Consider the following 229,438-nt stretch of genomic DNA (forward strand, 5'->3'; position numbering starts at 1 on the left):
GCGAAACTGGATGAGGCTAAACCAGTCATGTGTGATACCCGGCAGGGGTTGCGTGGTTGGGGTTGTGGGATCGTACTTCGATGATCTGCCGGTCGTCGGGTGAGTCAGAAACCGTAGGTGTAGGCGAAGGGCATGCGAAAGGCCCGGCGTAGAGGGTAAGACCCCCGTAGCTGAAACATCTATGGCTTGCTTGTACGACACCCAAGTAGCACGGGGCCCGAGAAATCCCGTGTGAATCTGGCGGGACCACCCGCTAAGCCTAAATATTCCCTGGTGACCGATAGCGGATAGTACCGTGAGGGAATGGTGAAAAGTACCGCGGGAGCGGAGTGAAATAGTACCTGAAACCGTGTGCCTACAAGCCGTGGGAGCGTCGCTATGTGTGTTTACATGCATGGTCGTGACTGCGTGCCTTTTGAAGAATGAGCCTGCGAGTTTGCGGTGTGTTGCGAGGTTAACCCGTGTGGGGGAGCCGTAGCGAAAGCGAGTCCGAATAGGGCGTTGGAGTAGCACGCTCAAGACCCGAAGCGGAGTGATCTAGCCATGGGCAGGTTGAAGCGCGGGTAAGACCGTGTGGAGGACCGAACCCACCAGGGTTGAAAACCTGGGGGATGACCTGTGGTTAGGGGTGAAAGGCCAATCAAACTCCGTGATAGCTGGTTCTCCCCGAAATGCATTTAGGTGCAGCGTCGTGTGTTTCTTGCCGGAGGTAGAGCACTGGATAGGCGATGGGCCCTACCGGGTTACTGACCTTAGCCAAACTCCGAATGCCGGTAAGTGAGAGCGCGGCAGTGAGACTGTGGGGGATAAGCTCCATGGTCGAGAGGGAAACAGCCCAGAGCATCGACTAAGGCCCCTAAGCGTACGCTAAGTGGGAAAGGATGTGGAGTCGCAGAGACAACCAGGAGGTTGGCTTAGAAGCAGCCACCCTTGAAAGAGTGCGTAATAGCTCACTGGTCAAGTGATTCCGCGCCGACAATGTAGCGGGGCTCAAGCGTACCGCCGAAGTCGTGTCAATCCAGCATGTACCTCCAACGAGGGCTGGGTTGGGTAGGGGAGCGTCGTGTGCCGGGTGAAGCAGCCGCGTAAGCGAGTTGTGGATGGTTCACGAGTGAGAATGCAGGCATGAGTAGCGATTCACACGTGGGAAACGTGTGCGCCGATTGACTAAGGGTTCCTGGGTCAAGCTGATCTGCCCAGGGTAAGTCGGGACCTAAGGCGAGGCCGACAGGCGTAGTCGATGGACAACCGGTTGATATTCCGGTACCCGCTTTGAAGCGCCCAATACTGAATCTTCTGATGCTAAGGCCGTGAAGCCGCCCTGATCTCTTCGGAGTTGAGGGGAGTGGTGGAGCCGCTGACCCTAGGGGGTAGTAGGTAAGTGATGGGGTGACGCAGGAAGGTAGTCCAGCCCGGGCGGTGGTTGTCCCGGGGTAAGGGTGTAGCCCGTTGTCCAGGTAAATCCGGATGACATGAGGGTGAGACCTGATGCCGAGCCGATTGTGGTGAAGTGGATGATCCTATGCTGTCGAGAAAAGCCTCTAGCGAGTTTCATGGCGGCCCGTACCCTAAACCGACTCAGGTGGTCAGGTAGAGAATACCGAGGCGTTCGGGTGAACTATGGTTAAGGAACTCGGCAAAATGCCCCCGTAACTTCGGGAGAAGGGGGGCCATTTCTGGTGATCACTTTTGCAGTGTGAGCTGGGGGTGGCCGCAGAGACCAGCGAGAAGCGACTGTTTACTAAAAACACAGGTCCGTGCGAAGCCGTAAGGCGATGTATACGGACTGACGCCTGCCCGGTGCTGGAACGTTAAGGGGACCGGTTAGCTGACTTTCGGGTTGGCGAAGCTGAGAACTTAAGCGCCAGTAAACGGCGGTGGTAACTATAACCATCCTAAGGTAGCGAAATTCCTTGTCGGGTAAGTTCCGACCTGCACGAATGGCGTAACGACTTCTCGACTGTCTCAACCATAGGCCCGGTGAAATTGCATTACGAGTAAAGATGCTCGTTTCGCGCAGCAGGACGGAAAGACCCCGGGACCTTTACTATAGCTTGATATTGGTGTTCGGTTCGGCTTGTGTAGGATAGGTGGGAGACTGTGAAGCATGCACGCCAGTGTGTGTGGAGTCGTTGTTGAAATACCACTCTGGTCGTGCTGGATGTCTAACCTGGGTCCGTGATCCGGATCAGGGACAGTGTCTGGTGGGTAGTTTAACTGGGGCGGTTGCCTCCTAAAGGGTAACGGAGGCGCCCAAAGGTTCCCTCAGCCTGGTTGGCAATCAGGTGTTGAGTGTAAGTGCACAAGGGAGCTTGACTGTGAGACTGACGGGTCGAGCAGGGACGAAAGTCGGGACTAGTGATCCGGCGGTGGCTTGTGGAAGCGCCGTCGCTCAACGGATAAAAGGTACCCCGGGGATAACAGGCTGATCTTCCCCAAGAGTCCATATCGACGGGATGGTTTGGCACCTCGATGTCGGCTCGTCGCATCCTGGGGCTGGAGTCGGTCCCAAGGGTTGGGCTGTTCGCCCATTAAAGCGGTACGCGAGCTGGGTTTAGAACGTCGTGAGACAGTTCGGTCCCTATCCGCTGTGCGCGTAGGAGTCTTGAGAAGGGCTGTCCCTAGTACGAGAGGACCGGGACGGACGAACCTCTGGTGTGCCAGTTGTCCTGCCAAGGGCATGGCTGGTTGGCTACGTTCGGGAGGGATAACCGCTGAAAGCATCTAAGCGGGAAGCCTGCTTCGAGATGAGGGCTCCCACCCACTTGATGGGGTAAGGCTCCCAGTAGACGACTGGGTTGATAGGCCAGATATGGAAGCCTCGTAAGGGGTGGAGTTGACTGGTACTAATAGGCCGAGGGCTTGTCCTCAGTTGCTCGCGTTCACTGTGTTGGTTCTGAAATAACGACCGTGTTGTGTGTCCGGTTGGTTTATTTCATAGTGTTTCGGTGGTTATTGCGTTAGGGAAACGCCCGGTTACATTCCGAACCCGGAAGCTAAGCCTTTCAGCGCCGATGGTACTGCAGGGGGGACCCTGTGGGAGAGTAGGACGCCGCCGAACTCCTTTTAAGAAGAGCCTTGTGACGGATTTCGATCCGTCACAAGGCTCCTCTGCGTTTTAGGGCCGTCGCATGAGATTCCAGGGCGTTGGTTGCTGCTGTATGGACGATTGGCTGTCAGCTAGGCGGGTTGTCGCCCTTCAATAAGTGGTGCGGCAGGCGGCAGACTGGGCGGATGGCTGATCAGAGCGTGGAAGCACCGGACGGTTTCGTATCGCACGGTGTGCGGACGGTGCGTTGGGAAGCGTCGTCGGATGGGCCGGTGGTGGTCCTTCTCGACCAGCGGCGGCTGCCCGTCGAGGAAGTCGAGCTGGTGTGTACGGACGTGCCGGCCCTCGTGGAGGCTATTCGTACGCTTGCCGTTCGTGGTGCTCCCGTACTCGGAATCGTCGGCGCGTATGGCGTGGCGCTTGCGGCTGCTCGCGGGTACGACGTCACCGAGGCCGCGAATCTCCTGGCGCAGGCTCGACCGACGGCGGTCAATCTCGGGTACGGCGTTCGACGCGCTGCCGGCGCGTATGACGCGGCCCTTGCGGCGGGTGGCGGCTCCGAGCAGGCGGCCGGGGTCGCGCTCGCCGAGGCACGGGCGCTGCATCAAGAGGACGCCGAGGCCAGCTCGCGGATGGCCGCGCACGGCCTGGCGCTGCTTGAGGAACTGCTGCCGGGTGGCGGCTTCCGCGTTCTCACCCACTGCAACACGGGCGCCCTGGTGTCCGGCGGGGCCGGAACGGCGCTGGCCGTGGCGGTGCGGGCGCATCACCAGGGGCAGCTTCGACGGTTGTGGGTGGATGAGACGCGGCCGTTGTTGCAGGGGGCGCGGCTGACCGCGTACGAGGCGGCCCGAGCGGGCATGGCGTACACGCTGCTGACCGATAACGCGGCGGGTTCGCTCTTCGCGGCGGGCGAGGTGGACGCCGTGCTGATCGGGGCCGATCGGATTGCCGCGGACGGCTCGATCGCGAACAAGGTGGGCAGTTATCCGCTGGCCGTTCTGGCCAAGTACCACCACGTGCCGTTCATCGTCGTGGCGCCCAGTACCACCGTGGATCTGGCGACGCCCGACGGCGCGGCGATCGAGATCGAGCAGCGTCCGGCACACGAGGTGACGATGGTCCCTCATCCGGGTGCCTCTGCGGGCGGGCGCGGGGCGGCGGCGAGCGCGCCGCTGGCGCCCGTGGGCACCCAGGCGTACAACCCGGCCTTCGACGTCACGCCGCCGGATCTCGTGACGGCGATCGTTACGGAGGAGGGTGCCGTGGCGCCCGTGACGGCGGCGGGGCTCGCTGAGCTGGTCGGTCGGTCGCAGCCGGACCGTGGAGTGCCGTCCGGTTGAGGGCCTTCCAGGTCACGGGCCTGCCGGTGGTTGTCCGGCTGGCGTAGCGCGGCGCACGGGTGTAGCGGTGGCCCGGTTCAATGTGCGGTTTCGGCTTTTTTCTCCCTCGTTGAGGGGCCGAGTTCTCGTGCCGTTCGGCGGTGCCGCGGTGGCGGCGAACGGCTCGTACGCCAGGGGAGCGCTGACATGCCGCGGACGAGTGATCGCCCGCGTCTAGCCACCGGGTCCGACAATGGGATGATGACGACATGAAGGGACGCGTCCTTGTCGTCGACGACGACACCGCACTGGCAGAGATGCTTGGCATCGTGCTGCGCGGCGAAGGCTTTGAACCGTCGTTCGTTTCCGATGGGGACAAGGCGCTCGCCGCATTCCGCGAGACCAAGCCTGATCTGGTGCTGCTCGATTTGATGTTGCCCGGGCGTGACGGCATTGAGGTGTGCCGGCTGATCCGCGCCGAGTCCGGGGTGCCGATCGTGATGCTCACGGCCAAGAGCGACACCGTGGACGTGGTGGTCGGCCTGGAATCCGGCGCCGACGACTACATCGTGAAGCCGTTCAAGCCCAAGGAGTTGGTCGCGCGGATAAGGGCGCGGCTGCGGCGCTCCGAGGAGCCCGTGCCGGAGCAACTGGTCATCGGGGATCTGGTGATCGACGTGGCCGGGCACTCGGTGAAGCGGGAGGGGCAGTCGATCGCGCTGACCCCGCTGGAATTCGATCTGCTGGTCGCGCTGGCCCGTAAGCCGTGGCAGGTGTTCACCCGCGAGGTCCTGCTGGAGCAGGTGTGGGGCTACCGGCACGCCGCGGACACCCGCCTGGTGAACGTGCACGTACAGCGACTGCGCTCCAAGGTGGAGAAGGACCCGGAGCGGCCCGAGATCGTCGTGACCGTGCGTGGAGTGGGTTACAAGGCCGGGCCGAGCTGAGATCTGAGATGTCGGACAGTGGGACCACTCCGGAGCCGGGGCAAGGCGCCCCGGCTGCGGGAGGTCCGGTTGAAGGCGGCCACGGCGCGGGGCGGCCCGTCGACTCGGGAAGCGACATATCGCTTTTCGGACGGCTGTGGCGGGGCGGGAACCTGTTGCCCGACGGGGCTTCCGGGGCGCCGGTGCACCCGGTGCTGCGGCTGTTCGTACGGTGGGTGCGGCGCCCGCTGTTGCCGGCCGCGCGACTCTACCGGCGTAACATCCAGCTCCGCGTCGTCGCGACCACGCTGCTCATGTCGCTCGGCGTGGTGCTGATCCTCGGTGTGGTCGTCATCGGCCAGGTGCGCAACGGGTTGCTGGACGCCAAGCGGCATGCCGCGCAGAGCCAGGCCGTGGGCGGGTTCAACGCGGCCGACGACGCCGCCGAGAACGCCGAGGACTCGCGTGGCGGTGAGGACGGTCCAGGCGCGCGCGGTAATCGGGACCCGGGGGCATGGCTCACCGCGCTGGTTCAGCAGCTCGCGAGCGGTGGCCAGGGCGTGTACTCGGTGGTGGCGCTGAGCTCGGACGCCGACAAGGAACTGTTCGCCAGCACGCGCGGGCCGCGCGCGTCGGGTGGCATCAAGCCCGAGGAGAGCATCAGCAGGAAGCTTCGGGACCGCGTCGACAGCGGCACCGGCCCGTACGAGCAGTACACGAACATCGAGCACGACGCCCCCGGTCACGACCGCGAACCCGCGCTGGTGATCGGCAAGCGGCTCAACGACATCAACGGCGATCCGTACCAGCTCTACTACCTCTTCCCGTTCTCGCAGGAGGAGAAGTCGCTCAGCCTGGTGAAGGGCACGCTGGCCACGGCCGGGGTGTTCGTGGTGGTGCTGCTCGGCGCGATCGCGTGGCTGGTGGTGCGGCAGGTCGTGACGCCCGTGCGGATGGCGGCCGGCATCTCCGAGCGGCTGGCGGCCGGGCTGCTCCAGGAGCGGATGAAGGTCACCGGCGAGGACGACATCGCGCGGCTCGGCGAGGCGTTCAACAAGATGGCGCACAACCTCCAGGTCAAGATCCAGCAGTTGGAGGATCTTTCGCGGATGCAGCGGCGGTTCGTGTCCGACGTCTCGCACGAGCTGCGGACGCCGCTGACGACCGTGCGGATGGCCGCCGACGTGATCTACGAGGCGCGGGACGAGTTCGACCCGGCGACCGCGCGATCGGCGGAGCTGCTGGGCGGTCAGCTCGACCGGTTCGAGTCGCTCCTCGCCGACCTGCTGGAGATCAGCCGGTTCGACGCGGGCGCGGCGGCGCTGGAGGCCGAGCCGATCGACCTGCGCGACGTGGTCAAGCGCGTGGTGGACGGGGCCGAGCCGCTCGCGGAGCGCAAGGGCAGCCGCATCATCGTCCGCGGCGCCGCCCGGCCGGTGATCGCGGAGGCGGACGCGCGCCGCGTGGAGCGCGTGCTGCGCAACCTCGTGGTCAACGCCGTCGAGCACGGCGAGGGCGAGGACGTGATCGTGCGGCTGGCCGCGAAGAGCGGCGCCGTGGCCGTGGCCGTACGGGACTACGGGGTCGGGCTCAAGCCCGGCGAGGCCACCCGGGTCTTCAACCGGTTCTGGCGTGCCGACCCCGCGCGAGCCCGGACCACGGGCGGAACCGGCCTCGGGCTGTCCATCGCGGAGGAGGACGCGCGGTTGCACGGGGGCTGGCTCCAGGCGTGGGGGGAGCCCGGTGGGGGCTCGCAGTTCCGGCTGACGCTCCCGCGCACGGCGGGCGATGCGTTGCGCGGTTCGCCGATACCGCTCGAACCGGAGGACTCGCGCCGTAAGCGCGCGCTGCGCGCGGCCAAGGCCGCGGGCGGCGCCGGGAGCACTCGGGTGGCGTCGAGCGGAGGCGCTACGAGCGGGGGCGCTTCGAGCGTGGCTGGCGGGCACGCGGTGGGCGGCGCGTCGGCCGTCGCTGAACGTGGTGCGGCATCGGGTGCTCGTGGTGCTGCCGGTGTTGGTACGGGCGCTGGTGGCGGGGGCGGGGCTGTGCGGGCGGATGGCACGGGGCGTGCGGAGGGTACGGGGGCGCATCGGGTTTCCGGGGCCAACACCTCCCTTCTCGCGTCGAAGCGGCCGGGCCAACAGGCGTCGGAGTCGGAGCCGGACGCGCCATCGGAGGGGGCGGCGACGGGGGGCCGGCCGGGCGAGGCCGCGCCGCGTGGCGCGGACTCTGGTAGCCGCGACGGCGACGGGGCCGCGTCCGGCGGGGACGTGGCCGACGGGGACGCGGCCGAGGGCGACGAGATCGGTGGCGCCGGGCGGGGGGAGGACGCCGCACGCGCGGATCGAGAGGGGACAGCGGAGTGATGGTGACCGGCGAACGAGGGAGCCGCGCTCGTGGGCGCTGACCGTGAGGTGACGGGCCACGTGGTGCCCGACTACGAGGCGGTTGACCGTGGAGCGACCGGCCGGGCCGGGGCCGGCGCGGGCCGGAACGCGGTCGAGGGTCGCGGGGCTGGCGGCGGAACCCGCCGCGCCTCTGACCCCGCCGGTCTGTTCGTCAGCCTCTTCGGGCTCATCGGCGCCGGCGCGCGCGACCGTGGTGGGCGCCCCGGAGCGCTGCAACGTCCCGGCATGATCCGCCGTCGCGGGCAGAAGGGCGGCGCTGGAACGCTCGGCATGTCGCGACGGGCCTGCGCCACCCTCGCGGCCAGCGGGCTGCTGCTGGCCGGCTGTGCGTCGATGCCCGACAGCGGGGACGTACGGCAGGTCGGATCGACGCCGCGCGCCGACGCGGATTCACCCGTTCGGGTATACGGGGTGCGCCCGGGGAACGATGAGCAGCCGCGGGAGTTGGTGCTCGGTTTCCTGGAGGCGACGACGAGCGATGAGGCCCGCTTCGAGACGGCGCGCGAGTACCTGACCAAGCGGGCCCGGGACGAGTGGAACCCCCTCGCGGAGACGACCGTGCTCGCGCAGGCACCCAAGGTGCGCGTGGAGGGCGGTCCCAATCGGGACACTCCGGGGTACGACATCGTGCTGTCCGGGAAGCAGCTCGCCACGGTCGACGCCAACCACGCGTACGAGCCCGACGAGAAGCCGTATGAGGAACGGCTGCACGTCGCGAAGTCGGGCTCGCAGTGGCGGATTGACTCGCTTCCGGCGGGCCTGGTCCTCGGTGAGTCGGACTTCCAGCGCATCTACCGCTCCGTCAACAAGTACTACTTCGCGGAGTTGGGGCCGGACGGCGACAAGTCGGCCGTGGGCAAGGACGTCCTGGTCGCCGACCCCGTCTACCTGCGGCGTTGGGTGGACCCCGTCACCTCGACCGTGCGGGCGCTGCTGGGTGGGCCCACTAACTGGCTGGAACCGGTCGTCCGTACGTCCTTCCCCAGCGGTACCCAGCTCGACAGCAAGCACCTGCGCCTCGATGACTCGAACGAGTTGCGTATCGGGCTGAGCCGGGACGCGGCCGGCGTCGACCAGTTGCGCTGCCACGAGATGGCGGCCCAGGTGCTGTTCACGGTGCAGGACCTGTCGACGTCCAAGGTGAGCAAGGTGGTGCTGGAGAGCGCGGCCGGCGCCGAGCTGTGCTCGCTGACCCGCGACCAGGCCGAGGGGTACGCGCCGGACCGGATCAACGGCAAGGCGGACAACCAGTACTTCATCGACGAGGAACGCCGCATGGTCCAGCTCGACGACACCGGGGAGGAACCGGAGCACGTGCCGGGGCCGTTCGGCGAGCCGACGGCGGGACTCGGTTCGATCGCCGTGGCGCGGGACGAGCGGACCGCGGCCGGGGTGTCCCAGAATGGCCGGGATCTGTACGTGGCCGACCTCAAGCCGGGCGTGGAGCGGGGCGGCTCGCGACTGCACAGTGCGACCGGTGGCCGGCAGGGCGGACTGACCGTGCCGAGCTGGGACGGTCTCGGCGACCTGTGGGTGGCCGACCGCAGCCCGGACAAGCCGCGGCTGTTGAGGCTGGCCAGCGGGGTGGGGGAGCCCGAGGAAGTCAATGTCACGGGGCTCGACGGCGGACGGATCGTCTCACTGCGGGTGGCCGCCGACAGCACACGGATCGCCCTGCTGATCGAGCGCGACGGCCATACGTCGCTGTGGCTCGGCCGGCTCGAACGGGCCAAGACCTCGGCGGAGCCACCGCTGTCCGTCAAGGGACTGCGTTCGCTCGCCCCGCAACTGGACGAGGTGGACGCCGTGTCGTGGGCCGGCGGCAGCCGACTCGTGGTGGCCGGCACCGAGTCGGGCGGCGTGCAGGAACTGCGCTACATGGAGACCGACGGCTCGCCGGGGAACAGCCCGACGCTGCCCGGCCCCGGCAAGGTGGAGCAGATCGCGGCCTCGGAGGACGAGAACCGGCCACTGATCGCCAAGGCGTCGGACGGCATCGTCCGACTCCCTCCGGACGCGAACTGGAAGACCGTCGTCAAGAAGGGAACGGCACCCGTCTATCCGGGCTAGACCGGGCCGGCGCGGTCGGTCCCGGGGGCCTTGTCGCGCGTGGTGTGCCGCCGTGTACGTCGGGTCTTCGTGGCGAGGGGCAGGAGCAGAGGCAGCGGGGCGGGCACGGGCACGCGGCGCGGGAGCGTTCGTCCGCTGGTCGGCTGGTCGGCTGGTCGGCTGGTCGGCTGGTCGGCTGGCCCGCTGGCCCGCTGGGCCGTTGTCGGGCTGGGCCTGGTGGGGGTTCGCAGGGTGGACGCAGGTCCCGACAGTGCGCTGAGCCAGCCGTACTCACCATCTCCGGGGCGCCCCTCCTCGCCACGCTTCTCGGGCGTAGTCGGGAGCGCGATCGTGGGGCGGAGCACGCCGGGGTGCGCCTCCGACGAGGGTGCGAGCCGGTGCGGGTTGCGTGCGCCCACAGAATCTGTCCCTACCGCGCTGACCTGCGGATTTGATGCCCTCTCCAGGGAGTGGCGCGCGGTGCGGGCAAAGTTATCCACAGGGGTGGCGGGCCCGCGGTCGTGGCGGGACAGTGGAGGGCATGCGGGGATGGTGGCGAGAGGCGACGGGGCTGGTTCTGCCGGTCGAGTGTGCGGGGTGCGGGGCGCCTCGGGCCGTGCTGTGTGAGCGGTGCCGTGCGGTGCTGCTCGACGGGAGCGCGTCCCGGGTGCGGCCGAGTCCGATGCCGCGAGGCTTGCCTGTGGTGTACGCGGTAGCGGCGTATGCCGGGGCGTGCAGATCGATCCTGCTCGCTCACAAGGAGCGGGGGGCGTTACGGCTGGCGGGGCCGTTGGGGGCCGCGCTGGCGCTGGCGGTCTGCGCGGTGGTGTGGCGGGGGGCGTGGTCACGGGGTGCCGGGGCTGAGGAGGAGTGGCCGGCGGCTGCGTCTCCAGCGAGGGAGCGTACGAGGCCGCCTGGCGGGGGCGGGTCGGGGTGGACGCCCAGGCCGGTAGGTGCGTGGGTGGCCCCTGCCCGGAGACCCGTCCGGGCGGGGCGGTCGCCGACGGGTGCGCGGACCAGCGGGGCGGACGGGTGGGCCCGTGTCCGGGGAGAGCCGGCTGATCCGGGTATCGACGCCGGGCGAAGCACGGGGCGTGGGCGCGGCGTGGGCGAGGCGTGCTCCGAGCTGATGGCCGGGACGCGGAGCGCGAGAGCCCTGCCGCCGATCCTGCTGGTCCCGGTGCCGTCGGCGCGCCGGGCGGTGGCCGCGCGTGGGCACGATCCCACGCGGCGGATAGCCCTCGCTGCCGCGCGGGTTCTGCGTGAGCAGGGCGTGCCGGCCCGGGTGCTCTCGGTGTTGCGGCAGCGGCGAGGGGTGGTGGATCAGGCGGGGCTGGGCGCCGCGCAGCGGATGGCGAACGTGAGCGGGGCGCTGCGGGTCACACCGGGCGCGGAGAGGCTGCTGAGCGGCGGGCCCGTGGTGCTGGTGGACGACCTCATGACCACTGGGGCGACGCTCGCGGAGGCGGCGCGGGCGGTACGTGCCGCGATGGGGCGGGGTACGGCGGGCCGTGCTGACGGCGGGAGCGGTGGTCGGGGCGCGGCGGGGGAGGCGTCGGGCGTGTGGCGAGGTACGGGGAGCGGCGCCGCGGTTGCCGGACGTACGGGGATACGGGTGTCGGCTGGCGCTGATTGGAGCGGGGTTCCCGGGGCACTCGCTGTTCCAGGTGTCGGATCGGTGGCCACCACTGAGACGCCCGGTGTGGGCCCAGCACGGGAAGGGCTGGTGGGGGCCGCGGTGGTGGCCGCCTCGCACAGTGCATTCGGCGCGAATCGGAACTGATAACGAACGTGCGACGTTGCAGCTGGTAACAGCGAAAAAGTACCTGAACGGAGGTACGTGCCAGTAGGGGGTGCCGGCTCCCGGCCGAGCGAGCTATGTTCGGTTGTGAGGACTAGGTGCCGCTATGGCGCTGATATCCGCTTAGCGTGCTTCGTGCCTTTCCGTGTTCCATAGAAAAATGAAGACGGTGGGGTGTACAGCCCAATGGCGGGGGAGGAGGAGGTGAAAGCCGCCGAGTCGGGGGCCCTGGAAATCTCTCGGGCCCAGTGCGAAACGGATGTGCTTCGAACAGCCAACGGAGCAATCCGGGAACGGAGTTCTGCGTGGACATCGTCGTGAAGGGCCGCAAGACAGAGGTGCCGGAGCGGTTCCGCAAGCACGTGGCCGAGAAGCTGAAGCTGGAGAAGATCCAGAAGCTCGACGGCAAGGTGATCAGCCTCGACGTCGAGGTGTCCAAGGAGCACAACCCGCGCCAGGCCGACCGTTCCGACCGAGTGGAGATCACCCTCCGCTCCCGGGGGCCGGTGATCCGGGCAGAGGCCGCCGCCGCCGATCCGTACGTGGCGCTCGACCTCGCCACGGGCAAGCTGGAGCAGCGCCTGCGCAAGCAGAACGACAAGCGTCACGCGCGGCGTGGCAACGGCCGCATCCCGGCGAGCGACGTCGCGGTGGCCGTGCCGGAGGCCGCCCGGATCAACGGATCAGGCGAGGGCGCCGAGGCCGAGGACGGGGCTGGGGACGGCGTGCCCACCACGAGGATGGGGCCGCTCGAAGTGCGCGGCGAGGGCCCACTCATCGTCCGTGAGAAGACGCATGCGGCGGCGCCGATGACGCTCGACCAGGCCCTGTACGAGATGGAGTTGGTCGGCCATGACTTCTACTTGTTCGTCGACTCGGACACCAACCACCCGAGCGTGGTGTACCGGCGACACGGCTACGACTATGGCGTGATCCACCTCAAGACGGAGGCGTTCGTCGGTGAGGAGCCGGGTGGCGCCGGCGGCGCGCTCGGCGGCTGATCCGCAACCGACCTCCGTCTGACCACGGTCGATGGCGAGACGGCCCGGCGTCGGCGCCGCAGGGCGCGGCGTGCGGCGCTGGGGATCAACGCGGTGAACCGACGAGAGCTGACTGAATGGATGTACGAGGCGTGGTGACGGCCGTGTCTCGTAAGACGGTGTAGGTGGTGCCCCGGGAGGGCCGAGTTGGCCCTCCGGGGCACTACGGTGCGGATGGCGGGAGCACCGGGCCACCTCGTGGGCATGGAATCATGGCAGCGTGGTCAATCGGCGCTCGGTGGGGACTGGTTGGCGTGCAGAGCTAGGTGCAACCGCAAGGCCACGGCCTTCATGGGGGAGGAACGATGGCGGACAGCTTCGGGCCCGTGCCCGACGATGACGACGGTCACGGCGTCAACGTCGGTACGGACAGGGGCGAGTCGCGCAAGGAGCCGATCCGGGTCCTCGTGGTGGACGATCACGCGCTCTTCCGCCGAGGACTGGAGATCGTACTCGCGCAGGAAGCGGACATCCAGGTCATTGGCGAGGCCGGGGATGGGGCCGAGGCCGTCGAGAAGGCGGCGGACCTGCTCCCCGACATCGTGTTGATGGATGTCCGCATGCCCAAGCGGGGCGGGATCGAGGCGTGTACCGCCATCAAGGAGGTGGCCCCCAGCGCCAAGATCATCATGCTGACGATCAGCGACGAGGAGGCCGATCTCTACGACGCGATCAAGGCCGGGGCCACCGGATACCTGCTCAAGGAGATCTCCACCGACGAGGTGGCGACCGCGATCCGGGCCGTTGCCGACGGGCAGTCGCAGATCAGCCCGTCCATGGCGTCCAAGTTGCTGACCGAGTTCAAGTCGATGATCCAGCGCACCGACGAGCGGCGACTGGTGCCCGCGCCTCGGCTGACCGACCGCGAGCTTGAGGTGCTCAAGCTCGTGGCCACCGGGATGAACAACCGCGATATCGCGAAGGAGTTGTTCATCAGCGAGAACACGGTCAAGAACCACGTCCGCAACATCCTGGAGAAGCTCCAGCTCCACTCGCGCATGGAAGCGGTGGTGTACGCGATGCGGGAGAAGATCCTCGAGATCAGGTGACGGGTCGCGATGGCCGCACCCGAGGCGGCCGTCGCGGAACCGAGCACGGCCGAGCGACGGCGACTGATCAACGGTTGATGGCCGTCGGCGACTGGCCAACGGTGGATGATCGTCGGCGACTGGCCAGCAGCGCATGGCCGGCCGGACGCGCCGTCGGGCGGCAGCGGCCAGGCGGGCCGGAGCGTCCGCCCCGGGCGAGGCGTTCCGTGAGTCCAGAGCGTCCGCCTCAGCACAGGTGTACCCGGGCGCGGGGCAGCACCCAGGTGCTCCCGAGCGCGGGGCGCGCACCAGGCCCGGGGGCCGTCAGGTGAGGGCGGCGGTGAGTGGGGCGACCAGGTCAGGGTGGCTCACGCGCTCGATCCGTACGGCGTCGCAGCCCACCCACTCGGCGGCCTCGCGCAGGGCGCGGGCCATGGGGGCCACGTCCTTCGCGCCCCGTAGCGAGAGCTGTCGGGCCACCAGCGTCGTGCCCTCCCGGGCCGGGTCCACGCGGCCCACGAGCTTGCCGCCGGTGAGCAGGGGCATCGCGAAGTAGCCGTGTATCCGCTTGGGCCGCGGCACGTAAGCCTCAAGCCGGTGGGTGAAGTCGAAGATGCGCTGGGTGCGCGGTCGGTCCCAGACCAGCGAGTCGAACGGCGACAGCAACGTCGTCCGGTGCCGCTCCCGGCGCCCCGCGGACTCCGCGGCGAGCGCGGCCGGGTCGGCCCAGGCGGGCTTGTCCCACCCCGTGACCTCGACCGGCGTCAGCCCCGTACTGGCGATGACGGTGTCCACCTGCTCGTTCCTGATCCGGTGGTAGTCGGCGAGGTCCGCGCGCGTGGCCACGCCCATGGCCGCGCCCGCCTGCGCGACCAGCCGCCGCAGACACTCCGCGTCCGGCAGGTCGTCGTGCAGCAGGTCCCCCGGGATCGCGCGCTCGGCCAGGTCGTAGACCCGCTTCCAGCCGCGCCGCTCGGTGCAGACGACCTCGCCGTACATCAGGGCGCGCTCGACCGCGATCTTCGTCGCCGACCAGTCCCACCACTCGCCGCCGTTCTTCGCGCCGCCCAGTTCGGTGGCGGTCAGCGGGCCCTCGGCGCGCAACTGGGCGATGACCTTCTCGTAGACCCCGGCCGGCAGGTCGTGGTGCCACTGCGGGCGGTCGCGGTACGCGCGGCGCCGGAACGCGAAGTGTGGCCACTCCTCGATCGGCAGGATGCAGGCGGCGTGGGACCAGTACTCGAAGCTGTGCCTCTCCGTCCAGTACGCGGCCTCCACGGTGTCGCGGCCGACGGCGCCGAGTCGGGCGTACGGCACCAGCTCGTGCGACCTGGCCAGGACGGAGATGGTGTCCAACTGGACCGCTCCCAGCGAGCGCAACACGCCGCGCACGCCCGCCCGTTGGTCCCGCGCGCCCAGCAGCCCCTGGGCGCGCAGCGCGATGCGGCGGGCCTCGTCGGCGGACAGGGTGACCTCGGGGCGTGCGGGCGGCGTCGCCGCGTCGGCAGCGCGGGCGACGCGGCTCGCTGACAGGGGAGTTGTCATGCCGGACACAGTAAACGGTGGCACTGACAACGCCGTCGGCACGCGCTGTGCCGTGTGCACGAGGCCGGCGACGGGTCTGCGGAGCCGGCGATGTCCCACGATCGAGTGAGCCCGACGTCCCTCCCGACCCCCCGCCCGAGCCGCGTCCGCCCCCCCGGTCAAGCCCCGCCGGGGCGCTCACACGCCGGGCCGGCCCCGGCCCCGTAACCGGCCCGCGAGCCGAGCCGAGCCGAACCGAATGCCGGGGACGGAACCGACCCTCACCTCCGCCCTGCCGAGCCGGACGCCGGAAACGGAACCGACCCTCGCCTCCGCGCTGCCCAGCCGGACGCCGGAGGCGGGGCCGGTACTCGTCCCCGCGCTGCCAGCCGGCCGACCCGCACCGCCCAGCCGACCGACCCGCTGCCCAGCCGCCACCCGCCCGACCCGTGACGCCCCGACCCGCGACGCGCCGGTCGTAGGTCAGGACGGTTGCGGGCCGGGCAGGTACGGGGTCGGGGTCGGGAGGCCGAGGTCGCTGGGGAGGAGGGAGCCGATCCAGGAGTCCCGGCGGGTGCCCGCGTGCGGGATGCGGGCGCGTAGCGTGCCCTCCCGTTGGAAGCCGAGTGAGCGGGCGACGGCCCAGGAGCCCTCGTTGCCGACCTCGGCGTACCACTCCATGCGCTCCACGCCCAGCTCGCCGAAGGCCCAGTCGATCATGCGGCGGGCGGCCTCGACGGTGTAGCCGCGGCCACGGTGTTCCTTAACCGTCCAGTAGCCGATCTCCGCCTGCCGCTCCGGGCCGGCCAGCTCCAGGCGGACCAGTCCCATGGCGCCCACGAGCACGCCGTCGTCCTTCGTGACCACGGCGAGGCTGTACGAGGTGTTGTCGCGCCACCCGTTCGGGACCATCTCGGTGACGAAGTTTTGGGCGTGCTCGCGCAGGTACGGCGAGGGCACGTTCGTCCAGCGCGGAATGTCCGGGTCCTGGCAGGCGGCGAGGACCGCGTCCACGTCGGACGCCTCGAACGGGCGCAGGACCAGGCGGGGGGTGTTGAGTATCAGGGGCTCCATGGATCGAGTGTGGTCGCTCCACCCGGTCTGCGAAAACCATTTTGCGCTCCGGCGTGGGGCGCCGGGCCGCGTCCCGTCGCACTTCACCGGCCGGACCGGTGGCGCGGCGCCGGGCGCCGCGCGGCTCCGGGGGCGGGGACGAGGCGCGGCCGGGCCGGGCGGCGCGCCCGGCTCCGCGCGGGCGGAGGGGCGTCGCGTCGTGCGGATGGCGGAGTGCCGCTCCCCGTACGAAGGGTGCGGTGCCGCCTCCCGTACGGATGACGTGGACCTGTCGCGCGCGAAGGGGGCGAGGCATGGGACGGCGATGGCGGTTCGCGCGGTCACGATGCGTAAGGGCCGCGTGGGGGTGGCGCGGTGGGGAACGGGATCGGCGGTGTCTCGTGGGGTTGGAGAGGCGGTGGTGATCCCGCCCTTCCGGGGGGTCTCCAGGCACCTTCGGCGGGGTTCGCGCGTTGGGAACTGAGGGCGACAGCGAGCCTTCGTACGGACGGACCTCCCGGGGCAGGCTGGTCCTGACTTACGATGGCCGTTGCGGCAGGCCCCGTGGCCCCCGATAATGCCGCGCTAGCGCACCCGAACCGTGCCAGGTCCGACCGGCAAGGAGCCAGCCTACGTGTCCGTCCTCAACAAGCTCATGCGTGCAGGCGAAGGCAAGATCCTGCGCAAGCTGCACCGCATCGCGGGCCAGGTCAACTCCATCGAAGAGGACTTCCTGAACCTCTCCGACGCAGAGCTGCGCGCTCTCACGGACGAGTACAAGGAGCGGTACGCGGACGGCGAGAGTCTCGATGACCTCCTGCCCGAGGCGTTCGCTACGGTCCGTGAGGCTGCCAAGCGCGTCCTCGGCCAGCGCCACTACGACGTACAGATCATGGGTGGCGCCGCGCTGCACCTGGGCTACGTCGCCGAGATGAAGACCGGTGAGGGCAAGACCCTCGTCGGCACGCTGCCGGCGTACCTCAACGGGTTGTCGGGCAAGGGCGTGCACCTGATCACGGTCAACGACTACCTGGCCGAGCGTGACTCCGAGATGATGGGCCGGGTCCACAAGTTCCTCGGCCTGTCCGTCGGCTGCATCCTCGCCAACATGACGCCCGCCCAGCGGCGCGAACAGTACAACTGCGACATCACGTACGGCACCAACAACGAGTTCGGCTTCGACTACCTGCGCGACAACATGGCGTGGTCGCAGGAAGAACTGGTGCAGCGCGGGCACAACTTCGCGATCGTGGACGAGGTCGACTCCATCCTCGTGGACGAGGCCCGTACGCCGTTGATCATCTCCGGCCCCGCCGACCAGGCCACCAAGTGGTACGGCGACTTCGCCAAGCTGGTGAAGCGGCTGACCCGCGGCGAGCCCGCCAACCCGCTGAAGCGGGACGAGAACGGCAACCCGCAGCAGGAGACCGGGGACTACGAGGTCGACGAGAAGAAGCGGACCGTCGGCATCCACGAGTCCGGCGTCACCAAGGTCGAGAACTGGCTCGGGATCGACAACCTCTACGAGTCGGTCAACACTCCGCTCGTCGGCTATCTGAACAACGCCATCAAGGCGAAGGAACTGTTCAAGAAGGACAAGGACTACGTCGTCATCGACGGCGAGGTCATGATCGTCGACGAGCACACCGGCCGTATCCTCGCCGGCCGCCGCTACAACGAGGGCATGCACCAGGCGATCGAGGCGAAGGAAGGGGTGGACATCAAGGACGAGAACCAGACCCTCGCCACGATCACCCTGCAGAACTTCTTCCGCCTCTACGGCACCCTCTCGGGCATGACCGGTACGGCCATGACCGAGGCGGCCGAGTTCCACCAGATCTACAAGCTCGGCGTGGTCCCCATCCCGACCAACCGGCCGATGGTCCGCATCGACCAGGCCGACCTGATCTACCGCACCGAGCCCGCGAAGTTCGCCGCGGTGGTCGAGGACATCGTCGAGAAGCACGAGAAGGGCCAGCCGGTCCTGGTCGGTACGACCTCGGTGGAGAAGTCCGAGTACCTCTCGCAGCAGTTGAACAAGCGCGGCGTGCGGCACGAGGTGCTCAACGCCAAGCAGCACGACCGAGAGGCGACGATCGTCGCGCAGGCCGGCCGCAAGGGCGCGGTCACGGTGGCGACCAACATGGCCGGCCGTGGTACGGACATCCAGCTCGGCGGCAACCCGGACGACCTGGCCGAGACCGAGCTGCGCGCCAAGGGCCTGGACCCGGTCGAGCACGTCGAGGAGTGGGCCGCCGCGCTGCCCGCCGCCCTGGAGCGGGCGAAGGCCGCGGTCAAGGCGGAGCACGAGGAGGTCAAGGAGCTCGGCGGGCTCTACGTCCTGGGCACCGAGCGGCACGAGTCGAGGCGTATCGACAACCAGCTCCGCGGTCGTTCCGGCCGCCAGGGCGACCCGGGCGAGTCCCGCTTCTACCTCTCGCTCGGCGACGACCTGATGCGCCTGTTCAAGGCCCAGATGGTCGAGCGCGTGATGTCGATGGCCAACGTGCCCGACGACGTGCCGATCGAGAACAAGATGGTCACCCGCGCCATCGCCTCCGCCCAGTCGCAGGTCGAGCAGCAGAACTTCGAGACGCGTAAGAACGTCCTCAAGTACGACGAGGTGCTCAACCGGCAGCGCGAGGTCATCTACGGCGAGCGCCGCCGCGTCCTGAAGGGCGAGGACCTGCACGAGCAGGTGCTCCACTTCATGGACGACACGATCGACGCCTACGTACAGGCCGAGACCGTGGAGGGGTTCGCCGAGGAGTGGGACCTGGACCGGCTGTGGGGCGCGTTCAAGCAGCTCTACCCGGTGCAGGTGACCATCGAGCAGCTTGAGGACGAGGTCGGCGGCGACCGCGCCGGGCTCACCGCGGAGTTCATCACCGACGCGATCAAGGAAGACATCCACGCGCAGTACGCGGCGCGCGAGGAGCAGCTCGGCTCGGAGATCATGCGTGAGCTGGAGCGCCGCGTGGTGCTCTCGGTGCTGGACCGCAAGTGGCGCGAGCACCTCTACGAGATGGACTACCTCCAGGAGGGCATCGGGCTGCGCGCGATGGCCCAGAAGGACCCCCTGGTCGAGTACCAGCGCGAGGGCTTCGACATGTTCACCGCCATGATGGAGGGCATCAAGGAGGAGTCCGTCGGCTACCTGTTCAACCTGGAGGTCCAGGTCGAGCAGCAGGTCGAGGAGGTGCCGGTGCGGGACGCGGCGCCCTCGCTCGAGAAGGGCGAGCGCGAGCCCGTCGCCGCCGGCGCGGGCCGGCCGGAGATCCACGCCAAGGGCCTGGACGCGCCGCAGCGCCCGGACCGGCTGCACTTCTCGGCGCCTACCGTGGACGGTGAGGGCGGTGTGGTCGAGGGCGACTTCGACACCGCGACCGGGGACGGCGACAGCGGCTCCGCGACGGTGCCCGCCGTGGGCGGCCAGACCCGCGCCGAGCGTCGCAAGGCGCAGAAGGGCGGCCGTCGCCGCAAGAAGTAGCACGTCATGACCGGGGCGGCGGGAGCCGCTCCGGAGCGCGGGCCCGGCATCGTCGCGATGCCGGGCCCGTGGCGTTTCTGGCTCCACGGGCCGAGGCGCTGGGCCGGGCGACGCTGGTCCGGGCGTGCTGGGCCGCCCCGGTTGGGCCGTCCCCGCTGTGGTGTCCCCGTCGTGGTGCGCCGGTCGCGCTGGGCCCCAGGTGGCTAGTCGCGGGGTTCGCCTGCCCGCGTCGCCGGGACCGTGTCGGCGCCGCTGTCCCGCCGGTGGCCTGGCGCGTCGGTCACGGCGGCCCGGGGTGGCCCGGCGGGTGGCCGAGGTCGATCGCGGCGCAGCGCCAGCGGCCGTCGGCGCCCTCCTCAAGCCGGAAGGCCAGCGCCCGCAGACGGTCGCCGGCCGCGATGCGGGCGAACGCCTCGATGACCCACGGCTCGGGGCGGAACTCGTCGCAGTGCCGCACGACCGGCGGCCACACCCGCGGGCCCGGCCCGGCCGGGTGCGTGCGGGCCGCGGCGCGGGCCGTGGCGCTCGGGGTCGTGGGCGGGCAGAGGCTCGGGTGCGGGGCGAGCCGGGTCAACTGGTCGTAGGCGGCGCCCTGGGTGTGGCCGAGCATCCAGTGCACCGGGCGTTGACCGCTGAGGGTGAGCAGCAGCCGGTTGGCGAACCAGTAGCGGGGCAGCCGCTCGCGGGCGCGGTGCCGGGCGGCGAGGTCAGCGCCGCCGGGGCGCCGCTGGTCGCGCCGGCGCGGTGGGCCGCTGTACTGCCGCGGCACCCGGTGCCCGCCGGGCCTGGCGCCGGCGCCGAACGCGGCCCTGGGCCCCAGCGTCCCCGGCGTGCCGTCGGCCGCCGCCCTGCCGCGTGGCGGGGCGGCCGGTTCCGTACGAGGTGGCGTGGGGCGGGCGCGCGTCGTGGCGCTCGTGGTCCCTCGTGTGGCTGCCCCGGTGCTCCGTCGCTCCATCCGTCACGCGCCCCCGTCGTCCCGGCCCGGTCTTGATACCGGGCAGTAGCTTTCGTTGCGTGACTTCTACCGGCGGGGCGCGCGTGCGAGCAACGCCGAAGCGCGGGTGGGAACCTCGCTGTGCGTGACCACCTATCTGGGTGACATACGCGCAGGGGAGCGGGACAGCTCTTGCGCCCGGGGCGACGTGGTGCACGCGGTACGGCACGGGCCGTAGCCCCTCCTCCGAAGGGGGACCGGCGCGCTTATGCTTGCGGGCGGCACGGCTCCGCGTGCCGTGACGGACATGTCTTTACGAAAGCGGCGAACATGCGCGTGTACGTCCCCCTGACCCTCCCCGGCCTCGCCGAGGCGCTCAAGGCGGGCGAGCTGGGCCCGGCCCCGCTGGACGCCTACGCGGTGACGCCGGCGCTGCGCGAGTGGTACGTCTCGGACGACATCGAGGAGCTGGAGTACGCGGCGCTCAACCGGGCCGCGGCGGCCTCGCTGCGCCGGCTCGCCGGTAACCCCTCGGCGCCCCGCCGCCGCGTGGTCGTGGCGGTGGACGTGGCGGACGGCCAGGCCGTCGCCGACCCGGACCGTGGGCTCGACCAGTCGGCCCTCGGCGAGGTGCGCATCGCCTCCGCCATCCCGCTGAGCAAGGCCGCCGCGGTGCACGTGGACGGGCCGGACGCGGAGGCGGACGTGAGCGCCGCCGCCGCCGCGCTCGGCGCGGCCGACCAGGGCGACGACGACGCGCAGTTCACGGTGGACGGGGCCGAGGACCACGAGCTGCTGTGGTACGCGACCCAGGAGATCCCCAACCTCATCGACTGAGCCCGGCGCCCTCGGGTCCCCGGGCCCGTGGCCCGCCCGGCCGCTCGGAGGCGCCCGTCGCGGGCCCCCACCGGCGGTTCGTCGGGAGTTGCCGAACGCGTGGGCCGGCTGTCAGAGGTGCCGGGTACCTTCGAAGGCATGGGTAAGCGCGAGACGCACATCATCTGGGACTGGAACGGAACCCTCTTCCACGACATCGACGCCGTGATCGCGGCCACCAACGCCGCGTTCGCCGAGATCGGCCTCGACCCCATCACCCTTGAGCGCTATCGCGAGCTGTACTGCGTCCCCATCCCGCTCTTCTACGAGCGCCTCATGGGACGGCTGCCGACGCCGGAGGAGTGGGCGCAGATGGACGTGGCGTTCCAGCGCCAGTATGCGATGCGGCGGGCCGCCTGTCAGCTCGCCGCCGGCGCGGAGGCGCTGCTCGAACGCTGGCAGACGACGGGGCGCACCCAGTCCCTGCTCTCCCTGTACGAGCACGACAACCTGGTGCCCCTGGTGCGCCGCTTCGGCATAGAGTCGCGCTTCGTCCGCGTGCAGGGGCGTACGGGGCCGTCCGGCGGCGGCAAGGCGGAGGACATGGTGCGCCACCTCGCGCGGCTCGACGGGGTGCGGGCGGGCCGGACCGTGGTGATCGGCGACGCGCTCGACGACGCCCTGGCCGCGCGGCAGGCGGGGGCGCACGCCGTGCTCTACTCCGGCGGCTCGCACAGCCGGGCCAGCCTCGCGGCGGCCGGGGTGCCCATCGCCGACACGTTGGCCGAGGCCATCGAGCTGGCCGAGGTGTTGACGGCCTGATGACGCCCCGCCCGCCGCCCGTGCTGCGGCACCGCGCCCGCCGCGCGGTGCCCGCGGCCCGCGCGCCGTCAGCTCACCGGGGCCTTGTCCCGAAGCACTGTCAGGAACGCGCGCATCCACGCCGGGTGGTCCGACCAGCCGCGCGCGGACACCAGCGTCCCGTCCACGACGACCTCGGCGTCCTGGAAGGTGGCCCCCGCCGCCTGCATGTCGAGTTCGAGGGCCGGGTAGGCGGTGACCCGACGGCCGCGCAGGCTGTCGGTGGCGGCGGTCAGCTGCGGGCCGTGACAGATCTGGGCCACGGGCTTGTCCGCGTCGAAGAACGCCTTGACCACCTTCCGCAGCTCGCCGTCGTTGCGCAGGTACTCCGGCGCCCGGCCGCCCGGGATCACCAGGGCGGCGTACTCGCCCGGTTCCACCTCGGTGAAGGCGAGGTCGGCGGGCCAGCTGTAGCCGGGCTTCTCGGTGTAGGTGTCGAAGCCGTCCTCGAAGTCGTGGACGACGAAGCGCAGCGTCTTGCGGGCCGGCGCCGCGATGTGCACCTCGTAGCCCTCCTCGCGCAGCCGCTGGTAGGGGTAGAGCACCTCCAGGGACTCCGCCGCGTCGCCCGTCACGATGAGGATCCTCGCCGTCATGCCGCCCACCTCCGCGGTGCGCCGACGGGGCTGGCCCGGGCGGCGCTAGCTCCGAACTGTCCGTTTTGTTCACCGTGCATCGCCGCGCGCCGTTTGCCAACCCCTCCGGGCCCGCTCGGCGACTTCCTGCCGCGCGCGGCGCACCTTGGTCCGATTCGTCAAAGTCCGGGGCCCAGATTTGTACATACCCGGCCGATGACGGCGAGCGGGTGGGGAGCGATAGCCTTACGCCGTGATCAGCGCGATACCCCACGGGGGCGGAGCTGCCCCCTCACCTGGCCTTCGTCAGGCGGGACCCCAGCGCCCGGAGCACCATAGTGCCCGGGCCGCCGCTGATTCCCTTCCGCAGGGTTGTTGGCCACATTTGGTCAAGACCGACCCGGCTGTCGCTCATTCCCGCATAACGTCGACAGTGACCGGCGATCCCGCGTCTCGACGTCATGCCACCGCACATCGATGTCACGCAACGGCGCGCGACAGGAGCAGAGGAAATGCAGACCAAGCTGGACGAAGCCAAGGCCGAGCTGCTCGAACGGGCCGCCCGGGTCGCTGAGCAGAGCCCTGCCCATACACAGCAACCGGAGCGAGGGCTCGATCCGGAGACCCTTCGCGCGTACCTCCAGCGCTACTACCTGCATACGGCGCCCGAGGACCTCAGCGGCCGGGACCCGGTCGACGTCTTCGGCGCGGCGCTCTCCCACTACCGGCTGGCACAGGCGCGCCCGCAGGGCACCGCGAACGTGCGCGTGCACACGCCCACCGTCGAGGAGAACGGCTGGACGTGCAGCCACTCCGTGGTGGAGGTCGTCACGGACGACATGCCGTTCCTGGTCGACTCCGTCACCAACGAGCTGTCCCGTCAGGGACGCGGCATCCACGTCGTCATCCACCCGCAGATCGTGGTGCGCCGCGATGTGACCGGCAAGCTCCTCGAGGTGCTCGGCTCGCAGCGCGAGGCCCCCGGCATCACGCTGGCCACCGGGCCCAACGTGGTCGGCGGGACGGCCGCCGGCATGGCCGCCGCCACCATGACGCTGCCCCCGGGCGACCTGCCGCACGACGCGGTCACCGAGTCCTGGATCCACGTCGAGATCGACCGCGAGACCGACCGCGGCGACCTCAAGCAGATGACCGCCGACCTGCGGCGCGTCCTGTCCGACGTGCGCGAGGCCGTCGAGGACTGGACGAAGATGCGCGACTCCGCGCTGCGCATCGCCGACGAGCTGCCGGACGAGCCCACCGCGAGCGACCTGCGCGAGCAGGAGGTGGAGGAGGCGCAGGAGCTGCTGCGCTGGCTGGCCGCCGACCACTTCACGTTCCTGGGCTACCGCGAGTACGAGCTGACGGCCGCGCCCGGCGACGAGGGCGTCGACGAGGACGTCCTCACCGCCATCCCGGGCACCGGCCTCGGCATCCTGCGCTCCGACCCCACGCACGCCGCGGACGGCAACCACGCCGCGCCCGGCGACGGCCGCCCCGGCTCGCCCTCCTTCAACCGGCTGCCGGCCGACGCCCGCGCCAAGGCCCGCGAGCACAAGCTGCTCATCCTCACCAAGGCCAACAGCCGCGCCACCGTGCACCGGCCCTCCTACCTCGACTACGTCGGCGTCAAGAAGTTCGACGCGGACGGCAACGTGGTCGGTGAGCGCCGCTTCCTCGGCCTGTTCTCGTCGGCCGCGTACACCGAGTCGGTGCGCCGGGTGCCGGTCATCCGGCGCAAGGTCGCCGAGGTGCTGTCCACCGCGGGCTTCACGCCGCAGAGCCACGACGGCCGCGACCTGCTCCAGATCCTGGAGACCTACCCGCGCGACGAGCTGTTCCAGACCCCGGTCGACCAGCTCCGCTCCATCACCACCTCGGTCCTCTACCTCCAGGAGCGGCGCCGGCTGCGGCTGTTCCTGCGCCAGGACGAGTACGGCCGCTACTACTCGGCCCTGGTCTACCTGCCACGCGACCGCTACACCACCGGCGTGCGGCTGCGGCTGATCGACATCCTCAAGGAGGAGCTGGGCGGCACCAGCGTCGACTTCACGGCCTGGAACACCGAGTCGATCCTCTCCCGGCTGCACTTCGTCATCCGCGTCGCGCCCGGCGCCACGCTGGCCGACCTGACCGACGCCGACGCCGACCGCATCGAGGCCCGGCTCGTGGAGGCCGCCCGCTCGTGGGCCGACGGCTTCGCCGAGGCGCTGAGCGCCGAGGTCGGCGAGGAGCACGCCGCCGAACTCCTGCGCCGCTACGCCAACGCCTTCCCCGAGGGCTACAAGGCCGACCACACCCCGCGCGCCGCCGTCTCCGACCTCCAGCACCTGGAGCGGCTGACCGCGCCCGGCGGCGAGCGCGAGTTCGCGCTCAGCCTCTACGAGCCAGTCGGCGCCGGCCCCGGCGAGCGCCGGTTCAAGATCTACCGCAGCGGCGGCCAGGTCTCCCTGTCGGCCGTGCTGCCCGTCCTCCAGCGCCTCGGCGTCGAGGTCGTCGACGAGCGCCCGTACGAGCTGCGCAGCTCCGACGGGTCCACCGCCTGGATCTACGACTTCGGGCTGCGGATGCCCGACCGGGTCGAGGGCGACGACGCGCGCGAGCGCTTCCAGAACGCCTTCGCCGCCGTGTGGACCGGCCAGGCCGAGAACGACAACTTCAACGAGCTGGTGCTCAGCGCCGGGCTCGACTGGCGGCAGGCGATGGTGCTGCGCGCCTACGCCAAGTACCTGCGGCAGGCCGGCTCCACCTTCAGCCAGTCGTACATGGAGGACACCCTCCGCAACAACGTGCACACCACCCGGCTCCTGGTGAACCTCTTCGAGGCCCGGATGGCCCCGCACCGGCAGCGGGCCGGCCTGGAGCTGACCGACGCGCTGCTGGAGGAGCTGGACGCCGCACTCGACCTGGTCGCCAGCCTGGACGAGGACCGCATCCTGCGCGCCTTCCTCACCCTCATCAAGGCGACGCTGCGGACCAACCACTTCCAGAAGACCACCTCGGGCGAGCCGCACAGCTACCTGTCCATCAAGCTCGACCCGCAGGCCATCCCCGACCTGCCCGCGCCGCGCCCGGCCTACGAGGTCTGGGTGTACTCGCCCCGCGTCGAGGGCGTCCACCTGCGGTTCGGCAAGGTCGCGCGCGGCGGGCTGCGCTGGTCCGACCGGCGTGAGGACTTCCGTACGGAGATCCTCGGCCTGGTCAAGGCGCAGATGGTGAAGAACACCGTCATCGTGCCGGTCGGCGCCAAGGGCGGCTTCGTCGGCAAGCGGCTGCCCGATCCGTCGGTGGACCGCGACGCGTGGCTGGCCGAGGGCATCGCCTGCTACAAGATCTTCATCTCCGGGCTGCTCGACATCACCGACAACCTGGTCGGCGGGCAGGTCGTGCACCCCGAGGGCGTCGTACGGCACGACGAGGACGACACGTACCTGGTGGTCGCCGCCGACAAGGGCACCGCGACGTTCTCCGACATCGCCAACGAGGTCGCCGTCGACTACGGCTTCTGGCTCGGCGACGCGTTCGCCTCCGGCGGCTCGGCCGGCTACGACCACAAGGGCATGGGCATCACCGCGCGCGGCGCCTGGGAGTCGGTCAAGCGGCACTTCCGGGAGCTGGGCCACGACACCCAGACCGAGGACTTCACCGTCGTCGGCGTCGGCGACATGTCCGGCGACGTCTTCGGCAACGGCATGCTGCTCAGCGAGCACATCCGGCTGGTGGCCGCCTTCGACCACCGGCACATCTTCCTCGACCCGAACCCGGACGCGGCCGTCTCCTACGCCGAGCGCCGCCGCCTGTTCGAGCTGCCGCGCTCCTCGTGGGCCGACTACGACAGCTCGCTGCTGTCCACGGGCGGCGGCATCCACCCGCGCAGCGCCAAGTCGATCCCGATCAACGCCCAGGTGCGGGCGGCCCTCGGCATCGCGGCCGGCGTCACCAAGCTGACCCCGGCCGAGCTGATGAAGGCGATCCTGCAGGCCCCCGTCGACCTGCTGTGGAACGGCGGCATCGGCACGTACGTGAAGTCCTCGCTCGAATCGCACGCGGATGTGGGCGACAAGGCCAACGACGCAATCCGGGTGGACGGCCAGGACCTGCGGGTCAAGGTCGTCGGCGAGGGCGGCAACCTGGGCCTGACCCAGCTCGGCCGGATCGAGTTCGCCAGCGTCGGCGGGCCCCGCGACGCCGACGACCAGGCCACCGGCGGCCGGATCAACACCGACGCGATCGACAACAGCGCCGGCGTGGACACCTCGGACCACGAGGTCAACATCAAGATCCTGCTCAACTCGGTGGTGGCCAACGGCGACCTGACCGTCAAGCAGCGCAACAAGCTGCTCGCCGAGATGACCGACGAGGTCGGCACCCTGGTGCTGCGGAACAACTACGCGCAGAACACCGCGCTGGCCAACGCCGTCGCCCAGGCACCGAGCCTGCTCCACGCCCACCAGCGCTTCATGCGCCGGCTCGGCCGCGAGGGCCAGCTCGACCGGCAGCTCGAGTTCCTGCCGACCGACCGGCAGATCCGCGAGCGGCTGGCCTCCTCGCGCGGTCTCACCCAGCCCGAGCTGGCCGTGATCCTCGCGTACATCAAGATCACGGTGGCCGACGAGCTGGTCTCCACCGACCTGCCGGACGACCCGTACCTGCAACGGCTGCTGCACGCCTACTTCCCGCAGCCGCTGCGCGAGCGCTTCGCCGAGCAGATCGACGCGCACGCGCTGCGCCGCGAGATCATCACGACCGTGCTGGTCAACGACACCGTCAACACGGGTGGCTCGACCTTCCTGCACCGGATGCGCGAGGAGACCGGCGCCTCCACCGAGGAAGTCGTCCGCGCGCAGACCGCGGGCCGGGAGATCTTCGGGCTCGCCGGGGTGTGGGACGAGGTCGAGGCGCTGGACAACGTGGTCGCGGCCGACGTGCAGACCCGCGTCCGGCTGCACTCGCGGCGACTGGTCGAGCGCGGCACCCGCTGGCTGCTCAACAACCGGCCGCAGCCGCTGGAGCTGGCCGAGACCATCGCCTTCTTCAGCGAGCGGGTCGCCACCGTGTGGGCCGCCCTGCCGAAGCTGCTGCGCGGCGCCGACCTGGAGTGGTACCAGGGCATCAACGAGGAACTCATCCAGGCGGGCGTGCCGGAGGAGCTGGCGTCGCGGGTGGCGAGCTTCTCGTCCGCCTTCCCGACGCTGGACATCGTCGCCATCGCGGACCGCACCGGCAAGGACCCGCTGGCCGTCGCGGAGGTTTACTACGACCTCGGGGACCGGCTGCGGATCACCCAGCTCATGGACCGGATCATCGAGCTGCCGCGGGCCGACCGCTGGCAGTCCATGGCCCGCGCCTCCATCCGCGAGGACCTGTACGCGGCGCACGCCGCGCTCACCTCCGACATCCTCTCGGTGGGCGACGGCAACTCCACGCCGGAGCAGCGGTTCAAGGCGTGGGAGGAGAAGAACGCGGCGCTGCTCGGCCGGGCGCGCAGCACCCTGGAGGAGATCCACGGGTCGGACGCGTTCGACCTGGCCAACCTGTCGGTGGCCATGCGGACCATGCGCACGCTGCTGCGCTCGCACGGCTGAGGCTGCCGGTAGGCGGTAGGGCGCTACGGCAAGCGGTGACCGAGGGGCGGTACGGGAATCCCGTACCGCCCCTCGGCGCGTCCGCCCGCGCCCGCGGGCCCGTACGCCGGCGCTACGCCCCCGGCGCCTCGGGCCGGTCGACGCGGAGCGCCGCCACGTCGAGGTGCTGGAGGCGGGCCGGGTCCGCGAGGATGTCGATGCGCCGGACCAGGCCGTCCCGGACAGTGAAGCTGAGCAGCGAGCGCGGCACCCCGTCGACCAGCGAGACCGTCCCCGCCAGGCCGTTGACCAGCACCGGCACGGTGTCCCCCGCCGCGCGCGCGAAGGTCAGGGCCTGCCCGGCGACCGCCGCCGCGCCGTGCACCTCGCGGACGCCGGCCGTGGCGCCGAGGTCGACGCGGAGCACGATGTCCGGCGCGAGCAGCGCGACCAGCGCGTCGAACTCGCCGCCGCGCGACGCGGCGAGGAAGGCGTCCACGACCGTGCGCTGCCGGGTCAGGTCCGGTTCGGGCGCGAGGTCGCTGCCGCGCACCCGGCGCCGGGCCCGGCTCGCGAGCTGCCGCGCCGCCGCCGGCGTGCGCTCCACCAGCGGCGCGATCTCGTCGAACGGCACCCCGAACATGTCGTGCAGCACGAACGCCAGCCGCTCGGCCGGGGCCAGCGTGTCCAGGACGACGAGCAGCGCGAGCCCCACCGCGTCCGCGAGCAGCGCCTGGTGCTCCGGGTCGACGCCGTCCGCCCCGTCCACCACCGGATCGGGGGCGGGCTGCCCCTCCAGCGGCTGTTCGCGCCGCGCCGTACGGCTCCGCAGCATGTCGAGGCAGACCCGGGCCACCACGGTCGTCAGCCAGCCGGCGAGGTTGTCCACCCCGTCCGCCCCGGACCGCTGGAGCCGCAGCCAGGTCTCCTGCACGGCGTCGTCCGACTCGCTGAGCGAGCCCAGCATCCGGTAGGCCACCGCCCGCAGCCGGGGCCGCTCGGCCTCGAAGCGCCGCGCCAGGCGTTCACGTTCGTCCATCGGTCACATTCTCCCGTCGCGTTCCGTCAGGGGTATGACGGAAGGGGCGCGGCGAGTGTGACAGGGCGCGCACGCGACCACCGGCGCGGGGTGCCACGCCTAGCCGAAGACCTGGGCCAGGAACGCCTCGGTGTTGCCGACCAGGCGGTCGATCTGCTCCTCAAGGGTCAGCGACTCCTCGAAGCGCTGGGCGAGCTCCAGCTTCTTCTTGCCCCGCACGTACAGCGAGCAGGCCAGGTCGCCGCAGATGTACGCGCCCACCGTGTTGCCCTGCCGCCCGGCCGCGCCCGCCTTGCGCGCGGCCAGCAGGGTGACGCCGGAGCCGGGGTGTGAGGTCAGGCACAGGGTGCAGAGGTTGGTCTTGGTCAGGCTCTTCCGCGGGCCCTGTGGGACGCGCAGCGTGACCCCGGTGAGCTGGCCCTGGTACGGCATGACCAGGTAGCTGCGGTCCGGTGCGCCCGGATCGCGCCAGCCCAGGAAGTCCAGGTCGTCCCAGGGCTGCTCGGCCAGGTTCCGGGGCAGGTTCAGCCGGCTGGCCTCTCCCTTGGAACAGTTGACGAAGGAGGCTCGAATTTCTTTTTCACCGACCGCAAGCATGTACGCGAAGCTAACAGCGGCCGAGCCGGGCTGTCGCACCATTTACGCCCTGACCAGGCGCGGGCCGGCCCCGGGCGCTCCCGCCCGGGGCCGGGGTGGCGCCGCGCGGGGCGCCGGGGACCGCCTGGTGGGGGCTACTTCACCGCCCCCGCCATGACGCCCGAGACGAACTGTCGCTGGAAGGCGAAGAACACGGCCAGCGGGACGACCATCGAGATGAAGGCGCCGGGCCCGAGCACGTCCAGGTTGTTGCTGAACTGGCGGGCCTGCTGCTGGAGGGCGACCGTGATGGGCGGGTCGCCGCTGTCGGCGAAGATCAGGGCCACCAGCATGTCGTTCCACACCCACAGGAACTGGAAGATGGCCAGCGACGCGATGGCCGGGCCCGCCAGCGGCAGCACCACGCGGAAGAACAGCCGCAGCTCGCCCGCGCCGTCCAGGCGGGCCGCCTCGAGGAGCTCACGGGGGATCTCCGCGAAGAAGTTGTGCAGCAGGAAGACCGCGAACGGCAGCCCGAAGGCGGTGTGGAAGAGCACCACGCCGGTGGTGGTCTGGAAGATGCCGATCTCGCCGAACAGCTTGGACACCGGGATCAGCGCCACCTGCACCGGCACCACCAGCAGCCCCACCACCAGCAGGAACCACCAGTCGCGGCCGGGGAAGTCCATGCACGCGAAGGCGTAGCCGGCCAGCGCGCCGATGAGCACCACCAGGGCGGTGGCCGGGATGGTGATCAGCGCCGTGGTCAGCAGCGAGTCGGTGACCACCTCGTTGTGCAGGAGCTGGTCGTAGCCGTCCAGGGTGAGCTGCGAGGGGTCGGTGAAGACCTTCCACCAGCCGGTCAGGTCCGCCTCCGCCGGGTCGCGCAGCGAGGACAGCAACAGCCCGGCGGTGGGCGTGAGCCACAGCAGCCCGACGACGACGAGGAAGAACCGCATCCCCGCGCCCCCGGCCCGGGCCGCGACACGGGTGGCGAGCGACTGTTTGGCCCGTACGACGGATTCCGTACTGGTCATCGACGGCGCTCCCTTCGGATGCGGCGGACATTGACGTACATCAGCGGCAGCACCAGCAACAGCAGGAAGATGGCGATGGCGCTGCCGACGCCCTGGTTGACGTCGGTGCCGAAGGAGGACTTGTAGAGCTGGAGCGCCAGCACGTTGGCCTCGTCCTGGCTGGCGCCCGGCGCGATGATGTAGACGAGGTCGAAGATCTTCAACACGTTGATCATCAGCGTGACGAGGACGACCCCGAGCACCGGCGCCAGCATCGGCACCGTGATCCGCCGGAAGACCTGCCACTCGTTCGCGCCGTCCATCCGCGCGGCCTCCAGCAGCTCCCGTGGCAGCCCGGCCAGGCCGGCGGCGATCAGCACCATCGCGAAGCCGGCCCACATCCACACGTACGAGCCGATGATCGCCGGGGTCACGAGCGTGGGGCCGAGCCAGTCCACGCCGTTGTACGGGGCCTGGAAGTTGGAGCCGGGCAGCCGCAGCGTCGCCCCGTCGGCCGCCGTGGACAGCTCGAACGTGCCGTCCCCGCGGGTCGTCGCGCTGGCCACCACCGAGCCGTCCTTGACCGCCTGCACCGTGATGCCGGACAGGCCCTCCTCGCCCGCGTCGATCTCGTTCGCGGTGCCCTTGCCGCCGCGCGTGAAGTCGCGCCACACGGTGCCGGTGACCTTGCCGGGGGTCCGCTCGGCGCGCGCCGCCTCCTGCGCGCCGTCCACCTGGTCGCGCGGGATGCCGACCAGCGGGATGTGGACCGGGCTGCCGGCGCGCAGCGTCCTCGGGTCGCTGATCGTGCCGTCGGACGCCTCGGTCAGCGGCGACTGCCGGCCGGGGTTGGCCCGCTCGAAGGGGGCCGGCTCCGAGAAGGTGTCGTGCACGCTGACCCACAGCGCGTTGGCCACGCCCCGGTCCGGGTCCTGCTCGTACACCAGCCGGAAGATGATGCCCGCCGCGAGCATCGAGATCGCCATCGGCATGAAGACCAGCAGCTTGAAGGCGGTGCCCCAGCGGATGCGCTCGGTCAACACGGCGAAGATCAGCCCGAGCGCGGTCGCCACCAGCGGCGCGACCACGATCCAGATCACGTTGTTGGTGACGGCCTGCTGGATCGCGTCGTCGGTGAACATCTCCCGGAAGTTGTCCAGGCCGACGAAGTCCTTGTCCGCCGCGTCGAAGAAGCTGCGGCGCAGCGAGTAGACGATCGGGTAGACGACGAGCGCGCCCAGCAGCACCAGCGCGGGCAGCAGGAACAGCGCCGCCAGCCACGGGTTGCTGCCGGCCACGCCGCGCCGCGCGGATCGCCTGACGCCGCCGCGCGGCGCGGGCTTGCCGCTCCCGCGCGCGGCGGCGGGGTCGGGGGCGGTCGGGTCCGGGGCGGGCGCGGCGGCGCCCGGCGTGGTTCCCGCGGCGTCCGCGGGGGTCTTCGGGGTGGACGAGCGGCGCGGGCCCGGCTGGGCTGCGCCGCCCGCTGGCGGGGTCGACATGGTGTGGGTCCCTCGGCCGGATCAGTCCGAGAACGCCTTGGCGGCGTCCTTCTCCAACTGGCGTTGTATGCCCGAGATGTTCTTCGGGTTCTTGAGGAAGTCCTGGAGCGCCTTCCATTCGCCCTGCGCGGGCTTGCCGCCGAACGACGCGGGCGCCTGGTCGGACATGTCGAAGCGGAAGTCGTTGCCCGCCTTGATCAGCGCCTCGGCGATGCCGCGCAGTTCGGGGTTGGGGTAGGTGGCCAGGTCGAGCTTGGTGTTGGCGGAGATCAGGCCGCCCTCGCGGGCCCAGACCGCGGCGGCGTCCGGCGAGGCCAGGAAGGTCAGCAGGGCCTGCGCCGCCTTGGTGTCCTTGAGCGCCACGGCGACGTCGCCGCCGGTGACCACCGGGGCCTTGTCCCCGACGGCCGGGAACGGGAAGACCTTCGCGTCCGTGCCCAGCTCCGCGCCCGCGTCCGCGACGTTGGCGGCGACGAAGTCCGCCTCGAAGACCATCGCCGCCGCCGGCTCACCACCCGCGAACGTCTTGGCCACCGACTGCGGGAACTCCGTGCGCAGCGCGCCCTCCTTGCCGTCGGTCAGCAGGTCCTCGTCGCCGAAGAGCTCGGCCAGCGTCGTCAGCGCCCGGGTGACGGACGGGTCGGTCCACTTGATCTCGTGCGTGGACAGCTTGTCGTACATCTCGGGGCCGGCCTGCGAGAGGTAGATGTTCTCGAACCAGTCCGTGAGCGTCCAGCCGTCCGCGCCGCCGACCGACACCGGCTGCACGCCCGAGTCCGAGACCAGGCGCGCCTGCTCGATCAGCTCCTTCCAGGTGCCGGGCTCCTTGGCCCCCGCGTAGTCGAAGGCGCGGGTGTTGTACCAGATGAGGGACTTGTTGCTGGCCTTGAAGTAGACCCCGTACGGCGTCCCCTCGTACGAGCCGAGGTCCTGCCAGCCGCGCGCGAAGTTCTTCCGCAGTTGGGCCTGGCCGGCCTCGCCGATCGGCTTGATCCACTTCTTGGCGGCGAACTCGCGGAGCACGCCGACCTGTTGCAGCATCGCGATGTCGGGCGGCTGGCCGCCCGCGATCTTCGAGCCGACGTAGGCGGACATGTCGTCGCCGCTGGGTACGAAGGAGACCTCGGCGCCGGTTCGCCGCTCGAACTCCGCCAGTACCTTGCTGAAGTTCTCCTGCTCGGTGCCCGTCCACACGGCGGTGACCTGGAGCTTCTGCCCGTCGAGGCGGGGGAGTCGCACCGTTTGGGGGATCGGGGCGGTGCTCGCGCTGTCCTCGTCCTCGGCGCCGCAGCCGGCGACCCCGAGCAGGGTCGTGATCACCGCGAGCGTGGTGGTCAGCGCCAGCGCGCCGCGCCCCGCCCGTCGCCGACCGGCGCCGCGCGCCGTGGCGTGCGCCGCGCGTTCGTCGTCGACTGCCGTGCGCCCCTCGTGTCGTGGTGCATGGCGTGTGAGCCGCATTTCGCCGTCCCTCCCGTGCCCCCGGTGTGCTCGGCCCCCGCGGACGGCCGTCGTACGTCGACACGCTCCGCTTCTCCGGCCGTGCCCGGTGTCGACAGTCCTACGCCGTGTTACCGCCGGCCGCAATACGTGCATCGGCGTCGGACGGCTGATCGTGATGGTGCCGTGATCTTCGATGCCCGCCGTGCCCGTTAAGCCCATATCCCGTGCTGACCAGCGGAGTTGGCGTGCCGTCTGCCGCTGGAGGGGCCCTGGAGAACCACTGGTGCGCGGGTGAGACGAGGGGCCCGCGCGACCCGCGCCGGTTCCGCCCCCGGCCCGCTTCTCCCGGGCCGCCGCGGCCGGACCCGTCACTCGGCGTATGGGGGTTGGTTGACTGGTTGCTGGGCCGGGCGCGCAGCCGGTTCCCCCGCGCCGGCGCACCCGCCCAGGCGCGTACGCCGGGCCGGGCCACGTACGCCGGGCCGGGCCACGTACGCCGGGCCGGTCGCGTACGCCGAACCGGGCCCCGCTCGCCGAGCTGGGGAGGGGCACCCACGCCGAACTGGGCCACGCACGCCGAGCCGGGCCCCCACGCCGAGCCGGGGCCGGCACGCCAGGGCCCGCACGCACGCCCGCCCCACCCGACCCGGCATGGGCCGTGGGCCGAGAGGCGGGCGGCGGGCTCAGATCAGGGGCGGGGCCGGGGGCGCGCCGGTGGACTGGGCCGCCCGCTGCAAGGCGCTGGCCAGCAGGGCCAGGTCGGTCGGGCCGTTGCCGAGTTCGCGCAGCGGCCGGCGGGTCGGCGGGTCGCCCATCCGCTCCCAGTCCAGCGGGACCACGGTGGGCCTGGCCGTCGCCGTGCGAGGGATGCGGCCGGTGACGCGGCCCGCCTGGAAGGGGGTCGCGCCGCCGTCGTCGGGCCGCTTGAGCCGGCCCCGACCGGGGTTCGGCAGGCCCTCCACGGCGTTGCGGACGCTGCCCGACGGCTGCTCCAACAGCACCCGAAGACCCGCGCGCTCGACCGCGACCGTGTCCGCCGTGCGGTCCGGCCGGCCCGACGCGGCGATCAGGTGCACGCCGAGGCGCGCGCCGTCCCGGGCCACGGCCTCCAGCGCGCGCACCACCGACCCGGCCGACGGCCGGCCCGTACTGCCCAGCGCGGGGGCCACCAGCGCGTCGAAGTCGTCCACCAGCACCACGAGCCGGGGCATCGCGCCGGGCTCGTACGGGTCCGCCGGCTGCTCACCGCCGGCGGACGGGCCCGCGCTGGCGGCCACGCCGGCGCCGCCCTGGCCGCCGTCGACGGGCTGGGTGCGGAGCTTGAGCGTGCCGCTGGCCGGGCTCTCCAGGCCGCCGTCCGGCGCGTACCCCGCCCCCCAGCGGCCGTCGAGCTGGCCCGGCTGGCCGGCGGGGTCGGCGTGGCCGGACTGCTCGGGCTCGCCGAACGCGCCGGGGCCGGCCGCGGCCGGGTCCGGCGCGTCCATCGGTCTGCGGTCCGTGATGACCTGGGGCGCGGCGGCGTTCTCCGCGTGCCAGGACAGGAAGTCGCCGCGGCCGAGCAGCTCGGCCCGGCGCTTGAGTTCGGAGCTGAGCGCCTGCGCGAACTCGCGCATCCGCACCGGGTCGGAGGCGGCCAGGTACGTCGAGACGTGCGGCAGCTCCGTACACGGCCGCAGCCCCTCGCCGCGCTCCACGCCGCCGCCGTCCACGAGCACCAGCGACATGCGGTCCGGGCGCTCGGCGGCGGCCAGCGAGGCGGCGATCGAGCGCAGCAGCTCGGTCTTGCCGGTGCCGGGGGCGCCGTCGATGAGCAGGTGCGGACCGTCGGCCGCGAGGTCGATGGCGAGCGGCCCGCGCGGGCCGGCGCCGAGCACCGCCAGCGTCCGGCCGCCAAGCGCGACCTCGTCGGCCGCGGCGGCCCAGCGCGCCATCAGGGACGCCGGCGTGGCCCGCGCGAGGCCGAGTTCGTCAAGGAGTCGGGTGCTGTCGGGCAGTGGCGCGCTCGCCCGGGCCGGGCCGCCGAGGCCGCCGGCCGCGGCGTCGACGGGCCGCAGCGGTGCCAGCGCACGCGCGAACCGCTCGGCCCACGCCAGCGACACCGCGTCCACCGTGGCCGTCCGGACCACGCCGGTCGCCTCGGGCGCGGTCGAGCCGGCGTCGGCGGCGCCGTCGGGGCTCGCCCCGCCGCCGCCCGAGTTCGGCGCGCCCGGCCCGGTGTTCGGCGTGGCGCGCGGGGTGGCGAGGCCCGTGGGGCCGGTGGTGCCCGCGCCGCCGCCGAACTCGCCGCCCGCGTACTCGGCGGCTGCCGCCGGTCGCTGGCCGCTGTGACCGCCCTGGCCACCCTGACCGCCCTGGCCACCTTGACCGCTCTGGCCGCCGCCGGTAGCGAGGGCGGACTGCGCGGGCAGGCCGTGCGCCGCGAACCAGTCGCTGCTGGGCACCCCGGGCCGGGGCGCGAGCGGCGGCGGGCTCGGGGCGTGCGCGCGCCCCGGGTCGCCGTCCCAGCCCCGGTGCAGCACCTTCAGCTCGGTCGCGACGTCGCCGCTGAGCAGCGCCACGACGCCGCACTCGGCGATGAGCGACGAGGCCGAGCGCGCCGCCTCGTAGCTCGCCGACAGCGGCGCGCCCGTCGCCGCGGGCGGCGCCTCGGCCAGGCACAGCAGGTGGACGCCGGCGGCGGGGCCGCCCGCCGCGAGGCGGGCCACCCGCTCGCGCACCGAACGCTGGCCGGGCTCGCCGTCCACGATGACCACCGTGTGCGGCCCGGTGTGCCGCTTGGCAGCGGCGGTCACGGCCGAGGGGGACGCGGTGATCCAGCCGGGGCCGAGCGGGCCGTCGTCCAGGCGCCGCACCAACTCGCCCACCCGGGCCGCGGCCTGGTCCCGGTCGAAGGCGAGCAGCAGCCGGCAGTCCTGGCCGTGCACCGGACGCACCTGCGGCAGCCAGCCGAGCCACGACCAGTCGGCGAGCCGCTCCTCGACGGGCCGCTGGCGGTCGGCGCTGATCAGCACGATCTCCAGGGCGGTGGGCGGGTGCGCGGCGGCCAACTGCGCGATCACCGAGCGGGCCAGGCCGGCCAGCCGGGCGCGCGGCCCGGCCAGGCCCACCGCCCCGGCCTCCCGCAGGCTCACCGCGACCGGCGCGAACACGGTGGGGCCACCGGGCGCGCCCGCGAGCGGCTGGTCCGCCGTGCCGAGCCGGACCACGAGCGCGTCCGGATGGCACGGCGTGCGCTCCCACAGCCGTACGTCGGGGCCGAGCGCGGTCAGCAGCACGGCGGACGGGTCGGGCCAGCGCTGGTCGAGCGCCTCGGCCGCCGCGACGGCCTCCCGCACGACCTCGGCCGGGTCCGCGCCCCAGCCGTCCCCGGACTCCGCGCGCTCGACGACCCGGCCACCACCGGCGAGCCGCCGCGCCCACGCCCCCAGGCCCGTGCGCCGGCGCTCGGTGCGCGGGGCGTGCAGGTCGCCGGAGTGCGTCGGTACGTCATAGCCGTCGGGGGCGTCGGGGCCCGGCCAGCGACCAGGGCCGTCGGCGGGGGACGCGCCAGGGCGCGTCATCCGGCGGGTGGCGCCGGGGTCGCCGGGGGCGGGACGCACCGGGCCGCCCGCGCCGATCGCGTACCCGGTCGGACCCGCGCCGCCGGGCAGGCCCCTCGGGTCCGCCGTCGGCGCCGCGCCACGGCCGGCCTCGGCCTCCGCGCCGGCCGAAGCGGCGTCGTACGCCCAGTTCGGGGCGGGCGCCACCGCGGCGCTCCGCTCGCCGGGCCGCTGTCCCGGCCCGCCGTACCCGTCGTACCCGTACGCGCCGGGCGCGTCGGCCGCCCCGCCGTCCGGTGCCGGCGACGGGGTGCCCGCCGCGGCGTGCGGGCCCGCTCCGGGGTGGGCCGCGGGCGCGCCGGCCGTCGGCTCGGCGGGCGTCCGGCCGCCCGGCGCGACCCGCAGGTGGCCCTCGCCGTCCGGCTGGGTGGCCAGCGGCGCGGGGCCGGCGCCCCAGCCGGCGGGCTGGCCCGTGGCGCCGGCGGGCGCCTGCGCCGCGTACTGACCGGCGGCCTGTCCGGTGCCCGGCCGGCCGGCGCCGGCCGGCTCGCCGTGCGGCGCGAACCCGGGCGGCGGGGCGTGCAGTCGCAGCGCGGACTCGCCGATGCGCAGCAGCGCGCCGGGGGACAGCGGGGCCGGCTGGTTGCCGACGGGCATGCCGTCGAGGTGGGTGCCGTTCGTCGAGCCGAGGTCGACCACCGTCACCCGGCCGTCGTCGGCGACGGAGACCGCGCAGTGCGCGCGGGAGACGTCCGGGTCGTCCAGCGGCACGTCGGCGTCGCCGGAGCGGCCTATCCGCGCCTGCCCGCCGTGCAACAGGTGCACACCGCCCGCGTCCGGGCCCGCGACCACGTGCAGCCGGGCGGGCGCGGCGGAGCACAGGGCGGGGTAGGGGTGCGGCTGTTCCTCGGGGGCGGCCGGGGCCTGCAGGGCGAGCACCGCGCCGTCCACGAGCGGTGGCTCGCCGAGCACGCAGCGCCGCGCGTCGAGCCGCTCGGCCCCCGCGTACACCGCCACCGTGCCACTGCCCACGTCGGCGCCGGCCGCCGCGACCGCCGCCGCGAGACCGCTGGTCACCGAGGCCAACGCGGTGCCGACGGGGGCCGTGACGAGGACGTCGCAGGCGTGCGCCTGGTGGCCGGGGAGGCCGCTGCGCGGCCCGAGGACGGTCAACCGGATCTGCATCGCCGCCAGCGGTCCCTTCTGCCCCGGATGCCCGGCGGGGAAGCTGCTCCCCCCACCGCCCCCAGGCGCGTCAGCACGTACAGGACACACATCACGGGCCCCTCCTCCCGCCCCCCATGTGCTGCGTGCATCCTCGCATCCACGACTGACAACGCGCCTGGCGACCGCCGCTACGCGATCTTGATCGGCCCCCGGGTTGGCCAAAACCATCCGCGTACGAACGGCCCGGCGACCGGCCCGACCGCCCCACAGGGCCGGTGGCGACCGCCCGGACCCCCCGACGCCCGCCGGCCGCCGGGCCGCCGGGACGTCGGAGGCCACCGGCGCTAGCTGGCCAGATCACGCCGTTCTCGGCCGGCTCGGGAACGCCGGGCCGGCGCGGGTCGCCCCCTGTCACCGGGGGCCGGTCGCCGCGCGGCGGGTCGTCCGGATGGCAACCATCCGGCCACTTCCCGCGTCTTCCCTCGGAGCCCAGCGTGCCAGGGTGCGGCCAGCGGCTCCTCAGCGGTCGCTGACGCGGCACTAGAGTGGGCGGGCGGCCGAGCACAGGGCCACGGAGCTGGGACACAGACCACGATCAGGTTGACCACGATCAGGGAGCGCATGACGTGCGGCCGGTAGGCAGCAAGTACCTGCTAGAGGAGCCGCTCGGACGCGGAGCCACGGGCACCGTCTGGCGGGCCCGCCAGCGCGAGGCGGCGGGCGCCGAGGCCGCCGTGGCCGGGCAGCCCGGCGAGACGGTTGCGATCAAGGTCCTCAAGGAGGAGCTGGCGCACGACCCCGAGATCGTCATGCGCTTCCTGCGCGAGCGCTCGGTGCTGCTGCGGCTCACCCACCCGAACATCGTCCGCACCCGCGACCTGGTCGTCGAGGGCGACCTGCTCGCCCTGGTGATGGACCTGGTCGAGGGCCCGGACCTGCACAAGTACCTGCAGACCAACGGGCCGTTCACGCCCGTGGCCGCGGCCCTGCTCACCGCGCAGATCGCCGACGCGCTCGCCGCCAGCCACGCCGACGGCGTCGTGCACCGCGACCTCAAGCCCGCCAACGTGCTGGTCGCCACGGGCCCGGACGGCGAGCAGATGCACCCGATGCTCACCGACTTCGGCATCGCGCGCCTCGCCGACTCCCCGGGCCTGACCCGCACCCACGAGTTCGTCGGCACCCCCTCGTACGTGGCGCCCGAGTCCGCCGAGGGCCGGCCGCAGACCTCCGCCGTGGACATCTACGGCGCGGGCATCCTGCTGTACGAACTGGTCACCGGCCGGCCCCCGTTCGCCGGCAACACCGCACTCGAGGTGCTGCACCGGCACCTGAGCGAGGAGCCGCGCCGGCCGTCGACCGTGCCCGAGCCGCTGTGGATCTGCATAGAGCGCTGCCTGCGCAAGCGGCCGGAGGAGCGGCCCAGCGCGGAGAGCCTGGCCCGCGCGCTGCGCACCGTCGCCGCCGGCGTCGGCGTGCACGCCTCGCCCACGCAGGCCGAGGCCGCGCTCGGCGTCGCCGCGCTGCTCGCCCCCGACCCGAGCCCGGCCCAGGTCCCGGACACCGGCGGCAACGACAACGCCACCCAGGTCCTGTCGGCGGGCGCGGGCGGCTACGACCCGGCCGCCCCGACCAGCGTGCTGCCCCACACCGGCGCCCCGGGCCCGAACGCCGACCCGACCCAGGTGCTGCCCGCGGGCTCCGGCCCGGCCGGCGCCGACGGCGCCACCCGGGCCATGCCGCCGGTGCCGCCGGGTCCTGGCGGGCAGCCGGGCCAGCCCGACGGCGACCACCCCTGGCAGAACCAGATGCGCGCGGCCCGCGACCGCAACGACCAGACCCAGGTCCAGTACCTCGACCCGAGTCAGGACCCGCTGCGCCGCCGCCCCCAGCGCCGCCCCGGCCCGCCGCAGCCCCCGCAGCGGCAGCAGCCCCCGCAGCAGCCGTACGGCCAGCAGCCCTACCCGCCGCAACAGCAGCGCGGCCCGGCCCCCGCCCCGTACGCGCCGCCGCAGCAGCCCCAGCACCCGCAGCCGCAACAGCCGCGCCGGCGGCAGCAGCAGCCCCAGCCGCAGCGGTACGCGCCTCCGCCGCCGGCCCCCGAGCCCGCGGCGCCGGCGCGCCGTGAGCCGCGCCAGCGCAGCGCCAACGCGATGCGGATTCCGGGCCTCGGCTGCCTCAAGGGCTGCCTGTTCGTGATCATCATCCTGTTCGTCGGCGCCTGGCTGGTCTGGGAGCTGACGCCGTTGCAGGACTGGGTCGCGGACGGGAAGAGCTTCTGGCAGGCGACCAAGGACTGGGTCACGGAGGTCAAGAACTGGATCTCCGACCTCGGCGGACCGAGCTGACCGCCGCCCCGCCGCTCCGCCCGCCTCGCCTCCCCGGCTCCCGAGCCGGTCGGAGGCGAGGCGCGCGCGGGGCCACGGGGCGCGTATACCAAACCCCGCGCTGACTGTGGCGATTTGTCGACACCCCAACGGTGTAAATCACCCCGTAGTGGACAGTTGGGCTGCTCCGAGCCCCGCAACCGGCCACCGGCCGCGTAACTTTGTCGCTGACCCGACCAGGCGCGTCGGGGCGCGCGGCCGGTGCCGCGCACGGCGTTGAAGCGATGAGCGCGGCCGAGCCCCAACGGCGGTCGGCGGGGCTCGCCGCACCGCTCAACCGCCGAACCGTTGGACACCCTCAGACGACAGTCGGAGCAGCCTTGGCACGGAAGATCGGTAGCCGGTACACCGCAGGCCAGGTCCTGGGGCGCGGCAGCGTCGGCACGGTGTGGCTGGGCGAGGGTCCCGATGGGCCGGTCGCCATCAAGCTGCTGCGCGAGGAGCTCGCCGCCGACCAGGAACTCGTCGGCCGCTTCGTGCACGAGCGCGCCGCGCTGCTGAGCCTGGACCACCCGCACGTCGTCGGCGTGCGCGACCTGGTGATCGACGGCAACGACCTCGCCCTGGTCATGGACCTGATCCGGGGCACCGACCTGCGCACCCGGCTCAACCACGAACGCCGCCTCGCCCCCGAGGCGGCCGTCGCGATCGTCGCCGACGTCGCCGACGCGCTCGCCGCCGCCCACGCCGCGCAGATCGTGCACCGCGACGTCAAGCCCGAGAACGTCCTCCTCGACATGCAGGGCCCGCTCGGACCCGGCGGCGCCCACCCCGCGCTGCTCACCGACTTCGGCGTGGCCCGCCTGGTGGACGCGCCGGGCCGACACCGCGCCAAGGAGGGCGCCGGCACCCGCGCGGCCAGCAGCAACAGCGTCATCGGCACCCCCGACTACCTCGCCCCCGAGATCATCGAGGGCCTCCCGCCACGGGCCAGCGTGGACGTGTACGCGCTGGCCACCGTGTTGTACGAACTGCTCGCCGGCTTCACCCCATTCGGCGGCGGCCACCCCGGCGCGGTGCTGCGGCGCCACGTCACCGAGACCGTGGCCCCGCTGCCCGGCATCCCGGACGAGCTGTGGCAGCTCACCGTCCAGTGCCTGGCCAAGGCCCCGGCCTCCCGGCTGCGCGCCGCCGAGCTGGCCGCCCGGCTGCGCGAACTGCTGCCCAGCCTCGCCGGCATGCCCCCGCTCGACATCGACGAGCCGGGCGACGAGTCGTCGGGCGAGTACGAGGGCGGGTACGGGAACTACGAGAACGGCGCCGGCGCCCCGCAGCCGCCGGTCGGCGAGCCGCGCCGGCGCGGCGCGGTGCCGCTGGTGCCGGGCGCCGTCGCCGACTCCAGCCGCGACACCCACACCAGCATGCGGGCCCCGACGTCGGCCGAGCTGGCGGGCGGCGCGCACGGCACGGCCCGCGCCCCGCGTGCCAGCGGCCAACGCCGCGCCGGGTCGGCCCGGCACCGCTCGGAACCGGAGGCGGTGCGCCGCCGCCGGATCAAGCTCGGCGCCGCCGCCGCTGCCGCCCTCATCGCCGCGGGCGTGGGGGGCTACCTCGCGGTCGGCGGCGACGACGGCGGGGACACCGAGTCCCCCGGCGTGCACCAGTCCGAGCGCACTCCGTGACGCCGCGTGCCGCGCGCGTACCCCGGGCGTCCGCCCCGGGGTACGCGTGAGCGGCCCGCCGGGCCCACGGCACCGCCGCCGCGGCGCCCCACACCGCCTCCGCCGGTTCATCGTTCCAGCTCAGAGGCGTACGGGCCGGGGTGGGTACGCGGCCGGGCGGGGTGGGGTCGGGTAACCGTTAGGCTGGGGGTGTGGCAGTCGTCGATGTATCCGAAGAGCTGAAGTCCCTCTCCTCCACCATGGGGTCGATCGAGGCGGTCCTCGATCTGGACAAGATGAGGACCGACATCGCCGTGCTTGAGGAGCAGGCCGCGGCGCCGTCCCTCTGGGACGACCCGGACAACGCGCAGAAGGTGACGAGCCAGCTCTCCTACCTCCAGGGGCAGCTTCGCCGCACCGAGGAACTGCGCGGCCGGATCGACGACCTCGAGGTGCTCTTCGAACTGGCCGAGGCCGAGGACGACGCGGACGCCCGCGCCGAGGCCGAGGCCGAGCTGACCTCGGTCCGCAAGGCGCTGGACGAGATGGAGGTCCGCACGCTGCTGTCCGGTGAGTACGACGCCCGCGAGGCCCTCGTCAACATCCGGGCCGAGGCCGGCGGCGTGGACGCCGCCGACTTCGCCGAGCAGCTCCAGCGGATGTACCTGCGCTGGGCCGAGCGGCACGGCTACAAGACCGAGGTCTACGACACCTCGTACGCGGAGGAGGCCGGCATCAAGTCCTCCACCTTCGCCGTCCAGATCCCGTACGCGTACGGCACGCTCTCCGTCGAACAGGGCACCCACCGCCTGGTGCGCATCTCGCCCTTCGACAACCAGGGCCGCCGCCAGACGTCGTTCGCCGGCGTCGAGGTGCTGCCCGTGGTGGAGCAGACCGACCACGTCGAGATCGACGAGTCCGAGCTGCGGATCGACGTGTACCGCTCGTCCGGGCCCGGCGGCCAGGGCGTGAACACCACCGACTCGGCGGTGCGACTCACCCACATCCCCACCGGCATCGTCGTCTCCTGTCAGAACGAGCGCTCGCAGATCCAGAACAAGGCGACCGCGATGAACGTCCTGCAGGCCAAGCTCCTTGAGCGGCGCCGCCAGGAGGACCAGGCCAAGATGGACGCGCTCAAGGGCGACGGCGGCAACTCCTGGGGCAACCAGATGCGTTCGTACGTCCTGCACCCCTACCAGATGGTCAAGGACCTGCGCACCGGCCACGAGGTGGGCAACCCGCAGGCCGTCCTCGACGGCGAGATCGACGGCTTCCTCGAGGCGGGCATCCGCTGGCGCAAGCAGCAGGAGAAGTAGCACCACACGGCGCGCTGCCACCGCCGCCCCGAGGCACGGCGAGCCGCCGCGTCGACCAGGGGTACGGCGCGAATCCGCCGCCCCCGCTCCACCCACGAAGGGCCCGTCCGCTGTGCGGCGGGCCCTTTCGTTTCCCGCCCGTCGCCCCCTGGCCGCCGGCCGACGGACTGTCAACGGGCCCGTCCCGGCCGGCCTTTAGGTCACGGTTACATCCCGTGGTGGTCGCCAACTCGCTGCAAGGCGGACATCTCGCACGGAACGACCTTGACGGTGATGGGATAAGTGGGAAGGCTGGCGCGCGGCATGCGTATGAACTGGGGCACGTGCGAGTGGGGCCCGCGGCTGGTCTGTTGTGAGACCCGTGCCGCGAGACGCAGCCCCGGGCCGTGACCCCGTGCATAGCTGCTCCATTGACGAGTACAGCTACTGGGGGTAGCAGGCAGATGACCAAAAAGACGCGGTTGCGCGTTGCGCGGATCGTCGCGGGCACGGTGATCGCCGCTGGCGCGTCGCTCACCGCGGCGGGCGCCGCTTCGGCCGTCGGCATCGACGTCAACGTGGGCGGGGTGGGAGTAAAGGCCGAGGCCGACAAGGACGGTCTGGGGGCGCGCGTCGCGGTGGACGACCCGCCGCCGACGCCGACCCAGGAGCCGACCGGCATCCCGACGCCGCCGACGAACCCGCCGACGAGCCCGCCCACCAACCCGCCCACGAATCCGCCGACGAACCCGCCGACGAATCCGCCCACCAACCCGCCGACGAACCCGCCCACGAATCCGCCCACCAACCCGCCGACGAACCCGCCCACGAATCCGCCCACGAATCCGCCCACCAACCCGCCCACCGGCGAGCCGACCAACCCGCCGACCAACCCGCCCACGGGTGAGCCCACCGACCCGCCGACCGGCCAGCCCACGGGCCAGCCGACCGGCGGCCCCACCACCCAGCCGACCGCCCCGGGCGGCGGCACCGGTGGCACCGGCGGTGACAACGGCGACAACGGCGACAACGCGGGCACCTGCCCGGTCGGCACGGACGGCACCGACTGCGCGGACGACAACACCGACACCGACAGCGCGGGCGCGCAGCCGGTGCAGCAGAGCAAGCCCAAGGAGGAGCTGGCGGAGACCGGCGCCTCCGAGACGACCTTCCTGGTCGTCGGCGCGGCCACCATGATCGCGGGCGGCATCGGCTTCCGCGTCATGCCGCGTCTGATCAGCCGCAACGCCGCCGCGGCCTGATCGAGGCGGTGAGCGGGCCGCGCCACACCGGCTGAGCCGGCGCGAGCCCGGCGCACACCACCGCACCACGGCGAGGGGCCCACGACGCACTACGCGCCGTGGGCCCCTCGTCGCACTCCGGGCGCCGGCGCGCGCAACGAGGGCCCGCACGGGCAGGCGTCAACGCCCGTACGCGACGGAACGGGTGCGATGCTGGACGGATCGTGTGCGTCGGCTCGGCGGGTCGTCCACCCGCGGGCCGTCGACGTGCGCTAGACGGCCACCTCGTGGGCCACCGCGGCCACCGCGATCAGCGCTATGAGCAGGGCGATCAACGCCGCGGGGGTCAGCCCGGCGAGCGGGCCCTCCTGCTGCGTGCGCCGCTGTGCCCGGCAGACCGGGCAGCGACCCTCGCTGACGGGACTGGCGCAGTTGGCGCAGACAAGCCTGTCGTACGTCATGCGCTCTCCTCCTCCCGTATGCGGCGCAGCCGCTGTCTCTCTACTGGGCAAACGCTTCGGTACGAGCGCTTGTTCCTCTCCCACTGTGCCAGCTTCCGCCCACTTCGGCGCGCTCCGCGCGAATCGCCCGGCGGGCGGGCCGTGCACCGTCCGGGTTGCCGTCGTTTTGTCCCCGCTGCGGCCCGCGGCAAACCCCCCAACCACCGACGCCGACTGCGCGCCCCCACGCGGTTCGCGTAAGGTCACGCTCACCGACGGGAGCCGCGCCAGTGGCAGCCCGTACCCCCTATACAGGTCGACCGTGGTGCATTCGTGATCCGATTCGACAACGTCTCCAAGACCTATCCCAAGCAGACCCGCCCCGCGTTGCGTGACGTCTCGCTGGAGATCGCCAAGGGCGAGTTCGTCTTCCTGGTGGGCTCCTCCGGGTCGGGCAAGTCCACCTTCCTGCGGCTGCTGCTGCGCGAGGAGCGGGCCAGCCACGGCGCCGTGCACGTGCTGGGCAAGGACCTCGCGCGGCTGTCCAACTGGAAGGTGCCGCAGATGCGCCGCCAGCTCGGCACGGTCTTCCAGGACTTCCGACTGCTGCCCAACAAGACCGTGGGGGAGAACGTCGCCTTCGCGCTGGAGGTCATCGGCAAGCCGCGCGGCGCGATCCGCAAGACGGTGCCCGAGGTGCTCGACCTGGTCGGCCTCGGCGGCAAGCAGGACCGGATGCCGGGCGAGCTGTCCGGTGGTGAGCAGCAGCGGGTCGCCATCGCCCGCGCGTTCGTCAACCGGCCGATGCTCCTGATCGCGGACGAACCCACCGGCAACCTCGACCCGCAGACCTCGGTCGGCATCATGAAGCTGCTCGACCGGATCAACAGGACCGGGACGACGGTGGTCATGGCCACCCACGACCAGCAGATCGTCGACCAGATGCGCAAGCGCGTGATCGAACTTGAAAAGGGCCGTCTCGTACGCGACCAGTCGCGCGGCGTCTACGGCTACCAGCACTGAAAGGACGCCATGCGCGCCCAGTTCGTCCTGTCGGAGATCGGCGTCGGTCTCCGCCGCAATCTGACGATGACCTTCGCCGTGATCGTCTCCGTGGCCCTCTCCCTGGCGTTGTTCGGGGCGTCCCTGCTGATGAGCGAGCAGGTCGACTCGATGAAGGGCTACTGGTACGACAAGGTCAACGTATCGATCTTCCTCTGCAACAAGAACGACAAGGAGACCTCGCCCAACTGCGAGAAGGGCGCCGTCACCGACGACCAGAAGAAGGAGATCCGCTCCGAGCTGGAGCGGATGAACCTCGTCGAGACGGTGCACTTCGAGAGCAGCGAGGAGGCGTTCAAGCACTACAAGGAGGAGTTCGGCGACTCCCCCCTGGCCAGCTCGCTGACCGCCGACCAGATGCAGGAGTCGTTCCGGGTCAAGCTCAAGGACCCCGAGCAGTACAAGGTCATCTCCAGCGCCTTCGCCGCCAGACCCGGCGTGCAGGAGGTGCAGGACCAGAAGGCCGTGCTCGAACCCCTCTTCAACCTGCTCAGCGGCATGAACTTCGCGGCGCTCGGGGTGATGGCGCTGATGCTCGTGGTCGCGCTGCTCCTGATCGTCAACACGGTGCGCGTCTCCGCGTTCAGCCGTCGCCGCGAGACCGGCATCATGCGGCTCGTGGGCGCCTCCAGCTTCTACATCCAGATGCCCTTCATCATGGAAGCCGCCATCGCCGGCCTGATCGGCGCGGTGTTCGCCTGCGTGCTGCTGGTCACCGGGCAACAGGTGCTGGTGAACGGCTGGCTCGCGGACCACATCAGCGTCATCGACTTCATCGGCTGGGACGCGGTGATCTCCAAGCTCCCGCTGGTGCTCGCGATCGGCCTGCTCATGCCCGCTCTTGCCGCCTTCTTCGCGTTGCGCAAGTACCTCAAGGTGTGACGTACGCCCAGGGCGCCGTACGGCCAACACCCCGTACGGCGTCCGGTCGTGGCCTAGACTCGCCGGCATGTCGGGCCTGTGGATGAATCGTCCGCTCCGCTCCGCTCCGGCTGGCAGACAGCCCGTGGACGCCGAGCCCCGGCTCCGCCGTACCCATCGCGGGGCCGCCCTGTCCCTGGTGTTCGCCAGCGTCCTCGCGACCGGCGCGGCCACCGGCACCTGGAGCGAGGAGTCCGCCTCGGCGGAGCCGTCGCGGCGCGCCCCCCACCTCCCCGCGGACCCCGCCACCAACTCCCGCCCCGCCGCCGGCTCGCACGGCTACGGCGCCCCCGCGGCCTCCCCGCCCGAGCACGAGGGCGCCACGCGCGACGTGAGCCGCAGCGGTGACCGTTGGAGTTCCGTCTACTCGCCGCGCGAGTACGAGGGGTACCAGCGCGGCCTCGAAGGCCAGTACGTGGGCGTGGGGCTGTGGGCGCGCCGGATGCCCGACGGGGCCATCGCCGTGGACCGGGTCCAGCCCGGCAGCCCGGCGGACCGGGCCGGGGTCCGCCCCGGCGACCGACTCAGATCCGTCGACGGCGTGCCCGTCACGGGCAGACCCGTCACCGAGGTCGTCGCCCGACTGCGCGGCGACCTCCCGGCCGGGGAACCGACGGCCACCGAAGTGGAGCGCGGCGAGCACCCCGCCGCCGCCCGCCGGGCGGCAGCGCCCGACGCCGACCTGGAGCCGGGTCAGGACACCGACCGGGTCCAGCGGCCCGATGCCCCGGAGACCGCGCGGCGGACGGCCGGGACGACCCCCGACGGCGACAGCACGGCCCCCCAGGACACGGACCCGCGGGTGGACGCGCCCCCGGCCGACCCCGTCGACCCGGCAGCCACGCCTCCGCGGACCAACCCCCACGCCGACCCGGACCACGCCGGCGGGGACCACACGGAGCCAGGCCAGGACGCCGCCCGGCCGACCGGTGGCGACGCCGGTGGCGACGCGGAGCGGCGGGGCACGGCCCAGCGCGCGACCAGGTCGAGCGACCACGCGGGCCCCGGCGCCGCGAGCGGGCCGGCCGGCAGCCGGGTGGTGCTGGGCCTGGAGCGCGCGGGCCGCCAGTGGACCGAGACCCTGCGCCGCTCCCGGCTCGTCACCAGGAACGTCACGGTAGGTCGGCTCACCAGCGGCGAACCCGACGCGACCCGCATCAAGGTCGACGCCTTCACCAAGGACACCGGCGAGCAGGTCCGCGAGGCGGTGCGCGCGGCCCCCGAGGGTGACGGGCTCCTGCTCGACCTGCGCGGCAACTCCGGCGGCCTGGTCACCGAGGCCGCGACCGCGGCCTCCGCCTTCCTCGACGGCGGCCTCGTCGCCACCTACGACGTACGCGGGGAGCAGCGCGTGGTCAACGCCGAGCCCGGCGGCGACACCCAGACCCCGCTGGTGGTGCTGGTGGACGGCGGCACGATGAGCGCCGGTGAGCTGCTGACCGGGGCGTTGCAGGACCGGGGGCGGGCCGTCGTGATCGGCTCGCGGACCTTCGGCAAGGGCTCGGTCCAGATGCCGACCGAGCGCCCCGACGGCTCGGTGGCCCAGGAGACCGTGGGCCACTACCGCACCCCCGTGGGGCGGGGCGTCGAGGGCGTGGGCATCACCCCCGACCTGACCGTGGGCGACGACGCCGAACAGCGGGCCCAGTCAGTATTGAGTGGCCTAGGGGGCGGGGCCTAGTGCGACAATGGCCGCGCTATGGCTAAAGAGACGGGACGCAAGCTGATCGCGCAGCACAAGAAGGCGCGACACGACTACCACATCCTCGACACGTACGAGTGCGGCCTGGTGCTGACCGGCACCGAGGTCAAGTCGCTACGTCAGGGCCGGGCCTCCCTCGTGGACGGCTTCGTGCAGATCGACGGCCACGAGGCGTGGCTGCACAACGTGCACGTGCCGGAGTACACGCAGGGCACCTGGACCAACCACTCGGCCCGGCGCAAGCGCAAGCTGCTGCTCCACCGGGCGGAGATCGACAAGCTGGAGTCGAAGTCCCAGGAGACGGGCCACACCATCGTCCCGCTGGCTCTGTACTTCAAGGACGGCCGGGCCAAGGTCGAGATCGCGTTGGCCAAGGGCAAGAAGGAGTACGACAAGCGGCAGACGCTGCGCGAGAAGCAGGACCAGCGCGAGGCGCAGCGGGCCATCTCGGCCGTACGCCGCCGCCAGCGGGCCTAGCGGCGCCCGGCGGGCCGGCGGGCGCCTCGGCCCGGCCCAGCCGGCCGCCGGCTTCCGGTTCGGCCGACGGTCGCGGGAATAGGCTGGCACGTACGGTTGCTGTTCACGTACGATGGCACTCGCCCCGCTCAGCCGGGGCAACCCCGCAAGGGGAGCGCATTGAAAACACCACATGGGGATGATCGGTTTCGACAGCGGCTGTCGAAGCAGGGGAAGCGTGTCGAGAAAGCGGCAATGATCTCGTAAACCATATGCCGAAAACAATAATCGCCAATTCCAAGCGCGATTCCTTCGCCCTCGCTGCCTAAGTAGCGACTGCGCGAAGTGTCAGCCCGGGGCTGTTCCCGACCCGGATCCTGGCATCAGCTAGGGGACTAAACCACCAGATCCGGCCACGGGGTCTGGTGGGAAACCAAACAGTGGCTGGGCCCGTCGGAGACTTGTTCGCGTGATCTCCGGGGCCGAGAAAAGCGCAGCGAACTGCACACGGAGAAGCCCTGATTCCGCACCGTTGGACGCGGGTTCGATTCCCGCCATCTCCACGAAGGCGAGAGGCGAGGTGTGCCTGCGGAAAGCGCAGGCCGTCTCGCCTTCGTCGTTTCTGCGCGGACTGCGTCCGCGCGGGCGGGGGCTTCGCCACCCGCGGCCCCCTCGGGGTGGGTGGGTGGTTGCGGTGGGTGGTGATGTTGCGGTTGTTTGTGGCGAGGGCCTCCCTATGGGGTGGGCGCCTCGCTTTTTTGTTGAGCTGGCGTGGACTTCGTCCTACGCGGGCGGGGCCACGGGGGTGGGGGTGCGTGGACTTCGTCCTACGCGGTGGGGGTGGGCCGGCGTGGACTTCGTCCTACGCGGGGGTGGCCCGGTGGTTGGGGGGTGCGTGGACTTCGTCCTACGCGGATGGGGCCACGGGGGTGGGGGTGCGTGGACTTCGTCCTACGTGGGGAGGCCATGGGAACGGGCTTGCGTGGACTTCGTCCTACGCGGGTGGTTGCGGGGGCGGGCTGCGTGGGGCTCGTCCTGCGCGGGGGGTGGTGTTCCGGGGGCGGGTCAGTGGTCGCGGATGGCGGCGGGGTGGGTGTTGATCCAGCGCTTGAGGGCCTGGGCGGCGGTGTGGGCTGGTTCGCGGGCCAGGGAGTCGACCTCGGCGGACTCGTCGCCCGGCAACTCGTTCTCCATGCCGCGCACGATCTCCAGCGGCTCCGCGTACGTCCGCTCGCCGTTCGGCGTCGCGCGCATCGCCTGGCCAAGGGCCCGGATGTCGCCCACAAGGCGGCGCAACTGGCGCGTGCAGTCGCCCTCGCCGCACCGGGGGCTCTCGGCCGACCGGAACGCGGCGACCGCGTTGGGCACCGTGCGCTCCGTCAGGCTCACCGCCTTCGCGTCGTTCTCCGAGCCGGTGGAGCAGGCGCCGACGAGCCCGAGCGTCAGGGTGAGGGCCACGGTCGCCGCGGCCCGGCGGGTTCTCCGTCGGCGGTGTGGTTTCTGGTGGGGGAGTGGGTGTGGGGGTCGGTGTGACGGATGGGGCGTGCTGGCGAAACGTACGTGGACACGCGAACTCGTCATGGAAATCCCCCGTGTTATCGCTCAATGGCATTGATCGGCGAACAGTGTTGCTCACGGTGCCTTCGGTCCGCAGGTGAGTGCGGGGTTTCGTCTGGTCGCATCGCGCCATCGGCTGGAAAGGTTCGGTCGGCGGTGGTGAGCGCCGCTCGCGAGGCGCGGGTGGCGGGTGCCAGGGGCGTGCCGGGCGGGAAATACTGGCGGACCGAGCCCGCCCCCGAGGCACTGGCGGGCTTGGATCTCCGCGTCGGCCAGGGCCGGGCGGCGCGTGGTGGACGACGGGCAGAAGCGGGGCGAGGCAGATGCAGGCGGATCACGACCAGCCGACCGGAGCCGACGAGGCGGGCGGGCCCGAGCGGCACGGCGGCGACGCGGGCGCCGAGACGGGCGTACGGGAGGACGGGGGCGCGGCCGGGCGTGGGGGGACGCCGCTCGTCGGGTTCACCGTCGGGGTGACGGCGGCCCGGCGCGCGGAGGAGCTGATCGCGCTGGTGGAGCGGCGCGGGGCCACGGTGGTGCACGCGCCCGCGATGCGCATCGTCCCGCTCGCCGACGACGGCGAACTGCGCGCTGCCACCGGGCAGTTGGTCGAGCGCGGGCCCGATGTGGTGATCGCCACCACCGCCGTCGGCTTCCGTGGCTGGACCGAGGCCGCCGATGGCTGGGGGCTGGGCGACGCGCTCCTCGACCGGTTCCGGGGCGCGGAGCTGTTGGCCCGCGGGCCCAAGGTGCGCGGCGCGATCCGCGCCGCCGGCCTGACCGAGGACTGGTCACCCGCCTCCGAGTCGATGGCCGAGGTGCTCGACCGGTTGCTGGCCACGGGCGTGGCCGGGCGCCGGATCGCGGTGCAGTTGCACGGCGAGCCGCTCACGGAGTTCGTGGCGGCGCTGCGGGACGCGGGCGCCGACGTGGTCGGGGTGCCCGTCTACCGGTGGCTGCCGCCCGAGGACCCGGGCCCGCTCGACGGGCTGATCGACGCCTCGGTCGCCCGTACCGTGGACGCGATCACCTTCACCAGCGCGCCCGCGGCCACCAGCCTGCTGGACCGGGCCCGGGAGCGCGGCCTGCGCGAGGCGCTCGTCGACGCGCTGCGCCACGACGTGCTGGCGGCCTGCGTCGGCCCGGTCACCGCGCAGCCGCTGGCCGCGTACGACGTGCCCACCGCGGCGCCCGAGCGGTTCCGGCTCGGGCCGCTGGTGCAGGTGCTGTGCCAGGAGCTTCCGGCGCGGGCGCCGGTGCTGCGGGTCGGGAGCCACGGGGTGGCGGTGCGGGGGCGGGTGGCGCTCGTGGACGGCGAGCCGCGATCGGTGACGCCGGCCCAGGCCGCGCTGTTGCGCGCGCTTTCCCGCCGTCCGGGCCAGGTGGTGGCGCCGGCCGCGTTGCTGCGCGCGCTGCCCGACCCGGTGGGCGGCGAGGGCGCGGTCGGGGCGGCGGTGGCCGGGCTGGACGCCGCGCTCGGCGTGCCGGGGCTGGTCGAGGCCGTCGCCGACCGCGGGTACCGGCTGGCGGCGCCGGAGCCGGGCCCGGGCGACGGGGCGCGGCTCGGCGACGCCTAGCGCGCCGGGGCACGGAGCCGCTCGCGTTCCGGGCCGGTGCGCGGCGCGTCGGGCTCGGGCGTGTCGGGAGGGTTCCGGCCGGCGGCCGGGGGCGGCACTCTGGAAGCGGAGGTTCCTCGCGGGCGTCCGGTGGCACCGTGCGTCCCGGGCACTGAGGGAGTGGTGGGCGGATGGCGGTCTCGGCCTCGTACGAGCTGCGTTTCGACGCCGGGCGGGTCTGTCTCGACCTGGTGGCCACGGTCGGCGGCCGGCTCGGCGACGAGCCCGTCGAGCGGCTGGACGGGCCAGGCCGGCTCGGTCAGTGGCTGCTCGGCGCCGGCCTGCTGCCGCCGGGCGTACGGCTGGACGCCGTGGACGCCGGTTGGCTCGCCCGCTTCCACGCGTTGCGGGACCTGCTGGGCCGCGTCGTGTGCGCCGAACTCGACGGGCGGGCCACCGACGCCGACCTGGCCCGGGTCAACGCGCTGGCCAGCGCCGCGCCGCCGGTCGTGCGGGCGGTGCGGGCCGCGGACGGCACCCTGGTACGTACGCTCGCCGCCCGCCCCGACTGCGGCGCGCTGCTCGCCCAGATCGCCAGGGACGCGGTGGACCTGCTCACCGACCAGCGGGCGCGCGGGCAGTTGCGGCGCTGCGAGGGGGAGGCGTGCGCGGTGATCTACCTGGACACCTCGCGCGGCCGGCGCCGCCGGTGGTGCTCCAGCGAGGTGTGCGGCAACCGGGAACGGGTGGCCCGCCACCGCAGGCGCGCGGTGGCCGCCCGGGGCTGACGGCGCGGGGCGTGCGCCGTGCGTGAGGCGGAGTCGGACGTTCCTGATGTGGCATCAATTAATGCACGCACAGCGGGAGTTGGTGTGAGAACGTGGAAGCGCCACAGGCCCCGGTCGGGGGTCCGGGGCCTGTGTGCGCGGGTCGGTGGTGCCTTCATGTCCTGGCCGCTACGGGCGGTGAGCTGACCGCCGCGTAACGGAAGGTGAAGGCGGGCCGGCCCCATGCGTAGCCGCCCGGGTCGCCGGCGGCGGCCCGGGCGGCCTTCCTCGCGCGACCCCGGCCCGGCCCCTGGGACCGCCCCCGGGCGCGTCCCCGCGTGGCGGCCTCCGAGCGCGAGGCCGGGCCCGAGCGCACGGCCCCGGGCTCCGGCTCGCACGCTCGCGGCGCGGTGCCGACCCGGCTCGGGCGGCGTGGCGGGGGCCGCGGACCGGTCACCCGCTCCACTGGGCGGGCACCGAGGCGTGCGCGGACTGCCCCGGTTCGCGTACGGTTGACGGCTGCCCTACGCACACAGAAGGGGGCCTGGGTGGCCGCGCACAACGCCACGCACGCAGCATCCGTCACGTCCCGGCACGCCGAGCCCGGGACCGAGGGTGCCCGTGACCGGGAGATCCGGGTCGAGCAGCGACATCTCAACCGGGTCTACCGGCGTCTTGAGGAGAAGATCCACGAGGCCGAGTACCTGATGGACGACGCGGCCAAGGGGGGTCAGGTGGGCACCCCCGGCGCGCTCGCCGAGCGCGACGCGCAGGTCTTCCGCGCCGGGGTTCACCTGAACCGGTTGAACAACGAGTTCGAGGACTTCCTCTTCGGCCGCATCGACCTGCTGCTCGGCAAGGACGGCAAGCGCGGCCCGGACGGCGCGTACACCTCCGTCGAGCCCGCGGACGACGCCGTACGCACCGGCGACGCCGGCGACCCGCACGCCGACATCGCCGAGACGCTGCACATCGGGCGGCTCGGCGTGCTCGACGCCGAGTACACGCCGCTGGTCATCGACTGGCGCGCGCCGGCCGCCGCGCCGTTCTACCGGGCCACCCCGGTCGCCCCGGGGCGGGTGGTGCGCCGGCGCGTCATCCGCAGCAAGGGGCGCAAGGTGCTCAGCGTCGAGGACGACCTGCTGCGTCCCGAGCTGACCGCCTCGCTCGACGGGGAGCCGCTGTCGATCATCGGCGACGGCGCCCTGATGGCCGCGCTCGGCCGGGCCCGCGGGCACACCATGCGCGACATCGTCTCCTCCATTCAGGCCGAACAGGACCTGGTGATCCGCGCGCCGGCCAACTCCGTCACCGAGGTCGAGGGCGGGCCCGGCACCGGCAAGACCGCCGTGGCCCTGCACCGCGCCGCCTACCTGCTGTACCAGGACCGGCGCCGGTACGCGGGCGGCATCCTCATCGTCAGCCCGACCCCGCTGCTCGTCGCGTACACCGAGGGCGTGCTGCCCTCGCTCGGCGAGGAGGGGCAGGTCGCCATCCGGGCGCTCGGCTCCCTGTCCGAGGCGGCCGAGCCGTCCGAGCGGGGCGGCGCCGGCGGCGGCAGTGGTGCGCCGGCGTACGACGAGCCGGCCGTGGCCCGGGTCAAGGGCTCCATCCGGATGGCGAAGGTGCTGCGCAAGGCGGCCAGGGGCGCGCTCACGCTGCCCGGCCCCGCGCCGCTGACCAGCGCCGACGAGGACGGTGACGGGGAGGGGCAGCTCAGCTTCGACGGGCTCGGCGCCGAAGGCCGGCGCGCGGGCGGGCCGCCTGACCACCTGCGGGTGGTGGCGTTCGGCGCCCGGATCGAGTTGGACGCGCAGAAGCTGCGGCAGATCCGACAGGCGGTGCTCAGCGGCACCGCGCCGGTGAACCTGATGCGCCCGCGCGCGAGACGGCTGCTCCTCGACGCCCTGTGGTCGGCCTCGGGCGGGCCGCGCCGCTACCAGGACCCGGAGTTGGCGGCCGAGGCGCGCGAGGCGTTCGACGAGGACATCGCGACGGAGACGGAGTTCACCGACTTCCTCGCCGCGTGGTGGCCCGAGTTGACGCCGCGCCGGGTGCTGGCCGCGATGGCCGACGAGAAGCGGCTGGCCCGCTGGTCGGGGGCGGGCGGCGGCGGCCGGGGCCGGGTGCTGACCCAGCGCGAGGTGCGGCTGGTCGCCCGTTCGCTGCGGCGCCTGGCCCCCGACGGCAGCGGCCCGCTGTCGGTGCACGACGTGGCCCTCCTCGACGAGTTGCACACGCTGCTCGGCATCCCGGCCCGGCCCCGCAGGCGCGAGGCGGACCCGCTGGACCAGCTCACCGGCCTGGAGGAGCTGTCCACCTACGCCGACCGGTTCGCCGGCCGGCCCAGCCAGGCGGAGCGGCTTGAGCGGCTGCGGGACGAGGGGCGCACGGACTACGCGCACGTCATCGTGGACGAGGCGCAGGACCTGACGCCCATGCAGTGGCGCATGGTGGGGCGGCGGGGCCGGCAGGCCACCTGGACGGTGGTCGGCGACCCGGCGCAGAGCTCCTGGTCCGACCCGGACGAGGCGGCGGCTGCTCGCGACGAGGCGCTGGGCACCCGTCCGCGGCGCCGCTTCCAGCTCACCGTGAACTACCGCAACCCGGCCGAGGTCGCCGAGTTGGCGGCCAGGGTGCTGGCCCTCGCGATGCCCGGCACGGTGCCCCCGACCGCCGTCCGCTCCACCGGCCTCACCCCGCGCTTCGTGGTGCTCGGCGACGATCCGGGCGCCGTGCTGCGCGCGGAGGTGCGGCGGCTGCTGGCCGAGGTGGACGGCACGGTCGGCGTGGTGGTCGCGATGGAGCGGCGCGCGCGGGCCCGTGCCTGGCTGGCGGAGCTGACCGGGGACGACGCTGAGGCGGGCGCGGGCGCGGGCGCTGGCGTGGGCGCCGGCGCGGGCGTCGGCGGCGCGGGCGAGCCGCGCGGCCGGGTCGTGGTGCTCGGCAGTCTGGAGGCCAAGGGTCTTGAGTACGACGCCACGGTGGTGGTCTCGCCGGCGGAGATCGCGGACGAGTCCCCGGCCGGGCTGCGCGTGTTGTACGTGGCGCTGACGCGGGCCACCCAGCGACTGACCGTCCTCTCCGGCGAGCGGGACGACCCCGACGCCGCGGGCGTGCCGGACCTGCTGCGGGACTGACGCGCGCCGGCCCCGGGCGGCGTTCGCCCGGGGCCGGAACGCGCGTCGGGCGCCTCACCTGGGGTGAGGCGCCCGACGTGAACGCTTAGGTGACGCCGACCCGCCATGCTCGCCTCGCGGCAAGTGGTCGCTCGTAGCGACGATGGTTGGGCCCGGGGGCTTGGATCGGGCCGGCGTCACGTCAAGGCTAACAAACTCAGCGCAGAAGCCAATCCCGCTCGGAGATGCCGTCGTACGGGGCCGAAAAGGGCTTCCGGGCGACTTGTCCAGTCTCGTATCGTGGAAAGCCGTTTCCGCCATCTGCTGGATGCGGGGTGGTTACCGAGTACCGACTGGTAAGTGGGAGCATCGACAGACGCGGCCCGCCCGGCGTGGCCGCGTTCCAAGGGAACAAGGGAAAGCAGAGGAAGTCGGCCATGGCAACGGCGCCTAGCGTCTCGTACTCGATGACGGTCCGGCTGGAGGTCCCCGCGAGCGGGACCGCGGTCAGCCAGCTCACCACCGCCGTGGAGTCCTCCGGCGGATCGGTCACCGGCCTCGACGTCACCGCGTCGGGACACGAGAAGCTGCGGATTGACGTCACCATCGCCGCGACCTCCACCGCGCACGCCGACGAGATCGTCGAGAAGCTGCGCGGCATCGAGGGCGTGGCCCTGGGCAAGGTCTCGGACCGTACGTTCCTCATGCACCTCGGCGGCAAGATCGAGATGTCGTCCAAGCACCCGATCCGCAACCGTGACGACCTCTCCATGATCTACACGCCCGGCGTCGCCCGGGTCTGTCAGGCCATCGCCGAGAACCCCGAGGACGCGCGCCGGCTCACCATCAAGCGCAACAGCGTCGCCGTGGTCACCGACGGCTCCGCCGTGCTCGGCCTCGGCAACATCGGCCCCAAGGCCGCGCTGCCGGTGATGGAGGGCAAGGCCGCGCTGTTCAAGCGGTTCGCCGGGATCGACGCGTGGCCGCTGTGCCTGGACACCCAGGACACCGACGCCATCGTGGAGATCGTCAAGGCCGTCGCGCCGGGCTTCGCCGGCATCAACCTGGAGGACATCTCGGCGCCCCGCTGCTTCGAGATCGAGGCCCGGCTGCGCGAGGCGCTCGACATCCCGGTCTTCCACGACGACCAGCACGGCACGGCCATCGTGGTGCTCGCGGCGCTGACCAACGCGCTGCGCGTGGTGGGCAAGAAGACCGAGGACGTACGGGTCGTCATGTCCGGCGCGGGCGCGGCCGGTACGGCCATCCTGAAGCTGCTCATCGCGGCCGGCGTGCGGCACGCGGTCGTCGCCGACATCCACGGCGTGGTGCACTCCGGACGGCACGACCTCGTGGACGCCGACCCGGACTCGCCGCTGCGCTGGATCGCGGACAACACCAACCCCGAGAACGTCACCGGCACGCTCAAGCAGGCCGTCGTCGGCGCGGACGTCTTCATCGGCGTCAGCGCGCCCAACGTGCTCGGCGGCGAGGACGTGGCCGCGATGGCCGAGGGCGCGATCGTCTTCGCGCTGGCCAACCCCGACCCCGAGGTGGACCCGGCGGTGGCCAGGCAGACCGCGTCGGTGGTCGCCACGGGCCGCTCCGACTTCCCGAACCAGATCAACAACGTGCTCGTTTTCCCGGGCGTCTTCCGCGGTCTGCTCGACGCGCAGTCACGCACGGTGAACACGAAGATGATGCTGGCCGCCGCCCGGGCGCTGGCCGACGTGGTGCTCGACGACGAGCTGAACGCGAACTACATCATCCCGTCGGTCTTCAACGACAAGGTCGCGGGCGCGGTCGCCGGCGCCGTACGGGACGCCGCCAAGGCTGTGACCGGCACCACGGCGGTCTAGGCACGGCGCGTCGCGGTGCCAGGGGTCGCCCAAGCGGCCGTAGGGTGGCGGGCAGCACAACGGCCGCAGCCCCTGAGCAAGACGCGAAGCGAACCCTGCGGTGTGCTGCCAGGAGCGGACGGAGCGTCATCACAATGAGGCAGTGGCGCTTTTCGTGTGACTCCCCAGGGTGCCGGATTGGCTTTCGCGCCATAGGTGCGGGCAGGATGCTCCCCCGAGGACTGAAGTCCAGGGGGGACCCCCAAGGGGCGCGGAAAGATCGAAAGATCGGACCCGGGTCCGGGGACTGTCCGAGGGCCCTGGCAGCATCGGCTTCGATCTCACGCCTCATTGGCAAGAAGAACACGGGAGTACAACATGAACCGCAGTGAGCTGGTGGCCGCGCTGGCCGACCGCGCCGAGGTGACTCGTAAGGACGCGGACGCCGTGCTGGCCGCGCTCGCCGAGACCGTCGGTGAGGTCGTTGCTAAGGGCGACGAGAAGGTCACCATCCCCGGCTTCCTGACCTTCGAGCGCACCCACCGTGCCGCTCGTACCGCGCGCAACCCGCAGACCGGCGACCCCATCCAGATTCCGGCCGGTTACAGCGTGAAGGTCTCCGCGGGCTCCAAGCTCAAGGAAGCCGCCAAGGGCTGAGTCCCGACACACACGGCAGGGGCGGCCACCCACAGCGGGTGGCCGCCCCTGCCGTGTGTCCACCTCCGTGTGGCGTGGGCCACTTCGTCCGCCCGCCGCGCCAGCCGGCCCGCCCCGAACCGCCGCCCACCGGACCCGCTCGCGGCGCCCAGCGGGCCGCTGAACGCCGGAAGGTGTGCTTCCAGCGTCCTGTGGGCGTACCAGAGGCGTACGTAAAGGCCCTGTACGGCGGCGTGCGGGGGCTCCCGGGCGCCCGCTGGCCCGGAAGCCCGGCGGGCTGGCCCGGGGCGGCGGACGGGGTCGTTCCGTCGGCCCACGGAAAGCCGCCGCGGCGGGGTGGGCGACTGGGCCAGTGGCGGCGCCCCGGTCGACCCGGCCGGGCGGCGCGGGGCGCCGGGCGCCGCCGAGCCGTGGCGCGGGGGTCGCCGTCCGTGCCCGTCGCGGGGCGCTCTTTCGGCTTACTCCGGGGCGGGGGAGCGGGGCCCGGTGGACGGTTCGTGGAGGGCTGGGCGGGCGATTCGGGGCGAGCGTGGAGGCTGGCTGAAAACATTCGCCGTGCGCGCGATCGAGCGGCTATTTACGGCCATGATCATTCTTAACGGACGGGCCCACTCCGCCAGACGTGGGACGGCCCCGTGACCCACGGCCGGCGCCCCCGGACGGCGGGCTCGCGGCCCGACCGGCGGCCCTCGCCGCCCGTCCGCCCGAAACGGGCGCACGACAGCGCGCCGCCCCGCTCCGGGCGTACGGCCCGGGGCGGGGCGGCGGCGTGTCGTGCGCGGGGGCGACCGGTGGGTGTCAGCGGGCGCCGGCGCCCGGCAGCTCCACCTTCGCGCCCAGGTCGCCGAGCTTGCTCATGAAGTTCTCGTAGCCCCGGTTGATCAGGTCGATGCCGTGCACCCGGGAGGTGCCCTGCGCCGCCAGCGCGGCGATCAGGTACGAGAAGCCGCCGCGCAGGTCGGGGATGACCAGGTCGGCGCCCTGCAGCTTGGTGGGCCCGGAGACGACCGCGGAGTGCAGGAAGTTGCGCTGGCCGAAGCGGCAGGCGGAGCCGCCGAGGCACTCGCGGTAGAGCTGGATGTGGGCGCCCATCTGGTTCAGCGCCGAGGTGAAGCCGAGCCGGGACTCGTACACCGTCTCGTGCACGATCGACAGGCCCGACGCCTGGGTCAGCGCGACGACCAGCGGCTGCTGCCAGTCGGTCTGGAAGCCGGGGTGGACGTCGGTCTCCAGGGCGATGGCGTTCAGCGGGCCGCCGGGGTGCCAGAAGCGGATGCCCTCGTCGTCGATCTCGAAGGCGCCGCCGACCTTCCGGTAGGTGTTGAGGAAGGTCATCATGGAGCGCTGCTGGGCGCCCCGGACGTAGATGTTGCCCTCGGTGGCGAGCGCGGCGCTGGCCCAGGACGCGGCCTCCAGGCGGTCCGGCAGGGCGCGGTGGTTGTAGCCGCCGAGCCGGTCGACGCCGGTGATCCGGATGGTGCGGTCGGTGTCCATGGAGATGATCGCGCCCATCTTCTGCAGTACGCAGATGAGGTCCTCGATCTCCGGCTCCACCGCCGCGTTGGACAGCTCGGTGACGCCCTCCGCCAGCACCGCCGTCAGCAGCACCTGTTCGGTGGAGCCGACCGACGGGTACGGCAGCCGGATCTTGCAGCCGCGCAGCCGCTGCGGGGCCTCCAGGTACTGGCCGTCGGCCCGCTTCTCGATCGTCGCGCCGAACTGCCGCAACACCTCGAAGTGGAAGTCGATCGGCCGGCCGCCGATGTCGCAGCCGCCCAGGCCCGGGATGAAGGCGTGGCCGAGGCGGTGCAGCAGCGGGCCGCAGAACAGGATCGGGATGCGCGACGAACCGGCGTGTGCGTCGATGTCCGCGACGTTGGCGCTCTCCACGTGTGACGGGTCCAACACCAGCTCGCCCGCCTCCTCCCCGGGGCGCACCGTCACCCCGTGGAGCTGCAGCAGCCCGCGGACGACGCGTACGTCACGGATGTCGGGCACGTTGCGCAGCCGGCTGGGTCCGCTGCCGAGCAGTGCGGCGACCATGGCCTTGGGCACGAGGTTCTTCGCGCCCCGGGCCCGGATCTCGCCCTGCAGCGGGGTGCCGCCGTGGACAAGGAGTACATCGTCGGTGCCGGTCATAAGTCTCGCGTTCCTGGGATGGGCCTTGATGAGCAAGGGGGGCAAAAGGAAAGGGTAATGGCCAACGGGAGCCGCTCCGTAAGCTCGATCGGCTCTCGGCCACCGATCCCGGGCCCCGTAAGCGCGAAGGGTGTTCGATCGATGACTGTCCGTGATGTGCGCCGTCGCTGCTGTCGTACGCCCCACCTGCTCCCGGGTCGGGACTTGGTTTCCGCCCCCCGCGTGAGCCGGAAATGCGGGATCATGTGCGCATGACCGAGGTGTCCTCGCTCACAGGACGGTTGCTCGTCGCCACACCGGCGCTTGCCGACCCGAACTTCGACCGTGCCGTCGTGCTCCTGCTCGATCATGACGAGGAGGGCTCGCTCGGCGTCGTGCTCAACCGGCCGACCCCGGTCGGCGTCGGCGACATCCTCGAATCCTGGGCCGCGCTGGCGGGCGAGCCGGGCGTGGTCTTCCAGGGCGGCCCGGTGTCGCTGGACTCGGCGCTCGGCGTCGCCGTCGTGCCGGGTGAGTCGATCGAGGGCGACCGGGTGCCGAACTCGGGCCCGCCGTCGACCGGCGAGGGCGCGGCCACCCGCTCCCGGGCGCGTGTGCGCCGGGGCGACCCCATCGGCTGGCGCCGGGTGCACGGCGCGATCGGCCTGGTCGACCTGGAGGCCCCGCCGGAGCTGCTCGCCTCGGCGGTCGGCTCGCTGCGGATCTTCGCGGGGTACGCCGGGTGGGGGCCGGGCCAGTTGGAAGAGGAGCTGGTCGAGGGCGCGTGGTACGTCGTGGAGTCGGAGCCCGGCGACGTGTCGTCGCCCGATCCGGAGCAGTTGTGGCGCTCCGTGCTGCGGCGGCAGCGCAGCGAGTTGGCGATGGTGGCCACGTACCCGGACGACGCCTCGCTCAACTGACGGCACCTTGCTCAACTGACGGCGACGCGGCGCCCGGCTCGGTCGTCGGCGCGGGGCGGTGGGCTGGTGGCCGGGGCGCCGGTCGAGGCCGTTCGCGGGTGGTCGGCCCGCTGGATGTGGACATCGGTGTGCCCGGTCGGCGCGCTGCTCGGCGGGCCGGACCCGGGCAGGTAGGGGCGCTGTCGGGGGTGGGGCGGGCCTGATGGGCGAGGGTGTCGTCCCGGTGGGCGGTCGCCGTGTGGTTCCCGTTCTTGCAGGTCGAAGCCCCGGGGGGTGGCGTTGGTCGGGGTGGGCGAGCCGTGGCGAAAAGTAGTTCAACGTTAAACCAGCTTGGGTCATGCTGGGAGTGGAGCTGGCGGTCGCCGGACGGCCAGGCCCGCCCCCGTGTCAACGGAGACCCGCAAAGGAGCTGATCTGACGTGAGCCAGACCCTTCCGCTGCGCCTGCACCACCACGCGTGGATAACCGACGACCAGGAAGCCACCCGACGCTTCTACGAGGACGTGATCGGTCTGCCGCTGGTGGCCACCTGGAGCGAGCGGGACGTGCTGTTCGGCGCCGAGCGCGCCTACTCCCACACCTTCTACGGCCTCGCCGACGGCGGAGCCCTGGCCTTCTTCCAGTTCGCCAACCCCGAGGACCAGCGGGAGTTTCGGACCGACGTCCACTTCACGCCCTTCCGGCACATCGCCTTCAAGGTCGAGCGGGAGACCCAGGACGCGATGCGCGAGCGCGTCGCCGAGGCCGGCTACGCGGAGCCCGACACCTTCGTCGTGGACCACGGCTACTGCGTCTCGCTGTACGTCACGGACCCCAACGGGCTCATGCTGGAGTTCGTCGTCGACCACCCCGACGTGGCACGGATCGACGCCGAACGGCGTACGACGGCGCACGCCGATCTCGCCCGCTGGCTCGCCGGCGACCACACCAGCAACAACACCTGGCGCTGACGCCGGGCCGGCCCGTGGCGAAGGCGCCGTTCTGGGCTCGGCCGTCCCCGGCTCAGGCGCTGGCGGGCCAGTTCGCGCTGGTCATGGCGTAGTACTGGGCCGCCAGCGGATGGGCGCCGCGGGCCGGGATGGCCAGGTGGACGGCGACCGGGGGCGCGTTCTTCAGGCGTACGAAGCGGATGCCGGGGTGCGTGTGGCGCTGGGCGACCGACTCCGGGGCGACGCCGACGCCGTGGCCGGCCGCCACCGCCTCCAGCCATTCGTCGAAGTTGCCGCTGGTGCACGCCAGGGTGGGGCGCCGGCCCGCGGGCCACAGCTCGGGGCGGGTGGTGCCGGTGACGGTGTTGACCACGAGCGGCAGGTCGGCCAGTTCGGTCCAGTCCAGGACGCGGCGGCGGGCCAGCGGCGCCGCCGCCCCCGCCGCGCTGCGCGCGACCACCGCGACCCGCGCCTCATGGGCGACCACCTTGCTGCGGACCGCGTGGTGACCGTCCTGCCGGTCCCGTGGCACCTCGCCGCGTACCACCGCCACGTCGCAGTCGCCGGTGTCCAGGCCGGCCAGCGGGGTGTCCCGGCGTACCAGGCGCACCCGGGCGCCGGTGGCGGACTCGAAGGCCGCGCTCAGACCGGCGCAGGCGAGCGGCAGCAGCGAGGTGAAGCCGAGCCGCAGCCTGGCGTGCCGGCAGGGCGCGCGCAGCGCCTCGCCGAGCCGGGGGAGCAGCACGGCGAGTTCGGCGTGGAGCCGCTGGCCGGCGTCCGTGAGCGCCACGTGGCGCGTGCTGCGGTCCAGGAGGCGGGCGCCCACGGCCTCCTCAAGGGCGCGCACGGTGCGGGTGAGCGCGGGCTGTCCGATGCCCAGCCGGTGCGCGGCGTGCGTGAAGTTGCGCTCGTCGGCCACGGCCACGAAGCCGCGCAGGTGCCGCAACTCCACGTCGGGTAGCCCGAGCAGCCCCGTGGCCACCGGCTCCCGCGCGTCGTCGCCGCTCTCCTCGTACCGCTCGTCGCCACTCATGCCTCCCGAGCATAAGTGCCCGCGCTCGGGCATTTCCGCGGCGATCCGGAGAGTGCCTACGCTTCCGGCCCGCCGCCCCGTTCCGGCTGGGCCTGCCGGGCGGGGCAGGGCCGCCGGTCACCCACGACCGTCAACCTCAAGGAGCGCACTGTGCGCAAGGTCTCGCTGCTCGCGCTGGGGGCGTTCACCCTCGGCCTGGACGCGTACGTGATGGCCGGGCTGTTGCCCGTGGTCGCCGACGACCTCGACACCACCGTGTCGCTGGCCGGCCAGATGGTCACGGCCTTCACCCTCGCCTACGCGCTGTCCGCGCCGCTGGTGGCCGGGCTGCTCACGGGCGCCAGGCCGAAGACGGTGATCCTGGTCGCCCTCGCCGTCTTCACGCTGGGCAACGGGCTCACCGCCGTGGCGCCCTCGCTCGCGCTGCTGCTCGCCTCGCGCGTCGTGGCGGGCGCCGGGGCCGGGGTGTACGCGGCGCTGTCCACCGCCGCGGCCTCCGCGCTGGTGCCCGCCGAGCAGCGCGGCAAGGCGCTGGCCCTGGTGATGGGCGGCATGAGCACCGGCACCGTGCTGGGCGTGCCGCTGGGCGTGCTGCTCGCCGAGCACGCGTCGTGGCGGGCCACGATGGGCCTGGTCACGGCCCTGGGCGCGGTCGCCATCGGCGGGCTCGCGGCGCTGCTGCCGCAGGTTCCGGCCGAGCCCCCGGTGCCGGCCAGGGCGCGGCTCGGGGCCATCGCCGACCCGGCCGTCGCCCCGGTGGTCGGCGTCTCCTTCCTGGGCGCCGTCGCCAGCCTGGGCCTGTACACCTACCTGGCCCCGGTCCTCGAAGCGGCCGGCGACATCGACGGCGTCGCCCCCTATCTGTGGGCCTGGGGCGCCGGCGGCGTGCTGGGCAGCCTGCTGATCGGGCCGCTGGTGGACCGCACGGGACGGGTGCGGGCGCTGGTCGCGGCCCTGCTCACCGCCGTGGGCGTGGCGCACCTGGTGCTCGCCCCGGTCGCCGGCGTGCCGCTGCTGCTCGGCGCGGCCCTGGTGGTGTGGGGCGCGGGCGGCTGGGCGCTCCAGGTGCCGCAGCAGCACCAACTGCTCGCGGTGAGCGCGCGGCGCGGCACGGTGGCGCTCGCGCTCAACAACTCGGCCCTCTACCTCGGCAGCGCCGTCGGCTCCGCGCTCGGCGGCCTGGCGCTCGCGGCGGGCCTGCCCGGCGACGCGCTGCCCTGGGCCGCCGCCGCGATCCTCGGCCTCAGCCTGCTGCTGCACCTGGGCGCGGGGCGCGCGGCCCGCGCGCGAGGCGCCGGCGCGGCGGGCGCGGGCACGGCGGATGCCGGCGCGCCGGGGGCGGTTGGCGACGCCGCGCGAGCGGACGGCGACGGGGCGGGGCGCGGAGCCGGCGGCGCGGGCGGGGTCGCGGGCCCGGCGCGTGTTGGGGACGGTGGGGCGCCGGGCACACCCCAGGCGTGAGTACCCTTGGGCTGTATGAGCACTCCTCTTCAGCCCGAGCCTGAGCGCGGGGCAGGTACCGGCACCCTCGTCGAGCCGACGCCGCAGGTGTCGAACGGCGACGGCGACCACGAGCGCTTCGCCCATTACGTACAGAAGGACAAGATCATGGAGAGCGCGCTCTCCGGATCGCCCGTCGTCGCACTCTGCGGCAAGGTCTGGGTCCCCGGTCGTGACCCGAAGAAGTACCCGGTGTGTCCCATGTGCAAGGAGATCTTCGAGGGCATGGGCGCCGGAGGCGACAAGGGCAAGGACGGCAAGGGCGGTAAGGACGGCAAGAAGTAGCCGCTGCCGGCTCACGCCGCCCGCGCCCGGAGGCCGCACGCGCGCCCGGTCCGTATCCGCTCGGGATACGGACCGGGCGCGCGGTGTTGTCGGGCCGGGCCGCGCAGTAAGGTCGCTGCCATGAGCGGGCGCGTGGAACGGGCGGCGTATCTGGTGTTCGGGGCCCGGGAGGTCGATGAGTCCGACGAGGGTTCGCCGGCCTTCAGCCAGTTCGACAAGGACTGGGACGCACAGCTCCAGCAGTGCGGCCGACTGGCCGCCGAGCGGGGCTACCAGCCCGTGGGCAGCAGCGTGTTCTCCGTGCTCCAGGCGTCCATGGACAGGCTCCTGGAGTGGGCGGACGACCCCGGCTGCGACGTCGTCCTGGTCGCCAGCCCCCGCCTGCTCCGCCGCATGCACGCCTGCTGGCCCGACTGGGACCAGGTGGTGACCCGGCTCGGCGCGGCCGGCGCCCGCCTCGAAGCCGTGCCGTTCCCCGAGCCGGCCTACCCCGGCGAGCGCTTCCCGGACTAGCCCCGCCCCGCGCTCCTTCCCGCACGCCTTCCCGTACGCGCCGCGCCGGGCCATACTCCGACCCCGCCGCCACGGCCGCCCCCGCGCCGCCGCCACCACGACGCGTCGTCACACCGCCGCTTCCCGCGCCGCCGCCGCACGCCGCGCCGCCGTTCCCCGTACGGCCGTGCCTCGCGCCGCCACGCCCCGTACCGCCGCGCCCCGCGCCGTCGCGTCCAACGTGTCGCGCCGTGCCCCGCGTTGACCCGTAGCCGGTCCCTCGAACAGGTGGAGGTGGCCGGGCCGCGCGGAGGGGTGGCCCCTTCGCCCGCTCACTGCCGTCCGGGCCCGCGCGCGGGCTGATCCTCGCCCCCCCGTTCCGGGGCCGCCGGGCCTCGCCGGGCTGGGTCGTGGTCGGGCGTCGCCGCCTGGGCTGGCCGGCCGCGCGACCAACTCATGTCGACATGCCGCGCCTTGTGCGCACTTTTTGCCGGTCACGAAGTGGTCGGGACCTCTTGTACGGCCAGACAACGGCCCTTAACCTCCTCCGTATTGTGCAAAGCGAAACGGGCGTTGCGCATCGTGCAACGCCACTCCGTGGGGGTTTCCGTATATGAACGTCTTTGCTCGAATAGCCGCGCCGGTGGCGGCACTTGTCGCGGCCGGCCTGACCGCCACCGCCTGCGCCCCGTCCACCTCGGACAACGAGGCGAAGAAGGACGACAAGAGCGGCACGCTGCGCGTCTGGCTCTTCCAGGAGGTGGACAACGACCCCAAGAAGAAGGTCGTCGACCAGGCCGTGGCGGACTTCCGCGGCAAGCACAAGGACGTCGACGTGGACGTCACCTACATCCCGATCAACACCCGGGCCGAGAAGATCAAGGCCGCCTTCAACGACCCGAAGAGCGCCCCTGACCTGATCGAGTACGGCAACACGGACACGGCCGGTTACGTGCAGGACGGCGGCCTCGCGGACATCAGCGAGGAGTTCGCGAGCTGGCCGCAGAACAAGGACACCGACGCCACGGCCAAGGAGTCGGTGACCGTCAAGGGCAAGACGTACGGCTCCCCGCTCTTCGTCGGCGTGCGCGCGCTCTACTACCGCACCGACGTCTTCAAGGACCTCGGCCTCAAGCCGCCGACCACCCAGGAGGAGTTGGTCAACACCGCCGAGAAGATCCGGGCGGAGCGGGGGGACCTGTACGGGCTCGCGGTGGGCGGCGCGTACACCTACGGCGCGATGCCGTTCCTGTGGGCGAACGGCGGCGAGTTGGCCACCGAGAAGGACGGCGTCTACCGCTCGACCATCGACAGCGCGCAGTCGCAGGCCGGCATCAAGGCGTACACCGCGCTGTTCGGCGACCAGAACTGCCCGGCCAACAAGTGCGCCGAGATGGGTGGCAACGACACCGTCGAGGCGTTCGCTTCCGGCAAGGCGGGCATGGCCATCGCCGGTAACTTCAACCTCCCGGCCATCGAGGCGAGCAAGGTCAAGGGCAAGTACGCGGTGGTTCCGCTGCCCGGGAAGAAGGCCGGCGAGATTGCTCCGGCGTTCGCGGGCGGAAACAACATCGGCCTGCTGAAGAGCAGTTCGCACCGCACCCTCGGCCTTGACCTGATGCAGTCGCTCACCAGCAAGAAGACGCAGGGCGCGCTCTTCGACGCGATGGGCTTCCTGCCCACCTACACCGACGTGCGCAAGGAGGCCGCGGCGCGCCAGCCGCTCGCCGAGCCGTTCGTGAAGACCCTGGACGTGGCGAAGTTCGTGCCCGCGTCGCCCGGCTGGGCCGCCATCGACGCGGGCCTGGTGCTGCCGACGATGTTCCAGCAGATCGTCAGCGGTCGTAAGGACGTGGACGCGGCGGCCGGCGAGGCGCGCAAGAAGATGGACGCCGCCTTCACCGAAGCGGGCTGAGTGAGCCAGTGATGTCCCCCGACTCCTCCTCTCCGGCCCCCGGCGCGGGGCCCGGCGCCCCCGCGCCGCTCGTCCCGGCCGCCGCCGCTGCCGCCCGCCCTGCGCCACGCCGTGACACAAGGGCGGGCGGCGCGGCGGCGCGGCCCCCCGCGCACCGAAGCCCGGCAGCCCCGGCGGGCTCGGCGCCTCGCGCTGGACGCCGTGGCTCTACCTGGCACCGGCCCTGATCGTGCTGGCCGCGCTGCTCGTCTACCCGATCTACCAACTCGGCCTGATCTCCTTCCTGGAGTACACCCAGGCCCAGGTCAGCGGCGGCGAGCCGGCCACCTTCCAGGGATTCGCCAACTACACCGAACTCTTCAGCGACCGGCAGTTCTGGGAGGTGCTGGTCGCCACCCTGGTGTTCGCGGCGGTCTGCGTCTTCTGCACCCTCGTGGTCGGCTGCGGGCTGGCCGTGCTGCTCACCCGCATCCGCGCCGTGCCCCGGCTGGCGCTGATGCTGGCCGCGCTCGGCGCCTGGGCGACCCCGGCCATCACCGGCTCGACGGTCTGGGTCTTCCTCTTCGACCCCGACTTCGGCCCGGTCAACAAGATGCTCGTCTGGGTGGGCCTGTCCGGTTTCGAGGACTTCTCCTGGACCTACGACCGCTACAGCGCCTTCGCGCTGGTCCTCTTCGAGGTCGTGTGGTGCTCGTTCCCGCTGGTCATGGTGACGGTGTACGCGGGCATCAAGGCCATCCCCGGCGAGGTGCTCGAAGCGGCCTCGCTGGACGGCGCGTCCAACTGGCGCATCTGGCGCAGCGTCATGGCGCCGATGCTGCGGCCCATCCTGGTCGTGGTCACCATCCAGTCCATCATCTGGGACTTCAAGGTGTTCACGCAGATCTACGTGATGACCAACGGTGGCGGCATCGCCGGCCAGAACCTGGTGCTGAACGTGTACGCCTACCAGAAGGCGTTCGCTTCCTCGCAATACAGCCTCGGCTCGGCCATCGGCATCGTCATGCTGCTGATCCTGCTCGCCGTGACGCTGATCTATCTGCGGCTGCTGCGCAGGCAAGGAGAAGAGCTGTGAGCCCCTCGACCGCGAGCCCCTCGTCCGCGGACGCCGGCTCCGCCCGCCCCGCGCTCGCCGACCGGCCCGTCGGCAAGGCGCCGGCCGACCGGCCGCGGCGCGGTGCGCGGCTGCGCGTCCGCCGGCCCTGGCGGCTGGCGGCCGAGGCGGCGGCCGTGCTCATCGCCGTGGTGGTCGCCTTCCCGCTCTACTGGATGGTGCTCTCCGCGTTCAAGCCCGCCAGCGAGGTGCAGTCCAGCAATCCACGGCCGTGGACCCTGAACCCCTCCCTCGACGCGTTCCGACGCGTCTTCGACCAGCAGGACTTCGGCCGCTACTTCCTCAACAGCCTCCTGGTCGCCGGCACCGTGGTCGTCGCCTCGGCCCTGATCGCCTTCCTCGCGGCCACCGCCGTCACGCGCTTCAAGTTCAAGATGCGCACGACGGTGCTCATCATGTTCCTGGTGGCGCAGATGGTGCCGGTCGAGGCGCTGACCATCCCGATGTTCTTCCTCATGCGCGACCTGGGCGACAGCGTGCCCGGCATCGGCCTCAACACGCTCGGCTCGCTGATCCTGCCGCACATCGCGTTCTCGCTGCCGTTCGCCATCTGGATGCTGCGCGGCTTCGTCAAGGCCGTCCCCGAGTCCCTGGAGGAGGCCGCCTACCTGGACGGGGCGAGCCGTACCCGCTTCCTGTGGCAGATCCTGTTTCCGCTGGTGCTCCCGGGGCTCATCGCCACCAGCGTGTTCTCCTTCATCTCCACCTGGAACGACTTCCTGTTCGCCAAGTCCTTCATCATCAGCGCGACCGAGAACTCCACGCTCCCGATGGCGCTCCTGGTGTTCTTCAAGGACGAGGGCAACGACTGGGGCGGCATCATGGCGGCCTCGACGATCATGACCATCCCGGTGCTCGTCTTCTTCGTCCTGGTCCAGCGGCGACTCGTGTCGGGCCTCGGCGGGGCGGTGAAGGACTGACGGCCCGACCTCCGGCGAAGGGGCCGGCCCCGCACGGGACTCGGGCGGGGCCGCGCCCCGTGCCCTGACCGCCGCCGCGCTGGCCGGGGTGCGCACGGCCGGCGCACGGCTGCGCGACAGCGGCGCACCGGCGGGCCCCGACGGCGCATGGCCGCACCCGGGCGCGTCGATGACACGGGTGACATGAGCGGCATCGACGGCATGGGCGGTGTGCGTGATGTGGGTGATACGGGCGACTTGGGCACCCCGCCGCCGGGGCGCGACGGCGGCGCGGGGACCGGCCGCCCACCGGCCCTGCGTCCCCGCCCGGCCTCGCGCGTCCACCCCCGGCCGCCCCCGCCCGGCCTCGCTCGACCCCGCTTGACCCGGTTCACGCCCGCTCGGACGTCCGAGCGAGGGGCGGCCCCGATCGTGTGAGTCCGTCGGCGCGTGGAGCGGGTCGCTCCGCCGTCCGGTAACGGTGGACCCGTGACGCGGTGCGAGCCGCGCGGTGTCCCCCGAAGCCCCTGAAGGCTGGCATTCCACCAGCAAGCGGAAATCGTCCGGAACTTCGGTGAAATCGGACTATCCGCATCTCTGGGATGGAACCCCGCTTCGTGGACCCTCGCGGCGGCGGGTCGTCGATGTGTGCCAGAGTTGCCACGTCCAGGCCGTCAGCACGTACCGTACGGCTGGCAGCCGGGACACCGGGGACCGGGGAAGGGGCATCTGGTTGACCACGCACGTACCGCACGCAGCGCACACGGTGACGCTGCCGGGCTCGCTCGACGAGGCCGTGGCGGCGTTGACCGCCATGCCCGCGGCCGTGCCCGTCGCGGGTGGTACCGATCTGATGACGGCCGTCAACTCCGGGCTGCTGCGGCCCGCCGCGCTGGTCGGCCTCGGCCGGATCAGCGAGATCCGGGGCTGGCAGTACCAGGACGGGCACGCCCTGCTCGGCGCCGGTCTGACACACGCCCGCATGGGGCGCCCCGACTTCGCCGCGCTGATCCCGGCGCTGGCCGCCGCGGCGCGCGCCGCGGGACCGCCGCAGATCCGCAACGCCGGCACCCTCGGCGGCAACGTCGTCACCAGCGGGCCCACCGGCGACGCGCTGCCCGTGCTCGCCGCGCTTGAGGCCACGCTCGTCATCGTCGGCCCCGACGGCAGCCGCGAGATCCCGGTCAGCCACCTGTTGGCGGGCGTGGAGATGCTGCGGCCCGGCGAGTTGGTCGGCTTCGTCCGCGTTCCGCTGCTGCACGCCCCGCAGACCTTCCTCAAGGCCACCGGCCGCACCGGTCCCGGCCGCGCCATCGCGTCGGTGGCCGTGGTGCTCGACCCGGCCCGCCGAGGCGTGCGCTGCGCGGTCGGCGCCGTCGCCCCGATGCCGCTGCGCCCGCTGGACGCCGAGGCGTGGGTGGCCTCGCTCATCGACTGGGACGGCGCCCGCGGCCTGGCCCCCGAGGTCCGCGCGGCCTTCGGCGAGTACGTGGCCGCCGCCTGCATCCCGGACCCGCCGGCGCCCGAGGACGGCGTCCACGAACCACCCCCCTTGCCGCCCGCCGCCCTCCACCTGCGGCGTACGGTGGCGATCCTGGCCCGCCGAGCACTGGGGAGGGCGCTCGCATGACCTCTGAACACCACCCGCGCGGCCCCGGCCACCCGGCAGGGCCCGAGGCCGAGCCGCGCCACGCCGAGGAGCCGGAGCACGGCGCGCCCGACGAGGGGTACGGGGTACCCGCCGGCGCGCCGCAGGCGTTCGCCGGCTGGCAGCCGATGCCGAGCGGCCCGGAGTACGACGCCGAGGGCACCGCCTTCGTGCAACTGCCGCCCGAGCTGGCCGACCCGTCGGCACCGCTGCCGCAGGGCTGGGACCCGCTGGCCGCGCCCGGCACCGGCTACACGCCGCCCCCCGGCGCCCACTGGCACCCGCAGTCCACGCCGCCGCGGCTGGCCGCGGGCCCCGAGGACGGCGGGCACGTCGACGAGCGGGGCGCGCAGCCGTACGCGACGCCGTACGACCAGCCGTACGCACAGCACGCCGGACCCGCCGACGAGCCCGGCGCCGACCCGGCCGCCACCGGCCACTGGTCGCTGCCGCACGCCCCGGACCAGGGCGCCGACCCGTCGCGCGGCGGCCAGCCCGCGACCGGACAGTGGTCGATCCCGCTCGCCGCCGACGACGGCCCCGACGAGGCCGGCGAGTTCCCGCGCGGCGAGCACCGCCAGGCCGGTTACGGGCGGCGCGGCGCGGCCAAGCCGGACGAACACGCCCCGGGCCACGGCCAGCAGGAACCCGCGCACGATCCGTACGGTGACCACGGCGATCACGGCGCGCACGACGCGGGCGGGGCGGACGCGCAGGGTCAGCCGCACGACCCGCACGCGACCGCGCAGTGGCCGGTGCCCTCGGCTCTCGGCGGGACCGGGCAGTGGACGCTGCCCACCGTCGGTGACGACAGCGTCGAGGAAACCGGCGAATACACCATGAGCGCCTACCGGTTCGGGCTGCCCCCGCACCCGGGAGGCCCACAGACCAACCGGCCACACCCGGGCGAGCCGGCGCCGGCCGCGCAGGCACCGGGCGCCGGGCCGCAGGACCACGACTCCTACCCGCCCGGTTACCCGGCCGACGCGACCGGCCCCGCCGACTACGGCCACGGGCCCGACCCCGACCAGGCGCCCTACCCGGAGCCGGGCTACCCGGCGCAGGCCGGCCCCGACGCCGACGAGCCCGAGCCGGGCCACCCCTACGGCGGCCCGGAGCAGGCCCCGTACGCCACCGACCGGCCGGGCGCAGGCCGGCCCGAGGACACCGCCGGGCACGGCGTGCCGAACCCGGCCCAGGCCGGCGACGGCCTGCCCGGACAGCAGGTGGGCGAGCGGCCGGGCCCCGGCGAGCAGCAGGGGCCGGCGGCGCACGGGCCGGGGCCGCACGAGCCGCACCGCCCGCAGGGCGTTCCGCAGTGGCCGACGCCGCCGGCCGGCGACGCGAGCACCGGCCAGTGGCCGGTGGCGGGCGCGGCGGAACGTGGCGAGCCGATGCCCGGGCAGGCGCCGGAGGCGTACGCGCTCGCCGACCGGTTGGTCGCCCCGTACCGCCCCCGCCCCGCGCACCAGCCCGAGCAGCCGGAGTACCCCGCGCATCCCGACGGCGCGGAGGTCACCGGCGGCGCCGGCGAGGTAGCGGACGACGACCAGCGCGATCCGGACGCCGGTCAGCCCGGCGCCCCGGCCGCGGCGCGGCACTGGGCGCCCGGAGACGCGGCGGCGGACCACGCTGCGGCGGACCAGGCGCCCGCCGAGACACAGGCCGACGACGTGGCCCAGGTCGACGACGGAGCCCCGACCGACGACGAGCAGCCCGCGAGCGCGGGCGGCGGCCCGGCGCGCCCCGAGGCCGAGCAGCACACCGACGCGCCCGCTGCCGCCACGCCCGATGCCGCGCAGGACGCGCCGGCGCGCGCGGGCGAAGCGCCGCACGCCCCGACCGCGCCCGGCGACGGCGTACGCGCCGACGCCCCCCGGGACGCCCACGCGCCGCAGGGCGCCGCCGGCGAGCCGGGTGACGTGCCGGCCGCCCGGCTGCCCTGGCCCACGCCCGGACCGGACGGCCAACTGCCGGACGCGTCCGGCCAGTTCGGCTTCCCCGTCGCCCCCTCCGGTGCCTCCGCGGCTGCCGGCGCCCACGTGCCGGCCCAGGGCGACCCTGGGCACGACGGCCCGGCCCAGCCGCCGCACGGGGAGCAGCCGCCGCAGGACGAGCAGCACTCCGCGCCGGCGCACCCCGGCGCGTCCGGCGTTGACACGCACCCCGGCGCCGACGCACACCCCGACGACGCCGGTGACCCCGGCGACCCGGCCGTCGCGGGCCCACCCCAGCCGCCGGCGCCCGACGCGGCGCCGACCCCCGACGACGCGACGCGGGAAGATGGTCAGCCGAGCCCTGCCGGTGAACCGGGTGCCGAGGCCGACCAGTTCGCCGGCCCGGCGGACCAGGCCCCGGTCACGGCCGCACCGGACGCCGCCCCCGAGGCCGCCGGCCCGCGCACGCCCGCGCAGGGCACCCGCGCGCCCGCCCCACCGGTACAGGGCGCGCCCGTACCGGGCATGCCGACCCACGGCACTCCGGCGCACGGGACCGCGACCCACGGCACCCCGGCGCAGGGCACCCCCGTACCCGGCACCCCGGCGCACGGCACACCCGTCCAGGACGCCTCCGGCCACGCGACGCCCGCGCAGGGCACGCCGATCGACGGCGTTCCCCCGCACGGCACCCCGCCGCACGGCACGCCCGCGCAACCGGACGGCGCGGCGACGCAGGACGGTGTGGCGGCACAGGACAGCGCGACGGCTGAGGACGGCGCGGCCACCGCCGCGCGCACGCCCATCGCCCTCGGCCCGGTCGCCACCGACAGCGAACCCGCCAACGCCCGATCCGCCGACGCGGGTTCCGCCGACCCCGGCGCGGCCGACCCCAGCGCGGCGCACCCCGTCACGGACGGCGAGGCTTCCCGTACCGACGCCTCCCACGCGGACGCGCCCCGTACCGAGGTCTCCCGTACCGACGGCGCCGGCTCGGACCTGGCCAGTGCGGCCCTGAGCGGTGCGCGGCCCGCGCACGACCCGGCCAGTGGCGTGGCTCAGCCGACCCACGCCGACGTCGAGCCGACCCACGCCGACGCGGGACCTGACGCCGGCGCGCACTCCGCCGCGATCCCCGGCCCACGCCGGGCCGGGGCGGCCGGGCCGCGGCCCGCCGCCGGCGGTGACGCCGATGGCCACGACGGCGCCGACGCCACCGGCAGCCACACGAGCGCCGGTCACGCCGACGCCCCGGCCGAACCCGGCGCGGGGGAGGACCCCGGAGCCGCGACGGCCGACCACGCCACGGCCGACCAGCCGTACCCGGACGACCAGCCGTACCCCGAGGGCGCGGGCGACGACCGTACGGCCGGCCCCGACGGTAACCACGTGGCCGCCGCGCACCCCGTCGCGCTCGGTGACGCCGAAACCGACACCGGAGCCGACCCGCACGGCCGCGCCGACGACACCGGCAACGCCGCCGACGGGACCGACCCGGCAGCCACCTCGGGGCCCGGAGACGAGGACCCGAACACGGCGGCGCGACCGGACCCGACCGGCGCCGACAGCGCCGAGGTGACGGCGGGCGCGCCCGCATCCGAGGTGTCCGGCGACGCCGACGCGTCGGCCGCCGCCCCGGCTTCCGGGGCCGCCTCCGCCGAGGCCGCCCCCGCCGACCCGCACACCGAGCACCCGTTGGCCTCGTACGTGCTGCGGGTCAACGGCGCCGACCGGCCCGTGACCGGCGCGTGGATCGGCGAGTCGCTGCTGTACGTGCTGCGCGAGCGGCTCGGCCTCGCGGGTGCCAAGGACGGCTGCTCGCAGGGCGAGTGCGGGGCCTGCTCGGTGCAGGTCGACGGGCGCCTGGTGGCCTCCTGCCTGGTGCCGGCCGCGACCACCGCCGGGTCCGAGGTCCGCACCGTGGAGGGGCTGGCGACCAACGGACAGCCCAGCGACGTGCAGCGGGCGCTGGCCGCCTCGGGCGCCGTGCAGTGCGGTTTCTGCGTGCCGGGCCTCGCGATGACCGTGCACGACCTGCTTGAGGGCAACCACGCGCCCACCGAGCAGGAGTCCCGGCAGGCGATCTGCGGCAACCTCTGCCGCTGCTCGGGCTACCGTGGCGTGCTCGACGCGGTACGCGAGGTGGTGGCCGGCCGCGAGGCCGCCGCTGCCGCCGCCGACGAGGCCGCGCACGACAGCGCGGCCGGTGACGGCGGCCCCGCCGCCCACCCGGGCCCCGGCCACGGCCCGTTCCCGCCGCACGACGCCCCGCACCCCGCCGACCCCTCGGCGGTCCCGGGCGCCTTCCCGGCGGGCTACCCCGGGCACGGCGCGCCGCAGGGCGCGCCCGTCGCGTACGACGCCGGGCACGACCCGCTGGGCCAGGGCACGGGCCACACCGCACCCGACTACGCGGGCTACGGCACCGACGGCCAGGGCGTCGGCTACGGCGGCCAGGGCCCCGCCTACGGCGGTCAGGATCTCGCCTACGGCAGCCAGGACATCGCCTACGGCGGTCAGGACCGCGCCTACGGCGACGGGGCGCTTCACGACGACGGCGGCAGCGGAAGGCAATCGGCATGACGGGAACCGCGGACGGCCACGGCGCCGCCACCGTGCCTGCGATGGCGGTCGGTGCGGTGCCGGGGCCGCCGGCACCGCACGGGCTCGGCGTGTCCGTGCCGCCGCTCGACTCCATCGCCAAGACGCAGGGCGTCTTCCCGTACGCCGCCGACCTGTGGGCCGAGGGGCTGCTGTGGGCCGCGGTGCTGCGCTCCCCGCACCCGCACGCGCGCATCGTCTCCATCGACACCACGGCGGCGGCTGCCATGCCCGGCGTGCGGACGGTGGTCACGCACGCGGACGTGCCGGGCGACGCCGCGCACGGGCGCAAGGTCCTGGACCGACCCGTGTTCGCCGCCGAGTTGGTGCGCCACCACGGCGAGCCGATCGCCGCCGTGGCCGCCGACCACCCCGACACGGCCCGCCTCGCGGCGGCGGCCATCGCCGTCGAGTACGAGGTCCTCGACCCGGTCACCGACCCGGAACAGGCGTTCAGCGCCGAGCCGCTGCACCCCGACGGCAACCTCATCCGGCACATCCCGCTCAGCTACGGCGACCCGAGCGTGGTCGGCGACGTCATCGTCGAGGGCGTGTACCGGATCGGGCGCCAGGACCCGGCGCCCATCGGCGCCGAGGCCGGGCTCGCCGTGCCGCGCCCGGACGGCGGCGTGGAGCTGTACACCGCTTCCACCGACCCGCACGCCGACCGCGACCTGGCCGCCGCCTGCTACGGGCTGCCGCCCGAGTTGGTGAAGGTCGTCGTGACCGGCGTGCCGGGCGCCATGGGCGAGCGCGAGGACGCCGGCATGCTGCTGCCGCTCGGCCTGCTCGCGCTGCGCACCGGCCACCCGGTCAAGCTGGCCGCGACCCGCGAGGAGTCCTTCCTCGGGCACGCGCACCGCCATCCCACGCTGCTGCGCTACCGCCACCACGCCGACGCCGAGGGCACGTTGCTCAAGGTCGAGGCGCAGATCCTGCTGGACGCCGGCGCCTACGCCGACACCTCGGCCGACGCGCTGGCCGCCGCCGTCTCCTTCGCCTGCGGCCCGTACGTGGTGCCGCACGCGTTCATCGAGGGCTGGGCGGTGCGCACGAACAACCCGCCGTCGGGCCACGTGCGTGGCGAGGGCGCGATGCAGGTGTGCGCGGCGTACGAGGGCCAGATGGACAAGTTGGCGGCCAAGCTCGGCCTCGACCCGGCCGAGTTGCGCATGCGCAACGTCATGGCCACCGGTGACCTGCTGCCCACCGGCCAGACCGTCACCTGCCCGGCCCCCGTGGCCGACCTGCTGACGGCGGTCCGGGACGAGCCGCTGCCCGCGCTGCCGGGGGATGACGCCGACGCGGACGAGGGCGAGTGGCTGCTGCCCGGCGGCCCGGACGGCGCGGGCGACCCGCAGGCCGTGCGGCGCGGTGTCGGCTACGGGCTCGGCATGGTGCACATGCTGGGCGCCGAGGGCACCGACGAGGTGTCCACGGCCACCGTCAAGGTGCAGGGCTCGGTGGCCACCGTGGTCTGCGCCGCCGTGGAGACCGGGCAGGGCTTCAGCACGCTGGCCCGGCAGATCGTGCAGGAGACCCTGGGCGTCGAGGAGGTGCACATCGCGCCGGTCGACACCGACCAGCCGCCGGCCGGGCCCGCCGCCCGTGGCCGTCACACCTGGGTGTCGGGCGGCGCGGTGGAGCGGGCCGCGAAGATGGTCCGTACGCAGCTCCTCCAGCCCCTGGCGCACAAGTTCGGCATGTCGACGGAGCTGCTGACCATCGCCGACGGCAAGATCACCTCGTACGACGGGGTGCTCAGCACGACCGTGGCCGAGGCGCTTGAGGGCAAGGAGCTGTGGGCCACGGCGCAGTGCCGGCCGCACCCGACGGAGCCGCTGGACGACTCGGGGCAGGGCGACGCGTACGTGGGGCTCGCGTTCTGCGCGATCCGGGCCGTGGTGGACGTGGACATGGAACTCGGCGCCGTCCGCGTGGTCGAGCTGACGGTGGCCCAGGACGTGGGGCGCGCGCTGAACCCGCGGCAGCTCAGGGCGCGCATCGAGGCCGGCGTCACGCAGGGCATCGGCGCCGCCCTCAGCGAGAACCTGCGCACCTCGCGTGGCATCGTCCGCCACCCCGACCTCACGGGTTACGCCCTGCCGACCGCGCTCGACGTGCCCGACATCAAGATCGTGAAGCTGATCGAGGAGCGCGACGTGGTGGCGCCGTTCGGCGCCAAGGCGGTCAGCGCGGTGCCGGTCGTCACCTCCCCGGCGGCGATCGCCTCCGCCGTGCGCGCGGCCACCGGCCGCCCGGTGGGCCGGCTGCCGATCCGGCCCCAGTCGGCCGTCGTGCACGACGAGCGGCGCTAGGGCTGGCCCGGCTCGCCGGGCCAGCCCCCAGCCGTCCACGCGTACGAGCACGACTACCAGCACGCCCGACCCCGTGCCCGGGCGCCCGCGCCCGTGCTCGCGGCAGCCGATGTCATGGCCGCCCCGACCCGCCCGCCACCGGCCGTGCCGGACGGGTCAGTCGGGGCCGGCGGTCGTCCGTGGGCCGTTCCCGGCGCGCCGGTTCGGGCGCCCGTGGTCGAGCCAGGCGCGCTCCCACTGGCGGGTCAGCGCCGGGTAGACGACGAGGTACCGGAACGGGAGGATCGCGGCCATGTAGAGCCGGCCGAACAGCCCGTTGTCCTTGACCAGCGCCGCCATGCGCAGTTCGTGTCCGCCGTCGTCGGTGGGCACCCAGCCCAGGTGCATGATGGTGTGGACGGTCCTGTTGCCCAGTTCGCGGGCCGCCTCGTTGTCGAGCTGGTAGACGTCGGAGAACGGGTCGGTGCAGGGGACGGCGTCGCGCACGGTCCGCGCGAGGTCCGGCGGAAGCCGGTCGCGCAGCGAGGGGACCCGCCCGCCCAGGCCCGCCTGGGGGGTGTCCCAGCCGAGCAGGGCGCCGAGCTTCCAGCGCACGGCGAACAGGAACCGGACCGGGGCGGGGTCCCTCCGGGAGTCGTAGGCCGTCTTCAGCGCCTCGAGCATCACGGGGAAGTCGTCGGGCCCGGCGTCGGGCGCGCGGAAGGACCACACGTCCTCGATCCGGAAGTCCCGGGTGAACGCGTGGACCCGCCACGGCTGTGCGGTGTGGGCGGCTTTCGGGATGCGCATCGGTCGTTCCTTCCGAGCGGGTGTGCTCTGCCGATGGGGCCGGAACCGGCGGTGGTGCGGCCGGCCGCCCGTCGATGGCCGCGACGGCGCCTGCCCGGGCCACGCTCCTCGGCGCGGACGGTGTGCCGGGTGCGGTCGCGGCGGAGTTACGAGACCGACCGTTTTGGAACCACCGGTTTCGTTACTCCTGGTTCCGTATGATGCGCCCATGCCCGCTCGAAAGCAAGCACGTAACCCGGGAGGCCGGCCCCGGGACAGCCGCGTCGACGACGCCATCGCCACCGCCGTCCGGGAGCTGCTGGTCGAGGTGGGGTACCCGCGCCTCACGATGGCCGAGGTGGCCGCGCGGGCCGGCGTGGGCAAGGCGGCGATCTACCGGCGCCACGCCACCAAGCAGGAGATGATCTTCGATGTCCTGCTGCCGGACCGGTTCCTGGCCGTGCCGCCCGACCGCGGGTCGCTCCGCGCCGACCTGGCCGCCGTGCTCGCCGAGGTCGCGGAGGCCATGGCGACTCCGCCGCCGGGGACGGTCCCCGGCCTGTTGGCCGACATCCACGCCGACCCCGCGCTCCACGACCGGTTCACCGAGAGGTACCTGGGGGCCCAGCGCCGGACCCTGACCGAGATCCTCGACCACGCGACCGCGCGCGGTGAACTCACCACCCGCCCCGACCCGGCCGTGCTCAACGCCCTGCTCGTCGGCCCCGCCTTCGCCTGGCTGTTCCTGCTGTCCGAGTCCCCCGCCGAACTCCCCGCCCTGACCTCCGCGCTCCTCGACGCGGCGGTGGCCCTGGCGACCCAGGGCCCCCCGGCGCCCCGGACCACGCCCGCCTGACCCGCGCGCGGCGGAGGCCCACATGCGAGAGCGGGCCGGGTCGCTCCGCGCGACCCGGCCCGCTCGTCGTCGTACGGCGGCCGTCAGCCGGCCGGCTCCGTCAGCCGGCGCAGGCTGGCCGGGCGCAGGTCGCTCCAGTGCTCCTCGACGTAGGCCACGCACGCGGCGCGGCTGTCCTCGGGGTGCGCCACCGTCCAGCCCGCCGGTACGGGGGTGATGGCGGGCCACAGCGAGTGCTGGCCCTCGGCGTTGACGAGCACGAGGTAGCGGGCGTCCTCGTCGTCGAACGGGTTCGTCATGGGTGGTCCTTCCGTGGGGGTGGGGGCTGGAGTGGTCAGTGCGCCAGGGCGGGCCGGGCCGCTGCCGGGGAGGCGGCGTCGCGCGGGCTGCGCAGCGCGGCGGCCACCACCGGGCCGATGACCGCGACGTGCTCGGGCCGCATCAGGTGGTAGTGCTGGGCCCGCACTCGGTGCACGTCGAGCAGACCGCCCACGTACGGCTCCCACGCCCGCGGTGTGTGCGCGGGGTCGCGCTGGTGGCCTGGGATGTCCAGGTCGGCGGTGAACAGCAGCATGTCGCCCGCGTACGCCTCCGGCGTGAACGTGCGCATCAGCTCCAGGTCGTGGCGGAAGATGTCGAGCAGCGGGAAGCTCTCCCGGCCCTCCAGGAGGTGCGCGGGAAGACCCGTCTCGCGACTGAGGTCGGCCGCCAACTCCTCCTCCGCCGGCGCCCCGGCCGCCTCCGGCCCCGGCGCGGCCAGCTCGCGCCCGCCGACGTCGTCCAGGAGCAGGCCCAGCCACTGCCGCTTGCTGAGCCGTGGCAGGTCGTCGAAGGTGTGCCGGTAGTCGGGGTACGCGTCGAGCACGGCCAGCAGTCCCGTCTCCTCGCCCGCCCGCTGCAACTGGACGGCCATCGAGTGCGCCACCAGCCCGCCGAAGGACCAGCCGAGCAGGTGGTACGGGCCGCTCGGCTGCACGGCGCGGATCTGCGCCAGGTAGTCGGCGGCCATCTCGGCCACCGCCGACGGGTGGCTGCCCGGCTCGCTCAGCGCGCGCGCCTGGAGCACGTACACCGGCTGGTCCACGCCCAGGTGCGGCAGCAGCCCGGAGTAGAGCCAGCCGAGCCCGCCGCCGGGGTGGACGCAGAACAGCGGGGGCCGGGTGCCGTCGGCGCGCAGCGCGAGCAGCGGCTCCAGGCCGTGCCGCGCGGCCGGCCCCGACCCCGTCGCCGCCGCGAGCGCCGCGTCCAGGCGGTGCGCCAGGCGCTCGGGCGTCGGCGCGGCGAACAGGTCACGGATGGTCAGCTCCACGCCGTGCGTCGAGCGGACCCGGCTCACGAGCTGGGAGGCGAGCAGCGAGTGCCCGCCGAGGTGGAAGAAGTCGTCGTCGATGGTGACCTGGGACAGCCCCAGCACCTCGCCGAACAGCTCGCACAGCAACTCCTCGTGCGGGGTGCGCGGCGGCCGGCCGGCGGCGCTGACGGTGACGTCGGGGGCGGGCAGCGCGGCCCGGTCGACCTTGCCGTTGACGTTCAGCGGCAGCGCGTCCAGGACGACGAACGCGGCCGGCACCATGTAGTCGGGCAGCGTACGGCCGAGGCGCGCGCGCAGGGCCGGGACGTCCAGCGGCGACGCCCCGTTCCCGTCCGCGTCGGCGACGCCCGTCTCCGCGGTGCCCGCCACCTGCGCCGTATCCGCCGCGTCCGCCGTATCCGACGCCTCCAGTGTCTCCGCCGGCTCCGCCGTCACGTAGGCGACCAGGCGCGGGTCGCCGGGGGTGTCGGTGCGGACGAGGGCCACCGCCTGGGCGACTCGCGGCAGCGCGCGCAACGCGGCCTCGATCTCGCCCAGTTCGATGCGGAAGCCGCGCAGCTTCACCTGGTGGTCGGTGCGGCCGAGGTACTCGACGGCGCCGTCCGCGCGCCAGCGCGCCAGGTCCCCGGTGCGGTACATGCGCTCGCCCGGGACGCCGTACAGATGGGCGTACGGGTCGGCGACGAACCGGCCGGCCGTCAGCGCGGGGCGGCGGTGGTAGCCGCGGGCCAGTTGCACCCCGGCCAGGTACAGCTCGCCCGGCGCGCCGGGCGGGCACGGCCGCAGCCCCTCGTCCAGGACGTACAGTCGGGTGCCGGCGACCGGCCGGCCGATCGGCACCGGGCCGCTCTCACCCGGCTCGACCGGGTGGTACGTCACGTCGACGGCGGCCTCGGTCGGCCCGTACAGGTTGTGCAGCCGCGCCTGCGGCAGCTCCGCGTGGAAGCGCTCCGCGGTCTCCCGGGACAGCGCCTCGCCGCTGCAGAAGACGCGGCGCAGGCTCCGGCACCGGGCGGCGTCCGGCTCGGCGAGGAAGACGTCCAGCATCGGCGGCACGAAGTGGGCCGTGGTGATGGACTGCTCCTGGATGACGCGGGCCAGGTAGACCGGGTCCCTGTGGCCGCCGGGGCGGGCGAGCACCAGCGTCGCGCCGGCCAGCAGCGGCCAGAAGAACTCCCACACCGACACGTCGAACCCGGCCGTGGTCTTCTGCAACACCCGGTCGTCGGCGCCGAGTCGGTACGTGTCCTGCATCCAGCGCAGCCGGTTCACGATGGCCTCGTGCGGTACGGGGACGCCCTTGGGCCGGCCGGTGGAGCCGGAGGTGTAGATCACGTACGCCGGGTGCGCGGGCAGCGGCGGGTGCGGCAGGGGCGCGTCGGCGGGCTGGGTGGCGAGCACCCGCCTGACATCGCTGTCATCGAGGGTGAGCGTCGGTACGTCGGCGGCCGGGCCGACCTCGGGCGCGGCGTCGGAGCGGGTGACCAGCAGGGCGGGCGCCGCGTCGGTGAGCAGGTAGCCGAGGCGCTCGGCCGGGTGGTCGAGGTCGAGCGGCAGGTACGCGGCGCCCGTCTTGAGCACGGCGAGCAGCGTCACCACGAGGTCGGCGGAGCGGGGGAGCGCGACGGCCACGGTCCGCTCGGGCCCGGCGCCGCGCGCGGCGAGCAGGTGCGCCAGGCGGCTGGCCGCGGCGTCCACCTCGGCGTAGCTGAGCCGTTCGTCGCCGGCGACGAGCGCCTGCCGCTCGGGGGTACGGGTCGCCTGCGCGGCGAGCAGCGCGGGGAGGGTGTCGGCGGCGGCTCCGGCGGCTCCGGTGACTTCGGTAGCGTCAGCGGCGTCGGTGGTCGCCGTGGCCACGGACGTACCCTCGCCGCCGGTGTCGCTCGCCCTGGTGCCGCCGCTCCAGTCGAAGAGGACGCGCTCCCGCTCCTCGGCGCTCAGCAACTCGATGCTGCCCACGGTGCGCTGCTGCGCCTCGGGGTCGGCGTCGGCGAACTCGGACACCAGGTCGATGAAACGACGCCGGTGCGTGGCCAGCTCCGCCTCGGAGTACAGGTCGGTGTTGGCGTTGAGGTCGATCCGGATGCCGGTGCCGTCCGACCGGTCGTACGCCATGATCGCCAGGTCTTCGACCAGCCCGTTGGAGAGGTTGTGCGCGGTGACGCGGTGCCCGTCGTAGGTGAAGTCGTAGCCGAAGGACATGATGTTGATGTGCGGGCCGTTGAACCCGCGCCCGCCGTCCGGCAACTGGAGGTCCCGGGCGAGGTCGATCTTCCGGTAACGCTGGTGCCGCAGCGCCTGCCGCACCTCGCGCGAGACCTGCTTGAGCAGGTCGCGAACGCGCGTTTCGCCGTGCACGGGAATGCGCAGCGGCAGCAGGTTGGCGAACATGCCGGGGACGGTGCGCGTTTCCGCGTCGGTACGCGCCGCGACCGGCAGGCTCAGGACGATGTCGCGCTCGCCGGTGAGCCGGTGCAGGTAGGCGGCGGTCGCCGCGATCATCAGTGCGGACCAGTGCGTTCCGGCGGCCCGGGCCGAAGCGCGCAGCCGGACCGCCTCCTCCTCGCTGAGGAACACCGTCTCGCGGATGCGGGATTCGAAGACGGCGGCCCGCCGGCCGGCGAGTCGCGCCGGTTCCGGATAGTCGCGAAAGCGCTCGGTCCAGTATTCCCGGTCCTTGGCGAAATCGTCCGATGCCCGGTATTGCGCGTCCTTGTCGAGCAGGAGCCGCAACGGGCCCAGGGGAGAGGGCGGGGCGTCGGTTCCGGTGGCCAGCGCGGTGTACAGCTCCGCGGTCCTACGGGCCACGAGGGCGCCGCCCGCCGCGTCCGTGACGATGTGGTGCAGCCCCTGGTACCAGGCGTACCGCTCCGGCTCCAGCTTGAACAGCGCGTACCGGAACAGCGGGTCGCGGGTGAGGTCGAGGACGCGCGCGAGGTCCGCCCGCATCCACTCCTCGGCCGCCGCGTCCGGGTCGTCCTCGGCGCTGACGTCGAGGACGGGGAAGTCCCATTCGGTGATCGGCTCGTACACCTGCCAGGGAATTCCGCCGTCGTCGCCGAACCGCGTGTTGAGCGGCTCGGCCTCAGCGACGGCCTGCCGCATCGCCTTTTCCATCAGCCCGGCGTCCACCGGGCCGTGTATTTCTATGTACTCGCCGATCCGGAACTGGGTGCTCTCCGGATCGAGCTGCTGGCTGAACCAGATCTCGTTCTGGCCGTTGGACAGCGGGAGTCGCATTTCGCGAGTCTCAGACCGCAAAACTTTCACCTCGTGCGCTAGCGAAATGGAGGGAGTCGGCCCGGTCGTTGGCCGATGTTCAGCCACCACAACGACGGGTAAGCCGCACGATGATCCTAAGAGCCGAGCCGCGCCGTGGTGGCCACCGAGAGGGGATTCAGGCCACATCGTAGGGGTTGCCGGCGAAGTCCCCCGAGTTTATGAGGATGGTGAAACTGTTCCGTGACGGCCGCGTGAATAGATTTTGCAGACCCGTGTTGGCCAATACCTCACTAGGGGTGTCATAGGGGCCCATTCAGGGGGGCCGGTTACGGCTAGTAACAAGTGGCCTGACGTGAGTGGGTGACACTTCGCGTAGGCCACATTTGCCATTCCCCCGTTGTATTGCTCGTGTTTCGGGCGATGTGGTTCAGTCGTGGTCCCGGAACGACCAGGTCAGAGCCACGAAGTCCTCCTCGTCCGTGGCTCCCGCCCCCCGGTAGGTGGCGAGCGCCGCCGTGTTGTCGCGTTCCGTACCGACCCACATGCCGTAACACCCCCGATCCCGCGCCAGCCCCGCCAGCGCCCGGACCAGCGAGCCCCCGACGCCGCGCCGCCGATACGCGGGGTCCACCGAAAGTTCATACAGGAACATCTCGGTTCCCTTGTCGGGGTGTGTGGTCTCTACACCGGTGATCATTCCGACGGGCCGTTCCGCCACATAGGCGATCAGCAGGTGATGCCCCGGCTCATGCAGAAAACGCTCCGCCGCGCCGACCCGGGCCGGCCCGTCGAAAAGGTGCTCGGCCGCGACCACCTCGCCAATTTCCCCAGCCCGCCGAATCTCCACGCCACCGCCCCTTTCCTCGCTGCACCGGCAACGCATGCCGGGCACGGAATGCGGAGAATAGCGGAGCGGGTGGCGCGTGCGGGTGGTGATTTCGGTGGGGCGGGCGTTGGTGGGGGGTGGAACTCCACTCAGTTGCCGACCGGCCGGGCCGTCGGCGACCACGGTTGTGGCCGTCGCGCGGGCGCACGGGCACGTGTCCTGTCGGGTTCCACCGTGGCGCGGCCGGCGCAGCACGGACGTGGCCCGAGGCCCTGTTGCCTCGGTCAGCTACGGGACGACGGGACCGGATTGCCCGGATCATCGATCCACACGGTCTGGCTGTCCGTGGAGACCGTGAGACCAAACCGCTGGAAGCCGGGGCGGCCCGCGGCCTCCCACCAGCGGTACGCCTCCTCGACCTCGCTCCACAGCTTGCGGGGGCCGGACTGCACCACCTCGAAATCGGATCGGCCCTCTTCGAAGTCGACCGTCGCCCACGAACTGACCGCCGTGTCCCGCAACCACAGGGTGTAGGAACCGTCCTGGTACGGCTCCATCCACGGGAAGACGCCGTGTACGTGGGCTCCGATGGCGAACATGACGGGCCAGTCACCCACGTCGTCCGGAGACAGGCGCGTCGTGGACTTGGTGCCGCCGGCGGGCCATGGCTCACCGTTCAGGTATTCGCGGACATGTATACGCCCCACCCGTTGGTCGCGAAGCCGCATAAAGGCCGAGGAGCCAAGGAACTTCCCTGACGCGGTCCCGTCTGTCCCGACGCTGAGGCGAACGATGCCTTCCCCGCCGTACGTCGGCCCCCACGGCGCCACGATCACGCCACCAGGCACGGTCTGCTCGACCCAGGCGTAGGGCATCCGGCCAATCGAGCACGTGGCGATCACTCGGTCGTACGGCGCTTGTGCGGCGTATCCCGTGGCTCCGTCCCCGGTGATGACCAGGGGCGCGAAGCCGGCGTTTCGGAGTCGACTCCGCGCCGCTGCGGAATTGGCTTCGTCCACCTCGACCGTCACCACGCTGTCAGAGCCGACACGGTGACACAGCAGGGCGGCGTTCCAGCCCGTTCCGGTTCCCACCTCCAGCACCCGATGGCCTTCCTGGACGTCCAGAGCGGTGAGCATCGAGAAGACCATGGTCGGCATGGAGTTGGAGCAGGACGGAATCTTTCCCCTCCCTGGTCCGGTGTAGGCCCCGTCGTCCCACTGAGTGGTGATCGGCGCGTCCGCGTAAACGGCCTCCCACCAAGCGCGAGGTGCCTCTGATCGCAGCAGTCGGTTTCCCTGACGATTGCCGCCGGCGCTCCCGGGCCAGATCGCCTCCGGCACGAACAGGTGCCTCGGCACCTGTCGGAACGCGGGAAGCCAGTCAGAGGCGAGCGACCCTTTCCGCATGAGCGCGGAGGCCAACCGTTCGAGGCCGGCCTCCGCCACGTCGTGCTCAGTCATCGACCGTCCGCCGGACCTTGCCCGTCGTTGGTGTTACCACCCTCGTCCGACCCGCCGCCACCGTGCTTGTTCCCACTGTCGCTGTCATCCTGCGGGTTACCGCCCTCGGCCGTCATGAGCCACCACTTACGCATGGGGTTACCTCCTGGGTTCGCGTGACATCGGGTGGCGAAGCCCTCGACTGGAAAGCCGTGGCTACGCCGCACTCGCGAGTCGCGGGTCCTACGTGTCATCACCGGCGGTGTGCGACAGGGCATTTCGTTGACCGAAGCCGGCATCGGGCCGCCGTCATGCTTTCCGGTGCCGTGCTGGACTCCGGACTCGCTGGTGTGAACCACGATAAGGGTGGGGGCGGGGGGCGTCTGGTTTTATTCTCGTCATCGGGTAAAAATCAGCTACGGAAGCGTTCAGCCCACACGGAAAGTCGTTCCCGGCACTCTTCGTCGAACAGTGCGAAGCTTTCGTACGCGGCGAACTCCGCCAAATACGTCGACACGTCTCGATATCCCCGAAGGATTATGGCTCCGGTCTTCGTCTCCACGGTCGCTATCCGGGCGTCATAGACGGTGAAGGTGTTCAGTGGGCCCTTTGGTATGTGCCCGTCCAGGGGAATGACGCCGAGTCTGATGTTGGGGAGCAGGCTCAGCGACCGAAGCCGGTCGATCTGCACGGCCATGGCTGGCGCGGCGAGAAAAGGCCACCGCACCGCCTGCTCGGTCAGGATGAACGTGAAACGCTTCGTTGTGTCATAGAGGACCGCCTGCCGCTCCAGCTTCTTGCTCACGGCCTTGCTCTGGTCCCCCGGGACGTGAGCAAGACTCGCCCGCACGTATTCAGGCGTCGCGAGTAGCCCGGTCACCATGGACAGGAGGAAGTACCGCAGTTCAGTAGAGGACCGCTCGAAGCCGGCCAGTTCGTTCTGTTTCTTCTCCAGGCCGGTGCGGCGCTGCGACCAGACGTCCTGCCATTCCGTGTTCGCGGTGCGGGCCAGAGCGGCCACCTGGGCGGCAAGGTCGTGCGGCGCGTTCACGGCTCTGAGGATCAGTTCCACGTCAACGAGGCTGGGAGTGAGCTTTCCGCCTTCGATGTTGCTGATCTTGGTTTGTGACATGTTGCAACGTTGAGCGAGCCGGGTCTGGGTGAACCCGGCTCGCTTGCGGAGCATCTTGAGCGTGCCAGCCAGGTCCGCCCTGGACTGTCCTAGCTCGTCCGGATCAAACGTCAAGGCCCTTCACGTACTCCTCGAAGGGAACCGACTCGGCCAGTGCGATGCGCTGGTACTCGAGGAACGGCGTGACGTCGCCCTCGTACACCTCGCGGCTGATCTGCGTACCGTCGGCCTCGTAGTGCATGAGCACGACCTCGCTGCTGTCGAACATCCAGAAGTCCTGGACGCCGGCCAGCGGATTGTCCCGACCGGTCACGTCCATGATGCGAATGTCTTCCCCGGCCCACGCGTGGGGGCGGTAGTACATGAACTCGTACTCCAGGTACCTGGAAAGAGGCCGGGACACGATGTGCACGCGTCCCTTGCTCTTTCCCTGGCGCCTTACCCGCTTCAGATCCTCGGTGTACTCGCTCGCGTAGGTGCGCGGGTCGATGCGCTCTCCCGCCAGATAGGAACGAAGCCTCTCTTCCGCCTGGGGAACCTTGTAGGCGGGCAGAGTTTCGAGCCGCCATGCCTCTCTTCGAAAGTCGCGGAACTTCTCCTGCCACGCTTCACCCGTCAAGAGCACGAACGGCCTCCCTGAGCACCGATTCCGGGATTTCCACCAGAGCCTCGCCTCGCGGGGTCTGGAAGGCGAAGGAGACGTTGCCCTGAACGAGAAGGGAGCCGCCTGCGGCTCGATAGACGTTGGGGCAGTCGTTGTCCTCGCACTCCCCGTTCCCGTTTCCGGTCAGCCGGGTCAGTTCCTCGCGCGCCATGCTGAAACCCCCTTGCGCATGGCCCCGGTTGGGGCCCTTGCGACGACGCTACGGGCGGGGGGTCGTGGCCGTCCACGCGAGAGGGCCGATATTCGCGTAGTCGGGTAAGGGGCCTGCCGTGCGGCTCGTAAGCCCTTGTCCCGGGCCCCGGCGGCACAGCGCGGGAACCGGCGAGAGGCGCTCGGCGTACACCCGGTAGCAAGGCAGGGCAGGGCCTCGCGATGAGCGCCAGTCCCACACGACCGACAGCCCTGGTCGCCGCATGACAGCCACCCGACAATCACCCGGCAACCACCCCCGACGCGCACGGCGACAACGCCTCCAGGCGATCTCCATTACCCCCGAAGTAATCGCCCCGGCCCGCCGCACCCACTACCTTTCGGAGCCTGCCCAACGCCCCCTGCATGAAGGTGATCCGTGATGACCGCGTACGGCTTCGCCCATCTCCGCAGCCGTCGGAATCACTCCGACATCATCGAATACCTGGAGCGCATCCAGGCGACGCTCGACCCCTTCGCCGGGCGGTTCGTCATTCACGGGCCGCCGGCCGAGGTGCTGGAAGGTGAGTGGCCCGGCAGCATGGTGTTGATCGAGTTTCCGAGTCTCGCCGATGCGCGCGCTTGGTACGACTCGCCCGCCTACCAGGCCATTCTGCGGCTGCGTACCGATCACATCGAGGGTGACGTGCTGCTGATCGAGGGCGTCGGGCCGGACTACGACCCGACCGAGCGGGCCCGCGTGTTGCGCGCGAAAGCCGGCTGAGCGCTGCGGGGAGAAACCCGTCGCCGTGGCGGGGAATTCCCCGCCACACGGAGAACCCCGGCGGCGGGAGGAAATCCCCCGCCGCCGGGAGGAAACCCCGTGCGAAGAGGCCGTGGCGGGAATCGAACCCACGTAACTCGCTTTGCAGGCGAGCCCCTAAACCACTCGGGCACACGGCCGGGCTTCCGGCGTGGGTTCCGGTTCCGCTCCGTGGGGAGGGAATCGGGCCGTTCGCCGGGGGTGTTGCGGTGTCGCTGAGATGACTAAAGCCGGTACGGGTCGGGTTGGTCAACGAGTGCGCGGCGCTTGCCACGTGACCGCAACACGGCCGCCACGATCGACCGCGCGCCCCGTGGCGGCGAGCCTCCTGGTGAGGCGAGGTTCGGCCGCCGCACAGGCCCGCGGTGGGCCCGCGGCGGGCGTGCGCGATGGGGCAGCCGAGTTGCCCGATCGGCCATCGGCCCCGGCACCTCCATCCGCCTCCGCCGCCATCCACTCCGCAGCCCGCCCCGCGTAAGCGCCCGCGCGCGAGGCCCCAGCACCCCCGTACGGCCGCCGTCGCGCCCCCAACGAGCCCTTCACGAGCCCCTAACGAACGCCCCGCGCAACGCCCGGACCGCTCGGCCGCTCCCGTACCCGTACCCGTACAGAAACCGCCCGGGCGCACCCGCCCCACAGGCACCCACGCCAGCGCCCCCGCCCGGGCAGGGCTCACGCCCCGCGCAGGAAATCCTCCACCGTCGTGCGGAAGAGGTCCGGCGCGTCCACCCACGGGAAGTGGCCCACCTCGGGGAGGGCGCGGGCGCTGGCGTGGGCGAGGGAGGCGGCGACGAGTTCGCCGGCGCGTACGCCGGTCACGCCGTCCCGGGCGCCGGTCACCACGAGCGCCGGGCAGCGCACCGCCCGCAGCCGCTCCACCAGCGCGAGGCGGGCCGCCTCGTCCACGCCCTGCCAGAAGCCGGCCCGGGGGACGGGGCCGAGTTGGGCGCCCTCGCTCGCCGCGTGCGCCTGCTGCGGCTCCTCCCAGCGGCCGTAGGCCAGCGGTGCGGCGCGGCGCAGCAGGTCGCGTACGTCGTCCAGGTCGGAGGCGGTGGGCAGGGCCTGGACCGCCGTGTACGCGTCCTCCCACCAGGGCTCGTCGGAGCGGGCCTCGAAAATCTCGCGGGCGTCGTCGGGGAGTTCGCCCTGGAGCCGGGCGCCGGGGCAGACCAGGACGAGGTGGCTGAGCCGCTCGGGGTGGGCCGCGGCGTACGCCTGGGCCGTCGCCGCCGCGGCGTCGTGGGCGAACAGCGCGAACCGCTCAAGGCCGAGGTGCTGGCGCAGGGCCTCCAGGTCCTGGGCGAGGCGGGGGAACGCGTAGCCGCTCGGGTCGGTGGCCGGGGGCGAGGCGCCGGTGCCACGGCTGTCGGGGACGACCAGCGGCCGGTGCTGGTCGAGGCCGCCGAGGTCGCCGAGGTACGCGGCGTCCCGGCCGGGGCCGCCAGCGAGACAGACCAGCGGCGGCGCGGCGGCCCCGTCGCGCGGGCCGAGGACGCGGTAGGCGAGTTCGGCGCCGTCGTACGAGGCGTACCGGTGCGCGCCGGGGCGCAGGGCGTGCGGTGCGGTGGCATGCGACATTCGTCCAGCTTGCCGCATCCGCCCGCCCGTCCCACGCGGCGTGCGCGCGGGGCGCGTCGTCCCGGCGCGCGGGGCCAGCGGGGTGCTGGGACACGGGGCTGGCGGGTTACGGCGGGCGGGGCCCGTGGTGTCGGTCGCGGGCCTGGGCGGGGGAGGGGCGCGCCGATTGCGCGGCTTTGGCCTGCGGCTTGGTGCGGGTGGGGCGTCAGAGGTGCGTGCCGGAGGCCCTTCTATACGCGTAACGAGGGGATCTGCCGCTCAACCCCAACATCTGCTTATGATGAAGGCGTGTTCGATTCCCGGCACATCCACACGTTCCGCGAGGTCCTCAAAGCCGGCTCGTACTCCGGCGCGGCCCGCGTGCTCGGCTATACGCAGCCCGCGATCACGCAGCAGATGAAGGCCCTGGAACGGGACGTCGGCACCGCGCTGTTCACCCGCGTTGGCCGGCAGATGCGGTTGACCGAGGCGGGCGAGGCGCTGGCCCGGCACGCCGACGTCATCCTCGACACCATCGCCACGGCCCAGCAGCAGATGGACGCCATCACCCGGCTGCGCGCGGGCCGGGTGCGGGTGTGCGCCTTCCCCAGCGCCAGCGCGACGCTGATACCCGAGGTCATGGCCTCGCTCGCGGTCGGCCACCCGGGCGTGCGGGTGGAACTCCTGGAGGGCGAGCCGCCCGAGTCGCTGCGCCGCCTCGCGCGCGGCGAGTGCGACATCACGCTGGCCTTCACCTACCCCGGCCTGCACGAGGAGGTGCCGGACGAGGTGGTGGAGGTGCGCCTGTTCGAGGACCAGCTCACGATCCTGCTGCCCACGGGGCACCCGCTGGCCAGGCGGCGCGCGGTCAAGCTCATCGACCTGGCCGAGGAACGGTGGATCGCCGGCTGTCTGCGATGTCGGGCCAACTTCCTGCACGAGTGCGCCGAGCAGGGCTTCGCGCCCGACATCGCCTTCACCTCCGACGACAACCTGGTCGTGCAGAGCCTGGTCGCGGCGGGCGTGGGAGTGGCCATGATGCCCTCGCTGGTGCTGTCCTTCCTGTGTCACCAGAAGGTCGCGGGGCGGGCCCTGGACCCGGCCTCGCGCCGGCAGGTCTCGGCGTACGTGCTCCGCGAGCACCTGCGCGTTCCGGCCACCGCGCTGGTCCTCGACGAGCTGCGGGCCGCCGCCGAGCGCCGCGTCGGCTGCTGATCCGCTGACCCCGGCACCGCCGCCGTCACCGATCGCGCGGCCCGTGGCACGGCCCGCCGCACGGCATCCGGAGCCGCCGCTCGCCCACCACTCGCGCCGGCCCGTGCGCGCGGCCATCCATAAGCGCGGGCCCCGGTGCGGCCAAGGAACTGTTGTTAGACGGCGCGCGGGGGCCGGCGTGAGGCTTCGAGCATGCGTACTCCGACCGCTCCCACGCCCTTCCGGGCCGCACGCACGACCGCGCGTCTCGACGCCCTCGTCGAGGACGTGCGGGAGGCCGTGGGTCGGGGCCTGCCGCCGGACCTGACGGCCTACCTGGTGGGCGAACGGCTCGGCCCCCACCTCACCTGTCCCGACCTCCTCACCGACGAGCAGCGCGAGGGCGACCCCGACACCTACCGGCAGCACCTGCTCTACGCCGAGCGGGACGGCAGCTTCTCCGTCGTGGCCCTGGTGTGGCTGCCGGGCCAGCGGACGTCCATCCACGACCACGTGTCCTGGTGCGTGACCGGGGTGCACGAGGGCGAGGAGAGCGAGCGCCGCTACCGCCTGGTCTCCGACGGCGCCACCTCGCGCCTGGTGGCCACCCAGGACGTCGTCAACCCGCTCGGCTCGGTGTGCGGCTTCGCGCCCCCCGGCGACATCCACCGGGTGAGCAACGACGGCACCGAGACGGCCATCTCGATCCACATCTACGGGGCCGACATCGCGCGGCTCGGCACCAGCGTGCGCCGCGTGTACGAGCTACCCGCGGACGAGCTGTGAGCCGGCCGCGCTCGGCCCACCCGCCCCAGCTACGGGCGCAGCCGCGCCCCCACCCGCGCCCCGCGAGCGCCCTGCCCGCCCCACCCCGGGCGGCAGCCGCGCTGCCCCCGCCGCCCAGCACGCCTGCCCGATCGAACACGGGGCGGGACGAACAACCGCCGCCCGCGCGTGCCCGTTCGGACAAGCTGAGCGGCCTCGCGCTCGCCGCCGGCGGCGTCGCCGTGGCCTGGGCGGCGCACCAACTGCTCCCCGCCGTCCCGATGTTGACCATCGCGGTGGTGCTCGGCGTGGTCGCGGCGCACGTGCGCGGCGTGCGCGCCCTGGTACGGGGCCGCTGCCGCCCCGGCCTGTCGTACGCCGGCAAGCGGCTGATGCGCCTGGGCATCGTGCTGCTCGGCCTCAAGCTGAGCCTGGACGACGTGCTCGGCCTCGGCTGGGCGACGGTGGGCATGGTGTTCGCCGTGGTCGGGGCGACGTTCTTCGGCACCCTGTGGCTCGGCCGCAAGCTCGGCCTCCAGGGTGACCAGCCGCTGCTGATCGCCACCGGCTACTCGATCTGCGGCGCCTCCGCGATCGGCGCGGTCAGCGAGGCGTCCGACAGCGACGAACGGGACGTGGCGACCTCGGTGGCCCTGGTGACCCTGTGCGGCACCCTCGCCATCGCCGTACTTCCGCTGCTGCAACACCCGCTCGGGCTTAGCGACGCGGAGTTCGGCCGCTGGGCCGGGGCCAGCGTGCACGACGTGGGGCAGGTGGTGGCCACCGCGCAGACCGCGGGCTCCGCCGCGCTAGGCGACGCGGTACTGGTCAAGCTCATGCGCGTGGCGATGCTCGCGCCCCTGGTGGCGGCCGTGGCCCTGTCCGTACGGGCCCGGGCCCGTACGCGGACGGACGCGCCCGCCGGCGAGGGGCGGCCCGGGGCCGCCAAGCGCCGGCCGCCGCTGGTGCCCCTGTTCGTCGCCGGCTTCCTGGCGATGGTCGCCCTGCGCAGCACCGGCGTGCTGCCCGGCGCCGCCATCGACGTCGCCGGGCACGCGCAGGAACTCCTGCTGGCCGCCGCCCTGTTCGGCCTCGGCAGCGCGGTGCACCTGCCCACGCTGGCCCGCACGGGCGGCCGGGTCGCCGCGCTCGGCCTGTGCTCGTGGGTGGTGATCGGGGGCGTCTCGTACGCGGGCGTCCTGCTGACGGCGTAGCGGCCCGGCCCGCGCGGACTCCTCCCACCGCGCCACCCCGGCCGCCGCCAGGCGCCGGGCCCACCACCCCCGGGCCCGGGCCACGCGCGGCGCCGGGCCCGGGAACGTACGGCCGTACGACCCCGGGCCCGGCCCCGTCGTCCCGCGCGGGGGCTTCGCGTGGGGCCTCATGTGGGGCGTGCCGGTCTCCCGTACGTTCGTGTTCGGCGGGCGCCCCCGGCCGTCTGGCCACGGCCGCGCACGGGGCCGCGCCGCGACCCGGATGACGCCGAGGGCGTAGGCCCGATGGCCGAGCGGAACACCGCCTTCAGACAGGGGTCAACTCGGTTCGTGGCCCTTACTCTGACGCCATGACCGACCTCGATCCGCGCTCCGTGGATGCCGGCGCGGCCCCCACACCCGCCGGCGGCGCGGGTGCCGTCCGGGCCGCCGGCGGCATATCCGGCGCCGCACCCGACGCCTCCGCCCCGCCCAGCCCCTCCCGCCCCGCGCCCGACACCGCCACGGCGACCGAAGCCCCACCCCGCGAGGCGCCCGACGACCGGCCCGACGGCGGAGGCGCCGACACGGCCGGCGACGCGACCGGGCACGAGGCCCCGGACAGCGCCCGGGACCGAGCGCGGGACGGGGCCGACGCCGAGATCCCCGCGAGCGAGGCCACCGTCTTCAGCCGGGCCTATCGCGCGCTCACCCTCGGGATCATCTCCGTCGTCTCGCTCATCGCCTTCGAGGCGAGCGCGGTCACCACGGTCATGCCGGTGGCGGCGGACCGGCTCGACGGCGTGGGGCTGTACGCCTTCGCCTTCTCCGGCTACTTCACCGCCAGCCTGTTCGCCATGACGCTCTCCGGCGAGTGGTGCGACCGCAGGGGCCCGCTGGCGCCGCTGTTCGCCGGGGTCGCCGCGTTCGGCGCGGGACTGGTCGTCGCGGGCTCGGCCACGCAGATGTGGATGTTCATCGTCGGCCGCGGCGTCCAGGGCATCGGCGGCGGCCTGGTCATCGTGTCGCTGTACGTCGTCGTCGGCCGCGCCTTCCCACAGCGGCTCCAGCCCGCCGTGCTCGCCTCGTTCTCCGCCGCCTGGGTGCTGCCCGTGATCGTCGGCCCGGTGGTGGCCGGCACGATCGCCGATCACGTCGGGTGGCGCTGGGTCTTCCTCGGCATGCCCGTCCTGGTGCTGCTGCCGCTGATGGTGATGCTGCCCGCGCTGCGCACGCTGCCGCCCGGCGGGCACAGCACGGCGATGGACCGCCGCCGCATCCTGCTGGCCCTCGCGGTCGCGGCCGGCGCCGGGCTGCTCCAGTTCGCCGTGCAGGACCTGCGCTGGCTCTCGCTGCTGCCCGGCGTCGCCGGCGCCGCGCTGCTCGTGCCGTGCGTCCTGCGGCTGCTGCCCGCCGGCACCTTCCGCGCCGCGCGCGGGCTGCCGTCGGTGGTGTTGCTGCGTGGCCTGGCGGCCGGCACCTTCCTGGGCGCCGAGTCCTTCGTACCGCTGATGCTCGTCACCGAGCGCGGCCTGTCCCCGACCATGGCCGGCCTCTCGCTCACCGGCGGCGGCCTGACCTGGGCCCTTGGCTCGTACGCGCAGAGCCGGCCGCGCCTGCACGCGCACCGGGAGCGGCTGATGGGCGTCGGCATGCTCATGATCGCGGTGTCCATCGCGCTGGCGGCCACCGCGCTGATCGACGGGGTGCCCGCGTGGATCGTCGCCGCCTCCTGGGTCATCGGCGGCTTCGGCATGGGCGTGACGATCTCCGGCGGCAGCGTGCTGCTGCTCAAGCTCTCCCGCCCGGAGGACGCGGGCTCCAACGCGGCATCGCTCCAGGTCTCCGACGCGCTCGGCAACATCTCGCTGCTCGGCGCGAGCGGCGTGCTCTTCGTCGCCTTCGGCGGCGGCTCCGCCACGGTCGGCACCCACGACGCGGCCGACGCCGCCGGCTCCAGCGACCACCCGGCCGCCTTCGCCGCGGTCCTGCTCGGCATGGCCGCGATGGCCCTGGTCGGGGCTTTCGTGACGACGCGGCTGCGGCCGGGAAAGGCGTAGTACGGCGTGGTACCACGTGGTACCGTGCCGGTATGGCCGCACTCAACCTGCGTTTCACGGAAGAAGAACTCGACGCCCTCAGAGAACGCGCGGAAGCTGAGGGGCGCAGCATGCAGGCGTTCGCTCACGACGCCGTGATGGTCGCCATAAACGAACACTCCCGGCTCTACAACGAGGCCGCCGATCACGTGCTGAAGGTCAGCGCCGAGCTGAACCGGAGGCTCGCCTGATGAAGTTCCTGGACCTGCCCCAGTTGTTGGGGCTCGCCCAGCGTCTCGGGGAGAGCGAGGTGCGCGACTACGGATTGCTGGAGTCCGCACTCGCTCGCCCCCAGGCCAGCGTGTTCGGCCAGGACGCGTACCCCGACGTGTGGCAGAAGGCCGCAGCGCTGATGGAGTCGCTGGCCCGAAACCACGCCATGGTGGATGGCAACAAGCGCCTCGCCTGGTACGCGACCTGGGTCTTTCTGCACGTCAACGGCCATCCGCTGGTCGAGGGCTTCGACGTGGACGAGGCTGAGCGCTTCGTCTTGAACGTGGCCCAGGGCGAGCTGGACGTACCCAAGATCGCGGAATTGCTGCCGCGATTCGCGGCTTCCTCGGCGTAAACATCCACGCCCCGGCGTGACGGGGGCGGGGGGAGTGTGACCTGAGTCCCACCCCCGCCCCACCACCCCCCGTACGCCCGTGCCGGGGGTGGTGGCACGGGTACGCTGACGCGGTTGCCGATCCCGAGCCAGCCCGACGGAGACCGTGACTACCACCGCGAACCACCACCTCTCACCCGCCTTCCCCGGCCGGGCCCCCTGGGGTACGGCGAACAAGCTGCGTGCCTGGCAGCAGGGGGCGATGGACAAGTACATCCAGGAGCAGCCGCGCGACTTCCTGGCCGTCGCGACGCCCGGCGCCGGTAAGACCACCTTCGCCCTGACGCTGGCCTCCTGGCTGCTGCACCACCACGTCGTGCAGCAGGTCACCGTGGTCGCGCCGACCGAGCACCTGAAGAAGCAGTGGGCCGAGGCCGCGGCGCGGGTCGGCATCAAGCTCGACCCGGAGTACTCGGCCGGCCCGGTCAGCCGCGAGTACCACGGCGTGGCCGTCACCTACGCGGGCGTCGGCGTGCGCCCCATGCTGCACCGCAACCGCTGCGAGCAGCGCAAGACGCTGGTCATCCTGGACGAGATCCACCACGCGGGCGACTCCAAGTCCTGGGGCGAGGCGTGCCTGGAGGCGTTCGACCCGGCCACCCGCCGGCTCGCGCTGACCGGCACGCCCTTCCGCTCGGACACCAACCCGATCCCGTTCGTGACGTACGAGGAGGGCAACGACGGCATCCGCCGCTCCTCGGCCGACTACACGTACGGCTACGGCAACGCGCTCGGCGACGGCGTCGTGCGCCCGGTGATCTTCCTGTCGTACAGCGGGAACATGCGCTGGCGGACCAAGGCCGGCGACGAGATCGAGGCCCGGCTCGGCGAGCCGATGACCAAGGACGCCATCTCGCAGGCGTGGCGCACCGCGCTCGACCCGCGCGGCGAGTGGATGCCCAACGTGCTGGCCGCCGCCGACCGCCGCCTCAGCGAGGTGCGCAAAGCTATCCCGGACGCCGGCGGCCTGGTGATCGCCAGCGACCAGGAGCAGGCCCGCGCGTACGCCAAGCTGCTACGCAAGATCACCGGCGACGGGCCGACGGTCGTGCTCTCCGACGAGACCGCGGCCTCACAGCGCATCGACGAGTTCAGCCAGTCCGACAGCCGCTGGATGGTCGCGGTGCGGATGGTGTCCGAGGGCGTGGACGTGCCCCGGCTCGCGGTCGGCGTGTACGCCACCACCGTCTCGACGCCGCTGTTCTTCGCGCAGGCCGTGGGCCGCTTCGTACGGTCCCGGCGGCGCGGCGAGACCGCCTCCGTCTTCCTGCCGACCATCCCGACGCTGCTCGGCTTCGCGAACGAGATGGAGGTCGAGCGCGACCACGTCCTCGACAAGCCCAAGAAGGAGGGCGAGGACAACCCGTACGCGGAGGAGGACAAGCTCCTCCAGGAGGCCGAGCGGCAGCAGGACGAGGACACCGGCGAGCAGGACCAACTCTCCTTCGAGGCGCTGGAGTCGGACGCCGTCTTCGACCGGGTGCTCTACGACGGCGCCGAGTTCGGCATGCAGGCGCACCCCGGCAGCGAGGAGGAGCAGGACTACCTCGGCATCCCGGGCCTGCTCGAACCCGATCAGGTGCAGATGCTGCTCCAGCGCCGGCAGTCGCGGCAGATCGCGCACAGCCGCAAGAAGCCCGACGAGGAGGCCGACCTCCTCGAACTGCCCGCCGACCGTCGCCCCGTCGTCAGCCACAAGGAACTCCTCGCCCTGCGGAAGGAGTTGAACGGCCTGGTCGGCGCGTACGTACACCAGAGCGGCAAGCCGCACGGCGTGATCCACACTGAGCTGCGCCGGGTCTGCGGCGGCCCGCCGAGCGCGGAGGCCACCGCCGGCCAGATCCGTGAGCGGATCAAGAAGGTCCGGGAGTGGGCCACCCGCATGCGCTGACGGGGCGGCCGGCCTGGCCCTGGCCCCGCCTCTGCCGCCGGCCCGGGCCCGCCCCCCGCCGCTGGCCCGGGCCCGCCCCCGTCGCGGGGCTGGCGCGCCCCCGGGCGCGCCACCTCGCCGTACGGTCGGCCCGGCGCACCGTCGCGCCCCTCCGCGCTCCCGTACGCCACCGGCTCGACCCGCCGAATGCGGGCCATCGGCCCATATCGGGGCGCACACCGGGCGTGAGGTGTCGCGCAGTTGACCGGATTGTGGACGAGCTCTTCCGCTGAGCGAACCCGCTCGCTAGCGTTCCCCCACGCACACGCCCCGTGGCAGCGCCGCCGCGGAGCGCGGCCGGTGCGTGCGAACCGCGACCGGTGGCCTCTTCCGCGCGCTGCCGATGGGACCGGTGGCGCTGAACCGGAATCGGCCGCCACTCACCCGAGAAGGGGGCGTCGTGACCGCGGAGACCTCTCAGACGCTCGATCGAGGGCTGCGTGTCCTCAAACTCCTGGCCGACACCGACCACGGTCTGACCGTGACCGAACTGTCCAACAAGCTCGGCGTCAACCGCACCGTCGTCTACCGCCTGCTCGCCACGCTCGAACAACACGCCCTCGTCAGACGGGACATCGGCGGACGGGCCCGGGTCGGCCTCGGCGTGCTGCGGCTCGGCCGGCAGGTGCACCCACTGGTGCGCGAGGCCGCCATGCCCGCGCTGCGCGCGCTCGCCGAGGACATCGGGGCCACCGCCCACCTCACGCTGGTGGACGGCGCCGAGGCGCTCGCCGTCGCCGTCGTCGAGCCGACCTGGACGGACTACCACGTCGCCTACCGCGCCGGCTTCCGCCATCCGCTCGACCGAGGCGCCGCGGGCCGGGCCATCCTCGCCGCCCGCAACGGCCTGACCGACAGCGGCTACGCCCTCACCCACGGCGAGCTGGAGGCCGGCGCGAGCGGCGCCGCCGCGCCGCTGCTCGGGGTGACCGGCATCGAGGGCAGCGTGGGCGTGGTGATGCTGACCGACTCGGTGCCCGAGCGGGTCGGCCCGCGGGTGGTCGAGGCCGCGAAGGAGGTCGCGGACGCCCTGCGCTGAGCGCCGGCCGCGCGCCCGGGGCCGCCGCCGCCGCGCCCCGCGCCGGCGCGGGCGATCCGCCGCGCCCGCCCCCGCGGCGCCGCCCTGCCGTGCCCCGCCCCGGCCGGCCCTGCCCGGCCGGGGAAACGTTGCCGTCCTTTAGGGTGGCGGACGTGTCTCCTCGCGCTCGCATCCTCGCGGTCTGCTCCACGCTCGTCGTCGCCCTGCTCGCGGTCGCCGCGTTCGCGCCGCTGCCGTTCTCGATCGCCTACCCCGGGCTGACCGCGAACGTGCTCGGCTCCGACCGTGGCCAGCCGGTGATCACCATCGAGGGCGCCCCGACCCGGGAGACCAGCGGGCAGTTGCGGATGACGGCCATCGTGGCCACCGGCCCGGACGCGGACATCCGCCTCAAGGACGTGGTCAGCGGCTGGTTCAACGAGGGGCGAGCGGTGATGCCGCGCGACTCCGTCTACCCGGTCGGCGACTCGCCGAAGGAGGTGGACAAGCACAACCGCGAGGAGATGAAGGAGTCCCAGGACTCGGCGGTCCAGGCGGCGTTGGGCTACCTGCACCGCTCGCCGAAGGACGTGAAGGTCACGCTGCGGCTCGCCAAGGTCGGCGGCCCGAGCGCGGGGCTGATGTTCACCCTCGGCATCATCAACAAGCTGGACGGCGACGGCCGAGGCGGCGACCTCACCGGCGGCCGGATCATCTCCGGCACGGGCACGATCGACGCGAACGGCAAGGTCGGCCCGGTCGGCGGCGTCGGCCTCAAGCCGAAGGCGGCCAAGCGCGACGGCGCCAGCGTCTTCCTCGTCCCCCGCGAGCAGTGCTCCGACGTCACGGAGGAACTGCCCAAGGGGCTCAAGCTCATTCCGGTCAAGGAGTTGAAGGACGCGGTGTCGTCCCTCCGGGCCCTCGCGGCGGGTAAAGCGGTCCCGAGCTGCTGAGCGGCCGGCTGACCAGCCGCAACCCGAGACCCACCAGGGCCCAGCCGCACCGGTCGCGCAGCCAGGCCCAGCCCTCGCCGGCCCGGTCGCGCGACGCGGCCCGTCCGCCGGGCCCGGCCGGCGGCCGACCGTGCGCCAGCCGCCAGGTGGCCGCCTCGGCACGCAGTTCGCGGGCGCGGTAGTCGTGCGTGGCCGCGTGGATGTCGGCGTGCGTCATGTCGCTTCCTCCTCGTCGTCTCGTACGGTCCCGCGCTCCTGTGCGGTGCCGTCGTCTCCCGCGCTCTCGCCGTCTCGCGCGCCTTCCTCCCGCGCGGCGCGCCGCTGGCCGCCCTCGCGCGGGAAGGCGTGCAGGTGGAGCCGGACGGAGGCGGCGTCGTCGGCGTCGGCCGGCACCCGGTCCCGGTAGTCGTTGATGACCTCGCGCAGCCGCTCGCCCAACTCGCCCGCGACCTCGGGGGTGAGCCACAGGGTGTAGTCGCTGATGTCACCGCGGCGGCGCCACTCCTGGGACCAGGTGTGCATCGAGCCGAGCCAGGTGGACAGCTCGCTGGTGTGGATGCTGGCGATCTCGTGCAGCACCAGGTCGAGCGCGCCGCGCACCGCGGGGTCGTCGTGCCCGAGGAAGGTCTCCGGGTCGCTGACCTGGATGCCCTCGTGCACCGCCCGCCACCAGCGCTCGCGGGCCGTGCCGCGCCCGGTCTCCTCGGCGACGAAGCCGTACGAGGCGAGCTGGCGCAGGTGGTAGCTGGTGGCGCCGCTGGACTCGCCGAGCCGGTCCGCGAGCCGGGAGGCGGTCGCCGGACCGTCGTGCCGCAGCACCTCAAGCAGCCGCAACCGCAACGGATGGGCCAGGCCGCGCAGCGACCGCGCGTCGAGCTGCCGGAGCGGCGGCGTCGCCCCGCCCGTGGCGGGCCTCGGGTCGGGGGCGGGGGGTGGGACCTCGTGGGTGCTCATGCGGCCACCGTAAGCTTGCAAAGAAAGCCTTGCAACACTTTCTTTGCATGACTTTCTTTGCAAGAAGGTCTCCGCAGGTGGAGCCCCTGAACCCGACCACGACGAGGCCCCGGCCACGCCCCAAGGGGACCGCGACCGGGGCCCTTGCCGGCACCGGCTCCGAAGCCGGTGCCGGTGCCGGTGCCAGCGTCAGCGCCGGCGTGGGGGCGCTCAGCCCTTCTTCACGAAGCCCTCGGTCACCAGCCAGTCCAGCGCCACGTCGTGCGGGTCCTCGCCGTCCACGTCCACCTTGGCGTTCAGCCGCTGGGCCACCGCGTTGGTCAGCTTCGCGGTGATCGGGTTGAGCACCTCGGCGATCTCGGGGTGCTTCTCCAGCGTCTTGCCGTGGATCTCCGGGGCGGCGTTGTAGTTCGGGAAGAAGTGCCTGTCGTCCTCCATGACCACCAGCTTCATCGCCTGGATGCGCCCGTCGGTCGAGGTGACCTCGCCGAACGTGCAGGCCGAGCCCTTGCGTACCTCGCGGTAGATGACGCCGGCCTCCATCTTGCGCACCCGCGAACCCGGCCACCGCATCCCGTACGCCTCGCGCATGCCGGGCAGCCCGTCGTCACGGAAGGCGAACTCGGTGTCCACGCACAGCTTGAGCGACCCGTCGCGCCGGGTCGCCGCCGCGACGTCGGACAGGGTGCGCACGCCGTACTTCTCCGCGTTCGCCTGGTTGACGGTCAGCGTGTACGTGTTGTCGAGGCTGGCCGGCGGCAGCCAGGCGACACCGTTCCTCCGGTCCGCCGCGCGCACGGCGCGCCACTGTTCCCGTGGGTCGACGATCGGTTTCTCGTGTCCCAGGTAGGTGATCCACCCGGTGCCCGTGTACTCGTACATCGCGTCCGCGTCGCCCGACTTGATGGCCTCCCGGGCGCCGATGGAGCCCTGGATGTTGGTCCGGTCGAGCACCTTGGCGCCGGCCGCCTGGAAGGCGATGCCGATGACCTGGCCCAGGATGATGTTCTCGGTGAACTCCTTCGAGGTCACCGTCAGGTTGGCGCCCTCCAGCGGCTTGCCGCGGCCTATCGTGCCCGGCTCCACGTCGTCGACCATCATGCTGCCGCTGTGCAGCCCGCAGCCGCTGAGCAGGGCCGGGGCCAGCAGCGCCGCCGCGAGCCCGACGCCGAGCGTGGCCCGGCCGCGGCCCGCCGGCCGGCGGCCCGCCGCCGCCCGCCGGCCCCTCCCGCGTACCCCCGGCATCCTCATGCGTCCCCCTCAAGGCCGCGCGGGCGCAGCAGCAGTTCGACCACCGAGGCCAGCCAGTCCACAAGCAGCGCGAGCGCCACCGTGAGGATGGAGCCGAGCACCAGGACGGGCATGCGCTGGTTGTTGATGCCGGTGGCGATCAGGTCGCCGAGCCCGCCCCCGCCGCCGAAGTACGCCAGCGTCGCCGTGCCGACGTTGAGCACCAACGCGGTGCGCACGCCCGCCAGGATCAGCGGCACGGCCAGCGGGAGCTCCACCTTGCGCAGCACCCCGACGGCCGACATGCCGATGCCGCGCGCGGCCTCGATCAGCGTCGGGTCGATGGCCCGCAGCCCCGCGATGGTGTTGGCCAGCACCGGCAGCACCGCGTACGCGACGATGCCCACCAGCGCGGCCTTGGTGCCGATGCCCAGCCAGATCACCAGCAGCGCCAGCAGCCCGATCGCGGGCGTGGCCTGCCCGATGTTGGCGATGGCCAGCACCACGGGCACCGCGGGCCGCAGCCGGCGCCGGGTCAGCGCGATGCCCAGCGGGATGGCGATGATCAGCACGAAGAACGTGGAGATGGCGGTCAGCTCGACGTGCTGGCGCAGCCGCAGCCACACGTTGCCGTCCGCGATGGCGTTGCGCGCGATGGAGTCCAGCTCGGCGCCGCGGAACCAGAGCCAGGTGGCCAGCAGCCCGACCGCGATGGTGGCCGGCAGGAAGGTGAGCTTCTGCCAGGTCAGCCGGGGTGGCTGGGCGCTGGGCGCGGGCGGCCTGCGTTCGACGTCCACGGCCCGTGTCTCGTCCGGCGGGGGCAGGTCCGTCCCCGCGCGCCCGGCTCGACCGCCGGGCCCCCCGGTGCCCGCGCGGCTCATGCGCCAGCCTCCTGGCCCGGCCCGCGTGGCGTGCTGCCGCCCGCGGCGCCCTCCTGTTCGAGGTGGGTCTGGTGCGAGCGCGCCTCGTGCAACTGGTGCTGGTGCTCCACGGCGTCGAGCCGGTCCGCCTCCAGGAGTTCGTGGACGGAGTTCATCAGCGTCTCCATGTCGACCACGCCGGTGTACTCGCCGCGCCGCCCGGTGACCGGGACCCGGCCGGCGTTGTCGGTGAGCACCGCCTCCAGCGCGTCGCGCAGCGTGGCGTCCCGGGTCACCGTGTCGGCGACGAGCGTGCCGGCGCGGGCCAGCGATCCCTTGGCGCGGCTGAGGTCGCCTCGGCGCAGCCACTTGTACGGGCGCCGGTGCCGGTCGAGGAGCAGCACCTCGTTGATCGAGGCCGACCGGAACAGGTCGAAGATGGACTGCAACGGGTCGTCGATCACCGCGGTCGGGATGTCCTCGACCGTCACGTCGCGTACCCGGGTCAGGTTGAGCCGTTTGAGTGCGGCCCCGGCGCCGACGAACCCGGAGACGAAGTCGTCGGCCGGGTTGGTGAGGATCGCCTCCGGCGTGTCGAACTGGGCGATGTGCGAGCGGTCCCGCAGCACCGCTATCCGGTCGCCCAGCTTGATCGCCTCGTCGAAGTCGTGGGTGACGAAGACGATGGTCTTGTGCAGCTCGTGCTGGAGCCGGATCAGCTCGTCCTGGAGGTGGTCGCGGGTGATCGGGTCCACCGCGCCGAACGGCTCGTCCATGAGCAGCACCGGCGGATCGGCCGCCAGCGCCCTGGCCACGCCGACCCGCTGCTGCTGGCCGCCGGAGAGCTGGCGCGGGTAGCGGTCGTGGAACTCCCGCGGGTCGAGCCCGACCAGGTCGAGCATCTCCTCGACGCGGGCCGTGACGCGGGCCCCCCGCCAGCCGACCATCTTCGGTACGAGGGCGATGTTCTGCGCGACCGTCATGTGCGGGAACAGGCCCGATGACTGGATGGCGTAGCCCACCTTGCGGCGGAGCTTGACCGGGTCTATGCCGGTCACGTCCTCGTCGCCGATGCGTATGCGGCCCGACGACGGCTCGATCAGCCGGTTGATCATCTTCAGCGTGGTGGACTTGCCGCACCCCGAGGGGCCCACGAAGATCACCGTCTCGCCGGCCTTGATCTCCATGTTGACGTTGTCCACGGCGGGCGCCTCGCTGCCCGGGTAGCGTTTGGTGAGGTTCTCCAGCTCGATGGTGGCCCCGGTGGTGGCGCCCCGCGCGGGGGCGTTGCCGGTGGCCCCACCGCCGGGTCGGCCGCTGGCCTGGGCGGCCTGTGCGGGCTGGACGGGCTGGTCGCTGGGTTGGCCGTTGCTGGTGTCAGGCACGAATCCCCCTGGGAATGGTCAGGCGTCCGATGAGCACGTACACGGCGTCGAAGACCAGCGCGAGCAGCACGATGCCCAGCGTCCCGGCCATGACCTTGTTGACCGCGTTGGCGCTGCCGAGCGAGGAGATGCCGCGGAAGATCTCGTTCCCGAGGCCGGGCCCGGAGGCGTACGCGGCGATCGCGGCGATGCCCATCAGCATCTGCGTGGAGACCCGGATGCCGGTCAGGATGGGCGGCCAGGCCAGGGGCAGCTCGACCCGCACCAGCCGGGACAGCCGGGACATGCCGAGCCCCCTCGCGGCGTCCACCAGGTCGGGGTCCACGCCGCGCAGCCCCACGATCGCGTTGCGCACGATGGGCAGCAGCCCGTAGAGGACCAGCGCGGTCACCGTCGGCGCGACGCCGAGCCCGGTGATCGGGATGAGCAGGCCGATCATGGCCAGGGACGGCACGGTGAGGATGGTCGCCGTGACGGTGATGGCGAGGTTCCCGGCCCACTCGCTGCGGTAGGTGAGGACGCCCAGCAGCACCCCGAGGACCGTGGCGGCCACCATGCACTGGAAGACGGCGCTGGCGTGCTGGTAGGTGTCCAGCAGTAACTGGGTGCGCCGGTTGCCGACGTACTCCCAAAAGCTCATCGCGTCTCTCCTCGGTCAGTCATCGGCCGCCTGCTTCACCAGCGGGATGATCCGGAGCGGGACGGGGTTCTCCATCACGATCGCCGTCGAGGCCCGCACGATGCCATCAAAGCCCACAACCCGGTCGATCACCCGTTGGAGATCGGCGTTGGAGCGTGCCACCAGGCGGCACAGCATGTCGCCGTGGCCGGTCGTGGTGTGCAGCTCCAGCACCTCGGGCACCGTCTGGAGGTGGCTGCGGACGTCCGCGCCCTGCCCCTGTTTGATCTCCAGCGTCGCGAACGCCGTCACCGGATAGCCGAGCGCCGCCGGGTCCACCTGCGGCCCGAACCCGCGGATCACGCCGGCCGCCTGCAACCGGTCAAGGCGCGCCTGCGCCGTGCCGCGCGCCACGCCGAGTCGGCGCGACGCCTCGAGGACGCCGATCCGCGGCTCCTCGGCGAGCAGTTCGATCAGCCGACCGTCCAGTCGGTCAATCCCCATGACAGCCTCCCCCGCCTGTTGCGTCTCCGCGTTCCGCGTATCCGCGTTCCGCGGCTCGTGCGCCCCGTCTTATGCCCATGCGACCCGGCCACCTCCGTGATGGTCATCCTGTACAGATCGTCCGGCGGAACTCTGGAACTGCTAGTCAAGTTGTCCAGGAGATGCACAAACTATTGCGCACCTTGTGGATCGGAGGGAGTCTGCGGCTATGACAGAGACCATCGATCAGTCCCCCGAGACGGCCAGGCAGGCCGACCCCTTCCCGGTCAAGGGAATGGACGCGGTCGTCTTCGCCGTCGGCAACGCCAAGCAGGCCGCCCACTACTACGCGACGGCTTTCGGCATGAAGCTCGTCGCCTACTCCGGACCGGAGAACGGCAGCCGCGAGACCGCCAGTTACGTGCTGGTGTCGGGCGGCGCCCGATTCGTGCTGACCTCCGTCATCAAGCCCACCACCGACCGCGGGCGCTTCCTCGCCGAGCACGTCGCCGAGCACGGTGACGGCGTCATCGACCTCGCCATCGAGGTCCCGGACGCCCGGGCGGCGTACGCCTACGCCCTGGAGCACGGCGCCACCGGCCTGGAAGAGCCGCACGAGGTGAAGGACGACCACGGCACCGTCGTCCTGGCCGCCATCGCCACCTACGGCAAGACCCGCCACACGCTCGTCGAGCGCTCCGGCTACGACGGTCCCTACCTGCCCGGTTTCGTCGCCGCCAACCCCATCGTGGAGCCGCCGGCCAAGCGCACCTTCCAGGCCATCGACCACTGCGTGGGCAACGTCGAGCTCGGCAAGATGGACGAGTGGGTCGGCTTCTACAACAAGGTCATGGGCTTCACCAACATGAAGGAGTTCGTGGGCGACGACATCGCCACCGAGTACTCCGCGCTCATGTCCAAGGTCGTCGCGGACGGCACCCGCAAGGTGAAGTTCCCGCTCAACGAGCCGGCGATCGCGAAGAAGAAGTCGCAGATCGACGAGTACCTGGAGTTCTACGGCGGCCCGGGCGTGCAGCACATCGCGCTGGCCACCAACGACATCGTCTCCACCGTACGGGCCATGCGCGCGGCGGGGGTCCAGTTCCTGGACACCCCCGACTCGTACTACGACACGCTCGGCGAGTGGGTCGGCGAGACCCGGGTGCCGATCGAGACGCTGCGCGAGCTGAAGATCCTCGCGGACCGCGACGAGGACGGCTACCTGCTGCAGATCTTCACCAAGCCCGTGCAGGACCGGCCGACCGTGTTCTTCGAGATGATCGAGCGCCACGGCTCGATGGGCTTCGGCAAGGGCAACTTCAAGGCCCTCTTCGAGGCGATCGAGCGCGAGCAGGAGCGCCGCGGCAACCTCTGAGCCCCGTGGCCGGCCTCCCACGGGCCGGCCCGCCGCCCGCCGTGCGCGCGGACAGGCAAAGGCCCGGGCCCCCCGCGGGGGGCCCGGGCACGGAGAAGGCCCCAAGGCCCGTGGAGGAGGGCCACGGAACCCAGGGGCCGTTCTGCCTGGAGGAAATCTCCAGGAAACAGCGCTGGCGGCTCAGCGCTGTTAGTTGACGGCGGAGCCCAGCAGCCCGATCGGCAGACCCGGGGCGTCCGAGTTGTCGATCTGCGCCGCCTTGTCGTGGATCGTGTTGCACTGGTTGGTGCGGGCCTCGTCCAGCACCTCGATGACCAGGACGTCGATGTCCTGAACAGTCGGGCACAGATCGTCGATGATCTGGATGTTCTGCTCGAAGCGGCCGGTGTCCTCGGCCTCGGCGGCCGTCGCCGGGGTGACGGCGAAGCCAGCGGCGGCGAGGCTGAGCATCGAGCCCGCGAGCACCTTCTTGGTGTTCATGAGGTGACCTTCCTTGGTATGCGTTGGGCACTAGGCGCCGTGGAGGCGCCAGCACAGTCACTAACTGCGCTCCTCGCTGCCGGTTGTCGGCAAGGACGATCGTTCATCCCATCGCACCGTTTCTGACCGCCAAGTGGGTGCGGCAGCGTGACCTTTTCGCTCCTCCCGCGTATACGTGCGGGTCTGTGTCCTTTCCGTACGGACCACGCCCTCTGGGCCGCTTGCCCCGGTTGTCGATGGCTCGTACCCCTGGCCGCCCCGGCCCGGTTCCGCCCCGGACGGGCGCCCCCGCCACCCGGTCCCGGCCTCGCCCGCGTGTCGTCACCCCGGGCCCTCGGCCGCCCGGCCGCTGGTGGGGCGGCCGGCGGCGCGGCCGGAGTGGGCACCTTCCGCCCCGGCGGCACCGGTGCCAGGCTGGACGTATGAACGCTCTCGTGGCGCGACTGCGCGCAGGACTGCCCGCCGAAGCGGTGCTCACCGACCCCGGCATCACCCGCTCGTACGCCAACGACATGGCGAGCTTCTGCGCGGCGGGCAGCCCCGCCGCCGTCGTCCTGCCGCGCACCGTCGAACAGGTCCAGCACGTCATGCGGACCGCGACCGCCCTGCGCGTCCCGGTCGTCCCCCAGGGCGCGCGCACGGGCCTGTCCGGCGCGGCCAACGCGTCCGACGGCAGCATCGTGCTCTCGCTGACCAAGATGGACCGCATCCTGGAGATCAGCGCCGTGGACCGGATCGCCGTCGTCGAACCCGGCGTCGTGAACGCCGTCCTCTCCCGCGCCGTCGCCGAGCGGGGCCTGTACTACCCGCCCGACCCCTCAAGCTGGGAGCAGTGCACCATCGGCGGCAACATCGGCACCGCCTCCGGCGGGCTGTGCTGCGTGAAGTACGGGGTGACCGCCGAATACGTGCTCGGCCTCGACGTGGTGCTCGCCGACGGGCGGCTGCTGAGCACCGGTCGCCGCACCGCCAAGGGCGTCGCGGGGTACGACCTGACGAGGCTCTTCGTCGGCTCCGAGGGCAGCCTCGGGATCGTCGTACGCGCGGTGCTGGGGCTGCGGCCGGCACCGCCGGAACAACGGGCGCTGGCCGCCGAGTTCCCCTCGGCTGCCGCGGCCTGTGACGCGGTCTGCGCGATCATGGAGCGCGGGCACGCGCCCGCGCTGCTGGAGCTGATGGACCGCACCAGTGTCCGCGCCGTGAACGCGCTGACCCACATGGGCCTGCCCGAATCCACCGAGGCGCTGCTGCTCGCCGCGTTCGACACCCCCGACCCCGGCCCGGACCTCGCCGCCGTGGGCCGGATCTGCGCCGAGGCCGGGGCCACCGAGGTGGTGCCCGCCGAGGACGCCGCCGAGTCGGAGCTGCTGCTCCAGGCCCGGCGCCAGGCGCTGCCCGCCCTTGAGGCCCTCAAGTCCGCGACGATGATCGACGACGTGTGCGTGCCCCGGTCGCGACTGGCCGACATGATCGACGGAACGGCCGCCATCGCCGACAAGCACAACCTCACCATCGGCCTGAGCGCGCACGCCGGAGACGGCAACACCCACCCGGTCGTCTGCTTCGACCCCGCCGACGCCGACGAGGCCCGACGGGCCCGCGAGTCCTTCGACGAGATCATGGCCCTCGGTCTGGAACTCGGTGGCACGATCACCGGCGAGCATGGCGTCGGCCTGCTGAAGAAGGAGTGGCTGGCTCGCGAACTCGGCCCCGTGGGGCTTGAGTTGCAGCGCGGGGTCAAGGCCGTCTTCGACCCGCTGGGCCTGCTCAACCCCGGCAAGCTCTTCTGATCCGCCTGCCGTGCGCGCACCCGGCCCGGTGCGTCCGCTCGTCCGCTCTGTGACGCGCGCTGCGCCCGGTGGCGTCCGGGCCGTTGTCCCGACCAGCGGACTATCCCAACTATGGTCCATTTGGGGCCAATTCGCGAGATAAGTGGTGTCATGTGCGGCCGTAGGCGCTCGCGGCTGTTTAGTTGGTCTGGTTCTGTCAACGCCTCGCATGAGGAGCAGAAAATGCGCATTCGTCAGATTCTCGCCACCACCGCCACCGCTGCGGCCCTCGTCGCCGGCGCCGGCGCCATGAGCACGGCCTCGGCCGACATCATCACCGGCGACTCCGAGCGCACCAAGGTCGTCACCAAGATCGACGACGTGAACCACACCACCAAGGTGAACGCTCCGACCGTCTTCGACGACATCAACACCAAGGTGCACAACCAGACCCACAACAACACCCAGAACAACGTCAAGCACAACAAGTTCCTGGCGCACCTCGACCGCGACTGATCTCGCGTACTGCTGAAGCCCAGTGCTCACCGCGGTGTGAGTACTGGGCTTTTGCCTGTCCGCGACGGTCCTCGGCGCCCCGCGCCCCTTCCGCGAGGACCCGGCCCGGTCCGGAGTCGTACGCCCTCGCCCGGCACCTCCGCCGAAGGCCCGTGAGTCGCGGGACGCGGGTCGTACGGCGAAGGTCCGATTCCCGTGCGGTGGCCACCGGCATACCGTCGAAGAGGGTCAACGACCCAGCTCCAGCCGGGAAATGAGCACCGTAGGAGGCATCGTGCCGGCGCGCCTTGACCACACCATCATGCACAGCACCGACAGCACCGCTTCCGCCCGCTTCCTCACCCACCTGCTCGGCGCCCCCGACCCCGAGCCGTTCGGTCCCTTCGTCGCCGTGCCCGTCGAGGGCGGCCTGACGATCGACTACGCGGACTTCATCGTCCAGCCCGACCAGATCGTCATGCAGCACCTGGCGTTCCTCGTCTCCGAGGAGGAGTTCGACGGGATCTACGCCCGCGTCCGGGAGAGCGACCTGCCCTACTGGTCGGACCCGGGACACCAGGGGCCGCGGCAGCTCAACCACCGCTCCGGCGGGCGCGGCCTGTACGTGGACGACCCCGACGGGCACGCCATCGAGTTCCTCACGGTCAGCGAGGGGCCCGGGAGCTGACCTTCGCACCCGCACCCCTACGCCCCGTGGCCCTCCGGCGACTCGTCGGAGGGCCACGGGCCGTGCAGCCACCAGTCGTCGCCCGGGGTCGGCGTCAGCAACTCGCTCAGCGCGTCGTCGATCCCGAGCCGTTCGCTCTCCGACCCCGGCGCCACGGCCCGCAGCGTCCGCTCCAGCCAGGCCGAGACGATCGGCGCCGACGCCTCCAGGAGCGCGTCCCCGTCCGGCGAGCTGAGCGCCATGCACACCACGCTGCGCCCGTCCACCTTGGTCGGCCACACGCGCACGTCGCCCTGCCCGCACGGGCGAAACACCCCCTCGACGAGCAACTCGCGCGCGAACGTCCAGTTGACGGGGGAGTCGGAGCCGACGTGGAAGGTGATGTGCACGGCGTACGGCTCGTCCGTGCGGTAGACCAGCTTGGCCGGGACGGGGATGCTGCGCTCGGGAGACAGCACCAGGTTCAGTTCCAGTTCTCGTTCCACCACGGTGTGCATGCGGTGCGCCCTCTCTGCTCTGCGTTGCGTTGGCTTGGTTGCGTGGACCACGGGCCGCCGCGTGGCGACCCGCATGGGTTAGAGCGCGCTACCCCCCGCACCATTACGCGAGTTCCCACATTCAGTCGGAATTTTTTCTGAACCCGCCCGCGTGCGGGTGGTCAGTGGGTATTGCGGGGCGCGGCGCGGGGGGCCTTCTGGTAGACCTGGGGGCCGCTGCGGGGCCGTGCGGCCAGCCCAGAAGGTCGCGGAGCGCCTGTTCACCGCGCCACGCCGGTGCGGCAGACTGCGTAGCGCCACCCACCGCACAGACAGCACGGCCCAGGCGGCCGAGCAGATACGGGACATCGGAGACCATGAGCGTGCCCGGCGACAGCGGCCCCACGCAGGGCTACTACCCTGACCCGTCCATTCCCGGCTACATCCGCTACTGGAACGGCGCCGCCTGGGTGCCCGGCACCAGCCGGCCCGCCCCCGGCGAGGGGGAGGCCGTCCCCGCCCCGCCGCCCGACGCCGACGGCCAGGGCCCGCAGCTCGCCCCGACCGAGCAGCCGCCGATCGACACCACCCAACAGGCGGGCGCGGTCCCCGACCAGACGGGGCCGGTCTTCTTCGACGAACAGCCGGACGCCGGCGGCCCGGGCGGCGCGCTGCCCGAACTGCGCCCGCGCGGCGAGGTGGGCGTGCGCACCCAGGGCGCCACCCGACCCGCCGACGCCGTGCCCTGGCACGACCCGCAGCAGCCACCGGACGGCGGCCCCGCGCCGGGCGGCGGTTGGTACGCCGACACCTCGCGGCAGGTGGGCTTCGGGGGCGATGCGGACCAGCGCGTGTCCTGGGGCGCCGACGACGCCCCGGCCGGCCGCCCCGGCTCCGTGCCGGCCTGGGGCGACGGTCCGGGCGACCCGCGCGTGGTCCCGCCGACCGGCATCGCGCCGGCCCCGGCACCCGGGCCCGGCGCCCCCGGCCCCACGGTGCCCGACCCCACGGCGGCGGTCGAGCCCCCGCAGGCGCGGGGCCGCGAACTCGACGCCGGCGCCGCGCCCCGCGCGGCCCTCCCGGCGGGCGGCACCCCCGTCGTACCGCGCCAGGGCGCCGCGCCCACCGAGCCGGCCCCCGCCGACGCCGTCCCCGGCCAGCCCGGGGTTGCCGGGGCGGAGGGCGCCGCGCCACGGGCCAGCGGCGACGGCACGCTCACCATCCGGGCGCTGCGCCGCGAGCGGCAGGGCGCCGAACCGGGCGGCGGCCAGGGCCAGTCGGAGGACGCGCCCCCCGCCGGCCCCGCCACCCCCGGCGGCCGGGACGGCACGCTGACCATCCGCGCGCAGGGCCGTGGCGGTGACGCGCGGGGCAGCGACGTACAGGCGCGCGCGGGGCAGGTCCAGGCGGGCCCCGCGCGCGCCAACGCCCCCTGCCCAGCCGGCCACCACGCCTGCGCCGGCCACCACGCCCCCGCCCGCACAGGCCGTGCCGCACCAGGGCGCCCACCCCCAGCCGGTGCCGGGCACCCAGATCCCGACCCAGGGCGCCCCACTCCGCGCCCCGGCGCCCGGCCCGGCGCAGCCGGCCCCCGCTCCCGCGCCCGCCCTCGCCGCGCCGGGCCTCGGCGCCGGCCAGGCCGACTGGGCACAGCGCGTACACGACCTCGCCCAGCCGGCCGGCCCCGACGGCGCGCGCGCCGGCTCGATCGACGACGTCATCCCGTGGAAGCCCCCGGTCGACAACCCGTTCCTGAGCGCGGCCCAGGCACAGGGCCGGCCGGCCGGGCTCGGCCGGCGGCTGACCGCCCGGCTCGTCGACACGCTGGTGCTCTGCGGGCTCGTCGGCGCCGTCGTGCTGCCGCTGTGGACGCGGGCCAAGGACCACATCGACGAGAAGGTAGAGGAGGCCAAGCAGACCGGCGAGACCGTCACCGTCTACCTGCTCGACGGCACCACCGGCGGCTACCTGGCCCTGGCCCTCGCGGCGCTGCTGCTGCTCGGCGTGGTCTACGAGGCGCTGCCCACCGCCAAGTGGGGCCGCACGCTGGGCAAGAAGCTGTGCGGGGTGCGGGTGCTCGACATCGAGGACCACGACACCCCGACCCTCGGCGCCGCGCTGCGCCGGTGGTTGGTGTACGGGGTGCTCGGGCTGCTGGTCATCGGCCTGGTGAACGTGGTGTGGTGCCTGTTCGACCGGCCGTGGCGGCAGTGCTGGCACGACAAGGCGGCGCGTACGTTCGTGGCCTCGGGCCGGGAGTAGCCCGTTCGGTCGCGGCTGGCGCGCGCGGTGGTTCGCCCGCTCGGACGGGCCAGCCGGGTCGCCCGAACGGCGCTCGCCGGATGCGCCGGGCCTGCCGCCGGGTTCGACTCGGGCCATGAGCACCGACCAGCCCCAGCCCGGCTCCGGCGAGCCGCCGCAGGACGACGACCCGCTGCGCAAGGCGCCGCAGCCACCCCCGGGCCAACCCGGCGCGGGCGCGGCCGGCCCAGCGGCCGGCTCGGGCGACCAGCCCGGCCCGGGCGCTCCGGGCATGGGCCAGCCCGGCGGGGGCGCCCCGGGCCCGTTCGACGCGGCCCACCCCGGGTCCGCCGCGAGCCAGCCCGGCGGCTGGCCCGGCGAGGGCGCGCAGGGCGCACAGGGCGGCCAGGGCGGCCCGCCCGGCGGCGGCCCGTACAACGGCTCGCCGGGCGGCGGCTCCCCGTACGGCGGGCCCTACGGCGGCCCGTACGGGGACCAGCCTGGTGGCGGGTACGGTGGCGTGCCCCCGTACGGCGGCGATCCCTACGGCGGCGACCCCTACGGTGGGGCCGCCGATCCGCTGGCCGGCATGCCGCCGCTGGGTGGGCTCGGGCGGCGGCTGGTCGCCAGGATCGTCGACGGGCTCATCGTCGCCATCCCGGTCAGCGTGATCATGCTCCTGTCGTTCGGCGGCTACGACCCCACCGACCCCGACGACACGGGCAAGTCGTCGGCGACGCAGATCGTCTTCGCGCTGGTGTACTTCGTCTACGAGGGGCTGATGCTCACCACGCGCGGCCAGACCGTCGGCAAGAAGCTGATGAAGCTGCGGGTGGCGATGCTCGACAATGGCGCGAATCCGACGGGTCAACCAGGCTGGTTCCGGGCGGGAACCTACGCGCTGCCACAGATCGTGCCGTGTTGCGGCTTCCTCTTCTGGCTGGTCAACATCCTGTGGTGCACCTGGGACCGGCCGTACCGGCAGTGCCTGCACGACAAGGTGGCCAAGACCGTCGTGGTCTCGACCGAATGAGCCGGGGCGCCGCCCCGTACCCCGACCGTCACACCGGGCCCGGCGGCCCCGACCGGGCCGGCCACGGGGTGGGCTGGCGCCGACACAGATTGCCGATGGGTAACGACCCGGGGGGTATTCCCGGGCCCGATCTGGGCGCGCGCGGCGCACGCTGATGTAATCGGGGCATGAGCGCCAACCAGCCGCCGCCCCCGTACGGGCCGCCACACTCCCCGTACCCCATGACGCAGCCCCCCGGTGTCCCCGCCGGAATGGCTCCGCTGGCCACGTCGGGCCAACGGTTCGTGGCCCGGCTGCTCGACACGTTGATCCTCGGCGTCATCTGGACGCTGGCGCTCGCCGCCACGGGCGCGTTGCAGTCCGCGATGGACGACCCGAACGACCCGGACATCGGCAAGACCGCGATCAGCGCCGTCATCACGTTCATCGTCTACTTCGGCTACGAGGGCGCCATGCTCGCCCACGACGGCCAGACGCTCGGCAAGAAGGCGGCCCGCATCCGGGTGGCCGTGCTGGCCGACGGCGACATCCCGCGCGGCAAGGGCTGGTCGCGGGCCGCGGTGTACGCCCTGCCCGGCATCGCCCAACCCATCCTCCTGGGCACGCTGTTCTGGCTGCTCGACTCGTTGTGGCAGCTGTGGGACAAGCCCTTCCGGCAGTGCCTGCACGACAAGGTGGCCAAGACCGTGGTCGTCGAGGCGCGCTGACCACACCGCCCCCCGTACGCGTCCCCACGTCAGACACGGCGAAGCCGGCCCGGAAGAACGGGCCGGCTTCGCCGTGTCCGGCTGGGTGTCTGGCTCTGAGATCAGCTCCGCAGGGTGTGCTCGGTGGCCCGTGGTTCGGTGCGGCGGAGCGGGAGCCGGGTGACGGGTGAGGAGTCCGCGCCGCGGCTCGACGGCGCCGGGGTGGCCCGGGGGATCGGCACGGTCACGGCGACGAGCAGCCCGAGGGCGAGGCCGGCCACCGCGATGACCGCCACACCCGTTCCTGATCGCACCTCGGAGAGCAGCAGCATGGCGAGGGTCGATAAGACGACGGTCGCCGAACCGTAGACAAGCTGGGCTGGGGTCGGACGCGGCATGGCAATATCCGTCCTCAAGAAGACGATATGGGGGAGCTTTGGGGGCAAGCGTCACGCGGGTATGTCGACGGAAAAACCCTACGGTGCTGAATGCCCCAGACGGACTTCCAGTAAGCGTGACCTAACCCACGGTGCCGGTGCACAAGGGGCGCACGGAATCATCCGGCCACACAACATCCGGTCCCAGCGCGCCGGTTGACAGTGGGGTGTGGGGCGTGGGCGCCGGGTGGGGGCGCTGCGCGGTCCGCGTCACGGGCGCAGCGGTCGCCAGCCCTGCGATCCACCACTCCGCTCCGCTGCCGGGTTCGCGCGCCGAGCGCGCGCCTCTGGTCAACTCCGCCTCGTAGGCCGGCGGAAGGAGGGACGCCGTGGACGTCGGAGCGTCGAGGTTCAGCCAGGTAGTCAGCCGATTCCACGCTGCCACCACGCGGGCTGCGCATTTCTGATCAGATATGGCAGTCACCGTGCCAAGTGTGAAGGAAGCTGACCCGTCGTGCGTCATGTACTGGGAAACGTCGCCGTGTTGGCCGCTGCCGCCGGAATCATTTTGGCGGCCCGGCCGGGTGTGCCCGAGGGGCCGCGGTCGCGGCCGGCGCCCACGAACGCGCCCTTGTCGTACGCGCAGTGCGTCGAGATCGCGAGCGAGATCGAGTACGCGCGGGAGGAGTCCGTGCGGGAGAAGTGGGTGCGGGATGAGGGGACGGGAGACAAGGAGTTGCCGGACCAGGGGGTGCGGCAGACGGTGTCGGTCATGATCGCGCGTGACGTGGCCTATCCGGCGGAATGTCAGGACGCGATCGAGGAGTTGGCGCCCGAGTCCACCGAGTCGCCGTCCGCCTCCGTCCGGCGTTCACCGCTTCCCAGCCCGACCCCGGCCGACCGCTAGCGTCCCGCACCCGGCCTCCGCGCGGGGCGGCGCCCCGCGCGCCAACGGTGCGCCGTTCGCGGGCACGTGCCGCGACCGTCATCAGCCCCGGGGAGCCTCGCGGTATACGCCGCCCAGCCGTTCGCTATGCGGAGCGTGAAAAGCAAAAAACGTACTGGGCTGGCGTGTCCAAGTCAAGGTCTGTCTTTTCTGCACTAACTCCGGTCAAATAGCGACACTCATCTTGACTGGGGAGGCAGTACTCAGGTGAAAAGTCAACGGAGGGCGATGAGACCCATCGCCATCGCCACGGTCATCGGCGCACTCGGAGCCGGCGCGCTCTCGGTGGGCGTGGCCCAGGCCGACGACCGTAGCAGCGCCCCCGCCCCCGCGGCGGCGACGGAAGCGGCGAGCAACGACCCCGCCGCACCGCGCAAGCACGTCGAGCACGACCTGGCAGGCCCGTTCAGCGAGCAGCAGGAGGCGCAGCGCGAGGACGCGCTGCGCCAGGTCATTTCCGGGGAGGCCAAGGCCGAACGCCGTGGCGCGTCCCAGGTGGTCAAGCTCGACCGGGGCAAGTACGTCGAGTTGGGCCGGGAGAAGACCGACAAGATCTTCACGATCCTGGTCGAGTTCGGCGACAAGGTCGACAACGAGACCACGTACGACCCCGACGGCCCGGACGGTCCGCAGCCCCCAGTCAAGAAGTACGGCGGCGACCCCGGCCCCGCGCACAACCAGATAGCCAAGCCGGACCGTGCCAAGGACAACAGCACGGCCTGGAAGGCGGACTACAACCGCAAGCACTTCGAGGACCTGTACTTCTCGAAGGCGAAGAACAAGGAATCGCTCAAGAAGTACTACGAGAAGCAGTCCTCGGGCCGCTACTCGGTCGAGGGCGAGGTCTCCGACTGGGTCAAGGTCGACTACAACGAGGCCCGCTACGGCTCCAACTACTGCGGCGACACCAACTGCTCCAACGCCTGGGACCTGATCCGCGACGGCGTGACCCGGTGGGCCGAGGACCAGAAGGCCGCCGGCCGCACCGACGCGCAGATCAAGGCGGACCTGGCCAAGTACGACCAGTGGGACCGCTACGACTTCGACGGTGACGGCAACTTCAACGAGTCCGACGGTTACATCGACCACTTCCAGATCGTCCACGCGGGCGAGGACGAGTCGGCCGGCGGCGGCGTGCAGGGCGAGGACGCGCTGTGGGCGCACCGCTGGTACGCGTACGGCACCGACGCCGGCAAGACGGGCCCGGAGGGCAACAGGGCCGGCGGCGCGCAGATCGGCGGCACCGGCATCTGGGTCGGCGACTACACGATGCAGCCGGAGAACGGCGGACTCGGCGTCTTCGCCCACGAGTACGGCCACGACCTCGGCCTGCCGGACGAGTACGACACCACGAACCGGGCCGAGTCCTCGGTCGCCTTCTGGTCGTTGATGTCCACCGGCTCCTGGCTCGGCGAGGGCAAGGACACCATCGGTGACCTGCCCGGCGACATGAACGCCTGGGACAAGCTCCAGCTCGGCTGGCTCAACTACGACCAGGCCAAGGCCGCCACGCGCTCCACGCACAAGCTGGGCGTGGCCGAGTACAACACCAAGGACAAGCAGGCGCTCCTGGTCGAGCTGCCCGCCAAGTCCAGCACCACCAAGATCGTGAAGCCCGCCGCCGGCACCAAGCAGTGGTGGAGCGGCATGGGCAACGACCTCAAGAACACCCTGGCCCGCCCGGTTGACCTGACCGGCAAGGCCAAGGCGTCCCTCGACCTCCAGGGTTGGTGGGACATCGAGGAGAACTACGACTACCTCTACGCGGAGGTCTCCACCGACGGCGGCGCCAACTGGACGCCCGTCGACGGCACGGCCGACGGCAAGCAGATCCCGCGCGACGGCGGCAACAAGCCGGCGCTGCACGGGATTTCGGGCGCGTACAAGAAGCTCTCGTACCCGCTGGACGCCTACGCGGGCCAGAAGATCGACGTGCGCTTCCGCTACCAGACCGACGGCGGCGCCGCGCAGAACGGCTTCGCGGCCGACGAGATCAGCGTGACGGCCGACGGCAAGCCGCTGTTCCAGGACGGCGCCGAGGGCGACGACAACGGCTGGACCAGCAAGGGCTTCTCGCGCATCGGCGAGTCCTTCACCAAGGACTACCCGCAGTACTACATCGCGGAGAACCGCCAGTACGTCAGCTACGACAAGACCCTCAAGGTCGGCCCGTACAACTACGGTTGGACCTCCACCCGGCCGGACTGGGTCGAGCACTACCCGTACCAGAACGGCCTGTTGATCTGGCTGTGGGACACCGCGACGCCCGACAACAACGTGAGCGCGCACCCGGGCTCGGGTCAGATCCTGCCGGTCGACGCGCACGCCAAGCCCGAGAAGTGGTCGGACGGCACCCTGATGCGCAACCGCTTCCAGGCGTACGACTCCACCTTCAGCCACTTCCGCACCGATGGCTACACCGTCCACAAGGACGGCAAGGCCACGCGGGTGCCGTCGAAGCGCGGCGTGTCCGTCTTCGACGACCGCAAGGGCACCTACTGGTACGACACCAACCCGACCGGTGGCGTTAAGGTTCCTGACACCAACACCCAGATCAGGATCCTGCACGAGGCGTGGGACGGGTCCACGATGACCCTCCGCGTCGGTCCTTCCGGCCGGAAGTGACATAGTCGCAGGTCACAGAGGTATCGGCCGTCGCCCCTAGCGGGCGGCGGCCGATTCGCGTTTAGATGCCCCTACGAGATTCTTGTTGACGCGACGTCTCAGGGGGCGATCGAGAGCATGGCAGGCGGTGGATTCACCAAGCTTCCGGGGGGCGATGTGGTGGTGGCGGTTTCGCTGCCCAGCCCGTTCGGTCGGCCGATGGGCGCGGGCCCCGGCGGCACGCTGGGTCACGGTACGTACACGGCCGGCGGTGGCGGTTCCGGAGTGATCGGTGGGCCCACCGAGGCCGCTGCGGCGGCTGAGACAGAAAGCGCGTTCATTCGCACCGGGGCGCTCAGCGGCACCGCCGCCATGGGCCCGCGCATCCGCATCCTGGTGCACGCCGCGAACCGGCAGCGCGCCCTGACCCGGCTGCGCAACCTCGGCCTGCGCGCGGTCTACCTGCGGGGCAACGCGGAACCCCCGACCCCGGACGAGATCACGGCCGTGCTGCACCACCCCGACGGGCTGGTCTGGCGGGCCGCCCCCGACGACGACACCGAGTCCTGGCACCCGATCCGCGCACTGCTGCGCAGCACGCTGCGCTCACCCGCCGCATCCGCCTGACCTGCGTCTTTGTCAGCGGGTACGCATGCGGGTGCGGGTGCGGGTGCGGGTACGCCTGCGGGTGCGAGGCGGCAGGCGCGGCGATGTGACCGGAGCCCGGGCCGGGTCCAAGCGGCGGCGGAGCGGGTCGGGCTGGGCGGGTCAGGCCGAGCGGAGCACCGGCGTGCCGGTCAGCCGCACCGAGGCCGCGCGCATCTCCTTCAGCGCCCGCTCCGTGGTGTGCTCGGCCACGCCCGCCGTCAGGTCGAGCAGCACGTGCGTCTCGAAGCCGGCGCGGCGGGCGTCCAGGGCCGTGGCCCGTACGCAGTGGTCGGTGGCGATGCCGACCACGTCCACCTCGCTCACCTCGCGCTCCCGCAGCCAGCGCTCCAGCGGCGTGCCGTTCTCGTCGGCGCCCTCGAAGCCGCTGTAGGCCGCCGAGTAGGCGCCCTTGTCGAAGACCGTGTCCAGCGACCCGGCGGCGACGGCCGGCGCGAAGTTGGGGTGGAAGCCGCTGCCCTCGGTGCCCGCCAGGCAGTGCACCGGCCAGGAGTGCTCGTAGTCGGGGTGGTCGGAGAAGTGGTCGCCCGGGTCTATGTGGTAATCGCGGGTCGCCACGATGTGCCGGTAGCCGGGGGCGGCCTGACCGATCAGGTCCGTGATGGCGGCGGCGACGTCGGAACCGCCCTGGACGGCGAGGCTGCCGCCCTCGCAAAAGTCGTTCTGCACGTCGATGACGATCAGTGCCCGGTACATGGCGCGTGCCTTCCGGATGGGGACGAGGTAGGGATCGGTGTGCGCCCCGATCCGGTGTAACCGAGGGTAGACACCGAACGGGTCGCACGGGAGTACGTGTGCCGCGGACGGCGGGCGCGCCCCTGGTCTTCCCGGGCGCACCGCCCGTCACACGTGTGGGCGCCGACCACCCCCGTGACGAGTGAGGGTCCGCTGGCTGTCTGGCTGGTCCGCTGTCTGGCTGGTTGCCCGGCTGCCTGTCTGCCCGGCTGCCTGTCTGCCCGGCGGCCCGGCCAGCCGGCCGGGCCCGGCGACGGCTGGCGGCCCGCTCGGGCGTACTCGGCCCGCTCAGGCGTACTCGGTCGGCAGCACCGGCTCGCCACGGGAGAGCTGGGTCGCCGACAGGGGCAGGCCGGCGCGGGCCGCGGTGTGCCGGTCGCGGGCCGCGTCGAGCGGCTCGCGGGCGACGACCTCGCCGGCGCGTACCAGCTCCACCTGGAGCTGCCGGTCCGCCAGCTCCGGCGGCACCGGGCCGGAGCCCACGACCTCCGCCTCGGCCACGCCCTCCGCGTCCAGGCGGCGGGCGGCCCACTTGCGCCCGCCGATGGAGGTCTTGCCGCCCATGGACTTCTTCGCGACCGGGACCAGCGGCGCCGCGGGGTCGTCGGAGGCGGCCCGGGCGACCAGCTTGTAGACCATCGAGCAGGTCGGGTGGCCGCTGCCGGTGACCAACTGGGTGCCGACCCCGTACGCGTCCACCGGGGCCGCGGCCAGCGAGGCGATGGCGTACTCGTCCAGGTCGCTGGTCACCACGATCTTGGTCTGGTGAGCGCCGAGGTCGTCGAGTTGCTGGCGCACCCGGTGGGCCAGCAGGAGCAGGTCCCCGGAGTCGATGCGCACGGCGCCCAGCTCCGGGCCGGCGATCTCGACGGCGGTGCGCACCGCCTCGGCCACGTCGTAGGTGTCCACCAGCAACGTGGTGCCGCTGCCGAGCGCGGCGACCTGCGCGGTGAACGCGTCCCGTTCGCTGTCGTGCAGCAGCGTGAAGGCGTGCGCGCTGGTGCCCACGGTCGGGATGTTGTAGCGGAAGCCGGCGGCCAGGTCGGAGGTGGTCGCGAAGCCGCCGACGTAGGCGGCCCGGGCCGCGGCGACGGCCCCCAGCTCGTGGGTGCGGCGGGCGCCCATCTCGATCAGCGGGCGGCCACCGGCCGCGACGGCCATCCGGGACGCGGCGGCGGCGACGGCCGAGTCGTGGTTGAGGATGGACAGGATCACCGTCTCAAGCAGCACGGCCTCGCCGAAGGTGCCCTCGACGCGCATCAGGGGCGAGCCGGGGAAGTAGACCTCGCCCTCGGGGTAGCCATGGATGTCGCCGGAGAAGCGGTAGTCGGCCAGCCAGTTCAGCGTGGTCTCGTCCACGATCCGCTGGTCGGAGAGGAAGCCGAGGATGCCGCTGTCGAAGCGGAAGTTCGCCACGGCGTCCAGGACGCGCCCGGTGCCCGCGAGCACGCCGTAGCGCCGGCCCTCGGGCAGCCGCCGGGTGAAGACCTCGAAGACCGAACGGCGCCCCGCGGTGCCGCCCCGCAGCGCCGCCTGCAACATGGTGAACTCGTACCGGTCGGTGAAGAGCGCGGTGGAGGGCACGTCGACCGGCAGCCCAAGGTCCGCGGTGTTCATCGCGTTCCCGCCGGCCGCGGTGTGCGCGGTGGTCGGGGCGTTCTTGGCGTTCATGGCGTTCCCAGCGGTCACGGCGGGGTGGACCCCGCGTCTCGGGTGAAGCGGTTGGGGGGATGCTACCTCCATTATTCGTCAGAGTGACGATTTCTAGGGCCGTTTGTGCGCCAGGCCACGCCGGGTGGCAGCATGGACGGGTGAGCGCCCATCCCTGTCCACCCGCTGTCGCACGCACCGTGCCGCATCCGCTGCTCAGCGTGGCCCCCACCGAGATCGAGCGGCCCGACGCGAGCGAGGCGCCCGTCGAGGTGCCCGAACCGGACGTGCCCTGGGTGACCGTGGTCCACAACGACCCGGTGAACCTCATGAGTTACGTGACGTACGTCTTCCAGAGTTACTTCGGCTATCCCAAGGACAAGGCACACCGGTTGATGATGGACGTCCACCACAAGGGCCGCGCGATCGTCTCCAGCGGGAGCCGCGAGGAGATGGAACGCGACGTGCAGGCCATGCACGGCTACGGCCTGTGGGCGACCCTCCAGCAGGACCGCTGATGGCCGGGCACTTCGAGGCGCTGCCCGGCGGCGGCGCCGCCGTCGCGCTGGACGAGGTGGAGATCTCCATCCTGCGCAGCCTCGCCGTCCAACTCCTCGAACTGATCGGGCCCGGCGAGGCGGCGGCGGACGACGACCCGCTGGCCGCGCTCTTCACCGACGGCCCGAGCAGCCCGCCGTCCGACCCGGCGCTCGCCCGGCTCTTCCCCGACGCGTACGGCGGCCCCGGGGCGGCCGACGACGAGCGAACGCGGGCCGCCGCGGCCGAGTTCCGCCGCTTCACGGAGAACGACCTGCGGGCGCGCAAGCGGGACGACGCGCTGGCGATGGTCCGCAGCCTGGACGCGCTGGGCTCCGGCGGCGCGGTGCTCGAACTGGGCCCGGACTCCTCCCGGCAGTGGCTCGGCGCCCTCAACGACCTGCGGCTCGCCATCGGGGCCCGGCTCGAGGTCTCCGACGACGACGAGGAAGCCAGCGAGCTGTACACCCTGCCCGACTCCGACCCCCGCAAGCCCATGGTGATGGCCTACCTGTGGCTGGGCGGAATGCAGGAGTCCCTCATCGAAACGCTGATGCCGTAGTCGACGGACGCGCCCGAGGGGCATCCCCCACCGCGTAGGCCGCCGTCCGTGGGCCGCCGCACGCCGTCCGGTCCTCGGGCGCCACGCCCGTGGCCCGCGGTGCGTACGTTCGGCGCGCCCCGGCTTCCGGGGCGGGGTGTGGTGGCGGTGTGACGGTGGCGTGACGTGCGACCCAACCGTGGGCGCGGGGTGGCGCACCGGTGATGATGGTGCGGCGGCGCGTGTACGACGGGGGTGTCGCGGGGGCCGACCAGAGCGCCCGCCGGGGCTCCCGGCCACCGGCTCGCGCCGTCGGCGCTCGCGGTGGCGTACGGTCTGAGCTGGGACGCGGCCCGCGACGAGGCTGGCGGTGGGTCGGTCGGAGCGCGGCCGGGCGGTCGCCGAAGCGCACCGGAGGCGAACCCTCCGGCGGGCGGCGCGACGTCCGCGAGGCGGCTGGCCGGTCGCCGGAAGCAGGACTTCCGGGCGCTGGAACGAGGGCCTCCGGCCGCTGGAGGCGAGGCTTCCGGCCGTGGGAGGCGGGGCTTCCGGTCACCGGGCGGCGCGCGGGACCGCTGTCCGGGTGATCTTGGTTCCTCGAACGGCCTCGCGGTGGGAGCGGCGGAGCGGTCGCCATATCCGGATAGATCGCGACTTGTGGTTCGCTCAACGAAGGCTCAAATCCGCATAACGATCCCATCACCGCGCTGGTGGTTATCGAACACTGATCCGTGGTTTGTCCTATTTTTTTCGTGACCTGCGTCGCGTTCGTCTCTACTGATCTCAGGTCGGCTCGTGGTAAATCTTCACGACCTGCCGTCCGCGACGCCACCCATGTCGCGGCGGGAGCGCTGTGCCGACCGATCGTCGGCGTGCAGGACTCCATCCGGGGGGATCGGGACCCGATCCGGACAATCCGGATCGGTATGGAGAAAGGCGCACCACTTATGACCTCAGCGCAGGTCGACACGCGGAACGACGACGGCAGCGAGGCCACAGGGGTCGCGACCGACGAGGGCTACCAGCGAGGACTGGGAGCCCGACAGATTCAGATGATCGCCATCGGTGGCGCCATTGGCACGGGGCTCTTCCTCGGTGCCGGAAAGGCGATCACCAAGGCTGGCCCCAGCCTCATCCTCGCCTATGCCGTCGCTGGTCTTGTCATCTTCTTCATCATGCGGGCGCTGGGCGAGTTGCTCATGTATCGCCCCGTTTCCGGCAGCTTCTCTGAGTACGCCCGGGAGTTCCTGGGCCCCTTCTTCGGCTTTGTGACCGGCTGGACCTACTGGCTCTTCTGGGTCGTCACCGGCATCACGGAAGTCACCGCCGCGGCCAAATACATGCAGTACTGGTGGAGTGACATTCCGCAATGGGTGTCCGCACTGATCTTCACGGTCATTCTCTTCGGCGCCAACCTCATCTCGGTGAAACTCTTCGGCGAGCTTGAGTTCTGGTTCTCCATGATCAAGGTCACCGCCATTCTCGGCATGATCCTGATCGGCCTCGGCGTGATCACCATCGGCTTCTCCGACGCCGGCGACACGGCCTCCTTCACCCACCTGTGGGACGACGGCGGCTTCTTCCCCAAGGGCATCGACGGCACGCTGATGACCCTGCAGATCGTGATGTTCGCCTTCCTCGCCGTCGAACTCGTCGGCGTCACGGCGGGCGAGTCGGTCAACCCCAAGAAGACCCTGCCCAAGGCCATCAACACCGTGCCGTGGCGCATCGCCGTCTTCTACCTCGGCGCCCTCATCATCATTCTCTCGGTGGTGAGCTGGACCGAGTTCGCGCCGGACACCAGCCCCTTCGTGGCCGCCTTCCAGAAGATCGGCCTCCCGGCGGGCGCGGGCATCGTGAACTTCGTGGTGCTCACCGCGGCGCTGTCCTCGTGTAACTCCGGCATGTACTCCACCGGCCGCATGCTGCGCGACCTGGCGCTCAACGGTCAGGGCCCGCAGATCTTCACCCGGCTCACCAAGAACGGCCTGCCGCTGTTCGGCACCAGCGTCTCGGCCGCGCTCATGATGGTCGGCGTCTGGATCAACTACGAGTGGCCGTCGAAGGCGTTCGACTACGTCGTCTCCTTCGCGACCATCTCCGGCATGTGGGCCTGGATCATGATCCTGTTCTCGCAGCTCCGCTACCGGGCCAAGGCCAACCGGGGCGAGCTGCCGAAGTCCACGTTCCGGGCCCCCGGCGCCCCGTACACCAGCATCTTCGCGCTGTGCTTCATCGGGATGGTCATCGTCCTGATGGGCTTCGACGAGGACGCCCGGGTCTCGCTCTACGCGGCGCCGATCTGGGCCGTGCTGCTGACCATCGGCTACTTCGTCATAAAGAACCGCAACCCGCAGGCGTTCGCCCGCAAGGACTACTCGATGGCCGCGGCCAACGCGGACTGGGGCGACAGCGAGTCGCCCGTGGTCACGCAGAAGTCCGCCCCGGCCACCACCGGGTCCGCCGACGGTGGCGCGGCCAAGGGGTCCGACGAGCCCGCACCGGGCGACGGGGACGCCACCCGCGACAAGGACTGAGGCAGCACCCGCTCGACGCGCCCACCGGGCGCACCCGCGGCCCCGCGCCGCACCCGGGCCCGGCCCGTACCCGCGCACGCGGATACGGGCCGGGCCCCGCCTCGTTCCACCCCCGCCTCGTCCCGCCCCCGCGCGGGCCGCCCGCCGGGCCCACGCCCCGCCCCGGGCCCCCGCGCGGGCCTCCTTATGCTGTCGCCATGCTGACCATCACCCAGGCCCTCCACGACCAGATCGTCGCCCACGCGCGCGCCGACCACCCCGACGAGGCGTGCGGCGTGGTCGCGGGCCCGGAGGGCAGCGACCGGCCCGAGCGGTTCATCCCGATGCTCAACGCGGCCCGCTCGCCCACGTTCTACGAGTTCGACTCCGGCGACCTGCTGGCGCTCTACCGCGACCTCGACGACCGCGACGAGGTGCCCGTGATCATCTACCACTCGCACACCGCGACCGAGGCTTACCCGTCCCGTACGGACATCTCGTACGCGAACGAGCCGGGCGCCCACTACGTGCTCGTCTCCACCGCCCACACCGACGACGCCGGCCCCTTCCAGTTCCGCTCGTTCCGCATCGTGGACGGCGTGGTCACCGAGGAGGACGTGCGCGTCGTCGAGGCGTACTGAGGCCCGCGCGGGCGGGCCGTCGCGCGGCCCACGGCCGCCGTGTCCGGCACCGGCGGCGGGGCCGCGCGGCCACCCCGCGTCTCACATGGCGCAACGCGGGAGTCCACCAGCCAAGACGGGCTATCCGGAGCGCGAGCGGGAATCGATACGATGAGCGCATGGTTGTCCATGACGTGAACGCCGCGACCCGCCGGGGGGTGACCCGCGCGCACCCCGCCACGCCGCCGGGCTCCCTGCTCGTCGCGCGGCTGCACGTCGATCTGTGCCGCCTCGCCAGCGCCATCTGTCCGCGGCGCGCCGCCGCCTGACCCTCGCGGCCACGCCCGCCCGCACACCGCGCCGTACGTCCACGCGCAGCCGCGTGCCGATCAGTCGACATTCCGCACCTTCGCACTCCGACAGGAGCTCAGCCATGGCCATCGAGGTCCGCATCCCGACCATCCTCCGCACCTACACCGACGACCAGAAGAAGGTCGAAGGCAGCGGGGACACCATCGAAGCGCTCTTCACCGACCTCGAGACGCGGCACCCGGGCATCCGCGCGCGCCTGGTGGAGGACAGCGGCGAGCTGCGCCGCTTCGTCAACGTCTACCTGAACGACGAGGACGTGCGGTTCCTCGGCGGCATCAAGACGTCCCTCAAGGACGGCGACAGCATCACCATCCTGCCCGCCGTCGCCGGCGGCGCCCCCAGCCGGAACGACGCGGCCTGATGCGGTACGACAGCCCGCTGGCCGCCATCGGCAACACCCCGCTGGTGCGGCTCGCCCGCCTCTCACCCTCCGCCGACGTGCGGGTCTGGGCCAAGCTGGAGGACCGCAACCCGACGGGTTCGATCAAGGACCGGCCCGCGCTCCACATGGTCGAACAGGCCGAGAAGAGCGGCCGGTTGACCCCGGGCTGCACCATCCTGGAGCCCACCTCGGGCAACACCGGCATCTCGCTCGCCATGGCGGCCAAGCTCAAGGGCTACCGCATCGTGTGCGTCATGCCGGAGAACACCAGCGAGGAGCGTCGCCAACTGCTGGCCATGTGGGGCGCGGAGATCATCTCCTCGCCGGCCGCCGGCGGCTCGAACACCGCCGTGCGCGTGGCCAAGGAACTGGCCGCCGAGCACCCCGACTGGGTCATGCTCTACCAGTACGGCAACCCGGACAACGCGGGCGCCCACTACGCCACCACCGGCCCCGAGATCCTCGCCGACCTCCCCTCGATCACCCACTTCGTCGCGGGGCTCGGCACCACCGGCACCCTGATGGGCGTCGGCCGCTACCTGCGCGAGCAGGTCCCCGACGTGCGGATCGTGGCGGCCGAGCCGCGCTACGACGACCTCGTCTACGGGCTGCGCAACCTGGAGGAGGGCTTCGTCCCCGAGCTGTACGACGAGTCCGTGCTCACCACCCGGTTCTCGGTGGGCAGCGAGGACGCGGTGCGCCGCACCCGCGAACTCCTCGCCGAGGAGGGCATCTTCGCCGGCATCTCCACGGGCGCGGCCCTGCACGCCGCGCTCGGCGTCGCCCGCAAGGCCGAGCACGCCGGTGACAGTGCCGACATCGTGTTCGTCGTCGCCGACGGCGGCTGGAAGTACCTGTCCACCGGCGTCTACACGGCGGCCACCACGGAGGAGGCCATCGCCACCCTCCAGGGCCAGCTCTGGGCCTGACGGCACACCGGCGGCGGCCAGGGCAGCCCCCCGGCCGCCGCCGGGCCGCCGGCCTCAGGACCTGACCCCGGCCGCCGCCCGGCCTGCGCGCGGGCGAACGCCGCGCCCCCTGCCTGGCCGGCGGCCTACTCGTCCTCGGCCCCGGCCCCGCCGTCCCCCTCGCGCCCGGTCGACCCCCGTCGGCCGGGCCGTTCGCGTTCCGGCCGGCCGGGGCGGCGCGGCCGGCGCCGCACCCACACCCGGCCGAGGCCGTCGCTGACGGCGGCGACCAGCGCGAGCGCCAGCACCACGGCCACCCCGGGCCACCACGAGAACCCCATCCCGCCTCCCTTCGCCTCCGCCGTCCCACCCCGCGTCAGCGAACCCTTCCGCGTCACGGTCGCGGCCCGCCCGGGACGTCGATCGCACCACCCGTACCAGACGGCCGCAAGCGAGCCCGGCATGACGCGCTGTGCCGAACACCCGCACGGCCGGGGAACGGGATGCCGGCCGTACGCGCCGGTTCCGAACGGGCGCGCGAGGCCCGGGCCACGGGGGGCGCGCGGCCGGTCCGGGGCCCGCGTTGGCCGGCTCCGGAAGCCGCCGGCGCCGGCCATCGAACACCCGCGCCCTCGTACCGGTGACATCGCCCACAACGCGCGCTGGCCGGGGAGCGACCAGCCCTTTCGCGCCTTACGCTCGTGGGCACCGCATGACCCCCCCGGTCTCCGCCCCCTGAGGTTCCCCCGCCGAGGGCTGGGAACTCCGGCACGGCGTACCCCCAAGGAGGTTCCTGCTTCATGAAGCTCACCGTCGTCGGATGCTCGGGGTCGTTCCCGTCCGCGGAATCGGCCTGTTCGAGCTACCTCGTCGAGGCCGACGGCTACCGGCTGCTGCTCGACATGGGCAACGGCGCCCTCGGCGAGCTGCAGCGCCACTGCGGTCTGTACGACCTCGACGCCGTACTGCTCTCGCACCTGCACGCCGACCACTGCGTCGACATGTGCGGCTACTTCGTGGCGCGTTACTACCGGTTCGACGGCGGGCGGGCCGGTGCCATCCCCGTCTACGGGCCGGAGGGCACCGAGCGGCGGTTGGTCACCGCGTACGGCGACGTGCCGCACGAGAAGTGCATGGGGGAGGTCTTCGACTTCCGGACGCTGACGCCGGGCACCTTCACGGTCGGCCCCTTCACGGTGCGTACGGCGCGGGTCTGCCACCCGGTCGAGGCGTTCGGGTTCCGCGTCGAGTACGGCGGCAGGTCGCTCGTCTACTCCGGGGACACCGGCCCCTGCCAGGCGCTGCACGAGCTGGCCGACGGCTGTGACCTCTTCCTGTGCGAGGCCGCGTTCACGCATGGCAAGGAGGACATCCCCGAGCTGCACCTCAACGGCCGCCAGGCCGGCGAGCACGCCGAGCGGGCGGGGGTCGGCCGGCTGCTGCTCACGCACATCCCGCCGTGGACCGACCCGCAGGTCAACCTGCGGGACGCGCAGGCGGTCTTCGAGGGCCCGGCGGAACTGGCCAAGGCGGGCGCGACGTACGAGGTGTGAGCCGCGCGGCCCGGGCCCGGGTGCCCCGGCGACGCGCCCGAGCCCGGGCGTCCCGGCGGCGGCACACGCCACAACGGGCCAGGCGGGCCAGCCGGGCCAGCCGCGCCGGACAAGGCAGCCGGGCCAGCCGCGCCAGGCAAGGCAGCCGAGCCAGGCAAGACAGATAGACGGGCAGGCAGACAGCCAGGCAGGACGACGAAGGTCCCCGTACCGCGGGCGGCGGTGCGGGGACCTTCGTGTGGTGCTGGTGCGGCGCGGGCGCCGCGGCCGTTACGGCTTCTTCTCGCCGTCGGGCGCTGGTTCGCCGGCGCCCTGCGCCGGCACCTCCGCCGAGCGCTCGGCGGTCTTGGCCGCCTTCCGGGCCTGCTTGCGCTCCTCGGCCGCGGCCTCGGCGGCCGCCTCGGCGGCGGCGTCGTCGAGGGTGTCCTCCGGCTCGCGACCCGGGGTCGGGATGTTGAACTTCAGGATCGCGAAGCGGAAGACCGTGTAGTAGATGGCCGCGAAGACCAGGCCGATCGGGATGATCAACCACGCCTTCTCGCTGTGCGAGTAGCCGAGCAGGTAGTCGAAGAGGCCACCGGAGAAGGTGAAGCCGCTACGGATGCCGAGCGCCCAGGTCAGCGCCATGGAGACACCGGTGAGGACGGCGTGGATGCCGTACAGGACCGGGGCCAGGAACATGAAGGAGAACTCGAGCGGCTCGGTGACGCCGGTGACGAACGCGGTCAGCGAGATCGAGATCATCATGCCCATCACGGCCTTGCGGCGCTCGGGGCGGGCGCAGTGCGCGATGGCCAGACCGGCGGCCGGCAGCGCGAACATCATGATCGGGAAGAAGCCGGTCATGAACATTCCGGCCGACGGGTCGTCGTGGAAGTAGCGCGCGATGTCGCCGTTGTACGTCTTGCCGTCGGAGGCCGTGTAGTCACCGAACTGGAACCAGGCGAACGAGTTCAGCAGCATGTGCATGCCGACCGGGATGAGCAGTCGGTTGACCAGGCCGAAGATGCCGGAGCCGATCGAGCCGTTGCCCGAGAGCCACTCGGCGAAGTTGTTCAGGCCGTCGCCGATCGGGGCCCACGCGTAGCCGAATATCACGCCGTAGCCCAGGCCCGCGAAGGACATCAGGATCGGGATGAAGCGGCGACCGCTGAAGAAGCCCAGCCAGTCGGGGAGCCGGGTGCGGTGGTACTTCTCCCACAGCACGGCGGCGGTGATGCCGACCACGATGCCGCCGAGCACGCCCGGGTCCTGCGGCTTGCCGGTGACGTCGCTGACGAAGCCGGTCAGCACGTTCTTGTAGACGAGGAAGCCGACGAGGGCGGCGAACGCCGTGGTGCCGTCGGCCTTCTTGGCGAAGCCGATCGCCACACCTACGCAGAACAGCAGCGCGAGGTTGTCGAAGAGCGAGTTGCCCGCGTGGGCGAAGATCTCGGCGAGCTTGTTCCAGCCGAGCCCGTCCTTGCCGAAGACGTCGTCCTGGCCGAGCCGGTTGAGAATGCCAGCGGCGGGCAGAGCGGCCACCGGAAGCTGAAGGCTGCGGCCGATCTTCTGCATGCCCTGGATGGCGCCTGCGCCCCGCTTTTTCGCCGGGGCCGCCTTGGCGGTGGCCGTACTCATGGGATTCCTCCTGGTGAGGCGGGCTCTCAGGGGGAATGCCCGCTTCCTGGCTTATCCACCTCAGTGGTTTAGACCATTTTTAGCACGGGCTTACCTGGAACGGAATCACCAGTTTTCAGTGGACTGGACCACCCAGAGTGACAGGTCCCCGTCCAGTGGGGAGGGGCTTTGGTCAACTTGGCCGACACCCGTCCACGGCGGCGCCCGAGCGCCTGCCGTCGACAGCCCCCGTCACCGTGCTGACGTGCGGAAACGTGGTGCTTCTCGACGCGGCGCGGAGGGGCCGTGGGGGCGCTCAACCGCCGCGGGGAGCGTACGGGGTAGGGGCATGCGGGACGCGCGGTGCGCGACCAACGCGGGTGAGCGTACGGGACGCGTGGGGCTCCGGTCGACGGGGGAGCGATGGTGACCGGTCACCTGACGGGGGCGCCCGGCGGCACGCCCCCGGCTCGGAGCCCGGACGGTGGCTCGGGAACGGGCGTCGACGGCCCGGAACTCGCGCCCGGAACCCGCGCCCGGACGGGGCCGGAAGTCGCCGCTACCGGGCCGGGCGGGGCCGGAACCCGTCACCGCCGCGTCTGCCGGGGCGGGAACCCGCCGCTACTGCACGTTCTCCTTCTCCATCTCCTCCGCGTCCGGCTCGCGGCCCGGCGTGGGCAGGTCGAACCGGATGATCAGGAAGCGGAAGAGGAAGTAGTAGACCACCGCGAAGCACAGCCCGATCGGGATGATCAACCACGGTTTGGTGGCAAGGCCCCAGTTGATGAGGTAGTCGATCAGGCCGGCCGAGAAGCTGAACCCGTCGTGGATGCCGAGCGCCCAGGTCACCGCCATCGACACGCCCGTGAGCACCGCGTGCACCGCGTACAGCGCCGGCGCCACGAACAGGAACGAGTACTCGATCGGCTCCGTGATGCCGGTCACCAGCGACGTCAGGCCGACCGACAGCATCATGCCGCCCGCCTCCTTGCGCCGCTCGGGCCGGGCGCAGTGCGCGATGGCCAGCGCGGCGGCCGGCAGCGCGAACATCATGATCGGGAAGAAGCCCGAGGTGAAGATGCCCGCGCTGGGGTCGCCGTTGAGGAAGCGGTTGATGTCGCCCTGGTACGTCTTGCCGTCGGAGGCCGTGTAGTCCCCGTACTGGAACCAGACGAAGGTGTTCAGGAACTGGTGCAGGCCCACCGTCAGCAGCGCCCGGTTGGCCACCCCGAACAGGCCCGAGCCCCACGAGCCGAGCCCGGTCAGCCAGTCGCTGAAGTCCACCAGCGCGTCACCGACCGGCGGCCAGATCCACAGGCACAGCACCGCGAAGAGCAGCCCGCCGAACGACATCATGATCGGCACGAGCCGTCGACCGTTGAAGAAGCCGAGCCAGTCGACCAGCTTCGTACGGTGGAAGCGCTGCCAGACGCGCGCGCTGACCAGGCCCAGCACGATGCCGCCGAACACTCCGGGGTTCTGCGGCTCGCCGTCCTCCGGGAACTGCGCCAGCACGTTGTGGTAGACGAGGAAGCCGGCCACCGCGGCGAGCGCCGTCGAACCGTCCGCCTTCTTCGCCATGCCGATCGCGACGCCCACGCAGAACAGCAGGGGCAGCCCCAGCACCGGATCGAGCAGCGCGCCGCCCGCCCCGGCGAACACCTTGGCCACGTTCTCCCAGCCCAAACCGTCGGCGCCGAACACGTCCTTCTGCCCGAGCCGGTTCAGGATGCCCGCCGCGGGTAGCACGGCGATGGGCAACTGGAGACTGCGGCCGAGTTTCTGCAAACCCTGGAAGAAGGACGAGGTCCATGCCTTCCGCGGCGCCGCCGCGCTGCTCACGCTCATGACCGTCCTCCCGGCGGCAGTTGGCACCCGCCTTTGCCGCATACTGGTGTAGACCACATGTCGCCGCGGCATGGGTCAGCCCGCACCGCGGCGATGATCGCCATCCTTCGCCAAGTAGCGGACATACGCCCGCGAAGTTGGTCTAAACGTGCGTTACGGTATGAAAAACGCTCGGCGGGACCGCCGAAGGGCCGAGAAAACAGGAGTGGACATGGCCAGCAAGGCTGAGAAGATCGTCGCCGGGCTCGGTGGCCTCGACAACATCGAAGAGGTGGAGGGTTGCATCACCCGCCTCCGCACCGAGGTCAGCGACGCTTCCCTGGTCGACGAGGCCGCCCTCAAGGCCGCCGGAGCGCACGGCGTCGTCAAGATGGGCACCGCCATCCAGGTCGTCATCGGCACCGACGCCGACCCCATCGCCGCCGAGATCGAAGACATGATGTGAGGTACGCCCCCACCGGCGCACCCCATCCCCGGCCCCGCGACCACTGACCCCGGCACCCCGGCCCCGGCACCTCCGGAACCCCGACTTCCGGCGGCCCCGACGCACCAGGCACCCCGGCGCCCACGGCAGCACCCACCTGCCACCGCCCGCCCACCGCGCGTCAACCCGCCGACCAGCAGGGCGACTTGGGTCACCATCGCGACGGGCCCCCGCGGCGGGCCTCGCACCGCGCGGCACCCCCAGCGGGGCGCTCCGCGCGGAACGAGGCCCGCCGCATTGCCGATAGGGTCGCACCATGTCTCGTATCGACGGTCGCACCCCCGAACAGCTCCGCCCCGTAACCATCGAACGCTCCTGGAGCAAGCACGCCGAGGGCTCGGTCCTCGTCTCCTTCGGCGACACCCGCGTGCTGTGCACCGCGAGCTTCAGCGAAGGCGTGCCGCGCTGGCGCAAGGGCAGCGGCGAAGGCTGGGTCACCGCCGAGTACGCGATGCTGCCGCGCGCCACCAACACCCGCGGCGACCGCGAGTCCGTCCGCGGCAAGATCGGCGGACGCACGCACGAGATCTCCCGCCTCATCGGCCGCTCGCTGCGCGCCGTCATCGACTACAAGGCGCTCGGCGAGAACACCATCGTCCTCGACTGCGACGTCCTCCAGGCCGACGGCGGCACCCGCACCGCCGCCATCACCGGCGCCTACGTCGCCCTCGCCGACGCCATCGCCTGGGCACACGCCAAGAAGCACCTCAAGCCCAGCCGCCAGCCCCTGACCGGCACCGTCGCCGCCGTCAGCGTCGGCATCGTGGACGGCGTCCCGCTGCTCGACCTCGCGTACGAGGAAGACGTACGGGCCGAGACCGACATGAACGTGGTCTGCACCGGCGACGGCCGCTTCGTCGAGGTCCAGGGCACCGCCGAGGGCGAGCCCTTCGCCCGCGCCGAACTCAACGGCCTCCTCGACCTCGCCTCCGGCGGCTGCGCCGAACTGGCCACCATCCAGCGCGCGGCCCTCGCGGCAGCGGAGTAGCGGCAGTGAGCTGAGCGACGACGGACCTGGCGACGGAGCGGCCCGGCGCGTGCCCCGGCGCGCGCCGGGCCGTGCGCCGTGGCCGCTCACGCGCCCGGCCCGCCTCGACCGCCATGGCCGGAGGTCGTCCCGTTGAGCAACCCTGGCCCGCCCTGGCAGCGTTTAGTCAGGTGTCAGGTACGGGATCCGGAGTCGCCGGGCTCGTGCGCACGCGCTCGGAGGGACCCGTTCCATGGCCATGCACCGCCGCCGCATCACCCACGCCGTCACCGCCGTAGCGGCCGTCGCGCTGGTCATGCCGCTGATGACGAGCTGCGACAAGGACGATGTCGACAAGGCGATGGACTGCGCGGAGCTCGCGGTCGACGTCTCGGAATCCATCGACGACCTCCAGCAGGCCGTGCTCAAACGCGCCGTCATGGAGGGCTCGGGGAACGAGAAGAAGTCCGACGAGGCCCTGGACGAGATCAACAAGAACATCGACGATCTCGACAAGAAGACCGACAACGCCGACATCGAGAAGGCCCTCGACCACCTGGACAAGGCCGTGGACAACGTCACCACGGCCATCAGGAACGACGAGAAGCCCGACCTGACCCCCGTCGCCGACGCGGGCAGAGAGCTGACGAGCGCCTGCAAGCCGGGCTAGCGGTCGACTGGCGGCGGCGGCCCGGCCGGCGGTAGCGGTCGATCGGTGGTGCTGGTCGGTTGACGGTGGTGGCTGACCGTGGTGGTGGTCGGCTGGTGGTGGCTGACCGGTGGTGGCTGACCCGTGGTGGTGGTCCACGGGGGAAGGGGCCCACCGGTGGTGGTCGGCCGGCGGCGCGGGGGGCCGGGGCGCGGACCGGGTGGCGGGCCGGATAATCGGGGCATGAACCGCCTCATCCTCGCTACCCGCAACGCCCACAAGGTCGCCGAACTCCACGCGATCCTGACCGCCGCCGGCCTCGACGTCGAACTCGTCGGCGCCGACGCCTACCCCGAGATCCCCGACGTCAAGGAGACCGGCGTCACCTTCGCCGAGAACGCGCTGCTCAAGGCGCACACCCTGGCGAAGGCCACGGGGCTGCCCGCGGTGGCCGACGACTCGGGGCTGTGCGTGGACGTCCTCGGCGGCGCGCCGGGCATCTTCTCCGCGCGCTGGGCCGGCCGGCACGGCGATGACCAGGCCAACCTCGACCTGCTGCTGGCCCAACTCGGCGACATCGACGCGCCCCACCGGGCCGCCCACTTCACCTGCGCCGCGGCCCTGGCCCTGCCCGACGGCACCGAGCGCGTGGTGGAGGGGCGCCTGGAGGGCACCCTGCGCCACGAGCCCGCGGGCACCGGCGGCTTCGGCTACGACCCGATCCTCCAGCCCCACGGCGAGACCCGCACCTGTGCGGAGCTGACCGCCGAGGAGAAGAACGCCATCAGCCACCGGGGGAAGGCGTTCCGGGGGCTGGTGCCGGTGGTGCGGGAGTTGGTGGGGTGAGGTGAGCCGGCCGGTCGCGGACGGGCGGGCCGAGAGAGCGGTGGGCCTGAGCGCCCTTCCGTACGGTCGCCCGGCCTGCCGTGGCCGGCTCGCTCATGGAGGTCCGCGCGGCGGCCGGAACCGTCGCGGAAAGCGCCGAAGGGCCGACCCGGCTGGAAGCGGGTCGGCCCTTCGAACCGAAGCTGTGCGGCCGGAGGGACTCGAACCCTCAAGGGATTTCTCCCACAGCATCCTAAGTGCTGCGCGTCAGCCAATTGCGCCACGGCCGCTAGCCGCCAGCCATGGTAGCGGGCGCGCGGCCGTATCGGCAGGCGGGTGTACGGCGGGCGGTCAGCTCACGTCCGTGGTGCCCGGGGGGCGCCGGCGGTTGCGACACCAGGTGTCGGTGGTCGCGTGACAGTTCGGGCAGAGGTAGCGGAGATTCTCCGGACGGTTGTCGTGCCAGTCGCCGCTGATGTGGTCGATCTGGAGGGTGATCGGGGTGCCGCGCCACTCGCCCTCGTTGCCGCAGAACGCGCACCGGGCCGGCACGCCGAGCTCCGTCAGCGCGCGGTGCAGCCGCTCCCGGTTGACGCGGGGCGCGTCGGCCGGCCATACCCGGAGCACGTCGGCGGTCCTGGCGGTGAAGCGGGGGTTGTCGCGGGCCCGCCGGGACGGGCGAACGAAGTGCGAGGTGTCCAGGCCGAGTTGGGTCGACCAGCGCTGCACGCGGCGGGTGCTGGCGTCGTGCGGCGGCAGGCCGAGGGCCTGTACGACCGCCGCGTAGCTCGTGGAACGAGCCACCGCCTCGGTGAGCCGCTGGTCGGGGCGGGGCATCCGGGCCGGGCGGAAGTGCGTCACATCGATGTCGCACCGCGCCAGCAGGCGGCGCAGGGTCGCGCGCGAGCGTCCGTCGTCGGGCCAGTCGACGGCTCGTGCCAGGGCGCGCACGCTGTCGACGCCCGCCGCCATCCGTGCGAGCTCGGCCAGGTCGCACGGCAGGTCCGGCTCGCCCGGGTCGTCCCCGTCCGATCCGGATATCCCGCGATGGCGCATGGCCGGAAAATGTCCGATGTCGATGCCGGCCGCGGCGATGCGTCGGCGGAGGTGGCTGAGCGTGCCCGGCGCCGGGGGTACGCCCAGTGCGCGCGCCACCTCGTGCAGGGCCGTGGACGCTGCGACGGCGCGGCCGATCGCCTCGTCGGAGTAGGTGTGTCTGGCGCGTCGCGCGGTGAGGTGGCCGGCGTCGATGCCGTGCTCGGCGACCTGCCGTTGGAGGGAACGCCGCCGACCACCGCTGGGCCGCACGCCGAGCTGCCGCATCACGCCGGCCCACGACGTGCTGCCCGCCACCGCCGCGGCGAGGGCCGCGGGCTCCACCCCGCCGCCCGGCTCACCCCGCCGTCCCCCCACATACCGCGCCCCCATCCCACGCCCCCTCGCTCTCCCGTCGCCTCCGCGTGCGCCACGTGCGCCGCGTGCGGCCACGTGTCGCAGCCTCGAACTGGCTAACGATTCGGGGAGGGCGGAGTTACGCCGAAGGGGTCGCGCCGTCGGGAGGGGCGGTGGGCGCGGCGCTCGGGTGGGCGCCTGGCGGCCCGGTCGGCCGGAGCGGGTGGGCCGGGCCGGCCGACCGGGCCGCCAGGGAGCAGGCGGCCCGTCAGGTGGCCGAGGGTGGGGTCAGAGGCCCAGGTCCTTGATGATCTTCGCGACATGCCCGGTCGCCTTCACGTTGTAGAGCGCGCGCTCGACCTTGCCCTGCTCGTCCACGATGACCGTGGAGCGGATGACGCCGGTGACGGTCTTGCCGTAGAGCTTCTTCTCGCCGTACGCGCCGTACGCCTCGAGGACGGACTTGTCCGGGTCGCCGAGGAGCGTGACCTTCAGTTCCTCCTTGTCGCGGAACTTGGCCAGCTTCTCCGGCTTGTCGGGGGAGACGCCGATGACGTCGTAGCCGTGGCCGGCCAGGAAGTCGAGGTTGTCGGTGAAGTCGCACGCCTGCTTGGTGCAGCCCGGGGTGAGGGCGGCGGGGTAGAAGTAGACGATGACCTTGCGGCCGGCGTGGTCGGCGAGCGACACCTGCTTGCCGTCCGCGTCGGGGAGGGTGAAGGCCGGGGCGGTGTCGCCGGGCCGCAGTCGCTCGCTCATGGCTCTCCTTAGGGGGATGATTCCGCTGCCTCCGACCCTAGCCAGGTCCACGATGGGGGATTCCGTGGGGCATGAATCCGGCCGACCTGACAGACTGTCCACCACGACCATCGAGAATTGACGGAGGCAGCGAGGTGTCGGAAGCCAGGACCCCTGCGCAGATCGAGGCTGATATTGCTCGCAGGCGGCAAGCGCTCGCTGTGACGCTCGATGAGATCGGCATCCGGGTGCACCCGAAGACGATCATCGGCGACGCGAAGGCGAAGGTGGCCGGAGCAGTCGACCGCACGGCCGGTCAGGCGTACGTGGCCGCCAACCGCGCGGTCTCCGACCTGCGGGCCCAGTTCGTGACCGAGGACGGGGCGCCCCGGATGGAGCGCATCGTGCCGGTCGCGCTGGTGGCGGTCGCGGTGGTCGGCCTGCTCACGGCCTCGCGGCGCGACAAGCGCTAGCCGCCCGGGCGCGCCCCGGCCCTGCCAGGTCCCGAGCCCCGGCCCCCGTTCCGGCCGCGAAGCCGTGACCCTAACCCCGGGGCCGCGGGCCCCGAGGCCGCGGGGCGGGTGCCTGGCGTTCGGCTGGCGCGGCGGCGACATACGGCCGACCCGTCGGCGTTCCGCCGTGGCCGGGCCAGGTACCTTCATGGCGTGAGTGCCAAGACGTCCCACGACAAACTGCCCATCCGGATGTTGCATGACCGGGTGCTGGTCCGTACCGACATCCCGGAGGGTGAGCGCCGTTCCAGCGGCGGCATCGTCATTCCGGCCACCGCCGCCGTCGGCCGCCGCCTGGGCTGGGCCGAGGTGGTCGCGGTGGGCCAGAACGTACGGACCGTGGAGCCGGGTGACCGGGTGCTGTACGACCCGGAGGACCGGGCCGAGGTGGAGGTGCGCGGTGTCGCGTACGTCCTGATGCGCGAGCGGGACCTGCACGCGGTGGCCGCCGAGCGGCTGGAGGGGTCGGAGGACTCCACAGGTCTGTACCTGTAGCCCGCGAGAGTCCGTACCGCCCAGCCTGTACCGCCCAAGCCTGTGCCCCCCACACCCGTGTTCCCCACGCTCGTGTCGCGGGCCCTACGGCCCGGGCCGTAGGGCCCGGATCGCTGTCCTGGCCGGCCGCCGGGGCCGGGTGGTGGTCCGCGTCACCACCTCGTGCGCGGTGCCTTGCTAGGGTCGAGAGCATCCCGACGAGACGCGCCGTACCGGGTCAGGCAAAGACGACGCACCCCTGTTGAAGCACGTGGTTCACGGAGGTGCCGTCATGGCTTGGATCTTGCTGATCGTCGCCGGCCTGCTGGAGGTGGGCTGGTCGATCGGGATGAAGTACACCGAGGGGTTCACCCGGCTGTGGCCGAGCGTGTTCACCGGCGCGGGGATCGTCGCGAGCATGGTGTTGCTGGCGCAGGCCGCCAAGACGCTGCCGATCGGCACCGCCTACGGGGTGTGGGTCGGCATCGGCGCGGCCGGGGCGGCCGTGTTCGGCATGGTGGTGCTGAACGAGCCCGCCACCGCGGCCCGGATCTTCTTCGTGGTGCTGCTCCTCGTGGCGGTCGTCGGCCTCAAGGCGACGTCGGGCCACTGACGCCCGCACGGCCCGAGCCTGTCGACTCTCCTCAGCAGCCTCGTCCCCACGCACCCAGCAGAACAGCCGCTCCCGGTCGGGAGCGGCTGTTCTGTCGTCGGGGCCGGTCTGCCGTGGGGGCCGGCCGTTGTCGTCGCTGTTGTCGTGGCCTTTGTCGTGGGCGTACCGGGCCGGCGTGGGGTGGCGGCCTAGAAGTCGTCGTCCGGGTCCGTGCCGAGGTCGGGCAGGGTGCCGCCCGGGTCGCCGCCGCCGGGGCCGGCTCCGCCGGGGTCGCCGGTCGCGCCGCCGGGGGCGCCGGTTCCGCCCGGGTCGCCGGTCGCGCCGCCCGGGTCGCCGCCGCCGGGGCCGCCGGCGCCGCCCGGGCCGCCTATGGCGCCGCCCGGATCACCGGTGGCGCCGCCGGACGGCGCGTCCGTCGGCGGGGTGAAGGTGGGCTCGGTGGGCAGGCCGGAGGTCGGCGGGGGCGAGTCGTCCGTCGGGGTGTCGGCGGGCGCGGTGGGCTCGTCCGAGTCCGGGGGCGTGGTGCCCTCGTCCGATGGCGTGTCACCGTCGGTCGGCGTGTCGGTGGGGGAGTCCGTCGAGGGCAGCGACGGGTTGTCGGCGCCGTCCTCCAGTTCCAGGTCGAACTCGGTGGCCTTCTTGCCCTTCAACGCCTTGCGCGTGTAGTCGGCCCAGATCTCGGCGGGGTAGCCGCCGCCGTTGATGCGGGGCAGCCCCGTCGCGCCGTACAGCGGCTTCTGCTCCCCGGTGTTGGAGTCCTGGCCCATCACCGCGACGACGGTGGCCAGGTCGGGCGTGTAGCCGGCGAACCAGGCGGCCTTGTCCTCCTCGGCGGTGCCGGTCTTGCCGGCCGCCGGGCGGCCTGCGGCCTGCGCCTTGGTGCCGGTGCCGCCCGCGACCACGCTCCGCAGGATCGAGGTCGTGGTGTCGGCGGAGTCGCGCGCGACAGCCTGTTCGGGGGTGCGGTCCGGCAGGGTGACCTTGCCGCCGTCCTTGGTGATCTCGACCACCAGGGTGTGCGGGACGCGCTTGCCGTGGTTGGCGAGCGTGGCGTACGCCCCGGTCATGTCGAGGACGCTGGCGTGGGCGGTGCCGAGCGCGATGGACGGGCCGGCGAACATCTCCGGGGTCTTCTCCGGGACGCCGAGCTTGATGGCGGTGTCCTTGACCTTGTCCGGGCCGACGTCCTGGGCCATCTGCGCGTAGACCGAGTTGACCGACTTGTCGGTGGCGCCGGTGACGTTGATCTGCCCGTAGTCGACGTCGTCCTCGTTGGCCGGCGCGTAGTCGGTGCCGCCGTTCGGGCCGATGACCTCGCGCTTGTTGCTGCCGTCGTACACCGTGTTGGGGGTGATCCGCTGGCCGCCCTGGGTGACCGAGTCGTTCTCGACGGCCGAGGTGAAGACGAACGGCTTGAAGATCGAGCCGACCTGGTAGTCGCGCCGGGTGGCGTTGTTGACGTACTGCTTGGTGTAGTCGATGCCGCCGTAGAGGGCGACCACCCTGCCGTTGTCCGGGTCGATGGAGGCGCCGCCGGCCCGCACGTACTTGTCCACCTTGTTCGCCTTGCTGAGCTTGCTCATCAGGCGTTCGTCCATCGTCTCGACGAAGGCGTCCTGCTTCTTCCTGTCGATGGTGGTGGTGATGCGGTAACCGCCGGCCGCCAGGTCCTGCTCGTCGATGATGTCGTTGGCGGTGATGTAGTTCTTGACCGCCTCGACGAGGTAGCCGCGCTGCCCGGACATGCTGGAGGTGGGCTTGGCGGGGTCGGGGGTGGGGAACTTCATGGCCTCGCGCTCGGACTTGTCGAGCCAGTCCTTCTCCACCATGCCGTCGAGCACGTAGTTCCAACGGGCCAGCGCGCGCCCCTTGTTCTCGGGGTGCACGACGACGTCGTACGCGCTGGGCGCGTTGAGCAGGGTGGCCAGGTAGGCGCTCTCGGCGGTGTTCAGCTCGTCGGAGTCCTTGCCGTAGTACGCCTGGGCGGCGGACTGGATGCCGTACGCGTTGCGCCCGAAGTAGCTGGTGTTGAGGTAGCCCTCCAGGATGTCGTCCTTGCTCACCTCGCGATCGAGCTTGATCGCGATGAAGAACTCCTTGGCCTTACGGGTGATCGTCTGTTCCTGGTCCAGGTAGTAGTTCTTCACGTACTGCTGGGTGATGGTGGAACCGGACTGCTTGCCCTTGCCGGTCGCCGTGTTCCAGGCGGCGCGGACCATGGCCGCGGGGTTGACCGCCGACTCCGAGTGGAAGTTGCGGTCCTCGGCGGCGAGTACGGCGTTCTGGGTGTGCTTGGGCACGCTGCTCAGCGGCACGTTCTCGCGGTTGACGGTGCCCTCGCGGGCGAGTTGCGAGCCGTCGGAGTAGAGGTAGACGTTGCTCTGCGCGAGCGCGGCCTTGTTGGCGGCCGGGATGTCGACCAGCAGGTAGCCGGTGACGAGCGTGCCGCCGATGAGGACGAGCAGGAACAGGAACGCGCCGAGCACCACGCGCCAGGTGGGCACGAGGCGGCGCAGGCCGGTGCGCTTGGGGCGCTGCTTCTTGCCCTTCTTGGCCTTCTTGCCGGACACGTCGTTCGCCTCGCCCCCGTCGGGGCGTTCGGGCCAGCCGTCCGCGGGGCTCGCGCCGGCGGCCGAGGAGGGCGGCTCGCCACCGCCCGTACCACCGGCGCCCGCGCTGCCCGTGCCGCCCGCGCCGTTGCCGCCGGGGTTCTTGCCGGCGCCCTTGCCGCTGGCGCCCGCGCCGGCGCTTCCCGCGCCGCCGGTCGCGCCCGGGCCGCCGCTGGCGCCGCCGGCGGCCATCGCCGCCGCGCCCGCGCCACCGACCGCCGCCGCGCCACCGACCGCCGCCGCGCCACCCGCTGCCGCCGCGCCGCGGCCACCCGCGCCGCGCCGCGCGCCGGGCGCGCCCGGGGTCGGGCGCAGAACGGCGGTCTCCTCGCCGCGCGCGGCGGTGTCGGGGCGGCCCGCGTCGGCCCAGCCCGCGTCGGGGCGTCCTGGAGTGGAGCGTCCCGGGGTGGGGCGCAGTACGGCCGTCTGGTCGTCGCCGGGCCCGGTGGCATCGCGGCGCGCCCCGGCGCCGCGCGCCCCGACTGCCCGGTTGCCGGCCGCCGGGGTGCCGGCCGCCGGGGTGCGGGGGCCGGGGCCCTGGCGTGGCCCGGGCAGCCGGCCGGTGTCCTCGCTCGGCGTGGGCCGCAGAACGGCGGTCTCCTCGGCGGCGCGGGCCGGAGGTACGTCCCGTGCGTTCCGCGCGGCCCGTGCGTCTCGTGGGCCTTCCGCGTCCCGTGTACCTTCCGCGCCCCGTGCGTCCTGGCCCGGGCGCGCCGCGGGGGGCGTTCCGGTGGGGCGCTTGCCGCGCGGCGCGTCGGCGTCGCCGCCACGTCGCGGCGGGAGAACGGCGGTGGCGTCGGTGTCGGTGTCGGTGCGAGCGTCCTTACGGGCGTCGGTGCGGGCGTCGCGGGACTCGCCGCGCGGGCGTGCGCCCGTGGCGCGTGCGCCGTCCGGGCCCGCGCCGTTCGCGCCGCCGTTGCCGGCGCGCTCGCCGCCCGTACGGGGGCGGCTCGTCCGCTCGCCGGCTGTCCGTTCACCGGCCGTGCGCTCACCGGCCGTGCGCTTGCCGGCGGCGCGGTCGCCACCAGGGCGTGCGCCGTCGGTGCGTGCGCCGTCCGCGCGGGCGCCGTCGGTGCGTTCGCGGTCGCCCTGGCCGGAGCCGGCGCGTTCCGCGCGGCCTCCGCCCCCGGCGGAGGCCGCGCGGTCGGCGGGGCGGGCGCGGTCGGGTGTGGGGGTCGGTTGGTCCGCGCCGAGGCCCTCGCCCAGGGTGGTGGGGCGGTTGCCGCGCGGGGCGGGGGTGGGCTTGGTGTCGCCGGCCGGGCGGGTGGTGCCGCGCGGGGGGTGGGCCGGGTGGGGGGAGTCGGGGGTTCCGGTACGGCCGCCCTCGGGGGCGGCGCCGGGCCCGGCCGGCGTGGGGCCGGGCCGTTGGCGACCGGTGTCCTGGTCGGTGCGTCGGGGGCCTTTGCCCTGTGGGGGAGCGCCGGCACCTCCTGGTCGAGCTGATCGAGGCCGATCGGCGGTCGGGCCGCCGGCGGGCTGGGCGCCGCCACCGCCGCGCTGAGCGCCGGGGTCGCTCCCCGCGGCGGCGGTGCCGTCGCCATCGGCGCTGTGCTGCTGAGGCTCGTCGGTCATGTGTGTAGGGACTCCTCGGCCGCCGCCCACGGTTCTGCCATGGGTTCTGCCACGGCATAAATCTGTCATGTCGGGCGAATAGCGTTGTACGCCCCACAAGTCACTGTCGCATCATGCGTTCCGCGCGGCGGAGGCGGCACGCACCTGTGACAGGTCTGTGATCGGCCAACTGGCCTGGGCAACTCACCCCACAGGGTGAATAATGCCTGGCTCGCCACCCAACTGTCGCTCTAGGCTCGTGGACTTTGGTGCCGAGGGCCGGGGAGGGATGGAAGGTGCGGCTGCACATGGCCGTCATGGCGAGCGGATTCCGACGCTACGCGACCTACTGGGCGGCCACGGCCGCAGGGGTGTTCACCAACACCGTCTTCGGCTTCATCGTCGCGTACACGTACATCGCGCTCTGGGACCAGCGACCGCAGTTGGGCGGCTACGACCTGGCGCAGGCCGTCACCTTCGTCTGGCTCGGGCAGGCGCTGCTGGCCGCGTCGGCGCTGCTGGGGGGCGGTTTCCACGAGGAGTTGCAGGAGCGCATCCGGTCCGGGGACGTGGCCATCGACCTGTACCGGCCGGTGGACCTGCAACTGTGGTGGCTGGCCGGCGACCTGGGTCGGGCCGCGTTCCACCTGTTGGGCCGCGGCATCGTGCCGCTGCTCGTCGGCTCGCTGGTCTTCGAGCTGACGCTCCCCGCCTCGCCGTTGACCTGGCTGTACTTCCTGACCGCGGTGGCGCTCGGCGTCCTGGTCAGCTTCGCCATCCGCTACCTGGTCGCCCTGTCCGCGTTCTGGCTGCTCGACGGGACCGGGCTCAACATGATCAGCCTCGTCCTGTCGCTGTTCTTCTCCGGCATGATCCTGCCGCTCAACGTGTTCCCCGGGGCGCTGGGCGACCTGGCCGCCGTGCTGCCCTGGTCGGCGATCCTCCAGATCCCCGCGGACGTGCTGCTCGGCGAGCACCAGGGCACCGACCTCGTCACGGCCTTCGCCTTCCAGGCCGGTTGGGCCCTGGCGCTGCTGGCCGCGGGGCGCGCCCTGCAGTCCGTGGCGACCCGGAAGGTGGTGGTCCAGGGTGGCTGAGGCACGGGCGGACGACGACGTACGGGCGCATCCGCCGGAGCAGACGCCGGAACCGACGCCGGCGCGGGCGACGGCGCGGGAGCGACGGGAGGCGTGGGGGTACGAGGAGGCGACGGCCGGGCGGGGGCCGCGGGCCTACCGGGGGTTGCGCGCGTACCAGGGCGTGCGGGTGTACTTCCTGATCGTGGGGATGTGGGTGCGCTCGACGATGGCGTACCGCACCTCGTTCGTGATCATGACGTTGGGCAACCTCGTCGTGACGGCGCTCGACTTCGCCGTGATCGCGCTGATGTTCAGTCACGTGGACGTGCTCGGCGGGTTCGGCCTGGCCGAGGTGACGTTCCTCTACGGCACGAGCAGTACCGCCTTCGGCATCACCGACCTGCTGTTCGGCAGCACCGAGCGGATCGGGCGGCGGGTGCGGGACGGGACGATGGACACCCTTCTGGTGCGCCCGGTGCCGGTGCTCGCGCAGGTGGCGGCGGACCGGTTCGCGCTGCGCCGGATGGGGCGGATCGTGCAGGGCGTCGTCCTGCTCGGCTGGTCGCTGGCGCACCTGGACGTGGACTGGACCTGGGACCGGGTGCTGCTGCTGCCGGTCATGCTGGTGAGCGGCGCGGCCATCTTCGCGTCCCTGTTCGTGGCGGGCGCGGCCTTCCAGTTCTGGGCCAGCGACGCCGCCGAGGTACAGAGTTCGTTCACGTACGGCGGTACGACGCTGCTCCAGTACCCGCCCACGGTCTTCACCACGGAGGTGCTGCGGGCGGTCGTCTTCGTCATCCCGCTCGCCTTCGTCAACTGGCTCCCCGCGCTGCACATCCTGGACCGCCCGCAGCCGATCGGCCTGCCCGGCTGGGTGGGTTTCGGCGCGCCGCTGGTCGCGGTGGCCTGCTGCGCGCTGGCCGGTCTTGCCTGGCGCGCGGGGCTGCGGGCCTATCGCAGCACGGGGAGTTGAGCACGGGGAGCTGAGCGGGCGCGGCCCGCGCCCCGGTCGGACGCGGGCGGGTGGGCGTGCGCCGGGGCGCGGGCGAGCGGGCGTGGTGGGTGTAGGGGACACATGATCTCGGGGCGGCAGCGTGCCGGGGCGAGCAGGAGAGGGGTACGAGGCGATGACGGCGGACGACGCCGCGTTCATCGAGGTCGACGGGGTCGAGAAGGTCTTCACGGTGCGGCGCCGGGCCGGTTGGGTGCGGCGCGAGCGGCGCGAGGTGCGAGCCGTGGACGGGATCAGCTTCCGGGTGCCGCGCGGGGAGATGGTGGGTTACATCGGGCCCAACGGCGCGGGCAAGTCCACCACCATCAAGATGCTCACCGGCATCCTGGTGCCCAGCGGCGGGCGGCTGCGGGTCGCGGGCATCGACCCGGCCGCGGACCGCACCCGGCTGGCCCGCCGGATGGGCGTGGTCTTCGGCCAGCGCACCACGCTGTGGTGGGACCTGCCGCTGCGCGACTCGTACGCGCTGGTGCGGCGGATGTACCGGATTCCGGACGACCGCTTCCGGGTCAACCTGGAGCGGTGCGTGGAACTCCTGGACCTCGCCGAGCTGTTGGAGGTGCCGGTGCGTCAGCTCTCGCTCGGGCAGCGGATGCGCGGCGACATCGCGGCGGCGCTGCTGCACGACCCGGAGGTGCTCTACCTGGACGAGCCCACCATCGGGCTCGACGTGATCAGCAAGGCCAAGGTGCGCGAGTTCCTGCGCGAGGTGAACGCCGAGCAGGGGACGACGGTGCTGCTGACCACGCACGACCTGACCGACATCGAGCAGTTGTGCCGGCGCGTGATGGTGATCGACCACGGGCGGGTCATGTACGACGGCGGGTTGGAGGGGCTGCACGCCGTCGGCGAGAGCGAACGGACCCTCGTGGTGGACCTGGAGCGCGAACTCCCGCCCATCACGGGCATTCCGGGAGCGCGCACGGTCCGGGTCGAGGGGCCGCGCCAGTGGCTGGCGTTCCCGGCCACCGCCAGCGCCGCCCCGCTCGTCTCCGCCGTCGCGGCGGCGTACCCGCTGGTCGACCTCTCGGTGCGGGAGCCGGACATCGAGGACGTGATCGCCAAGATGTACGCCGAGCGCGCCGGCTAGGGCGACCCGCTCGGTCCGCCCACCGGGCCGGGCGCGCCCGGAAGTGGGCGAGCCTCGCACGCGCGTGCCCGCGTAGGCTGTTCGTATGACCGGTGAACTCCCTCCGATGCGGGCTTCCGACGCCGAGCGCGAACGGGTCGCCGAGGCGTTGCGCGAAGCGGTCGCCGAGGGGCGGCTGACCATGGAGGAGTTCGAGGAGCGGCTGGAGCTCGCCTACACGGCGCGCACCCACGCCGACCTGGAACCGCTGGTACGGGACCTGCCGGTGCCGGCCTCCATGGCGACCCCGGCCCCGCAGCCCTCCCGCGCCCCGGCCGGCACCGACGCGTCCTGGGCCGAGCGGATCGGCGGCTCGGCCACCTCGCGCTGGGGCCTCGCGGTGATGGGCGGCTTCCAGCGCGCCGGCCGCTGGGTCATGCCCCGCGCGTTCACCTCGGTCGTGGTGATGGGGGGCGGCGAGATCGACCTGCGGGACGCCCGGTTCGAGGAGCGCGACGTGGTGGTCCGCTGCTTCGCGCTGATGGGCGGCATCTCGGTGATCGTGCCGCCGGACGTCGAGGTGCACGTCAACGGCGTGGGCATCATGGGCGGCTTCGACCAGGCGGCGACCGGCGACGGCGCGCCGGAGGCGCCGCGGGTGACCGTCACCGGCCTCGCGATCTGGGGCGCCGTGGCCGTCGAGCGCAAGCGCCGCAAGGCCGACGTCCAGCGCGAGAAGGAGGCCCGCCGCCGCGAGAAGGCCGAGCTGAAGCGACTCCGCAAGGAGCGCGAGGCGGAGCGCGAACTCGGCCGTACGGAGCAGCGGCTCGACGCCTCGAAGCGGGAGGCTGACGCCCCGGAGCGGGAGCTTGACGGCCCGCGGCCGGAGCTGGGCGGCGCGTGGCCGGGGGCCGGCGGCCTCGCGCGCGAGCGCGCGGAGCGGGAGCACGTACTGCGCGAGGAGCGGGAGAACGTACTGCGCGAGGAGCGCGCGGTGGAGGACCGGCGCGGGGCCGGGGAGCGGCGCGCGGCGGGCGGAGCCGGCGGCGACCGGCCCGACGACGCGGCCCGCTAGCCCGACCGGCGGCGGCCAGGTTCCGACCGGCGGCCGGGGCCCGACCGACGGCCAGGGTCCGCCCTGAGCGTGGAGGTCAGCTCAGAGCGTGGCCGCGGCCACGCCGCGCAGGTGCTGGAGGTTCAGGGCGCGCGCCATGGCCCGGTAGCCCTCGTCACTGGGGTGGAGGTGGTCGCCCGAGTCGTACTGGGGGAGTAGCCGCAACGGCTGGGCCGGGTCGCGCAGGGCCGCGTCGAAGTCGACGACCTCGTCGAAGACCTCGCCGGCGCGGATCTGGTCGTTGACCGCCTGCCGCACCCCGTTGAGCTCCGGCGTGAAGCCCCGGTGGCCGTAGAAGGGCATCAACGTGCCGCCGACCACGCGCAGGCCGCGCGCGTGCGCCTGCTCGACCATCTGCCGCAGGCCGCCCACGATGCGGTCGGGGTTGGTCTCGTGCGGGAGGCGGAGGATGTCGTTGACGCCGAGGTGGATGATCACCGCCCGTACCCCCGTCTGGCCGAGTACGTCCCGGTCGAAGCGGGAGAGGCCGCTGGGGTTGTGCGGCGGGGTCTGGTTGCCGCCGGTGAGCACCCGGTTGCCGCTGATGCCCTGGTTGAGCACGCCCAGGCGGGGCGCGCCGCGCTCGGTGCGCAGCCGCTCGGCGAGGAAGTCGGGCCAGCGGTGGTTGGCGCCCATGGTGGAGGTGATGCCGTCGGTGATCGAGTCGCCGAGCACCGCGACGGAGCCGCGCGCCTTGTTCGTCCACACGTCCACGCCGGTCAGGTACCGCCAGTACGGGCTCTGCTCGGTGTAGGCGAGCCCCGAGGCGTCCTCGGTGTGGTCGCCGCGCGCCGCGTACGAGATCTGTCGGGCGTGCGGGTGATAGGTGACGGCGCCGGACGGGGTCGGGGAATACGTGGTGACCAGGAGGTCGCTGGCGTCCGGGACGCGGAGCCTGGCGGGGTCGCTGATGACGTGGGCCCCGGCCGGGATGGTCACCGAGGTCCGGTTGTCGAAGCGCAGTCGCCGCATGCTGTCGCTGTCGGCGGCCGGGTCGCTGGGCGCGGCGGCCAGGGCCACGGAGGCGTGGCTGATGGTCAGCGGCCGGGAGCTGTAGAGGTTGGAGAGCCGGATGCGTATCCGCTCGCCGCCCACGCTGATGCGGACGACGTTGCGTATGGACACGCGGGGGAAGCCGTTGGCGCGCTCTGGTTCGGCGGCGGTGGGCGAGGTGGCCCAGGTGCCGACCCAGGCGCCGGCCGAGGCCGGCGCGGCCTCGTTGCCGTGGCCGGTGGCCGGTTCCGCGGTGCCGTCGTTCTTGCCGACACCGACGAATATGGCGGTCGAGACGAGGATCACCACGGCCGCCAGCGCAGCGAGCACGGCATAGGCCGTACGCCTGGGCGGGGGGCTCACGGTCATGTGCGGGATCTCCTCGGGCAGGCGGAGCCAGTGACTCCGCGGGTCGGGAACTGCGGGTGACCAGCAGCGCCGTCGCGCGTCCGATCGGCCACTCATGATCCCACGGAGAGGCCCGGTGCCGCCCGGCGGGCCACGGGCCCGGCACCCGCGCGGGCGGCCACGAGACGGCCCCGGAGCGCCCACGAGGCGCCCACACGGTGCTCTGGGGCCCGTGCGATACGGGCGGTGCGGCCGGGCCGCCGCGCTGGAGTGGGGCGCGGCGCTCGCGGGACGTGACGCGCCGCGGCGTTCGTCGCCGGCCCGCGCGCCCCGGGCACGCCCCTGGGCTCGCCTCTCGGGGCCGCTCGGGGGTCGATCAGGGACCAGTCAGGGTCCGACCCGGCATCGATGGGGTTGGCTCGTTCGTTGCCGGAGCAGGGCAGAAGGACAATGTCCGGGGGGATCGGCGCGATCGGGTGGAGTGGATGGAACGGACGTACGGGGACATCGACGGCACGGGCACGGGCGGTACGGCGGACGCGGACACCGGCGGCGGGCGGGGGCCGGCGGCCGGCGGCACGCGGCCCGCGCCCGGTGGCGGCGGGCCGGGCGGACCGCTGGCGTTCAGCGCCGCCGACCAGGAGAAGCAGCGTGCCGTGCGCCGGATGAAGACGCTGGCCACGGGCCTGCTGCTGGCCGTCGCGCTGGTGTACGTGCTGGCCAAGTGGGCCCAGTCGGCCGGGCTCGGTGGCTGGAGCGGGTACGTGGCGGCGGCGGCCGAGGCCGGGATGGTGGGCGCGCTCGCGGACTGGTTCGCGGTCACGGCGCTGTTCCGCCGCCCGCTGGGGTTGCCGATCCCGCACACGGCGATCATCCCGACCAAGAAGGACCAGCTCGGCCACAGCCTGGGCGAGTTCGTCGGCGAGAACTTCCTCGCCGGTGACGTCGTACGGCAGCGGCTGCGGGCCGTCGGCATCGGCAGCCGGCTCGGCGCCTGGCTGGCCGAGCCGGCACACGTGGACCGGGTCACCGCGGAGCTGGCCACCGCCGTGCGCGGCGCGCTGACCGTGCTGCGCGACGCGGACGTGCAGGCCGTGGTGGGCGAGGCGATAACGCGCCGGGCCGACGCCCAGGAGATCGCGCCGGGCCTCGGCACCATGCTGGAGAAGGTCGTCGCCGACGGCGGGCACCGCCGGGTGGTGGACCTGGTGTGCGTGCGGGCCCACGACTGGCTGACCCTGCACAGCGACTCCGTCATGGACGCGGTGACCGGCGGCGCCCCCGGTTGGACGCCGAGGTTCGTGGACCGCAAGGTCGGTGACCGGGTCTACCGCGAGTTGCTGCGCTTCGTGACCGAGATGCGCGACATGCCCGACCACCCCGCGCGCGGCGCGGTGGACCGGTTCCTGGCCGACTTCGCGCGCGACCTCCAGTCCGACACCGACACCCGGGCCCGCGTCGAGCGGCTCAAGAGCGAGGTGCTCGGGCGCGGCGAGGTGCAGGACCTGATCGCGTCGGCATGGGGTTCGGTCCGGGCGATGATCGTCGCCGCGGCCGAGGACGAGCGCAGCGAGCTGCGGCTGCGGGCCCGCGCGGCGATCCTCTCCCTGGGCACCCGCCTGGCCACCGACGAGCGTTTGCAGCGCAAGGTGGACGGCTGGCTGGAGGACGCGGCGGTGTACGTCGTGACGACGTACCGCGGCGAGATCACCTCGCTGATCACCGAGACGGTGGCGGGCTGGGACGCGGAGCACACCTCCCGCAAGATCGAGGCCCACATCGGCCGCGACCTCCAGTTCATCCGCATCAACGGCACGGTGGTGGGGGCGCTGGCCGGACTGCTGATCTACACGCTGACGCACACGGTGGTCGGCTGAGGCCCCCGCCGGCCCCGTTCGCGCGGCGGCCGGGGCGCCCGGAACAGGGGGACGACACGGAGACGGACGGCGGGTGCCCCTGGCGGGGTGGCCGGGTGAACGGGAGGGGTGGCGCCGGCTCGCCTCAACGGCAGGGCCCCTCACGTGGCGGGGCCGGGGCGAGCCCGACAGGAGGTGGACGAGCAAGCCCCGCGCGATCAGCCAGTGACGTACTGCTCGGCGTACTCCGCGGTGGGGGCGATGGGCGTGATCACGTCGATCAGGACGCCGTTGGGGTCGGCCACGATGAAGTGCCTCTGCCCGAAGTCCTCGCTACGCAGCGCGAGGACGGGGTGCAGCCCTTCGCCGGTGACGAGCCGTTCCCATTCCGCGTCCACGTCCTCCACCTCGACATTGAGCAGCACGCCCTGCGCGGGGACCCGGTAACCCTCGGGGAGCGTCGGGTGGGTGTGGTCGAGGAGGGCGAGTTCGTACCCGGGCTCTCCCGGCCGGCGCAGGCTGACGTACCAGTCGGCCTCGAAGGTCGTCTCGAACCCCAGCAGCCGGGTGTAGAAGTCGCGGGACTCCCGCAGCTTCGCTGTGCCGATCACGGGATAGAAGCCGGTCAGTCTCATGCCTGAACCCTTTCGCATACCATCGGTATGCCAAAACGCTATTCACGTACCACCGGTATGTCAATGAGGAGTGCGATGCGACCACACGGCATCCGGGCGCAGCAGCGGGAACAGACCAGGCAGGCGCTGCTGCGGGAGGGCAGGCGCCTGTTCGCGGGCAGCGGTTACGGGGCTGTGGGCCTGGCGGAGATCGTCCAGGCCGCCGGGGTGACCAAGGGCGCGCTTTACCACCACTTCACAGGCAAGGCGGACCTCTTCCGCGCCGTCCTGGAGGAGTCGCAGCAGGAGGTGGCCCGCCGGGTGGCCGTGGCCGCCGACGTCCACGACGACCCCTGGGCCCGACTGACCGCCGGCTGCGAGGAGTTCCTCACCGCGACCGCCGATCCGGACATCCAACGGATCATGCTCGTCGACGGCCCCGCCGTGCTGGGATGGAGCGAGTGGCGGGCGATGGACGAGGCCGCCTCGGCCCGCCACCTCGCCGACGCGCTGTCCCTGCTCATCGACGGGGGGATCATCCCCCCGCAGCCGGTCGCGCCGCTGGTCCACCTGCTGTCGGGGGCGATGAACGAGGCCGCCCTGTGGCTCGCCTCCTCCTCCGACCCCGCGGACCTGGACCACACCAAGGCCGCGCTGGCACGGCTGCTTGGGGCGCTGCGCACCGCCTGACGCGGCGGTCGCCGTGCGGGCCGGCGGATGACGGCTTGCCCGGTGCGGTGCGTGCGGGCCCGCGGGGGCCCGCACGGGCCTCGCGGTGTCATGGGCGGCGGTAGAGGCCCCACGTGGCGGGCTGGTGCTGCTCCCCAGGCTCGACCCGGGTCGCCAGCTCGGGTCCGACGCGGCGACCGGCGGACCGGTGAAGGGGCTGGCTCCGTGCCCGGGCGCTTGCTGTGAGTGGCCTCAACTGGGCTTGTACATCAGGGAGTTGGACTTTGTCGAGTCCGGTATAAGACGCCGAACGGGATTGCTACTGTCTGTGACCCGATCGTCGCTCACGTGGCGTCGGCGCGCCACTGAAGCGGGCGTGACAAGGCTTTCTCTGTCACATGCGGAGAGTGATCGAACGTGAAACCCAAGACCCAGGCGGGCCGTACGACCTCATCTGAACTGTTCGGCGCCCTGTTGCGGCACTTCCGGATCAGGGCCGGGCTGACGCAGGATCAGCTAGCCGGTGTCCTGCCGGTGGATCGTTCCCTCGTCGGGCACTTCGAAGCGGGTACCCGCACGCCCGACCGCAAGCACGTTGAGGTCTTCGACGCTCTGTTGGGCGCCGACGGGCTGCTGTTGGAGATGTGGGAGAAGATCGACTGGGCCGCCGCGCAGCCCAAGCATCCTGACTGGTTCAAGCGCCGGGCGGAGATGGACGCCGAGTTGACGGTGTTGCGTGAGTACCAGAGTCAGGTGATGCCTGGGTTGCTTCAGACCGAGCCGTACGCGCGGGCGCTGTTCCAGCAGAAGAGCCTGAGCGGGGACGAGGTGGAGCAACTTGTGCGGGCGCGACTCAGCCGGCAAGAACGCTTCCTCGACCCGGACGGGCCGCTGTTGATCTGCGTGATCGACGAAAGCGCGCTCCGTACCGTTGTTGGCGGTCCCCGCGTGATGCGCGATCAGTGTGCACACCTGCTAGCCGTGGGGCGGCAGCCGAACATCCGAGTGCAGGTTGCGCCAGCAGAAGGTGCGCATCTCATGCGCCCCAACACGCCAATGTCGCTGATCACGCTTCCCAGTGGGCGCGACTGGCTGTACTCGGAGTCGCTCGACAGAGGCCACTTCTCTTCCCATCCAGCAGTTATCGCGAAGCATGCGCGGGACTACGATGTGCTGCGTGCGGATGCCCTGTCCGCTGACGAGTCCGCCGCTCTCATCCGAGACGTGATGGAAGGGTATGGCCAGCATGAACACCCCCGAACTCAGCGCGGCGATGTGGCGCAAGAGCAGCTACAGCGGCAACAACGGCGGCAACTGCGTCGAGGTGGCCCCCGGATTCGCCGGCGTCGTTCCCGTGCGTGATTCGAAGGACCCCAACGGCCCGGCGCTTGCCTTCAGTTCGTCGGCGTGGGCGGCTTTTGTGGCGGGTGTGAAGGCGGGGGACTTCGGCGGGTAGGCGGATGCCCTGTCCGCCGACGAGTCCGCCGCTCTCATCAGAGACGTGATGGAAGGGTATGGCCAACATGTACACCCCCGAACTCAGCTCGGTGACCTGGCGCAAGAGCAGCTACAGCGGCAACGACGGCGGCGACTGCGTCGAGGTGGCCCCCGGATTCGCTGGCGTCGTTCCCGTGCGTGATTCGAAGGACCCCAACGGCCCGGCGTTGGCTTTCGACGCTTCGGCGTGGTCGGCGTTCGTAGCGGGTGTGAAGGCGGGCGACTTCGGGGCGTAGGCGATGAGGGGCGCGTCGGTTCGGCATTCGCCCCGCAGCCGGCGTTTCGCCGCCGCCGCGCTTACCGCCAGGCCGCCCCGCACCGCGCCAGTGGCCCCGCTCGTAAGGCGAGTTCGAGTAGGGCTGCTGGCGCGGGCCGGGCGTAACGTACCGGCTAGCGCAGGACGGTGGCCCGCACCGTCTCGATCGGCGCGCCGATGTCCCACCACTGCACCGTGCCCCGCGCGGTGTTGTAGGCGCCCGTGCCGCCGGTGATGGCCATCTCGACCGTCTTGGACCCCTTCACCGCGAGCGACTGCATGGTCAGCGAGCCGCGCTCGAGGTCCAGGGTGACCAGGCACTGCATCGTCATCTTGGCGCCGTCGAGGTGCACGCCCTGGCACGTACCGCCGCCCCGGCCGATCGTGCGGCCGTCCTTGACGAGCGAACCGGAATAGGAGTTCATGTCTCCCAGGCTGGGGCCCGACGGGGCGAGGTCGTTGTCCGCGTACTGCTCGTTGTGGAACGTGAAATCGATGATCTCGGCCTGCTTCTTGTCCGGGGCCTGCTCCGGGGTCTGCGCGCCCGCGGTGCCCAGCGTGCAGAAGCCGACCGTGGCGGCGGCCAGGGAAACGGCGACGCACTTCGCGAGCGTCGCTCGCCTCTTTCCGCGCTTCAGCGGATTTCCCTCCTTCCGCGAGTGCGCGGCAGCGGATTCCAGGTGACTGGCGACCATGATGGGACCTCCTCGGGTGTTCCCCTGTGTGAACACCCATGACGCTATGACCCGCCAGTCAGGGCGTCTAAGTCCAAAATCGTATGGCGTCATATTCGCGGGGGCATAAAGGAGTTGGGCGCGGGCGGGCGGAATTCCCGGGTGTGTGGGGGGCGCGGGGCAGGCCGCCTGGGAGGGGGCGGTGCGGCCCGTGGGCGGCGGGCGGCTCCGCGCCGCTGGCGGCTCGGGGCGGCCCCGTGCCCGCCGAGGTTCGCGCCCGACCCCGGCCGGGCTCAGACGTGCAGGGTGCCGTCCAGGACGGTGACGGCGTTCCCCGTGAGGTGGACGCGGTCGCCGTGCAGGGCGGTGCGGATCACGCCGGTGCGCGCGGAGACCTGGAACCCGGTGAGCCGCTGCCGGCCGAGCCGCGCCGACCAGTACGGGGCGAGGGCCGTGTGGGCGCTGCCCGTGGCGGGGTCCTCGCGGATGCCCTCGGCCGGCGAGAAGAAGCGGGAGACGAAGTCGTACGGCGGCCTGTCCTGGCCGTTCTCCCCGAACTCCCCGTTCCCGCTGGGCTCCCCGGCCGCCCCGGCCGCCCCGGCCGCCGCGTGCGCGCCGGCCGGTGGGGCCGTGATGATGACGCCGCGCAGCCTTTCCCGCCGGGTCAGTTCGGCCATGGCGGCCAGGTCGGGGGTCACGGCCCGGACGGTGGCCTCGTCGGGCAGGACGGTCAGCAGGTCGCCGAGCGCGCCCGTGCGGTACGTCGCCTCGGGCTCGGTCCCGAGCACGCCGACCAGCCCGTCCGGCACGGGCACCTCGGTGCCGGGAGCGGCGGGGAAGTCCAGGGTGATGCTGCCGCTCGCGTCGGCGTGCGTGACGAGGACGCCGCTCTGGCGGCTGGCGAACCGTACGGCGCCGAGAACGCCGTGTTCGGTCCGCAGCACGTGTGCCGTGGCCAATGTGGCATGCCCGCACAGGTTGGTCTCGACGAGCGGGGCGAACCAGCGGATGGCCCAGTCGGCCTCGTCGGACGCGGGCAGCGGCAGGGCGAACGCGGTCTCCGAGTGGTTCATCTCGGCGGCCACCCGCTGCATCCAGGCGTCCTGCGGCCATGGCCCGGCGGGCAGCAGGCACACGCCCGCGGGGTTTCCGGCGAACGGTCGGTCGGTGAAGGCGGTCACCACGTGTATGCGCATGCCTCGGACCGTAGCCATGCCAATCGCGGCCGTACCAAAGCCAATGAGGGGAGGGTGGTCTGGTTTGCGGCGGCTACGGGAACGCCACGCCCGGCTCGCGACTCCGGTAAGCGGGCTGTCACCGGTAGCGGCCCGGCGCGGGCGGGCGTCGCACGCCGCGCTGCCCCGGCCCTGCGCGGGGCCGGGGTAGCGCGGCGCGGACGGATCGCCGGTGGTGCGCCCGCCGGTGGGCGCCGGGTCGCGGCGGCGCGCCTGGCGTACGGGCGGTCAGCAGGGCGGGCAGAAGCCGAACTCGGTGAGGCACTCCCTGATGAGCTGGCGCAGGCAGTCCCGGCTGGGCGGGTCGCCCGGGTCGCCCTTGGGGCCTCGGCAGCCCCGGGGGCCGGCGGGTCCGGTCGGTCCGCACGGGCCCGGGACACCCTCGGGCCCGCGCGGCCCGACGGGGCCGTCGCGGCCGTCGACGCCGTCCAGCCCGGCGGGGCCGGGCTTGCCGTCCTTGCCGTCCCGGCCCGGTGGCCCCGGCGGTCCCATCGGTCCCGGGCAACCCTCGGGCCCGGGCAGCCCCGATGGGCCTTCGGGTCCCGTCGGTCCCTCCAGTCCGCGCGGGCCCGGCGGTCCTGGCGGCCCCGCTGGTCCCTCCGGTCCGGCCGGGCCCGTGGGGCCCGGGCATCCGGGGAGGCCGGGCGGGCCCTGCTTCCCCGGTGGTCCCTGCTTCCCCGGTGGCCCCTGGGGGCCGGGCGGCCCTGGGGGACCGCCCGGCGGGCGTGGCGGGCAGCCCTCGGGCGGTTGTGGCGAGCAGCAGCAACAGCAGCACTGCCTCGGCGGGCACGCGCAGGGCGGGTCGGCGGGAGGGCCACAGGGCGGGTCGGCGGGAGGAACGCAAGGCGGGTCGGCGGGAGGAACGCAACTGTCGCGAGAGGAGGCGTCCTCCTGGGTGGTGACGGTTATGGTCGGTGTCTCGGACGGTGGGGCCATAGCGCGCCTCCTGGAATTCTTGCCGGATGCAAGGGGGTAATCGGTGCCGGCCGGCCCTCTTCTCCCGGAAGCCGCGCCACCAGGCGAAAGAACGTCTTCCAGGCGCGTCGTGGAGGGTGGCGGCGACAGGAGTGAGATGGTGAATTCGCCGTACCGGATGGTGAGTCGAGCGCCTCGATAAACGTGCTCGCTACTCGCTCCCGTTTCTCCTGCCGAATATCCCCACCCCCCGCAATGGGTAACCCTTCTGCCGGAAAGGCACAAAATAGGACTCCGCCTCGACCGGAATTGAATTCTTCGAACCTTCTGCCCGTCGCGCATATGTCATGCCGAACACCCGGGGTAGTGCCGGTCGCCGGCCACCACATGAGCGCACCACCGCCCGAAGGTGCCCCGCGCGCTGGCATGGCGCCCCGCGGCCCGAACCCGCCGGCGCGCGCACGCGACCCCGCTCCGGCCCACCCCGACCGCGCACCCCGCGGGCGGGGCGCCGCGCCCCTGGCGGGGCGCGGCGGCTAGGGTCGGGCGCCGTGCTGCGACGATCTTCCCTGCTGTGGCTGCTCGCGCCCTACGTGCTGTACCTGGGCGCGCTGCCGCTGGTCAACCGGGTCCACCCGACCGTGTTCGGGCTGCCCTTCCTGCTGTTCTGGATGGTGGTGGCCACCGTGCTGACGCCGGTCGCGGTGTGGCTGGCCTGGCGGGGCGACCGCCGGCGGGGGCGGGCATGAGCGCCGACGCCGCCGTGGCCACCTCGATCTTCGCCGCGTTCATGGTGTTCACCGTCGCACTCGGGCTGCTGTCGGTACGCGTCGGCCGGAGGACGCGGAAGGCGGCCGGCGGCGAGCGGGGCGGCGGGCTCGCGGACTGGTCGGTGGGCGGGCGCAGCCTCGGGAGCGTGTTCATCTGGGTGTTGATGGCCGGCGAGGGCTACACCAGCTTCAGCTACCTGGGCGCCGCCGGCTGGGGCTACAACGTCGGCGCGCCGGTGCTGTACGTCATCGCGTACATGTCGTGCGGCTACGCCGTCGGTTATCTGGTCGGGCCGATGCTGTGGGGGTACGCGCGGCGGCACGGGCTGGTGGGGATCACCGACATGGTGGCGCACCGGTACGGGCGGCCCTGGCTCGGCGCCCTGGTGGCGGTCGGCGCGACCGTGTGCCTGTTGCCGTACATCCAGTTGCAGATCACCGGGATGGGCGTGGTGGTCTCCACCATCTCGTACGGGGCGATCAGCCTGAACTGGGCCTACTTCCTGGCCTTCGCGATCACCACCGGTTTCGTCGTGGTCAGCGGGCTGCGGGGCAGCGCGTGGGTGTCGGTGCTCAAGGACGTGCTGGTCATCGGCACTCTCGGCTTCCTGGCGTGTTACGTGCCGGTGCACTACTTCGGCGGGTACGGGGACTTCCTGGGCCGGTTGGTGGACGAGAAGGCGCAGTGGCTGACCTTTCCCGGGCACGCGTCGGGCGGGTTGGACCAGGGGTGGTTCGTCTCGACCAGCTTCCTCAACTCGCTGACCGTGGTGATCTTCCCGACCACCGTCGCCGGCTACCTCGGCGCGCGCAGCGCCGACACGCTGCGGCGCAACGCGGTGGCGCTGCCGATCTACAACGTGCTGCTCCTGGTGCCGATGCTGCTCGGCATGGCGGCGCTGTTCGTGGTGCCGGGCCTGGTGGGCGCCGAGTCGAACCTGGCGCTGTTCAAACTGGTCGTGGACTCGCTGCCGGCCTGGGCGGTCGGGGTGATCGGGGTGGCCGCCGCGCTGTCCTCGATCGTGCCGATGGCCGTATTCATGCTGGTGATCGGCACCATGTGGGGCCGCAGCGTGCTGGGCCTCGTACCGCGCCTGGCGAGCCGGCAGAAGCTCGGTTCGCAGGTGGTGGTCGTGGTGGCGGGCGCGCTGGCGCTGCTCCTGACGTACACCGCGCCGAACACGCTGGTGCGGCTGTCGCTGATCTCGTACGAGGGGATGGCGCAGCTCGTGCCGATGCTGCTGGTCGGCCTCGCGTGGCGGCGGATGACGCTGTACGGGGCGCTGAGCGGGCTGGTGGTGGGCGCCACGCTGGTGTCGGTGTTGGTCTTCACCGACCGCGATCCGCTGTGGGGCGTCAACGCGGGGCTGCTCGCGCTCGCCGTCAACCTGGCCGTCGCCCTCGCCGTCAGCCTGCTCGGCCCGCGCGACACGGACGAGCGGCCGGACGCCGAGGTGTTGGCCGACTGGGATCCGCCGGCCAGCGCGCCGGCCGGGGCGGCCGAGCCGGCCAGGTCAGTGGGGCCAGCCGGGCCGTCCTCGGCGGGCCAGGCGGGGGGATAGGCGGCGCGCCGACCGGGGGAGGCGGCGCCGCGCCCCGGCCGGTGCGCGCGGTCGCCGGCGCGCGCGGTCAGGGGGACTCGGGGGCCACCGCGCGGGACTCGGTCGCCGAGCGGCGGGCCGCCTCCAGGACGGCGAGGGCCGCGGCGGCCTGCGCGCCGGTGACCGGCGGCGGGCCGCCGGAGCGCAGGGCGCGCTCGATGGCGGCGTAGTACGCGGGGTAGTCGCCGGGCTCCGTCGGCACCGCCTCGCCGGGGTCGTCCAGCGGCGAGGCGCCCGCGCCGATCCGTCCCCAGGCGGACTCAGGTTCCACGCCCCAACCGGGGCCGTCACCGGGGCGGCGGCCCGCGCGCAGCGCGGCCTCCTGCGGGTCGAGCCCGTACTTGACGTAGCCCGCCGCGCTGCCGAGCACCCGGAAGCGCGGGCCGAGTTGGGCCGTGGTGGCGCTGGCCCACAGGTGCGAGCGCACGCCGCTGGCGTGGGTGAGCGCGAGGAAGGTGTCGTCGTCGGCCTCGGCGCCGGGGCGTCGTACGTCGCACTCGGCGTACACCGAGGTCACCGGGCCGAACAGGGTCAGGGCCTGGTCGACCAGGTGACTGCCCAGGTCGTACAGCAGGCCGCCGATCTCGGCCGGGTCGCCGGACTCCCGCCAGCCGCCCTTGGGCCGGGGCCGCCAGCGCTCGAACCGGGACTCGAAGCGCTGCACGTCGCCGAGCGCGCCCTGGCGGACGAGGCGGGCGACGGTGCGGAAGTCGTTGTCCCAGCGCCGGTTCTGGAAGGCGCTCAGCAGTAGCCCGCGCTCGTCGGCGAGCGCGCTGACCTCGCGCGCCTCGGCGGCCGTCGCGGCCAGCGGCTTGTCGACCACGACCGAGAGGCCGGCCTCCAGGGCGGCGCGGGCCAGCGGCACGTGGGTGCGGTTGGGCGAGGCGATGACGACGAGGTCCAGCTCGTCCGCGGCGGCGAACAGCTCGTCCGCGCCGGCCACGGCCCGCAGGTCCGGGTAGGCGTCCTGGGCCTCGCGCCGCCGCTCGGGGCGCGAGGTGACCACCGTGTGCAGGCGCAGCCCCTCGGTGGCCGCGACCAGCGGGGCGTGGAAGACCGAGCCGGCGAGCCCGTAGCCGATGAGCCCGACGCGTAGCGGCCCGCCGCGCGTCAGCGGCGGTCGCGGGGCGACGGCCTCGCCCGCCCGCCCGTCGTTCGGGCCGGTGCCCTCACCGGCCCCGCCGTCCGGGCCGTTTCCGCTGCTGACCTGGGCCTTGTCGGCCGTGCCGTGGGTGCCATCCATGCGGAGGACTCTGGCAACGCCGCCCCCGAAGCGCAAGCGGCGCGCACGGTGGCCGGGGCGTGCCGCGCGGGCGGTGTGGCCTGGGCGGGCGAGGGGTTACGGGGCGATGGCGCCCGCCGCCCGGCCCTCGACGAGCGGCGTCAGGCCGTCCAGGAGCGCGTTGAGGCCGGCCGCGAAGAGGGCGTCGAGTCGCAGGTCGTAGCCGTTCTCGAAGCTCCCGACCACCTTGGTGAAGGTCGGGAAGCGGCCGGAGTCGACCAACTCCGTCAGCGCCGGGGCCCGGCTGTCCATCCACTGGTCCTCGGACTGGCCCGTGGCCGCCTCGGCGTGCGCCTCCCACTCCAGGTGCACGGCCAAGCCCTGGATGTGGCTGTAGACGAGGAGGTGGATGTCGAACAGCGTGGTGGGGTCGAGCCCGTGCCCGTCGAGGGCGCGCAGCATCCACTCGCCGTGGCCCACCAGGTTGGGTACGAGCAACGGGCGGGTGAGGGAGCCGAGTTGGGCCAGCCACGGGTGCTCGCGGTACAGGCCCCACAGGGTGTGGGCGCCCAGTTCCAGGCGCGGGCGCCAGCCGGCGGGCGGGTCGGCGGGGTAGCCGCGCTCGCCGTAGGCGGCGTCGGCCATGAGCTGGATCAGGTCGTCCTTGCTGGGCACGTACCGGTACGGCGACATGACGGCGACCCCGAGCCGCGCCGCGACGCCGCGCATGGACAGGGCCGCCAGCCCCTCGGCGTCGGCGATCTCGATCGCGGTGCGCACGATCCGCTCCAGGCTCAGCTCCTGGTCGGCGGCCGGTCCGGAACCCGGGCCCGACCCCGACCCCGACCCCGGGCCCGGGGCCGGGGTCGGGGTCGGGCGGGCGCGGTCGGCGCGGCGGGGGTGGCGGGGGTGGCGACCACGGTGCCGGCCCGGGGGCGGGCCACCACGAGCCCTTCGAGGCGCAGCGTGGTCAGGGCCTTGGTGGCGGTGGCCAGCGCGACGCCCCATTCCCTGGCGATCTGCCGGGTCGAGGGGACCCGGTCGCCGGGGGCGAGTTCGCCCTCGGTGATGCGCCGCCGCAACTCGCCGACGATGCGCAGGTAGGGCGGCTGGTCGGGGGCGCCTGTGGGCTTCGTCACAGCGGGCCGCCTCTCTGTCCTGTACTAGCGCAGAGGCTAGCAGCGCGGACGCCGAGCGGAACGTAACTGCCCTAGTACAGTGCGGGCGTTCGGCCAGTTGAGAGCGGTGTGCGTGCGCCGTACGTTCAGCGCGTACGCAGCGAACTGGAGGCCCGAAATGCAGACCGTCCTCATCTCCGGTGGCGGCATCGCCGGATCCGCCCTCGCCTACTGGATGCACCGCCACGGCTTCGCGGTCACGGTCGTGGAGCGGGCCGCCGGGCCGCGCCCGGGCGGGCAGGCCGTGGACATCCGCGGCGTCGCGCTCGACGTGGTCGAACGGATGGGCCTGCTGGAGCGGGCGCGCGGCGCGCGCACCCGGATGCGCGGCATGTCGGTGCTCGACCCCGAGGGCCGGGAGGTCGAGCGCTCCACCGAGGTGGCGCTCAGCAGCGGCCGGCTCGACAGCCCCGACATCGAGCTGCTGCGCGAGGACCTGGTGCGGATGGCGTACGAGCACACGCGGGCGGACGTCACGTACCTCTTCGGCGACAGCGTCACGGCCCTGGCCGACGGCCCGACCGGCGTGCGGGTCGAGTTCGCGCACCGGCCGCCCGCCACCTTCGACCTGGTACTCGGGGCGGACGGGCTGCGCTCGACCGTGCGGCGGCTGGCCTTCGGGCCCGCCGAGCGCTACACCCACCACCTGGGCAGCTACCTCTCCGTCTTCAGCGCGGACAACTTCCTGGGCCTGGACGACTGGCAGGTCTGGCTGCGGGACGGTGAGGTGGGCTTCGTCGCCATGCCCGTACGCGACAACACCGAACTCCGGATCGCCTTCGGCTTCGAGTCCGCCCCGCTCGCGCCGGAGCTGAGCGACCCGGCCTCGCTGCGCCGGCTCATCATCGACAAGCTGGCCGCCCTGCGCTGGGAGGGCGACCGGCTGGCCAAGGCCGCCACGGACGCGCCCGACTTCTACTGCGATGCCATGGCCCAGGTCCGGATGGACCACTGGACGCGGGGCAGGGTGGCCCTCGTCGGTGACGCCGGCTACTGCCCCTCGCCGCTCTCCGGGCAGGGCACCAGCCTGGCCCTGGTGGGCGGCTACGTGCTGGCCGACTGCCTGGCCCGGGCGGGGGGCGACCACGCGGCGGCGTACGCGCGTTACGAGCGGCGGCTGCGCTCGTACGTCACCCTCAACCAGGCCCTGGCCACGGAGAACCCGGGCCAGCCGCCGACCGAGTCGTCCATGACGCACGCCAAGGGCGCGCTCGCGCTGGACGACTGACGGTCGCCGGGCGCGGCCCGCACGGCAGTCGCCCCGGACGCGCGGCCCGCACGGTGGTCGCCCGGGGCGCGCGGCCAGCTCGAACGAGTGGCCCCCGAACGGCGGGGCGTACCTAGGCCGATCGGGCGGGATCGCGGCCGGGCGGTGGGCCGGACCGATGACGCGGTGTGGGGCGCGCGGCGGCGCGGGGGATGTTGCTGAGACGAGGGAGCATCCCCTAGCCCCCGAGCAGAGGTCACCATGCGTTCGCCCAGCGCCCCGTCGTCGGAGCCCGCCACCCCGACCACCACCGCCACCCCGACCGCCTCACCCGCCGCCCCGCCCGTCGCAGCCTCGCCCGTCGCCGCCCCGGTGGTCGTCGTCGCCCTGGCGGCGGCCCTGCTCGGCGCGGCCCCGGCCGCCGCGTCAGCCGCGCCCGCCGCCGAGGCCCCGGCCGACCGGGTGGCCGCGCTCGCCCCCGAGTGCGGGGACGCCTCCGACGCCGACTTCCCGATCGGGACCACGCTGCACGCCGGGCCCGGCACCTACCGCGCCGGCGACGGCTGGCGGCATTGGCGGCTCGACCTGCGCAACACCACGCGGGTGGCCTGCGCCGCCATCCACCCCGTCGCCCTCTTCGCCGACCAGGGGCACGCGCTGCGCCCCGGCCACCTGCGGGTCGAGTTCCGCGACCCGTACGCCCCCGGCGGGCAGCGCTGGCGGCCGGTGCGCTTCGAGGCGACCGACCAGGACGAGAACGTCGGCGTCTTCGACGGCGGCAGCCGCCGCGTCGTCGACGGGGGGAGCCGCCGGGAGGTGCCCCGCTTCGAGGGGTTCACGGTGCCCGCGCGGGAGACGCTGACCGTACGGGTACGGGTCAGGTTCGCCGCCGACGCGCCGACCGGGCCCGCCTCCGCCGCCGTGACCGCCATGCAGCGCCAGCACCAGGACGGGGACTGGGTCGGCCAGTCGGGCACCTACCGGTTCACCATCGAGGCGCCCGCCGCCGCCGCCCGCCCGAGCGAGCCCGGCGACGCGGACGGGGCCACGGACGGGTCGGGCGGCGACGCGGACACGCGTCCGCCCGCCGACACCGACGCGTCCGAGACCGGCACTCGTCCTGGTGGCGGCGGCACCGGGGCCGGGAACGCGCCCGGCGGCCACCGTGAGGCGGGAGCGGGAGCGGGAGCCGGCGCCGGCGCCGGCTCCGGGGACGACGCGGCGACCCCGGGCGACGGGCCGGCCGGGGGCGGGGCGGGGGTCGAGCCGGGTGAGCCGCCGGCCGACGCTCCGCCGCGGCTCGCCGCGACGGGCTCGGGCCCGCCGTGGTGGGGCCTGTTGGCGCTGGCGCTCGGGCTGGTCGGCGCCGGCGTGCCGCTGGTGGCCCGCGCCCGCGCGGCCCGCCGCTGACCCGGTCCGGGAGCGCGCCCCGGCCGGGCGGCGGCCGGACGGCGCGGGCGCGCGGCGTCCTCTCGCCGGGTGGTGCGAGGATCACCGCGTGGAATACCCGAACGACCAGGCACCTGGCGCACCGATCAGGGCGGGCGTCCCCGAGCACGGGCGCATCCCCAAGTACTACGCCGTCAAGACGCAAGTCGCGGCGCTGATAGAGGAGTTGGGGGAGGGCGAGCTGCTGCCGACCGAGCGCGACCTGGCGGTGCGGTTCGAGGTCTCGCGCGAGACGCTGCGCCAGGCCCTGCGCGAACTGCTCCTTGAGGGGCGGCTGCGGCGGATGGGGCGCGGCACCGTGGTGGCCGGGCCCAAGCTGGAGCAGCCGCTGTCGCTGGCGAGTTACACCGAGGGCGTGCGGCGGCAGGGCCGCAGGCCGGGTCGTACGCTCATCACCCTCGACCAGTTCCCCTGCCCGCCCGGCCTGGCCGCCGAGTTGGAGCTGGAGCGGGGCGTGCCGGTCTGGCACCTGGAGCGGGTGCTGCTCGCGGACGACGAGCGGATGGGCCTGGAGAGCACGTACGTGGAGGTGGCCCGGGTCCCGAAGTTGGCCACCGACTTCGAGCCCGACTCGTCCTTCTACGGCTACCTGCACGAGCGGCTCGGCATCGGGTTCGGCGACGCGGACGAGCGCCTGGAGACGGTGTTGGCCACCCCGCGCGAGGCGTTGCTGATCGGCACCCCGCCCGCGCTGCCGATGCTCCTCATCCACCGGATCTCGCGGGACCAGCGGGGGCGCCCGCTGGAGCGCGTGCGCTCGCTCTACCGGGGGGACCGGTTCAGCTTCACCACCCGTCTGGGCCCGTCACCGACCTGAGCCCACGCGCCCGTCCGCGCCCGTTCTGAGCCGGCCGCGCCCGTCCGCGCCCCCCTCCCGGGTTCGCCGCCACGTAGGCGGCCGACCGCACCGGCAGTGGCTCCGGCACCGCTCGGCAGAACGCCCATCGATGCGCCAAGCGGGACGAACTGACGCGCCATAAGGTCACGGGAGGATAACGGGTCTAGGCCAGGTTTGCGCCCGTGTTCACCTTGTCGTCGCCGCCCAGACCCGTTTGGGTCACTCCGCGCCGCGACCGTCTGGGGCATGCGAGTGATAGTCGTCGGAGCCGGCGTGGTGGGCACCATGCACGCCTGGCAGGCAGTGGAACGCGGCCACGAGGTCGTACACATCGAGCGCGAGGCCGAGGCCCGCGGCGCCTCGGTGCGCAACTTCGGCCTGGTCTGGGTCGGCGGACGGGCCGGTGGCGCGGAGCTGCGCACCGCGCTGCGGGCCCGCGAACTGTGGGAGGAGATCGGCGCCCGGGTGCCGGGGCTCGGCTTCCGGCCGAACGGCTCGCTCACCCTGGTCACCAACGAGGCCGAGCTGGCCGTGGCCCGCGCCGCCACCGAGCTGCCGGACGCCGCCGAGCGCGGCTACAAGCTGCTCGACGCGGCCGAGGCCCGCGCCCTGAACCCGGCGCTGCGCGGCGAGTTCGCCGGCGCCCTGTGGTGCGAGCGCGACGGCGCGGTCGAGCCGCGGGTCGCCCAGCGCGCGCTGAAGGACGCGCTGCTGGCCTCCGGCCGCTACACCTTCGTCGGCGGCCGAGAGGTCCGCGAGGTCACCGGGCCCGGCGCGGTCCGCGACGACCACGGCACCACGCACACCGGCGACGCCGTGGTGCTGTGCACCGGCGCCTGGCTCGGCGGCCTGGTCCGCGAGCTGGCCCCTCAGCTACCGGTGCGCCGGGTGCGGCTCCAGATGATGCAGACCGCGCCGCTCGGCGAGGCCCTGACCACCTCCGTCGCCGACGCCGACAGCTTCCGCTACTACCCGGCCTACCGTGGCGAGGCGCTCACCGCGCTGGCCGAGGCCCAACAGCAGACCCCGATCGCCGCCGAACACAAGATGCAGTTGCTCATGGTGCAGCGCGCGGACGGCGGGCTGACCATCGGCGACACCCACGAGTACGCCGAACCGTTCCACTTCGACGTCGTCGAGGACCCCTACGAGCACCTCGGCCGCGTGGTCGAGGGCCTGCTCGGCCGCCCGCTACCGCCGATCCGCCACCGCTGGGCGGGCGTGTACGCGCAGTGCCTCGACCCCGGCCGGGTCGTGCACCGCGAGCGCGTCGCCGACGGCGTGTGGCTGGTGACCGGGCCCGGTGGCCGCGGCATGACCTGCTCGCCGGCGATCGCCGAGACCACCGCGAACGAACTGGGCTGGTGAACGACGTGACACAGCAGCACACCCCGCAGCAGACCACCACCGACGAGCGGGCCATCAGGCTCGTCGTCCTCGACATGGCCGGTACCACCGTCGCCGACGACGGCCTGGTCGAGCAGGCGTTCACGGCCGCCGCCCGCGAACTCGGCGTCGAACCCGACAGCCCCGAACACGCGGACCAACTCGGCTACGTACGCGCCACCATGGGCGAGTCGAAGATCTCCGTCTTCCGCCACCTGTACGGCACCGAGGACCGGGCCCAGCGCGCCAACCAGGCGTTCGAGGCCGCCTACGGCGCGCTCGTGGACGCCGGCCACTGCGCGCCGCTGCCCGGCGCCCGGGAGGCCATCGAGGAACTGACCGCGCAGGGCCGCACGGTCGCTCTCAGCACCGGCTTCGCCCGCGCCACCCAGGACGCCATCATCGCCGCGCTCGGCTGGCGCGACCTGGTCGCGCTCACCCTGTGCCCCTCCGACGTCGGCGGCCGGGGCCGCCCGTACCCGGACATGGTGCTCGGCGCGCTGCTGCGCACCCACGCCGCCGACGGCGTCCAGCAGATCGCGGTCGCCGGCGACACCGCGTACGACATGCGCTCGGGCCGCCGCTCCGGCGCGAGCCTGGTCGCCGGCGTGCTCACCGGGGCGCACGACGCGCGGCAACTGCGCGCGGCGGGCGCCACCCACGTCCTCGACTCGGTGGCCGCGCTGCCCGCGCTCATCACCGCGTACGAGGCCGACTCCGGTGCCGGTGCCGGTGCCGGTGCCGATGCCGGGTCCGCGGGGGCCGCGCCGTGAGCGCGCACTCCGCGCCGGCGGCGCCCGCCAGCGGCATCCGCTTCGAGCGCGTCACCGTCGCGTACGGCAAGCGCGGCGAGTCCGTGGCCCTGGACGCGCTCGACCTGACCGTCGAACCGGGCGAGGTGATGGCGCTGCTCGGCCCGTCCGGGTCCGGCAAGACCACCGCGCTGCGGGCGGTCGCCGGCTTCGTGCGGCCCGCCTCGGGCCGGGTGTTCATCGGGGACCGCGACGTCACCGCCCTGCCGCCGCACCGGCGCGGCATCGGCATGGTCGTCCAGCAGTACGCGCTCTTCCCGCACCTGCGGGTCGCGCAGAACGTGGCGTTCGGCCTCAAGGCGCAGCGGGTACCGCGCGGCGAGATCGCCGGGCGGGTCACCGAGGCGCTGGAGATGGTCGGCATGGCCGACTACGCCAGGCGCTACCCGCGCGAGCTGTCCGGCGGGCAACAGCAGCGCGTGGCCATCGCCCGCGCGCTGGCCATCCGCCCCGGCGTACTGCTCCTGGACGAGCCGCTGTCCGCGCTCGACGCGCAGTTGCGCTCCGGCATGCTCGCCGAACTCGCCCGGCTGCACCGCGAGTTGCCCGACGTGTCCATCCTGTACGTCACCCACGACCAGGTCGAGGCGCTCACGCTGGCCGACCGGATCGCCGTCATGGACCGGGCCCGGCTCCAGGACTGCGGCACCCCGCAGGACCTCTACCGGCGCCCGCGCACCGAGTTCACCGCCTCCTTCGTCGGCAACGCCAACCTGCTGCCGGTCACCGTCGGCGGCGCCACGCCCGGCTCCGTACGCTTCGCCGACACCGAACTCACCGTGACCGGCGTCGACGAGTCCGGGCACGGCCCGGCGCCCGGCGCCGACGCCACGCTGTGCGTCCGACCGCACCTGGTCGGCCTCGGCGAGGGCGAGAACACCCTGCGGGGCACCATCGCCGAGGTGCAGTGGCGCGGCTCCACGCACCGGCTGTTCGTCGACGTCGCGGGCCACCGCGTCAAGGCCGACGTGCGCGAGCTGCGCGAGACGCCGGCACTCGGCCAGCCGGTGGCGCTGCACTTCGCCGCGCACGACGCCGTCCTGCTCCCGGCCGGCACCGCGCCGCAGGCCACGGTCCCCGCCGCGACCCAGACCCCGGCCCCGGTGGCGACCTCCGCCCCGGTCCCCGCCCCCGCCCCGGGCCTCGCCGCCGCCGGCGTGGCCAAGGGCGTGGCACCCGGCGCGGGAGGTGCGACCGATGGCTAGCGCCAGCGCCTCCGCCCGCCCGGCGACCCACGCCACACCGGCCAGCACGGAACCGACCGGCACGCAGGCGAAACACGCCCAGCCAGCCACCACCGCGCCCGCCGACCGGCGCGACCCGGAACGGGGCGCCGGGCGCGGCGGGCGGGCGGCCGGGCTGACCCGGTGGCTGTGGGCGCTGCCGCCCGTCGCCGTCCTCGCCCTGGTCTTCCTCTACCCGCTCTACCTGGTCGTCGAGCAGTCCTTCAGCCCCGACGAGGGCGGCACCTCGCTCGCCCCCTACCGCGAGGTGTTCGCCTCCGAGGCGTTCCGCGAGGCGCTGTGGACGACGGTGTGGATCGCGGTCTGCGCCACCATCGGCTGCCTGGTCCTCGGCTTCGTCCTCGCGCTGATCATCGCGTTCGTCCCCTTCCCCGGCGGCAAGGCCGTCGCCAAGTTCATCGACGTCTTCCTCTCCTTCCCGTCCTTCCTGATCACGCTGGCGCTGCTGTTCATCTACGGCACGGTCGGCATGGCCAACGGCGTGTACACGGACGTGACGGGCGCGGCCAGCGGCCCGTTCGACTTCCTCAACACGCCCTGGGGCGTCCTCCTCGCGGAGATCACCTACTTCACGCCGTTCGTCATGCGCCCGCTGCTCGCCGCCTTCTCCGGCATCGAGACGGCCCAGCTCGAAGTGGCCTCGTCGCTCGGCGCGCGCCCCGCGCGCATCGTGCGGCAGGTGATCCTCCCCGAGGCGCTGCCGGCCCTGGCCGCCGGCGGCAGCCTGGTGCTCGTGATGTGCCTCAACGAGTTCGGCATCGTGCTGTTCACCGGCGCCAAGGGCGTCACCACGCTGCCGATGCTCGTGTACAGCGAGGCGATCCTGGAGTCCGACTACCCGGCCGCCTGCGTCGTCGCCGTCGTCAACATCGCCATCTCGGTGGGCCTGTTCGGGCTCTACCGGGCCCTGGTCGCGCGCACCGGGCGCGGCGGCGAGGGCGCGCTGCTCAAGGGGGCCCGCCGTGCTGGTGCATAGCCGAACCGGCCGCTGGACGGCCTGGATCGTCTTCTTCGCGCTCTTCCTGCCCCTGTTCGCGCTGCCGCTCCTGGTCATCGTCGCCGCGTCCTTCGCCACCCACTGGAGCGGCGCCTTCCCCTCCGGGCCGACCACCGAGCACTACGGCGCGGCGGTACGCGGCGAGTCCCTGGAGGCCCTCACCACCAGCCTGGTCACCGCGCTGACCGCCAGCGTCCTCGCGCTGGCCGTCGGCACCTGGGCGGCGCTCGCCGCGTCGGCGCTCGGCCGGCGCGCCAAGCGGCTCCTGGACGCGCTGTTCATGCTGCCGGTCGCGGTGCCCTCGGTGGTCGTCGGACTCGCCGTACTGGTCGCGTTCAGCCAGCCGCCGATGCTGCTCAACGGCACCCGCTGGATCGTCATCCTGGCGCACGGCGTGCTCGTCACCGCCTTCGCCTACCAGTCGGTCTCGGCCGCGCTCGCCCGCCTCGACCCGGCGTACGAGCAGGCCGCCGCCAGCCTCGGGGCCCGGCCCTGGCTGGTGCTGTGGCGGGTCAAGCTGCCCCTGCTGCTGCCCTCGCTCAACGCCGCGGCCGGGCTGTGCTTCGCGCTGTCCATGGGCGAGCTGAGCGCCACGATGATGCTCTACCCGCCGGACTGGATGCCGCTGCCGGTACGCGTCTTCACCGCCACCGACCGAGGCGCCCTGTTCACCGGCTCCGCCGTCGCCGTGGTGCTGATGGGCAGCACGCTCCTGGTCCTGCTGGCCGTCTCCCGCATCCGCACCCGCGCCAGCTACCGCTGACCCGCCCGCGCCGGGCCGGCCCCCGCCGGCCCGGCGCCGCGGCCCCCGTACGAACCCTCACCACCGCCCCCCAGACATCCCTCCCTCCCCGCAACCGACGTCCCCCCACGCGCACCCGCCACCCTCACCCGTTACGGAGACACCCCCGCCATGCGCACCCCCGTCCGCTACCGCAGGTACCTCAAGCCCACCGCCGCCCTCGGCGGCGCCCTCCTCCTCGCCGGGACGCTGTCCGCCTGTAGCGAGACCGCCGACAAGAACGCCAAGGTCGTCACCGTCTACAGCGCCGACGGCCTCAAGGGCGAGGACGGCAAGGGCTGGTACGACACGGTCTTCAAGGAGTTCGAGAAGAAGACCGGCATCGAGGTCAAGTACGTCGAGGGCGGCTCCGGCGAGATGGTGCAGCGCGCCGTCCGGGAGAAGTCCAACACCCAGGCCGACGTGCTCATCACGCTGCCGCCCTTCATCCAACAGGCCGACAAGAAGGGCCTGTTGAAGGCGTACACGCCCAAGGGCTCCGAGGCCGTGGCGCCCAGCGACAAGGACGCCGACGGCAAGTGGACCTCGGTCGTCAACAACTACTTCTCCTTCGCCTACAACAAGAAGGAGCTGAAGCAGCCGCCGAAGACCTGGGATGAGCTGCTTGAGGGCAAGTACAAGAACAAGCTCCAGTACTCCACGCCGGGCGTCGCCGGCGACGGCACGGCCGTCGTCATCAAGGCGATGCACGACTTCGGCGGCAAGGACGCCGCGATGAAGTACCTCGGCGACCTCCAGTCCAACAACGTCGGCCCGTCCTCCTCGACCAGCAAGCTCGCCCCCAAGGTCGACAAGGGCGAACTGCTCGTGTCCAACGGCGACGTGCAGATGAACTACGCCCAGTCCAAGTCCATGCCCAACCTCGGCATCTGGTTCCCGGCCAAGGACGGCGGCCCGCGCACCACCTTCGCGCTGCCGTACGCCGCCGGCCTGGTCAACAAGGCCCCGCACAGCGCCAACGGCCAGAAGTTCCTCGACTACCTGCTCAGCGAGGAAGCCCAGCGCCAGGTCAGCGCGGTCGGCGGCGGCTTCGCCGCCCGTACCGACATCGACGCCACCGACCCCAACGCCACCGCGCTCGCCGAACTCATGAAGGGCGTCGAGGTCTTCAAGCCGGACTGGAAGGACATCGACGAGCACTACACCGAGTACATCGACGCCTGGAAGTCCGCCACCGGCAACTGACGCGCCCCGCCCGGCCGTTCCCGTCCGGGCCCCACGCGCCCTGCCAAGGTAACGGGTCTGGGCCAAGCGCCGGCGCACCGCGCCGGCGCCTGGCCCGGGCCCGGTGTGCCGCCCGGCACGCCGCTCGTTCGACACCGTCCACCACGCCCCCACCCCCAGCGGAGGACCCCATGTCGCACACGCCCGCCCGCCCCACCCGCCGCACCCTGCTCACCGGCGCCGCCGCGACCGCCGCCGCGGCCGTGACCGGCACCGCGTCCGTGACCGGCACCGCCCACGCCGCCGCCGCGCGGCCGACGCCGGCCCGGCGGTCGGCCGCCCGCACCCCCAAGGCCCTGCTCATCGGGCTCGACGGCTGCATGCTCGACCGCGTCGCCGAGGCCGACGCGCCCCACCTGCACCGCCTCATCGCGGGCGGCCTGCGCGCCCCCGGCACCATCCCCTACGCCTTCACCCTCTCCGGCCCCGGCTGGTCCACGCTGGCCACCGGCGTCTGGCCGACCAAGCACGGCGTACGCGACAACACCTTCCGCGGCCAGCGCTTCGCCACCTACCCCGACGTCCTCACCCGCGTCGAGCAGGCCCGGCCGGCGCTGCGCACCTACGCCGTCTCCTCCTGGCCCCAACTCACCTCGGCCACCGGCGGCGGCCCGCTGTTCTCGCCGGCCGTCGACGTCCGCGTCGCCCCGCCCGGCTCCGCGTACGACGCGGGCACCACCCAGGACGCCGTGGCCCGCCTGTCCGCGACCGACGCCCCCGACGCCAGCTTCGTCCAGCTCGACAACATCGACCACGCCGGCCACGCCTCGGGCGGCGCGAGCCGCGCCTACCTGGAGGCCATCGCGGGCGCCGACGCCCAGGTCGGCCAGCTACTGACGGCCATCACCACCCGCCCCACCCACGCCGCCGAGGACTGGCTGATCATGGTCACCGCCGACCACGGCCACACCGACGCCGGCGGCCACGGCGGGACCTCGGCGCGCGAAAAGCAGACCTTCGTCATCGCCCACGGCACCGGCTTCACCCCCGGCTCCACCGGCACCTCACGCATGGTCGACGTCGCCCCTACCCTGCTGACCCACCTCGGCATCGCCATCGATCCCAGGTGGCACCTGGACGGGGCGCCGCTGCGCTGACCTGGGGGCGCGTGGCGCGGGAGCGGGCCGCACAGCCGTCCGCTCCCGCGGGGGTCAAGGTCACTTCCGGCTGATTAGGCTGTGGGGACGCCCGCCGTACAGCGCGGTTCGGCCGGCGTCCCGCACACGTCGTACGGCAGGAGTCCGGTAATGGCAGAGCGCAAGCCGATCGAGTCATGGCTGACCGACATGGACGGGGTGCTGATCCACGAGGGCACCCCGATCCGGGGGGCGGACGCCTTCCTCAAGCGCCTGCGCGACTCCGGCAAGCCCTTCCTCGTACTGACCAACAACTCCATCTACACCCCGCGCGACCTGCACGCCCGCCTGTCACGGATGGGGCTTGAGGTGCCGGTGGAGAACATCTGGACCTCCGCCCTGGCCACCGCGCAGTTCCTGGACGACCAGCGCCCGGGCGGCAGCGCGTACGTCATCGGCGAGGCCGGCCTGACCACCGCGCTGCACGACATCGGCTACGTGCTCAGCGACGCCGAGCCCGACTATGTCGTTCTCGGAGAAACACGCACGTACAGCTTCGAGGCGCTGACCAAGGCGATCCGCCTCATCAACGCGGGCTCCCGGTTCATCGCCACCAACCCGGACGAGACCGGCCCCTCGGCCGAGGGCGCGCTGCCCGCGACCGGTTCGGTCGCCGCCCTCATCACCAAGGCCACCGGCCAGGAGCCGTACTTCGTCGGCAAGCCCAACCCCCTGATGATGCGGGCCGGCCTGAACGCGATCGGCGCCCACTCCGAGACCTCCGCGATGATCGGGGACCGGATGGACACGGACGTCCTCGCGGGCCTGGAAGCGGGCATGGAAACGTTTCTGGTGCTGACCGGCCTCACCCGCCCCGAGGAGGTCGACCGCCACCCCTTCCGCCCGTCGTGGGTCGTGGACTCCATCGCGGACCTGGTGGACCGGGTCTGACACCAGCCCCGGCACGCGGCCACGCCGTGAGCCCCCCGTCTCGGCCCGTTCTCCCACGCGAACGGACCAACACGGGGGAGGAGCGGATGCGGGTGGGTGGGGGACGGCGAAGGCTGGGAGGCCAGGAGGTTCACCATGCGCTTCGTCCCCCGCACGTTGGGCGCCGCGGTGATCGCCGTCGGGGCGGTCGTCGCCGTGCTCGCCATCGGCTCGGCGGCCAACGAGTCACCGCGCCCCACGCTCGTCGTCAGCCCGGCCCACGCCCGGCCGGGCGGTGAGGTGGAGGTGCGGGCCTGGGGGTGCGAGGGGCGTGCCGGGGCCGTCGCGTCGCGGGCGTTCGTCGTGGACGGGCGGCTCGCGCCGGAGCCGAAGGGCGGGGACGGGCTCTTCGCGGAGGCGATGATCCGCGGCGCGGCCGATGGCGGCACCTACGACGTCACCGTGCGCTGCGACGGGCGCGCCGGTGTGGCCGTCGGCCGGGTGCACGTCGGCGCCGCGGGCCAGCGTCCCGACGACGCGCCCGCCGTGGCGCGGCCCGACCGGGCCGGCGACCACGCCCTGCCGCTGCCGGCCCGCTCGCCCGTCGCGCCGGTCCGCGCCGGGGGTGGCGGCACCGCGGGCGAGCCGCGCGCGGTGGCCGCCGCCGAGGAGGAGGTGCCGCGCGACGGTGACGTCGGGGTGGCGGAGGCGTACGGGTTGGCCCTCGCGGGCGGCACCGCGCTGACCCTCGGCGGCATGGCGTTGCACCGGCGCGGCCGGGCCGGCCGCCCCACCGGCTGAGCGGCGCGGCGCGGATGGGTGCGGCAGCCACGCCGGGCGCCGGGCGCGGCCGGTTGCTGGTCGGGCTGGCCTGGGCGGCGGTGTTGGTGGCGCTGTGGTTGTGGGGCAAGGACGGTGGCGCGGGCGTCGGAGCGGCGCCGACCACCGGCGACGTGGCGGCGGTGGGCCGCCCCGGCGGGCGCGCCCTGCCGCCGCCGCACCCGCCGCTGTCCGCCGCCGCGCCCCGCGCGCTCGACGCGCCGGACGCCGAGGTGCGCCGGGCCCGCGTCGTCGGCCGTGGCCTCGACGCGGCGGGCGCGGTGGAGCCGCCGCCGTACGACAGGCCGGGCGACGTCGGCTGGTACCGCGCGGGCCCGCACCCGGGCGAGGCGGGCGCCGCGGTGCTGGTGGGGCACGTGGACACCGCGTCCAGGCCGGCGGTCTTCCACGGCCTGAGCGCGTTGGAGCCCAGGGACCGGGTGCGGGTGGCGCGGGCGGACGGGGCGGTGGCCGAGTTCACCGTGGAGGACATCGCGGTCGTCACCCGTGACCGGTTCGACGCCCACCGGGTGTACGGGCCGCGCCGGGCGGGCCGGGCCGAGCTGCGCCTGATCACCTGCGGCGGCACCTTCGACCGCGCCACCCGTACGTACAGCGCCAACGTCGTGGTCTCGGCGTACCTGACGGCGGTACGCCACCCCGGCTGACCCGCCTGTGACGGTGTGTCGGGGGTGACGGGTGAGGTGCGTGGGCCGGGCGCGTACGACGGGTCTCGCCGGGGCGGCTCGCGAGGCCGGTGGGCGGGGTGGCCGGGTGGGGCCGTTCGGGGTCGGGCGGGTGTCGCGGGTGGGCCGGTCGTGGCGGTCGGCGAGGAGGACGGGCGAGGGGGCCATGTCGCCGCGCGCTCGCGGGGCGCCGTCGCGGTACAACAGGGTGCCTACGGACACGGCTCGGGCAGGGACGGTGTGCAGGCATTGAAGCGACCAAACGTGTCCCCCGGGGAGACCGGCGCGGCCCGGCGCGGCGCGGCGCGGGGAGCGGCGGGGGTGTGGCGCGGCGCGCGCCGGTGGGCGCGGTGGGGTCGTCGCGGTGGGCGCCGGCGCGCGGTGGCCCGCCTGGTGCCGGCCATCGGGGTGGCGTTGCTGCTGGTGTCGGCGTGCTCGGCGCCGGCCGACTCCGAGGGCGGCCAGCGGCGCGTGGCCGACGTCGCCAAGCCGATCGCGCAGCGGCCGGCGTCGGTCGTGCCGTACTGGGTCAACCCGCGGGGCAACGCGGCCCGGCAGCTCGCCGCCTACCGTGCGGACGACCGGGCCGAGGAGGCCGAGCTGATCGAGCGCATCGCCCGGCAGCCGGTCGCCGAGTGGATCGGCGTGGAGGACCCGCGGGGGCGGGCGCGCGGCTTCACGGAGGCGGCGGTGGCGGCCGGCCGGGAGGCGCTGCTGGTGCTCTACAACATCCCGCACCGCGACTGCGGCCAGTACTCCAAGGGCGGCGCGCCCGACGGCGACGCGTACCGGCGCTGGCTGGGCCAGGTGATCGCCGGCATCGGGGACCGCCCCGCGACGGTGATCCTGGAACCGGACGCGCTGCCGCACGTGGAGGACGGCTGCACGCCGAGGAAGTTCCACGAGGAGCGGTTCGCGCTGCTCGCCGAGGCGGTGCACCGGCTGCGCGGGCTGCCGCGTACCAAGGTGTACCTGGATGCCGGCAACCCGCACTGGATCACCGACCCGCGGCGGATGGCCGGGCCGCTCAGGCGGGCCGGCATCGACGCGGCCGACGGCTTCGCGCTGAACATCGCCAACTACCAGACCACGCGGGAGAACACGGAGTACGGGAAGAGGCTGTCGGACCTGGTCGGCGGCAAGCACTTCGTGATCGACACCAGCCGCAACGGCCGCGGGCCGGCCCCCGGCGCGGACGATCCGCAGGCGTGGTGCAACCCGGGCCAGCGCGCCCTGGGCGAGCCGCCCACCACGCACACCGACGACGAGCGCGTGGACGCCTACCTGTGGGTCAAGCGCCCCGGCGAGTCGGACGGCACCTGCAAGGGCGGCCCCCGGGCCGGCGCGTGGTGGCCGGAGTACGCCCTGGAGCTGGCCCGCAACGCGCGCCGGGGCCCGTAGCGCTCGAAGGGGCCGCCGGTGGCGCCGGGCGCGTTCCGTGCGGGCCCGCCGGGGCTCGTGACGCCGGGCGCGTTCCCGACTCGCCCGGCGGGACCCGGCAGGTCCCGTCTCCCGGCTTCTGTTCTCCGGTGCGGTGGCCGACGGCAACGATGCCGAGGAAGGCAGGGGCCGGGATCAGTCGGGTGCGGGGCGGGCGGCCGAGCGCAGTCGGGTCCTGATGTTGCCGAAGTGGTCGCGGATCGCGGCCTCGGCGCGCAGCGTGTCGCCGGCGCGGACCGCCGCCAGGATCTCGCGGTGCTGCTCGCAGGTGACCTGGGGATCGGGGGTGCCGTCCACCAGGTCGGTGCGCACCCGGTGGAAGGCGTCCCAGAACGCCTCAAGCACCTCGCTGAGCAACTGGTTGTCCAGGCCCCGGTAGAGCGCGGCGTGGAAGGCGCGGTCCGTCTCGGCGCGTACCGGGCCCCGCTCCGCCTCCGCCGCCATCCGCTCCACCAGCGCGTCCAGGGCGGCCAGGTCGGCGTCCGGGACCCGGCCGACCAGCCGGGTCAGCAGCCCGGTCTCCAGCGCTTCGCGCAGTTCCAGGAGCTGGAGCAGGCTGTCCTCGCCCCGGTAGTGCCCGGCGACGGTGCGAAAGGTCAGCCCCTCGATCATCGGGGCCATCGACATGGCGCCGACGTAGGTGCCGAAGCCGTGCCGGATCTCCACGATGCCCATGGCCTGGAGCGCCTTCAGCGCCTCGCGCACCGAGTTCCGGCTGACGCCCAGCAGCTCCATCAGCTCCGCCTCGGTGGGCAGCGGGGCCCCGGAGGGCAGGCGTCCGTCGATGATCAGCCGTTTGATGCGTTCCTGGATGTCGCTCGCCACTTTGCGACTGTGCACCGCCACCTCCGATTTGGCCATCCCCCGGACGCGCGGCCAGGGACCCGGCGCGGACGGCCGTGGTGACTGACGGAACGACTGTGGGCCTCCTCGTCGGTGACGAGGAGGCCCACAGTGTGACGTGCGCCGCCAGGGACTCGAACCCCGGACCCGCTGATTAAGAGTCAGCTGCTCTAACCAACTGAGCTAGCGGCGCGCGCTGACATCGAAAACCTTACCCGACGCCGGAGCGTGCTATCGACCGCCGTCGCGCCGTCCCGCGCTGGTCCGGGCTCCCGGGGTCGCCTGAGAGAGGCTTACGGCGGGCCGCCCGGATATCCCGAACGGCCGCCCGCCGCCGGGCCGTACGGGGACCGCGCGGGCGCCGGCCGCATTTCCCGTCGCCCGCGCTTTTGGGGGCGATCCGCCGGGCCTTGTGACGTGAAACACGTGCGCCCCAGCGGTCGCCCGCATTTCTCCGCGCTTCCTCGCCGCTCGCTTTGTCGCTCCCTTACCGCATGGCTGCGGTCGAGTTCTCGGGCCGAAAGTCCCGGGCTTTCGGGACTTTGGACTGCCGGTTGTCGGGTTTCGCTCTGTGAAGATCATTCCGTTGCTCATGTCACCAGTTACTCCGTCAACATGCGGTTTGTCCGAGTAGTTGAGAAGCTGAGAAGCGCGCGCAGCGCCGTGAAGTGTTCGCAGAACCTCGGAGGGGATGGGTATGCCAGCGCCGGTTTTCCACGAATACGAGCCCCCCGTCGACTGCCCGTGCGCGGGGTGTGTCGAGCGCCGCAGGACGTTGCCGAACGCGGCGCCCCCGCGCGCGGGCGGTCACCCGGCGGCCCACGGCGCGCGGCGGGCGATGGTCCTGGTGGCGGCGGCCGGCACGGTGCTCGGCACCGCGAGCCACGGGGTCGGGGCGGCCGACAGACCCGCCGGCCCGGGCGCGCCGGGCGCCCGCACGCCGGGCGCCGCGGAGCATCCCGAGGCGGCCGGGGACGCGGCGGCGGCCGACGCGGCGACGGCCGCCGCCGGGGCGCTGGCCCTGGTGGCGGGCGATGCGCCGCAGGGCGCGCCGGGCCCGCTGTACGGCGGCGGAGAGCCCGTGCCCGGCGGCGGGCACGCCGTCACGGCCGCGTCGAGCCGCACCATCACCCGCGCCGCGATCCTCGCTCGGGCCCAGCGCTGGGTGGACCAGCGGGTGCCGTACAGCATGGCCGGTTACGCGGCCGACGGCTATCGGCGCGACTGTTCGGGCTTCATATCCATGGCCTGGAACCTGGGCAGCAACCAGTGGACCGGCAGCCTTTCCGGCTTTGCCGTACGGATTTCCAAGAGCCAGCTCGAACCGGGGGACATGCTGCTCTTCCACAACGCCGCCAACCCCACGGCCGGTTCGCACGTGACGCTCTTCGGCGGCTGGGTCGACGCGGCGAGGACCCGCTACATCGCGTACGAGCAGACGCGCCCGCACACCGTCAGACGCTCGACGCCCTACGCCTATTGGAATAACTCCAGCAAATACGTGGCGTACCGCTATCGCGGGGTGCGCGACGGCGGAATGCCGGGAAATCCCGGCGGCGGCGAGCACGGCACCGCCTTTCCCGGTACGCGCGCGTTCGGGCCGGGCGCGCACAACGGCCATGTGACGGAACTCGGCCGGATGTTGGTGCGGCGCGGCGCGGGAAAGTACTACGCGTCGGGACCGGGGCCGCGCTGGAGCGAGGCCGACCGGCGCGCGACGCGGGCCTTCCAACTCGCGCAGGGGTGGCGCGGCGCCGAGGCCGACGGCATTCCGGGGCCGAGCACCTGGCGCTACCTCGTCACCGGCGGGGGCCGGGACATCGGCGCCGGCTCCGGCAGCGGCTCCGGTAGCGGCTCCGGCGGTACGGGCGACCACCGGGTGCCGGCGTTCCCGGGCGCGGGGGCCTTCCGGCCGGGCCAGGCCAACGCGCACGTCGAGAAGCTCGGCCAGCGGCTGGTGCGCAAGGGGTTCGGCCGGCACTACGCGCAGGGCCCGAGCCGCCGTTGGACGGAGAGCGACCGCCGGAACGTCGAGGCGTTCCAGCGCGCCCAGGGGTGGCGCGGCGCCGACGCCAACGGCTATCCGGGCCCGGAGACCTGGCGCCGGCTGTTCGCGTGAGCGCCCCGCGCGGGCCGTTCCGGCCGGCTCGGCCCTGCCCTCGGCGGGTGCGCGAGTGCCCGCCGGGCGGGTAGTCGCTGGCGTGGGTTCCGGCGCACGCCTCGCACGGGCGGCCCGCCCACCCGCGAGCCCGCGCGCCGGCTCGTCCGCGCCGGCGTGAGCAACGGCGCGACATGGGCGCGGGTACTCACGGGCAGGTGAGTGGTCCGAGCGGGAGCGGAGGACGGAGCGCGCGGCTGGGACGGAAGGGGCGGGGGAGGCGAAGCGGGCGGCCGTCCGCACCGTACGGGAGCCGGCGGCCGTACGGGCGGACGCCGGCGTGGGGCCGGTACGGGGGCTGACGGAGAGGTCTGACGGAGAGGTCTATGGAATCAACGACGCGGACACCCGGGGCGCGCGACGCACCACCGCACGCCCACCCGGCCGGCACCACCCGGCACCCCGACCCACTCGACGGGCCGGACTCAATTGACAGGCCCGCCCCGCTCGACGGGCCGGACTCAATCGACGGGCCCGTCCCGCTCGACGGGCCCAGCGCGCTCCACGCGCCCGACGCGGCCCCGCCCTCCGACGCGCCCCGCGAGCCCACCCCCGCGCGCGAGCCCGTCGCGACCCGGCACCCCGCCGCGACCCGGCACCCCGCCGCGGCGCACCGGCCCGACCCGGCCCAGCGCGCCGACCCGACGACCTCCCGGCCCGACTCGGCCCAGCGGCTCGACGTCAACCAACACCCCACCCAAAAGCGGCAGTTCGGCATGGTCCTGGGGGCGGACGCGGCCAAGGGGCCCGACGCGGGCGAGCCGGTGGTCGCGGGTGGACCGCTGTTGACCGGGAGACCCGGCGGCGTCGGCGATCCGTGGGGGCGGCAGGTGGTGGAGCTGGGCGCCGCGACCGGCGTGTTGCGCGAGGTGAGACGCGCGCCCGAACCGACCGTCACGGTGGGCGGAGCGGGACCCCGCACGGCGCGCGGCGCTCGCCCGACGCCGGGCGCCGCCGGCGCGCCACGGCGGATGGCGGCCGACGACGCGGAGTGGGACAGCGCCGTACGGGCGACGGCCCCCGACGCGTACGCGGACGAGCCCCGGGAGCGGCCGGGGCCCGCGCTGCCCGGCTGGTGCGCGGTGTCGGCCGGCCTCGTCGCGCTGGCCACGGGCGGCGCGCTGCTGTGGTGGGCCGGCGCACTGCCGGCGCGCGCGGTCGAGGCGTTGGGGCTGCCCGTGCACCGGCGGTCCGGCACCCCGCCGTGGCTGTGGGCGGCGGTCGCCGTCGGGGGCGCCGTCGCCCTGCTCGCCTTCGGCGGGCTCGGCCGAGGGCGGGTGGGCAGCGCGTGGGTGCTCAGCGCGTTCGGCCGCTACCGGGGGAGCGTGCGCAGAACCGGCCTGGTGTGGATCAGCCCGCTGGTGCTGCGCCGGCGCGTGGACGTACGGCTGCGGCACTGGCGCAGCGAGCCGATGCCGGTGGTGGACGCGCGCGGCGTGGAGTTGCGGGTGGTGGTGCTCGTCGTCTGGCGGGTGCGGGACACCGCCCGGGCGGTGCTCTCGGTGGACGACCACGTCGGCTACCTGCGGGAACAGGTCGAGGCCACGGTGGCGCGGGTGCTCTCGCGGCTGCCCGCCGACACCTACGGCGAGGCGCCGGGCGCCGGCGCCGCCGGGCAGGCGCACCCCGCCTCGGGCCCGGCCGACGGCGCGGCGCCGGCCACCTTGCGCGACGGGCAGGCGGTCGGTGACGCCCTGACCCGGGTGCTGGCGGCGCGCTGCGAACCGGTGGGCCTGACGGTGTACTCCGCCCAGCCGATCAGCCTCGCGTACGCGCCCGAGGTGGCCGCCGCCATGCAGCGCAGCCAGCTCGCCGCGATCGACGCGCGGCACCGCGACAGCGTGCTGACGACGGTGGTGGACGCGGTGGACGACACCGTGCACCGGCTCACCACGCGCGGCCTGGTGGAACTCGACGACTACGAACGCAAGGCCCTGGTCAAGGACCTCACGGTGGCCTTCTACACGGCGCGCGGCGCGGCGCCGGAGAGCAGGTGACAGGGATGCCCGGCAGGGAAGGGGAGACGGCGGTGACGGGTGTGACCGAAGCAGGTACGAAGCCCACGGCGGCGACCACGATCACGGGCGCGGGGGCGGGCGCGGCCACGGGCACCCCCGCCCCCGCGCCCGCGCCGGCGGTCACGCCCACGGCCGCTGGGCCCTCGGGCGAGCGGTGGGCGACGGCGCCGGGCGTGCCGCCCCAGCCGCGCGAGGGGTCGCGGGCGTGCGAGGCGTCGCAACCGTACGGGGAGCCGGCCGGCTCCCCGGCGCGGCCGGGCGGCGGCGCGGGGCCGGTCTCGTCGGCCGGGCTCGGGGAGCGCCTGGCGCACGGCTTCCTGCCGGAACGGCCGCCGGTCCGGGCCATGATCGGCACCTGGGTCCGGTTGGACGAGCTGGCCTCGTCGGTCGCCCTCGCGCCCTCGCGGGACGCCGCCCGCGAACTGGTCGAGCGCGCGGAGCGGGCCGGTGAACTGGCCGCGCTGCGCGCCCGCGTGACCCGGCTGACGCACCGGCACGCGGAGGCGGCGGCGATGCGCGTCGCCGTGCTGGCCGCGGCTTGCGACTGGGCGCACCTGGCCCCGACGAGCGCGGAGCCGGCGGAGGGGGCCGGCGAGGGCCTGGCCGACCTGTGGGAGGCGCTCGGGCACCGGCTCGACCAGCCGCACTTCGTGGCGCTGCCCGCGCTCGCCCTGCACAACTGGGCCACCGCCCGCAAGCCGCGCCGCCACATGCCGATCGACCAACTGGTGCGCGCGGAGGCCCTGGTGCCGGTGGTGCGCTGGACGCCGGCCGACGAGCCACTGGGCCGGCTGGACCGGTTCCTGCTGGCCACCACCCGGCTTGAGGCGCACGGCGTGTGGCTGTTCCGGCTCGCCGACGCGCTGGCCCACACGCTCGCCACCCAGGGCCCGGACGCGCCCGCTACGGCCACCGCCCTGCGCCGGCTGGCCCGGGTGCTGCACGCGCTGCGGGCCCAACTGCTGGCCGAGCAGCGGGCGGTGGCGGAGGCGCCGGCCAGCGAGCAGCAGCGTACGGTCATCGCCGCGCTCGCCCGCGCGGCGGCCTCGCCCGGCGAGCACGCCGGCCGGGCGCGCCCCCACTCCCCGCGCCTGGTGGGCCCGCGCCCGCCGGGCCCGCGCTCGGCCGACCCGCGCCCGGTGGGCCCGCGGGCCGCGCGCGACGGGGGAGGGGCGGTGGGGCGGGGCGCCGCGCACCTGCCGGCCACCCTCGAACCGCCCGTGCTCCAGGCGGCGGAGGCCGCGCTCGGCACGGGGGCGCGCACGGGCGAGGCGAGCCGGCAGGCGGTGCGCCGGCACCTGCCCGCCACCCAACGCGCCTGGCTGATCGCGCTGGAGCGGCAGTGCGCCCCCGTCCGCGGCCTGGCCCCGCGCGGCGGCCCGGTCTCGGCGGCGTACCACGAGGCCCGTACCTCCCTCATCGCCCTGCGCCACAGCTACGCCCACCTGCTGCACACGGCCCAGTCCCCGTCCCCCGAGACCGGGGAACGGCAGGTCGCCTGAGCCGCCGGCGCGCCCGGCGCGGCGCGGGCGTACGAAGGAGGCGGGGCGCGCCACGGCGTACGGGCGCGGCGGGCCGGGCACGGCGTACGGGACGCGGCGCGTGGGTGGGGTGGGTGGGGCGTGGCGGCGTCGAGAGCCTAGCGTGCCGTGGCATGGCTGACCTCCCCGTACCCGAGAACCCCGCACGCCCGGACCTCGCCGCAGGCCCGGACCTCTCCGCAGGCCCGCAGGGCCCCCTGCCCCCGGAGCGCCCCGAGCCTCCGGGGCACGGGGCCGCCCGCCCGGGGCGCGCCGCGCCGCCGTTGGACCTCGCCGCGCTCGCCGCCGAGGCATGGTCGCTCGTCGCCGACGACGCGGTGCGGCGCGCCGCGCCCGACGGGGCGACGGACACGGTCCCGCCGCGGCGGCTGTTGGGGATCGCCGGCGCGCCGGGGGCCGGGAAGTCGACGTTGGCCCGGGCCCTGGTCGCCGCCGTGCGGGAGCGGCACGGCGCGGGCAGCGCCGCGTACCTGCCGTTGGACGGGTTCCACCTCTCCAACGCGCAGTTGCGCCGGCTCAACCTGACCGACCGCAAGGGCTCGGAGCCCAGCTTCGACGTCTGGGGGTACGCCGCACTCCTGGACCGGGTGCGACGGGAGGGGCGGCACGACATCTACGTACCCGACTACGACCGGACGCTGCACGAGCCGGTGGCGGCCCGGCACCTGGTGCCCCCGTCGGCCCGACTGGTGATCACCGAGGGGAACTACCTCGCGTGCGACGCCCCGGGATGGCGCGCCGCGCGCGCGTCGCTGGCCGAGGTCTGGTACCTGGAGACGGCGGACGCGGTACGCGAACACCGTTTGGTGAAGCGGCAGTTGGCGGGCGGCCGGGATGACGAGCGGGCCCGTGCCTGGGTGGCGGGCAACGACCAACCGAATGGTGAACAGGTCAAGGAATCGAGGCGGCGCTGCGACCGCGTTCTGGTTCCACTTGATATGGACATGTTCAGTTGGCAGGACTAGTCTCGAACTTGGTCTAGACCGCCCCCACCCCCTACGCGCACCAGCCTCAGCACCCACCCCCCGCGCACCACTTCACGCACGCCAGAACCGCCTCCACACGCACTCCCCACACGCTTGTCAGGAGCCAAGCATGCGTAAGAAGATCAGTGCGGCCCTTCTCGGGCTCGGCATCGCGGGATCGTCCGTCTTGATGACCGGTGGCACCGCCACCAGCCACGGCTACAGCGACAACCCCCCGAGCCGGCAAATCCTGTGCGCCCAGGGCAAGGTCAAGAACTGCGGCGACATCCAGTGGGAGCCACAGAGCGTCGAGGGCCCGAAGGGCTTCCCCACGCGCGGCCCCGCCGACGGCAAGATCTGCGCCGGCGGCGACGGTCGATGGGCCCCGCTCGACGACCCCCGCGGCGGCAAGTGGCCCGCCACCAAGCTCTCCTCCGGGCAGAGCATCAACCTCACCTGGCGGATTCCGGTGCCGCACTCCACCACCGACTTCCGCTACTACCTCACCAAGGACGGCTTCGACCCGACCAAGCCGGTCACCCGGGCCAGCCTGGACCTGACGCCGTTCCACACCGTCCCTTACAAGGGCAAGCAGCCCTCGCCCAGCACGAGCCACCCGGCCACCCTGCCGCAGCGCAGCGGCAAGCACGTGCTCGTGGCCGTCTGGACGATCAACGACACGGGCAACGCGTTCTACGCCTGCTCGGACGTCGAGTTCTAGACCCGCGCCAGCGCCGCCGGCCCCCGGCGACCCCTGTCCGTCCGGGACGGCGACGCTGACCGGCCACGACGGCGAACCCGCCGCCGCGACGACGGTCTTCGCCCGCGCCACCGTTCACCCGGGCGGCACGGAGCAGCCCCACGCTGCCCCGTGTCGCCCGCACGCGCCTGTGCCCGCCCCCGTGGGAGCGCGCCACGGCCCGCCGCCCGAGGGCACGCTCGGCGCACGCCGGCCGGCCCGGGACGAGGGCGCGCTCTCCGCCTGAGTCGGCCGGGCGCACACACGACAGCGGGCCCCCGGAGAACTCCGGGGGCCCGCTGTCTGATGCGTCATACGAAGTGCGCCGCCAGGGACTCGAACCCCGGACCCGCTGATTAAGAGTCAGCTGCTCTAACCAACTGAGCTAGCGGCGCGCGTTGACGAAGTCCATCTTACCCGCCCGTCGGGGGTGCTCAGAACCACCGCCCGACCCGCCCCCACCGCCATGACCTGCCCCGCTCGCCCGCCGCTGGCCGCCCGGCGCCCGCTCGCCCGCGGCGAGCCGCGCCCGGCCGCCGCGAGCCGGCAGACCGCCCGGCCGCCGCGATCCGCCGTGCCGGCGAGGCACCGCCAGGGCGCTCGTGATCAGTACAGCTAGAGCGTGAGCGACAGCAGCACGGGCGCGGCCTCGCGGTTCAGCGCGTACGCCGCCTGTCGGAGTCGGTGCGCGTGCTCCACCGGCAGCGACAGGGCCAGGCAGCCGACCGCGCGGCCGGCCGTGATCGGCACGGCGGCGCAGACGGTGCCCACCGCGTACTCCTGGAGGTCGAGCACGGGCACCGTCGCGGGCTGGCTGTCCAGGCGGCTGAAGAGCACCCGCTCGCTGGTGGTCGTGCGCGAGGTGAGCCGCACGATCTTGTGTCGCGACAGGTGCTCGCGGCGCTCGTTGTAGTCGAGCTGGGTGAGCAGGCACTTGCCGACCGCGCTCGCGTGGGCGGCGACTCTGAAGTCGACCCACTCGTTGACTCTCGGCGCGTTCGGGCCGTCCGCGTACTGGGTGATCTTCACCTCGCCGTCGATGTACCGGCTGATGTAGACCGCCGCGCCGACCGTGTCGCGCAGCACGGTGAGCGTGCGCTGGAGCTTGGCGTGCAGGGCCTGCTGGCGGTTGGCGCCGCTGCCGCCGAGGACGAGCAGCGCCTCCCCGCTGACGTAGGCCCCGTCGCTCGTCTGTTCCACGTACCCCTCGCGGCGCAGCATGGCCAGGAGTTCGGCGAGCTGGGCGCTGGAGGCGTCGATGCGACGGGCGATCTCGACGTCGGTGACGCCACCTGTGTGCTTGGAGACCATCTCCAGCACTCGGAGGGCATGCCGTACCGAGTGCTGTGGGGCGGTCGGCTCGGGCTTCGGCGCCACGGTTTCCCCCTACCAGGTTGTGACCGCTTGCGGTGTCGCTGTCGCTGCAGGTCACGGCCGATGGGTGGAGCGCGGCGCGACCTGGGGCAGCGGAGCTTCGTACCACGATAGCCGTCAAGCGGTTGCCATGACGGGGGTGTTGGGTGAATTGCTGTCGCCGGAGACCCGGCTCAACAGCGAGGCGCCACGGTGGCATATGTCAGCGTCATGGATCGGATCACCAGCTCGGGGGACCGCCGCGCTCGCGGCGCGCAGCGGGCCCCCACCGTCGCGGAGCCACCGACGGCGCTCCGGGCCCGGCACCCGGCCCGGCCCGACGCCTGGCCCGACGCCCGGCCCGGCCTGACGCCCGGCCCCGGAGCGTCGCGCTCAGAGCACGGCGCTCAGGAACTCGCGGGTGCGCTCGTGCTCCGGCTCGCTGAAGATCTTCTCCGGCGGGCCCGACTCGATGACGCGCCCCGCGTCGAACATCAACACGTCGTCCGAGATGTCCCGGGCGAAGTTCATCTCGTGCGTCACGCACAACATGGTGATGTCCGTCGTGTGCGCCAGGTCCCGCAGCACGTCCAGCACGCCCGCGACCAGCTCCGGGTCGAGCGCCGACGTCACCTCGTCAAGCAGCAGCACCTGCGGGCGCATCGCCAGCGCTCGGGCGATGGCGACGCGCTGCTGCTGGCCGCCGGAGAGCTGGGTCGGGTACGCGTCGTACTTGTCGCCGAGGCCCACCAGGTCGAGCAGGCCGCGGGCGCGCTCCTCGGCCTCGTCCTTGCTCATGCCGAGCACGTGCACCGGGGCCTCGGTGATGTTGCGTAGCACGCGCATGTTGGGGAACAGGTTGAACTGCTGGAAGACCATGCCGATCTTCTTGCGCACCTCACGGGTGTGCTTCTCGCCGGCCGGGACCAGCTTGCCGTTCTTCTCCTCGTGGGTGAGGTAGTCGCCGTCCACCATGATCGTGCCCTCTTCGGGCTTGAGCAGCGTCATCAGCAGCCGCAGGATCGTCGTCTTGCCGGAGCCGGACGGGCCGATGAGGGTCACGTGCTTGCCGGAGGCGACCGTGAAGTCGAGGTTGTCCAGGACGGTGTTGTCGCCGAACCGCTTGGTGACGTGGTCGAAGCGGATCAGCTCGGAGCCGTCCACGGCGGGGTTCTGGGTGAGGGGTTCAGTGGCCAAGACGACGCTCCAGGGCTCGCATCAACAGGGATGCCGGGTACGAAATGAGGATGAAGGCGATGCCGACCATCGTGTAAGGCTCGATGTACTGGAACGAGGTCGCGCCCTCCGACCGGGCCTTCTGCAACATGTCGGTGACGCCGATCAGCGCGATCATCGGGGAGTCCTTCAGCATCGCGATGACGTAGTTGCCCAGGGCCGGCACCACGCGGCGGATGGCCTGCGGCAGGATCACCACGAACCAGGTCCGCCCGCGCGCCATGTTCAGCGCGGTGGCCGCCTCCCACTGGCCGACCGGTACGCCGTCGATGCCGGCGCGGTAGACCTCGGCGACGTACGTCGAGTAGTGCAGGCCGAGCGCGATCACGCCCGTGGTGAGCGCGGAGAACTTGATGTCCCAGCTCGGCAGCACCCAGTAGAAGAAGAAGAGTTGCACCAGCAGCGGCGTGTTGCGGATGAACTCCACGAAGACGCCCACCGGCCAGCGCACGAAGCGCGTCGGCGAGCGCAGGGCCAGCGCCCACACGAGGCCGAGCGCGAAGGCGAGCACCGAGCCGAGCGCGGTGGCCTGCAACGTGATGAGCAGCCCGTCGAGCAGTTCGGGCAGGAAGTCCCTGGCGACGTCCCAGTTCCAGGTCACTTGGCACCTCCCGGAGCCAGGGCGTCGGCGGACTTCGGCGTGCCGGAACGGTTCGCCGCGGTCCTGGCCGGCCCCTTCGTCAGCTTGGCCAGCAGGCCGTTGCCCGGCGGCGGCGCCTGCCCGATGCTCGCCTTGGCCTTGCGCTCAAGGAGTCGCATCGCCCGGGTGAGGAGGAAGGCGAGCACGAAGTACAGGACCAGGATGATCGAGTAGATCTCCAGGCTCTCGCCGGTCGCCAGGCGCGAGAGCTGGGCGGCGAAGGTGATGTCCGCGACGCTCACGGCCGACACCAGCGCGGTCGCCTTCAGCAGCTCGATCAGCAGGTTGTTGAACGGCGGGATCATCTCGGGGATGGCCTGCGGCAGCACCACCCGCCGCATCCGCTGCGCCGGCGAGAAGCTGAGCGCGATGGCCGCCTCGCGCTGCGCCGGGGCCACCGCCGCCAGCGCGCCGCGCACGATCTCGGAGCCGTACGCCCCGTACGTCAGCCCCAGGGCCAGCACTGCGGCCCACATGGGTACGAGCTGGAACTCAAAGCCCAGCGGCATCACGAAGAACAACCAGAACATCAACACCAGGGCCGAGGTGCCGCGGAAGACCTCCACGTAGAAGCCGGTCAGGAAGCGGACGATCCACAGCCGCGAGGTGCGCGCGATGCCGACGCCGAAGGCCACCAGGGTGGCGAAGACCGCGCTGTAGAGCGTGAGCTGGATGGTGATCCAGATGCCGGGCAGGAGCCAGTGCTCCCACAGTCCCGCGGTCATGAACACAACTCCTTGGCCGTGAGATCGGTCATCTCCGTCTCGGTGAAGCCGAACGGCCGCATGACGCGCAGGAGTTCGCCGCTCTTCTTCATCTTGTGCAGCTCCACGTTGAAGGCGTCCCGGAGCCTGGTCTCCTCCGGGCGGAAGGCGAACCCGCCCGCGCCGATCGCCGGCTTGCCGTCGGCGTCCAGCGCCTGGAACGGCTCGGTCGCCTCGGCCTTGCGGCTGCCGCGCTGCTTGACCACGTTGTGCACGGTCACGGTGGTCCCGGCGAACACGTCCACGCGGCCCTGTTCCACCGCGAGCAGCCCCGCGAGCTGGTCGGGCAGCACGGTGATCTCCGAGCGCTTGACGCCCGCCGTGACCGCGTAGCCGATCTGGGCGTACGCGGTGCCGCTGGCCATCCGCGCGCCGGCGCGCACGATGTCCTTGTAGCTGCGCAGGTTCTTCGGGTTGCCCTTGGCCACGATGAACGCGTCGAGCATCTTGTAGTCGGGATCGGAGAAGATCACCTGCTCGCAGCGGACCGGGTCGATGTACATGCCGGCCGAGACCACGTCGAACTGCTGAGAGCGCAACCCCGGGATGAGTGAGGAGAACTCCGTCGGTACCGGTTGCACGCTGCCGACCCCGAGCCGCTTGAAGATCACCTTGGCGATCTCCGGCGCCTCCCCCGTGAACTCTCCGTCCTTGTCGATGTACCCGAAGGGGATCTCCCCCGCGATCCCCAGCCGCACCGTGCCCTGCGTCTTGAGCCGGTCCAGCAGATTTCCCCCGTCCTTGGCGTCCGCGCTGGAGACTCGGCTGCACCCGGCCGCCCCCAGCAGCCCCAGAGCCGCGCCGCCCGCGAGCAGCGAGCGCCGTGCCAGCCCTTTTCCCTTGTCGTTCCCTCGTGGTCGAGCCATGGCCGCGCGGCTACCCGAGTTGGTTGAAGTTATGCCGATCGTTTCCAGCCCTTGACGTAGCCCGTGGACAGGCCGTGACCTGGAGGAGCGCGGCACGATGGATTCCGGAAAGCGACGAGAGGAGCAGTCGGTGACCGACCGGTTCTTGGAAGTCTCGCTCGACGGGCGCGGCGTGCGCTGCACGGCGAAGCTGCTCGACGACCGCGCCCCCCGCACCTGCGACGCCGTGTGGAACGCGCTCCCGCTGGGTGGCGACGTCTACCACGCGAAGTACGCGCGCAACGAGATCTACACGCTCGTGCCGCCGTTCGCCCCACAGGAGCCACCCCTGGAGAACCCGACCATCACCCCCATCCCCGGCGACCTGTGTTACTTCACGTTCACCGACACCCAGTTGGGCACCGCCTCCTACGGCTACGAGGCGGCGCGGGCGGCCACCGCGCGCGGCGCGGGCACCGACCCCGCGCCGGCGCGGCCCATCCGGTCCCAGGTGGTCGACCTCGCGCTGTTCTACGAGCGCAACAACCTGCTGATCAACGGCGACGCCGGCTGGGTGCCCGGCATCGTCTGGGGCGCCGTGGTCGACGGGCTGGACCGCATGGCCGCCGCCTGCCAGGACCTGTGGCGCGCCGGCGCGCTGGGGGAGACCCTCAGCTTCCGCCGCGCGTGACGGCCGGCACGGCTCACGCCCCGGCCCCCGGCGCCGGCGGTCGTACCGCGTCGGCGACGCCCGCCCCGTACAGCGCGTGCGCGGCGCGCAACACCAGCGCGTCCGCGTGCCGCGCCGCCACCAACTGCACGCCGATCGGCAAGCCCCGGGAGGAGAGCCCGCACGGCACGGAGGCGGCCGGCTGCTGGGTGAGGTTGAACGGGTAGGTGAACGGCGTCCAGCCGGTCCACCGCTCAAGCCCCGAGCCTGGCGGCACCTCGACGCCGGCGGCGAAGGCGGTGATCGGCAGCGTCGGGGTGACCAGCAGGTCGTAGCGGGTGTGGAAGCGGCCCATCGCGTGGCCGAGCGCCATCCGCGCGTCCACCGCCGCCAGGTAGTCGAGCGCGCTGTATGCCGCGCCCCGCTCGCACACCTCGCGCAGCCCCGGGTCGAGCAGCGCCCGCCGCTCCTCGTCCAGCGGCTGCGCCACCCGCGCGGCCCCGCTGAACCACAGCACGTGGAACGCCTCCACCGGATCGGCGAACCCCGGCTCGGCCTCCTCGACCACGGCGCCCAGCCCGGCCAGCAGCTCCACCGCCCGCCGCACCGCCACGGCCACCTCCGGGTCCACCGAGACCCCGCCGAGCGTGGGGCTGTAGGCGACCCGCAACCCGGTCAGCGGCTCGTCGAGCCCGGCCCTGAACCCGTCGCCCGGCGCCCCGAGCTGCGACCAGTCCCGCCAGTCGGCGCCGCTGATCACGTCCATCAGCAACGCCGCGTCGGCCGCGTCCCGGGTGATCGGGCCCACGTGCGAGAGCGTCCCGAACGGGCTCGCCGGGTACAGCGGCACCCGCCCGTACGTCGGCTTCAGCGCGAAGGTGCCGCAGAACGCGGCCGGGATGCGCACCGAGCCGCCGCCGTCGGTGCCCAGGCTCAGCGGCCCGGCGCCCCAGGCCACCGCCGCCGCGCTGCCCCCGCTGGAGCCCCCGGAGGTGCGCGCGGGGTCGTACGGGTTGCCGGTGACGCCCTCGCGCGGCGAGTCGGTCACCCCCTTCCAGCCGAACTCGGGCGTGGTGGTCTTGCCGAGGAAGACCGCGCCGTGCTCGCGTAGCCGGGCCACCGCCGGCGCGTCCTCCGTCCACGGGCCCCGTTCGGAGACGGTGAGCGAGCCGCGCAGCGTGGGCCCGCCGCGCAGCAGCAGGATGTCCTTGATCGACACCGGCACCCCGTCAAGGAGGCCCAGCGGTTCGCCGCGCGCCCACCGCGCGGCGGACTCGGCGGCCTCGCGCAGCGCCGTCTCGGCGTCCAGCCGGGTGAAGGCGTGCACCAGGGGCTGGATCCGTTCGGCCCGGGCCAGCGCGGCCCGGGTGGCCTCGACCGGCGACACGGTGCGCGCCGCGTAGCTCTCGACGAGTTGAACGGCTTTCAGGTCGCACAGATCGGTCATCCGGCCCCTCCGGGTTCACTCGGGCGATCGGTGGCGCCGGCCGGCCCACCGGACGGTGGTGCGGTGACCTCGTGCGCGGTACCTCATCCGGGCACGTAGCCGAGCCGCTTGTCGACCACGTTGAACAGCGGCTCGCCCGCCGCCCACCGGTCGAAGTTGTCCTCGAACTGCCGGGCCAGGTCGTCCCGCCAGCCCACGGTGTCGCCGCTCATGTGCGGCGAGACCAGCAGCCCGGGCGTGTCCCACAGCGCGCTGTCCGACGCCAGCGGTTCCTGCTCGAACACGTCCAGGGCCGCCCCCGCGAGGCGCCGCTCCAGCAGCGCCGCGCGCAGCTCCTCGGTGACCACCAGCGGGCCACGGCCCACGTTGACGAAGTACGCCGAGGGCGCCATCCGGGCGAACGCCGCGCGGTCGAACATGCCGCGGGTCGCGGGGGTCAGCGGCGCGGCGCACACCACCCAGTCGGCGCCCGGCAACAGGTCGGGCAGCTCGTCCGCGCCCCGTACGCCCGCGCGCGCGGTGCGCCCCACCCACTCCACGCGCACGCCGAGCGCCCGCAGCAACTCGCCGATGGCCCGGCCGATCGGCCCGACCCCGACGACCACCGCGCGGGTGCCGGCCAGCCGCCGGGTCTCGCGGTGCCGCCAGCGGCGTTGGCGCTGGAGCTCCCAGGTGCCGGGCAGATCCTTGGCGAAGGACAGCACCAGCGCGCCGACGTACTCGGCGATCGGCTGGTCGAAGACGCCGCGCGCGTTGGTCAGCACCGTCTCGGACTCGACCAGGTCGGGGAGGAGCAGCCGGTCGACGCCGGCGCTGGCCGTGTGCACCCACCCGGGCCTGGGCCCCGAACCCGGCCAGGCGTCGCGCAACGCGTCGGACTGGAAGTCCCACACGAGCAGCACGTCGGCGCCTGGCAGCAGCGCGGGCAGCGACGCGTCGTCGCTGACCTGGACCCGGGCACGGCCGGCGAGCCGGTCGAGCCGTACGGGGGGAGTGTCGCCAAGGACCACGACGGTGTGTTCAGACATGGGCGGGAAACCGTTCCGAAACGTCGAGCGGATAGGAAGTTCCTCACGAGCGGGACATCGCTGTGAATATGAGGATTGACCACGCTAGGCAGCGGAAACTACCGTCGTCAACAACGGTTCCTTATCCCGACGTCCCGGCATTCACCGGTTCTCTTTCCCCTGGCCAATGGCCGCAGCCCGGCGTTTCGTATGGGGGCTCGACAATGGACGTCTCTTTTCTGGGCGGTCCGCGGCAGCAGCGCGGCGTGGGTGTCGTCGCTCCGTTCGACTTCGCGCTGGACCGCGAACTGTGGCGCTGGGTTCCGGACGAGGTGTCGCTGCATCTGACCCGCACGCCGTTCGTCCCGGTCGAGGTGAGCCTCGACCTGGCGCGCGTCGTCAGCGAGCACGAGACGCTGCACGCGGCGGTGCGGGCGCTGTGCGCCGTCACGCCCGAGGTGGTGGCGTACGCGTGCGCGTCGGGCAGTTTCGTCGGGGGCGTGCCGGGCGAGCGGGCGATGTGCGCGGCGATGACCCAGGCCGGTGAGGTGCCGTCGCTGACCACGTCGGGCGCGCTGCTCGCGGCCCTCGACGAGCTGGACGCGCGGCGGATCGCCCTGGTCACGCCGTACACGAAGTCGGTCACCGACGCCCTGGAGGAGTACCTGGCGGCGGCCGAGATCGCCGTCGTGGGCCGCGCCTACCTGGGGCTGACCAGGGAGATCTGGTGGGTGCCCTACCGGGACGTGGTGGACATGGCGCGGCTGGCGGTGGTCGGCTCCGCCGACGCGCTGTTCATCAGTTGCACCAACCTCCCCACCTACGACGTGATTCCGCAGTTGGAGGCGGAGTTGCGGATGCCGGTGCTGTCCGCGAACCAGGTGACGATGTGGTCGGCACTGCGGACGATGGGCGCCCGGGCCGTCGGCCCCTACCAGGCGCTGGTCGACCCCGCCGCGCGCTCGGGCCCGGTCGCGCTGGAGCCCGACCCGCCGCCGGAGGAGGCGTACGCCGGCTCGTCCGGCACCCCGGAGCCGGACCTCCCGGACCGCCTCGATCCGCCGCCGTTCCCGGACGAGTACGGCGGCCCGACCGGTTAGCCGACGGGCGGGCAGAGGGGCCGCCGCCTAACGCGGACACGTTCCGTTTCCGAGCCGCGCCGGCCCCGAAGCGGAACGCGGGGGCGGGGCGAATCGGCGGGATGGAAACAGCGGCCCGCGAACGCTCGGAAAGGGCCGAACGGCGTCATGGTCGGCTCCCGAGCGCGGGGCGTCGAACAGCGGACACGGGGCGGTACGGCGTGACCCGGTGAGAGAACAGCGAGAACAGCGATCGATCAGGAGGTGGCGCGTGGCGACGGTCGGATTTCTTTACCCCGGATACTCGGCGGAGGACGACTATCCGCGTCTGGAGAAGTCGCTCGGTGGTGATATTCGGCTTCCGTTGGTCCATACCGATATCGGCGAGGACGCGCACCGGGTGGACGCCCTGGTGGAAATGGGCTCGGCGGCCAGGCTCGCGGCCGGGGTGGGGGAGCTGCGCCGGCGCGGCGCGGAGGCGGTCGTCTGGGCCTGTACCAGCGCCAGCTTCGTCTTCGGTTGGGAGGGCGCCGGCGCGCAGGTGCGCGAGCTGGCGGCCACCGCCGGCACCCCGGCGTCCAGTACGTCCTTCGCCTTCGCCCGCGCGGCGCGCGCCATCGGCGCCGAGCGGGTGGCCGTGGCCGCCACGTACCCGCGGGACGTAGCCGACCGCTTCACGGCCTTCCTCAGGGCGGCCGGCATCGAGGTGGTCCAGGCGCGCGCCAGCGGCGTCATCACCGCGGCCGAGGTCGGCACCTGGGGCGAGGCGGAGGTGCTGGGCCTGGCCCGCGCCGGTGACCACCCGGGGGCGCGGGCGGTGCTGCTGCCGGACACCGCCCTGCACACCGCGGCCCACCTGCCCGCCCTGGAGGCCGCCGTCGGCAAGCCCGTACTGACCGCCAACCAGGTCACCGTCTGGGAGGGCCTGCGCCTCCTCGACCGCGCGGTGACCCGCCCCGGGCTCGGTCGACTGTTCGCGGCGGAGACCGAGCGCCCGGCCGCGTGAGGCGTAACAGCCGCTCTCCGTAGGGGAGTTGGGCGCGACCGGTGGCGGGCGCGGGGTCCGTGTCGGGGCCGTTGTCGTGGTCCGTACCGTGGTCCGTACGAGGAGACCCGCGAGGTCGCGTGGCGGGCCCCGGGAATAACCGGATGCCATCTCCGGTTAGGTCTTCCGCTACGTACGCGATCTCAGGAGGCACGACGCCGGTGGACACGATTCGAGGAACGGCGAGCGGCACCGCACCCGTACCGCTCTCCGTGCTGGACCTGGCGACCGTCGGCAGCGGGCTGACCGCGAGCGACGCGCTGCGCACCTCCGTGGAGCTGGTCCAGCTCGCCGAGCGGCGCGGCTTCCACCGGTTCTGGGTGGCCGAACACCACTCGATGCCGGGCGTCGCCAGCTCGTCGCCCGCGGTCATCCTCGCCCACCTCGCCGCCCACACCGACCGCATCCGGCTCGGCTCCGGCGGCGTCATGCTGCCCAACCACGCGCCGCTGGTCATCGCCGAGCAGTTCGGCACCCTGGAGGCGATGGCCCCGGGCCGGGTCGACCTCGGGCTCGGCCGCGCGCCCGGCACCGACGGGGCGACCGCCGCCGCGCTGCGCCGCTCGGACCGGCTGAACGAGGGCGCCGACGAGTTCCCCCGCCAGCTCGCCGAGCTGACCAGGTTCCTGGACGCGGACTTCCCCGACGGCCACCGGTACGCGCGCATCCACGCCATCCCCGGACCCATCCAGGGCAGCGTCCCCGGCGGCGTGCAGTCCGCCGACCGGCCCGCGATCTGGCTGCTCGGCTCCAGCGGCTTCAGCGCCCAGCTCGCCGGCGCGCTCGGGCTGCCGTTCTCCTTCGCGCACCACTTCTCGGCGGCCAACACCATCCCCGCGCTCGACCTCTACCGCTCCTCGTTCCGCCCGTCGGCCGTGCTGGACGCCCCGTACGCCTCCATCGGGGTCGGCGCGCTGGCCGCCGAGGACGAGCGGGAGGCCCGCCGCCAGGTCATGACCGGCGCCCTGTCCATGATCCGGCTGCGGCTCGGCCGGCCGGGCCTGATCCCGACGCCGGAGGAGGCCGAGGAGTACGCGTTCGCCCCGGCCGAGCGGGAGTTCGTGGACAGCCACGTCGCCAACGTGGTGCACGGGACGCCGGACGCCGTGCGCGACGGCCTCGACCAGTTGGTCAAGCGCACCGGCGCGGACGAGCTGGTGATCACGGCGAACGTGCACAGCCCGCGAGCCAGGCTGCGCTCGTACGAGCTGATCGCCGACGCGTACGGCCTGCCGGCGCCGACCGCGTCCTGACCACGGGCCGCCGCCGCGACCCCCGTCGTACGGGTCCCGCCCCGGCCGGGCGCGGGCCCGGGAAGGGGCGGGGCGAGCGATCGGGACGCCCCGCGCGACCGGGGCGCGCCGGCCGGCGGGCCGGCTCAGCCCTCCGCTGGCCCCTCGGCCGCGCCCTCCTCGCGGAGCAGGGCCGAGATCTGCTCGGGCGACACGGGGCGGGAGAAGAACCAGCCCTGCCCGGTGTCGCAGCCGATGCGCCCGAGCCGCTCGGCCTGCTCCGCGCTCTCCACGCACTCGGCGGTCACCGTGAGCCCGAGCCGGTGCGCGAGCTGCACCAACGCCTCGACGATCGTCTCGTCGGCCGGGTTCGGGTGCTCCTCGGCACGGAAGCCACGGACGAACGAACCGTCCAGCTTCAGCGAGGAGACCGGCAACCGGCTCAGATAGGCCAGGTTGGAGTAGCCGGTGCCGAAGTCGTCGATGGCGATGGTCACGCCCATGTCGCTGAGCTGCTGCAACGCCTGCAACGGGCGGCCGGCCGAGCCCATCACGGCCGACTCGGTGAGCTCCAGTTGCAGCAGCTCGGCCGGCAGCCCGGTCTCCGCGAGGGTCGCCGCCACGTCCGCGACCAGGTCCGAGTCCCACACCTGCCGCACCGCCACGTTGACGCTGACCCGCACCGGCCGCGTGGGGTGGGCCAGCTGCCAGTGCCTGGCCTGCCAGCACGCGGTGCGCAACACCCAGCGGCCCAGCGGCACGATGGCGCCGTTTTCCTCCGCCAATCCGATGAACCGATTCGGCGCCAGCAGCCCGAACTGCGGGTGCCGCCACCGCACCAGCGCCTCCGCGCCGCGCACCACGCCGTCCTCCAGGCCGACGAGCGGCTGGTACTCCAGCATGAACTCGCCCCGCTCGACGGCCTGCCGCAGCGTGCTGGACAGCGCCTGACGGGTCATCCGGTGCGCGTTGCGCTCCGGGTCGAAGAGCGCCCACCGGGCCTTGCCGTCCGCCTTCGCCCAGTACAGCGTGGTGTCGGCGGCCTGCATCAGGGCGGTGGTGTGCGTCCCGGCGGCCAGCCGCTCCACGACCCCGATGCTCGCCGAGACCGTCAGCCGGTGCCCGGCCACGTCGAACGGCCGCTGGAGGGCGACGAGCAGCGCGTGGGCCAACTCGGTGAGCTGGTCGGTGCCGGTCGAGTCGGTCACCAGGAGCGCGAACTCGTCACCGCCGAGCCGGGCCACCAGGTGCCCGTCGGGCGCGGCGCACTCGGCCAGCCGCTGCCCGACCGCGCCGAGCAGCTCGTCCCCGACCCGGTGCCCGAGCGTGTCGTTGATCGCCTTGAAGCCGTCGAGGTCGAGGTAGCACAGCCCGACCCGGCCACTGCGCCGCCCACCCGTGGCCGCCACCCCGGCCCCGCCACCGCGCTGGGCGTCGCCACCGCGCTGCGGGCCCGGCTCGCCACCGCCGCCGGAACCGCCATCGGCCGTGGGTCCGGCCCCCGTGCGCGGCGCGTCCCCGTCGCCGTGCGGCGTGGCCGGCCCGCCCGACGGATGCGGCACCTGGGCCGCCCCGGGCGCCACCGTGGCCGACTCCAGCGCGCTGGCCAGCCGCTCGAAGAACAGGCTCCGGTTGGGCAGCCGGGTCACCGGGTCGTGCATCTGGAGGTGGCGCAGCCGGGCCTGAAGATCGTGCTGCTCGCTCACGTCCACGATGGTCAGCAGCACCGCCCGCCGCTCGGCCGGCCCCTCCGGGTGCTGGTCGCACCGGTCGGCCCGGGCGGCGGCCCGCCGGTCGGCGCGCCGCCGGCGGCGCCGGTCCGCGGGCAGCGCGGCCGTCAGGTCGGCGGTCAGGTCGGCGTCCCCGGCCAGCGGGACCACGGTGACCTCGACCCAGCGGGCGCGCCCGTCGCGCTCCCGCAGCCGTCGCGTACAGCGCAGCCGGTCGTGCCGTCCGCGCAGCACCTCGCCGTACGCGGACCACAGCCGCGGGTCCTCGCGCAGGTCGGCGAGGTCGGCGGCGTTGGCGCCGCGCAACCGCTCGGGGTCGGCGCCGAGCAGCGCTCCGAGAGCCGCGTTCGCGGCGTGCACCACCCCCTCGTGGTCGACGACAGCCATCGCCACATGCGCGGCATGAAAGGCGGCGCGGTACTCACTCAGTGGTGCGTTACGTTCCGTCATCGTCGGCAGGGTCGCGCTAGGCGCGCCGCTGTGGCCGTCGAGAGATCCGCTCACCGCTCGCTCCCGCAAAGCGCTCGTCTCGTACAGGGTGTGGGTCAGTCGCATACCGGGCGGCGGGCAGCCAGGGCAGGCGGCCCGGGGAGGGAATTCGCGCTGGAAATGTGGCGATCATAGAGGTTTGCTCTTCGGCCGTTCCAGCGACGCCGCCGCGATCATCGGCATCACCTTGGGGCCCGGGTAAGAGAATGATTGCTTTTGGCGGACCGTGCACAATCCCAGCTTTCAATTGACCGGCTGTGACTTTCTGTTACATACCCGCCAGGCCGGCTTGTCACTCGACTGGTTGAGTGGAACAGGGCGTACCCCGACAAACCCGCACAAGGTGGTTGAGGTGTCCCCTCGTCCACCCGGGGAGGTCGTTGTGGCGCGTTCGCGTGCACCCGCCAGGGCCGGGCCCCTGCGCCGCACGGCGGCGGTGTTGACCTCGTTGAGCGCGGTCATCGCCACCACCGTGGTCACCGGCCCCGCGGTCGCGGTGGGCCCCGGCGGGCCGTGCGCGCTGGAGCGCACCGGCGCGCACCACTCCGAGGGCCTGGACACCTGGAACCCGGAGTATCCCCGCCCGCTCGGCACCCTCGACGCCGCGATGATCTTCCTGTCCTTCCCCGACGCACGCCCCACCCTCACTCCAACCGCGCTGGCCGCCGACCACTTCCCGGGCACCGCGCGGTTCTTCGCGCGCGCCTCGTACGGGAAGTTCGAGCTGCGGGTCCACCCCATGCGGCGCTGGCTGGCCATGCCGGCCCCCTCCACCACGTACGCCATCCAGCGCGACTGGGAGAGCGACCGGCGCGCCGCCTACCTGCGCGACGCGCTGGCCACCGCCGATCCCGCCGTCGACTTCGGCCGGTACGACCTGGTCTACCTGGTCGCCGACCCGGGCGCGCCGGGCGTGGACGCGGACGCCACCAAGGTCGTCAACCTCGACCGGCCGCTGACCGTGGACGGCACCAAGCTGCGCCGCCTGGTCACCGTCTTCGAGCAGCACCCGCCCGACCACAACGTCCTGGCCCACGAGACCGGCCACGTCTTCGACCTGCCCGACCTCTACCACCGCCCCAGCGACGGCAAGGGCGACTGGGACACCCACGTCGGCGACTGGGACCTGATGGGCAGCCAGTTCGGCATGGCGCCCGAGCCGTTCGGCTGGCACAAGTGGAAGCTGGGCTGGCTCGGCGGGCGCGAGGTCGTGTGCGTCCACCGCCCCGGCACCACCCTGCACACCCTCGACCCGCTCGGCGCCCCGCGCGCCCCCGGCGCCCCGGGCCACCCGCGCGTGGTGGTGGTGCGCACCGGCCCGGAGAGCGCGCTGGTCATCGAGGCGCGCGGGGCGTACGGCAACGACGCGGGCACCTGCTCCGAGGGCGTGCTGATCTACCGGGTGCGCAGCGGGACCGCCTCCGCCGAAGGCCCGGTCAAGGTCATCGACGGGCACCCGGACGCCGGGGCCTGCGAGAGCGCCTCGGTCTACCCGGACCTCGCGGACGCGCCGCTCGACGTCGGCGAGAGCTATGCCGCGCCCGAGGACGGCGTTCGGGTCAGCGTCGAGGACGCCACCGTCGCCGACGCGTACACCGAGGGCGGCCCCGAGGGACGGGGCGCCACCTGGACGGTGAAAGTCACCCACGACCCCGTGGGCTGACCCGGGCCGGCGAGCGCGCCAGGGACCGCACCCACCGGGCATGGCGAAGGGCCCCCGTACCGAAGTACGAGGGCCCTTCTTCAGGTGCGCCGCCAGGGACTCGAACCCCGGACCCGCTGATTAAGAGTCAGCTGCTCTAACCAACTGAGCTAGCGGCGCTCGCTGACGTGGAAAACCTTAACACCAGGGTCCGGCGGAATGAAAATCGGTTACGCCCGGCGTGATCAGCCGCGTCCGGACGGGCTCGCCCTGGTCACGGGCGTGTCGGCCCGCGCGCCGCGCGCCTGCCCACGGGCCGCGCGCACGCACGCCCACAGCAGTACGTCAGGGCCGGGCAGCCAGGGGTGCCGCACGTCGGGCGCCACCAGCCAGCGCGACCCGGCGCCCGCGCCGGCGGCCCGCCGCCCGGCGTCCGCCCCACCCGCCGCCGCCGACGCCACGGAGGCCAGGGCGCCCGCGTCCGGATCGGACGCCCCGGCGGACGAGCCCACCCCCCGCGCGCCGCACGCCCCCGCCGCGTACGCCGTCTCCGCGTGCGCCCCCTCCCGGTACGGCCCGCCCTCGACCCCCGGGCGCGGCGGGCCCGCGTGCCCGGGGTGGGGCAGTGCCGCGTCCGGGTACGGGGCGCCGGCCGGCAGGTCCAGCGGGCCGGGCCCCGGAACGCGCGGCTCGCCGGCGCCCGGGCGCCGCGCGAGGAACGCGCCGGCGAACGGGTCGGCCGCCTCCGGAAGGTCCCCGAACCCGGCCGGCTCGGGCGCGCGCAGCGGCGGGATGGTCACCGCGTCGCCGGCGCCGTGACACAGCAGCGGTGGCACCACCCCCGCGCCCCACTCCTCCCAGCTCAGCAGGGACGGCAGCCGCTGAGCCACGCCGGGCCTGGTGAACAGCAGCACCCGCCCGCGCTGCACCGCCACCGGCCCCGACCCCGGCCCCTCGCACCAGAGCCGATCGACCATCCGCCGCCCGAACAGGGCGGGCGCGCTGACGACGTCGAACGCGGTGCCGCACGGCAGCACGCTGGGCGCGGTCGGCCGGGCCGCCCACAGCGCGTGCACGCTGCGCGGGAACGCGCTCGCCGACGCGAGCCAGTCCGCCCCGGCGGGCGTCACCGAGGCCGCCCCGTACCGCGCCTCGCCCACCGGCCCGCGCCGCTCCCGGGCCACGGGACGCGGCGCGTCGGGCCGGGCGGGGGCGTCCGGGCGGCCGGCGCGCGCGGCCTCGGCCACGGTCGGCGCCACGCGCCGCGGGCCGCCGCCGGGGGCGACGGCGGCGGTTGCGCGGGACGCGCCGGACCGGACGGGGAGGCGAGCGCCCGGCCGCTCCGTCGGGTACTGCCGTGGGTCGGCCTGTCGCGCCTCGGACTGTCCCGCCTCGGGTTGCCGTGGCTCGGGCTGCCGTGGCTCGGGCTGTCGTAGCTCCGACTGCCGGGGCTCGGGCCGCGCGCCGGATCGCGCCGCCGCGGGTCGTTGGGCCGGTTGGGGCTGCGGGGCGGGCCGCGCGGGCGGCCTCGGGAGGGGCCTCGGAGCGATCTTCGGAGCGGGCCGCTGGGTGGGTGCCGGGGCTGGTTTGGGGGCGGTGCGGGTGGCGGCCTGCGGGGCGGGCGGGGCGGTGAGGCGGGGTGCCTCCGGGTGCGGGGCGCCGGTCGGGTGTGCGCGGGGGCCGGTGGCGGCGGGGCGGGCGGGCAGCGGGGCGCGGGGCTGCGCCGCCGCGGGCCGGGGCGGCGCGGCCGGGTGCGCGTCGGCGGGGCGCGGGGCGGGGGGCTCGATGGTGGCGGCGGCGTTGGTGGTCTCGTCGGCGGAGCGCGGCGCGCTGTCGCTGGTGGGGGCGGGGGTAGCGGCCGGGGCGACGGCATGGGGTTGACCAGTGCGCGGGTCGGTGTCGGGTCGGCCCGGGTGGCCGGTGCGCTCCGCTCGGGGGGCGTCGCCGGGCGGTACGTCCTCGCCGCCGGCGCCGCTCCCGGCTCCGTTCCGGGCGCCGCTCCCCGCCCCGCTGCGCGTCGCCCGCCCGGCCTCGCACCTCCGGGCCCGTCGCGTCTCGCTGCCGTGCCTGCCGCCGCTATGCGCGCTGTCGCTGGTACTGGTCATGGCGGACATACTTACCGGGCGTTCAGTTTCCGTTTTGGGTGAATTCCGGAAACCAGGACAGGGCGGGGCAGTACGGAGTATCTTGCGCCCCCGACTACCTGGCGGGCATGTGCCACTGGTGCATTCGAAACGGTGTCCGATCCGGCGAGGCCGGGGCCGGCCGGCGCCGGGCCCGGGCCGCCGCGGCGAGGAGCGGCCCGCCGGTCCCGGTCACGCCTCCGTGATGGTGCCGGCGCGCATCAGCTCGCGGCCGTACTCGACCATCTTCCGCGCGTAGTCCTCGGTCCAGTCCGCCCGTTCGGCGATCATGGCCGTGGAGAGCCGGTCGAACCGCTGGGGGTCGGCGAGTTGAGCCGCCGCCACCGCCTGGAACTCGGTGGCCCGGTCCGCCGCCGCCCGGAACGCGAGGGTCAGCTCGGTCGAGCGGGCCAGCAGCTCGCGCGGGTCCTCTATCGACTCCAGGTCGAAGAAGTGCTCGGGGTCCGCGGTGGCCTCGGAGGGCTCGAAGAGCAGCGGTGCGGGTTTGAGGCGCCGCCCCGGGCTGGTGCGGGGGTTGGTAGCCGAATGCGGCTCGGACATGTATCTACCTCCAGCGTTGAGTGCCGCGTTCCATTGTCCTGCCCCGCGCAAGAGCGCTCCGGCCCGGCGTACGGGCACGGCGCGCCGGCCCCGCGTACGGGGAGGAGGTGCGGCGATGGCCTGCGGAGGGGCGTACGGGTGTGGTGGGTGGGCTGGCGTGTGGGTGCGGCTCAGGGCGGCCCGTGGCCCCGGCTCGGAGCGGGCCGTGGCCACGGCTCGGGGCGGGGGCGCGTGGGTGTCCCCCAGGGGGCGGGCGGCTCACTCGGCGGCGGGGCGGGCCGGGCCGCCGCCGCGCAGGTGGGAGATGAGCGCGTCGAGGACCGCCTCCAGGTGGAAGGTGTCCCCGGTCGAACGGAGCACGATCACGCCGCCCTGGGTGCCGGCCACGAAGGCCGCGGCCGTGCGGTCCGCGTCCACGTGCGGGGCCACCTCGCCGCTCTCCTGCATGGCGAGGATGCCCCGCCGCAGGTGTTCCTGCCACCGCCGCAACAGCGACGCGGTCACGTCGGCGGCCCCCGGCACGGTGCTGACCTGGCCGATCAGCGCGGCGAGCGGACAGCGCGGGCCCTGGGCGCGGTACCGGCCGATGACCACCCGCCGCCACTGCTCCCACGCGTCCCACGAGTCGAGCGAGCCCAGGAAGGGCTGTTGGTCGGCCAGCACCCGGTCGGACTCGTACTGGGCCACCGCGAGCAGCAACTCCTCCTTGCCGTTCGGGAAGTAGTGGAAGAGCTGGCTCTTGCTGGTGCTGGTGGCCGCGCGGATGTCGTCGAGCGTGACGTTGCCCGGATCGTCGCTGCGCAGATAGCCGGCGGCGCCCTCGATGATGCGCTGTCGGGTCGCCCGCCCCTTGGCCGTGAACGCCATGCCGCGCAGCCTACGACGCGGTGGATCAGGCGGTCCACGACCGGACGGCTCGTGACCGGATAGCGAGACGGCGCCGGGCCGCGACCGGTTCGGGAGGGCGCGGTTTGGACTTGAGGGTCCAAAACCGACTCCGTACGTTCGCCGCCATGACACAGCGACTGGCCGGCAAGACGGCCCTCATCACCGGTTCGACCAGCAACATCGGCCGCTCAGTGGCCCGTCTCTTCGCGGCCCAGGGCGCGCACGTGATCGTCTCCGGGCGTGACGCCACGCGGGGGGAAGCGGTCGTGGCCGCGATCCGCGGCGACGGTGGTCGCGCCGACTTCGTACCCGCCGACCTCGACGGCGGCTCCGCCGCGAGCCGGGCGCTCGCCGCCGCCACCCGCGCCGCGCTCGGCCGCCCGCTCGACATCCTGGTCAACAACGCCGGCGTCTTCCCGCCCGCCACGACCCTGGAGACGGACGACGCGACCTTCGACCGGGTGTACGGGGTCAACGTCAAGGCGCCCTTCTTCCTCACCCAGGCCGTGGTGCCGGAGATGATCGACAACGGCGGCGGGGTGATCGTCAACCTCGGGAGCTGGGTGGCCCGCCTCGGGCTGCCGGTGGGCGGTCTGTACAGCTCGACCAAGGGCGCGGTGGAGACGCTGACGCGGGCCTGGGCCGCCGAGTTCGGCCCGCTCGGCATCCGGGTCAACGCGGTCTCGCCGGGCGTGATCCGGCCCCCGGACCTCGCGCCGGACGCGGCGTACCCCGGCGAGGACCTGATGACCGGCACCCCGGCCGGCCGCGCCGGCCATCCCGACGCCATCGCCGCCGCCGCGCTCTACCTGGCCGGCGACGAGGCCGAGTACGTGCACGGAACCGTCCTCGACGTGGACGGCGGCCGGACGGGGGTCGCCGTCCTGGCCGTCCCGCCGGGCGCCCGCCACCACGCCGGGTGAGCGACCCCGGCGGGCGCCCGGGCCCGGGCGGGACGGCTCGGGCTCAGGGGCGCCAGCGCACCCGGTGCTCGTTGAGGTGGGCCAGGACGGCGTGGTTGGCCTCCCAGCCGTCCGGAAACTTCATACTCACGCCGAGCCGCACCGGTTCCGTCGACGGGTGGTCGTCCAGCAGTTCGGGCACCCCGGCCCGGCACACGACGACGCACGCGTGCCGGTGCCGCGATGCGAGCACGCACAGCCGGCCCGTCTCCAGGTGGAAGGCGGTGGCGTCGGGCCGGCCCGACAGCGGGTGCAGCACCACCGTGACGTCGAACTCCCGCCCCTGGAGCCGGTTCGCGGTGTCCACCACCACGCCGGAGACGCCCAGGTCGGTCAGGGCCGCGCGGACGGCCGCCGCCTGGTCGCGGTGGGCCGTGCCGACCGCTATCCGGGCCGCCGTCAGCGGCACCGGATCGGGGGAGCGCTCGCTGGTCGCGGCCCCGCCCCGGTCCAACAGCCGGCGCACCACCAGGGCCACCGCGCGCACCGCCTCCGGGTCCGTGCGCGGGGTGTGCCGGGCGGGCAGCTCCAGCAGGCCCCAGCCCGCTTCGGCCGCCGCGTCCAGCACCCGGTCCACGCCCGAACCGTCCGACGCCACCCCGAACGACAGCCGCCGATCGCCGTGCTCGGTGCCGCTGCGGAAGGGCGTGTACGGGTAGAAGGCGGCCGAGACCAGCGGCGCGGCCGACGCGGGCAGCCGCCACGAGACCGGCAGCCGGTGCTGCGGCAGGTTGGGGTTGTGCGCCAGGAGCGTGGTGACGGCGCTGGCCGACGGGTCGTAGGAGAGCCCGGACCACTGCTCGGCGCCCACCACGCTGAACGGGTCGAGCTGCCCGGGGTCGCCGACGAACAGCGCCCGCTCGAAGAGTCCGGCGACGGCGAGCAGCGCGTCCGAGCGCATCTGGTACGCCTCGTCCACGATGGCGTGCTGCCACGGCTCGACGTTCTTGGTGTGCGCCCACTTCGCGGCCGTGGAGATCACCACGTCGAGCCCGGCGAGGTCGCCCACCTTCGCGGAGGTGCGCACCGCGGGCAGCGCGTTCAGCGCCGGGTCGTACGCCGTGGCGTCGCTGCTGTGCAGCCGGCCGATGGGCAGCTCGGGCTCCGCCTCGGCCAGCCGGATCACCAGGTCGTCCACCTGCGCGTTGGTCTGCGCGACGACCATCAACGGGCGGCCGGCGGCGGCCAGCTCGCGGGCCGCGCGCACCACCAGCGTCGACTTGCCCGCGCCGGGTGGCGAATCGACCACCACGCCGCGCTCAGCACCGGCCATCGTGTCCCGCAGGATGGCGGCCGTGGCCGCCGCGGCGGCGGCCCCGGGGTCGAACCCCGCCCGGCCGGCCGGGTCCGCGCGGCCGACGGAGTCGGCGTCGAAGGGGTCAGCGGGGTCAGCGGGGCCAGCGGGGTCGGCGAGGCGTGCGGGGGCGGCGGCGTCGGCGTCGCTCACAGGAAGTCCTCGTCAGTCACGGGGTCGGGTTGGTAGGCGGGGTCGAACGGCGGCGCGCCGGGGGCGCCGACCAGGGCCGTGGCGCCCGCGTCCGCGTCACGGGCCGTGTCAGCGGCGACGGCCGCCGGACGGGCGGCCAAAATGGCGCCGGGGGTGTCAGCCGAGGCCGTGGCATCACCCGAGGCTGTGGCGCCGGCCCCGGCCAGCGTGGTGCCGGCCCCAGCGAGTGGGGCGGCGGGCTCGGCCAGCGGGGCGCCGGGCTCGGCGCGTAGTGGTGGGCCGCCGTGCGTCCACGGGGTCTGTTCGGGGTCGGGCAGCTCCGGGCCGCCACGCGGGGCGTGCTCGAACAGCGTCCAGCACACCCGGTCGCCCTCCTCGGGCACCGAACCGGGCTCCGGCTCCTTGCCCCGCCCCATGCCCCCGGTCAGCCGCAGCACCACCAGCGGCGCCACGTCGCCACCCGCCGCCGGGTCGGAGCCGTGCGCCCCGCCCGCCTCGCCCGTCTCGTACGCCTCGTACGTCACGAACTCCGCCCTCTGCGTCCTGCCGTCGGGCAGCGCGCGGTAGACCTTGACGCCCTCGTCGAGCAGCGGGCGGTCGTCGGTGCGCACGGTGACCAGCGGGCGCGGGCGCGGGACCTTCGCCTGCGAGTACGCCATGACGACCTCGGTCACCTCGCCCGCGAACGCCTCGCCCGACAGCCGCCGGGCCGCCATGACCAGCGGGTCGTCCAGCGCCTCCTGGGCGTCGAGCTGGGCCTGCGCGGTCTCGCGGGCGGCCAGCTTCCGGGCGGCGGTCACCGCGTCGTCCCACTTCGGCTGCGGCGGCTCGCCGGCCCGCACCCGGTCCCGGTGGCCCGTGTACGACCAGCGGTCGCGCTTCCACCGGTCGGCGACCCTGCTCCCGGGCGGCAGCGCCCGCAGCAGGTCGACGCCGCGCCACAGCGCCTCCCAGGTCGGCCGGAGCTGGCTGGCGACCAGCTCCCGCACCTCGCGCTCGGCCGCCGCGACGTCGGCGGGCACGCCGCGGGTCCGCGCCGCGTCGTACCGGGCCATGGCCGGGGCCAGCAACCGGTTGTCGAACGCCGGATCCGTGGCCGGCCCGGCCGGCGGGCACAGCAACTGCCCCCGGTCGTCGCGGGCCGTCTCGGCGCGCAGCGCCGCCTCCGGGCCCGCGAGCCCGGCCGGCGGGTCGATCCAGGCAAGCAGCGCGCCCAGGTGCTGGTCCTCAAGCCGGCTCTGGCCGGTCGCCCAGTGCTGGCCCAGCAGGTCGGTCAGCGCGAGCAGCAGCGAGGAGCCGGGCACCCGCGCCCGCTCCCCGTAGTGCGTCAACCAGCGCCCGAGCAACGGCACCCGGGCCGGCGCGGCCCGCGGCACGTCAGCCTCGCGCGGCCCCCCGCCCGGCTCGGCGGCGCCCGGGCCCGACGCCGGCAGCGGGCCCTCGCGCGCGCCCGCGAGGTCCTCCGGCTCGTGCTCGGCCGCCCGGCGGAAGCGCATCGAGCGGCCGAGCAGTCGTACGAAGTCGATGCCGGGGCCGCTGGGCACGAGCAGTTGCGGGGCGTCGGCGCACAGCTCGACCTGGACCGTGACCCGCTTGCCGGTCTCGGGGTCGGTCTCCTTGCGCTCCTCCCACTCCACCTCGTCCGCGCCCGCGGCGAAGTGCGGCAGCATCTCCTCGGCCAGCGCGGCGAGGAAGGCGAAGCGCAGGTCGCGGTCGCGCGGCTGGGGCACCACCAGCAGGCGCGGCGCGTCCCGGTCCGTGCCCACCAGCGCGCCGAGCGGCGCGCCCGCCTCGCCCGCGGTGGTCAGCGGCACCAGGGCCAGCGGCCGGTCGGCCAGGTGCCGGTGTCGCACCGTCGCGGTCGGCAGCGCCCGCCCGCTCCGCATGGCCTCCATCCGCGCCAGCGTCGTCATCAGCGCCATGCGACCTCCCCGGACTCCGTGGCCCGGCCGGCTGGCCCGGGGTCCATGCCCGCCTCCGCCAGCGCCTGGGCGCGCAGTGCCGCCGCCCGGCGCAGGGCGCGCACGGCCGGGTCGGCTTCCTGGTCCGGGTCGGCTGGCTGGTCCGGGTCGGCTGGCACGCTCGACGGCTCTGCCTCGTCGCTCGCGGTCCGCTCGCCGAGCGCCGCCCCGAGCACGGCCTCCACCGTGGTCAGGCCGCCCAGCTCGCCCCGCACGCCGCGGCCGAGCACCTCCACCGCGCCCGCGGCCCGCGCCGCCTGCCGACAGTGGAAGGCCAGCTCGCACGAGGCCAGGCAGTCCGGTACGTACGCCGCCGGCACCGCGTCCACGGTGGCGGTCAGCTCCGCCGCCGGCCGCGTCGGCGTCTTGCCGTCGTCCGCGAGCCGGAGGTCGAACGTCGCGTCGCCCGGCAGCTCGGCGGCGATCTCCTCGATCCGGGTCAGCCGCGCGAGCTGGCGGCTGGTCACCGAGAGCTGCTTGCGGACGTCGATCAGCTCGGCCGTCGGGAGGTTGGAGAAGTCCTTGGGACATACGAGCAGCGCGCGCTGCCGCACCAGGCCGGCCGCCCCCACGGTGCCGTCCACCGGCCCGCTCAGCCCCGCGTCGGCCCCGGCCGGCGCGTCGTCCCGCGCGGCCGGCACACCCCGCGCCGGGCCGCCGTCGGCGGCCACCGCTTCGGCCAGCTCACGCAACGCCAGCACGTACACCGCCGCCTGTCGCGCCGCCGCGCCCACCTTCGTCGGGTCGGCCGAGCCGTCCAGCACCGGGAACGACTTGATCTCCACGACGGTCCAGCTCCCGTCCGGGTGCACCACCAGCGCGTCCGGCTCCAGATACGCGGGCGAGCCGGCCACCGCCACGCTCACCATGGGGTGCCGCAGCACGGCCCACCGGCCGGCGGCCGTGGCCCGCGCGAGCGCGAGCCGGGTGCGCTCCGTGCGCCCCGCGGGGCCGTCGGCCACCAGCTCGGGGGCGTCGACGCCGTCCCGTGGGGGAGGGGGCCCGGGGTCGCTCAGCCGCTCCCGCAGCAGGGCGACGAGCTGCTCGCCGCCGTCCGCGGTGACGCGCGCCTCGAAGACGTGGCCACGCTGGTGGGCGAACTGCGACTGGCCGAACGGCGCGGGCGAACCCAGCGCCCTGGCCAGCGCCGTCTTGTCCACTCCCGCGCCGTCGAGCAGCGCGCGGCGGCGGCAGCCGGGGTTGGCCGCGAGCGCCGCCAGCGCGCGGGCGTCCAGGGGGCGCGGGGCGACCCGTGGACCCCGCAGCTCAGCGAGCCGCTGCCGGAGCGCCGTCCGCTGGGGCGGTGGCGTTTCGGTCGGCATCTCGCGTCGACTGTTGAGGGATGTGCTCACCCGCCGAAGTCTCGCACCCACCACTGACACTCGGCGCGCTTACCCCGAGATCGGGACCGGCGGCAGCGTCGGCGGCGACCAGCTCGGCCCCGCGCACGTCAGCGGTCACCAGGTCGGCCACGGCCGGCTCGGACCCGGCCGCCGCCCCGAGACCCGCGTCGCCCGGCGCGCCGTTCGTCCGGCGCGCCGTGAACAGCGCCCAGACCCGGTCGGTCATCCGCAGCGCGGGCCGGGCGAGCAGGAAGCCGAGGCCCATCACGGCCGCGCCGGCCGCCGCGTCGAGGAAGTAGTGGTTCGCGGTGCCCATCACGATGATCGTGGTGAGCAGCGGGTACGCGACGCCGGCGGCCTTGGCCCAACCCGACCTGCCGTGCCGGTACAGCGCGATGCCGCACCACAGGGACCAGCCCACGTGCAGGCTCGGCATCGCCGCGTACTGGTTGGTCAGCCCGCCGAGGCCGCGCGGCGCACTCGCCTCGCCGCCCCACCAGCCGTACGACCCGTACTGCGCCATCGTGTCCACGAAGCCGTGACTGGCGTCGAGCAGCCGGGGCGGGCAGGTGGGCAGGGTGATGAAGCCGATGAGACCGATGAGCGTGGAGAGCATCAGCCAGGTGCGCATGACCCGGTACTGGGTGGGGCGCCGCTTCCACAGCCAGACCAGGATCGCGGGCGTGACGATGTAGTGCAGCGACGCGTACGCGAAGTCGGCCGGTATGCCGAGTGACGCGTGCTTCGTGAACAGATCGTTCAGCGGCGTCTCGAAGTCGATGTGCAGCGCCTGCTCGAACTCCAGGATGCCGAGGCCGTGGTCGACAGCGCTGGACACGGAGCCCCGCGCCAGGAGTCGGCCGGCCGAGTACGCGGCGTACACCATGGCGATCAGCGGCAGCTCGGCCCACCAGCGGGGCTGAGTGCGCTGTGGTGTCCCGGTACGGGGCGCGGTGTGGGGCATCCGGTCGGTCTCCCAAGTGTGATCAGGCGGCCAAAGGCGCGCAGTCAACCGTACGGTCTCCGTGCGGCAAACCGTGCACCACCCCCGGCGAGTGCGGCGAAACGCCACGTTTACCCGTTGTTGGGGTTTCCCTCGGTCGTGGTGCGCAGGGAACTAGACGCCACGGCGGCCCAGCGGGTTGCTCATCGAACTCGTAGGCGATGATGGGCGACGGGTCTCCGGCATGCCGGACCTGCCCCACTAACCCCCCGAACGAGCGAAAGGCTCCCCGCCATGCCAGCACGCATCCTGCTGGCCCGCCACGGACAGACCGCGTGGTCGCTGTCCGGGAAACACACGGGCCGCACGGACATCCCGCTCCTGGACGAGGGGCGCGGCGGCGCCAAGCTGCTGGGCGAGCGGCTGCGCCGCGGGCCGTGGAACGGGCTGCCGGGGGTCGAGGTGCGCACCAGCCCCCTGGCGCGCGCCAGCGAGACCTGCGAGCTGGCGGGCTTCGGCGACCGGGCGACGCCCTGGGACGCGCTCCTCGAGTGGGACTACGGCCCGTACGAGGGCATGACCCCCGACGCGATCAAGGCGGGCCGCCCCGACTGGCTGATCTGGCGCGACGGCGTGCCCACCGACGTACCGGACGCCCCCACCCGTGGCGAGTCGGTGGCCGACGTCACGGAGCGCGCCGACTCCGTCGTGGCCTGGGCCCGCTCCGCCGACCGCGACGTGCTCGTCTTCGCCCACGGCCACATCCTGCGCGCGCTGGCCGCCCGCTGGCTGGGCTTCGACCTCTCCTTCGGCGCCCGTATCCGCCTCGACCCGACCTCGCTGTCCGTCCTGGGCTGGGCGTACGGCGAGCCCGCCATCGAGCGCTGGAACGACACGGGCCACCTGGCCTGACGGCGACCATCTCGCCCGACGGCGGCCACCGGCCCGACGGCGCGCCGGGCCTCTCACGGGCGCCGGCGTAGCCGACATCGGCGCGGCGAGCACCGTCGCGCGCCGGCGCGCCGGGTCCCTCGCGGGCGCCGCCTGGGCGCCGGGCGTCAGCCGCTCACCGCGGGCTGGGCCTCGCGGTGGCGGGCCAGGAAGCGCGCGACGCCCGGTTCCCGGCGCCACGGCCGCAGTCCCTGGGCCAACGCGTCGACCATCGCCCGGACGCGGGCGGACCGCACCTGGCCCGACAGCGCGAGCACCCGCTCGCCCGCGGCGGCGGCCTCGTCGGGCGCCCGCCCGCCGAGCAGGTCGGTGGCCAGCTCCGCGGTGAACAGGGCCCGGTTGCGTACGAAGTGCGGTCCCTGGAGGGCCACCGAGCGCCGCGCGAGCTCCACCGCCCGGTCCCACTGCCGCAGCGCCGACCAGCACTGGGCTTCCAGGCCCGCCGCCTCGGCCTCGCCGAAGAACGACATCCACTCCGGATCGGCGTCCGATGGACCCCGGTCGAACAGCCGCTGGGCGCGCAGGAGCGCCCGTACGCAACCGGCCTGGTCCGCGAGGCCGGCCCGGCCACCGGCCTCGCGCAGGGCCAGCAGCGACAGCAGCCGGGGCGAGGCCAGCGAGCGCGCCGCGCGCTCGGCGGCCTGCGCGGCCCGCACGGCCTCGCGGGGCCGGTGCGCGTCGCGGGCGAGGAAGGCCGTGTTGCAGAAGGCGTGCGCCTCGAGCGCCGGGTCGCCCGCCAGCCGCGCGGTGGCCAGGGCCTCCGCGTAGTGCGAGCGCGCCCGCGCGATCCGGCCCGAGTCGTGGGCCAGCCAGCCGACCGAGATGGCCAGCTCGCCCGCGGCCTGGTGCAGCCGGTCGCTGACGGACTGCCGTTCGGTGCCGGCGTCGAGGAGTTCGTAAGCGGCGCTCAGCGGTTGGGTCGCGCCACGGTAGATGCCGTCGCCGCCGTGCTGGTCGTCCAGCAGCCGGATGTGCCGTACGGCCTCCTCCAGGGCCGCCGCCTCCGCCGTGCCGACGCGTCCCTGCGGCCGGGGCACGCGCGGCAGCGGTGGGATCGGCGCGCGGCGCGGCACCCGGGCCGCCCGCGCACCACCCGGCGCGGCGCCCGCGGCGCCCGCGCCCCGTGGCCCCGCGCCGTCGCCGGGCGCGGCGGCCCAGGCGGAGCCGAGTTCCAGGGAGACGGCGGCCACCGTGGCGGAGCCGATGGTCATGAAGGCGCGACGGTGCACATCGCTCTCCTCGTGGCGGTGGGGTGGGCCGCCCGCCGTCGGCCCGGCGGGGGAGTCGGGAGCCTCCGGCGTACGCGGGCGGGCGTACGCGGAGAGGGGGGCGGGGGCGGGCGGCGGCCCCGGTGGGCGCGCCGGCGGCTGCCCGGCGCGCGGCGCCGGAGCCTGGGTCGATGGCCGGGCCCGGGTCTGGGACGGGGGCTGCGGCTGAGCTTGGGTCTGGGGCCGCGGTGGGGCCTGGGCCGGTAGCCGGGGCGGAGCCGGGGGGACGGCCGGGGGCCGGGCCTGGGGCTGGGCTTGCGACTGGGTCGGCGGCTGGGCCTGTGGCGGGGTCGGAGGCCGGGGCGCGGGGGGCGGACCCGGGGTGCCCGCGTCCCCCGCTGCGGGCTCCTCGCGCGCGCCGGCGTCCGCGCGCCCCGAGGCGTCCCGTGGGCCGTGCCCGCGCACGCTCGCGCGCGGGGCGAAGCCGAGGTCCGTGAGGGAGCGGCCGGGGAACATGTGCCGGAACACCCGCTCGTACGCGTAGTTGGGACAGCGGATCGCGCCGGACTCGACGCGTCCGATGTAGCGGGCGTCGCAGGAGACCTGTTCACCGATCTCCCGGGCCGAGCGCCGCACGAGCGCCGCGAACTCGCCCGGCGACAGATGCCCGCGCAGGCGTCTGAAAGCCGCGTTCAGCCGCGGCGGCGAGGGTTCGGATGCCGAGGCCATGGTGGTGCCCTCCTGGCGATCTCCGCTGCGGGCGGCGCCACGAGCGGACCGGTGCCGTGATCGACGGCACGACCGTACCGACTGTGCTGACGCGATCACGTGCGGTTTAGCTACAAAACGGATATCTCACCCGTGATTTGCCATGAAGTGCCATCCTTTGCGGCGGCGTTGCGCCGTAGCTGTTGACGTTTTGTTGCGTTGGTTCCTGTAGACCATGGCAGTCACGCGGAGGAAGGGGTTCCCCTTGCCGGACGTCACACCAGCCACCGGGGCAGACGCTGACGGCTCACGGATGCCCGCACAGTTCCGCCACCGCCCCAGCGAGGAGCGCAGCGCGTCGCTGCCGGGCGCCCGGTCACACCCGGGAGCCGGCCGCGACGCCGTCGCACCGGGCGGTGACGTGACCGAGGACTACGGGGTCCGCGAGCTGAGCCCCGCGTTCGACGGGCCCGTCACGCACGAGGCCAGCCGCCCCGTCGAGGCGGACGAGCCCGCCGGCGCGACGCACGCGCGCGAGCGCGCCGACCGCACGCCCCGCGCCGCCGACACCGGCCCCTCGCCCCACTCCGAGCACACCGAGCAGCCGGGGCGCGCCGCGCCGCCGCGGGGTACGGCCGAGTCGGCGAGCGGTGCCTGCGACGTGGTCACCGTGCCCGCCCGGCAGGGCTTCGAGGTCGTGGACCTGCTGCGGTTGCGCGCGTCGGGTGGTATCGGGCCGGTCCTGCACGACGACGCGTGCCGCACCCTCGGCTTCGTCGTCCCCCCCGGCACGGCCGCGGGGTGGGACGTCCCGGGCAGCGCGTGTACGCGGGCGCACGGCCGAGGCCCGCGCTCCGGCGCGCGAGCGGCGCGGACCCTGGCCCCGTACGGCGCGCGGGAGGCGGTGGCCGAGGACGCCGCGCCCCCGGTGCCGGGCGCCGGCTGGCTGGTGCCGCCCGCGGAGGCATACCGCGACGCCACCGACCCCGCCGTGCTCCGCGCCGCGCTCGGCGAGGCCGCCCGGGTGATCGAGGTCATCGACCGCAGCCACTGACGCGCGGCCCCGCCCGCGCGGGGTCCACCGCTGACCGGGCCGACCGCCCGGCCAGCGGTGATCGATACTGATCGGATGGCACGAGGCAAGCGCGGACGGCAGGGCAACGCGGGTCGGAGCGGGCGCGCGGACCGCGCCCGACCGATCGCGGACGAGCGGGCCGACGAGCGCGGCGACGACGCGGCACACGCGCCCGACACAGCGGACACAGCGGACACGACGGGTGCGGCCGACGCGGCGACCGGCCGGGCGCGCGGTGGGCGCACGCGCGGGCGGGCCCGCGCCGGGGAGTCGGTCAGCGCGCGGGTGGACGGTGGCCGCGCCGAACTGGTGCCGGACCGGGACCGGCCGCGCGGGCGCACCCTGCTGATCGACGGCGCCCCGCAGTCCCACGTCGACCTCGACGACCCCGGCTACCTCGACTTCTCGTACCAGCGCCGGCTGGGCCACGTGGCCGACCTGGTCGCGCCCCCGGGGCGGCCGATCCAGGCCCTGCACCTCGGCGGCGGCGCCTTCACCCTGGCCCGTTACATCGCCGCGTCCCGGCCCCGCTCCACGCAGCAGGTGGTGGAGGTGGACGGCCCGCTGGTCGCGTTCGTCCGCCGCGAACTGCCCCTGGAGAGCGGCTGGCGCGTCCGGGTGCGCGGGGGCGACGCCCGCGCGGGGCTCGGCAAGGTGCCCGACGGCTGGGCCGACCTGATCATCGCGGACGTCTTCAGCGGCGCCCGCACCCCCGCGCACCTGACCAGCGCCGAGTTCCTCGCCGAAGCGCGCCGCGCGCTGCGCCCCGGCGGGTGGTACGCGGCCAACATCGTCGACGGCGCGCCGCTCGCCCACCTCCGGGCCCAGGTCGCCACCGCCCGCGCCGTGTTCGCCGAGACCTGCCTGACCGCCGACCCCGCCGTGCTGCGCGGCCGGCGCTTCGGCAACGCGGTCCTGCTGGCAGGCGACGGCGCGCTGCCCGTGGCGGAGCTGACCCGCCGCGCGGCCAGCGACCCGCACCCCGGACGCGTAGAACACGGCCGCGCCCTCGCCGACTTCACCGGCGGCGCGCGCCCGGTCTCCGACGCGGACGCCACGGCGTCCCCGGCCCCGCCCCCCGCCGCCTTCGACTAGGCCCTCCGCACGGGTACGCGCGTCCGCCGCGTCAGTCCTCCTCTACCGCCCCGCACCGCCCCGCACCCAGGCCCGCCCCACGGCCGGGGTCGCGGGGCGCACGTTCCCCTTCCCCGTACCTCGCCCCCGCGCGTACGCACCACCAGCCGCGCCGGCCCCACCCCGCCCGGCCCGCGCGCCGGCCCCACCGCGCCCCGCCCGCGCGCCGGCGCACCCCCGCGCCGCCCAACTCCCGTGCCCCGCGCGTCCGCTGGCAGGGCGCGGCACCAGCCGTCGGCCGGCCCTGCCGGGGCCCTCGTGCCGTGCCCTGTCGTGCGCCCGCGTGCGCCTCGGGCTGGCGGCGGGCGGAGCGGACACGTTACTGCCCGGTTACGTCGCGCGTGACCGGCCGCGAAGAGGGGAGAACTCGCGTACGGGTGGGCCCGCTGAGCGGGAGCGGACGAATGGGGCGTGGTGGTGGGTTGTGAACACACTCCAGGGTCCAAGCGGCCCCTTGCTGTGAGGAGTTGAAGCATTGGCGCAGATCAGGGCCGCGTGGGGCGACGCGTGGCGCGGCTGCCGACATCTGGCTGTTGTTGAATGTCCAGCGATCGTCGGCGCGGCGGAGGGGTCCGACGCATGAGGGGGGAGACGGGGATGGCGGCGGCCAGGCGGCGCGGTGCCGGGCGGGGCAGGCCCACCCTGGAGGAGGTCGCCGCACGCGCGGGCGTGGGTCGCGGTACGGCGTCCCGGGTGATCAACGGCTCGCCCCGGGTCAGCGACCGGACCCGGGCCGCGGTCGAGCAGGCCGTCGCCGACCTGGGGTACGTGCCCAACCGCGCGGCCCGCGCGCTGGCCGCCAACCGGGCCGACGCCGTCGCGCTGGTCATCCCCGAGCCGGAGACCAGGCTGTTCGCCGAGCCGTACTTCTCGGACATCATCCGTGGCGTGGCCTGCGAACTCGCCGACACCGACCTGCAACTGCTGCTCACCCTCGTCCGTACCGCCAAGGAGCGCCAGCGGCTGGCCGACTACCTGGCCGCGCACCGCGTCGACGGCGTCCTGATGATCTCGGCGCACGCTGCCGACCCGCTGCCGGACGTGCTGGAGCGGATCGACATACCGGCCGTGCTCGGCGGCCGGCGCTCGGCCCGCGAGACCGTCGCCCACGTCGACTCCGACAACCTCGGCGGCGCGCGGTCGGCGGTGACCCACCTCGCCGAGCGGGGCCGGCGCGCGATCGCCACCATCACCGGATCGCTCGACATGTACACGGCCCAGTGCCGCCTCGACGGCTACCGCGAGGCACTGGACGCCGCCGACCTGCCCCGGGACCCCGACCTCGTCGAGCGGGCCGACTTCACCGAGGAGGGCGGCCGGCGGGCGATGGCCGCGCTGCTGGCCCGCCGTCCCGACCTCGACGCGGTCTTCGCGGCCTCCGACGTCATGGCCGCCGGCGCCCGCCGCGTACTGCGCCAGCACGGCCGCAAGGTGCCCGACGACGTGGCCCTGGTCGGCTACGACGACTCGCCCGTGGCCCGTCACATGGACCCGCCGCTGACCAGCGTCCGGCAGGCCACGGAGGAGATGGGGCGCGCGATGGTGCGGGTCCTGCTGGAGCAGATGGCGACCCGCGAGTCCCCGGCCACGGTCCCGGGCGCCCGCCCCCACCTGGTGCTGCCCGCCGAACTCGTCCCCCGCGACTCCTCCTGACCACGCCTCCCTGCCCGGGCGCCCGCCCGCCCCGGCGAGCCCGCCCACCCCGCGCCCCCCGCCCCGCGAGCCCCGCTGCGCGCCGCGGAGGCCGGCCCCGGCCCCGGCCCGGGGCCCGATGTGCGACGGCGCGGCCCGGGGCGCACGCTGGAAGCATGGCTGAGCACCCGCCCGTGATCGTCCACCCGCCCACCGCGTCGGGTGGGCGCCGCGTCACGATCCGCGGCGTCATCGTCGGCCTGGCCCACGGCCGGGGAGACGTCGCCGAGTTCCTGCGCCGGGCCGGCATCGAGGACCCGGACGACCTGACGCTGGACAACCCCGACCAGATCGAGTGGCGGGGCGGTGACATGGACCACTGGCCCGCCCCCACCGACTGACGCGCCCCCGCGACCCGTACCGCGCGAGCACCGCGCACCCCGGGAGAGCCGACCAGACCCGGCGAGACGTGAGGCACCCGACGAGGCTCGACGAGAACTACGAGACGTGAAGCACCCGACGAAGCACGGCAGAACACGACGAAGCCCCCGGCCGCTTGCGCGGACCGGGGGCTTTCGATCATTCAGGGTGAGTAACGGGACTCGAACCCGCGACATCCTGGACCACAACCAGGTGCTCTACCATCTGAGCTATACCCACCATGACCGGCGCTTTCCTTGCCGGCCGAGAAAAAGTGTACAGGGTCCGAAGGGGTGCTCGCTCCCGGCTTGTGGAGAGCCGGGAGCGAGCCGCCTCACGCGTGCCGCGCGGGCAGGACGTGCTTGCTCGCGATCGCCTTCGCCGTGTCCGAGTCCGGGCCCGGCTGCGGCACGAAGACCGCCTCGCGGTAGTACCGCAACTCCGCGATGCTCTCCCGGATGTCGGCGAGGGCCCGGTGGTTGCCGTTCTTCTCGGGGCTGTTGAAGTACGCCCGCGGATACCAGCGGCGGGCCAGCTCCTTGATCGAGGACACGTCCACGATCCGGTAGTGCAGGTGGCCTTCCAGCGTGGGCATGTCGCGCAGCAGGAAGCCCCGGTCCGTGCTCACCGAGTTTCCACACAGCGGAGCCTTGCCGGGCTCCGCCACGTGGGCCTTCACGTAGGCCAGGACCTGCTGCTCGGCGTCGGCGAGCGTGGTGCCGCCGTCCAGCTCGTCGAGCAGCCCGGACGCGGTGTGCATCTCGCGCACCACGTCCGGCATGGTGGTCAGCGCCTCGGCGGGTGGACGGATCACGATGTCCACGCCGTCGCCGATGATGTTCAGTTCGGAATCGGTGACCAGCGCGGCCACCTCAATGAGCGCGTCGTCGGACAGCGAGAGGCCGGTCATCTCGCAGTCGATCCACACCATGCGATCGTTCATGACGTCACCCTACGGGGCGTTCCCGCTGGCCGGGCAGGCTGGCGCGGCCGGGGGCGCGGCTCGACTGTTCGGGTAGGCGAGGCGCGTAGGCGTCCGAGTCGGGCTTGCCGGAGTCGCGGTCGCCGTGCGCCGGCCCGCCGTGGTTCATGCCGGAGTGCGACATGCCGCCGTGCCCGAGCGCCGTGGCGCCGGACGGGCCGCCGTGCGCGCCCGCCGTGGCCATGGACCCGCGCCGGACCGGCACCGCATCGCCGGAGCGCTGTTCGATCAGGTCCGGCCGCTCGGCCCGCTCGTGCCGCTCCGGGCGGTCGCCGGGTCCACCCTGTGGCCTGCGGGCCCGGTACGCCGCCCGGTACGCCGCCGGCGACGAGCCGAGCTGTCGCCGGAAGTGCCCGCGCAGCGCCACCGGAGAGCGGAACCCGCAGCGTCCGGCGACCTCGTCCACGGAGTAGTCGGAGGTCTCCAGGAGCCGTTGGGCCTGGAGCACCCGCTGGGTGATCAGCCACTGGAGTGGAGCGCTCCCAGTGAGCGAGCGGAACCGCCGGTCGAAGGTCCGTCGGCTCATGTAGGCGCGGGCCGCGAGCGCTTCGACGTCGAACTGCTCGTGGAGGTGTTCCAGCGCCCAGGCCACGACCTCGGCCAGTGGGTCGGCGCCGATCTCCTCCGGCAGCGACCGGTCGAGGTAGCGCTCCTGCCCGCCCGAGCGGCGCGGCGGTACGACGAGCCGGCGCGCCAGCGCCCCGGCCGCGTCCGCGCCGTGGTCGGTGCGGACGACGTGCAGGCACAGGTCGATGCCGGCGGCGGTGCCCGCCGACGTCAGTACGTCGCCGTCGTCGACGAACAGCTCCCGGGGGTCCACGTGGACCGACGGGTAGCGCTTGGCGAGCGTCGGCGCGTACATCCAGTGCGTCGTCGCCGGCCTCCCGTCGAGCAGTCCGGCCGCCGCGAGTACGAAGGCGCCCGTGCACAGCCCGACGATGCGAGCGCCCTCCTCGTGCGCGCGGCGCAGTGCGTCGAGCGCGGCGGCGGGTGGCGACTGGGTGATCGACCGCCATGCCGGTACGACGACGGTGCCCGCCCGCGAGAGGGCCTCCAAGCCGTACGGCGCGGTCAGTTCGAGCCCGCCCGTGGTGCGAAGCGGTACGTCTTCGCCCGCGCACACCAGCAATCGGTAGCGGGGGACGCCGGCGTCCTGCCGGTCGATGCCGAAGACGGAGAGCGGTATGGAGCTCTCGAAGATGGGGCCGCCGCTGAAGAGCAGCACTGCGACGATCTCCCGGCGGCGGCGTCCGGAGAGCTTTCGGGCGGCCTCCGGTACGGTTGTGGAGTCCTGGCTCATGGAACTAAGCCCCCCTGGGTGGTCGCGTCCTCTCGGTCCTGCACGTTTCCCCTCGGTCCTGAACGGTTCCCCCGCCGGTCATGGCCAAGATCGAATCTACTGTGTCGCGTGTGGTCACCGTGACCAGTTCACCACTCGCCCGTAAGTCGACATGACAACTTGGCGTAAAGCATTCGATCACGAAGCGTTGCACTCGGAGCGCCTGTAGGGAAGTGCGCCTTTCGCCGATGCCCACTCCCCGTAGGGGGTACGGACCCCCAACACTCCTTTCCTAGCTGGTCAGACGCGGGTTTGAGGGGGTCTTCGGCAACAGGGACAACTTGTTCCGAAGTTGGCTGAAAACAGTTGGCCGCAAACGTACGATCGCGTCAGTCGACGGGCGTATGCGCTTCGGACGGGGCGTCAACAACGGGCCCAGCGGGTGCCGTACGGGCCCTTCCACGGCACGCCCCGCGCCGACGCTCATCGGTCATCCGCGCCGCCCGTCGCTCGGCCCGTCGCAGCAGCGCACGGCAGGTCGCGGTGACCGCGGCGAGCCCGAGCGCGGTGCCCGCCGCGCCGCCGAACGAGGCCCCGCACAGCAGGAGGGCGACCGGCACCAGTGCCCAGCAGAAGACGCCCCAGCCGCCCCGGTCGGCCGCGGCGACGGAAGCCGGCCGTTCGGCGCCCCGCGCGGCGCGCGCTCCCCGGCACGCGAGCCCGGTCGGCGCGAGGCTCCGCGCGCGCGGGGTGACGCGCGGCGCGGAGCGCGGGCCCGTGGTGGCGACCCGGGGCGCGGTGAACAGCCGCGCGCGCGTCGCCCCCGGCCCCGCCGTGGCCGGGCCACGGACGGGCCGCGCGGCGTCCGAGCGCGTTCCGGGGACCTGGCGCGCGACGGAGGAGGGGCGCGTTGTGGGGGAGGGGGCGGCCTCTGTGGCGCGTGGGTTGGTTGGGGCGGCGGCGTGCGCGGGGGCGGCCGGGAGCGCGGGGGCGGCGGAACGCGATGCCCCAGTCGCGCGGCGTAGCGCGTCGAGGGGTGCGGCGGAGGGGGTGGTGGGGGTGTACTCGCTGAGTCGGCGCACGAATTCTTCCCTCCTGGGGCGGAAGTCCCTCCGGGGGTGGCTAGCGGGTACTACAACGTCTTGTTTGCCGTCGGGTCACTGCACGGCGTACGCCGGGGGGCCACTTGGGGCATTGCGCTCTGCGCGGCCCTCCGGCATGCTCCGATGAAGCTCGCCTCGGCCGGCCCCTCCCGAGGTGGTCCCTGGGCAGGGGGCGAGCGGCGCCGTACCCTGGGGGGTGTGGGCTTGGATAGGTGAATCCCGGACGATTTCCCTCCGGGCCCGCCGGTCCGTTCCCACAATCCGTCTTTCCTCGCAAGTAGCCCCCCGCCGAACCCCTCCGCAACAGGACTTTCTTCGCCGAGACAACAGATGGCCGGTTACGAAATCCCCGAACCCGCGGACCGCAAGCGGGTCGCCGACTCGACGGCGCACCCCGAAGCGGCGGAAGAGACGCGCCATGCCTGCGATCCGGCGTTCCAGCACGGAGTGGTGGTCGGCTTCGACGGCTCCACCTCCAGCGAGCGCGCGCTCGCGTACGCGATCGGCATGGCCCGCCGCTCCGGCTCCGGGCTGATCATCGTGCACGTCGCCAACCGCCTGCCCACGACCGTCTGGGCGGGCTGTGAGCCCCCCGTCTTCGTGGACGTCCCCGACCACCGCACCGAGGTCCTCGGCCTCGAACTGGCCTGCGCGGACCACCTCTCCGAGGTGCCGTGGATCCTCGTCGAGCGCGGCGGCGACATCTGTCACGAGCTGGAGGAGGTCGGTCGGGAGTACGCGGCCGACGCCATCGTCGTGGGCTCCACGCACGGCCTGGTGGGCCGCATCTTCGGCTCCGTCGCCGGGCGGCTCGCGCGCCGCGCGCAGCGCCCGGTCGTCGTCATCCCGTAGCGCCCAGGCCGTCCGGGCGGCGGCGTCGCGGCGCGGGTGGTGCGCCGGATTCCGGACACCCGCGCGGCCCGCGTGGTTCCTCGCGTGGCCTCGGATGGTTCCGCGCGCAAGGTGCTCGCGCGCCGTCTTTCGGCTGGGCCCGACGGCCGGGCCCGCCGGCTCGCCCGTGAGCCGCCGAGCGGGCCGTGATCGGGGTCCGGGACGCCCGAGCGGGGGCGCGGCGGCGGGTGTTTCGGGGCGTGGGGCCGGGGCGCGGGGCGGGACGGTTTGCGCGGGCGTGAACGGTTGCGGTCGCGACGACGGGCGGCGCGGACGGGGTGGTGGGGATGGCGGGCGGTCGGCGCGTGGGCGCCCACTCCTTCGGGTGATTCCTCCCGGGCCCAACGCGCGAGAGTGGTGCGCCGTCTGACGGTGTGTGAGTACGTCGCGGCGCGGAGGTGGATTACGCGTGGCGACGGGTACACACCCCACACGCGGGGGAGCGACGTGCCGCCCTTTCGGGGAGTGACGGTCCCGGTCGGGGCGGCTGCCTGCCGACGCATGGGCGGCGTCGGCACCGGAGGGTGGCCTCCCGCGCGCGTGGTGGCACGCGCGGGAGGCCACCCTCCGTCCAGCACCGGTCGCGGGCCCGGCTACTCCACCGTCACGGACTTGGCGAGGTTGCGCGGCTTGTCGATGTCCCGGCCGAGCGCCAACGCCGTGTGGTAGGCGAGCAGTTGGAGCGGGATGCCCATGAGGATCGGGTCCAGCTCGTCCTCGTTCTTCGGGACGACGATCGTCTGGTCGGCCTTCTCCTGCTCCTGGTGCGCGACCGCGAGGATCTTGCCGCTGCGGGCCTTGATCTCCTCCAGGGCGGCGCGGTTCTTCTCCAGGAGGTCGTCGTTCGGGACGATCGCGACCGTGGGGAGCGCCGGCTCGATGAGCGCGAGCGGGCCGTGCTTGAGCTCGGAGGCCGGGTACGCCTCGGCGTGGATGTACGAGACCTCCTTGAGCTTGAGGGAGGCTTCGCGGGCGACGGGGTAGCCGCGTACGCGTCCGATGAAGAGCATCGAGCGGGCCTCCGCGTACTCCTTCGCGATCTTCTTGATCTCGTCTTCCTGCTTGAGGATCTCCGAGATCTGGCCGGGGAGCCTGCGCAGCCCCTCGATGATCCGCTTGCCGTCGGAGACCGACAGGTCGCGGATGCGGCCCAGGTGCAGGGCGAGCAGGCCGAAGGCGACGGTGGTGTTGGTGAAGCACTTGGTGGAGACGACGCAGACCTCCGGGCCCGCGTGGACGTACACGCCCGCGTCGGCCTCGCGGGCGATCGCGGAGCCGACCACGTTCACGACGCCGAGGACGCGGGCGCCCTTGCGCTTCAGCTCCTGGACGGCGGCCAGCACGTCGTACGTCTCGCCGGACTGGGAGACCGCGATGTAGAGGGTGTCGGGGTCCACGACCGGGTTGCGGTAGCGGAACTCGGACGCCGGCTCGGCGTCGGCGGGGATGCGGGCCAGCTCCTCGATCATCTGGGCGCCGATCATGCCCGCGTGGTACGAGGTGCCGCAGCCGAGGATCTTGACGCGGCGCACCTTGCGGGCGTCGTGCGCGTCGAGGTTCAGGCCGCCGAGGTGCACGGTGGAGAAGCGGTCGTCGATGCGCCCGCGCAGGACGCGGTCCACCGCGTCGGGCTGCTCGAAGATCTCCTTGTGCATGTACGTGTCGTGGCCGCCCATGTCGTACGACTCGGCTTCCCACTCCACGGTGGTCGGCGAGGCCGTCGTGCGCGAGCCCTCGGTCGTGTAGGTGCGGTAGTCGTCGGCCTTGATCGTGGCCATCTCGCCGTCGTCGAGGGTGACGACCTGGCGGGTGTGCGAGACGAGCGCGGCGACGTCCGAGGCGACGAACATCTCCTTCTCGCCGATGCCGAGGACGACGGGGGAGCCGTTGCGGGCCACAACGATGCGGTCGTTGAATTCGGCGTGCAGGACGGCGATGCCGTACGTGCCCTCGACGTGGCGCAGGGCCTCGCGGACCTTCTCCTCCAGGGTGTCGGCCTGGGCCCGGGCGACGAGGTGGGTGAGGACCTCGGTGTCCGTCTCGGAGAGGAACTCGACGCCGTCGGCGCTCAGTTTGGCGCGCAGCTCGGAGGCGTTGTCGATGATGCCGTTGTGGACGACGGCGACCTTGTCGTCGCCCGACATGTGCGGGTGGGCGTTCTCGTCGGAGGGGGCGCCGTGCGTGGCCCAGCGGGTGTGGGCGATGCCGGTGGTGCCCTTGAAGCGGGCGGGGACCTTCGCCTCCAGGTCGCGGACGCGGCCCTTCGCCTTGACCATCTTCAGGCCGGTGGCCTTGGGGCCGGTGACGGCGATGCCCGCGGAGTCGTAGCCGCGGTACTCAAGGCGCTGGAGCCCCTCAAGGAGCAGGGGCGCCACGTCGCGCTTGCCGATGTATCCGACGATGCCGCACATGGGCGGTTCCTTCCGTCTGGTGAGGGTGTCGTACGCGGTCGCCGGCCGGGGGCCGGGCGGGGTGGCATCGGCGCCGGTGTCGGCGCTGCCCCGCCGGCCCGTTGTCGGTGCCCGGCGACCGGTGGGGCGGGTCGCGTGGGGTCGCGGTCCCGCTCTCCGGTGTCGTTCGCGTCGCGGTCCCGTCCGCGTCGCGGTGGTGCTCGAGGTGGCGCTCCGGTGGTGTGCGGGCGCCGGGTGCCCCGCGGGTGGCGCGGGGCGGGTGGTGCTCGGGTGGCGCCGTGGCGCGGCGTCGGTCGCTCAGCCGTAGACGATGCGGCGGAGCTGGCGCGGGGAGAGCTCGGGCGGGGCCACCGCGCGGTGCGGTAGTTCGGTCCCGATGCGCTCGAAGATGTCCGGGTTCGTCAGGCCGGCCGACTGCAGTTCGCGGTGGCGGCGACGGACGAACTCCTCCGCGCTCTCGTCGAAGTACGCCAGCACGTCGAGCACCACCCGGGCCGCCTCGCCACGGCCCAGCGGTGAGCTGCGCACGAGGTGGTCGACGAGGTCGTCGTGGGTGGTCGGGCTGGCGTCGGTATTTCGGTTACGGCGATCGAGCACCCGTTGATACTGCGCGGCAACGGCCGGTTTCGCAAGAAATCTGCCCGATATCGGGCAGGAGAGAGGTGAAGGTGTGCGTCGGATGCGGAGAAGAGGTGCGGGAACGGCTCCGGGAGGGCCTAGAAGTGGCGCAGGAGTGCCTGCTTCGCCACGGTGAACTCCTCGTCGGTGAGTATCCCGTCCCGGTGCAGTTCGCCCAGCTCGCGCAGTCGGCGCAGCAGCGCGTCATGATCGCTGCCGCTGCCGCCAGCGGTGGCGGCCGGCGCGGCGGGGCCCGGCAGCGCGGCGGAGCCGGGAGCCGCGGCCACGGAGGGGGCCGGGGGCGCGGCCGGGGCGGTCACAGGCGGCGCGGCCGGGTGCGGCATGCGGGCGGTCACCGCCGCCGCGACCAGTGCCATCAGCGGGTCCTTCTTGAAGCCGTAGATCTCGACCGCGCGCGGGTCGTACTTCGGCGGTGCCTTGGTGGGCGCCTTGGCGATGACGAAGCGCAGGTAGCCGTTCTCCAGGCCGCCCGGCCACAGCCACTCCACGGCGTCCACGTCGGCGACGGAGAACACCTGGGTGCCGGCGGACTTCTTGGACTCCTCCGTCTTCCAGTTCCACTCCAGGCGGATGGTCTCGCCGTCGAAGGAGGCCGTGGCGTCGCCCGCCGAGGCCGAGAGCGGGACCGCCGGGCCGGGCAGCAGGTAGCGGTAGCACGGCGTGCTGGGCACCTGCTCGAGCAGCAGGGCGTTGCGCACCTCGTCCACGAAGTACTCGGCGACGCCCGAGCGGTCCGCCTCCACCGAGAGCTGGTACGGGTCGGCGGCGTCCGGCAGTTGCCCGCCGACGGCCTGGAGCAGCGGGTCCGAACCCTCGCGCAGCCGTAGCCGCAGCCGCCCCGACTTGCGCCCCGCCTCGAAGGCGATCCCGCTCAGCGCCGTCAGGGGCACCACCACTTCGCCGAGGGCCACTCGGGCCGGGCCGACGCTCTTGTCCCGCCCCGGCACGATGCGTACGGCCTCCCCGTCGAAGGTCCAGGTGCCGTCCTTTTGGGTGATCTCCGCCATGGCCCGGATTCTTCCATGCGGCCCGCCGGTGGTCGGCGGGCCGCGGGGTGGTGCTGCCGTACGGGAGGCAGCGGGGTGGTGCTGCCGTAGCGGAGGCCGGTCAGTCCTCCAGGCCCAGTTCGCGGGCGATCAGCATGCGCTGGACCTCGCTGGTGCCCTCGCCGATCTCCAGGATCTTGGAGTCGCGCCACATGCGGGCCACCGGGTACTCGTTCATGAAGCCGTACCCGCCGTGCACCTGGGTGGCCTCGCGCGCGTTGGTGACCGCCACGTCGCAGCTGTACAGCTTGGCCAGCGACGCCTCCTTCTTGAACGACTCGCCGTGCGCCATCCGCGAGGCCGCGTCCCGCCAGGCGACGCGGGCCGTGTGGGCGCGCATCTCCATGTCGGCGAGCTTGAACTGGATGGCCTGGTTGGCGCCGATCGGCTTGCCGAACGCCTCGCGGGTCCTGGCGTACGACACCGACTCGTCCACGCAGCCCTGCGCGAGGCCGGTGGCCAGCGCGGAGATGGCGATGCGGCCCTCGTCCAGGATGCGCAGGAACTGCGCGTACCCGCGCCCCCGCTCGCCGAGCAGGTTGGCGGCCGGCACCCGGCAGTCGTCGAAGGACAGCTCGCGGGTGTCCGAGGCGTTCCAGCCGACCTTGGAGTACGGGGCGGCCACGGTGAGGCCGGGGGTGCCGGCCGGGACGATGATCGAGGAGATCAGCGGGCGGCCGTCGGGCTTGTGGCCGGTGACGGCGGTGACGGTGATCAGCGAGGTGATGTCGGTGCCCGAGTTGGTGATGAAGCACTTGGTGCCGTTGATCACCCACTCGCCGCTCTCCTCGTCCAGCCGGGCCGTGGTGCGGGTGCCGCCCGCGTCCGAACCGCCGCCCGGCTCGGTCAGCCCGAAGGCGCCGAGGGCCGCGCCCGAGCACAGGTCGGGCAGCCAGGCGCGCTTCTGCTCCTCGGTGCCGAAGCGGAAGATCGGCATGGAGCCGAGCGAGACGCCGGCCTCCAGCGTGATCGCGACGGAGGAGTCGACCCGGGCCAGCTCCTCGATGGCCAGGCACAGGGCGAGGAAGTCGCCGCCCATGCCGCCGTACTCCTCGGGGTAGGGCAGCCCGAACAGGCCCATGCGGCCCATCTCGCGGATGATCTCGTACGGGAACTGGTGGTTCTCCCAGTACTCGCCGATCTTGGGTGCGACGACGTCGTGCGCGAACGCCTCGACGGTCTTGCGCAGCTCCTCGTGCTCGGCGGACAGGCGGTGGTCGAGGGACATGGCTACGACTCCTTGTGGGAGAGGGCACGAACGGTGCGGGAGGGGCTCGGGCGGCCCAACTGGTCGGCCATCCACACGCTGGTGTCGGTGAGTTGGCCGAGGTCGACCCCGGTGTCGATGCCGAGGCCGTGCAACATCCACACGAGGTCTTCGGTGGCGAGGTTGCCGGTGGCGCTCTTGGCGTAGGGGCAGCCGCCGAGCCCGCCCGCGGAGGCGTCGACGGTGGTGACGCCGTGCTGGAGCGCGGCGAGGGTGTTGGCCAGGGCCTGGCCGTACGTGTCGTGGAAGTGCACGCCGATCCGCTCGGTCGGCACGCCGGCCTCGTTCAGCGCCGTCAGCAGCGCCGTGACGTGCCCGGGCGTGGCCACCCCGATGGTGTCGCCGAGACTCAGCTCGTCGCAGCCCAGGTCGAGCAGGCGGCGGCTGACGTCCGCGACCCGCCCGATGGGCACCGGGCCCTCCCAGGGGTCGCCGAAGCACATGGACAGGTAGCCGCGCACGCGCACCCCGGCGTCCGCCGCCTTGGCGACCACCGGCGCGAACATGGCCAGCGCCTCGTCCACGGTGCGGTTCAGGTTGGCCTTGGCGAACGACTCGGTGGCGCTGCCGAAGACGGCGATCTCCCGCACGCCGAGCGCCAGCGCGCGGTCGAGGCCGTGCTCGTTGGGCACCAGCACCGGCAGTCGCAGGCCCGCGCCGCCGGTCTCGGGCGCGTCTCCGAGCCCGGCGAGCAGCGGCATCAACTGCTCGGCGTCGGCCAGTTGGGGCACCCACTTGGGGTGCACGAAGCTGGTGGCCTCGATGGTGGTCAGGCCGGCGGCGGCCAGGCGACGGACGAACTCCGCCTTGACCTCGACCGGCACGATCGCCTTCTCGTTCTGCAACCCGTCGCGCGCGCCCACCTCGTGGATGCGCACCCGCCGCGGCAGCCCCGCGGCCGGGACGCCCATCGGCAGTCCGTCGATCATCGCGTGCCCTCCTCAGCTCTTCGCGGGGGTGGCGGTGCCCGGACCGGCCTGTTCGGCCTCGGCCGCCTCGTGCGGGGTGACCACGGCCAGCACCTGGTCCATGGCGACCGTGCTGCCCGGCGTC

General features: G+C 73.4%; 182 protein-coding genes, 6 tRNA genes, 2 rRNA genes, 1 other RNA gene, 5 pseudogenes and 1 riboswitch (2 of these 197 only partly in view). Of the genes and pseudogenes, 117 read left to right on the plus strand and 79 right to left on the minus strand.

Annotated features, from left to right (window positions below):
• The 8 genes from H7H31_RS22460 to H7H31_RS22495 form a co-directional block, all read left to right on the plus strand.
• Positions 1 to 2,870 (plus strand): 23S ribosomal RNA (locus H7H31_RS22460) (it extends 254 nt beyond the left edge of the window).
• Positions 2,871 to 2,944: 74 nt separating this feature from the next.
• Positions 2,945 to 3,061 (plus strand): 5S ribosomal RNA (rrf, locus tag H7H31_RS22465).
• Positions 3,062 to 3,234: 173 nt separating this feature from the next.
• Positions 3,235 to 4,392 carry an S-methyl-5-thioribose-1-phosphate isomerase gene (gene mtnA / locus H7H31_RS22470; RefSeq protein ID WP_187062857.1) on the plus strand — a complete coding sequence of 386 codons (1,158 nt, stop codon included), beginning with the start codon at positions 3,235 to 3,237 and terminating at the stop codon, positions 4,390 to 4,392.
• A 248-nt stretch (positions 4,393 to 4,640) separates the two neighbouring features.
• Positions 4,641 to 5,318 (plus strand): two-component system response regulator MtrA, encoded by a 678-nt coding sequence (mtrA, locus tag H7H31_RS22475; RefSeq protein ID WP_187062858.1) that lies wholly within the window; start codon positions 4,641 to 4,643, stop codon positions 5,316 to 5,318.
• An 8-nt stretch (positions 5,319 to 5,326) separates the two neighbouring features.
• Positions 5,327 to 7,663 carry an MtrAB system histidine kinase MtrB gene (mtrB, locus tag H7H31_RS22480; protein ID WP_187118060.1) on the plus strand — a complete coding sequence of 779 codons (2,337 nt, stop codon included), beginning with the start codon at positions 5,327 to 5,329 and terminating at the stop codon, positions 7,661 to 7,663.
• Positions 7,664 to 7,693: 30 nt separating this feature from the next.
• The gene (locus H7H31_RS22485) at positions 7,694 to 9,775 is read left to right on the plus strand and encodes an LpqB family beta-propeller domain-containing protein (RefSeq protein ID WP_232110025.1); all 2,082 of its coding nucleotides are present in this window, start codon (positions 7,694 to 7,696) and stop codon (positions 9,773 to 9,775) included.
• Between the two features lie 2,085 nt (positions 9,776 to 11,860).
• Complete coding sequence (hpf, locus tag H7H31_RS22490; protein WP_187060209.1) at positions 11,861 to 12,556, plus strand: ribosome hibernation-promoting factor, HPF/YfiA family; 696 nt, start codon at positions 11,861 to 11,863, stop codon at positions 12,554 to 12,556.
• 344 nt (positions 12,557 to 12,900) lie between these two features.
• Positions 12,901 to 13,644, plus strand: coding sequence for a response regulator (locus H7H31_RS22495; RefSeq protein WP_187060210.1), 744 nt, complete (start codon positions 12,901 to 12,903; stop codon positions 13,642 to 13,644).
• Positions 13,645 to 13,947: 303 nt separating this feature from the next.
• On the opposite strand, the gene H7H31_RS22500 is transcribed toward H7H31_RS22495, so the two are convergent.
• On the minus strand, positions 13,948 to 15,168 hold the full coding sequence (locus H7H31_RS22500) for a winged helix-turn-helix domain-containing protein (protein WP_187060211.1): 1,221 nt from the start codon (positions 15,166 to 15,168) through the stop codon (positions 13,948 to 13,950).
• Positions 15,169 to 15,630: 462 nt separating this feature from the next.
• Positions 15,631 to 16,221: a GNAT family N-acetyltransferase gene (locus H7H31_RS22505; protein ID WP_187062729.1), complete on the minus strand. Its 591-nt coding sequence runs from the start codon at positions 16,219 to 16,221 to the stop codon at positions 15,631 to 15,633.
• Positions 16,222 to 16,834: 613 nt separating this feature from the next.
• Here H7H31_RS22505 and secA point away from each other — a divergent pair.
• Entirely contained in the window at positions 16,835 to 19,690 is a 2,856-nt protein-coding gene (secA, locus tag H7H31_RS22510; protein WP_187062730.1) for a preprotein translocase subunit SecA, read from the plus strand.
• Between the two features lie 280 nt (positions 19,691 to 19,970).
• On the opposite strand, the gene H7H31_RS22515 is transcribed toward secA, so the two are convergent.
• A complete protein-coding gene (locus H7H31_RS22515) occupies positions 19,971 to 20,459 on the minus strand; it encodes an Rv3235 family protein (protein WP_187062731.1) in 489 nt (162 codons plus the stop codon).
• A 495-nt stretch (positions 20,460 to 20,954) separates the two neighbouring features.
• Here H7H31_RS22515 and H7H31_RS22520 point away from each other — a divergent pair, with 495 nt between their 5' ends.
• Entirely contained in the window at positions 20,955 to 21,461 is a 507-nt protein-coding gene (locus H7H31_RS22520; protein ID WP_187062732.1) for a DUF6912 family protein, read from the plus strand.
• 138 nt (positions 21,462 to 21,599) lie between these two features.
• Entirely contained in the window at positions 21,600 to 22,262 is a 663-nt protein-coding gene (locus tag H7H31_RS22525) for an HAD family hydrolase (RefSeq protein ID WP_187062733.1), read from the plus strand.
• A 68-nt stretch (positions 22,263 to 22,330) separates the two neighbouring features.
• On the opposite strand, the gene H7H31_RS22530 is transcribed toward H7H31_RS22525, so the two are convergent.
• Positions 22,331 to 22,897 carry a DJ-1/PfpI family protein gene (locus H7H31_RS22530; RefSeq protein ID WP_187062734.1) on the minus strand — a complete coding sequence of 189 codons (567 nt, stop codon included), beginning with the start codon at positions 22,895 to 22,897 and terminating at the stop codon, positions 22,331 to 22,333.
• A gap of 491 nt (positions 22,898 to 23,388) precedes the next feature.
• On the opposite strand from H7H31_RS22530, the gene H7H31_RS22535 reads away from it, so the two are divergent.
• On the plus strand, positions 23,389 to 28,461 hold the full coding sequence (locus tag H7H31_RS22535) for an NAD-glutamate dehydrogenase (protein ID WP_187062735.1): 5,073 nt from the start codon (positions 23,389 to 23,391) through the stop codon (positions 28,459 to 28,461).
• Positions 28,462 to 28,573: 112 nt separating this feature from the next.
• Here the strand turns inward: H7H31_RS22535 and H7H31_RS22540 are convergent, their stop codons facing one another.
• The 6 genes from H7H31_RS22540 to H7H31_RS22565 form a co-directional block, all read right to left on the minus strand.
• The gene (locus tag H7H31_RS22540; protein WP_187062736.1) at positions 28,574 to 29,479 is read right to left on the minus strand and encodes a sigma-70 family RNA polymerase sigma factor; all 906 of its coding nucleotides are present in this window, start codon (positions 29,477 to 29,479) and stop codon (positions 28,574 to 28,576) included.
• Between the two features lie 99 nt (positions 29,480 to 29,578).
• Positions 29,579 to 30,076, minus strand: a complete 498-nt coding sequence (locus H7H31_RS22545) for an FBP domain-containing protein (RefSeq protein ID WP_187062737.1) — start codon at positions 30,074 to 30,076, stop codon at positions 29,579 to 29,581.
• Between the two features lie 134 nt (positions 30,077 to 30,210).
• Positions 30,211 to 31,092, minus strand: a complete 882-nt coding sequence (locus tag H7H31_RS22550; RefSeq protein WP_187062738.1) for a carbohydrate ABC transporter permease — start codon at positions 31,090 to 31,092, stop codon at positions 30,211 to 30,213.
• Complete coding sequence (locus H7H31_RS22555; RefSeq protein WP_187118061.1) at positions 31,089 to 32,570, minus strand: ABC transporter permease; 1,482 nt, start codon at positions 32,568 to 32,570, stop codon at positions 31,089 to 31,091. Before H7H31_RS22555 ends, H7H31_RS22550 begins: the two co-directional genes overlap by 4 nt.
• A 21-nt stretch (positions 32,571 to 32,591) precedes the next feature.
• The gene (locus H7H31_RS22560; protein ID WP_187059708.1) at positions 32,592 to 34,028 is read right to left on the minus strand and encodes an ABC transporter substrate-binding protein; all 1,437 of its coding nucleotides are present in this window, start codon (positions 34,026 to 34,028) and stop codon (positions 32,592 to 32,594) included.
• Positions 34,029 to 34,693: 665 nt separating this feature from the next.
• Positions 34,694 to 38,734: an FtsK/SpoIIIE domain-containing protein gene (locus H7H31_RS22565; protein ID WP_187060519.1), complete on the minus strand. Its 4,041-nt coding sequence runs from the start codon at positions 38,732 to 38,734 to the stop codon at positions 34,694 to 34,696.
• A 608-nt stretch (positions 38,735 to 39,342) separates the two neighbouring features.
• On the opposite strand from H7H31_RS22565, the gene H7H31_RS22570 reads away from it, so the two are divergent.
• From H7H31_RS22570 to H7H31_RS22585, 4 genes are all read left to right on the plus strand, one after another.
• Positions 39,343 to 41,064 carry a serine/threonine-protein kinase gene (locus tag H7H31_RS22570; protein ID WP_187118062.1) on the plus strand — a complete coding sequence of 574 codons (1,722 nt, stop codon included), beginning with the start codon at positions 39,343 to 39,345 and terminating at the stop codon, positions 41,062 to 41,064.
• 359 nt (positions 41,065 to 41,423) lie between these two features.
• Complete coding sequence (locus H7H31_RS22575) at positions 41,424 to 42,725, plus strand: serine/threonine-protein kinase (RefSeq protein ID WP_187059709.1); 1,302 nt, start codon at positions 41,424 to 41,426, stop codon at positions 42,723 to 42,725.
• A 191-nt stretch (positions 42,726 to 42,916) separates the two neighbouring features.
• Positions 42,917 to 44,023: a peptide chain release factor 2 gene (gene prfB, locus H7H31_RS22580; RefSeq protein WP_187059663.1), complete on the plus strand. Its 1,107-nt coding sequence runs from the start codon at positions 42,917 to 42,919 to the stop codon at positions 44,021 to 44,023.
• 443 nt (positions 44,024 to 44,466) lie between these two features.
• Positions 44,467 to 45,264, plus strand: coding sequence for a hypothetical protein (locus tag H7H31_RS22585; protein WP_187118063.1), 798 nt, complete (start codon positions 44,467 to 44,469; stop codon positions 45,262 to 45,264).
• A gap of 251 nt (positions 45,265 to 45,515) precedes the next feature.
• On the opposite strand, the gene H7H31_RS22590 is transcribed toward H7H31_RS22585, so the two are convergent.
• A complete protein-coding gene (locus H7H31_RS22590) occupies positions 45,516 to 45,704 on the minus strand; it encodes a hypothetical protein (protein ID WP_176161907.1) in 189 nt (62 codons plus the stop codon).
• A 312-nt stretch (positions 45,705 to 46,016) separates the two neighbouring features.
• Here H7H31_RS22590 and ftsE point away from each other — a divergent pair, with 312 nt between their 5' ends.
• The 6 genes and pseudogenes from ftsE (at position 46,017) to ssrA (ending at position 50,390) form a co-directional block, all read left to right on the plus strand.
• Positions 46,017 to 46,706 carry a cell division ATP-binding protein FtsE gene (gene ftsE, locus H7H31_RS22595; protein ID WP_176161906.1) on the plus strand — a complete coding sequence of 230 codons (690 nt, stop codon included), beginning with the start codon at positions 46,017 to 46,019 and terminating at the stop codon, positions 46,704 to 46,706.
• A 9-nt stretch (positions 46,707 to 46,715) separates the two neighbouring features.
• Positions 46,716 to 47,627, plus strand: coding sequence for a permease-like cell division protein FtsX (ftsX, locus tag H7H31_RS22600; protein ID WP_187059875.1), 912 nt, complete (start codon positions 46,716 to 46,718; stop codon positions 47,625 to 47,627).
• A 481-nt stretch (positions 47,628 to 48,108) separates the two neighbouring features.
• Positions 48,109 to 48,249, plus strand: a pseudogene (locus H7H31_RS34850) (PDZ domain-containing protein); the annotation flags it as partial.
• 417 nt (positions 48,250 to 48,666) lie between these two features.
• Positions 48,667 to 49,347: pseudogene (locus H7H31_RS34855) on the plus strand (S41 family peptidase); the annotation flags it as partial.
• A gap of 18 nt (positions 49,348 to 49,365) precedes the next feature.
• A complete protein-coding gene (gene smpB, locus H7H31_RS22615; RefSeq protein WP_176161904.1) occupies positions 49,366 to 49,845 on the plus strand; it encodes an SsrA-binding protein SmpB in 480 nt (159 codons plus the stop codon).
• A 174-nt stretch (positions 49,846 to 50,019) separates the two neighbouring features.
• Positions 50,020 to 50,390, plus strand: a transfer-messenger RNA (tmRNA) gene (gene ssrA, locus H7H31_RS22620).
• 499 nt (positions 50,391 to 50,889) lie between these two features.
• Here ssrA and H7H31_RS22625 read toward each other — a convergent pair.
• Positions 50,890 to 51,282, minus strand: a complete 393-nt coding sequence (locus H7H31_RS22625; protein WP_187118064.1) for a hypothetical protein — start codon at positions 51,280 to 51,282, stop codon at positions 50,890 to 50,892.
• A gap of 422 nt (positions 51,283 to 51,704) precedes the next feature.
• On the opposite strand from H7H31_RS22625, the gene H7H31_RS22630 reads away from it, so the two are divergent.
• From H7H31_RS22630 to H7H31_RS22650, 5 genes are all read left to right on the plus strand, one after another.
• Positions 51,705 to 52,958 (plus strand): uroporphyrinogen-III synthase, encoded by a 1,254-nt coding sequence (locus H7H31_RS22630; RefSeq protein WP_187063075.1) that lies wholly within the window; start codon positions 51,705 to 51,707, stop codon positions 52,956 to 52,958.
• A 170-nt stretch (positions 52,959 to 53,128) separates the two neighbouring features.
• The gene (locus tag H7H31_RS22635; protein WP_187063076.1) at positions 53,129 to 53,725 is read left to right on the plus strand and encodes a CGNR zinc finger domain-containing protein; all 597 of its coding nucleotides are present in this window, start codon (positions 53,129 to 53,131) and stop codon (positions 53,723 to 53,725) included.
• A gap of 527 nt (positions 53,726 to 54,252) precedes the next feature.
• A complete protein-coding gene (locus H7H31_RS22640) occupies positions 54,253 to 56,844 on the plus strand; it encodes a UvrD-helicase domain-containing protein (RefSeq protein ID WP_187063077.1) in 2,592 nt (863 codons plus the stop codon).
• A gap of 416 nt (positions 56,845 to 57,260) precedes the next feature.
• Entirely contained in the window at positions 57,261 to 58,682 is a 1,422-nt protein-coding gene (locus tag H7H31_RS22645; protein ID WP_176161899.1) for an NAD-dependent malic enzyme, read from the plus strand.
• Positions 58,683 to 59,039: 357 nt separating this feature from the next.
• The gene (locus H7H31_RS22650; RefSeq protein ID WP_176161898.1) at positions 59,040 to 59,318 is read left to right on the plus strand and encodes an HU family DNA-binding protein; all 279 of its coding nucleotides are present in this window, start codon (positions 59,040 to 59,042) and stop codon (positions 59,316 to 59,318) included.
• A 798-nt stretch (positions 59,319 to 60,116) separates the two neighbouring features.
• On the opposite strand, the gene murA is transcribed toward H7H31_RS22650, so the two are convergent.
• Positions 60,117 to 61,457: a UDP-N-acetylglucosamine 1-carboxyvinyltransferase gene (gene murA / locus H7H31_RS22655; protein WP_187063078.1), complete on the minus strand. Its 1,341-nt coding sequence runs from the start codon at positions 61,455 to 61,457 to the stop codon at positions 60,117 to 60,119.
• Between the two features lie 251 nt (positions 61,458 to 61,708).
• Here murA and H7H31_RS22660 point away from each other — a divergent pair, with 251 nt between their 5' ends.
• Positions 61,709 to 62,356: a YqgE/AlgH family protein gene (locus H7H31_RS22660; RefSeq protein ID WP_187063079.1), complete on the plus strand. Its 648-nt coding sequence runs from the start codon at positions 61,709 to 61,711 to the stop codon at positions 62,354 to 62,356.
• A 419-nt stretch (positions 62,357 to 62,775) separates the two neighbouring features.
• Positions 62,776 to 63,306 carry a VOC family protein gene (locus H7H31_RS22665; protein ID WP_187063080.1) on the plus strand — a complete coding sequence of 177 codons (531 nt, stop codon included), beginning with the start codon at positions 62,776 to 62,778 and terminating at the stop codon, positions 63,304 to 63,306.
• Between the two features lie 52 nt (positions 63,307 to 63,358).
• Here the strand turns inward: H7H31_RS22665 and H7H31_RS22670 are convergent, their stop codons facing one another.
• Complete coding sequence (locus H7H31_RS22670) at positions 63,359 to 64,318, minus strand: LysR family transcriptional regulator (protein WP_187063081.1); 960 nt, start codon at positions 64,316 to 64,318, stop codon at positions 63,359 to 63,361.
• A 150-nt stretch (positions 64,319 to 64,468) separates the two neighbouring features.
• Here H7H31_RS22670 and H7H31_RS22675 point away from each other — a divergent pair, with 150 nt between their 5' ends.
• The 9 genes and pseudogenes from H7H31_RS22675 (at position 64,469) to H7H31_RS22715 (ending at position 79,027) form a co-directional block, all read left to right on the plus strand.
• Positions 64,469 to 65,779 carry an MFS transporter gene (locus H7H31_RS22675; protein WP_187063082.1) on the plus strand — a complete coding sequence of 437 codons (1,311 nt, stop codon included), beginning with the start codon at positions 64,469 to 64,471 and terminating at the stop codon, positions 65,777 to 65,779.
• A 15-nt stretch (positions 65,780 to 65,794) separates the two neighbouring features.
• Positions 65,795 to 66,103 carry a DUF3039 domain-containing protein gene (locus tag H7H31_RS22680; RefSeq protein ID WP_176161892.1) on the plus strand — a complete coding sequence of 103 codons (309 nt, stop codon included), beginning with the start codon at positions 65,795 to 65,797 and terminating at the stop codon, positions 66,101 to 66,103.
• 120 nt (positions 66,104 to 66,223) lie between these two features.
• Entirely contained in the window at positions 66,224 to 66,616 is a 393-nt protein-coding gene (locus H7H31_RS22685) for a recombinase family protein (protein ID WP_187063083.1), read from the plus strand.
• Between the two features lie 592 nt (positions 66,617 to 67,208).
• Positions 67,209 to 68,510 (plus strand): extracellular solute-binding protein, encoded by a 1,302-nt coding sequence (locus tag H7H31_RS22690; RefSeq protein ID WP_187063084.1) that lies wholly within the window; start codon positions 67,209 to 67,211, stop codon positions 68,508 to 68,510.
• A gap of 118 nt (positions 68,511 to 68,628) precedes the next feature.
• A pseudogene (locus H7H31_RS22695) lies at positions 68,629 to 69,585 on the plus strand (carbohydrate ABC transporter permease); the annotation flags it as partial.
• Between the two features lie 110 nt (positions 69,586 to 69,695).
• Positions 69,696 to 70,544 carry a carbohydrate ABC transporter permease gene (locus H7H31_RS22700; RefSeq protein ID WP_187063086.1) on the plus strand — a complete coding sequence of 283 codons (849 nt, stop codon included), beginning with the start codon at positions 69,696 to 69,698 and terminating at the stop codon, positions 70,542 to 70,544.
• Positions 70,545 to 71,256: 712 nt separating this feature from the next.
• Positions 71,257 to 72,153 (plus strand): FAD binding domain-containing protein, encoded by an 897-nt coding sequence (locus tag H7H31_RS22705; RefSeq protein WP_187063098.1) that lies wholly within the window; start codon positions 71,257 to 71,259, stop codon positions 72,151 to 72,153.
• Between the two features lie 3,398 nt (positions 72,154 to 75,551).
• Positions 75,552 to 76,287: pseudogene (locus tag H7H31_RS35065) on the plus strand ((2Fe-2S)-binding protein); the annotation flags it as partial.
• A gap of 400 nt (positions 76,288 to 76,687) precedes the next feature.
• Complete coding sequence (locus H7H31_RS22715; protein ID WP_187063099.1) at positions 76,688 to 79,027, plus strand: xanthine dehydrogenase family protein molybdopterin-binding subunit; 2,340 nt, start codon at positions 76,688 to 76,690, stop codon at positions 79,025 to 79,027.
• 156 nt (positions 79,028 to 79,183) lie between these two features.
• Here the strand turns inward: H7H31_RS22715 and H7H31_RS22720 are convergent, their stop codons facing one another.
• Positions 79,184 to 79,816 carry a DUF2867 domain-containing protein gene (locus tag H7H31_RS22720; protein WP_187063100.1) on the minus strand — a complete coding sequence of 211 codons (633 nt, stop codon included), beginning with the start codon at positions 79,814 to 79,816 and terminating at the stop codon, positions 79,184 to 79,186.
• 208 nt (positions 79,817 to 80,024) lie between these two features.
• On the opposite strand from H7H31_RS22720, the gene H7H31_RS22725 reads away from it, so the two are divergent.
• Positions 80,025 to 80,651 carry a TetR/AcrR family transcriptional regulator gene (locus H7H31_RS22725; protein WP_187063101.1) on the plus strand — a complete coding sequence of 209 codons (627 nt, stop codon included), beginning with the start codon at positions 80,025 to 80,027 and terminating at the stop codon, positions 80,649 to 80,651.
• An 83-nt stretch (positions 80,652 to 80,734) separates the two neighbouring features.
• On the opposite strand, the gene H7H31_RS22730 is transcribed toward H7H31_RS22725, so the two are convergent.
• The 7 genes from H7H31_RS22730 to H7H31_RS22760 form a co-directional block, all read right to left on the minus strand.
• Complete coding sequence (locus H7H31_RS22730; RefSeq protein ID WP_176161886.1) at positions 80,735 to 80,950, minus strand: MbtH family protein; 216 nt, start codon at positions 80,948 to 80,950, stop codon at positions 80,735 to 80,737.
• 35 nt (positions 80,951 to 80,985) lie between these two features.
• A complete protein-coding gene (locus tag H7H31_RS22735) occupies positions 80,986 to 85,203 on the minus strand; it encodes a non-ribosomal peptide synthetase (protein WP_187063102.1) in 4,218 nt (1,405 codons plus the stop codon).
• A 409-nt stretch (positions 85,204 to 85,612) separates the two neighbouring features.
• Entirely contained in the window at positions 85,613 to 86,032 is a 420-nt protein-coding gene (locus H7H31_RS22740; protein WP_197996013.1) for a GNAT family N-acetyltransferase, read from the minus strand.
• A 263-nt stretch (positions 86,033 to 86,295) separates the two neighbouring features.
• Entirely contained in the window at positions 86,296 to 87,474 is a 1,179-nt protein-coding gene (locus H7H31_RS22745; protein WP_187063103.1) for a methyltransferase domain-containing protein, read from the minus strand.
• 391 nt (positions 87,475 to 87,865) lie between these two features.
• Positions 87,866 to 88,699: a helix-turn-helix domain-containing protein gene (locus tag H7H31_RS22750; protein ID WP_187063104.1), complete on the minus strand. Its 834-nt coding sequence runs from the start codon at positions 88,697 to 88,699 to the stop codon at positions 87,866 to 87,868.
• Positions 88,689 to 89,210, minus strand: coding sequence for a DUF6879 family protein (locus H7H31_RS22755; RefSeq protein WP_187063105.1), 522 nt, complete (start codon positions 89,208 to 89,210; stop codon positions 88,689 to 88,691). Before H7H31_RS22755 ends, H7H31_RS22750 begins: the two co-directional genes overlap by 11 nt.
• Complete coding sequence (locus tag H7H31_RS22760; protein ID WP_187063106.1) at positions 89,194 to 89,400, minus strand: hypothetical protein; 207 nt, start codon at positions 89,398 to 89,400, stop codon at positions 89,194 to 89,196. The genes H7H31_RS22755 and H7H31_RS22760 overlap by 17 nt, the downstream gene beginning before the upstream one ends.
• A 420-nt stretch (positions 89,401 to 89,820) precedes the next feature.
• On the opposite strand from H7H31_RS22760, the gene H7H31_RS22765 reads away from it, so the two are divergent.
• A complete protein-coding gene (locus H7H31_RS22765) occupies positions 89,821 to 90,162 on the plus strand; it encodes a DUF1330 domain-containing protein (protein WP_187063108.1) in 342 nt (113 codons plus the stop codon).
• 107 nt (positions 90,163 to 90,269) lie between these two features.
• On the opposite strand, the gene H7H31_RS22770 is transcribed toward H7H31_RS22765, so the two are convergent.
• Both H7H31_RS22770 and H7H31_RS22775 read right to left on the minus strand, forming a co-directional pair.
• Positions 90,270 to 90,341 (minus strand) — tRNA-Cys (locus tag H7H31_RS22770).
• 532 nt (positions 90,342 to 90,873) lie between these two features.
• On the minus strand, positions 90,874 to 91,779 hold the full coding sequence (locus tag H7H31_RS22775) for an alpha/beta fold hydrolase (RefSeq protein ID WP_187059854.1): 906 nt from the start codon (positions 91,777 to 91,779) through the stop codon (positions 90,874 to 90,876).
• Between the two features lie 288 nt (positions 91,780 to 92,067).
• Between H7H31_RS22775 and H7H31_RS22780 the strand changes: the two genes are divergently transcribed.
• The 9 genes from H7H31_RS22780 to H7H31_RS22820 all read left to right on the plus strand — a co-directional run bounded on the left by H7H31_RS22780 (position 92,068) and on the right by H7H31_RS22820 (position 101,517).
• Complete coding sequence (locus H7H31_RS22780; protein ID WP_187059855.1) at positions 92,068 to 92,973, plus strand: LysR family transcriptional regulator; 906 nt, start codon at positions 92,068 to 92,070, stop codon at positions 92,971 to 92,973.
• Positions 92,974 to 93,165: 192 nt separating this feature from the next.
• The gene (locus tag H7H31_RS22785; protein WP_187059856.1) at positions 93,166 to 93,738 is read left to right on the plus strand and encodes a cysteine dioxygenase family protein; all 573 of its coding nucleotides are present in this window, start codon (positions 93,166 to 93,168) and stop codon (positions 93,736 to 93,738) included.
• Between the two features lie 185 nt (positions 93,739 to 93,923).
• Complete coding sequence (locus H7H31_RS22790; RefSeq protein ID WP_232110352.1) at positions 93,924 to 94,931, plus strand: YeiH family protein; 1,008 nt, start codon at positions 93,924 to 93,926, stop codon at positions 94,929 to 94,931.
• A 350-nt stretch (positions 94,932 to 95,281) separates the two neighbouring features.
• A complete protein-coding gene (locus H7H31_RS22795) occupies positions 95,282 to 96,970 on the plus strand; it encodes an MFS transporter (RefSeq protein WP_187118065.1) in 1,689 nt (562 codons plus the stop codon).
• Positions 96,971 to 97,002: 32 nt separating this feature from the next.
• A complete protein-coding gene (locus tag H7H31_RS22800) occupies positions 97,003 to 97,200 on the plus strand; it encodes an Arc family DNA-binding protein (RefSeq protein WP_187062827.1) in 198 nt (65 codons plus the stop codon).
• Positions 97,200 to 97,577: a type II toxin-antitoxin system death-on-curing family toxin gene (locus tag H7H31_RS22805; protein WP_187062828.1), complete on the plus strand. Its 378-nt coding sequence runs from the start codon at positions 97,200 to 97,202 to the stop codon at positions 97,575 to 97,577. The genes H7H31_RS22800 and H7H31_RS22805 overlap by 1 nt, the downstream gene beginning before the upstream one ends.
• A 145-nt stretch (positions 97,578 to 97,722) precedes the next feature.
• Positions 97,723 to 99,507, plus strand: coding sequence for a DEAD/DEAH box helicase (locus tag H7H31_RS22810; protein WP_176161877.1), 1,785 nt, complete (start codon positions 97,723 to 97,725; stop codon positions 99,505 to 99,507).
• 439 nt (positions 99,508 to 99,946) lie between these two features.
• The gene (locus tag H7H31_RS22815) at positions 99,947 to 100,585 is read left to right on the plus strand and encodes an IclR family transcriptional regulator (RefSeq protein ID WP_176161876.1); all 639 of its coding nucleotides are present in this window, start codon (positions 99,947 to 99,949) and stop codon (positions 100,583 to 100,585) included.
• A gap of 152 nt (positions 100,586 to 100,737) precedes the next feature.
• Positions 100,738 to 101,517 (plus strand): S16 family serine protease, encoded by a 780-nt coding sequence (locus H7H31_RS22820; RefSeq protein WP_187062829.1) that lies wholly within the window; start codon positions 100,738 to 100,740, stop codon positions 101,515 to 101,517.
• Positions 101,518 to 101,730: 213 nt separating this feature from the next.
• Here the strand turns inward: H7H31_RS22820 and H7H31_RS22825 are convergent, their stop codons facing one another.
• The 6 genes from H7H31_RS22825 to H7H31_RS22850 all read right to left on the minus strand — a co-directional run bounded on the left by H7H31_RS22825 (position 101,731) and on the right by H7H31_RS22850 (position 107,069).
• Positions 101,731 to 102,471: a winged helix-turn-helix domain-containing protein gene (locus H7H31_RS22825; protein ID WP_187062830.1), complete on the minus strand. Its 741-nt coding sequence runs from the start codon at positions 102,469 to 102,471 to the stop codon at positions 101,731 to 101,733.
• A 210-nt stretch (positions 102,472 to 102,681) separates the two neighbouring features.
• Positions 102,682 to 103,716 carry a glycine betaine ABC transporter substrate-binding protein gene (locus H7H31_RS22830; RefSeq protein WP_372455969.1) on the minus strand — a complete coding sequence of 345 codons (1,035 nt, stop codon included), beginning with the start codon at positions 103,714 to 103,716 and terminating at the stop codon, positions 102,682 to 102,684.
• Between the two features lie 2 nt (positions 103,717 to 103,718).
• The gene (locus H7H31_RS22835; protein WP_187062832.1) at positions 103,719 to 104,582 is read right to left on the minus strand and encodes an ABC transporter permease; all 864 of its coding nucleotides are present in this window, start codon (positions 104,580 to 104,582) and stop codon (positions 103,719 to 103,721) included.
• Positions 104,579 to 105,814, minus strand: a complete 1,236-nt coding sequence (locus H7H31_RS22840; RefSeq protein WP_232110354.1) for a betaine/proline/choline family ABC transporter ATP-binding protein — start codon at positions 105,812 to 105,814, stop codon at positions 104,579 to 104,581. Before H7H31_RS22840 ends, H7H31_RS22835 begins: the two co-directional genes overlap by 4 nt.
• A gap of 124 nt (positions 105,815 to 105,938) precedes the next feature.
• On the minus strand, positions 105,939 to 106,586 hold the full coding sequence (locus H7H31_RS22845; RefSeq protein WP_187062834.1) for an ABC transporter permease: 648 nt from the start codon (positions 106,584 to 106,586) through the stop codon (positions 105,939 to 105,941).
• Between the two features lie 15 nt (positions 106,587 to 106,601).
• Positions 106,602 to 107,069: an Lrp/AsnC family transcriptional regulator gene (locus H7H31_RS22850; protein ID WP_176161869.1), complete on the minus strand. Its 468-nt coding sequence runs from the start codon at positions 107,067 to 107,069 to the stop codon at positions 106,602 to 106,604.
• Positions 107,070 to 107,277: 208 nt separating this feature from the next.
• Here H7H31_RS22850 and hppD point away from each other — a divergent pair, with 208 nt between their 5' ends.
• Positions 107,278 to 108,423, plus strand: coding sequence for a 4-hydroxyphenylpyruvate dioxygenase (gene hppD / locus H7H31_RS22855; RefSeq protein WP_187062835.1), 1,146 nt, complete (start codon positions 107,278 to 107,280; stop codon positions 108,421 to 108,423).
• 189 nt (positions 108,424 to 108,612) lie between these two features.
• Here hppD and H7H31_RS22860 read toward each other — a convergent pair whose 3' ends face one another.
• Complete coding sequence (locus tag H7H31_RS22860; RefSeq protein WP_176161867.1) at positions 108,613 to 108,903, minus strand: hypothetical protein; 291 nt, start codon at positions 108,901 to 108,903, stop codon at positions 108,613 to 108,615.
• A gap of 422 nt (positions 108,904 to 109,325) precedes the next feature.
• On the opposite strand from H7H31_RS22860, the gene H7H31_RS22865 reads away from it, so the two are divergent.
• The 3 genes from H7H31_RS22865 (at position 109,326) to H7H31_RS22875 (ending at position 111,855) form a co-directional block, all read left to right on the plus strand.
• Positions 109,326 to 110,693: an FAD-binding oxidoreductase gene (locus H7H31_RS22865; protein ID WP_187062836.1), complete on the plus strand. Its 1,368-nt coding sequence runs from the start codon at positions 109,326 to 109,328 to the stop codon at positions 110,691 to 110,693.
• Between the two features lie 222 nt (positions 110,694 to 110,915).
• Positions 110,916 to 111,188 (plus strand): hypothetical protein, encoded by a 273-nt coding sequence (locus H7H31_RS22870; protein ID WP_187062837.1) that lies wholly within the window; start codon positions 110,916 to 110,918, stop codon positions 111,186 to 111,188.
• 253 nt (positions 111,189 to 111,441) lie between these two features.
• Positions 111,442 to 111,855 carry a VOC family protein gene (locus H7H31_RS22875; protein ID WP_222625257.1) on the plus strand — a complete coding sequence of 138 codons (414 nt, stop codon included), beginning with the start codon at positions 111,442 to 111,444 and terminating at the stop codon, positions 111,853 to 111,855.
• Between the two features lie 17 nt (positions 111,856 to 111,872).
• Here the strand turns inward: H7H31_RS22875 and H7H31_RS22880 are convergent, their stop codons facing one another.
• Complete coding sequence (locus tag H7H31_RS22880) at positions 111,873 to 112,352, minus strand: SsgA family sporulation/cell division regulator (RefSeq protein ID WP_176161864.1); 480 nt, start codon at positions 112,350 to 112,352, stop codon at positions 111,873 to 111,875.
• A gap of 356 nt (positions 112,353 to 112,708) precedes the next feature.
• Between H7H31_RS22880 and H7H31_RS22885 the strand changes: the two are divergent.
• The 4 genes and pseudogenes from H7H31_RS22885 to H7H31_RS22900 form a co-directional block, all read left to right on the plus strand.
• Positions 112,709 to 112,789, plus strand: a pseudogene (locus tag H7H31_RS22885) (DUF2510 domain-containing protein); the annotation flags it as partial.
• A gap of 1,060 nt (positions 112,790 to 113,849) precedes the next feature.
• On the plus strand, positions 113,850 to 114,593 hold the full coding sequence (locus H7H31_RS22890; RefSeq protein ID WP_232110028.1) for an RDD family protein: 744 nt from the start codon (positions 113,850 to 113,852) through the stop codon (positions 114,591 to 114,593).
• 115 nt (positions 114,594 to 114,708) lie between these two features.
• The gene (locus H7H31_RS22895) at positions 114,709 to 115,605 is read left to right on the plus strand and encodes an RDD family protein (RefSeq protein WP_187062015.1); all 897 of its coding nucleotides are present in this window, start codon (positions 114,709 to 114,711) and stop codon (positions 115,603 to 115,605) included.
• A gap of 167 nt (positions 115,606 to 115,772) precedes the next feature.
• Positions 115,773 to 116,312, plus strand: coding sequence for an RDD family protein (locus H7H31_RS22900; protein WP_232110029.1), 540 nt, complete (start codon positions 115,773 to 115,775; stop codon positions 116,310 to 116,312).
• Positions 116,313 to 116,413: 101 nt separating this feature from the next.
• Here the strand turns inward: H7H31_RS22900 and H7H31_RS22905 are convergent, their stop codons facing one another.
• Positions 116,414 to 116,689, minus strand: a complete 276-nt coding sequence (locus H7H31_RS22905; protein WP_187062016.1) for a hypothetical protein — start codon at positions 116,687 to 116,689, stop codon at positions 116,414 to 116,416.
• A 610-nt stretch (positions 116,690 to 117,299) separates the two neighbouring features.
• Between H7H31_RS22905 and H7H31_RS22910 the strand changes: the two genes are divergently transcribed.
• From H7H31_RS22910 to H7H31_RS34260, 3 genes are all read left to right on the plus strand, one after another.
• A complete protein-coding gene (locus tag H7H31_RS22910; RefSeq protein WP_187062017.1) occupies positions 117,300 to 117,575 on the plus strand; it encodes a hypothetical protein in 276 nt (91 codons plus the stop codon).
• 246 nt (positions 117,576 to 117,821) lie between these two features.
• Complete coding sequence (locus H7H31_RS22915; protein ID WP_443728873.1) at positions 117,822 to 120,239, plus strand: immune inhibitor A domain-containing protein; 2,418 nt, start codon at positions 117,822 to 117,824, stop codon at positions 120,237 to 120,239.
• A 351-nt stretch (positions 120,240 to 120,590) separates the two neighbouring features.
• Complete coding sequence (locus H7H31_RS34260; protein ID WP_372455968.1) at positions 120,591 to 120,845, plus strand: hypothetical protein; 255 nt, start codon at positions 120,591 to 120,593, stop codon at positions 120,843 to 120,845.
• A gap of 141 nt (positions 120,846 to 120,986) precedes the next feature.
• On the opposite strand, the gene H7H31_RS22925 is transcribed toward H7H31_RS34260, so the two are convergent.
• Both H7H31_RS22925 and H7H31_RS22930 read right to left on the minus strand, forming a co-directional pair.
• Complete coding sequence (locus H7H31_RS22925; protein WP_187062020.1) at positions 120,987 to 121,580, minus strand: nicotinamidase; 594 nt, start codon at positions 121,578 to 121,580, stop codon at positions 120,987 to 120,989.
• A 327-nt stretch (positions 121,581 to 121,907) separates the two neighbouring features.
• The gene (locus tag H7H31_RS22930; RefSeq protein WP_187062025.1) at positions 121,908 to 123,236 is read right to left on the minus strand and encodes a nicotinate phosphoribosyltransferase; all 1,329 of its coding nucleotides are present in this window, start codon (positions 123,234 to 123,236) and stop codon (positions 121,908 to 121,910) included.
• Positions 123,237 to 123,481: 245 nt separating this feature from the next.
• On the opposite strand from H7H31_RS22930, the gene clpS reads away from it, so the two are divergent.
• From clpS to H7H31_RS22965, 7 genes are all read left to right on the plus strand, one after another.
• Positions 123,482 to 123,787, plus strand: coding sequence for an ATP-dependent Clp protease adapter ClpS (gene clpS / locus H7H31_RS22935; protein ID WP_176166091.1), 306 nt, complete (start codon positions 123,482 to 123,484; stop codon positions 123,785 to 123,787).
• Positions 123,787 to 124,368, plus strand: coding sequence for a DUF2017 domain-containing protein (locus H7H31_RS22940; protein ID WP_187062021.1), 582 nt, complete (start codon positions 123,787 to 123,789; stop codon positions 124,366 to 124,368). Before clpS ends, H7H31_RS22940 begins: the two co-directional genes overlap by 1 nt.
• Positions 124,369 to 125,294: 926 nt before the next feature.
• Complete coding sequence (locus H7H31_RS22945; protein WP_187062022.1) at positions 125,295 to 126,884, plus strand: amino acid permease; 1,590 nt, start codon at positions 125,295 to 125,297, stop codon at positions 126,882 to 126,884.
• A gap of 197 nt (positions 126,885 to 127,081) precedes the next feature.
• Positions 127,082 to 127,504: a Mov34/MPN/PAD-1 family protein gene (locus H7H31_RS22950; RefSeq protein WP_187061731.1), complete on the plus strand. Its 423-nt coding sequence runs from the start codon at positions 127,082 to 127,084 to the stop codon at positions 127,502 to 127,504.
• A 158-nt stretch (positions 127,505 to 127,662) separates the two neighbouring features.
• Positions 127,663 to 127,812, plus strand: coding sequence for a putative leader peptide (locus H7H31_RS22955; RefSeq protein WP_176161853.1), 150 nt, complete (start codon positions 127,663 to 127,665; stop codon positions 127,810 to 127,812).
• Between the two features lie 104 nt (positions 127,813 to 127,916).
• A complete protein-coding gene (locus H7H31_RS22960; protein ID WP_176161852.1) occupies positions 127,917 to 128,216 on the plus strand; it encodes a MoaD/ThiS family protein in 300 nt (99 codons plus the stop codon).
• Positions 128,216 to 129,166: a PLP-dependent cysteine synthase family protein gene (locus tag H7H31_RS22965; protein WP_187061732.1), complete on the plus strand. Its 951-nt coding sequence runs from the start codon at positions 128,216 to 128,218 to the stop codon at positions 129,164 to 129,166. Before H7H31_RS22960 ends, H7H31_RS22965 begins: the two co-directional genes overlap by 1 nt.
• Positions 129,167 to 129,291: 125 nt before the next feature.
• Here the strand turns inward: H7H31_RS22965 and H7H31_RS22970 are convergent, their stop codons facing one another.
• Entirely contained in the window at positions 129,292 to 129,486 is a 195-nt protein-coding gene (locus tag H7H31_RS22970) for a hypothetical protein (protein ID WP_187061733.1), read from the minus strand.
• Positions 129,487 to 129,945: 459 nt separating this feature from the next.
• On the opposite strand from H7H31_RS22970, the gene H7H31_RS22975 reads away from it, so the two are divergent.
• Entirely contained in the window at positions 129,946 to 130,698 is a 753-nt protein-coding gene (locus tag H7H31_RS22975) for an MBL fold metallo-hydrolase (protein ID WP_187061734.1), read from the plus strand.
• 270 nt (positions 130,699 to 130,968) lie between these two features.
• Here H7H31_RS22975 and H7H31_RS22980 read toward each other — a convergent pair whose 3' ends face one another.
• Positions 130,969 to 132,318, minus strand: a complete 1,350-nt coding sequence (locus H7H31_RS22980; RefSeq protein WP_187061735.1) for a PTS transporter subunit EIIC — start codon at positions 132,316 to 132,318, stop codon at positions 130,969 to 130,971.
• A 600-nt stretch (positions 132,319 to 132,918) separates the two neighbouring features.
• A complete protein-coding gene (locus H7H31_RS22985; protein WP_187061736.1) occupies positions 132,919 to 134,145 on the minus strand; it encodes a PTS transporter subunit EIIC in 1,227 nt (408 codons plus the stop codon).
• A gap of 160 nt (positions 134,146 to 134,305) precedes the next feature.
• Here H7H31_RS22985 and H7H31_RS22990 point away from each other — a divergent pair, with 160 nt between their 5' ends.
• The 4 genes from H7H31_RS22990 to rdgB all read left to right on the plus strand — a co-directional run bounded on the left by H7H31_RS22990 (position 134,306) and on the right by rdgB (position 137,091).
• Positions 134,306 to 134,590: a glucose PTS transporter subunit EIIB gene (locus H7H31_RS22990; protein WP_176161846.1), complete on the plus strand. Its 285-nt coding sequence runs from the start codon at positions 134,306 to 134,308 to the stop codon at positions 134,588 to 134,590.
• Between the two features lie 295 nt (positions 134,591 to 134,885).
• Positions 134,886 to 135,617 carry a ribonuclease PH gene (rph, locus tag H7H31_RS22995; protein WP_187061737.1) on the plus strand — a complete coding sequence of 244 codons (732 nt, stop codon included), beginning with the start codon at positions 134,886 to 134,888 and terminating at the stop codon, positions 135,615 to 135,617.
• A gap of 232 nt (positions 135,618 to 135,849) precedes the next feature.
• Complete coding sequence (locus tag H7H31_RS23000; protein WP_187061738.1) at positions 135,850 to 136,266, plus strand: hypothetical protein; 417 nt, start codon at positions 135,850 to 135,852, stop codon at positions 136,264 to 136,266.
• A 222-nt stretch (positions 136,267 to 136,488) separates the two neighbouring features.
• Positions 136,489 to 137,091, plus strand: a complete 603-nt coding sequence (gene rdgB / locus H7H31_RS23005; protein WP_187061739.1) for an RdgB/HAM1 family non-canonical purine NTP pyrophosphatase — start codon at positions 136,489 to 136,491, stop codon at positions 137,089 to 137,091.
• A 185-nt stretch (positions 137,092 to 137,276) separates the two neighbouring features.
• Here rdgB and H7H31_RS23010 read toward each other — a convergent pair.
• The 3 genes from H7H31_RS23010 to bcp form a co-directional block, all read right to left on the minus strand.
• Positions 137,277 to 137,360: transfer RNA gene (locus tag H7H31_RS23010), tRNA-Leu, on the minus strand.
• 61 nt (positions 137,361 to 137,421) lie between these two features.
• A complete protein-coding gene (locus H7H31_RS34265) occupies positions 137,422 to 138,483 on the minus strand; it encodes an HNH endonuclease signature motif containing protein (protein WP_232110030.1) in 1,062 nt (353 codons plus the stop codon).
• A 267-nt stretch (positions 138,484 to 138,750) separates the two neighbouring features.
• Entirely contained in the window at positions 138,751 to 139,218 is a 468-nt protein-coding gene (bcp, locus tag H7H31_RS23020; RefSeq protein WP_187060491.1) for a thioredoxin-dependent thiol peroxidase, read from the minus strand.
• Between the two features lie 134 nt (positions 139,219 to 139,352).
• On the opposite strand from bcp, the gene H7H31_RS23025 reads away from it, so the two are divergent.
• From H7H31_RS23025 to H7H31_RS23035, 3 genes are all read left to right on the plus strand, one after another.
• Positions 139,353 to 139,670 (plus strand): DUF3618 domain-containing protein, encoded by a 318-nt coding sequence (locus H7H31_RS23025; RefSeq protein WP_176161840.1) that lies wholly within the window; start codon positions 139,353 to 139,355, stop codon positions 139,668 to 139,670.
• A 231-nt stretch (positions 139,671 to 139,901) separates the two neighbouring features.
• Positions 139,902 to 140,204 (plus strand): GroES family chaperonin, encoded by a 303-nt coding sequence (locus tag H7H31_RS23030; RefSeq protein WP_176166088.1) that lies wholly within the window; start codon positions 139,902 to 139,904, stop codon positions 140,202 to 140,204.
• Positions 140,205 to 140,375: 171 nt separating this feature from the next.
• Positions 140,376 to 140,441: riboswitch (guanidine-III (ykkC-III) riboswitch) on the plus strand.
• A gap of 34 nt (positions 140,442 to 140,475) precedes the next feature.
• Positions 140,476 to 140,796, plus strand: a complete 321-nt coding sequence (locus H7H31_RS23035; protein ID WP_187060492.1) for a DMT family transporter — start codon at positions 140,476 to 140,478, stop codon at positions 140,794 to 140,796.
• Between the two features lie 188 nt (positions 140,797 to 140,984).
• Here H7H31_RS23035 and H7H31_RS23040 read toward each other — a convergent pair whose 3' ends face one another.
• Entirely contained in the window at positions 140,985 to 143,597 is a 2,613-nt protein-coding gene (locus H7H31_RS23040) for a transglycosylase domain-containing protein (protein WP_187060493.1), read from the minus strand.
• Positions 143,598 to 145,252: 1,655 nt separating this feature from the next.
• Between H7H31_RS23040 and H7H31_RS23045 the strand changes: the two genes are divergently transcribed.
• The 4 genes from H7H31_RS23045 to H7H31_RS23060 all read left to right on the plus strand — a co-directional run bounded on the left by H7H31_RS23045 (position 145,253) and on the right by H7H31_RS23060 (position 149,191).
• Complete coding sequence (locus tag H7H31_RS23045) at positions 145,253 to 146,053, plus strand: ABC transporter permease (protein ID WP_187061778.1); 801 nt, start codon at positions 145,253 to 145,255, stop codon at positions 146,051 to 146,053.
• A gap of 190 nt (positions 146,054 to 146,243) precedes the next feature.
• Positions 146,244 to 147,008 carry an ABC transporter permease gene (locus H7H31_RS23050; protein WP_187061785.1) on the plus strand — a complete coding sequence of 255 codons (765 nt, stop codon included), beginning with the start codon at positions 146,244 to 146,246 and terminating at the stop codon, positions 147,006 to 147,008.
• Positions 147,009 to 147,162: 154 nt separating this feature from the next.
• Positions 147,163 to 148,137, plus strand: coding sequence for an ABC transporter ATP-binding protein (locus H7H31_RS23055; protein WP_176161837.1), 975 nt, complete (start codon positions 147,163 to 147,165; stop codon positions 148,135 to 148,137).
• Between the two features lie 85 nt (positions 148,138 to 148,222).
• Positions 148,223 to 149,191: a DUF1707 domain-containing protein gene (locus tag H7H31_RS23060; protein WP_308284270.1), complete on the plus strand. Its 969-nt coding sequence runs from the start codon at positions 148,223 to 148,225 to the stop codon at positions 149,189 to 149,191.
• 81 nt (positions 149,192 to 149,272) lie between these two features.
• Here H7H31_RS23060 and H7H31_RS23065 read toward each other — a convergent pair whose 3' ends face one another.
• Complete coding sequence (locus H7H31_RS23065) at positions 149,273 to 150,592, minus strand: SGNH/GDSL hydrolase family protein (RefSeq protein ID WP_187061779.1); 1,320 nt, start codon at positions 150,590 to 150,592, stop codon at positions 149,273 to 149,275.
• 464 nt (positions 150,593 to 151,056) lie between these two features.
• Here H7H31_RS23065 and H7H31_RS23070 point away from each other — a divergent pair, with 464 nt between their 5' ends.
• On the plus strand, positions 151,057 to 152,448 hold the full coding sequence (locus H7H31_RS23070) for a DUF445 domain-containing protein (protein WP_187061780.1): 1,392 nt from the start codon (positions 151,057 to 151,059) through the stop codon (positions 152,446 to 152,448).
• Between the two features lie 197 nt (positions 152,449 to 152,645).
• Here the strand turns inward: H7H31_RS23070 and H7H31_RS23075 are convergent, their stop codons facing one another.
• Positions 152,646 to 153,062, minus strand: a complete 417-nt coding sequence (locus H7H31_RS23075; protein WP_187061781.1) for a VOC family protein — start codon at positions 153,060 to 153,062, stop codon at positions 152,646 to 152,648.
• A 75-nt stretch (positions 153,063 to 153,137) separates the two neighbouring features.
• On the opposite strand from H7H31_RS23075, the gene H7H31_RS23080 reads away from it, so the two are divergent.
• The 4 genes from H7H31_RS23080 (at position 153,138) to H7H31_RS23090 (ending at position 155,443) form a co-directional block, all read left to right on the plus strand.
• A complete protein-coding gene (locus H7H31_RS23080; protein ID WP_187061782.1) occupies positions 153,138 to 153,731 on the plus strand; it encodes a TetR/AcrR family transcriptional regulator in 594 nt (197 codons plus the stop codon).
• Positions 153,732 to 154,127: 396 nt separating this feature from the next.
• Positions 154,128 to 155,072 (plus strand): helix-turn-helix domain-containing protein, encoded by a 945-nt coding sequence (locus H7H31_RS23085; RefSeq protein ID WP_187061783.1) that lies wholly within the window; start codon positions 154,128 to 154,130, stop codon positions 155,070 to 155,072.
• Positions 154,984 to 155,166, plus strand: coding sequence for a DUF397 domain-containing protein (locus tag H7H31_RS34270; RefSeq protein WP_232110031.1), 183 nt, complete (start codon positions 154,984 to 154,986; stop codon positions 155,164 to 155,166). Before H7H31_RS23085 ends, H7H31_RS34270 begins: the two co-directional genes overlap by 89 nt.
• A gap of 67 nt (positions 155,167 to 155,233) precedes the next feature.
• Entirely contained in the window at positions 155,234 to 155,443 is a 210-nt protein-coding gene (locus H7H31_RS23090) for a DUF397 domain-containing protein (protein ID WP_187061787.1), read from the plus strand.
• 154 nt (positions 155,444 to 155,597) lie between these two features.
• Here H7H31_RS23090 and H7H31_RS23095 read toward each other — a convergent pair whose 3' ends face one another.
• From H7H31_RS23095 to H7H31_RS34275, 3 genes are all read right to left on the minus strand, one after another.
• Positions 155,598 to 156,158 (minus strand): allene oxide cyclase barrel-like domain-containing protein, encoded by a 561-nt coding sequence (locus H7H31_RS23095; RefSeq protein WP_187061784.1) that lies wholly within the window; start codon positions 156,156 to 156,158, stop codon positions 155,598 to 155,600.
• 272 nt (positions 156,159 to 156,430) lie between these two features.
• Positions 156,431 to 157,333: a PhzF family phenazine biosynthesis protein gene (locus tag H7H31_RS23100; protein ID WP_187060620.1), complete on the minus strand. Its 903-nt coding sequence runs from the start codon at positions 157,331 to 157,333 to the stop codon at positions 156,431 to 156,433.
• A gap of 267 nt (positions 157,334 to 157,600) precedes the next feature.
• Positions 157,601 to 157,864 (minus strand): collagen-like protein, encoded by a 264-nt coding sequence (locus tag H7H31_RS34275; RefSeq protein ID WP_217189519.1) that lies wholly within the window; start codon positions 157,862 to 157,864, stop codon positions 157,601 to 157,603.
• Between the two features lie 974 nt (positions 157,865 to 158,838).
• On the opposite strand from H7H31_RS34275, the gene H7H31_RS34280 reads away from it, so the two are divergent.
• Positions 158,839 to 159,036, plus strand: coding sequence for a DUF3311 domain-containing protein (locus H7H31_RS34280; RefSeq protein ID WP_232110032.1), 198 nt, complete (start codon positions 158,839 to 158,841; stop codon positions 159,034 to 159,036).
• Positions 159,033 to 160,619 carry a sodium:solute symporter family protein gene (locus H7H31_RS23115; RefSeq protein WP_187060622.1) on the plus strand — a complete coding sequence of 529 codons (1,587 nt, stop codon included), beginning with the start codon at positions 159,033 to 159,035 and terminating at the stop codon, positions 160,617 to 160,619. The genes H7H31_RS34280 and H7H31_RS23115 overlap by 4 nt, the downstream gene beginning before the upstream one ends.
• Before the next feature lie 67 nt (positions 160,620 to 160,686).
• Here the strand turns inward: H7H31_RS23115 and H7H31_RS23120 are convergent, their stop codons facing one another.
• From H7H31_RS23120 to H7H31_RS34290, 3 genes are all read right to left on the minus strand, one after another.
• Complete coding sequence (locus H7H31_RS23120) at positions 160,687 to 161,901, minus strand: Gfo/Idh/MocA family protein (protein ID WP_187060623.1); 1,215 nt, start codon at positions 161,899 to 161,901, stop codon at positions 160,687 to 160,689.
• A gap of 96 nt (positions 161,902 to 161,997) precedes the next feature.
• Positions 161,998 to 162,660, minus strand: a complete 663-nt coding sequence (locus H7H31_RS34285; RefSeq protein WP_232110033.1) for a TetR/AcrR family transcriptional regulator — start codon at positions 162,658 to 162,660, stop codon at positions 161,998 to 162,000.
• 14 nt (positions 162,661 to 162,674) lie between these two features.
• On the minus strand, positions 162,675 to 163,019 hold the full coding sequence (locus H7H31_RS34290) for a GntR family transcriptional regulator (protein WP_232110034.1): 345 nt from the start codon (positions 163,017 to 163,019) through the stop codon (positions 162,675 to 162,677).
• Positions 163,020 to 163,176: 157 nt separating this feature from the next.
• On the opposite strand from H7H31_RS34290, the gene H7H31_RS23130 reads away from it, so the two are divergent.
• From H7H31_RS23130 to H7H31_RS23195, 14 genes are all read left to right on the plus strand, one after another.
• The gene (locus H7H31_RS23130; protein ID WP_187059652.1) at positions 163,177 to 164,286 is read left to right on the plus strand and encodes an FAD-dependent monooxygenase; all 1,110 of its coding nucleotides are present in this window, start codon (positions 163,177 to 163,179) and stop codon (positions 164,284 to 164,286) included.
• Positions 164,287 to 164,526: 240 nt separating this feature from the next.
• Positions 164,527 to 165,675, plus strand: a complete 1,149-nt coding sequence (locus H7H31_RS23135; protein ID WP_187118068.1) for a hypothetical protein — start codon at positions 164,527 to 164,529, stop codon at positions 165,673 to 165,675.
• 88 nt (positions 165,676 to 165,763) lie between these two features.
• Complete coding sequence (locus tag H7H31_RS23140; protein WP_187060818.1) at positions 165,764 to 166,531, plus strand: GntR family transcriptional regulator; 768 nt, start codon at positions 165,764 to 165,766, stop codon at positions 166,529 to 166,531.
• 267 nt (positions 166,532 to 166,798) lie between these two features.
• Positions 166,799 to 167,920: a TIGR03364 family FAD-dependent oxidoreductase gene (locus tag H7H31_RS23145; protein WP_187060819.1), complete on the plus strand. Its 1,122-nt coding sequence runs from the start codon at positions 166,799 to 166,801 to the stop codon at positions 167,918 to 167,920.
• A complete protein-coding gene (locus H7H31_RS23150; protein ID WP_187060820.1) occupies positions 167,917 to 168,711 on the plus strand; it encodes a phosphonatase-like hydrolase in 795 nt (264 codons plus the stop codon). The genes H7H31_RS23145 and H7H31_RS23150 overlap by 4 nt, the downstream gene beginning before the upstream one ends.
• Positions 168,708 to 169,955 (plus strand): ABC transporter ATP-binding protein, encoded by a 1,248-nt coding sequence (locus tag H7H31_RS23155; protein WP_187060821.1) that lies wholly within the window; start codon positions 168,708 to 168,710, stop codon positions 169,953 to 169,955. The genes H7H31_RS23150 and H7H31_RS23155 overlap by 4 nt, the downstream gene beginning before the upstream one ends.
• Positions 169,948 to 170,970 (plus strand): 2-aminoethylphosphonate ABC transporter permease subunit, encoded by a 1,023-nt coding sequence (locus H7H31_RS23160; protein ID WP_187060822.1) that lies wholly within the window; start codon positions 169,948 to 169,950, stop codon positions 170,968 to 170,970. The genes H7H31_RS23155 and H7H31_RS23160 overlap by 8 nt, the downstream gene beginning before the upstream one ends.
• On the plus strand, positions 170,957 to 171,754 hold the full coding sequence (locus tag H7H31_RS23165; RefSeq protein WP_176161818.1) for an ABC transporter permease: 798 nt from the start codon (positions 170,957 to 170,959) through the stop codon (positions 171,752 to 171,754). Before H7H31_RS23160 ends, H7H31_RS23165 begins: the two co-directional genes overlap by 14 nt.
• A 150-nt stretch (positions 171,755 to 171,904) precedes the next feature.
• Positions 171,905 to 172,978, plus strand: a complete 1,074-nt coding sequence (locus tag H7H31_RS23170; RefSeq protein ID WP_187059579.1) for a 2-aminoethylphosphonate ABC transporter substrate-binding protein — start codon at positions 171,905 to 171,907, stop codon at positions 172,976 to 172,978.
• A 170-nt stretch (positions 172,979 to 173,148) separates the two neighbouring features.
• The gene (locus H7H31_RS23175) at positions 173,149 to 174,114 is read left to right on the plus strand and encodes an alkaline phosphatase family protein (RefSeq protein ID WP_187118069.1); all 966 of its coding nucleotides are present in this window, start codon (positions 173,149 to 173,151) and stop codon (positions 174,112 to 174,114) included.
• Between the two features lie 150 nt (positions 174,115 to 174,264).
• Positions 174,265 to 175,044 (plus strand): HAD-IIA family hydrolase, encoded by a 780-nt coding sequence (locus tag H7H31_RS23180; protein ID WP_176161815.1) that lies wholly within the window; start codon positions 174,265 to 174,267, stop codon positions 175,042 to 175,044.
• Between the two features lie 135 nt (positions 175,045 to 175,179).
• A complete protein-coding gene (locus tag H7H31_RS23185) occupies positions 175,180 to 175,824 on the plus strand; it encodes a hypothetical protein (protein ID WP_187059606.1) in 645 nt (214 codons plus the stop codon).
• Between the two features lie 14 nt (positions 175,825 to 175,838).
• Positions 175,839 to 176,510 carry a class F sortase gene (locus H7H31_RS23190; protein ID WP_187059607.1) on the plus strand — a complete coding sequence of 224 codons (672 nt, stop codon included), beginning with the start codon at positions 175,839 to 175,841 and terminating at the stop codon, positions 176,508 to 176,510.
• 399 nt (positions 176,511 to 176,909) lie between these two features.
• Positions 176,910 to 177,929, plus strand: a complete 1,020-nt coding sequence (locus H7H31_RS23195; RefSeq protein WP_232110035.1) for a glycoside hydrolase family 6 protein — start codon at positions 176,910 to 176,912, stop codon at positions 177,927 to 177,929.
• Between the two features lie 174 nt (positions 177,930 to 178,103).
• On the opposite strand, the gene H7H31_RS23200 is transcribed toward H7H31_RS23195, so the two are convergent.
• Positions 178,104 to 178,829: a FadR/GntR family transcriptional regulator gene (locus H7H31_RS23200; protein ID WP_187060283.1), complete on the minus strand. Its 726-nt coding sequence runs from the start codon at positions 178,827 to 178,829 to the stop codon at positions 178,104 to 178,106.
• 101 nt (positions 178,830 to 178,930) lie between these two features.
• A tRNA-Lys gene (locus H7H31_RS23205) sits at positions 178,931 to 179,004 on the minus strand.
• A gap of 504 nt (positions 179,005 to 179,508) precedes the next feature.
• Here H7H31_RS23205 and H7H31_RS23210 point away from each other — a divergent pair.
• The 5 genes from H7H31_RS23210 (at position 179,509) to H7H31_RS23230 (ending at position 186,214) form a co-directional block, all read left to right on the plus strand.
• A complete protein-coding gene (locus H7H31_RS23210) occupies positions 179,509 to 180,930 on the plus strand; it encodes a peptidoglycan-binding protein (protein ID WP_187060284.1) in 1,422 nt (473 codons plus the stop codon).
• A 365-nt stretch (positions 180,931 to 181,295) separates the two neighbouring features.
• Positions 181,296 to 182,966, plus strand: coding sequence for an SPFH domain-containing protein (locus H7H31_RS23215; RefSeq protein ID WP_187118070.1), 1,671 nt, complete (start codon positions 181,296 to 181,298; stop codon positions 182,964 to 182,966).
• Positions 182,967 to 182,971: 5 nt separating this feature from the next.
• Positions 182,972 to 184,489, plus strand: a complete 1,518-nt coding sequence (locus H7H31_RS23220) for a hypothetical protein (protein ID WP_187060368.1) — start codon at positions 182,972 to 182,974, stop codon at positions 184,487 to 184,489.
• A gap of 152 nt (positions 184,490 to 184,641) precedes the next feature.
• A complete protein-coding gene (locus tag H7H31_RS23225; RefSeq protein WP_232110036.1) occupies positions 184,642 to 185,493 on the plus strand; it encodes a nucleoside/nucleotide kinase family protein in 852 nt (283 codons plus the stop codon).
• 130 nt (positions 185,494 to 185,623) lie between these two features.
• On the plus strand, positions 185,624 to 186,214 hold the full coding sequence (locus H7H31_RS23230) for a lytic polysaccharide monooxygenase auxiliary activity family 9 protein (RefSeq protein WP_187060369.1): 591 nt from the start codon (positions 185,624 to 185,626) through the stop codon (positions 186,212 to 186,214).
• Between the two features lie 339 nt (positions 186,215 to 186,553).
• Here H7H31_RS23230 and H7H31_RS23235 read toward each other — a convergent pair.
• The 6 genes from H7H31_RS23235 to ehuB form a co-directional block, all read right to left on the minus strand.
• A tRNA-Lys gene (locus H7H31_RS23235) sits at positions 186,554 to 186,627 on the minus strand.
• 220 nt (positions 186,628 to 186,847) lie between these two features.
• Positions 186,848 to 187,609, minus strand: coding sequence for an IclR family transcriptional regulator (locus H7H31_RS23240; protein WP_187062381.1), 762 nt, complete (start codon positions 187,607 to 187,609; stop codon positions 186,848 to 186,850).
• Between the two features lie 369 nt (positions 187,610 to 187,978).
• Complete coding sequence (gene ehuA / locus H7H31_RS23245; protein ID WP_269475473.1) at positions 187,979 to 188,749, minus strand: ectoine/hydroxyectoine ABC transporter ATP-binding protein EhuA; 771 nt, start codon at positions 188,747 to 188,749, stop codon at positions 187,979 to 187,981.
• Between the two features lie 22 nt (positions 188,750 to 188,771).
• Positions 188,772 to 189,422 (minus strand): ectoine/hydroxyectoine ABC transporter permease subunit EhuD, encoded by a 651-nt coding sequence (ehuD, locus tag H7H31_RS23250; RefSeq protein ID WP_187062382.1) that lies wholly within the window; start codon positions 189,420 to 189,422, stop codon positions 188,772 to 188,774.
• Positions 189,419 to 190,186, minus strand: coding sequence for an ectoine/hydroxyectoine ABC transporter permease subunit EhuC (gene ehuC / locus H7H31_RS23255; RefSeq protein ID WP_187062383.1), 768 nt, complete (start codon positions 190,184 to 190,186; stop codon positions 189,419 to 189,421). Before ehuC ends, ehuD begins: the two co-directional genes overlap by 4 nt.
• Complete coding sequence (ehuB, locus tag H7H31_RS23260; RefSeq protein ID WP_187062384.1) at positions 190,183 to 191,091, minus strand: ectoine/hydroxyectoine ABC transporter substrate-binding protein EhuB; 909 nt, start codon at positions 191,089 to 191,091, stop codon at positions 190,183 to 190,185. Before ehuB ends, ehuC begins: the two co-directional genes overlap by 4 nt.
• Before the next feature lie 130 nt (positions 191,092 to 191,221).
• Between ehuB and H7H31_RS23265 the strand changes: the two genes are divergently transcribed.
• Complete coding sequence (locus tag H7H31_RS23265) at positions 191,222 to 191,761, plus strand: DUF3830 family protein (RefSeq protein WP_187062391.1); 540 nt, start codon at positions 191,222 to 191,224, stop codon at positions 191,759 to 191,761.
• Positions 191,762 to 191,774: 13 nt separating this feature from the next.
• Here H7H31_RS23265 and H7H31_RS23270 read toward each other — a convergent pair whose 3' ends face one another.
• The gene (locus H7H31_RS23270; RefSeq protein WP_187062385.1) at positions 191,775 to 193,187 is read right to left on the minus strand and encodes an amidase; all 1,413 of its coding nucleotides are present in this window, start codon (positions 193,185 to 193,187) and stop codon (positions 191,775 to 191,777) included.
• Between the two features lie 83 nt (positions 193,188 to 193,270).
• Positions 193,271 to 194,215 (minus strand): D-2-hydroxyacid dehydrogenase, encoded by a 945-nt coding sequence (locus tag H7H31_RS23275; protein ID WP_187062386.1) that lies wholly within the window; start codon positions 194,213 to 194,215, stop codon positions 193,271 to 193,273.
• Between the two features lie 203 nt (positions 194,216 to 194,418).
• Here H7H31_RS23275 and H7H31_RS23280 point away from each other — a divergent pair, with 203 nt between their 5' ends.
• From H7H31_RS23280 to H7H31_RS23290, 3 genes are all read left to right on the plus strand, one after another.
• Entirely contained in the window at positions 194,419 to 195,294 is an 876-nt protein-coding gene (locus H7H31_RS23280; protein WP_187062387.1) for a maleate cis-trans isomerase family protein, read from the plus strand.
• A 250-nt stretch (positions 195,295 to 195,544) separates the two neighbouring features.
• Positions 195,545 to 196,279 carry a maleate cis-trans isomerase family protein gene (locus H7H31_RS23285; RefSeq protein WP_187062388.1) on the plus strand — a complete coding sequence of 245 codons (735 nt, stop codon included), beginning with the start codon at positions 195,545 to 195,547 and terminating at the stop codon, positions 196,277 to 196,279.
• Between the two features lie 143 nt (positions 196,280 to 196,422).
• Positions 196,423 to 197,571, plus strand: a complete 1,149-nt coding sequence (locus H7H31_RS23290; RefSeq protein WP_187062389.1) for an LLM class flavin-dependent oxidoreductase — start codon at positions 196,423 to 196,425, stop codon at positions 197,569 to 197,571.
• Between the two features lie 125 nt (positions 197,572 to 197,696).
• Here the strand turns inward: H7H31_RS23290 and H7H31_RS34295 are convergent, their stop codons facing one another.
• On the minus strand, positions 197,697 to 199,730 hold the full coding sequence (locus H7H31_RS34295; RefSeq protein WP_232110037.1) for a putative bifunctional diguanylate cyclase/phosphodiesterase: 2,034 nt from the start codon (positions 199,728 to 199,730) through the stop codon (positions 197,697 to 197,699).
• A 421-nt stretch (positions 199,731 to 200,151) separates the two neighbouring features.
• Here H7H31_RS34295 and H7H31_RS23310 point away from each other — a divergent pair, with 421 nt between their 5' ends.
• The gene (locus H7H31_RS23310) at positions 200,152 to 201,432 is read left to right on the plus strand and encodes a M6 family metalloprotease domain-containing protein (RefSeq protein WP_232110038.1); all 1,281 of its coding nucleotides are present in this window, start codon (positions 200,152 to 200,154) and stop codon (positions 201,430 to 201,432) included.
• A gap of 85 nt (positions 201,433 to 201,517) precedes the next feature.
• Here H7H31_RS23310 and H7H31_RS23315 read toward each other — a convergent pair.
• The 4 genes from H7H31_RS23315 to H7H31_RS23330 all read right to left on the minus strand — a co-directional run bounded on the left by H7H31_RS23315 (position 201,518) and on the right by H7H31_RS23330 (position 204,962).
• Positions 201,518 to 201,591 (minus strand) — tRNA-Lys (locus H7H31_RS23315).
• 65 nt (positions 201,592 to 201,656) lie between these two features.
• Positions 201,657 to 202,388 (minus strand): hypothetical protein, encoded by a 732-nt coding sequence (locus H7H31_RS35070; RefSeq protein WP_372455940.1) that lies wholly within the window; start codon positions 202,386 to 202,388, stop codon positions 201,657 to 201,659.
• A 1,338-nt stretch (positions 202,389 to 203,726) separates the two neighbouring features.
• Positions 203,727 to 204,095, minus strand: a complete 369-nt coding sequence (locus H7H31_RS23325; RefSeq protein ID WP_187059542.1) for a hypothetical protein — start codon at positions 204,093 to 204,095, stop codon at positions 203,727 to 203,729.
• A 258-nt stretch (positions 204,096 to 204,353) separates the two neighbouring features.
• Complete coding sequence (locus H7H31_RS23330; RefSeq protein ID WP_187118071.1) at positions 204,354 to 204,962, minus strand: TetR/AcrR family transcriptional regulator; 609 nt, start codon at positions 204,960 to 204,962, stop codon at positions 204,354 to 204,356.
• Between the two features lie 146 nt (positions 204,963 to 205,108).
• Here H7H31_RS23330 and H7H31_RS23335 point away from each other — a divergent pair, with 146 nt between their 5' ends.
• Positions 205,109 to 205,906, plus strand: a complete 798-nt coding sequence (locus H7H31_RS23335; RefSeq protein WP_187061357.1) for an SDR family NAD(P)-dependent oxidoreductase — start codon at positions 205,109 to 205,111, stop codon at positions 205,904 to 205,906.
• 43 nt (positions 205,907 to 205,949) lie between these two features.
• On the opposite strand, the gene H7H31_RS23340 is transcribed toward H7H31_RS23335, so the two are convergent.
• The 4 genes from H7H31_RS23340 to H7H31_RS23355 form a co-directional block, all read right to left on the minus strand.
• A complete protein-coding gene (locus H7H31_RS23340; protein ID WP_232110356.1) occupies positions 205,950 to 207,233 on the minus strand; it encodes an AAA domain-containing protein in 1,284 nt (427 codons plus the stop codon).
• Between the two features lie 155 nt (positions 207,234 to 207,388).
• Entirely contained in the window at positions 207,389 to 209,314 is a 1,926-nt protein-coding gene (locus H7H31_RS23345) for a hypothetical protein (protein WP_232110039.1), read from the minus strand.
• Positions 209,305 to 210,675: a hypothetical protein gene (locus H7H31_RS23350; RefSeq protein WP_187061361.1), complete on the minus strand. Its 1,371-nt coding sequence runs from the start codon at positions 210,673 to 210,675 to the stop codon at positions 209,305 to 209,307. Before H7H31_RS23350 ends, H7H31_RS23345 begins: the two co-directional genes overlap by 10 nt.
• Positions 210,620 to 211,660, minus strand: coding sequence for a phosphatase PAP2 family protein (locus H7H31_RS23355; RefSeq protein WP_187061359.1), 1,041 nt, complete (start codon positions 211,658 to 211,660; stop codon positions 210,620 to 210,622). The genes H7H31_RS23350 and H7H31_RS23355 overlap by 56 nt, the downstream gene beginning before the upstream one ends.
• Before the next feature lie 273 nt (positions 211,661 to 211,933).
• On the opposite strand from H7H31_RS23355, the gene H7H31_RS23360 reads away from it, so the two are divergent.
• Positions 211,934 to 212,551, plus strand: a complete 618-nt coding sequence (locus H7H31_RS23360) for a histidine phosphatase family protein (RefSeq protein WP_187061360.1) — start codon at positions 211,934 to 211,936, stop codon at positions 212,549 to 212,551.
• Between the two features lie 146 nt (positions 212,552 to 212,697).
• Here H7H31_RS23360 and H7H31_RS34300 read toward each other — a convergent pair whose 3' ends face one another.
• A complete protein-coding gene (locus H7H31_RS34300) occupies positions 212,698 to 214,527 on the minus strand; it encodes a hypothetical protein (protein WP_232110040.1) in 1,830 nt (609 codons plus the stop codon).
• A gap of 640 nt (positions 214,528 to 215,167) precedes the next feature.
• Between H7H31_RS34300 and H7H31_RS23375 the strand changes: the two genes are divergently transcribed.
• From H7H31_RS23375 to H7H31_RS23390, 4 genes are all read left to right on the plus strand, one after another.
• The gene (locus tag H7H31_RS23375) at positions 215,168 to 215,560 is read left to right on the plus strand and encodes a hypothetical protein (protein WP_187059779.1); all 393 of its coding nucleotides are present in this window, start codon (positions 215,168 to 215,170) and stop codon (positions 215,558 to 215,560) included.
• Between the two features lie 75 nt (positions 215,561 to 215,635).
• On the plus strand, positions 215,636 to 216,676 hold the full coding sequence (locus tag H7H31_RS23380) for a spermidine synthase (RefSeq protein ID WP_232110041.1): 1,041 nt from the start codon (positions 215,636 to 215,638) through the stop codon (positions 216,674 to 216,676).
• Positions 216,677 to 217,312: 636 nt separating this feature from the next.
• Positions 217,313 to 218,368 (plus strand): LacI family DNA-binding transcriptional regulator, encoded by a 1,056-nt coding sequence (locus H7H31_RS23385; RefSeq protein WP_187118282.1) that lies wholly within the window; start codon positions 217,313 to 217,315, stop codon positions 218,366 to 218,368.
• Between the two features lie 155 nt (positions 218,369 to 218,523).
• Positions 218,524 to 218,748 carry a hypothetical protein gene (locus H7H31_RS23390; RefSeq protein WP_187059959.1) on the plus strand — a complete coding sequence of 75 codons (225 nt, stop codon included), beginning with the start codon at positions 218,524 to 218,526 and terminating at the stop codon, positions 218,746 to 218,748.
• A gap of 186 nt (positions 218,749 to 218,934) precedes the next feature.
• Here the strand turns inward: H7H31_RS23390 and H7H31_RS23395 are convergent.
• The 3 genes from H7H31_RS23395 to H7H31_RS23405 form a co-directional block, all read right to left on the minus strand.
• Positions 218,935 to 219,007, minus strand: a tRNA-His gene (locus tag H7H31_RS23395).
• A gap of 94 nt (positions 219,008 to 219,101) precedes the next feature.
• Positions 219,102 to 219,710 (minus strand): oligoribonuclease, encoded by a 609-nt coding sequence (gene orn / locus H7H31_RS23400; RefSeq protein WP_187059960.1) that lies wholly within the window; start codon positions 219,708 to 219,710, stop codon positions 219,102 to 219,104.
• A 4-nt stretch (positions 219,711 to 219,714) separates the two neighbouring features.
• Positions 219,715 to 221,049: a helix-turn-helix domain-containing protein gene (locus tag H7H31_RS23405; RefSeq protein ID WP_187059961.1), complete on the minus strand. Its 1,335-nt coding sequence runs from the start codon at positions 221,047 to 221,049 to the stop codon at positions 219,715 to 219,717.
• Positions 221,050 to 222,461: 1,412 nt separating this feature from the next.
• Between H7H31_RS23405 and H7H31_RS23410 the strand changes: the two genes are divergently transcribed.
• The gene (locus H7H31_RS23410) at positions 222,462 to 222,983 is read left to right on the plus strand and encodes a universal stress protein (protein WP_176161785.1); all 522 of its coding nucleotides are present in this window, start codon (positions 222,462 to 222,464) and stop codon (positions 222,981 to 222,983) included.
• A gap of 632 nt (positions 222,984 to 223,615) precedes the next feature.
• Here H7H31_RS23410 and glmS read toward each other — a convergent pair.
• The 6 genes from glmS to H7H31_RS23440 all read right to left on the minus strand — a co-directional run.
• Positions 223,616 to 225,433: a glutamine--fructose-6-phosphate transaminase (isomerizing) gene (gene glmS, locus H7H31_RS23415; protein WP_187063201.1), complete on the minus strand. Its 1,818-nt coding sequence runs from the start codon at positions 225,431 to 225,433 to the stop codon at positions 223,616 to 223,618.
• Between the two features lie 297 nt (positions 225,434 to 225,730).
• On the minus strand, positions 225,731 to 226,030 hold the full coding sequence (locus tag H7H31_RS23420) for a hypothetical protein (protein ID WP_187063202.1): 300 nt from the start codon (positions 226,028 to 226,030) through the stop codon (positions 225,731 to 225,733).
• Between the two features lie 119 nt (positions 226,031 to 226,149).
• A complete protein-coding gene (locus H7H31_RS23425; RefSeq protein ID WP_187063203.1) occupies positions 226,150 to 227,079 on the minus strand; it encodes a DUF4429 domain-containing protein in 930 nt (309 codons plus the stop codon).
• Between the two features lie 100 nt (positions 227,080 to 227,179).
• Positions 227,180 to 228,346: an acyl-CoA dehydrogenase family protein gene (locus H7H31_RS23430; RefSeq protein WP_187063204.1), complete on the minus strand. Its 1,167-nt coding sequence runs from the start codon at positions 228,344 to 228,346 to the stop codon at positions 227,180 to 227,182.
• 2 nt (positions 228,347 to 228,348) lie between these two features.
• Complete coding sequence (locus H7H31_RS23435; RefSeq protein ID WP_187063205.1) at positions 228,349 to 229,314, minus strand: hydroxymethylglutaryl-CoA lyase; 966 nt, start codon at positions 229,312 to 229,314, stop codon at positions 228,349 to 228,351.
• 12 nt (positions 229,315 to 229,326) lie between these two features.
• Positions 229,327 to 229,438 carry the final stretch of an ATP-binding protein gene (locus H7H31_RS23440; protein WP_187063215.1) on the minus strand. 2,018 nt of this gene lie beyond the right edge of the window, so only the last 112 of its 2,130 coding nucleotides appear in the window; its start codon lies off the right edge, out of view; its stop codon occupies positions 229,327 to 229,329.

Source organism: Streptomyces buecherae (assembly GCF_014295035.1).
In the GTDB taxonomy this organism is placed as follows: Bacteria; Actinomycetota; Actinomycetes; order Streptomycetales; family Streptomycetaceae; genus Streptomyces; species Streptomyces youssoufiensis.

What these genes read in the sequence shown, in the direction of transcription:
- mtnA (WP_187062857.1), top strand. Translation starts at nt 3,235, where the DNA reads ATGGCTGATCAGAGCGTGGAAGCACCGGACGGTTTCGTATCGCACGGT.
- mtrA (WP_187062858.1), top strand. Translation starts at nt 4,641, where the DNA reads ATGAAGGGACGCGTCCTTGTCGTCGACGACGACACCGCACTGGCAGAG.
- mtrB (WP_187118060.1), top strand. Translation starts at nt 5,327, where the DNA reads ATGTCGGACAGTGGGACCACTCCGGAGCCGGGGCAAGGCGCCCCGGCT.
- H7H31_RS22495 (WP_187060210.1), top strand. Translation starts at nt 12,901, where the DNA reads ATGGCGGACAGCTTCGGGCCCGTGCCCGACGATGACGACGGTCACGGC.
- H7H31_RS22500 (WP_187060211.1), bottom strand. Translation starts at nt 15,168, where the DNA reads ATGACAACTCCCCTGTCAGCGAGCCGCGTCGCCCGCGCTGCCGACGCG.
- H7H31_RS22505 (WP_187062729.1), bottom strand. Translation starts at nt 16,221, where the DNA reads ATGGAGCCCCTGATACTCAACACCCCCCGCCTGGTCCTGCGCCCGTTC.
- H7H31_RS22520 (WP_187062732.1), top strand. Translation starts at nt 20,955, where the DNA reads ATGCGCGTGTACGTCCCCCTGACCCTCCCCGGCCTCGCCGAGGCGCTC.
- H7H31_RS22525 (WP_187062733.1), top strand. Translation starts at nt 21,600, where the DNA reads ATGGGTAAGCGCGAGACGCACATCATCTGGGACTGGAACGGAACCCTC.
- H7H31_RS22530 (WP_187062734.1), bottom strand. Translation starts at nt 22,897, where the DNA reads ATGACGGCGAGGATCCTCATCGTGACGGGCGACGCGGCGGAGTCCCTG.
- H7H31_RS22535 (WP_187062735.1), top strand. Translation starts at nt 23,389, where the DNA reads ATGCAGACCAAGCTGGACGAAGCCAAGGCCGAGCTGCTCGAACGGGCC.
- H7H31_RS22540 (WP_187062736.1), bottom strand. Translation starts at nt 29,479, where the DNA reads ATGGACGAACGTGAACGCCTGGCGCGGCGCTTCGAGGCCGAGCGGCCC.
- H7H31_RS22545 (WP_187062737.1), bottom strand. Translation starts at nt 30,076, where the DNA reads ATGCTTGCGGTCGGTGAAAAAGAAATTCGAGCCTCCTTCGTCAACTGT.
- H7H31_RS22550 (WP_187062738.1), bottom strand. Translation starts at nt 31,092, where the DNA reads ATGACCAGTACGGAATCCGTCGTACGGGCCAAACAGTCGCTCGCCACC.
- H7H31_RS22555 (WP_187118061.1), bottom strand. Translation starts at nt 32,570, where the DNA reads ATGTCGACCCCGCCAGCGGGCGGCGCAGCCCAGCCGGGCCCGCGCCGC.
- H7H31_RS22560 (WP_187059708.1), bottom strand. Translation starts at nt 34,028, where the DNA reads ATGCGGCTCACACGCCATGCACCACGACACGAGGGGCGCACGGCAGTC.
- H7H31_RS22565 (WP_187060519.1), bottom strand. Translation starts at nt 38,734, where the DNA reads ATGCAGATCCGGTTGACCGTCCTCGGGCCGCGCAGCGGCCTCCCCGGC.
- H7H31_RS22585 (WP_187118063.1), top strand. Translation starts at nt 44,467, where the DNA reads ATGACCAAAAAGACGCGGTTGCGCGTTGCGCGGATCGTCGCGGGCACG.
- H7H31_RS22590 (WP_176161907.1), bottom strand. Translation starts at nt 45,704, where the DNA reads ATGACGTACGACAGGCTTGTCTGCGCCAACTGCGCCAGTCCCGTCAGC.
- ftsX (WP_187059875.1), top strand. Translation starts at nt 46,716, where the DNA reads ATGCGCGCCCAGTTCGTCCTGTCGGAGATCGGCGTCGGTCTCCGCCGC.
- smpB (WP_176161904.1), top strand. Translation starts at nt 49,366, where the DNA reads ATGGCTAAAGAGACGGGACGCAAGCTGATCGCGCAGCACAAGAAGGCG.
- H7H31_RS22630 (WP_187063075.1), top strand. Translation starts at nt 51,705, where the DNA reads ATGCAGGCGGATCACGACCAGCCGACCGGAGCCGACGAGGCGGGCGGG.
- H7H31_RS22635 (WP_187063076.1), top strand. Translation starts at nt 53,129, where the DNA reads ATGGCGGTCTCGGCCTCGTACGAGCTGCGTTTCGACGCCGGGCGGGTC.
- H7H31_RS22645 (WP_176161899.1), top strand. Translation starts at nt 57,261, where the DNA reads ATGGCAACGGCGCCTAGCGTCTCGTACTCGATGACGGTCCGGCTGGAG.
- H7H31_RS22650 (WP_176161898.1), top strand. Translation starts at nt 59,040, where the DNA reads ATGAACCGCAGTGAGCTGGTGGCCGCGCTGGCCGACCGCGCCGAGGTG.
- murA (WP_187063078.1), bottom strand. Translation starts at nt 61,457, where the DNA reads ATGACCGGCACCGACGATGTACTCCTTGTCCACGGCGGCACCCCGCTG.
- H7H31_RS22660 (WP_187063079.1), top strand. Translation starts at nt 61,709, where the DNA reads ATGACCGAGGTGTCCTCGCTCACAGGACGGTTGCTCGTCGCCACACCG.
- H7H31_RS22670 (WP_187063081.1), bottom strand. Translation starts at nt 64,318, where the DNA reads ATGAGTGGCGACGAGCGGTACGAGGAGAGCGGCGACGACGCGCGGGAG.
- H7H31_RS22680 (WP_176161892.1), top strand. Translation starts at nt 65,795, where the DNA reads ATGAGCACTCCTCTTCAGCCCGAGCCTGAGCGCGGGGCAGGTACCGGC.
- H7H31_RS22685 (WP_187063083.1), top strand. Translation starts at nt 66,224, where the DNA reads ATGAGCGGGCGCGTGGAACGGGCGGCGTATCTGGTGTTCGGGGCCCGG.
- H7H31_RS22690 (WP_187063084.1), top strand. Translation starts at nt 67,209, where the DNA reads ATGAACGTCTTTGCTCGAATAGCCGCGCCGGTGGCGGCACTTGTCGCG.
- H7H31_RS22715 (WP_187063099.1), top strand. Translation starts at nt 76,688, where the DNA reads ATGACGGGAACCGCGGACGGCCACGGCGCCGCCACCGTGCCTGCGATG.
- H7H31_RS22720 (WP_187063100.1), bottom strand. Translation starts at nt 79,816, where the DNA reads ATGCGCATCCCGAAAGCCGCCCACACCGCACAGCCGTGGCGGGTCCAC.
- H7H31_RS22725 (WP_187063101.1), top strand. Translation starts at nt 80,025, where the DNA reads ATGCCCGCTCGAAAGCAAGCACGTAACCCGGGAGGCCGGCCCCGGGAC.
- H7H31_RS22730 (WP_176161886.1), bottom strand. Translation starts at nt 80,950, where the DNA reads ATGACGAACCCGTTCGACGACGAGGACGCCCGCTACCTCGTGCTCGTC.
- H7H31_RS22735 (WP_187063102.1), bottom strand. Translation starts at nt 85,203, where the DNA reads ATGCGACTCCCGCTGTCCAACGGCCAGAACGAGATCTGGTTCAGCCAG.
- H7H31_RS22745 (WP_187063103.1), bottom strand. Translation starts at nt 87,474, where the DNA reads ATGACTGAGCACGACGTGGCGGAGGCCGGCCTCGAACGGTTGGCCTCC.
- H7H31_RS22760 (WP_187063106.1), bottom strand. Translation starts at nt 89,400, where the DNA reads ATGGCGCGCGAGGAACTGACCCGGCTGACCGGAAACGGGAACGGGGAG.
- H7H31_RS22765 (WP_187063108.1), top strand. Translation starts at nt 89,821, where the DNA reads ATGACCGCGTACGGCTTCGCCCATCTCCGCAGCCGTCGGAATCACTCC.
- H7H31_RS22775 (WP_187059854.1), bottom strand. Translation starts at nt 91,779, where the DNA reads ATGTCGCATGCCACCGCACCGCACGCCCTGCGCCCCGGCGCGCACCGG.
- H7H31_RS22785 (WP_187059856.1), top strand. Translation starts at nt 93,166, where the DNA reads ATGCGTACTCCGACCGCTCCCACGCCCTTCCGGGCCGCACGCACGACC.
- H7H31_RS22795 (WP_187118065.1), top strand. Translation starts at nt 95,282, where the DNA reads ATGACCGACCTCGATCCGCGCTCCGTGGATGCCGGCGCGGCCCCCACA.
- H7H31_RS22800 (WP_187062827.1), top strand. Translation starts at nt 97,003, where the DNA reads ATGGCCGCACTCAACCTGCGTTTCACGGAAGAAGAACTCGACGCCCTC.
- H7H31_RS22805 (WP_187062828.1), top strand. Translation starts at nt 97,200, where the DNA reads ATGAAGTTCCTGGACCTGCCCCAGTTGTTGGGGCTCGCCCAGCGTCTC.
- H7H31_RS22825 (WP_187062830.1), bottom strand. Translation starts at nt 102,471, where the DNA reads ATGAGCACCCACGAGGTCCCACCCCCCGCCCCCGACCCGAGGCCCGCC.
- H7H31_RS22830 (WP_372455969.1), bottom strand. Translation starts at nt 103,716, where the DNA reads ATGCCGGGGGTACGCGGGAGGGGCCGGCGGGCGGCGGCGGGCCGCCGG.
- H7H31_RS22835 (WP_187062832.1), bottom strand. Translation starts at nt 104,582, where the DNA reads ATGAGCCGCGCGGGCACCGGGGGGCCCGGCGGTCGAGCCGGGCGCGCG.
- H7H31_RS22845 (WP_187062834.1), bottom strand. Translation starts at nt 106,586, where the DNA reads ATGAGCTTTTGGGAGTACGTCGGCAACCGGCGCACCCAGTTACTGCTG.
- H7H31_RS22850 (WP_176161869.1), bottom strand. Translation starts at nt 107,069, where the DNA reads ATGGGGATTGACCGACTGGACGGTCGGCTGATCGAACTGCTCGCCGAG.
- hppD (WP_187062835.1), top strand. Translation starts at nt 107,278, where the DNA reads ATGACAGAGACCATCGATCAGTCCCCCGAGACGGCCAGGCAGGCCGAC.
- H7H31_RS22860 (WP_176161867.1), bottom strand. Translation starts at nt 108,903, where the DNA reads ATGAACACCAAGAAGGTGCTCGCGGGCTCGATGCTCAGCCTCGCCGCC.
- H7H31_RS22865 (WP_187062836.1), top strand. Translation starts at nt 109,326, where the DNA reads ATGAACGCTCTCGTGGCGCGACTGCGCGCAGGACTGCCCGCCGAAGCG.
- H7H31_RS22870 (WP_187062837.1), top strand. Translation starts at nt 110,916, where the DNA reads ATGCGCATTCGTCAGATTCTCGCCACCACCGCCACCGCTGCGGCCCTC.
- H7H31_RS22875 (WP_222625257.1), top strand. Translation starts at nt 111,442, where the DNA reads ATGAGCACCGTAGGAGGCATCGTGCCGGCGCGCCTTGACCACACCATC.
- H7H31_RS22880 (WP_176161864.1), bottom strand. Translation starts at nt 112,352, where the DNA reads ATGCACACCGTGGTGGAACGAGAACTGGAACTGAACCTGGTGCTGTCT.
- H7H31_RS22895 (WP_187062015.1), top strand. Translation starts at nt 114,709, where the DNA reads ATGAGCACCGACCAGCCCCAGCCCGGCTCCGGCGAGCCGCCGCAGGAC.
- H7H31_RS22900 (WP_232110029.1), top strand. Translation starts at nt 115,773, where the DNA reads ATGAGCGCCAACCAGCCGCCGCCCCCGTACGGGCCGCCACACTCCCCG.
- H7H31_RS22905 (WP_187062016.1), bottom strand. Translation starts at nt 116,689, where the DNA reads ATGCCGCGTCCGACCCCAGCCCAGCTTGTCTACGGTTCGGCGACCGTC.
- H7H31_RS34260 (WP_372455968.1), top strand. Translation starts at nt 120,591, where the DNA reads ATGGGCCCGCGCATCCGCATCCTGGTGCACGCCGCGAACCGGCAGCGC.
- H7H31_RS22925 (WP_187062020.1), bottom strand. Translation starts at nt 121,580, where the DNA reads ATGTACCGGGCACTGATCGTCATCGACGTGCAGAACGACTTTTGCGAG.
- H7H31_RS22930 (WP_187062025.1), bottom strand. Translation starts at nt 123,236, where the DNA reads ATGAACACCGCGGACCTTGGGCTGCCGGTCGACGTGCCCTCCACCGCG.
- H7H31_RS22940 (WP_187062021.1), top strand. Translation starts at nt 123,787, where the DNA reads ATGGCCGGGCACTTCGAGGCGCTGCCCGGCGGCGGCGCCGCCGTCGCG.
- H7H31_RS22945 (WP_187062022.1), top strand. Translation starts at nt 125,295, where the DNA reads ATGACCTCAGCGCAGGTCGACACGCGGAACGACGACGGCAGCGAGGCC.
- H7H31_RS22950 (WP_187061731.1), top strand. Translation starts at nt 127,082, where the DNA reads ATGCTGACCATCACCCAGGCCCTCCACGACCAGATCGTCGCCCACGCG.
- H7H31_RS22955 (WP_176161853.1), top strand. Translation starts at nt 127,663, where the DNA reads ATGGTTGTCCATGACGTGAACGCCGCGACCCGCCGGGGGGTGACCCGC.
- H7H31_RS22960 (WP_176161852.1), top strand. Translation starts at nt 127,917, where the DNA reads ATGGCCATCGAGGTCCGCATCCCGACCATCCTCCGCACCTACACCGAC.
- H7H31_RS22965 (WP_187061732.1), top strand. Translation starts at nt 128,216, where the DNA reads ATGCGGTACGACAGCCCGCTGGCCGCCATCGGCAACACCCCGCTGGTG.
- H7H31_RS22970 (WP_187061733.1), bottom strand. Translation starts at nt 129,486, where the DNA reads ATGGGGTTCTCGTGGTGGCCCGGGGTGGCCGTGGTGCTGGCGCTCGCG.
- H7H31_RS22975 (WP_187061734.1), top strand. Translation starts at nt 129,946, where the DNA reads ATGAAGCTCACCGTCGTCGGATGCTCGGGGTCGTTCCCGTCCGCGGAA.
- H7H31_RS22980 (WP_187061735.1), bottom strand. Translation starts at nt 132,318, where the DNA reads ATGAGTACGGCCACCGCCAAGGCGGCCCCGGCGAAAAAGCGGGGCGCA.
- H7H31_RS22985 (WP_187061736.1), bottom strand. Translation starts at nt 134,145, where the DNA reads ATGAGCGTGAGCAGCGCGGCGGCGCCGCGGAAGGCATGGACCTCGTCC.
- H7H31_RS22990 (WP_176161846.1), top strand. Translation starts at nt 134,306, where the DNA reads ATGAAAAACGCTCGGCGGGACCGCCGAAGGGCCGAGAAAACAGGAGTG.
- rph (WP_187061737.1), top strand. Translation starts at nt 134,886, where the DNA reads ATGTCTCGTATCGACGGTCGCACCCCCGAACAGCTCCGCCCCGTAACC.
- H7H31_RS23000 (WP_187061738.1), top strand. Translation starts at nt 135,850, where the DNA reads ATGGCCATGCACCGCCGCCGCATCACCCACGCCGTCACCGCCGTAGCG.
- rdgB (WP_187061739.1), top strand. Translation starts at nt 136,489, where the DNA reads ATGAACCGCCTCATCCTCGCTACCCGCAACGCCCACAAGGTCGCCGAA.
- bcp (WP_187060491.1), bottom strand. Translation starts at nt 139,218, where the DNA reads ATGAGCGAGCGACTGCGGCCCGGCGACACCGCCCCGGCCTTCACCCTC.
- H7H31_RS23030 (WP_176166088.1), top strand. Translation starts at nt 139,902, where the DNA reads ATGTTGCATGACCGGGTGCTGGTCCGTACCGACATCCCGGAGGGTGAG.
- H7H31_RS23035 (WP_187060492.1), top strand. Translation starts at nt 140,476, where the DNA reads ATGGCTTGGATCTTGCTGATCGTCGCCGGCCTGCTGGAGGTGGGCTGG.
- H7H31_RS23040 (WP_187060493.1), bottom strand. Translation starts at nt 143,597, where the DNA reads ATGGCCGCCGGCGGCGCCAGCGGCGGCCCGGGCGCGACCGGCGGCGCG.
- H7H31_RS23050 (WP_187061785.1), top strand. Translation starts at nt 146,244, where the DNA reads ATGTGGGTGCGCTCGACGATGGCGTACCGCACCTCGTTCGTGATCATG.
- H7H31_RS23055 (WP_176161837.1), top strand. Translation starts at nt 147,163, where the DNA reads ATGACGGCGGACGACGCCGCGTTCATCGAGGTCGACGGGGTCGAGAAG.
- H7H31_RS23060 (WP_308284270.1), top strand. Translation starts at nt 148,223, where the DNA reads ATGACCGGTGAACTCCCTCCGATGCGGGCTTCCGACGCCGAGCGCGAA.
- H7H31_RS23065 (WP_187061779.1), bottom strand. Translation starts at nt 150,592, where the DNA reads ATGACCGTGAGCCCCCCGCCCAGGCGTACGGCCTATGCCGTGCTCGCT.
- H7H31_RS23070 (WP_187061780.1), top strand. Translation starts at nt 151,057, where the DNA reads ATGGAACGGACGTACGGGGACATCGACGGCACGGGCACGGGCGGTACG.
- H7H31_RS23075 (WP_187061781.1), bottom strand. Translation starts at nt 153,062, where the DNA reads ATGAGACTGACCGGCTTCTATCCCGTGATCGGCACAGCGAAGCTGCGG.
- H7H31_RS23080 (WP_187061782.1), top strand. Translation starts at nt 153,138, where the DNA reads ATGCGACCACACGGCATCCGGGCGCAGCAGCGGGAACAGACCAGGCAG.
- H7H31_RS34270 (WP_232110031.1), top strand. Translation starts at nt 154,984, where the DNA reads ATGTGGCGCAAGAGCAGCTACAGCGGCAACAACGGCGGCAACTGCGTC.
- H7H31_RS23090 (WP_187061787.1), top strand. Translation starts at nt 155,234, where the DNA reads ATGTACACCCCCGAACTCAGCTCGGTGACCTGGCGCAAGAGCAGCTAC.
- H7H31_RS23095 (WP_187061784.1), bottom strand. Translation starts at nt 156,158, where the DNA reads ATGGTCGCCAGTCACCTGGAATCCGCTGCCGCGCACTCGCGGAAGGAG.
- H7H31_RS23100 (WP_187060620.1), bottom strand. Translation starts at nt 157,333, where the DNA reads ATGCGCATACACGTGGTGACCGCCTTCACCGACCGACCGTTCGCCGGA.
- H7H31_RS34275 (WP_217189519.1), bottom strand. Translation starts at nt 157,864, where the DNA reads ATGGGACCGCCGGGGCCACCGGGCCGGGACGGCAAGGACGGCAAGCCC.
- H7H31_RS23115 (WP_187060622.1), top strand. Translation starts at nt 159,033, where the DNA reads ATGAGCGCCGACGCCGCCGTGGCCACCTCGATCTTCGCCGCGTTCATG.
- H7H31_RS23120 (WP_187060623.1), bottom strand. Translation starts at nt 161,901, where the DNA reads ATGGATGGCACCCACGGCACGGCCGACAAGGCCCAGGTCAGCAGCGGA.
- H7H31_RS23130 (WP_187059652.1), top strand. Translation starts at nt 163,177, where the DNA reads ATGCAGACCGTCCTCATCTCCGGTGGCGGCATCGCCGGATCCGCCCTC.
- H7H31_RS23135 (WP_187118068.1), top strand. Translation starts at nt 164,527, where the DNA reads ATGCGTTCGCCCAGCGCCCCGTCGTCGGAGCCCGCCACCCCGACCACC.
- H7H31_RS23145 (WP_187060819.1), top strand. Translation starts at nt 166,799, where the DNA reads ATGCGAGTGATAGTCGTCGGAGCCGGCGTGGTGGGCACCATGCACGCC.
- H7H31_RS23160 (WP_187060822.1), top strand. Translation starts at nt 169,948, where the DNA reads ATGGCTAGCGCCAGCGCCTCCGCCCGCCCGGCGACCCACGCCACACCG.
- H7H31_RS23170 (WP_187059579.1), top strand. Translation starts at nt 171,905, where the DNA reads ATGCGCACCCCCGTCCGCTACCGCAGGTACCTCAAGCCCACCGCCGCC.
- H7H31_RS23175 (WP_187118069.1), top strand. Translation starts at nt 173,149, where the DNA reads ATGTCGCACACGCCCGCCCGCCCCACCCGCCGCACCCTGCTCACCGGC.
- H7H31_RS23180 (WP_176161815.1), top strand. Translation starts at nt 174,265, where the DNA reads ATGGCAGAGCGCAAGCCGATCGAGTCATGGCTGACCGACATGGACGGG.
- H7H31_RS23185 (WP_187059606.1), top strand. Translation starts at nt 175,180, where the DNA reads ATGCGCTTCGTCCCCCGCACGTTGGGCGCCGCGGTGATCGCCGTCGGG.
- H7H31_RS23190 (WP_187059607.1), top strand. Translation starts at nt 175,839, where the DNA reads ATGGGTGCGGCAGCCACGCCGGGCGCCGGGCGCGGCCGGTTGCTGGTC.
- H7H31_RS23200 (WP_187060283.1), bottom strand. Translation starts at nt 178,829, where the DNA reads ATGGCCAAATCGGAGGTGGCGGTGCACAGTCGCAAAGTGGCGAGCGAC.
- H7H31_RS23210 (WP_187060284.1), top strand. Translation starts at nt 179,509, where the DNA reads ATGCCAGCGCCGGTTTTCCACGAATACGAGCCCCCCGTCGACTGCCCG.
- H7H31_RS23215 (WP_187118070.1), top strand. Translation starts at nt 181,296, where the DNA reads ATGGAATCAACGACGCGGACACCCGGGGCGCGCGACGCACCACCGCAC.
- H7H31_RS23220 (WP_187060368.1), top strand. Translation starts at nt 182,972, where the DNA reads ATGCCCGGCAGGGAAGGGGAGACGGCGGTGACGGGTGTGACCGAAGCA.
- H7H31_RS23225 (WP_232110036.1), top strand. Translation starts at nt 184,642, where the DNA reads ATGGCTGACCTCCCCGTACCCGAGAACCCCGCACGCCCGGACCTCGCC.
- H7H31_RS23230 (WP_187060369.1), top strand. Translation starts at nt 185,624, where the DNA reads ATGCGTAAGAAGATCAGTGCGGCCCTTCTCGGGCTCGGCATCGCGGGA.
- ehuC (WP_187062383.1), bottom strand. Translation starts at nt 190,186, where the DNA reads ATGACCGCGGGACTGTGGGAGCACTGGCTCCTGCCCGGCATCTGGATC.
- ehuB (WP_187062384.1), bottom strand. Translation starts at nt 191,091, where the DNA reads ATGGCTCGACCACGAGGGAACGACAAGGGAAAAGGGCTGGCACGGCGC.
- H7H31_RS23270 (WP_187062385.1), bottom strand. Translation starts at nt 193,187, where the DNA reads ATGACCGATCTGTGCGACCTGAAAGCCGTTCAACTCGTCGAGAGCTAC.
- H7H31_RS23275 (WP_187062386.1), bottom strand. Translation starts at nt 194,215, where the DNA reads ATGTCTGAACACACCGTCGTGGTCCTTGGCGACACTCCCCCCGTACGG.
- H7H31_RS23280 (WP_187062387.1), top strand. Translation starts at nt 194,419, where the DNA reads ATGGACGTCTCTTTTCTGGGCGGTCCGCGGCAGCAGCGCGGCGTGGGT.
- H7H31_RS23290 (WP_187062389.1), top strand. Translation starts at nt 196,423, where the DNA reads ATGCCATCTCCGGTTAGGTCTTCCGCTACGTACGCGATCTCAGGAGGC.
- H7H31_RS34295 (WP_232110037.1), bottom strand. Translation starts at nt 199,730, where the DNA reads ATGACGGAACGTAACGCACCACTGAGTGAGTACCGCGCCGCCTTTCAT.
- H7H31_RS35070 (WP_372455940.1), bottom strand. Translation starts at nt 202,388, where the DNA reads ATGGTCGATCGGCTCTGGTGCGAGGGGCCGGGGTCGGGGCCGGTGGCG.
- H7H31_RS23325 (WP_187059542.1), bottom strand. Translation starts at nt 204,095, where the DNA reads ATGTCCGAGCCGCATTCGGCTACCAACCCCCGCACCAGCCCGGGGCGG.
- H7H31_RS23330 (WP_187118071.1), bottom strand. Translation starts at nt 204,962, where the DNA reads ATGGCGTTCACGGCCAAGGGGCGGGCGACCCGACAGCGCATCATCGAG.
- H7H31_RS23335 (WP_187061357.1), top strand. Translation starts at nt 205,109, where the DNA reads ATGACACAGCGACTGGCCGGCAAGACGGCCCTCATCACCGGTTCGACC.
- H7H31_RS23345 (WP_232110039.1), bottom strand. Translation starts at nt 209,314, where the DNA reads ATGGCGCTGATGACGACGCTGGCGCGGATGGAGGCCATGCGGAGCGGG.
- H7H31_RS23350 (WP_187061361.1), bottom strand. Translation starts at nt 210,675, where the DNA reads ATGCCGACCGAAACGCCACCGCCCCAGCGGACGGCGCTCCGGCAGCGG.
- H7H31_RS23355 (WP_187061359.1), bottom strand. Translation starts at nt 211,660, where the DNA reads ATGCCCCACACCGCGCCCCGTACCGGGACACCACAGCGCACTCAGCCC.
- H7H31_RS23360 (WP_187061360.1), top strand. Translation starts at nt 211,934, where the DNA reads ATGCCAGCACGCATCCTGCTGGCCCGCCACGGACAGACCGCGTGGTCG.
- H7H31_RS34300 (WP_232110040.1), bottom strand. Translation starts at nt 214,527, where the DNA reads ATGGCCTCGGCATCCGAACCCTCGCCGCCGCGGCTGAACGCGGCTTTC.
- H7H31_RS23380 (WP_232110041.1), top strand. Translation starts at nt 215,636, where the DNA reads ATGGCACGAGGCAAGCGCGGACGGCAGGGCAACGCGGGTCGGAGCGGG.
- H7H31_RS23385 (WP_187118282.1), top strand. Translation starts at nt 217,313, where the DNA reads ATGGCGGCGGCCAGGCGGCGCGGTGCCGGGCGGGGCAGGCCCACCCTG.
- H7H31_RS23390 (WP_187059959.1), top strand. Translation starts at nt 218,524, where the DNA reads ATGGCTGAGCACCCGCCCGTGATCGTCCACCCGCCCACCGCGTCGGGT.
- orn (WP_187059960.1), bottom strand. Translation starts at nt 219,710, where the DNA reads ATGAACGATCGCATGGTGTGGATCGACTGCGAGATGACCGGCCTCTCG.
- H7H31_RS23405 (WP_187059961.1), bottom strand. Translation starts at nt 221,049, where the DNA reads ATGAGCCAGGACTCCACAACCGTACCGGAGGCCGCCCGAAAGCTCTCC.
- H7H31_RS23410 (WP_176161785.1), top strand. Translation starts at nt 222,462, where the DNA reads ATGGCCGGTTACGAAATCCCCGAACCCGCGGACCGCAAGCGGGTCGCC.
- glmS (WP_187063201.1), bottom strand. Translation starts at nt 225,433, where the DNA reads ATGTGCGGCATCGTCGGATACATCGGCAAGCGCGACGTGGCGCCCCTG.
- H7H31_RS23425 (WP_187063203.1), bottom strand. Translation starts at nt 227,079, where the DNA reads ATGGCGGAGATCACCCAAAAGGACGGCACCTGGACCTTCGACGGGGAG.
- H7H31_RS23430 (WP_187063204.1), bottom strand. Translation starts at nt 228,346, where the DNA reads ATGTCCCTCGACCACCGCCTGTCCGCCGAGCACGAGGAGCTGCGCAAG.
- H7H31_RS23435 (WP_187063205.1), bottom strand. Translation starts at nt 229,314, where the DNA reads ATGATCGACGGACTGCCGATGGGCGTCCCGGCCGCGGGGCTGCCGCGG.